General features: G+C 64.2%; 212 protein-coding genes and 2 tRNA genes (2 of these 214 only partly in view). 69 read left to right on the top strand and 145 right to left on the bottom strand.

The window, feature by feature from the left end; all coding sequences use genetic code 11:
• Together betA and betB are read left to right on the top strand one after the other, a co-directional pair.
• On the top strand, nt 1–360 hold the final stretch of the coding sequence (gene betA / locus N7E70_RS23560; protein ID WP_154384973.1) for a choline dehydrogenase. 1,293 nt of this gene lie to the left of the window's left edge; the window shows 360 of its 1,653 coding nt (coding positions 1,294–1,653); its start codon lies off the left edge, out of view; the stop codon is at nt 358–360.
• Nucleotides 361–413: 53 nt separating this feature from the next.
• Nucleotides 414–1,877: a betaine-aldehyde dehydrogenase gene (gene betB, locus N7E70_RS23565; protein ID WP_263007797.1), complete on the top strand. Its 1,464-nt coding sequence runs from the start codon at nt 414–416 to the stop codon at nt 1,875–1,877.
• A gap of 301 nt (nt 1,878–2,178) precedes the next feature.
• On the opposite strand, the gene N7E70_RS23570 is transcribed toward betB, so the two are convergent.
• Nucleotides 2,179–4,419, bottom strand: coding sequence for a mannose-1-phosphate guanylyltransferase/mannose-6-phosphate isomerase (locus N7E70_RS23570; protein ID WP_263007798.1), 2,241 nt, complete (start codon nt 4,417–4,419; stop codon nt 2,179–2,181).
• Between the two features lie 12 nt (nt 4,420–4,431).
• Complete coding sequence (locus N7E70_RS23575) at nt 4,432–5,952, bottom strand: phosphomannomutase/phosphoglucomutase (protein ID WP_185910188.1); 1,521 nt, start codon at nt 5,950–5,952, stop codon at nt 4,432–4,434.
• A gap of 200 nt (nt 5,953–6,152) precedes the next feature.
• Here N7E70_RS23575 and N7E70_RS23580 point away from each other — a divergent pair.
• From N7E70_RS23580 to N7E70_RS23590, 3 genes are all read left to right on the top strand, one after another.
• Nucleotides 6,153–6,229: transfer RNA gene (locus N7E70_RS23580), tRNA-Pro, on the top strand.
• Nucleotides 6,230–6,656: 427 nt separating this feature from the next.
• Nucleotides 6,657–7,271, top strand: a complete 615-nt coding sequence (locus N7E70_RS23585; protein WP_331461846.1) for a TadE/TadG family type IV pilus assembly protein — start codon at nt 6,657–6,659, stop codon at nt 7,269–7,271.
• A 57-nt stretch (nt 7,272–7,328) separates the two neighbouring features.
• Complete coding sequence (locus tag N7E70_RS23590; RefSeq protein ID WP_185910190.1) at nt 7,329–9,032, top strand: pilus assembly protein TadG-related protein; 1,704 nt, start codon at nt 7,329–7,331, stop codon at nt 9,030–9,032.
• Between the two features lie 90 nt (nt 9,033–9,122).
• Here the strand turns inward: N7E70_RS23590 and N7E70_RS23595 are convergent, their stop codons facing one another.
• The 14 genes from N7E70_RS23595 to N7E70_RS23660 form a co-directional block, all read right to left on the bottom strand.
• On the bottom strand, nt 9,123–10,739 hold the full coding sequence (locus N7E70_RS23595; protein WP_067964413.1) for an ABC transporter ATP-binding protein: 1,617 nt from the start codon (nt 10,737–10,739) through the stop codon (nt 9,123–9,125).
• Nucleotide 10,740: 1 nt separating this feature from the next.
• Nucleotides 10,741–11,859 carry an ABC transporter permease gene (locus tag N7E70_RS23600; protein ID WP_067964415.1) on the bottom strand — a complete coding sequence of 373 codons (1,119 nt, stop codon included), beginning with the start codon at nt 11,857–11,859 and terminating at the stop codon, nt 10,741–10,743.
• A complete protein-coding gene (locus N7E70_RS23605; RefSeq protein WP_067964417.1) occupies nt 11,852–12,775 on the bottom strand; it encodes an ABC transporter permease subunit in 924 nt (307 codons plus the stop codon). The genes N7E70_RS23600 and N7E70_RS23605 overlap by 8 nt, the downstream gene beginning before the upstream one ends.
• A gap of 69 nt (nt 12,776–12,844) precedes the next feature.
• The gene (locus N7E70_RS23610; protein WP_067964419.1) at nt 12,845–14,437 is read right to left on the bottom strand and encodes a peptide ABC transporter substrate-binding protein; all 1,593 of its coding nucleotides are present in this window, start codon (nt 14,435–14,437) and stop codon (nt 12,845–12,847) included.
• Between the two features lie 189 nt (nt 14,438–14,626).
• Entirely contained in the window at nt 14,627–16,258 is a 1,632-nt protein-coding gene (bglA, locus tag N7E70_RS23615) for a beta-galactosidase BglA (RefSeq protein ID WP_154385966.1), read from the bottom strand.
• Nucleotides 16,255–18,276 carry a glycogen debranching protein GlgX gene (glgX, locus tag N7E70_RS23620; RefSeq protein WP_154385967.1) on the bottom strand — a complete coding sequence of 674 codons (2,022 nt, stop codon included), beginning with the start codon at nt 18,274–18,276 and terminating at the stop codon, nt 16,255–16,257. The genes bglA and glgX overlap by 4 nt, the downstream gene beginning before the upstream one ends.
• A gap of 205 nt (nt 18,277–18,481) precedes the next feature.
• Complete coding sequence (locus tag N7E70_RS23625) at nt 18,482–20,110, bottom strand: alpha-D-glucose phosphate-specific phosphoglucomutase (RefSeq protein WP_067964423.1); 1,629 nt, start codon at nt 20,108–20,110, stop codon at nt 18,482–18,484.
• Nucleotides 20,111–21,556, bottom strand: a complete 1,446-nt coding sequence (gene glgA / locus N7E70_RS23630) for a glycogen synthase GlgA (RefSeq protein ID WP_067964425.1) — start codon at nt 21,554–21,556, stop codon at nt 20,111–20,113. It lies immediately after the preceding gene.
• A gap of 3 nt (nt 21,557–21,559) precedes the next feature.
• Entirely contained in the window at nt 21,560–22,822 is a 1,263-nt protein-coding gene (gene glgC, locus N7E70_RS23635) for a glucose-1-phosphate adenylyltransferase (RefSeq protein WP_067964427.1), read from the bottom strand.
• 14 nt (nt 22,823–22,836) lie between these two features.
• The gene (glgB, locus tag N7E70_RS23640; RefSeq protein ID WP_263007799.1) at nt 22,837–25,053 is read right to left on the bottom strand and encodes a 1,4-alpha-glucan branching protein GlgB; all 2,217 of its coding nucleotides are present in this window, start codon (nt 25,051–25,053) and stop codon (nt 22,837–22,839) included.
• A gap of 54 nt (nt 25,054–25,107) precedes the next feature.
• Nucleotides 25,108–27,576 (bottom strand): glycogen/starch/alpha-glucan phosphorylase, encoded by a 2,469-nt coding sequence (locus N7E70_RS23645; protein WP_067964431.1) that lies wholly within the window; start codon nt 27,574–27,576, stop codon nt 25,108–25,110.
• 182 nt (nt 27,577–27,758) lie between these two features.
• Nucleotides 27,759–28,541 carry an ATP-binding cassette domain-containing protein gene (locus N7E70_RS23650; protein WP_067964432.1) on the bottom strand — a complete coding sequence of 261 codons (783 nt, stop codon included), beginning with the start codon at nt 28,539–28,541 and terminating at the stop codon, nt 27,759–27,761.
• Nucleotides 28,541–29,623, bottom strand: a complete 1,083-nt coding sequence (locus N7E70_RS23655) for an ABC transporter permease (RefSeq protein ID WP_067964434.1) — start codon at nt 29,621–29,623, stop codon at nt 28,541–28,543. The genes N7E70_RS23650 and N7E70_RS23655 overlap by 1 nt, the downstream gene beginning before the upstream one ends.
• A 103-nt stretch (nt 29,624–29,726) precedes the next feature.
• A complete protein-coding gene (locus N7E70_RS23660; RefSeq protein ID WP_182575801.1) occupies nt 29,727–30,758 on the bottom strand; it encodes a sugar ABC transporter substrate-binding protein in 1,032 nt (343 codons plus the stop codon).
• A 282-nt stretch (nt 30,759–31,040) separates the two neighbouring features.
• Here N7E70_RS23660 and N7E70_RS23665 point away from each other — a divergent pair, with 282 nt between their 5' ends.
• The 4 genes from N7E70_RS23665 (at nt 31,041) to N7E70_RS23680 (ending at nt 35,024) form a co-directional block, all read left to right on the top strand.
• A complete protein-coding gene (locus tag N7E70_RS23665) occupies nt 31,041–32,279 on the top strand; it encodes an ROK family transcriptional regulator (protein ID WP_067964436.1) in 1,239 nt (412 codons plus the stop codon).
• 2 nt (nt 32,280–32,281) lie between these two features.
• Complete coding sequence (locus N7E70_RS23670) at nt 32,282–32,728, top strand: RbsD/FucU family protein (RefSeq protein WP_067964438.1); 447 nt, start codon at nt 32,282–32,284, stop codon at nt 32,726–32,728.
• On the top strand, nt 32,725–33,648 hold the full coding sequence (locus N7E70_RS23675) for a carbohydrate kinase family protein (RefSeq protein WP_067964440.1): 924 nt from the start codon (nt 32,725–32,727) through the stop codon (nt 33,646–33,648). The genes N7E70_RS23670 and N7E70_RS23675 overlap by 4 nt, the downstream gene beginning before the upstream one ends.
• Nucleotides 33,649–33,881: 233 nt before the next feature.
• Nucleotides 33,882–35,024 carry a DegT/DnrJ/EryC1/StrS family aminotransferase gene (locus N7E70_RS23680; RefSeq protein WP_263007804.1) on the top strand — a complete coding sequence of 381 codons (1,143 nt, stop codon included), beginning with the start codon at nt 33,882–33,884 and terminating at the stop codon, nt 35,022–35,024.
• A gap of 14 nt (nt 35,025–35,038) precedes the next feature.
• On the opposite strand, the gene cysQ is transcribed toward N7E70_RS23680, so the two are convergent.
• The 3 genes from cysQ to cysD are packed head-to-tail and all read right to left on the bottom strand — an operon-like array spanning nt 35,039 to nt 38,686.
• Nucleotides 35,039–35,890: a 3'(2'),5'-bisphosphate nucleotidase CysQ gene (gene cysQ / locus N7E70_RS23685; protein WP_154385969.1), complete on the bottom strand. Its 852-nt coding sequence runs from the start codon at nt 35,888–35,890 to the stop codon at nt 35,039–35,041.
• Nucleotides 35,841–37,778 carry a sulfate adenylyltransferase subunit CysN gene (cysN, locus tag N7E70_RS23690; protein ID WP_263007805.1) on the bottom strand — a complete coding sequence of 646 codons (1,938 nt, stop codon included), beginning with the start codon at nt 37,776–37,778 and terminating at the stop codon, nt 35,841–35,843. The genes cysQ and cysN overlap by 50 nt, the downstream gene beginning before the upstream one ends.
• Nucleotides 37,779–37,780: 2 nt before the next feature.
• Entirely contained in the window at nt 37,781–38,686 is a 906-nt protein-coding gene (gene cysD / locus N7E70_RS23695) for a sulfate adenylyltransferase subunit CysD (RefSeq protein ID WP_055978340.1), read from the bottom strand.
• 273 nt (nt 38,687–38,959) lie between these two features.
• Here cysD and N7E70_RS23700 point away from each other — a divergent pair, with 273 nt between their 5' ends.
• On the top strand, nt 38,960–40,411 hold the full coding sequence (locus tag N7E70_RS23700; RefSeq protein WP_263007806.1) for a DUF2793 domain-containing protein: 1,452 nt from the start codon (nt 38,960–38,962) through the stop codon (nt 40,409–40,411).
• Between the two features lie 9 nt (nt 40,412–40,420).
• Here N7E70_RS23700 and N7E70_RS23705 read toward each other — a convergent pair whose 3' ends face one another.
• Both N7E70_RS23705 and N7E70_RS23710 read right to left on the bottom strand, forming a co-directional pair.
• Nucleotides 40,421–41,428: an NAD-dependent epimerase gene (locus N7E70_RS23705; RefSeq protein WP_269441422.1), complete on the bottom strand. Its 1,008-nt coding sequence runs from the start codon at nt 41,426–41,428 to the stop codon at nt 40,421–40,423.
• 84 nt (nt 41,429–41,512) lie between these two features.
• Nucleotides 41,513–42,106, bottom strand: a complete 594-nt coding sequence (locus N7E70_RS23710; protein ID WP_263007807.1) for a biotin transporter BioY — start codon at nt 42,104–42,106, stop codon at nt 41,513–41,515.
• A 123-nt stretch (nt 42,107–42,229) separates the two neighbouring features.
• Here N7E70_RS23710 and N7E70_RS23715 point away from each other — a divergent pair, with 123 nt between their 5' ends.
• Nucleotides 42,230–43,138 (top strand): MBL fold metallo-hydrolase, encoded by a 909-nt coding sequence (locus N7E70_RS23715; RefSeq protein ID WP_263007808.1) that lies wholly within the window; start codon nt 42,230–42,232, stop codon nt 43,136–43,138.
• Between the two features lie 2 nt (nt 43,139–43,140).
• On the opposite strand, the gene N7E70_RS23720 is transcribed toward N7E70_RS23715, so the two are convergent.
• Both N7E70_RS23720 and N7E70_RS23725 read right to left on the bottom strand, forming a co-directional pair.
• Nucleotides 43,141–43,959, bottom strand: coding sequence for a DUF1499 domain-containing protein (locus N7E70_RS23720; RefSeq protein WP_263007809.1), 819 nt, complete (start codon nt 43,957–43,959; stop codon nt 43,141–43,143).
• Between the two features lie 134 nt (nt 43,960–44,093).
• Nucleotides 44,094–45,731, bottom strand: a complete 1,638-nt coding sequence (locus tag N7E70_RS23725) for a fatty-acid--CoA ligase (protein ID WP_263007810.1) — start codon at nt 45,729–45,731, stop codon at nt 44,094–44,096.
• Between the two features lie 169 nt (nt 45,732–45,900).
• Between N7E70_RS23725 and N7E70_RS23730 the strand changes: the two genes are divergently transcribed.
• Both N7E70_RS23730 and N7E70_RS23735 read left to right on the top strand, forming a co-directional pair.
• Entirely contained in the window at nt 45,901–46,620 is a 720-nt protein-coding gene (locus N7E70_RS23730; RefSeq protein ID WP_263007811.1) for a hypothetical protein, read from the top strand.
• Between the two features lie 190 nt (nt 46,621–46,810).
• Nucleotides 46,811–47,764: a nucleotidyltransferase family protein gene (locus N7E70_RS23735; RefSeq protein WP_263007812.1), complete on the top strand. Its 954-nt coding sequence runs from the start codon at nt 46,811–46,813 to the stop codon at nt 47,762–47,764.
• Nucleotides 47,765–47,835: 71 nt separating this feature from the next.
• Here N7E70_RS23735 and ppdK read toward each other — a convergent pair whose 3' ends face one another.
• Nucleotides 47,836–50,502: a pyruvate, phosphate dikinase gene (gene ppdK / locus N7E70_RS23740; RefSeq protein WP_263007813.1), complete on the bottom strand. Its 2,667-nt coding sequence runs from the start codon at nt 50,500–50,502 to the stop codon at nt 47,836–47,838.
• Nucleotides 50,503–50,708: 206 nt separating this feature from the next.
• Between ppdK and N7E70_RS23745 the strand changes: the two genes are divergently transcribed.
• Together N7E70_RS23745 and N7E70_RS23750 are read left to right on the top strand one after the other, a co-directional pair.
• Complete coding sequence (locus tag N7E70_RS23745) at nt 50,709–51,044, top strand: VOC family protein (protein ID WP_263007814.1); 336 nt, start codon at nt 50,709–50,711, stop codon at nt 51,042–51,044.
• 119 nt (nt 51,045–51,163) lie between these two features.
• Nucleotides 51,164–51,238, top strand: a tRNA-Gln gene (locus tag N7E70_RS23750).
• A 376-nt stretch (nt 51,239–51,614) separates the two neighbouring features.
• On the opposite strand, the gene N7E70_RS23755 is transcribed toward N7E70_RS23750, so the two are convergent.
• The 21 genes from N7E70_RS23755 to hypB all read right to left on the bottom strand — a co-directional run bounded on the left by N7E70_RS23755 (nt 51,615) and on the right by hypB (nt 71,136).
• Entirely contained in the window at nt 51,615–52,247 is a 633-nt protein-coding gene (locus tag N7E70_RS23755) for a helix-turn-helix domain-containing protein (RefSeq protein WP_318762264.1), read from the bottom strand.
• Between the two features lie 148 nt (nt 52,248–52,395).
• Nucleotides 52,396–52,998: a HupE/UreJ family protein gene (locus N7E70_RS23760; RefSeq protein WP_263007815.1), complete on the bottom strand. Its 603-nt coding sequence runs from the start codon at nt 52,996–52,998 to the stop codon at nt 52,396–52,398.
• A 39-nt stretch (nt 52,999–53,037) separates the two neighbouring features.
• Nucleotides 53,038–53,916 carry an urease accessory protein UreD gene (locus N7E70_RS23765; RefSeq protein ID WP_263007816.1) on the bottom strand — a complete coding sequence of 293 codons (879 nt, stop codon included), beginning with the start codon at nt 53,914–53,916 and terminating at the stop codon, nt 53,038–53,040.
• A complete protein-coding gene (gene ureG, locus N7E70_RS23770; protein ID WP_263007817.1) occupies nt 53,913–54,560 on the bottom strand; it encodes an urease accessory protein UreG in 648 nt (215 codons plus the stop codon). Before ureG ends, N7E70_RS23765 begins: the two co-directional genes overlap by 4 nt.
• A gap of 4 nt (nt 54,561–54,564) precedes the next feature.
• Nucleotides 54,565–56,277, bottom strand: a complete 1,713-nt coding sequence (gene ureC / locus N7E70_RS23775; RefSeq protein WP_267322175.1) for an urease subunit alpha — start codon at nt 56,275–56,277, stop codon at nt 54,565–54,567.
• Nucleotides 56,278–56,291: 14 nt separating this feature from the next.
• On the bottom strand, nt 56,292–56,987 hold the full coding sequence (locus N7E70_RS23780; protein WP_263007822.1) for an urease subunit beta: 696 nt from the start codon (nt 56,985–56,987) through the stop codon (nt 56,292–56,294).
• Nucleotides 56,988–57,002: 15 nt separating this feature from the next.
• Nucleotides 57,003–57,686, bottom strand: coding sequence for an urease accessory protein UreF (locus N7E70_RS23785; RefSeq protein ID WP_263007823.1), 684 nt, complete (start codon nt 57,684–57,686; stop codon nt 57,003–57,005).
• Nucleotides 57,683–58,135: an urease accessory protein UreE gene (gene ureE, locus N7E70_RS23790; protein WP_263007824.1), complete on the bottom strand. Its 453-nt coding sequence runs from the start codon at nt 58,133–58,135 to the stop codon at nt 57,683–57,685. The genes N7E70_RS23785 and ureE overlap by 4 nt, the downstream gene beginning before the upstream one ends.
• 72 nt (nt 58,136–58,207) lie before the next feature.
• Nucleotides 58,208–58,903, bottom strand: a complete 696-nt coding sequence (gene urtE / locus N7E70_RS23795; RefSeq protein WP_263007832.1) for an urea ABC transporter ATP-binding subunit UrtE — start codon at nt 58,901–58,903, stop codon at nt 58,208–58,210.
• The gene (gene urtD, locus N7E70_RS23800) at nt 58,896–59,693 is read right to left on the bottom strand and encodes an urea ABC transporter ATP-binding protein UrtD (RefSeq protein WP_263007825.1); all 798 of its coding nucleotides are present in this window, start codon (nt 59,691–59,693) and stop codon (nt 58,896–58,898) included. The genes urtE and urtD overlap by 8 nt, the downstream gene beginning before the upstream one ends.
• A 3-nt stretch (nt 59,694–59,696) precedes the next feature.
• Nucleotides 59,697–60,803 carry an urea ABC transporter permease subunit UrtC gene (urtC, locus tag N7E70_RS23805; RefSeq protein WP_263007826.1) on the bottom strand — a complete coding sequence of 369 codons (1,107 nt, stop codon included), beginning with the start codon at nt 60,801–60,803 and terminating at the stop codon, nt 59,697–59,699.
• A gap of 25 nt (nt 60,804–60,828) precedes the next feature.
• Nucleotides 60,829–61,719 (bottom strand): urea ABC transporter permease subunit UrtB, encoded by an 891-nt coding sequence (gene urtB, locus N7E70_RS23810; protein WP_263007827.1) that lies wholly within the window; start codon nt 61,717–61,719, stop codon nt 60,829–60,831.
• A gap of 75 nt (nt 61,720–61,794) precedes the next feature.
• On the bottom strand, nt 61,795–63,042 hold the full coding sequence (locus tag N7E70_RS23815) for a transporter substrate-binding domain-containing protein (protein WP_263007828.1): 1,248 nt from the start codon (nt 63,040–63,042) through the stop codon (nt 61,795–61,797).
• A gap of 538 nt (nt 63,043–63,580) precedes the next feature.
• Nucleotides 63,581–64,189, bottom strand: a complete 609-nt coding sequence (locus tag N7E70_RS23820) for an ANTAR domain-containing response regulator (protein WP_263007833.1) — start codon at nt 64,187–64,189, stop codon at nt 63,581–63,583.
• Between the two features lie 11 nt (nt 64,190–64,200).
• The gene (locus N7E70_RS23825) at nt 64,201–65,355 is read right to left on the bottom strand and encodes a transporter substrate-binding domain-containing protein (protein ID WP_263007829.1); all 1,155 of its coding nucleotides are present in this window, start codon (nt 65,353–65,355) and stop codon (nt 64,201–64,203) included.
• A gap of 385 nt (nt 65,356–65,740) precedes the next feature.
• On the bottom strand, nt 65,741–66,874 hold the full coding sequence (locus N7E70_RS23830; RefSeq protein WP_263007830.1) for an aminomethyltransferase family protein: 1,134 nt from the start codon (nt 66,872–66,874) through the stop codon (nt 65,741–65,743).
• 221 nt (nt 66,875–67,095) lie between these two features.
• Nucleotides 67,096–67,713 (bottom strand): HupE/UreJ family protein, encoded by a 618-nt coding sequence (locus tag N7E70_RS23835; RefSeq protein ID WP_267322174.1) that lies wholly within the window; start codon nt 67,711–67,713, stop codon nt 67,096–67,098.
• Between the two features lie 47 nt (nt 67,714–67,760).
• Complete coding sequence (locus N7E70_RS23840) at nt 67,761–68,807, bottom strand: arginase family protein (RefSeq protein WP_254300332.1); 1,047 nt, start codon at nt 68,805–68,807, stop codon at nt 67,761–67,763.
• 25 nt (nt 68,808–68,832) lie between these two features.
• Complete coding sequence (locus N7E70_RS23845) at nt 68,833–69,906, bottom strand: agmatinase family protein (RefSeq protein ID WP_269441423.1); 1,074 nt, start codon at nt 69,904–69,906, stop codon at nt 68,833–68,835.
• A gap of 21 nt (nt 69,907–69,927) precedes the next feature.
• Nucleotides 69,928–70,314 (bottom strand): hydrogenase maturation nickel metallochaperone HypA/HybF, encoded by a 387-nt coding sequence (locus N7E70_RS23850; RefSeq protein ID WP_254300334.1) that lies wholly within the window; start codon nt 70,312–70,314, stop codon nt 69,928–69,930.
• A 9-nt stretch (nt 70,315–70,323) separates the two neighbouring features.
• A complete protein-coding gene (gene hypB, locus N7E70_RS23855; RefSeq protein WP_263007834.1) occupies nt 70,324–71,136 on the bottom strand; it encodes a hydrogenase nickel incorporation protein HypB in 813 nt (270 codons plus the stop codon).
• Here hypB and N7E70_RS23860 point away from each other — a divergent pair.
• Nucleotides 71,125–71,400: a hypothetical protein gene (locus tag N7E70_RS23860; protein ID WP_263007835.1), complete on the top strand. Its 276-nt coding sequence runs from the start codon at nt 71,125–71,127 to the stop codon at nt 71,398–71,400. The two genes, hypB and N7E70_RS23860, sit on opposite strands and share 12 nt — an antisense overlap.
• On the opposite strand, the gene N7E70_RS23865 is transcribed toward N7E70_RS23860, so the two are convergent.
• A complete protein-coding gene (locus N7E70_RS23865) occupies nt 71,346–72,050 on the bottom strand; it encodes a TetR/AcrR family transcriptional regulator (RefSeq protein ID WP_263007836.1) in 705 nt (234 codons plus the stop codon). The two genes, N7E70_RS23860 and N7E70_RS23865, sit on opposite strands and share 55 nt — an antisense overlap.
• Before the next feature lie 584 nt (nt 72,051–72,634).
• Here N7E70_RS23865 and N7E70_RS23870 point away from each other — a divergent pair.
• The 3 genes from N7E70_RS23870 (at nt 72,635) to N7E70_RS23880 (ending at nt 74,903) form a co-directional block, all read left to right on the top strand.
• A complete protein-coding gene (locus N7E70_RS23870) occupies nt 72,635–72,826 on the top strand; it encodes a hypothetical protein (protein WP_263007837.1) in 192 nt (63 codons plus the stop codon).
• The gene (locus N7E70_RS23875) at nt 72,826–74,235 is read left to right on the top strand and encodes a purine-cytosine permease family protein (protein ID WP_263007838.1); all 1,410 of its coding nucleotides are present in this window, start codon (nt 72,826–72,828) and stop codon (nt 74,233–74,235) included. The genes N7E70_RS23870 and N7E70_RS23875 overlap by 1 nt, the downstream gene beginning before the upstream one ends.
• Nucleotides 74,236–74,339: 104 nt before the next feature.
• Nucleotides 74,340–74,903 carry a helix-turn-helix domain-containing protein gene (locus tag N7E70_RS23880; protein WP_263007839.1) on the top strand — a complete coding sequence of 188 codons (564 nt, stop codon included), beginning with the start codon at nt 74,340–74,342 and terminating at the stop codon, nt 74,901–74,903.
• Here the strand turns inward: N7E70_RS23880 and N7E70_RS23885 are convergent.
• The 3 genes from N7E70_RS23885 to N7E70_RS23895 are packed head-to-tail and all read right to left on the bottom strand — an operon-like array spanning nt 74,878 to nt 79,301.
• The gene (locus N7E70_RS23885; RefSeq protein ID WP_263007840.1) at nt 74,878–75,024 is read right to left on the bottom strand and encodes a hypothetical protein; all 147 of its coding nucleotides are present in this window, start codon (nt 75,022–75,024) and stop codon (nt 74,878–74,880) included. The two genes, N7E70_RS23880 and N7E70_RS23885, sit on opposite strands and share 26 nt — an antisense overlap.
• Before the next feature lie 15 nt (nt 75,025–75,039).
• Nucleotides 75,040–78,123 (bottom strand): efflux RND transporter permease subunit, encoded by a 3,084-nt coding sequence (locus N7E70_RS23890; protein ID WP_263007841.1) that lies wholly within the window; start codon nt 78,121–78,123, stop codon nt 75,040–75,042.
• Nucleotides 78,120–79,301 (bottom strand): efflux RND transporter periplasmic adaptor subunit, encoded by a 1,182-nt coding sequence (locus N7E70_RS23895; protein WP_263007842.1) that lies wholly within the window; start codon nt 79,299–79,301, stop codon nt 78,120–78,122. Before N7E70_RS23895 ends, N7E70_RS23890 begins: the two co-directional genes overlap by 4 nt.
• On the opposite strand from N7E70_RS23895, the gene N7E70_RS23900 reads away from it, so the two are divergent.
• Nucleotides 79,285–79,983 carry a TetR/AcrR family transcriptional regulator gene (locus N7E70_RS23900; protein ID WP_331461847.1) on the top strand — a complete coding sequence of 233 codons (699 nt, stop codon included), beginning with the start codon at nt 79,285–79,287 and terminating at the stop codon, nt 79,981–79,983. The two genes, N7E70_RS23895 and N7E70_RS23900, sit on opposite strands and share 17 nt — an antisense overlap.
• 78 nt (nt 79,984–80,061) lie before the next feature.
• On the opposite strand, the gene smc is transcribed toward N7E70_RS23900, so the two are convergent.
• From smc to N7E70_RS23915, 3 genes are all read right to left on the bottom strand, one after another.
• On the bottom strand, nt 80,062–83,520 hold the full coding sequence (smc, locus tag N7E70_RS23905) for a chromosome segregation protein SMC (RefSeq protein ID WP_263007843.1): 3,459 nt from the start codon (nt 83,518–83,520) through the stop codon (nt 80,062–80,064).
• Between the two features lie 60 nt (nt 83,521–83,580).
• On the bottom strand, nt 83,581–84,324 hold the full coding sequence (locus tag N7E70_RS23910) for a DsbA family protein (RefSeq protein WP_263007844.1): 744 nt from the start codon (nt 84,322–84,324) through the stop codon (nt 83,581–83,583).
• Nucleotides 84,325–84,467: 143 nt separating this feature from the next.
• The gene (locus N7E70_RS23915; protein ID WP_055978324.1) at nt 84,468–84,965 is read right to left on the bottom strand and encodes a DUF721 domain-containing protein; all 498 of its coding nucleotides are present in this window, start codon (nt 84,963–84,965) and stop codon (nt 84,468–84,470) included.
• A gap of 57 nt (nt 84,966–85,022) precedes the next feature.
• Between N7E70_RS23915 and mutY the strand changes: the two genes are divergently transcribed.
• Together mutY and N7E70_RS23925 are read left to right on the top strand one after the other, a co-directional pair.
• A complete protein-coding gene (gene mutY / locus N7E70_RS23920) occupies nt 85,023–86,135 on the top strand; it encodes an A/G-specific adenine glycosylase (RefSeq protein WP_263007845.1) in 1,113 nt (370 codons plus the stop codon).
• 7 nt (nt 86,136–86,142) lie between these two features.
• Nucleotides 86,143–86,754: an HAD family hydrolase gene (locus N7E70_RS23925; protein WP_263007846.1), complete on the top strand. Its 612-nt coding sequence runs from the start codon at nt 86,143–86,145 to the stop codon at nt 86,752–86,754.
• Nucleotides 86,755–86,902: 148 nt separating this feature from the next.
• On the opposite strand, the gene N7E70_RS23930 is transcribed toward N7E70_RS23925, so the two are convergent.
• Nucleotides 86,903–88,036, bottom strand: coding sequence for a site-specific DNA-methyltransferase (locus N7E70_RS23930; protein ID WP_263007847.1), 1,134 nt, complete (start codon nt 88,034–88,036; stop codon nt 86,903–86,905).
• Nucleotides 88,037–88,208: 172 nt separating this feature from the next.
• Here N7E70_RS23930 and N7E70_RS23935 point away from each other — a divergent pair, with 172 nt between their 5' ends.
• Entirely contained in the window at nt 88,209–88,898 is a 690-nt protein-coding gene (locus tag N7E70_RS23935) for an HAD family hydrolase (protein ID WP_263007848.1), read from the top strand.
• 64 nt (nt 88,899–88,962) lie between these two features.
• On the opposite strand, the gene N7E70_RS23940 is transcribed toward N7E70_RS23935, so the two are convergent.
• Nucleotides 88,963–89,556 (bottom strand): hypothetical protein, encoded by a 594-nt coding sequence (locus N7E70_RS23940; RefSeq protein ID WP_263007849.1) that lies wholly within the window; start codon nt 89,554–89,556, stop codon nt 88,963–88,965.
• A 128-nt stretch (nt 89,557–89,684) separates the two neighbouring features.
• On the opposite strand from N7E70_RS23940, the gene thrC reads away from it, so the two are divergent.
• The 4 genes from thrC to N7E70_RS23960 are packed head-to-tail and all read left to right on the top strand — an operon-like array spanning nt 89,685 to nt 95,892.
• Nucleotides 89,685–91,082, top strand: a complete 1,398-nt coding sequence (thrC, locus tag N7E70_RS23945) for a threonine synthase (protein ID WP_263007850.1) — start codon at nt 89,685–89,687, stop codon at nt 91,080–91,082.
• A 14-nt stretch (nt 91,083–91,096) separates the two neighbouring features.
• On the top strand, nt 91,097–92,389 hold the full coding sequence (locus N7E70_RS23950; protein WP_055978318.1) for a M16 family metallopeptidase: 1,293 nt from the start codon (nt 91,097–91,099) through the stop codon (nt 92,387–92,389).
• 15 nt (nt 92,390–92,404) lie between these two features.
• The gene (locus tag N7E70_RS23955; RefSeq protein ID WP_055978317.1) at nt 92,405–93,001 is read left to right on the top strand and encodes a GNAT family N-acetyltransferase; all 597 of its coding nucleotides are present in this window, start codon (nt 92,405–92,407) and stop codon (nt 92,999–93,001) included.
• Nucleotides 93,002–93,051: 50 nt separating this feature from the next.
• On the top strand, nt 93,052–95,892 hold the full coding sequence (locus N7E70_RS23960) for an EAL domain-containing protein (protein ID WP_269441469.1): 2,841 nt from the start codon (nt 93,052–93,054) through the stop codon (nt 95,890–95,892).
• Here N7E70_RS23960 and N7E70_RS23965 read toward each other — a convergent pair.
• Nucleotides 95,883–96,491, bottom strand: a complete 609-nt coding sequence (locus N7E70_RS23965; protein WP_055978316.1) for a YqgE/AlgH family protein — start codon at nt 96,489–96,491, stop codon at nt 95,883–95,885. The two genes, N7E70_RS23960 and N7E70_RS23965, sit on opposite strands and share 10 nt — an antisense overlap.
• A 139-nt stretch (nt 96,492–96,630) precedes the next feature.
• Between N7E70_RS23965 and N7E70_RS23970 the strand changes: the two genes are divergently transcribed.
• Both N7E70_RS23970 and N7E70_RS23975 read left to right on the top strand, forming a co-directional pair.
• Nucleotides 96,631–97,446 carry a protein-disulfide reductase DsbD domain-containing protein gene (locus N7E70_RS23970; RefSeq protein WP_442866527.1) on the top strand — a complete coding sequence of 272 codons (816 nt, stop codon included), beginning with the start codon at nt 96,631–96,633 and terminating at the stop codon, nt 97,444–97,446.
• Nucleotides 97,447–97,545: 99 nt separating this feature from the next.
• The gene (locus N7E70_RS23975; protein WP_055978315.1) at nt 97,546–98,031 is read left to right on the top strand and encodes a peroxiredoxin; all 486 of its coding nucleotides are present in this window, start codon (nt 97,546–97,548) and stop codon (nt 98,029–98,031) included.
• 62 nt (nt 98,032–98,093) lie between these two features.
• Here the strand turns inward: N7E70_RS23975 and rnhA are convergent, their stop codons facing one another.
• The 12 genes from rnhA to coxB form a co-directional block, all read right to left on the bottom strand.
• The gene (rnhA, locus tag N7E70_RS23980; RefSeq protein ID WP_108608942.1) at nt 98,094–98,543 is read right to left on the bottom strand and encodes a ribonuclease HI; all 450 of its coding nucleotides are present in this window, start codon (nt 98,541–98,543) and stop codon (nt 98,094–98,096) included.
• Nucleotides 98,540–99,502, bottom strand: a complete 963-nt coding sequence (locus N7E70_RS23985) for a homoserine kinase (RefSeq protein ID WP_055978313.1) — start codon at nt 99,500–99,502, stop codon at nt 98,540–98,542. The genes rnhA and N7E70_RS23985 overlap by 4 nt, the downstream gene beginning before the upstream one ends.
• Complete coding sequence (ispH, locus tag N7E70_RS23990) at nt 99,502–100,512, bottom strand: 4-hydroxy-3-methylbut-2-enyl diphosphate reductase (protein WP_055978312.1); 1,011 nt, start codon at nt 100,510–100,512, stop codon at nt 99,502–99,504. Before ispH ends, N7E70_RS23985 begins: the two co-directional genes overlap by 1 nt.
• Before the next feature lie 70 nt (nt 100,513–100,582).
• Nucleotides 100,583–101,338: an SURF1 family protein gene (locus tag N7E70_RS23995; protein ID WP_263007855.1), complete on the bottom strand. Its 756-nt coding sequence runs from the start codon at nt 101,336–101,338 to the stop codon at nt 100,583–100,585.
• Nucleotides 101,335–101,721, bottom strand: coding sequence for a DUF983 domain-containing protein (locus N7E70_RS24000; RefSeq protein WP_263007856.1), 387 nt, complete (start codon nt 101,719–101,721; stop codon nt 101,335–101,337). Before N7E70_RS24000 ends, N7E70_RS23995 begins: the two co-directional genes overlap by 4 nt.
• Entirely contained in the window at nt 101,718–102,209 is a 492-nt protein-coding gene (locus tag N7E70_RS24005) for a L,D-transpeptidase family protein (protein ID WP_263007857.1), read from the bottom strand. The genes N7E70_RS24000 and N7E70_RS24005 overlap by 4 nt, the downstream gene beginning before the upstream one ends.
• A gap of 82 nt (nt 102,210–102,291) precedes the next feature.
• Nucleotides 102,292–103,176, bottom strand: coding sequence for a cytochrome c oxidase subunit 3 (locus N7E70_RS24010; RefSeq protein WP_263007858.1), 885 nt, complete (start codon nt 103,174–103,176; stop codon nt 102,292–102,294).
• A 1-nt stretch (nt 103,177) separates the two neighbouring features.
• On the bottom strand, nt 103,178–103,810 hold the full coding sequence (locus N7E70_RS24015) for a cytochrome c oxidase assembly protein (protein WP_055978451.1): 633 nt from the start codon (nt 103,808–103,810) through the stop codon (nt 103,178–103,180).
• Nucleotides 103,811–103,818: 8 nt separating this feature from the next.
• Complete coding sequence (locus tag N7E70_RS24020) at nt 103,819–103,977, bottom strand: hypothetical protein (RefSeq protein WP_055978450.1); 159 nt, start codon at nt 103,975–103,977, stop codon at nt 103,819–103,821.
• Nucleotides 103,977–104,918, bottom strand: coding sequence for a heme o synthase (locus tag N7E70_RS24025; RefSeq protein ID WP_055978307.1), 942 nt, complete (start codon nt 104,916–104,918; stop codon nt 103,977–103,979). Before N7E70_RS24025 ends, N7E70_RS24020 begins: the two co-directional genes overlap by 1 nt.
• 78 nt (nt 104,919–104,996) lie before the next feature.
• Nucleotides 104,997–106,646: a cytochrome c oxidase subunit I gene (gene ctaD, locus N7E70_RS24030; RefSeq protein ID WP_055978306.1), complete on the bottom strand. Its 1,650-nt coding sequence runs from the start codon at nt 106,644–106,646 to the stop codon at nt 104,997–104,999.
• Between the two features lie 36 nt (nt 106,647–106,682).
• Nucleotides 106,683–107,549, bottom strand: coding sequence for a cytochrome c oxidase subunit II (coxB, locus tag N7E70_RS24035; RefSeq protein ID WP_055978305.1), 867 nt, complete (start codon nt 107,547–107,549; stop codon nt 106,683–106,685).
• Between the two features lie 381 nt (nt 107,550–107,930).
• Here coxB and N7E70_RS24040 point away from each other — a divergent pair, with 381 nt between their 5' ends.
• Nucleotides 107,931–108,443, top strand: a complete 513-nt coding sequence (locus tag N7E70_RS24040) for an invasion associated locus B family protein (protein WP_055978304.1) — start codon at nt 107,931–107,933, stop codon at nt 108,441–108,443.
• 33 nt (nt 108,444–108,476) lie between these two features.
• Here the strand turns inward: N7E70_RS24040 and N7E70_RS24045 are convergent, their stop codons facing one another.
• Together N7E70_RS24045 and N7E70_RS24050 are read right to left on the bottom strand one after the other, a co-directional pair.
• Nucleotides 108,477–108,719 carry a hypothetical protein gene (locus tag N7E70_RS24045; protein WP_156381306.1) on the bottom strand — a complete coding sequence of 81 codons (243 nt, stop codon included), beginning with the start codon at nt 108,717–108,719 and terminating at the stop codon, nt 108,477–108,479.
• An 89-nt stretch (nt 108,720–108,808) separates the two neighbouring features.
• The gene (locus N7E70_RS24050) at nt 108,809–110,320 is read right to left on the bottom strand and encodes a S8 family peptidase (RefSeq protein WP_055978302.1); all 1,512 of its coding nucleotides are present in this window, start codon (nt 110,318–110,320) and stop codon (nt 108,809–108,811) included.
• Between the two features lie 200 nt (nt 110,321–110,520).
• Between N7E70_RS24050 and tldD the strand changes: the two genes are divergently transcribed.
• The gene (gene tldD / locus N7E70_RS24055; RefSeq protein ID WP_263007859.1) at nt 110,521–111,930 is read left to right on the top strand and encodes a metalloprotease TldD; all 1,410 of its coding nucleotides are present in this window, start codon (nt 110,521–110,523) and stop codon (nt 111,928–111,930) included.
• Nucleotides 111,931–112,011: 81 nt separating this feature from the next.
• Nucleotides 112,012–113,040 carry a DUF4274 domain-containing protein gene (locus tag N7E70_RS24060; protein WP_263007860.1) on the top strand — a complete coding sequence of 343 codons (1,029 nt, stop codon included), beginning with the start codon at nt 112,012–112,014 and terminating at the stop codon, nt 113,038–113,040.
• A gap of 19 nt (nt 113,041–113,059) precedes the next feature.
• Here the strand turns inward: N7E70_RS24060 and N7E70_RS24065 are convergent, their stop codons facing one another.
• The 8 genes from N7E70_RS24065 to N7E70_RS24100 all read right to left on the bottom strand — a co-directional run bounded on the left by N7E70_RS24065 (nt 113,060) and on the right by N7E70_RS24100 (nt 120,483).
• Nucleotides 113,060–114,301 carry a class I SAM-dependent RNA methyltransferase gene (locus N7E70_RS24065; protein WP_263007861.1) on the bottom strand — a complete coding sequence of 414 codons (1,242 nt, stop codon included), beginning with the start codon at nt 114,299–114,301 and terminating at the stop codon, nt 113,060–113,062.
• On the bottom strand, nt 114,298–115,071 hold the full coding sequence (locus N7E70_RS24070) for a TlyA family RNA methyltransferase (protein ID WP_442866476.1): 774 nt from the start codon (nt 115,069–115,071) through the stop codon (nt 114,298–114,300). Before N7E70_RS24070 ends, N7E70_RS24065 begins: the two co-directional genes overlap by 4 nt.
• Before the next feature lie 136 nt (nt 115,072–115,207).
• Nucleotides 115,208–117,121, bottom strand: coding sequence for a 1-deoxy-D-xylulose-5-phosphate synthase (dxs, locus tag N7E70_RS24075; protein WP_263007862.1), 1,914 nt, complete (start codon nt 117,119–117,121; stop codon nt 115,208–115,210).
• 107 nt (nt 117,122–117,228) lie between these two features.
• Entirely contained in the window at nt 117,229–118,149 is a 921-nt protein-coding gene (locus N7E70_RS24080; protein WP_055978297.1) for a pirin family protein, read from the bottom strand.
• A gap of 44 nt (nt 118,150–118,193) precedes the next feature.
• Nucleotides 118,194–118,460, bottom strand: coding sequence for a DUF2277 domain-containing protein (locus N7E70_RS24085; protein WP_055978296.1), 267 nt, complete (start codon nt 118,458–118,460; stop codon nt 118,194–118,196).
• 84 nt (nt 118,461–118,544) lie between these two features.
• Nucleotides 118,545–118,796, bottom strand: a complete 252-nt coding sequence (locus tag N7E70_RS24090) for an exodeoxyribonuclease VII small subunit (RefSeq protein ID WP_055978295.1) — start codon at nt 118,794–118,796, stop codon at nt 118,545–118,547.
• Between the two features lie 3 nt (nt 118,797–118,799).
• On the bottom strand, nt 118,800–119,726 hold the full coding sequence (locus N7E70_RS24095) for a histone deacetylase family protein (RefSeq protein WP_055978294.1): 927 nt from the start codon (nt 119,724–119,726) through the stop codon (nt 118,800–118,802).
• A 145-nt stretch (nt 119,727–119,871) separates the two neighbouring features.
• Complete coding sequence (locus N7E70_RS24100; protein WP_055978448.1) at nt 119,872–120,483, bottom strand: TetR/AcrR family transcriptional regulator; 612 nt, start codon at nt 120,481–120,483, stop codon at nt 119,872–119,874.
• Between the two features lie 151 nt (nt 120,484–120,634).
• Here N7E70_RS24100 and N7E70_RS24105 point away from each other — a divergent pair, with 151 nt between their 5' ends.
• Together N7E70_RS24105 and N7E70_RS24110 are read left to right on the top strand one after the other, a co-directional pair.
• Entirely contained in the window at nt 120,635–121,855 is a 1,221-nt protein-coding gene (locus tag N7E70_RS24105; RefSeq protein WP_055978293.1) for an MFS transporter, read from the top strand.
• Between the two features lie 105 nt (nt 121,856–121,960).
• Complete coding sequence (locus N7E70_RS24110; protein WP_263007863.1) at nt 121,961–123,175, top strand: MFS transporter; 1,215 nt, start codon at nt 121,961–121,963, stop codon at nt 123,173–123,175.
• Between the two features lie 43 nt (nt 123,176–123,218).
• Here the strand turns inward: N7E70_RS24110 and N7E70_RS24115 are convergent, their stop codons facing one another.
• The 3 genes from N7E70_RS24115 to aroC all read right to left on the bottom strand — a co-directional run bounded on the left by N7E70_RS24115 (nt 123,219) and on the right by aroC (nt 126,569).
• On the bottom strand, nt 123,219–124,202 hold the full coding sequence (locus tag N7E70_RS24115; protein ID WP_055978291.1) for a hypothetical protein: 984 nt from the start codon (nt 124,200–124,202) through the stop codon (nt 123,219–123,221).
• A gap of 78 nt (nt 124,203–124,280) precedes the next feature.
• The gene (gene ribB, locus N7E70_RS24120; protein ID WP_055978290.1) at nt 124,281–125,378 is read right to left on the bottom strand and encodes a 3,4-dihydroxy-2-butanone-4-phosphate synthase; all 1,098 of its coding nucleotides are present in this window, start codon (nt 125,376–125,378) and stop codon (nt 124,281–124,283) included.
• Nucleotides 125,379–125,471: 93 nt separating this feature from the next.
• Nucleotides 125,472–126,569: a chorismate synthase gene (gene aroC / locus N7E70_RS24125; protein WP_263007864.1), complete on the bottom strand. Its 1,098-nt coding sequence runs from the start codon at nt 126,567–126,569 to the stop codon at nt 125,472–125,474.
• Between the two features lie 290 nt (nt 126,570–126,859).
• Between aroC and N7E70_RS24130 the strand changes: the two genes are divergently transcribed.
• Nucleotides 126,860–127,108 (top strand): DUF1344 domain-containing protein, encoded by a 249-nt coding sequence (locus N7E70_RS24130; protein WP_055978286.1) that lies wholly within the window; start codon nt 126,860–126,862, stop codon nt 127,106–127,108.
• 18 nt (nt 127,109–127,126) lie between these two features.
• Here N7E70_RS24130 and N7E70_RS24135 read toward each other — a convergent pair whose 3' ends face one another.
• The 4 genes from N7E70_RS24135 to N7E70_RS24150 all read right to left on the bottom strand — a co-directional run bounded on the left by N7E70_RS24135 (nt 127,127) and on the right by N7E70_RS24150 (nt 130,156).
• Nucleotides 127,127–127,714, bottom strand: coding sequence for a histidine phosphatase family protein (locus N7E70_RS24135; protein ID WP_055978284.1), 588 nt, complete (start codon nt 127,712–127,714; stop codon nt 127,127–127,129).
• Between the two features lie 19 nt (nt 127,715–127,733).
• Entirely contained in the window at nt 127,734–128,552 is an 819-nt protein-coding gene (fabI, locus tag N7E70_RS24140; protein WP_184698752.1) for an enoyl-ACP reductase FabI, read from the bottom strand.
• A gap of 108 nt (nt 128,553–128,660) precedes the next feature.
• Complete coding sequence (locus tag N7E70_RS24145) at nt 128,661–129,602, bottom strand: J domain-containing protein (RefSeq protein ID WP_263007865.1); 942 nt, start codon at nt 129,600–129,602, stop codon at nt 128,661–128,663.
• An 89-nt stretch (nt 129,603–129,691) separates the two neighbouring features.
• Nucleotides 129,692–130,156 (bottom strand): RT0821/Lpp0805 family surface protein, encoded by a 465-nt coding sequence (locus tag N7E70_RS24150; RefSeq protein WP_055978276.1) that lies wholly within the window; start codon nt 130,154–130,156, stop codon nt 129,692–129,694.
• Nucleotides 130,157–130,198: 42 nt separating this feature from the next.
• Here N7E70_RS24150 and pdxH point away from each other — a divergent pair, with 42 nt between their 5' ends.
• Nucleotides 130,199–130,816 carry a pyridoxamine 5'-phosphate oxidase gene (gene pdxH / locus N7E70_RS24155; protein WP_263007866.1) on the top strand — a complete coding sequence of 206 codons (618 nt, stop codon included), beginning with the start codon at nt 130,199–130,201 and terminating at the stop codon, nt 130,814–130,816.
• 33 nt (nt 130,817–130,849) lie between these two features.
• Here the strand turns inward: pdxH and N7E70_RS24160 are convergent, their stop codons facing one another.
• Entirely contained in the window at nt 130,850–131,599 is a 750-nt protein-coding gene (locus N7E70_RS24160; RefSeq protein ID WP_184698758.1) for a crotonase/enoyl-CoA hydratase family protein, read from the bottom strand.
• Between the two features lie 26 nt (nt 131,600–131,625).
• Nucleotides 131,626–133,404, bottom strand: coding sequence for an acyl-CoA dehydrogenase (locus N7E70_RS24165; protein ID WP_263007867.1), 1,779 nt, complete (start codon nt 133,402–133,404; stop codon nt 131,626–131,628).
• 327 nt (nt 133,405–133,731) lie between these two features.
• Here N7E70_RS24165 and N7E70_RS24170 point away from each other — a divergent pair, with 327 nt between their 5' ends.
• Nucleotides 133,732–134,928, top strand: a complete 1,197-nt coding sequence (locus N7E70_RS24170; RefSeq protein ID WP_263007868.1) for a glycoside hydrolase family 25 protein — start codon at nt 133,732–133,734, stop codon at nt 134,926–134,928.
• Nucleotides 134,929–134,943: 15 nt separating this feature from the next.
• Here the strand turns inward: N7E70_RS24170 and purD are convergent, their stop codons facing one another.
• From purD to N7E70_RS24185, 3 genes are all read right to left on the bottom strand, one after another.
• On the bottom strand, nt 134,944–136,221 hold the full coding sequence (gene purD, locus N7E70_RS24175) for a phosphoribosylamine--glycine ligase (protein WP_263007869.1): 1,278 nt from the start codon (nt 136,219–136,221) through the stop codon (nt 134,944–134,946).
• 110 nt (nt 136,222–136,331) lie between these two features.
• Nucleotides 136,332–136,604 (bottom strand): Txe/YoeB family addiction module toxin, encoded by a 273-nt coding sequence (locus tag N7E70_RS24180; protein WP_055978267.1) that lies wholly within the window; start codon nt 136,602–136,604, stop codon nt 136,332–136,334.
• Nucleotides 136,604–136,855: a type II toxin-antitoxin system Phd/YefM family antitoxin gene (locus N7E70_RS24185; RefSeq protein ID WP_263007870.1), complete on the bottom strand. Its 252-nt coding sequence runs from the start codon at nt 136,853–136,855 to the stop codon at nt 136,604–136,606. Before N7E70_RS24185 ends, N7E70_RS24180 begins: the two co-directional genes overlap by 1 nt.
• 101 nt (nt 136,856–136,956) lie before the next feature.
• On the opposite strand from N7E70_RS24185, the gene ubiA reads away from it, so the two are divergent.
• Nucleotides 136,957–137,940, top strand: a complete 984-nt coding sequence (gene ubiA / locus N7E70_RS24190; RefSeq protein ID WP_263007871.1) for a 4-hydroxybenzoate octaprenyltransferase — start codon at nt 136,957–136,959, stop codon at nt 137,938–137,940.
• On the opposite strand, the gene N7E70_RS24195 is transcribed toward ubiA, so the two are convergent.
• The 3 genes from N7E70_RS24195 to N7E70_RS24205 form a co-directional block, all read right to left on the bottom strand.
• On the bottom strand, nt 137,941–138,507 hold the full coding sequence (locus tag N7E70_RS24195; protein ID WP_055978260.1) for a DUF6101 family protein: 567 nt from the start codon (nt 138,505–138,507) through the stop codon (nt 137,941–137,943).
• A gap of 168 nt (nt 138,508–138,675) precedes the next feature.
• The gene (locus tag N7E70_RS24200) at nt 138,676–140,106 is read right to left on the bottom strand and encodes an FAD-binding oxidoreductase (RefSeq protein WP_263007872.1); all 1,431 of its coding nucleotides are present in this window, start codon (nt 140,104–140,106) and stop codon (nt 138,676–138,678) included.
• Between the two features lie 15 nt (nt 140,107–140,121).
• The gene (locus tag N7E70_RS24205) at nt 140,122–141,060 is read right to left on the bottom strand and encodes an L-threonylcarbamoyladenylate synthase (protein WP_442866528.1); all 939 of its coding nucleotides are present in this window, start codon (nt 141,058–141,060) and stop codon (nt 140,122–140,124) included.
• A 200-nt stretch (nt 141,061–141,260) separates the two neighbouring features.
• On the opposite strand from N7E70_RS24205, the gene N7E70_RS24210 reads away from it, so the two are divergent.
• On the top strand, nt 141,261–141,653 hold the full coding sequence (locus N7E70_RS24210) for a hypothetical protein (RefSeq protein WP_263007874.1): 393 nt from the start codon (nt 141,261–141,263) through the stop codon (nt 141,651–141,653).
• A gap of 123 nt (nt 141,654–141,776) precedes the next feature.
• Here the strand turns inward: N7E70_RS24210 and glyS are convergent, their stop codons facing one another.
• Nucleotides 141,777–144,068 (bottom strand): glycine--tRNA ligase subunit beta, encoded by a 2,292-nt coding sequence (gene glyS / locus N7E70_RS24215; protein WP_263007875.1) that lies wholly within the window; start codon nt 144,066–144,068, stop codon nt 141,777–141,779.
• 201 nt (nt 144,069–144,269) lie between these two features.
• On the opposite strand from glyS, the gene N7E70_RS24220 reads away from it, so the two are divergent.
• Entirely contained in the window at nt 144,270–144,443 is a 174-nt protein-coding gene (locus N7E70_RS24220; protein ID WP_156381304.1) for a hypothetical protein, read from the top strand.
• A gap of 46 nt (nt 144,444–144,489) precedes the next feature.
• On the opposite strand, the gene N7E70_RS24225 is transcribed toward N7E70_RS24220, so the two are convergent.
• From N7E70_RS24225 to N7E70_RS24235, 3 genes are all read right to left on the bottom strand, one after another.
• On the bottom strand, nt 144,490–145,434 hold the full coding sequence (locus tag N7E70_RS24225; protein ID WP_055978445.1) for a glycine--tRNA ligase subunit alpha: 945 nt from the start codon (nt 145,432–145,434) through the stop codon (nt 144,490–144,492).
• Nucleotides 145,435–145,551: 117 nt separating this feature from the next.
• Nucleotides 145,552–147,555, bottom strand: coding sequence for a tetratricopeptide repeat protein (locus N7E70_RS24230; protein WP_263007876.1), 2,004 nt, complete (start codon nt 147,553–147,555; stop codon nt 145,552–145,554).
• Nucleotides 147,556–147,735: 180 nt separating this feature from the next.
• On the bottom strand, nt 147,736–148,752 hold the full coding sequence (locus N7E70_RS24235; RefSeq protein WP_055978246.1) for a polyprenyl synthetase family protein: 1,017 nt from the start codon (nt 148,750–148,752) through the stop codon (nt 147,736–147,738).
• A 151-nt stretch (nt 148,753–148,903) separates the two neighbouring features.
• Between N7E70_RS24235 and N7E70_RS24240 the strand changes: the two genes are divergently transcribed.
• From N7E70_RS24240 to moaB, 6 genes are all read left to right on the top strand, one after another.
• On the top strand, nt 148,904–149,128 hold the full coding sequence (locus tag N7E70_RS24240; protein WP_055978242.1) for a putative signal transducing protein: 225 nt from the start codon (nt 148,904–148,906) through the stop codon (nt 149,126–149,128).
• Nucleotides 149,125–149,925 carry a tRNA1(Val) (adenine(37)-N6)-methyltransferase gene (locus tag N7E70_RS24245; protein ID WP_269441424.1) on the top strand — a complete coding sequence of 267 codons (801 nt, stop codon included), beginning with the start codon at nt 149,125–149,127 and terminating at the stop codon, nt 149,923–149,925. The genes N7E70_RS24240 and N7E70_RS24245 overlap by 4 nt, the downstream gene beginning before the upstream one ends.
• A gap of 86 nt (nt 149,926–150,011) precedes the next feature.
• Nucleotides 150,012–150,875: a S49 family peptidase gene (locus N7E70_RS24250; RefSeq protein ID WP_182575241.1), complete on the top strand. Its 864-nt coding sequence runs from the start codon at nt 150,012–150,014 to the stop codon at nt 150,873–150,875.
• 76 nt (nt 150,876–150,951) lie between these two features.
• Complete coding sequence (locus N7E70_RS24255) at nt 150,952–151,137, top strand: NfeD family protein (RefSeq protein ID WP_067964658.1); 186 nt, start codon at nt 150,952–150,954, stop codon at nt 151,135–151,137.
• A gap of 10 nt (nt 151,138–151,147) precedes the next feature.
• The gene (locus N7E70_RS24260; RefSeq protein WP_263007878.1) at nt 151,148–152,014 is read left to right on the top strand and encodes a 4-(cytidine 5'-diphospho)-2-C-methyl-D-erythritol kinase; all 867 of its coding nucleotides are present in this window, start codon (nt 151,148–151,150) and stop codon (nt 152,012–152,014) included.
• A 12-nt stretch (nt 152,015–152,026) separates the two neighbouring features.
• Complete coding sequence (gene moaB / locus N7E70_RS24265) at nt 152,027–152,578, top strand: molybdenum cofactor biosynthesis protein B (protein ID WP_263007879.1); 552 nt, start codon at nt 152,027–152,029, stop codon at nt 152,576–152,578.
• Nucleotides 152,579–152,629: 51 nt separating this feature from the next.
• Here the strand turns inward: moaB and N7E70_RS24270 are convergent, their stop codons facing one another.
• Nucleotides 152,630–153,133, bottom strand: a complete 504-nt coding sequence (locus N7E70_RS24270) for a glycosyltransferase (RefSeq protein ID WP_067966971.1) — start codon at nt 153,131–153,133, stop codon at nt 152,630–152,632.
• Between the two features lie 147 nt (nt 153,134–153,280).
• Between N7E70_RS24270 and N7E70_RS24275 the strand changes: the two genes are divergently transcribed.
• Both N7E70_RS24275 and N7E70_RS24280 read left to right on the top strand, forming a co-directional pair.
• Entirely contained in the window at nt 153,281–154,435 is a 1,155-nt protein-coding gene (locus N7E70_RS24275; RefSeq protein ID WP_067964664.1) for a PA0069 family radical SAM protein, read from the top strand.
• A 149-nt stretch (nt 154,436–154,584) separates the two neighbouring features.
• A complete protein-coding gene (locus N7E70_RS24280) occupies nt 154,585–155,235 on the top strand; it encodes a ribonuclease HII (RefSeq protein WP_263007880.1) in 651 nt (216 codons plus the stop codon).
• 23 nt (nt 155,236–155,258) lie between these two features.
• Here the strand turns inward: N7E70_RS24280 and N7E70_RS24285 are convergent, their stop codons facing one another.
• The 9 genes from N7E70_RS24285 to N7E70_RS24325 all read right to left on the bottom strand — a co-directional run bounded on the left by N7E70_RS24285 (nt 155,259) and on the right by N7E70_RS24325 (nt 162,121).
• Nucleotides 155,259–155,645, bottom strand: a complete 387-nt coding sequence (locus tag N7E70_RS24285) for a DUF4180 domain-containing protein (protein WP_263007881.1) — start codon at nt 155,643–155,645, stop codon at nt 155,259–155,261.
• A 148-nt stretch (nt 155,646–155,793) separates the two neighbouring features.
• A complete protein-coding gene (locus N7E70_RS24290; protein ID WP_182575427.1) occupies nt 155,794–156,273 on the bottom strand; it encodes a F0F1 ATP synthase subunit B in 480 nt (159 codons plus the stop codon).
• 10 nt (nt 156,274–156,283) lie between these two features.
• Entirely contained in the window at nt 156,284–156,883 is a 600-nt protein-coding gene (locus tag N7E70_RS24295; protein ID WP_067964671.1) for a F0F1 ATP synthase subunit B, read from the bottom strand.
• A gap of 61 nt (nt 156,884–156,944) precedes the next feature.
• Nucleotides 156,945–157,169, bottom strand: coding sequence for a F0F1 ATP synthase subunit C (locus N7E70_RS24300; protein ID WP_182575428.1), 225 nt, complete (start codon nt 157,167–157,169; stop codon nt 156,945–156,947).
• A 64-nt stretch (nt 157,170–157,233) separates the two neighbouring features.
• Complete coding sequence (locus tag N7E70_RS24305; protein ID WP_192318108.1) at nt 157,234–157,983, bottom strand: F0F1 ATP synthase subunit A; 750 nt, start codon at nt 157,981–157,983, stop codon at nt 157,234–157,236.
• Nucleotides 157,984–158,022: 39 nt separating this feature from the next.
• Nucleotides 158,023–158,433 (bottom strand): AtpZ/AtpI family protein, encoded by a 411-nt coding sequence (locus tag N7E70_RS24310; protein WP_182575430.1) that lies wholly within the window; start codon nt 158,431–158,433, stop codon nt 158,023–158,025.
• A 239-nt stretch (nt 158,434–158,672) separates the two neighbouring features.
• Complete coding sequence (locus N7E70_RS24315) at nt 158,673–159,860, bottom strand: cell wall hydrolase (RefSeq protein WP_263007882.1); 1,188 nt, start codon at nt 159,858–159,860, stop codon at nt 158,673–158,675.
• Nucleotides 159,861–160,008: 148 nt separating this feature from the next.
• Complete coding sequence (gene der / locus N7E70_RS24320; protein ID WP_263007883.1) at nt 160,009–161,445, bottom strand: ribosome biogenesis GTPase Der; 1,437 nt, start codon at nt 161,443–161,445, stop codon at nt 160,009–160,011.
• Between the two features lie 10 nt (nt 161,446–161,455).
• A complete protein-coding gene (locus N7E70_RS24325) occupies nt 161,456–162,121 on the bottom strand; it encodes a tetratricopeptide repeat protein (protein WP_263007884.1) in 666 nt (221 codons plus the stop codon).
• Nucleotides 162,122–162,650: 529 nt separating this feature from the next.
• Here N7E70_RS24325 and N7E70_RS24330 point away from each other — a divergent pair.
• Nucleotides 162,651–163,649, top strand: coding sequence for a polysaccharide deacetylase (locus N7E70_RS24330; protein WP_269441425.1), 999 nt, complete (start codon nt 162,651–162,653; stop codon nt 163,647–163,649).
• 205 nt (nt 163,650–163,854) lie between these two features.
• Here the strand turns inward: N7E70_RS24330 and sbmA are convergent, their stop codons facing one another.
• Complete coding sequence (gene sbmA / locus N7E70_RS24335; protein ID WP_263007887.1) at nt 163,855–165,129, bottom strand: peptide antibiotic transporter SbmA; 1,275 nt, start codon at nt 165,127–165,129, stop codon at nt 163,855–163,857.
• A 172-nt stretch (nt 165,130–165,301) separates the two neighbouring features.
• On the opposite strand from sbmA, the gene N7E70_RS24340 reads away from it, so the two are divergent.
• Nucleotides 165,302–165,706 (top strand): MAPEG family protein, encoded by a 405-nt coding sequence (locus tag N7E70_RS24340; RefSeq protein WP_263007888.1) that lies wholly within the window; start codon nt 165,302–165,304, stop codon nt 165,704–165,706.
• Here N7E70_RS24340 and N7E70_RS24345 read toward each other — a convergent pair.
• Nucleotides 165,703–165,906, bottom strand: a complete 204-nt coding sequence (locus tag N7E70_RS24345) for a hypothetical protein (protein WP_263007889.1) — start codon at nt 165,904–165,906, stop codon at nt 165,703–165,705. The two genes, N7E70_RS24340 and N7E70_RS24345, sit on opposite strands and share 4 nt — an antisense overlap.
• 140 nt (nt 165,907–166,046) lie before the next feature.
• On the opposite strand from N7E70_RS24345, the gene N7E70_RS24350 reads away from it, so the two are divergent.
• Complete coding sequence (locus N7E70_RS24350; protein WP_269441426.1) at nt 166,047–166,919, top strand: LysR substrate-binding domain-containing protein; 873 nt, start codon at nt 166,047–166,049, stop codon at nt 166,917–166,919.
• 21 nt (nt 166,920–166,940) lie between these two features.
• On the opposite strand, the gene N7E70_RS24355 is transcribed toward N7E70_RS24350, so the two are convergent.
• From N7E70_RS24355 to N7E70_RS24380, 6 genes are all read right to left on the bottom strand, one after another.
• Nucleotides 166,941–167,291, bottom strand: coding sequence for an ArsC family reductase (locus N7E70_RS24355; RefSeq protein WP_263007890.1), 351 nt, complete (start codon nt 167,289–167,291; stop codon nt 166,941–166,943).
• Nucleotides 167,292–167,359: 68 nt separating this feature from the next.
• Nucleotides 167,360–167,764 carry a RidA family protein gene (locus N7E70_RS24360; RefSeq protein ID WP_263007891.1) on the bottom strand — a complete coding sequence of 135 codons (405 nt, stop codon included), beginning with the start codon at nt 167,762–167,764 and terminating at the stop codon, nt 167,360–167,362.
• Complete coding sequence (locus tag N7E70_RS24365; protein ID WP_263007892.1) at nt 167,761–168,612, bottom strand: SMP-30/gluconolactonase/LRE family protein; 852 nt, start codon at nt 168,610–168,612, stop codon at nt 167,761–167,763. The genes N7E70_RS24360 and N7E70_RS24365 overlap by 4 nt, the downstream gene beginning before the upstream one ends.
• Entirely contained in the window at nt 168,609–169,829 is a 1,221-nt protein-coding gene (locus N7E70_RS24370) for an aminotransferase-like domain-containing protein (protein WP_263007893.1), read from the bottom strand. Before N7E70_RS24370 ends, N7E70_RS24365 begins: the two co-directional genes overlap by 4 nt.
• A gap of 23 nt (nt 169,830–169,852) precedes the next feature.
• Nucleotides 169,853–171,157, bottom strand: coding sequence for a Coenzyme F420 hydrogenase/dehydrogenase, beta subunit C-terminal domain (locus tag N7E70_RS24375; protein WP_263007894.1), 1,305 nt, complete (start codon nt 171,155–171,157; stop codon nt 169,853–169,855).
• A gap of 126 nt (nt 171,158–171,283) precedes the next feature.
• The gene (locus N7E70_RS24380) at nt 171,284–172,222 is read right to left on the bottom strand and encodes a LysR family transcriptional regulator (protein ID WP_263007895.1); all 939 of its coding nucleotides are present in this window, start codon (nt 172,220–172,222) and stop codon (nt 171,284–171,286) included.
• Between the two features lie 175 nt (nt 172,223–172,397).
• Here N7E70_RS24380 and N7E70_RS24385 point away from each other — a divergent pair, with 175 nt between their 5' ends.
• Entirely contained in the window at nt 172,398–172,841 is a 444-nt protein-coding gene (locus N7E70_RS24385) for a MarR family winged helix-turn-helix transcriptional regulator (RefSeq protein ID WP_263007896.1), read from the top strand.
• Nucleotides 172,842–173,049: 208 nt separating this feature from the next.
• Here the strand turns inward: N7E70_RS24385 and N7E70_RS24390 are convergent, their stop codons facing one another.
• Nucleotides 173,050–173,712, bottom strand: coding sequence for a flavin reductase family protein (locus N7E70_RS24390; protein WP_263007897.1), 663 nt, complete (start codon nt 173,710–173,712; stop codon nt 173,050–173,052).
• A 317-nt stretch (nt 173,713–174,029) separates the two neighbouring features.
• Here N7E70_RS24390 and N7E70_RS24395 point away from each other — a divergent pair, with 317 nt between their 5' ends.
• From N7E70_RS24395 to N7E70_RS24405, 3 genes are all read left to right on the top strand, one after another.
• Nucleotides 174,030–174,719: a GntR family transcriptional regulator gene (locus N7E70_RS24395; protein WP_263007898.1), complete on the top strand. Its 690-nt coding sequence runs from the start codon at nt 174,030–174,032 to the stop codon at nt 174,717–174,719.
• A gap of 86 nt (nt 174,720–174,805) precedes the next feature.
• Complete coding sequence (locus N7E70_RS24400; RefSeq protein WP_263007899.1) at nt 174,806–176,251, top strand: amidohydrolase family protein; 1,446 nt, start codon at nt 174,806–174,808, stop codon at nt 176,249–176,251.
• A 64-nt stretch (nt 176,252–176,315) separates the two neighbouring features.
• On the top strand, nt 176,316–177,149 hold the full coding sequence (locus N7E70_RS24405; RefSeq protein WP_263007900.1) for a DUF3800 domain-containing protein: 834 nt from the start codon (nt 176,316–176,318) through the stop codon (nt 177,147–177,149).
• Nucleotides 177,150–177,339: 190 nt separating this feature from the next.
• Here the strand turns inward: N7E70_RS24405 and N7E70_RS24410 are convergent, their stop codons facing one another.
• From N7E70_RS24410 to N7E70_RS24425, 4 genes are all read right to left on the bottom strand, one after another.
• The gene (locus N7E70_RS24410; protein ID WP_263007901.1) at nt 177,340–178,371 is read right to left on the bottom strand and encodes a DmpA family aminopeptidase; all 1,032 of its coding nucleotides are present in this window, start codon (nt 178,369–178,371) and stop codon (nt 177,340–177,342) included.
• A 5-nt stretch (nt 178,372–178,376) separates the two neighbouring features.
• A complete protein-coding gene (locus tag N7E70_RS24415) occupies nt 178,377–178,964 on the bottom strand; it encodes an NUDIX domain-containing protein (RefSeq protein WP_263007902.1) in 588 nt (195 codons plus the stop codon).
• 186 nt (nt 178,965–179,150) lie between these two features.
• Nucleotides 179,151–180,164, bottom strand: a complete 1,014-nt coding sequence (locus N7E70_RS24420; RefSeq protein WP_263007903.1) for an amino acid ABC transporter substrate-binding protein — start codon at nt 180,162–180,164, stop codon at nt 179,151–179,153.
• A gap of 121 nt (nt 180,165–180,285) precedes the next feature.
• Nucleotides 180,286–183,336, bottom strand: a complete 3,051-nt coding sequence (locus N7E70_RS24425; RefSeq protein WP_263007904.1) for an aminotransferase class III-fold pyridoxal phosphate-dependent enzyme — start codon at nt 183,334–183,336, stop codon at nt 180,286–180,288.
• Nucleotides 183,337–183,466: 130 nt separating this feature from the next.
• On the opposite strand from N7E70_RS24425, the gene N7E70_RS24430 reads away from it, so the two are divergent.
• Nucleotides 183,467–183,904 carry an Lrp/AsnC family transcriptional regulator gene (locus N7E70_RS24430; protein ID WP_263007905.1) on the top strand — a complete coding sequence of 146 codons (438 nt, stop codon included), beginning with the start codon at nt 183,467–183,469 and terminating at the stop codon, nt 183,902–183,904.
• Nucleotides 183,905–183,940: 36 nt separating this feature from the next.
• Here the strand turns inward: N7E70_RS24430 and N7E70_RS24435 are convergent, their stop codons facing one another.
• On the bottom strand, nt 183,941–184,996 hold the full coding sequence (locus tag N7E70_RS24435; RefSeq protein WP_263007906.1) for an alpha/beta hydrolase: 1,056 nt from the start codon (nt 184,994–184,996) through the stop codon (nt 183,941–183,943).
• A gap of 26 nt (nt 184,997–185,022) precedes the next feature.
• Complete coding sequence (locus N7E70_RS24440; RefSeq protein WP_263007907.1) at nt 185,023–186,378, bottom strand: MFS transporter; 1,356 nt, start codon at nt 186,376–186,378, stop codon at nt 185,023–185,025.
• A 126-nt stretch (nt 186,379–186,504) separates the two neighbouring features.
• Here N7E70_RS24440 and N7E70_RS24445 point away from each other — a divergent pair, with 126 nt between their 5' ends.
• Together N7E70_RS24445 and N7E70_RS24450 are read left to right on the top strand one after the other, a co-directional pair.
• Entirely contained in the window at nt 186,505–187,473 is a 969-nt protein-coding gene (locus N7E70_RS24445) for a LysR family transcriptional regulator (protein ID WP_263007908.1), read from the top strand.
• Between the two features lie 48 nt (nt 187,474–187,521).
• Nucleotides 187,522–188,022, top strand: coding sequence for a peptide deformylase (locus N7E70_RS24450; protein ID WP_263007909.1), 501 nt, complete (start codon nt 187,522–187,524; stop codon nt 188,020–188,022).
• A 22-nt stretch (nt 188,023–188,044) separates the two neighbouring features.
• Here N7E70_RS24450 and N7E70_RS24455 read toward each other — a convergent pair whose 3' ends face one another.
• The 10 genes from N7E70_RS24455 to N7E70_RS24500 are packed head-to-tail and all read right to left on the bottom strand — an operon-like array spanning nt 188,045 to nt 198,767.
• The gene (locus N7E70_RS24455) at nt 188,045–189,493 is read right to left on the bottom strand and encodes a M81 family metallopeptidase (RefSeq protein WP_263007910.1); all 1,449 of its coding nucleotides are present in this window, start codon (nt 189,491–189,493) and stop codon (nt 188,045–188,047) included.
• Nucleotides 189,494–189,515: 22 nt separating this feature from the next.
• Complete coding sequence (locus tag N7E70_RS24460) at nt 189,516–190,424, bottom strand: CobW family GTP-binding protein (RefSeq protein ID WP_263007911.1); 909 nt, start codon at nt 190,422–190,424, stop codon at nt 189,516–189,518.
• Nucleotides 190,421–191,914: an amidohydrolase family protein gene (locus N7E70_RS24465; protein WP_263007912.1), complete on the bottom strand. Its 1,494-nt coding sequence runs from the start codon at nt 191,912–191,914 to the stop codon at nt 190,421–190,423. The genes N7E70_RS24460 and N7E70_RS24465 overlap by 4 nt, the downstream gene beginning before the upstream one ends.
• Complete coding sequence (locus N7E70_RS24470) at nt 191,907–192,728, bottom strand: ATP-binding cassette domain-containing protein (RefSeq protein ID WP_263007913.1); 822 nt, start codon at nt 192,726–192,728, stop codon at nt 191,907–191,909. The genes N7E70_RS24465 and N7E70_RS24470 overlap by 8 nt, the downstream gene beginning before the upstream one ends.
• Entirely contained in the window at nt 192,721–193,551 is an 831-nt protein-coding gene (locus N7E70_RS24475; RefSeq protein WP_263007914.1) for an ABC transporter ATP-binding protein, read from the bottom strand. The genes N7E70_RS24470 and N7E70_RS24475 overlap by 8 nt, the downstream gene beginning before the upstream one ends.
• Nucleotides 193,552–193,553: 2 nt before the next feature.
• Nucleotides 193,554–194,450, bottom strand: a complete 897-nt coding sequence (locus N7E70_RS24480) for an ABC transporter permease (RefSeq protein ID WP_263007915.1) — start codon at nt 194,448–194,450, stop codon at nt 193,554–193,556.
• A complete protein-coding gene (locus tag N7E70_RS24485) occupies nt 194,443–195,432 on the bottom strand; it encodes an ABC transporter permease (protein ID WP_263007916.1) in 990 nt (329 codons plus the stop codon). Before N7E70_RS24485 ends, N7E70_RS24480 begins: the two co-directional genes overlap by 8 nt.
• Nucleotides 195,433–195,445: 13 nt before the next feature.
• Complete coding sequence (locus tag N7E70_RS24490; RefSeq protein ID WP_263007917.1) at nt 195,446–197,050, bottom strand: ABC transporter substrate-binding protein; 1,605 nt, start codon at nt 197,048–197,050, stop codon at nt 195,446–195,448.
• A 26-nt stretch (nt 197,051–197,076) separates the two neighbouring features.
• Nucleotides 197,077–198,633, bottom strand: a complete 1,557-nt coding sequence (locus N7E70_RS24495) for a serine hydrolase domain-containing protein (protein WP_263007918.1) — start codon at nt 198,631–198,633, stop codon at nt 197,077–197,079.
• A 5-nt stretch (nt 198,634–198,638) separates the two neighbouring features.
• Nucleotides 198,639–198,767 (bottom strand): hypothetical protein, encoded by a 129-nt coding sequence (locus tag N7E70_RS24500; protein ID WP_263007919.1) that lies wholly within the window; start codon nt 198,765–198,767, stop codon nt 198,639–198,641.
• Between the two features lie 213 nt (nt 198,768–198,980).
• Here N7E70_RS24500 and N7E70_RS24505 point away from each other — a divergent pair, with 213 nt between their 5' ends.
• Nucleotides 198,981–199,583, top strand: coding sequence for a helix-turn-helix domain-containing protein (locus N7E70_RS24505; RefSeq protein WP_263007920.1), 603 nt, complete (start codon nt 198,981–198,983; stop codon nt 199,581–199,583).
• Nucleotides 199,584–199,641: 58 nt separating this feature from the next.
• Here the strand turns inward: N7E70_RS24505 and N7E70_RS24510 are convergent, their stop codons facing one another.
• Entirely contained in the window at nt 199,642–201,105 is a 1,464-nt protein-coding gene (locus N7E70_RS24510; protein ID WP_263007921.1) for an MFS transporter, read from the bottom strand.
• Nucleotides 201,106–201,382: 277 nt separating this feature from the next.
• Here N7E70_RS24510 and N7E70_RS24515 point away from each other — a divergent pair, with 277 nt between their 5' ends.
• Nucleotides 201,383–201,622, top strand: coding sequence for a hypothetical protein (locus tag N7E70_RS24515; RefSeq protein ID WP_154386811.1), 240 nt, complete (start codon nt 201,383–201,385; stop codon nt 201,620–201,622).
• Between the two features lie 207 nt (nt 201,623–201,829).
• Here the strand turns inward: N7E70_RS24515 and N7E70_RS24520 are convergent, their stop codons facing one another.
• The 3 genes from N7E70_RS24520 to N7E70_RS24530 all read right to left on the bottom strand — a co-directional run bounded on the left by N7E70_RS24520 (nt 201,830) and on the right by N7E70_RS24530 (nt 205,108).
• Nucleotides 201,830–203,041 (bottom strand): serine hydrolase domain-containing protein, encoded by a 1,212-nt coding sequence (locus tag N7E70_RS24520; protein ID WP_263007922.1) that lies wholly within the window; start codon nt 203,039–203,041, stop codon nt 201,830–201,832.
• Complete coding sequence (locus N7E70_RS24525) at nt 203,038–203,418, bottom strand: chlorophyllide reductase (protein WP_214387693.1); 381 nt, start codon at nt 203,416–203,418, stop codon at nt 203,038–203,040. The genes N7E70_RS24520 and N7E70_RS24525 overlap by 4 nt, the downstream gene beginning before the upstream one ends.
• A 553-nt stretch (nt 203,419–203,971) precedes the next feature.
• Nucleotides 203,972–205,108: an NAD(P)/FAD-dependent oxidoreductase gene (locus N7E70_RS24530; protein WP_263007923.1), complete on the bottom strand. Its 1,137-nt coding sequence runs from the start codon at nt 205,106–205,108 to the stop codon at nt 203,972–203,974.
• A 269-nt stretch (nt 205,109–205,377) separates the two neighbouring features.
• Between N7E70_RS24530 and N7E70_RS24535 the strand changes: the two genes are divergently transcribed.
• Entirely contained in the window at nt 205,378–206,976 is a 1,599-nt protein-coding gene (locus N7E70_RS24535) for a globin-coupled sensor protein (RefSeq protein WP_263007924.1), read from the top strand.
• A 700-nt stretch (nt 206,977–207,676) separates the two neighbouring features.
• On the opposite strand, the gene N7E70_RS24540 is transcribed toward N7E70_RS24535, so the two are convergent.
• The 10 genes from N7E70_RS24540 to N7E70_RS24585 all read right to left on the bottom strand — a co-directional run bounded on the left by N7E70_RS24540 (nt 207,677) and on the right by N7E70_RS24585 (nt 218,066).
• Nucleotides 207,677–208,633, bottom strand: a complete 957-nt coding sequence (locus N7E70_RS24540) for a dihydrodipicolinate synthase family protein (protein WP_263007925.1) — start codon at nt 208,631–208,633, stop codon at nt 207,677–207,679.
• A gap of 11 nt (nt 208,634–208,644) precedes the next feature.
• Nucleotides 208,645–210,360: an L-arabinonate dehydratase gene (gene araD / locus N7E70_RS24545; protein WP_263007926.1), complete on the bottom strand. Its 1,716-nt coding sequence runs from the start codon at nt 210,358–210,360 to the stop codon at nt 208,645–208,647.
• A 54-nt stretch (nt 210,361–210,414) separates the two neighbouring features.
• A complete protein-coding gene (locus N7E70_RS24550; RefSeq protein ID WP_263007927.1) occupies nt 210,415–211,290 on the bottom strand; it encodes an SMP-30/gluconolactonase/LRE family protein in 876 nt (291 codons plus the stop codon).
• Nucleotides 211,280–211,930, bottom strand: coding sequence for a 2-dehydro-3-deoxy-6-phosphogalactonate aldolase (locus N7E70_RS24555; RefSeq protein ID WP_263007928.1), 651 nt, complete (start codon nt 211,928–211,930; stop codon nt 211,280–211,282). Before N7E70_RS24555 ends, N7E70_RS24550 begins: the two co-directional genes overlap by 11 nt.
• Nucleotides 211,927–212,865 carry a 2-dehydro-3-deoxygalactonokinase gene (locus N7E70_RS24560; protein WP_263007929.1) on the bottom strand — a complete coding sequence of 313 codons (939 nt, stop codon included), beginning with the start codon at nt 212,863–212,865 and terminating at the stop codon, nt 211,927–211,929. The genes N7E70_RS24555 and N7E70_RS24560 overlap by 4 nt, the downstream gene beginning before the upstream one ends.
• Before the next feature lie 7 nt (nt 212,866–212,872).
• Nucleotides 212,873–213,655, bottom strand: a complete 783-nt coding sequence (locus N7E70_RS24565) for an SDR family oxidoreductase (RefSeq protein ID WP_263007930.1) — start codon at nt 213,653–213,655, stop codon at nt 212,873–212,875.
• Entirely contained in the window at nt 213,652–214,530 is an 879-nt protein-coding gene (locus tag N7E70_RS24570) for an aldose 1-epimerase (protein ID WP_263007931.1), read from the bottom strand. Before N7E70_RS24570 ends, N7E70_RS24565 begins: the two co-directional genes overlap by 4 nt.
• A gap of 1 nt (nt 214,531) precedes the next feature.
• Entirely contained in the window at nt 214,532–215,482 is a 951-nt protein-coding gene (gene araH, locus N7E70_RS24575) for an L-arabinose ABC transporter permease AraH (protein WP_263007932.1), read from the bottom strand.
• An 11-nt stretch (nt 215,483–215,493) separates the two neighbouring features.
• Complete coding sequence (gene araG / locus N7E70_RS24580) at nt 215,494–217,005, bottom strand: L-arabinose ABC transporter ATP-binding protein AraG (RefSeq protein WP_263007933.1); 1,512 nt, start codon at nt 217,003–217,005, stop codon at nt 215,494–215,496.
• Between the two features lie 68 nt (nt 217,006–217,073).
• Nucleotides 217,074–218,066, bottom strand: coding sequence for an arabinose ABC transporter substrate-binding protein (locus N7E70_RS24585; RefSeq protein WP_067964779.1), 993 nt, complete (start codon nt 218,064–218,066; stop codon nt 217,074–217,076).
• A gap of 198 nt (nt 218,067–218,264) precedes the next feature.
• Between N7E70_RS24585 and N7E70_RS24590 the strand changes: the two genes are divergently transcribed.
• The 8 genes from N7E70_RS24590 to N7E70_RS24625 all read left to right on the top strand — a co-directional run.
• Entirely contained in the window at nt 218,265–219,008 is a 744-nt protein-coding gene (locus N7E70_RS24590) for a FadR/GntR family transcriptional regulator (protein ID WP_067964781.1), read from the top strand.
• Nucleotides 219,009–219,040: 32 nt separating this feature from the next.
• Nucleotides 219,041–220,189, top strand: coding sequence for a galactonate dehydratase (gene dgoD, locus N7E70_RS24595; RefSeq protein WP_263007934.1), 1,149 nt, complete (start codon nt 219,041–219,043; stop codon nt 220,187–220,189).
• A gap of 1,351 nt (nt 220,190–221,540) precedes the next feature.
• On the top strand, nt 221,541–222,638 hold the full coding sequence (locus N7E70_RS24600) for an amidohydrolase family protein (RefSeq protein WP_263007935.1): 1,098 nt from the start codon (nt 221,541–221,543) through the stop codon (nt 222,636–222,638).
• Nucleotides 222,639–222,688: 50 nt separating this feature from the next.
• Nucleotides 222,689–223,681: a BMP family protein gene (locus N7E70_RS24605; protein WP_263007936.1), complete on the top strand. Its 993-nt coding sequence runs from the start codon at nt 222,689–222,691 to the stop codon at nt 223,679–223,681.
• A 39-nt stretch (nt 223,682–223,720) separates the two neighbouring features.
• A complete protein-coding gene (locus N7E70_RS24610; protein ID WP_263007937.1) occupies nt 223,721–224,701 on the top strand; it encodes a BMP family protein in 981 nt (326 codons plus the stop codon).
• Between the two features lie 73 nt (nt 224,702–224,774).
• Nucleotides 224,775–225,869, top strand: a complete 1,095-nt coding sequence (locus N7E70_RS24615; RefSeq protein ID WP_263007938.1) for an ABC transporter permease — start codon at nt 224,775–224,777, stop codon at nt 225,867–225,869.
• Between the two features lie 135 nt (nt 225,870–226,004).
• Nucleotides 226,005–226,937 (top strand): ABC transporter permease, encoded by a 933-nt coding sequence (locus N7E70_RS24620; RefSeq protein WP_067964793.1) that lies wholly within the window; start codon nt 226,005–226,007, stop codon nt 226,935–226,937.
• Nucleotides 226,938–226,942: 5 nt separating this feature from the next.
• On the top strand, nt 226,943–227,313 hold the beginning of the coding sequence (locus N7E70_RS24625) for an ABC transporter ATP-binding protein (RefSeq protein WP_263007939.1). Its footprint extends 1,162 nt past the window's final position; 371 of the gene's 1,533 nt are visible here — the first part of the coding sequence; the start codon lies at nt 226,943–226,945; its stop codon lies beyond the right edge, outside the window.

Genomic DNA, 227,313 nt, shown 5'->3' on the forward strand with positions numbered 1-227,313 from the left:
GCCTTCGACCCGTTCCGCGGCAAGGAGATATCGCCCGGCAGCCATGTGCAGTCGGACGAGCAACTCGACGCCTTCATCCGCGAGCATTCTGAAAGCGCCTACCACCCTTGTGGCACCTGCCGCATGGGCCGCGCCGACGACCCGACCAGCGTCGTCGATCCCGAGTGCCGGGTGATCGGCGTGGACAGCCTGCGCGTTGCCGACTCCTCGATCTTCCCGCGCGTCACCAATGGCAACCTCAACAGCCCGTCGATCATGACTGGCGAAAAGGCGTCCGACCACATATTGGGGCGGACACCGCTCGCCCCGTCGAACCAGGAGCCGTGGATCAATCCGCGCTGGCAGGTCTCCGACAGATAAAGCATCATCCGGCCTACCCGCCGGACCATCGAATAGACAACTGGAGCAAACGCATGCGCGCCCAGCCCAAAGCCTCGCATTATGTCAACGGCCGCTACATCGACGACGAGCGTGGAGCATCGATCCCGGTCATCTATCCGGCAACCGGTGAGACCATTGCCGAGCTGCGGTCGGCAACACCCAACATCGTCGAGCTGGCGATCGAGGCCGCGCGCGAGGCGCAGCCGGCCTGGGCACGGCTGAAGCCCATCGAGCGCGGCCGCATCCTGCGCCGTGCCGCCGACATACTGCGCGCCCGCAATGAGGAGCTGTCGCGCATCGAGACGCTCGACACCGGCAAGGCTATCCAGGAAACGCTGGTGGCCGACGCCGCCTCCGCCGCCGACTGTCTCGAATATTTCGCCGGTGCGGTCGCTGCCTTCAACGGCGACTATGTCGATCTCGGCGGCCCCTTCGCCTACACCAGGCGCGAGGCGCTCGGCGTCTGCGTCGGCATCGGCGCCTGGAACTACCCGATCCAGATCGCCGGCTGGAAGTCGGCACCCGCGCTCGCCATGGGCAATGCCATGGTGTTCAAGCCGTCTGAGAACACGCCCCTGTCCGCTCTTGCGCTGGCCGAAATCTACACCGAAGCCGGCCTGCCTGACGGGCTGTTCAATGTCGTCCAGGGTTACGGCGATGTCGGCGCGGCACTCGCCGCGCATCCGGTCGTCGACAAGATTTCGCTCACCGGCTCGGTGCCGACGGGCAAGAAGGTGTTGTCGCTCGCCGGCTCGCATATGAAACACGCGACGATGGAGCTCGGCGGCAAGTCGCCGATCATCGTCTTCGACGACGCCGATCTCGAAAACGCCGTCGGCGGCGCGATGCTCGGCAATTTCTACTCGACCGGCCAGGTCTGCTCCAACGGCACGCGCGTCTTTGTCCAGAAAGGCCTGCACGATCGTTTCGTCGAACGGCTGGTCGAGCGCACCAAGTCGATCCGTATCGGCGACCCGCTCGACCCCGAGACGCAGATGGGCCCGCTGGTCAGCAAGGCCCAGCACGACAAGGTTCTCGATTACATCGGCGTCGGCAAAGGCGAAGGTGCCGAGTTGCGTTGTGGTGGTGGAGTGCCCTCACTGCAGGGCTTCGAAGGCGGCTTCTTCGTCGAGCCGACCGTGTTCACCGGTGTGAAGGACACCATGCGCATCGCCCGCGAGGAGATATTCGGCCCGGTCATGAGCGTGCTGTCCTTCGACCGCGAGGACGAGGTCATCGCCCGCGCCAACGACACCGAATTCGGCCTCGCCGCCGGCGTCTTCACCAAGGACATTGCGCGCGGCCATCGCATGATCGGCGAACTCAAGGCCGGGACGTGCTGGATCAACGCCTACAATCTGACGCCGGTCGAAATCCCCTTCGGCGGCGCCAAGCAATCGGGCATCGGCCGCGAGAACTCGCTCGCCGCCCTGTCGCACTATTCGCAGCTCAAGACGGTCTATGTCGAAACGGGCGACGTCGCGAGCCCGTACTGAAGCTTGGCCTCGTTGCCGGGCTGGCTTGGTGTGCCGCTGAGCTGAAAATTGGGGATGCTTGGAGGTGTCGGCGCGGCCCCTCCTCCACCCTTCGGGCGCCTTCTCCCCGTAAACGGGGAGAAGGAAGAAGCGGCAGCGTCGCGGCCAGCCCTCTTCTCCCCGTTTACGGGGAGATCCCGGCAGGGGGATGAGGGGCAGCGGACCAAGGGCCAGCAACAACCGCGGCGCTCAAGCCGCCTCGCATCGCCTGAATAGCAAAAGCCGGCCAATTGGCCGGCTCGGCTTTTTTGTTGGTTCGAAGTCAGTGCGCGACGTCCTCGGTCTTGTCGAGATACTGCGTCAGCGCCGTCACCAGATGGTAGAAGATGCTGGCCGGCACTTCCTTGGCCAAGGAGCGGCCGCGCTCGTCGATCTGGTCGATCCACAGGCCCTGCGGTGCGGGGTCGATGTGCCAGCGGAACAGGCGGCCGACACGTGCTTCGATCTCGGGCTTGAGATCGGGGCCGCCGGTGCCGTCGAGCGCCACGGCCGCCTTGATCGCCTCGGTCTGCGGCCAGCTGCGCGAGATGCTGTCGAGCGGCAGGCCCTGCCGCGACACCGCGCCATAGGCCAGCCCCGTCGCACGGTTGAGGCCGTTGGCGACTGCCGAGGCATAGAGCTTGCGGCCGAAGGCGACGAGATCCTTCTGGCCGCTCTTGTCGGCAAAATCGACAAGCAGCGAGGCCCATTCGAAGTGATGCCCGGGTTCGGTCCACTGGCCCTTTTCGCCAGGTGCCGGATGCCAGTCGCGGTCGAAGAACTCGCCCAGCGTCCAGCTGTCGACCTCGAAGAAGTGGCTGCGGAACAGATCGATGATGCGCGCGGCGCGCCTGAGATAGGCGCGTTCACCCGTCACCGCGTGCCAGGCGAGAAACGCCTCCAGCAGATGCATGTGCGGGTTGGAGCGGCGCACGCCCTCGCCATCAGGGCTTTCCATGAAGCCGGTCATGCGCTCGTCCTCGAGGTGTTTGTCGAGGAAGGCGAATGTTTCGGTGGCCAGCACCAGCGCCTCGGCATTGCCCGAGCGATGCGCATGGGCCAGCGCCAGGAGCACGCAGGCGTGATCATAGGCGTCCTCGACCGGATCGAGCACGCTGCCGTCAGGGTTCAGCGTCCGCACCCAGCCACCGCGTTCGGTGCGGCCTTTGTCGGCCATGAAGCGGATGCCGTGGTCGATCAGTTGGTCGGCCCTGCCATCCCAGCCGCGCTGCTTGGCCACCGCAAAGGCATAGACCTGTCGCGCCATGGTGCGCATGCGCTTGGGCTTGGCCAATGGCCTGGCGTCGAAGCCCAGTGCCTCGTAGAAGCCACCGAACTGCTCGTCGACACCCGATGTCGACCACAGCGGCAGCGTCTCGTCCATCAGCCAATGCTGCACCCGCCGACGCCAGGCGCCGTTGGCGATGACACGGCCATGCGCCGGCGTGAACTTGGTCTCCAGCCGGCCGCTCTTTTCGAGCTGCTCGACGATCTTCTTGACGTTCTGGCTGTGGCTGACCGGGGCGACGAAGGTCGCGTCCGAGGTCGAGACGATGGCGACGTCCTTCAGACCGATGGCCGAAAGCAGGCGGCCTTCGCCGCGCAGATAGGAATTCTCGCAGTCGATGGCGACGACATCGCCGACGATGACGTTGCCGTCCTTGTCGGAGGGGCTGACGTCGAGCAGCGACTGCCACGACCCGAGATCGTTCCAGCGGAAACTTGCCGGCACCATGGCGATGCCGTCGACACGCTCCATGATGGCGTAGTCGATCGAGTTGGACGGGATGTCCTGGTAGAGATCCAGCGGCATGTAGACGCCGGAGAGGTCGCTGGTCTGGGACTGAAAGGCTGCTTCGGCCTTCTGCCAGATGTCAGGCTGGTGCTTGAGGAAGGCGGCGCGCATGGCGCTGGCCTTGAACAGGAAGATGCCGGCATTCCAGAAGAAGTTGCCGGCGGCGAGATAACCTTCGGCCGTCTTGAGGTCGGGCTTTTCGACAAAGCGGGTGACGTCGGAAACGCCGCCGCCTTCGGCACCGGCCTCGATGTAGCCGTAACCCGTCTCGGGTGCGGTCGGGCGGATACCGAACACCACCATCCGGCCGGCCACGGCTGCCGGCACCCCGTTTTCGACGGTTTCCCAGAACTGGCGCTGCGTCGAGATTTCGTGGTCCGAAGGCACCACCAGCACGGTGCCGTCGCCATAAGCCTTGATCGTCTGCAGTGCGGCAATCGCCACGGCCGCAGCCGTGTTGCGGCCCGTCGGCTCGAAGATCGCGCCGCCGCCGGCAAGATCGATCGCCGCGAGATCGGCGCGCACCCGTTCGGCATGGCGCTCGGACGCGATCAGATAGATCGGCGTTTCGCCTTCGTCGCGCGCGGCAAGCCGCTTCAGCGTCTTGACCAGCATCGAGCCGTCGCCCGACAGGTCATGGAACTGTTTGGGGTTGTCCTCGCGCGACAGCGGCCAGAGCCGGGAGCCGACGCCGCCGCTCATGACAAAACTGACGATCCTCTCGGCCATGCCCGCTCCCCCTCAGAAGGTCTGGTTGTAGGCGCCGACGGACGGATTGCGCCGCAGCACCGCGTCAACCGCCTCGAACATCTCACGCCGACGCTCCGACGACACCGGGCTTTCCACCACCACGACCAGTTCCGGCTTGTTGGAGGAGGCGCGAACCAGCCCCCAGGTGCCGTCCTCGGCAACGACACGCACGCCGTTGACGGTGACGAGATCGACGATCTTCTGTCCGGCGAAGATATCGCCATTGCGCTTCATCGCCTCGAAATCGGCAACGACCTTGTCGACGACGCCATATTTCAGCTCGTCGTCGCAATGCGGCGACATTGTCGGCGTGCCATAGGTCAGCGGCAGGTCGCGATAGAGATCGGCCATCGACTTGCCGGGGCTGCGGTCGAGCATCTGGCAGACGGCGATCGCGGTGACGATGCCGTCGTCATAACCGCGGCCGATCGGCGGGTTGAAGAAGAAATGGCCAGACTTCTCGAAGCCGGCGATGGCGCCCACTTCGGCGACGCGGCGCTTGAGATAGGAGTGGCCCGTCTTCCAGTAGTCGGTCTTGGCGCCATTGGCGGCCAGCACGGTGTCGGTGTTGAACAGGCCGGTGGATTTCACGTCGACGACGAAGGTCGCGTTCGGATGGAGCGCCGAGATGTCACGCGCGAGCATGACGCCGACTTTGTCCGCAAATATCTCGTTGCCCTCATTGTCGACCACGCCGCAGCGGTCGCCGTCGCCGTCGAAGCCGAGCCCGACATCGGCGCCTGTTTCCAGCACCTTGTCCCTGATCGCATGCAGCATCTGCATGTCCTCGGGGTTGGGGTTGTAGCGTGGGAACGAATGGTCGAGCTCGATATCGAGCGGGATGACCTCGCAGCCGATGCGCTCGAGCGCTTCCGGCGCAAACGCCCCTGCCGTGCCGTTGCCGCAGGCGGCGACGACGCGCAGCTTGCGGGTGATGCGTTTGCCGGCCACCAGGTCGTCGATATAGGTCTTGCGGAAATCGGGCACGAACTCATAGGAGCCGCCGCCGGTCAGGTCGAAGTCGCCATTGAGCACGATTTCCCTGAGCGCCGACATTTCGTCCGGGCCGAAGGTCAGCGGCCGCTGCGCGCCCATCTTCACGCCGGTCCAGCCGTTCTCGTTGTGCGAGGCGGTGACCATGGCGACCGACGGCGTGTCGAGCGCGAACTGGGCGAAATAGGCCATCGGCGACAGTGCCAGGCCGATATCCTTGACCCGTGCGCCCGCCGCCTGAAGACCTGACACCAGCGCCAGCTTGATCGACATCGAGTAAGAGCGGAAATCGTGGCCGACGACGATGTCGGGTCCGGCGCCGAGACGCCGGATCAACGTGCCGATGCCCATGCCCAGCGCCTGGACGCCGATCAGATTGAGTTCCGGCTCCTTGGGCGAGCTCGGATGGCCGAACCACCAGCGCGCATCGTATTCGCGAAAGCCGGTCGGCTTGACCAGTGCGAGCGTCTCGAATTCGAACGTATTGGGAGATGCTTGGGCGACTGGCTTGAAATTCACGACTGCACTCCGGCGCCATGCTGCGCATAGATTCTGTTCGGCATCGAATACCGCAAGATCGGGGCACTGTCCCCTCCCGCCACGGCAGCAAAAAGGCTTAAAAGCACAACAAGATTACTCACTTGCGAAAAATTGCGCCAGTCGAACCTTTGGCGCTTGCAGGAAGCAAAAGCGGCAGCTATAAGCCCGCCCACTGGTCACGGAGTGTAGCGCAGCCTGGTAGCGCACATCGTTCGGGACGATGGGGTCGCAGGTTCGAATCCTGCCACTCCGACCAGAAAAATCCCGAATTCCCAATTCTTTAGACTGAAGCCGCAAAGCGCCACGCCTTTCGCGCTGCGACCGGCCAGGATCAACCTTCGTCCCGAACCGAAAGACGGCGTGAACAACCCGCTTTCCGGGCCACCAGCTTCGCGACAACGATTGCCAAACCCGATCTCATCAATCGAGGGTTGTATTCTTCTTGCTGTCGCTTGGCGAAAACTTCCTGCGACCACGGTATTCTAACAAAATCCGTCTGACCTCATACAAAACAAGATCATTTTAGTCGGATTTTACTGTCGAGATTCAGATTCTCTTGGCCGTTCGCCACAACCTGCAAGCACATTAGCAAATCGATAATCTTCTGGGACCACTCTGGTACTAATCTAGTTCATCTCTGGTAGCGAGGCGGATGATCTTGGCAGTGGCCAAACAGGTGGCATATGAGTGAGAATAAATACTTTGCATACAAACAATATTTCCGCAGGATGGCGTCGCTTGCGACGACCAGAAATCCAGGGGGCTCGCGTGTTCTCAGACACCGCCGCAAGCTGGGCGCAGACGCATCCAAGTCCTTTACCGAGCGGATCAAGCACTTGGAAAGATGGGCAAGGACACTGATCCGCATAAGGCCCCCCGATAGTAGCGGGTTCCTGCAGTCCCGATCCGGCACATCAGCAATCGAATTTGCAATTGTCGCACCGGTCTTCATCCTGCTTGTGTTTGGAATGATCGCTTACGGAATTTACTTCGGCGCCCTGCATTCCGTCCAGCAGATGGCAGCCGACGCAGCCCGCACCGCCATCGGCGGGCTCAACGAAGCCGAGCGCAAGACGCTCGCACAGCGATACATCGATCTCAACGGCGACGGCTACGTCCTCATCGACAAGACAAAACTGACAGTAGACGCCAAGGACAGCGCCAATGACAGCGAACAGTTCGTCGTCTCCTTGAGCTACGACGCCCGCCAGCTTCCGATCTGGAATCTGCTGACAATGCTGCCAATGCCGGAGCAGACCATCAAACGCAGTTCGACAATTCGGGTGGGGGGCATCTGAATGTTTACGGCAATCCTGAACAGACTGTCCGAGTTCCGGCGCGCGCGAAAAGGCAACATGGCGACCATGTTCGCGCTGTCGCTGCCGATCGGCCTTGCCACGGCTGCACTGGCAGTCGACGAAGGCTCGCTTTATGTCGAGCGCCGCGAAGCCCAGTCGATTACCGATCTTGCAGCAATCTATGCCGCCGGCAACATCGCCAAGGCCGATGCCGCGGTGCTGAAGGTGTTCAACAACAATCGTCAGAACAACGTCGTCCTGGTTGACGGCTCCACCCCTCAAACACTCACTGTCGGTTACAAGCGCGTGCTCGTCGAAAAGGGGCGCTATGCCGCCGACCCCACTGTCGCAGTCGACGCGCGCTTCGTCGTCGGTGCAGCGCCGCCAAACGCCGTGCGCGTCACCTATTCCAAGGACGGCACGACCTTTTTCGCCAATGCGCTGATCGGTGAGCGCAAGATTGTCACCACAGCGGTCGCGACCGCGCCGGCGGAAGCCGCCTTCTCCGTGGGCTCCAGGCTTGCCAGCCTCAATGGCGGCCTGCTCAACAGCCTTCTTGGCGGCCTGCTGGGTACGACGCTTTCGCTCAATGTGATGGACTACAACGCGCTACTGGGGGCCGACGTCAACGCGCTGCAGTTCATCGATGCGCTGAAAACCGGATTGAACCTGACGGCGGGTACCTACAATGAGGTGCTGCAGGCTGAAGCGAGCGTCGGGCAGATACTGTCGGCTCTGGCAACGGTCAACAAGGACAGGGACGCCGACATCGCCTTGAACAAGCTTCTGGGCTCTCACATCCCCGGTTCGCTCAAGGTACCGCTCAAGAATTACATCGACCTCGGCGCGATCGGCAAACTGTCGACGGGTCGTGGCGCCGCCGGGCTGGACGCCGATGTCGGCATCATGGAACTGGTCAGCGCTGCAGCCGCCATCGCCAACGGCAAGAACCAGGTCGCCGTCGACCTTGGCGCCGGCGTGCCGGGTCTGCTCGGCGTCAAGCTGAACGTCGCCATCGGCGAACCACCGCAAGGATACAGCTGGTTTGCGGTCGGCGAGCCGGGCAAGATCGTGCGTACGGCGCAGACAAGGCTGCAACTCGTCGTCACCGTTGGCGGCACCGGGGGATTGGTCGACAGCGTGCTGGGCGGGTCGGTGCGCGTGCCGCTCTATGTCGAGTTGGCCTATGCCGAGGCCCAGTTGAAAAGCGTTTCCTGTCCCACCGGCAAGCCGGCAAGCGCGATCGTCACGGTCGACGCCCAGCCCGGCGTCGCCGAGATCTGGCTCGGCGACATCAACCCGGAGGAACTCAGGGTCTTTACCAAGAGGCCCGTGGTGCAGCCCGCGCAGCTGGTCAAGCTCAACCCGGTCGGCCTCAACGTGCTGACCGTCGACGTCAAGGGTGCCGCGAATGTGCGGATCGGCAACATGACGCCGCAGGCCCTTACGTTCAACAAGAGCGACATCGACGCACGCCGGGTCAAGTCGGTGTCGACACGCAACCTGACGCAGTCGCTGACCGCCTCGCTGTTGAGCGGGCTGACGCTGGATGTCGATCTCAAGGTGCTGGGCCTTGGCCTCGGCCTGTTCGTGCCGACAGACGCCGCGGTCAAGACCGCCATCGTCGGGCTGCTGTCAGGCGTGACCGCCCCCATCGACGGGCTGCTTTACAACGTCCTGACGCTGGTCGGCGTAAAGGTCGGCGAAGCCGATGTGCGGGTTCACGGCGTCAACTGCGGCCGCTCCGTTCTGGTGCTCTGAACGCGAACAGGCCCGGAGACTGACGTCTCCGGGCCTGTTGCTGTTTTTCACCAGGCTGTGGCCTGCCAAAGCCGTCAGGCTGCCAAACCGTCAGGCCGATTGGCGGAACTTCGTCTCGTCGATCGCCGCCGCCATCAGGGTCTTGGTGTAGGCTTCACGCGGCGCCCCGAAGATCTCCTCGGTCGGCCCCTCCTCGACGATCTTTCCCTGCTTCATCACGATGATGTAGTCCGACATGGCGCGCACCACGGCCAGATCGTGACTGATGAACAGGTAGGACAGATCGTGGTCGGCCTGCAGCTTGCGCAAAAGCTCGACGATCTGCTTCTGCACCGATCGGTCGAGCGCCGAGGTCGGCTCATCGAGCACGACGACCTTGGGCTTGAGGATCATCGCGCGCGCAATGGCGATGCGCTGGCGCTGGCCGCCGGAGAACTCGTGCGGATAGCGGTTGCGTGTTTCGGGGGATAGCCCGACTTCACGCAGGGCCTCCACCGCCCTGTTGTCGCGTTCCTTGGACGACAGCGACGGCTCGTGCACCAGAAGGCCTTCGGTGATGATCTGGCCCACCGTCATGCGCGGCGACAAGGAGCCGAACGGATCCTGGAAAACGAGCTGAAGCTCCCGCCGCAGCGGGCGCATGTCGGCACGGTCGGCCTTGGACAGATCCTTGTTGCCGAAGCGGATCGTTCCCTGGCTCGGCAACAGCCGGAGCAGAGCCCGGCCCAGCGTCGACTTGCCCGATCCCGATTCACCGACGATGCCGATCGTCTGGCGCTGCTTGAGCATGATCGAGATGCGGTCGACCGCCCGCAATAGCATCGGCGGGCCGGCAAGGAAGCCGCCGCCGATCTTGAACTCGACCTCGACATTGCGCCCTTCGAGCAGGATCGGCGCATTGGCGGCAGGCGGCGCCTTACGACCGGTCGGCTCGGCTGCCAGCAGCATCTTGGTGTAGTCGTGCTGCGGATTGGCAAACAGCTCGTCGGCCTTGCCCTCCTCCACCACCTCGCCATAGCGCATGACATAGACACGGTCGGCAAAGCGCCGGACGATGCCGAGGTCATGGGTGATGAAGACGATGGCCATGCCGAGCTTGCGCTGCAGTTCGGCCAGCAGGGTCAGGATCTGCGCCTGGATCGTCACGTCGAGTGCAGTGGTCGGCTCGTCGGCGATCAGGATGTCGGGGTCGTTGGCCAGCGCCATGGCGATCATCACGCGCTGGCGCTGGCCGCCCGACATTTCGTGCGGATAGGATTTCAGGCGCCGCTCGGGGTCGGGAATCTTGACCAGTTCGAGCAGCCTGAGGGCTTCGGCGCGCGCTGCCGCCCCGCTCAAGCCGCGATGCTTGCGGATCGGTTCCATCAGCTGGTTGCCGATGGTGTAGAGCGGATCGAGCGAGGTCATCGGCTCCTGGAAGATCATGCTGATCTTGCGGCCACGGACCTTGTTGAGTTCCGATTTGCCGAGTGTCAGCAGGTTCTTGCCGCGGTAGTCGACAGCGCCTGTGGCCTCGCCATTGGATGCCAGCAGGCTCATCGCCGCCATCATCGTCTGGCTCTTGCCGGAGCCGGATTCACCGACCACGGCAACCGTCTCGCCGGCGTCGACGTGAAGGTGGATGCCCTTCACCGCCTCCACCACGCCGTCGAGCGTGCGGAAGCGGACGCGCAGGTCCTTGACCGATAGGATTGTTTCTCCAGCCATCTCACCTGTCCTTCGGATCGAGAGCGTCACGCAGGCCGTCGCCGATGAAGTTCAGCGCGAACAGCGTCGAGACCAGGAAGAAGGCCGGGAACAACAGCAGCCAGTTGGCGGTACCGATGTTCTTGGCGCCCACGGAGATCAGCACGCCCCAGCTCGTCATCGGCTCCTGCACGCCGAGCCCCAGGAACGACAGGAAGCTCTCCAGGATGATGACCTGCGGCACCAGCAGCGTCATGTAGATGACGACAGGTCCAAGCAGATTGGGGATGACGTGACGCTGCACGATGCCGCGCGAGCGGACGCCGAGCGCTTCGGCCGCCTGGACGTATTCCTGCCGGCGGATCGACAAGGCCTGGCCACGCACGATGCGCGCCATGTCGAGCCACAACACCGCCCCCACAGCCAGGAACATCAGCACGAAGTTTCGCCCGAAGAAGACGACCAGCATGATGACGAAGAAGATGAAGGGAAGCGAATAGAGCACGTCGACGATGCGCATCATCACCTCGTCGGTCTTGCCGCCCATGAAGCCGGCAGTGGCGCCATAGATGACCCCGATGACCACGGCGACGATGCCGGCCAGAAGGCCGATCGCCAGCGAGATGCGGCCCGCCATCAGCGTTCGCGACAGCAGGTCGCGGCCGGTGTTGTCGGTGCCGAACAGGAAGTACTGCTGCTTGATCGAGGCGCTCATCACCGCCGTCAGCCCATCGGCAGAGGTGCTTTCGAGCTTGCCGTCATCGAAGGTGTCGGAACGGTCGAGATAGCGGATGTTGCGCTCGTCGAGCGGTTTGCTCGACGTCACGGTGATGAACACCCGTTCGCCTTCCTGGCGCCATTCCTTGACGTCGACACGCATGCGCTTGACGGCGTCGTTCATGGCGGTCTCGATCATTTCCGGCTTGGGATAGGCCGAGAGACTTGGCGGCGTCCGGACATAGTCGGCGTAGATCGTCGTGTACTGATGCGGCACGAAGAACGGTCCGACGATGCAGACGGTCGCCATGGCGATCAGGTAGAAAAGGCTGAACATCGCAGCCTTGTTGGCCTTGAGGCGTGCCCACGCATCGCCCCAGAGCGATCGCCCGACGACGGGCGCTGAAATGGCTGTATCAGTCATAGCGGACCCGCGGATCGAAGAAGGCATAGAGGATGTCGACGATCAGGTTGAAGGCGATCGTAAACAGCGCAATCACCACCACCGTGCCCATGACCAGCGTGTAGTCGCGGTTGAGTGCCGCATCGACGAAGTAGCGGCCTATACCGGGAATGGCGAAGATCGTCTCGACGATGATCGAACCGGTGAGCAATGCCGCCGCCGCCGGGCCCGCATAAGACACGATGGGCAGGACAGCGCCACGCAGTGCGTGTTTGACCACCACCGACCAGTCGGACAGGCCAAGCGCACGCGCCGTCCGGATGTGGTTGGAACGCAGCGACTCGATCATCGAACCGCGCATCAGGCGCGCCACGATGGCGATCTGCGGCAGTGACAAAGTCAGGATCGGGCCGATCTTGTTGATCCATGCCCCATCGCCCCAACCGCCGATCGGCAGCAGCTTCCAGGTCAGGCCGAACAGCAGCTGGATCACAGGGGCAATGACGAAGGTCGGGATCGTGCTGCCTGCAGTGGCGAGTGCGATCACCGAATAGTCGCCAAGCTTGTTCTGGTTGAGGGCTGCGACGATACCAAGCACCGTTCCGACGGCAAGCGCCAGGACAAGAGCCGACAGGCCCAGCTGAACCGAGATCGGCAGGCCATTGGCGAACAGCTCGGTGACGGTGAAGTCAGGCAGGTTGTAGCTGGGCCCGAAGTTACCGTGCAGCAGGTTCTTGAGATAGTTGACGTATTGCAGCCAGATCGGATCATTAAGACCGAATTGGGCCTCAAGATTGGCCTTGATCTCGGGACTGAGTCCGCGCTCCTGATTGAATGGGCCGCCCGGAGCGACGCGGATCAGGAAGAAGGCCAGCGTGACGATGACGAACATCGTCGGAATGGCGGTCAGAAGCCGCCTGAATACATAGAGAAACATAGCTACCACGCCTTCGCAGGTTAGCCGGGACCGCCGCCCCCTTTTTCAGGGGCGGCGGCAGAGCCGGGACTAGTCCTTGCTGACGAAGCGTGAAGGATGAACGTCCATGACGTTCTCGTCGAAGCCCTTGATCTTCGGCGAAACGAGGTTCTTGTAGCTGTAGTAGAGCAGCGGGATCTGGCCGACATCATCGATCAAGATGCGTTCTGCTGCCGCCATTTCCTTCAGGCGTTCTTCCGGCTTGCCGCCAGCGGCGGCTGCCTTGTTCATGGCCTCCTCAAACTTTGGGCTATTGTAGTTCGAGTAGTTGTTGCCGGAAGCCTTGCGCGAGATGCCGAGGAAGCTTTCCGGATCCTTGTAGTCGGCAATCCAGCCCGCACGAGCGACGTCGAAGTCACCCTTCTGCTCGAGATGACCGTAGTGGGTCTTGGTGTCGGTGTTGAGCAGCGTCACCTCGATGCCGAGCGGCTTGAGCTGCTCCTGGATCGCGACTGCCGTGTTCTTGTGGTTCTCCGACGTGTTGTAGCGGATTTCCATCTTCAGCGGCTTGTCGGGGCCGTAGCCGAGCTTCTCGAGAACCTTCTTGGCTTCATCCTCGCGGTCGATCTGCGACTTGTCGGCGAAGGTCGCCAGTGCCGAAGTGTAGCCTTCGATACCGGGCGGCACCATCGAGTAGCCGGGGATCATCGAGTTCTGCCAGACCTTCTCGGCCAGGAAGTCGCGGTCGATGGCCATCGACACTGCATTGCGCAGCTCGACATTGTCCCACGGCGCCTTGTCCGTCTTGATCGCGTAGTAGTAGGTGCCGAGATAGGCGCCGATACGCAGCTGATCGCCGAATTTGGCCTTCAGGTCAGCCATCTGCTCGGTCGGGATATCGTCGTTGCTGTCGAGTTCGCCAGCCTCGAAGCGCTTGATGGCGGTCGAGCGGTCTTCCGTCGGGAAGTAGTTGACGGCGTCGAGCTTCACATTGGCGGCGTCATGGAACTTCGGGTTCTTGACCAGCTTGATGTGATCGTTCGGGACGAATTCAGCGAGCGTGAACGCGCCGTTGGAAACCAGGTTGCCCGGCTTGATCCAATCGGCGCCGAGCTTGTCGATGGCGGCCTTGTTGACCGGATAGGTCGACTGGTGCGTCAGCATTTCGAGGAAGTATGGGGTCGGTGCCTTGAGGGTCACTTCGAAGGTGTTGGCATCGACTGCCTTGACGCCGAGTTCTTCGGGCTTGGCCTTGCCGGTGTTCACTTCTTCGCCGTTCTTCACGACATAGAGCATCGAAGCATATTCGGCGCCGGTGGCCGGATCCTCGAGGCGGCGGAAGGAGTAGACGAAGTCTTCGGCGGTAACCGGGCTGCCATCCGACCAGGTAGCGCCCTGACGGAGCTTGAAGGTGTAGACGGTGCCGTCGTCCGAAACGGTCCAGCTCTCGGCTGCACCCGGAATGATTTCGGCATTCTGGTCCTGCATGACAAGACCTTCGAACAGGTCGCGCAGGATGTGGGCTTCATAGACCGTCGATGTCTTGTGCGGATCCAGCGATTCCGGATCGGCCGAATTGCCGCGATTGAAGACGACCTCCGCAAAAGCCGGAACGGACAACGCTCCAGCAGACAGCGCAAGCGTCGTAGCGAACACTGTCGCTTTCAGCATGTTCTTCAGCATGTGTTACTTCTCCCAAATAGGCGTGTTCCCCGTAAACACGGCCTCGCCTGGTTAGCGCCCGAATGCCGGATCTGTCCGGTTTCGTTGAGCGAGCCGGCAGCTCCCTACCGCCAGCGGTGGCTGACACTAGACACGACAATTTTTATTTTCAACACGACTCGTGCTCACCTAAAGTCAACTTGAGCGAGTTCAAACTAAGCGCCCGATAAAGTAATCGAGCGGCGCCAAGGTGATACGGTCTTTTTCGACTTCACCCAAAGCTCCGGGAAACGGCACCGGGCTCAAGCCGCCAAGCCTTGCCGGAACTGGCCATGACGCCGCTTTCTCGGAAAAATTGAACACGCACAGCAGCCGTTCGGCCCCTTCCTCACGCAGGAAAGCGAGCACGTCGCCCTTGGTTTCCAGCAGCTCAATCGAGCCGTGGATAAGTGGCGGAAGCGTCCTGCGCGCCGCGAGCACCGCCCTGTAACGACACAGAACTGATTCCGCGTCGCGCTGCTGGCGGTCGACCGCCAGGGCACGATGGGCAGCCGAAATCGGCAGCCAGGGCTTGCCGTCGGAGAAGCCACCCTGCTCTGCCTGGGCCTCCCACACCATCGGCGTGCGGCAGCCGTCGCGGCCCTTGTAACCCGGCCAGAAGCGGATGCCGTAAGGATCGCGCAAGTCTTCGAAAGCAACGTCGGCTTCTTCAAGACCAAGCTCCTCGCCCTGGTAGATGCAGATCGAACCGCGCAGGCAGGCAAGCAGGGCAATGGAGAATTTGGCCACCGCCTCCGGGTCGCCGCCGGGCCGCGTCCAGCGCGTGACATGGCGGATGACGTCATGGTTGGAGAAGGCCCAGCAGACCCAGCCGTCGGTCACCGCCGCCTCGAAATCGGCAATGCATTTGCGGACGTGGGCGGCGGAGAATTTCGGGCCAAGCAGGTCGAATGTGTAGCACATATGCAGCTTGTCGCCGCCCGAGGTGTAGGCCGCCACCGTCTGCAGCGAGCGCTCGCCGTCGCCGACCTCACCGACCGAACTGCGACTGCCATATTCGTCGAGCACGGCGCGAAAGCGCTCGAGAAAGGCGATGTTTTCCGGCCGCGTCTTGTCGAACAGATGGTCCTGGTACTCGTAGGGATTGGCTTCCTCGTTCTCGCCGGCAACGCTTTTCGCCAAGGGCGGGTTGTCGCGCAGCCACTTGTCGTGGACGTAGAAATTCACCGTGTCGAGCCGGAAGCCGTCGACCCCCCGATCGAGCCAGAAGCGAACCGTTTCCAGAAGCGCTGCCTGCACTTCGGGATTGTGGAAGTTGAGATCCGGCTGCGAGGCGAGGAAATTGTGCTGGTAATATTGCTTGCGCGTCGAATCCCACTCCCAGCCCGGACCGCCGAAGATCGACAGCCAGTTGTTCGGCGCGGTGCCGTCGGGCTTGGGCTGGGCCCAGACATACCAGTCGGCCTTGGGATTGTCGCGGCTCATCCGGCTTTCGACGAACCAGGGATGCTTGTCGGACGAGTGCGACAGCACCTGGTCGATGATGATCTTCAGCCCGAGGCGGTGCGCCTCCGATATCATCGCGTCGAAGTCGGCGAGCGTGCCGAACATCGGATCGACGTCACAATAATCGGAGACGTCGTAGCCCATGTCGGCCATCGGCGACTTGAAGAAGGGCGACAGCCAGACCGCATCGACGCCCAGCGAGGCGATATGCGGCAGGCGCCTGGTGATGCCGGCGAGATCGCCGCTGCCGTCGCCGGTGCTGTCCTGGAACGAGCGCGGATAGACCTGGTAAATGACGCAGCCGCGCCACCAGTCGGCACCGGATTGCTGGGTCATGGCTGATCTCCTGGGCTTTCGGCCTGAGGCCGTTCGATCGCAAATGAAACGCTGCGCGCCGGCACGGCAAAACGCCCGCCGCCCGGATGTGCCCCGGCCATCGCCTGTCGCCATTCGAAGGCCGAACGCGCAGGCAGGGCAAAATGGACATCGCGCCGCGCGCCGTTGATCATGACGGCAAGCCGGCCGCCCTCTGCGGCACCATTGCCCAGAAGCATCGTCAGGCGGTGACGGTCGGGTTCATGCCAGTTGGCGTCGCTCATCGCCCGGCCGGCCTCGGTCAGCCATTCGACGTCCGCCACCTGCGCGCCATCAGGGACTGCGCCGCTGAGGAAGCCGACTTGCGCCAGCGCCGGCACCTCTCGCCTCAGCTTGCCAAGTTCAGCAACGAAGTCCTCCAGGGCGACGTCACGCTCGGCCCAGTCGAGCCAGGTCAGTTCGTTGTCCTGGGCGTAGGCATTGTTGTTGCCGCGCTGGCTCCGGCCGAATTCGTCTCCCGCCGTCAGCATGATGGCGCCACGCGAGGCAAACAGCGTCGCCAGCAAGGCGCTGATATCGCGACTGCGCTCGGCCGATATCTCGGGATCGCCGCTCTCGCCCTCGACGCCGTTGTTCCAGGAAAAGTTCTCGTTGTGGCCGTCGTGGTTGTGTTCGCCATTGGCCTCGTTGTGCTTGCGCTCGTAGCGGACGAGGTCGGCGACCGTCATGCCGTCATGGGCGGCAATGAAGTTCACCGTCCGCGTCTGCGCCCCGCCGCCGAAGCTGTCGGAGGATCCGGCGAGCCGTGTCGCCAGCGCGCCGACCAAACCGCGGTCGCCGCGCCAGAAACGCCTGACGTCGTCGCGGTAGCGGTCGTTCCATTCGAGAAACTCCGGGGGAAAGCCGCCAAGCCGGTAGCCGTTGTGGCCGATGTCCCAGGGTTCGGCGATCAGGACGCGGTCGCCGATAACGGGGTCCCGCCGCATCGCCTGCAACAACGGTGCGTCAGCACTGAATTCACCGCCGACCCGCCCCAGCACCGGCGCGAGATCGAAGCGGAAGCCGTCGATGCCGGCGTGGACGATGAAATGCCGCAAGCTATCGAGCACGAGTTCCCCGACCACCGGATGGTCGCAGGCGAGCGTGTTGCCGGTTCCGGTGTCGTTGGCATAACGGCCGGGATCGTCGACCGCCGGACGATAGTAGGCGCCATTGTCCAAGCCGCGCAGCGACAGGGTCGGCCCGAATTCATCGCTTTCGGCGGTGTGGTTGAAGACCAGGTCGAGGATCACGCCGATGCCGGCGGCATGCAGTGCCGCCGTCGTCTCGCTGAGATCGGCCAGGCCGCCGGGCGCCAGGCGCGGGTCGAGCGCCATGAAGGTCACCGGATTGTAGCCCCAGGCATTGCTGAGGCCGAGGCGCGGCAAGTGGCGTTCGTCCATCGTCGCCGTCACCGGCATCAGCTCGACCGCCGACACGCCGATCTTCAACAGATGGTCGATGATGACAGGCTCGGCCAGCGCCCGGATGGTGCCGCGCAGGCGCTTGGGCACATCGGGATGGCGCAGGGTGAAGGCGCGGACCGGCACCTCGTAGATCAACCCGCCCGGCCGAAACGCCGATGCTGCGTGCGGCACGATGGGCAGCCTCTCGGCCACAGCCTTAGGCATCAGCCCGGCACTGTCGCCGCCCTGCCCCCTCGGGGCCGCAAGCCGGCCGTCATAGCGATAGGACCGGTCGAGCCTGAGCGCATAAGGATCGACCAGCAGCTTGTCGGGATCGAACCACAAGCCATTGTCGGGCGCATATGGCCCGTCGGCGCGAAAGCCGTAGCGGGTGCCTGCGCCCAGTCCCGGGACATCAAGGGCGAAAACGCCGTCGTCACTGCGGGGCATTTCCAGCCGGGCCGTCTCCGCCTTGCCGTCGGCGTCGTAGACAGACACCCAGATGCGTTCGGCGGCGCCGGACCAGACGGCAAAACGGATACCGTCATCGGTTACCGTCGCGCCGAGAGCCGGGGTGCTGCGACCCTGGATCATCGGGCAGCACCGGTGCGGCCAGCCAATCTCCCCCCTTGTGGGGGAGATGTCCGGCAGGACAGAGGGGGGCGCGAAGGATCGCGACCTCTCCGGACAGGGAGCAGGCTCGTCCGGCAAACGTCGGAGGAAAGCGCTCTACGTTGCCCCCCTCTGTCCTGCCGGACATCTCCCCCACGAGGGGGGAGCTCAGCCGAAATCGACCATTTCACGTAATCACGCTCGGCTTGTCGCGGCCGGTGTGGCTGCGGATGCCGGCGATGTCGTCGGCGGCCTTGATCAGGTCGGCAAGTGCGGCCTGCGTGTCCTGCCCGTGCCGCGCCGGATCGGGTTCGTAGCGCTCGATATAGACGCGCAAGGTGGCGCCCGAGGTGCCGGTGCCCGACAGGCGGAAGACGACACGCGAACCGCCTTCGAACAGCACGCGGATGCCCTGGTTCCTGCTCACCGAGCCGTCGACAGGATCGTTGTAGGCAAAGTCGTCGGCACTGGCGATCTTCATGCCCTGAACGCTGGTTCCCGGCAGCGACGCCAGCTTGCCGCGCAGGGCGTCGACCAGCGCATTGGCCTTGTCGGTCTCGACCTCTTCATAGTCATGGCGCGAATAATAGTTCTGGCCATAGGTCGCCCAATGCTTGGCGACGATGTCCTTGGCGCTCTCGCCGCGCACGGCAAGAATGTTGAGCCACAAAAGCACCGCCCACAGCCCGTCCTTCTCGCGGACATGGTCTGAACCGGTGCCGGCACTCTCCTCGCCGCAGATCGTCGCCATGCCGGCGTCGAGCAGATTGCCGAAGAACTTCCAGCCGGTCGGCGTCTCGTACATGCCGATGCCGAGCTTCTCGGCAACCCGGTCGGCGGCACCGCTGGTCGGCATCGAGCGGGCGATGCCCTTGAGGCCGGCCTTGTAGCCCGGCGCGAGATGGGCGTTGGCCGCCAGCATCGCCAGCGAATCCGACGGCGTGATGAAGATGCCGCGGCCGATGATCAGGTTGCGGTCGCCGTCGCCGTCCGAAGCGGCGCCGAAATCAGGCGCATCAGGCCCCATCATCTCGTCATAGAGATGCTTGGCGTGGACCAGGTTCGGATCGGGATGGTGGCCGCCGAAATCCTCCAGCGGCACGAAGTTGCGGGCGGTGCCCTCGGCAGCGCCGAGGCGGCGCTCGAGGATCTCCTTGGCGTAGGGGCCCGTCACCGCGTGCATGGCGTCGAAACGCATGCGGAAGCCCGACTTGAACAGGGCGCGCAAGGCGTCGAAATCGAACAAAGTCTCCATCAACTCGGCATAGTCGGTGACGGGGTCGACGACCTCGACCTTCATGCCGCCGACCTCGAAGGTGCCTGTTTTGTCGAGATCGACAGCGCCGATGTCGGCGATCCTGTAGGCCGAAATGACCTTGCTGCGGGCATAGATCGCATCGGTCATCTTCTCCGGCGCCGGACCGCCGTTTTCGGCATTGTACTTGATGCCGAAATCCTCGTGCGGGCCGCCGGGATTGTGGCTGGCCGACAGGATCAGCCCGCCAAAGGCCTTGCGTTTGCGGATCAGGTTGGAGGCCGCCGGCGTCGACAGGATGCCGCCCTGCCCGACAACGACGCGGCCGAAGCCGTTGGCCACCGCCATGGCGATGACCTTCTGGATCACCTCGCGATTGTAGAAGCGGCCGTCGCCGCCGACGACCAGCGTCTTGCCGGCGAAACCTTCGAGCGAATCGAACACCGACTGGATGAAGTTCTCGGCATAGTTCGGCTGCTGGAAGACCGGCACCTTCTTGCGCAGGCCCGACGTGCCGGGCTTCTGGTCGGTATAGGGCGTGGTGGCGACGGTGCGAATCATTCAGGCATCCCTTTTTGAGAGAAGCATGCGGTAAAGTGCGGCATATTTCTGGGCGCTGCGGTCCCAGGATACATCCGACTTCATGCCCTGCTTCTGGATTGCCGCCCAGACTGCCGGCTCGGCATGCAGCGCATTGGCCCTCGATATGGCGTGGTGGAAGGCGCCGGCGTCTTCGGGCGCGAACTGGAAACCGGTGGCGACGCCGGCCGCAACCGCTGCCTCGTTGGCGTCGATGACGGTATCGGCCAGCCCGCCGGTGCGCGCGACGATCGGCACGCAGCCATAACGCAGGCCATAAAGCTGGGTCAGGCCGCATGGCTCGAAACGCGACGGGATCAGGATACCGTCGGCGCCGCCCTGCAGCAGATGCGACAGGCCCTCGTCATAACCGATGACGACGCCGACACGGCCGCGATGGCGGGCGGCAGCGGCGAGAAGCGCGCCTTCCAGCCCGGCATCGCCCGAGCCCAGTATCGCCAGCCGCGCGCCGGAGGCGACCACCGGATCGATGATGGTCGAAAGAATGTCGATGCCCTTCTGCCAGGTCAGGCGGCTGACGACGCAATAGATCGGACCGTCGTCACGATCGAGCGTCATGCGCTCTTCGATCGCCCGCTTGTTGGCCTTGCGCCCCTTCAGGCTCTTGGACGTGTAGGTGGCCGCAAGATGGGTGTCGGTCTCCGGGTTCCAGATGTCGTCGTCGATGCCGTTGACGATGCCGTAAAGGTCGGGCGAGCGCAGGTTGATCAGCCCGTCGAGCCCCATGCCGAAGGCCGGAGTGCGAATTTCCTGGGCGTAGGTCGGGCTGACGGTGGTGATCGCCCACGCTGCCTGCAGGCCGGCCTTGAGGAAGCCGACGCCGCCATAATATTCGACGCCGTCGAGCGCCATCGCCTGCTGCGGCAGGCCGAGGCCGGCAAAGATGCTGGCGCCGAACTGCCCCTGGAAGGCGAGGTTGTGCACCGTCATGACAGACGGCACATCAGCCGCCTCGCCATAACGCATATAGGCAAGCGTCATCGCCGACTGCCAGTCATGGGCGTGCACGATGTCGGGCCTGTAGTCCTTGACCACACCCGCAGCGATGTCGGCGCCGACACGGCCGAGTGCTGCAAAGCGCCGCCAATTGTCCTGCCAATCGGCACCGGTGACGTCGCCATAGGGTCCGCCGGGCCGGTCGAACAGATGCGGCGCGTCGAGCACCAGCATGTCGAGGCCGGCGATCTCGGCTGAATGGAGCGCTGCCTTGCCGCCTTGCAAGGCGGGGTAGTGATGAACCGTCTTTTTCTTCTTCAGCGCGTTCATCACCACGGGATAACCCGGCACCAGGCTGCGGGTGGCGACGCCGAGCCCGGCAAGTGCCGCCGGCAAGGCGCCGGTGACGTCGGCCAGCCCGCCGGTCTTGATCAGCGGGAAGATCTCGGGCGTGACCGAAAGCACCTGCACCGGTTACGACTCCAGCCTGTTGATCATGTCCTGGGTGATCAGGCAGATGCCTTTTTCCGAGACGCGGAAACGCTTGGCGTCGAGCACCGGATCCTCACCGACGACAAGTCCCTCCGGTATCTGGACGCCATGATCGATGACGACCCGTTTGAGCCGCGCATTGCGGCCGACATAGCAGGCCGGCAGCATCACCACATCCTCGAGCGTCGAATAGGAATTGATGCGCGCGCCGGTGAAGATCAGGCTGCGCTTCAGCGAGGCGCCCGAGACGATGCAGTCGCCCGAGACCAGTGACGATATGGCGGACCCGCGCCGGCCGTCCTCGTCATGGACGAACTTGGCCGGCGGCGTCAGTTCCGAATAGGTCCAGATCGGCCAGTCGCGATCATAGAGGTCGAGTTCGGGCGTGATGTCGGTGAGGTCGATATTGGCTTCCCAATAGGCGTCGACGGTGCCGACGTCGCGCCAGTAGGCCTCGCCTTCCATGCTCGAGCGCACGCAGGACTTGGCGAAACGATGGGCGACGGCTTTGCCGTGCTGGACGATGTAGGGAATGATGTCCTTGCCGAAGTCGCGGCTCGATTCCGGTTCGTTGGCGTCGCGGCGCAACTGCTCCATCAGGAACTTGGTCTTGAAGACATAGATGCCCATCGAGGCCAGCGCATAGTCCGGCTTGTCGGGGATGCCGGGCGGATCGGCCGGCTTTTCGATGAAGGAAATAATGTTGTCCTTCTTGTCGACATGCATGACGCCGAAGCCGGTCGCCTCCATGCGCGGCACCTCGAGGCAGCCGACGGTGACGTCGGCGCCGGCGTCGACGTGCTGGCGCAGCATCAGCTCGTAATCCATCTTGTAGATGTGGTCGCCGGCGAGGATGACCATGTATTCGGGGCCGTAAGCCTCGATGATGTCGATGTTCTGGTAGACCGCATCCGCTGTGCCTTCATACCACTGCGTTTCGGAGACGCGCTGGCTTGCAGGCAGGATGTCGAAACTCTCGTTGCGCTCCGGCCTGAGGAAGTTCCAGCCACGCTGCAGGTGGCGGATCAGCGAATGCGCCTTGTACTGGGTGGCAACGCCCAGGCGGCGAATGCCCGAGTTCAGCGCATTGGACAGCGCAAAATCGATGATGCGGGTCTTGCCGCCGAAATAGACCGCGGGCTTGGCGCGCCGGTCGGTCAGTTCCTTGAGCCGGCTGCCGCGCCCGCCGGCAAGCACATAGGCCATGGCATCGCGCGCCAGCGGCTGGTTTCTCTTCAGTTCCATGCCATCCTCCCTGCTCAGTCCGCCACAAATTCGAGCATGATCGTCGCGAGCGGCGGCAGAAGCAGCACAGCCGCTGCCCCTCCTCCATCCGTCGGGTGCGCGGTGACCATGCCGCTGTTGCCTTTGCCCGACCCGCCATAGTCCAGCGCGTCGGAGTTGAAGATTTCCCGCCATGTGCCTGCCTTTGGCAGCGGCACGCGATAGCCGTCGCGCAGAACCGGCGTGAAGCTAGAGATGACGGCGATGGGTGCAGCGCCAGGCGCCTTGCGCAGCCAGGCGAAGACGGAATTCGCGGCATCGTCGACGATCAGCCACTCGAAGCCTTCGGGCTCGCAGTCGCGGGCATGCAGCGCCGGGCGCGAGCGGTAGAGCTGGTTGAGATCACGCACCAGCTGCCAGACACCGCGATGCGGGGCGAAGTCGAGCAGGTTCCAGTCGAGCGCCCTTGCCTCGCTCCATTCCGCGCGCTGGGCAAACTCCTGGCCCATGAACAGGAGCTTCTTGCCGGGATAACCCCACATGAAGGCATAGTAAGCGCGCAAAGTCGCGAACTTCTGCCAGTCGTCGCCGGCCATCTTGGCGAGCAGCGTGCCTTTGCCATGCACGACCTCGTCATGCGACAGCGGCAGGACGAAATTCTCGCTGAAGGCGTAGAGCAGCCCGAAGGTGATCTCGTTGTGATGATGCTTGCGATGCACCGGCTCCTTGGCAAGGTACTCCAGCGTGTCGTGCATGAAGCCCATGTTCCATTTGAAGCCGAAGCCGAGCCCGCCTTCATGCACCGGCTGCGACACCTTGGGCCAGGAGGTCGATTCCTCGGCGATGGTCATCACACCGGGATGGGCGCCATAGACAGCCGCATTCATCTTCTGCAGGAAACGCACCGACTCCAGGTTCTCGCGGCCGCCGAACTCGTTGGGGATCCACTCGCCTTCCTTGCGCGAGTAGTCGAGATAGAGCATCGAGGCCACAGCATCCACGCGCAGCCCGTCGACATGGTATTTCTCTGCCCAGAACAGGGCATTGTTGACCAGGAACGACACCACTTCGCGCCGGCCGAAATTGTAGATCGCGGTGTTCCAGTCGGGATGGAAGCCCTGGCGCGGGTCGGCATGCTCGTAGAGTGCTGTGCCATCGAAATGCGCCAGTCCGTGTTCGTCGACGGGGAAATGCGCCGGCACCCAGTCGAGGATGACGCCGATGCCGGCACGATGGGCGCCGTCGACGAAGCGGGCAAAACCTTCGGGTTCACCGAAGCGGGCGGACGGCGCATAAAGCCCCGTCGTCTGGTAGCCCCAGGACGGGTCGTAGGGATGTTCCGAGATCGGCAGGAACTCGATATGGGTGAAGCCGGTGTCGACGGCATAAGGGATCAGCCGGTCGGCCATCTCGTCCCAGGACAGGAAGCCGCCGTCGTCGCGGCGCTGCCACGAGCCGGCATGGACCTCATAGATGCTGATCGGCTCGCGCCTGTGGTCGGCCGACTTCCAGTGGGCGCGATGCTCGGCATCGCCCCATTCATGCGCCGGCGGCGTGTCGGTCACAGAGGCGGTTGCCGGGCGCAGTTCCGAGCGGATGGCGAAAGGATCGGCCTTGAGCGGCAGCCTGACGCCGCGGGACCCGATCAGCTCGAACTTGTAGGGCCGGCCCGGACCGATGTCGGGCACGAAGATCTCCCAGATGCCGGTGTCCTGGCGCAGGCGCATCGGATGCCTGCGGCCGTCCCAGTCGTTGAAGTCGCCGACCACCGAAACCCGGTGCGCGTTGGGCGCCCAGACGGCGAAATGCACGCCGTCAGCGCCTTCATGCGTAATCAGATGCGCGCCGAGCTTGTCGAACAGGCGGAGATGCGAGCCTTCAGAGATGAAGTAGTCGTCCATCGGCCCGAGCACCGGGCCGAAGCTGTAGGCATCGGTCACCCACCAGTCGCCGCCGGCATTTTTTGCCAGATAACGCAGCGGCTGGCGCTTGCGGATCGACAGCTTGCCTTCGAAGAAACCGGCATCGTTGCGGCGGGCAAGATCGCCGCACGCCTTGCCTTCAATCGTGTGGACGGTGACGGTCTCGGCATGCGGGATGAAACAACGTGCAAGAAAGCCCTTGCCCGACTGCTGGAGCCCGAGCACCGCGAACGGGTCGCCATGGGTGCCGTTCACGATCGCCTCGATATCGCCGTCCGTGGCTCTGTCGAGCTCCGGTTTCGTTTCGGCGGCCGCGCCGGGCTTCAGCATGTCTTGGTGTCCCCTCCCAGGGTTTCTTCGGCGAGGTCAGTTCATGCAATCACATCAGGCCGGTACGTTCCAGATTTCTTTGGCATATTGACGGATTGTCCGGTCCGAAGAGAACCAGCCGACACGCGCGACATTGCGAATGGCGCGCGCGTACCAGTCCGGGCTGTCGCGCCAGACAGTGTCGACCTGGCGCTGGGCAGCGGCATAAGAATCGAAGTCGGCGGCGACCATGAACCAGTCGTGCTGGTAGAGCCCGTCCATCAGCTCGCGGTAGCGCGCGGGGTCGTCGGGCGAGAACACGCCTGAGGAAATCGCAGCGACCGCCTGCTTGAGTTCAGGCGAACCGTCGATCACCGCCGCCGGCTGGTAGGAGCTGTTGCGGCGCTGGGCAACCTCCTCGGTGGTCAGGCCGAAGATGAAGATGTTGTCGTCGCCGACATGCTCCTTGATCTCGACATTGGCGCCGTCGAGCGTGCCGATGGTGAGCGCGCCGTTGAGCGCGAACTTCATGTTGCCGGTACCAGACGCCTCCATGCCCGCCGTCGAGATCTGCTCCGACAGGTCGGCCGCCGGCATCAGGATCTCGGCGACGCTGACATTGTAGTTCGGCACGAAGACGACCTTGAGCAGCCCGCGCACCGATGGATCGCTGTTGATCACCCTGGCGACGTCATTGGCCAGTTTGATGATCAGCTTGGCGTTGTGGTAGCTGGGTGCCGCCTTGCCGCCGAAGAACTTCACCCGCGGCATCCATTCGCGCTCGGGATGCGAGCGGATCTGGTCGTAGAGCGCCACCGCCTCGATGATGTTCAGCAGCTGGCGCTTGTATTCGTGGATGCGCTTGATCTGGATGTCGAACAGCGCCGACGGATCGACCTTGATGCCCAGCCGCTCGGCGACGAGGTTCGACAGCCGCACCTTGTTGGCGCGCTTGACGGCGGCGAACTTGTCGCGGAACGCGGCATCTCCGGCAAAGCCGTCGAGCTCGCGGATCGCCTCGATGTCGTCAAGGAAGCGGTCGCCGATGGCTTCGCGCGCCAGGCCGGTCAAGCCGGGATTGCACTGGATCAGCCAGCGCCGCGGCGTGATGCCGTTGGTCTTGTTGTTGATGCGGTCGGGATAGAGGCTGTGCAGGTCGGCAAACACCGTTTCCTTCATCAGCTCGGTGTGCAGTGCCGAGACGCCGTTGACGCTGTGCGAGCCTGCGAAGGCAAGATTGCCCATGCGAACGCGGCGCTCGCCATTCTCCTGGATCAGCGAGATACGGCTGATCTGCTCACCATTGAAGCGGCCGGTCGCCCTGGCTTCGAGCAGAACCTCGGCATTGATGGCGTAGACGATCTGCATGTGGCGCGGCAGAAGCCGCTCGAACAGCGGCACCGGCCAGCTTTCGAGCGCTTCCGGCAAAAGCGTATGGTTGGTGTAGGCAAAGGTCCGCCTGGTGATGTCCCAGGAGGTGTCGAAATCCATGCCATGGACATCCATCAGCAGGCGCATCAGCTCGGGCACGGCGACGGCGGGATGGGTGTCATTGAGGTGGATCGCCGCCTTGTCGGGCAAGGAGATGAGGTCGCCATATTTGCTGATGTGGCGCTGCAGGATGTCCTGCAGCGAGGCCGTCGAGAAGAAATACTCCTGACGCAGCCTGAGCTCCTGCCCCTCCTTGTGCGAGTCGGCGGGATAGAGCACGCGCGACAGCGCGTCGGCCTTATTGCTTTCGGCCAGCGCACCGATGTGGTCGCCGGCATTGAACCTGTCGAGCAGGATCGGATCGAGCGGCATGCCAGACCACAGCCTGAGCGTGTTGACGCGCGCGCCGCGCCAACCCACCACGGGGGTGTCGTAGGCAACCGCCAGCACGCGGTCGGTCGGTTTCCAGACGTGGCGTTCGAGCCGTCCATCCGGTGCGGTGATCGACTCGACCGAACCGCCGAAGCCGACCTCGAAGGCGCGTTCGCGGCGCTCGAATTCCCAGGGATTGCCGTGTTCCAGCCAGGTCTCGGGCAGTTCGACCTGCCAGCCGTCATGGATTTCCTGGCGGAACATGCCGTTGGCGTAACGAATGCCGTAGCCATGGGCCGGAATGTCGACGGTCGCCATGCTTTCCATGAAGCAGGCGGCGAGCCGGCCGAGACCGCCATTGCCGAGTGCCGCGTCGGGCTCGAGCCTGGCGATGACATCGAACTCGACGCCGAGCGAGGCCAGCGCCTGGCGCATCGCGTCCATCAGGCCGAGATTGGAGAAGGCGTCGCGCATCAGCCGGCCGATCAGGAACTCCAGCGAGAGGTAATAAACCCGCTTGGCGCTCTGGTCGTAGGCCTCCTTGGTCGAGGAGATCCACTCGTCGACGATGCGGTCGCGCACCACCTTGATCGATGCGGTCAGCCAGTCATAGTCGGTCGCAACCGTGGCGTCCTTGCCGAGCCGGTACTTCAGCGCGCTGAGGATTTCGGCAGCCAGGGCCTCGGGGCTGGTATCGCCAAGCGGCGGTTCGGGGATTTTGGGGGTCACTGCGCGGGTCATCTCGCCTCTCGCATGTTGTTCGGCCACCGTTCTTCTGCCTCCCTTGCCGACACCTGTCCTCCCACACGCATGTTAGCTATTCCGAATGCGATCTCAATCGATTTAAATCTCCGCGTCAATATCTCACGACGCGGAGACAGGGGGATCTCGCGAGCGGAGACCCCCAGGTTTAGGCCGGCCGGTCAGGCAGCGATGGCCGCTTCCGGCGGCGCCTTGGCGCCGGTCATGAAAGCCACCGCATCGGACATCGAGTATTCCTTCGGATCGATGACCGTCAGCCGGCGGCCGAGGCGGTGGATATGGATGCGGTCGGCGACCTCGAAGACATGCGGCATGTTGTGCGAGATCAAGACAATCGGCAGGCCGCGCCGCTTGACGTCGAGGATCAGTTCGAGCACGCGCCGGCTTTCCTTGACGCCAAGGGCCGCCGTCGGCTCGTCCATGATCACAACCTTGGAGCCGAAGGCAGCCGCGCGTGCCACCGCCACACCCTGACGCTGGCCGCCGGACAGCGTTTCGACAGCCTGGCTGATGTTCTGGATGGTCATCAGGCCAAGTTCGGTCAGCTTTTCGCGCGCCCGCTTTTCCATCGCGCCCCGGTCGAGCATGCGGAACCAGTTGCCCATGATGCCGGGCTTCCGGATCTCGCGGCCGAGGAACATGTTGTCGGCGATCGACAGCGCCGGCGACAAAGCGAGATTCTGGTAGACCGTCTCGATGCCGGCGTCGCGCGCCTCCATCGGCGACTTGAAGTGGACCGGCTTGCCTTCAAGCAGGATCTCGCCTTCGTCGGGCGTGACCGCGCCTGAGATCGCCTTGATGAGCGACGACTTGCCGGCGCCGTTGTCGCCGATCACAGCCAGGATTTCGCCCGGATAGAGATCGAAGTCGGCATTGTTGAGGGCAGTGACGCGGCCATAGCGCTTGACCAGCCCACGGGCGGTGAGAAGAGGTTCGGTAGCCATCAGCCTGCAACCTTTCTGATCCACTGGTCGATTGCGACCGCGATGATGATGAGGGTGCCGATCAACAGATAGGTCCATTGCGGATCGGTGCCGATGAGGCGCAGGCCGAGCTGGAACACGCCGACGATCAGCGCGCCGAACAGCATGCCGAGGATGGAACCGCGACCGCCGAACAGCGAGATGCCGCCGATCACCACCGCAGTGATGGATTCGATGTTGGCGAACTGGCCTGCCGTCGGCGACACCGAGCCGATACGACCGATGAGCATCCAGCCGCCGAGCGCGCAGACCAGGCCGGAGATGACATAGACCGAAATCAGCACCCTGTTGACACGCACGCCGGAAAGCTGGGCGGCCTCGGGATCGTCGCCAATGGCATAGACATGCCGACCCCAGGCGGTGTGATTCAGGATGTACCAGAGGACGGCTACCAACAGCACCATGGCGACGACACCATAGGTGAAGACCGCATTACCGAGCCGAAAATTGGCCCCGAAGAACTGGAGGATCGGAGCCTGGGCCTCGATGTCCTGGGCGCGGATCGTCTCGTTGGCCGAATAGAGGAAATTCGTTGCGAGCACGATCTGCCAGGTGCCGAGCGTGACGATGAAGGGCGGCAGCTTCATGTAGGAGACGAGCACGCCATTGATCCAGCCGCACAATGCGCCGACGGCGAAGCCGCACAGGATCGCCAGCGACGGCGGCAGGCCGTATCGGAACGTGAACTGCCCCATGACCACAGACGACAGCACCATGATAGCGCCGACGGAGAGATCGATGCCGGCGGTCAGGATGACCAGCGTCTGGGCGGCGCCGATGATGCCGGTGATCGCCACCTGCTGCAGGATCAGCGTCATCGAGAAGGCGGAGAAGAACTTGCCGCCGATGATCAGGCCGAACAGCGCGACCGAGGTAACCAGCACGATCAGCGGCACCGCCGCGGGATTGGAGTGCAGGAAATGCTGGATCTTCTCGATTGGCGACCTTGTATGCGTATCGAAGCTGGCCACTGACGTGTCGCTGCCCGAGAGAACCTTCTCGAACTCCTGCGGCCGCCTGGCATCTGCCGAAGCGTCACTCATGTCGATTTCCTCCCATCAGGGATTTCATAGCCCCCTTGTAGGAAGGGCGACCAAGGGGTCGCCCTTCGTCTGCAAGGAAGTGTCTCGCCGTCAGGCGGTCAGATCAACCCCAGCACTTTTCCAGGCCGGTCTTCACGTCGATCGATTCCACGCCGGTGGCCGGCTTGTCGGTCACGAGCGAAACGCCGGTGTCGAAGAAGTCCTTGCCTTCGGTCGGCTTGGGCTTCTCGCCGCTGTCGGCGAACTTCTTGATCGCCTCGATGCCGAGAGCGGCCATCATCAGAGGATACTGCTGCGAGGTCGCACCGATGACGCCATCCTGGACGTTCTTGACGCCCGGGCAGCCGCCGTCGACGGAGACGATCAGCACGTTCTTCTCCATTCCCACGGCCTTGAGTGCTTCATAGGCGCCGGCAGCGGCAGGCTCGTTGATGGTGTGGACGACGGTGATGCCCGGATCCTTCTGGAGCAGGTTCTCCATCGCCTTGCGGCCACCTTCTTCATTGCCGTTGGTGACGTCGTGGCCGACGATGCGGGCATCGTCTTCGTCGCCGATCTTGTTGGCGTCCTTCACGTCGATGCCGAAGCCCATCATGAAGCCCTGGTCGCGCAGGACGTCGACGGTCGGCTGCGACGGGGTCAGGTCGAGGAAGGCAACCTTGGCGTCCTTGGCCTTGTCGCCGAGCGTGGCGGCAGCCCACTGGCCGATCAGCTTGCCGGCAAGCAGATTGTCGGTGGCGAAGGTGGCGTCGGCAGCGTCAGCCGGCTCCAGCGGGGTGTCGAGTGCGATGACCAGGATGCCGGCATCGCGCGCCTTCTTGACCGCAGGCACGATGCCCTTGGTGTCGGACGCGGTGATCAGGATGCCCTTGGCACCGTCGGCGATGCAGGTCTCGATCGCCGCGACCTGGCTTTCCGAGTCGCCGTCGATCTTGCCGGCATAACTCTTCAGCGTCACGCCGAGCTCAGTCGCCTTGGCGGTGGCACCTTCCTTCATCTTGACGAAGAAGGGGTTGGTGTCAGTCTTGGTGATCAGGCAGGCGCCGACGTCGGCAGCGGATGCAGGGGCTGCGACAGCGGCGAGCGCGGCAACGGCCGCACCAAAGACAGTCGTCTTCAGAACCGAAAATTTCATAAGGGGCACTCCTCCCAGAACCAAACCATGCACGCCCGTCAGCGGGCCGTGCTCCGGATGCTCGTTCACTCTTCCCAGTCGAGTATCCGGCGCCGACGAAACACCAATCGGGGCCGCCTGTCAATAATTAAATCACTCTTATTTATTATTGACAGGATTGCGGTCGGCCCGCATTCTGCCGCAAAAGAGAATTGCGGATTTTCAGGAAAACCGCTGAGCGGATCTCTGGAGAAGACCGCGGGCGGATCTTCTGAGAAGACCGCGAAGTATGGGAGGAAGCCGGTGGAGGCCGGGAGTTTGAGGCACGGTTCGCCCGATGCTGCGGAGACCCCGCAATTGCGCGGCACCAACCAGAGCGGCATGCGCGACCAGAACGAGCGGCTGGTGCTGTCACTGGTCAGGCAGAGCGGCGCGCTGGCCAAATCCGACATCGCCCGCATGACCGGCCTGTCGGCGCAGACCGTCTCCGTCATCATGCGCGAACTGGAGGTCGAAGGGCTTCTGCTGCGCCAGGAGCCGATCCGCGGCAAGATCGGCCAGCCCTCCATTCCGATGGCGCTCAACCCGGAAGGCGCCTTCTTCATCGGCCTCAAGATCGGTCGCCGCAGCGCCGAACTCGTGCTGATCGATTTTCTCGGCAGAACGCGGGCGATGCTGCAGAATTCCTATGGCTACCCGACGCCTCAGGACACCATCGAATTCGTGAAATCAGGCATCGCCCAGATGCGTGCCGGCCTGACGCGCGAGCAGGACAAGCGCATCGCCGGCCTCGGCGTCGCCATGCCGTTCGAGCTCTGGAACTGGGTCGACACGGCGGGTGCTCCGCGAGAAATCATGGATGCCTGGCGCAACCGCGACATCCGCGCCGACCTGCAGGCGCTGTTTTCCTTCCCCGTCTATCTCCAGAACGACGCCACCTCCGCCTGCGGCGCCGAACTGGTGTTCGGCGACATGGGCGCGCTGCGCGACTTCGTCTATTTCTACATCGGCGCCTTCGCCGGCGGCGGCGTGGTGCTGAACGGCAGGCTCTACAGCGGTCCGACGGGCAATGCCGGCGCGCTCGGCTCGATGCCGGTGCCGGGCCCCGGCGGCAGGCCAACCCAGCTCATCGACGTCGCCTCCATCGCCGTGCTCGAAAAGGCACTGAACGCCAGGGGTATCGAAGCGGCCTACCTCTGGACATCGCCCGAGGAATGGCAAGATCTCGGGCCCGACATGGGCCCCGACCTCGACAACTGGATTACGACCGCCTCGGAGGCGCTTGCCTATGCCATCGTGGCGTCGGCCTCGGTCATCGATTTCGAAAGTGCTGTCATCGACGGCTGGATGCCGGCGTCGATCCGCGCCCGCCTGGTGCAGGCAGTGCAGTCGGCGATCGGCAGGATCGACGTCGAGGGCTTGCGTATCCCGTCCGTCCGCGAGGGCACCGTCGGCATCCATGCGCGCGCCATGGGCGGCGCCAGCCTGCCGCTGTCAGAGCGCTTCCTCATCGGCTCGACCGCACCGTCGCGAGGGGTCTGATCGTGCTCATCAACATTCCCGCCCTGCTCGGACCCGAACTGCTCTTCACCTTGCGGGCGATGGGCCATGGCGACGAGATCGCCATCGTCGACGGCAACTATCCCGCGCTCGAGCATGGTCGCCGCGTCGTCCGCGCCGACGGGCTGGACCTGATCCCGGTGCTCGACGCCGTGCTGCAGGTGCTGCCGGTCGACGATTTCGTGCCGCAGGCGATCTTCCGCTCCTCGGTCAAGGGCGACCCTGACGTGTCCGACCCCGTGCATGGCGAAATCGCAGAGGTCTGTGCCCATCGCGCACCCGGCTTCGCCGTCGTGCCGCTCGCCGGTGATGCCTTCTACGACAGGGTCAAGGCGGCCCACACCATCATTGCCACCAGCGAGCCAAGGCTCTACGCCAATGTCATCGTCCGCAAGGGCGTCATCTATCCAGAGGGAACCGGCAAATCATGATCCTGTGCTGCGGCGAAGCGCTCATCGACATGCTGCCACGGCAAAGTCCCGACGGCGAACCTGCCTTTGCGCCTTATGCCGGCGGTGCGATCTTCAATTCGGCGATCGCGCTCGGGCGCCTGGGCGTGCCGACCGAATTCTTCTCCGGCCTGTCATCCGACCTGTTCGGCCAGCAGATCCGCGACGTGCTCGCAGCGAGCAATGTCGGCTCGCGCCACGCCAATCTGTCGGGACGGCCGACGACGTTGGCCTTCGTCCGGCTCGACAACGGCCACGCCACCTACACCTTCTATGACGAAAACACCGCCGGCCGCATGCTGACCGAGGCCGATCTGCCGAGCCTTGGCGACGACATCGATGCCATGCTGTTCGGCGCGATCAGCCTCATTCCCGAGCCATGCGGTTCCGCCTACGAGGCGCTGATGAAGCGCGAGCACCAGCGCCGCGTCATGATGTTCGACCCCAACATCCGGCCGGGTTTCATCCAGGACAAGCAGGCGCATCTTGGACGCATGCGCCGCATGCTTGTCATGGCCGACATCGTCAAGCTTTCGGACGAGGACCTGGCCTGGTTCGGCGAGACCGGCAGCCATGACGAGATCGCGGCGCACTGGCTGGGCCAGGGCCCGAAGCTGGTGATCGTCACCAGGGGCAGCAAGGGCGCAACCGCCTACAGCGCCAGCCATACCATCTCGGTGACGCCGGAAAAGGTAACGGTGGTCGACACAGTCGGCGCCGGCGACACCTTCAATGCCGGCGTTCTCGCCTCGCTGCACGAACAGAAGATGCTGACCAAGGACGCTGTTGCGGACCTGTCGGAACCAGCCATCGAAGCGGCACTTTCGCTCGGCGCGCGGGCCGCGGCGGTAACCGTATCCAGGGCAGGCGCAAACCCGCCATGGCGGCGCGAACTGGCCTGAATCGGGCGTTTACAGGCGATTTCAGCGATCACTTTATGTTTCGCGTCGGCAAGCCGGCTTAAACGCATCTGCCTGAAAATCCCTGTTTTCCGCCATTTTCGACGCGAAATCGCTGCAACCGAAAGTAACAGGAACCGCAGCCGCGCCCTGCATGCCGCAGGGCGCTCGGCTTTTTCGGACTCCGCAACTCTGCTATCAGCGGCGCGAAGAAACGATTGGGTTTTGGGGCAATAATGCAGTTCATCGATCTCGGCGCGCAGCGCGAACGAATCCGCGACCGTCTGAAGGCGGCCATCGACAAGGTTGTCGATGAAGGACGCTACATCCTCGGTCCGGAAGTCACCGAATTCGAGAACCAGCTCGCCGAATATGTCGGCGTCAAGCATGTGGTCGCCTGCGCCAACGGCACCGACGCGCTGCTGCTGCCTCTGCTCGCCTCCGGCATCGGCCCAGGTGATGCGGTGTTCGTGCCGAGCTTCACCTTCGCGGCCACCGCCGAAGTGGTGGCGCTTGCCAAGGCCGAGCCGGTCTTCGTCGACATCGAGCCGGATACCTACAACATATCCATCGAGAGCCTCGAAGCCGCGATCGCCATGATCAAGGCCGAAGGCCGCCTGAAGCCCAAGGCGATCATCCCGGTGGACCTGTTCGGCATCGCCGCCGACTATGCGGCCATCGATGCGATTGCCAAGCGCGAGAACCTGCTGGTCATCGAGGACGCCGCCCAGTCGATCGGCGGCTCGCAGGACGGCAAGATGTGCGGCGCCTACGGCCATGTCGCCGCCACCAGCTTCTATCCGGCCAAGCCGCTCGGCTGCTACGGCGACGGCGGTGCGATGTTCACCAACGACGACGAATTCGCCGCGCGCCTGCGTTCCTTCGCCTTCCACGGCAAGGGCGAGACCCAGTACGACAACATCCATGTCGGCCTGAACTCACGTCTCGACACGCTGCAGGCGGCGATCCTGATCGAGAAGCTCGCCATCCTCGAGGACGAGATGCAGGCACGCGCCCGTATCGCCCAGCGCTACGCCGACGGCCTCGGCGACGTGGTGAAGGCCTCGCGCGCGCCGGCCGGCGGTCGTTCCGCCTGGGCACAATACGCCATCGAGACTGCGGACCGAGACGGCCTGAAGCAGCACCTGCAGGCCGAGGGCATTCCGTCGGTCATCTACTACGTGAAGCCGCTGCATGTGCAGGTGGCCTACAGCCACTACCCGCGCACGCCGGGCGGCCTGCCGGTATCCGATGCCGTGCCGGGCACCATCCTGTGCCTGCCGATGCATCCTTACCTCAGCGAAGCCGACCAGGACCGGATCATCACCACGATCCGCAACTATGTCGGCTCCAACTCGGCCAAGATCGCGGCCGAATAAGCGGTAATTTCAGATCAGAACATGAAGGCCGGGTCGATGATCCGGCCGCTCGAGACGAAATGCGGATTGGCGAAATCCGCATCATTGGCCTGGTTGCGCTTGCCATAGACCAGCGGCGCGCCATCCAGCGTATGGGTGGTGCCGCCGGCGGCGCGCAACACCGCATCGCCCGCCGCCGTATCCCATTCCATTGTCCGGCCGAAGCGCGGATAGAGGTCGGCCTCACCAGATGCCAGCAGGCAGAACTTCAGCGACGAGCCGACCGAGACGATCTCGGCGGCATGCACGCGCTTGATGAAGGTTTCGGTCTCGGGTGTCAGGTGCGACCGGCTGGCGACGATGGTCAGCGGCTCACGGCCTTCGCGCACATGAATCTGGCGGCGGCCGGCGGCCACGCCGTCGACGATCTCGAAGGCTTCGGCCTTGCCAGGGCGGCCGGCAAAGAACCGGCCGGTGCAAGGTGCATAGACGACGCCGATTTCGGGCGCGCCGTCGCGGACAAGCGCGATATTGACGGTGAAGTCGGTGCGCCGCTTGACGAATTCCTTGGTGCCGTCGAGCGGGTCGATGACGAAGAAGGCGCGGCCGAGATCGGGCGCAATCACACCCTCCGACGTCTCTTCCTCGGCGACACATGGCACACCTGAAAAGGCCGCGCGCAATCCTTCGAGGATGATCTTTTCAGCAGCCCTGTCGGCCTGCGTGACGGGCGAGGCATCCGCCTTGTCCGTCACCGTGATCTCGGAATTGTAGACCTCCATGATCGCTCGCCCGGCCGCGATGGCCAGGCGTTCGAAGGTCTCCAGTATGGCTTCGTCAGATACCGCCGCCGTCGTCGTATTGATGCTCTGCAAGGTCTCGCTCATTCAGCCAGTGCTCGACGGTCTCGACCATCTCTTCAGGGGTCTTGCCGAGTGTCTGGAGATGAATCTCAGGATTCTCCGGCGTTTCATAGGGCGAATCGACACCGGTGAAGTTCTTTATCGCGCCGGCGAGCGCACGGGCATACAGCCCCTTGGGGTCGCGCTTGGCGCACTCCTCGAACGGCGTGTCGACAAAGACCTCGACGAACTCGCCCTGCCCCATCAATTCGCGCGCCATGCGGCGCTCGGCGCGGAACGGCGAGATGAAGGAGACGATGACGATCAGGCCGGCATCGGCCATCAACTTGGCGACTTCGGCGACGCGGCGGATGTTCTCGACACGATCCTCGTCGGTGAAGCCGAGATCGCGGTTGAGGCCATGGCGGACATTGTCGCCGTCGAGGATGTAGGTGTGGCGGCCGGCCGCGTGCAGCTTCTTTTCCAGCATGTTGGCGACTGTCGACTTGCCCGAACCAGACAGGCCGGTGAACCACAGAACCGCCGGGCGCTGGTTCTTGAGGTCGGCGCGGGCATGGCGGGTCACGTCGAGCGACTGCCAGTGGATGTTTTCAGAACGCCGCAGCGGATGCAGGATCATGCCGGCGCCGACGGTGGCGTTGCTGATCCGGTCGATCAGGATGAAGGCGCCGGTGGTGCGGTTTTCGGCAAAACTGTCGAAGGCGATAGGCGACTGGGTCGAGATGTTGCAGACGCCGACTTCGTTCATCTCCAGTGACTTGGCCGCCTCATGGGCGAAGTCGTTGACGTTGATGCGGTACTTCAGCTCGGTGACGGTGGCGCTTGCCTGGTCGGTCTCGGTGCGCAGGATGTAGGAGCGCCCCGGCAGCAGCGCCTGCTCGTCGAACCAGACGACATTGGCGGCGAACTGGTCGGCGACATCGGGCCGGGCATCAGGCGAAACCAAAAGGTTGCCGCGCGACACCTCGACCTCGTCTTCGAGCACGAGGGTGATGGCCTGGCCAGCAACGGCGCTGCGCAGGTCGCCGCCATGGGCGACGATGCGCTTGACCGTCGACGGCTTGCCTGACTTGGCGACGACGATTTCGTCGCCCTGCGAGATCGATCCGGAGGCGATCGTGCCGGCAAAGCCGCGGAAATCGAGATTGGGCCGGTTGACATATTGCACCGGGAAGCGGAACGGCCGGTCGGTCGCCTCTTCCTCAACGACAACCGTCTCGAGATGCTCGATCAGGGTCGGGCCGGAATACCAGCCCATCTTGTCCGAGCGCCGCGTGACATTGTCGCCGAAGCGCGCCGACATCGGGATCGGCACGATAGACCTGAAGCCGAGGCTTTCGGCGAAGCTGGCATATTCTGCAGTGATGCGGTCGAACACGCCCTGGTCGAAGCCGACGAGGTCGATCTTGTTGATCGCGACGACGATGTTCCTGATGCCGAGCAGCGAGGCGATGATCGAATGCCGGCGCGTCTGGCGCAGCACACCCTGGCGCGCGTCGACGAGAACGATGGCGAGGTCGGCGGTCGAGGCGCCGGTTGCCATGTTGCGGGTGTACTGCTCATGGCCGGGCGTGTCGGCGACGATGAACTTGCGCTTCGGCGTGGCGAAGAAACGGTAGGCGACATCGATGGTGATGCCCTGCTCGCGCTCGGCTTCCAGCCCGTCGACCAGCAATGCGAAATCGACATCCTCGCCCGTGGTGCCATGCTTGCGGGAATCGCGCTCCAGGGCCGCGAGTTGATCCTCGAATATCTGCTTGGTGTCGGACAAAAGCCGGCCGATCAGTGTCGACTTGCCGTCATCGACCGAACCGCAGGTCAGGAAACGCAGGAGCGACTTCTGCTCCTGGCCGGCGAGATATTCGCGGACGCTTTCTGCAGCCTCGACCTTGTTTGCCAGTGCGTGCCGCATGCTCAGAAATACCCTTCGCGCTTCTTCTTTTCCATCGAGCCGGCTTCGTCGCGGTCGATGAGGCGTCCCTGCCGTTCGGAGGTGCGAGCCGTCAGCATTTCGCTGACGATGCCTTCGAGGCTGTCGGCGTCGGATTCGATCGCACCGGTCAGCGGGTAGCAGCCCAGCGTGCGGAAGCGCACCAGCTTGTTCTCCACCACCTCGCCCGGATGCAACTTCATGCGGTCGTCGTCGCGCAGGATCAGCATGCCGTCGCGCTCGACCACCGGGCGATGCTTGGCGAAATAGAGCGGCACGATCGGTATGTTTTCCTGCAGGATGTACTGCCAGATATCGAGCTCGGTCCAATTGGACAGCGGGAAGACACGGATCGATTCCCCAGCCGACACGCGGGTGTTGAATATCTTCCACATCTCCGGGCGCTGGTTCTTGGGGTCCCAGGCATGCTGGGCGTTGCGGAACGAGAAGATGCGCTCCTTGGCGCGCGACTTCTCCTCGTCGCGGCGGGCACCGCCGAAGGCCGCGTCGAAGCCGTATTTGTCGAGCGCCTGGCGCAGGCCGACAGTCTTCATCACATGAGTGTGGGTGTTCGACCCATGGTCGAACGGATTGATGTTGTCGCGGACACCGTCCGGGTTGACGTGAACCAGGAGATCGAAGCCGAGCTCGCGCGCCATCGTGTCGCGAAACTCGATCATCTCGCGGAACTTCCAGGTCGTGTCGACATGGAGGAACGGAAACGGCGGCTTGGCCGGGTAGAAGGCTTTCATCGCCAGATGCAGCAGGACGGAGGAATCCTTCCCAACGGAATAGAGCATCACGGGCTTGGTAAAAGTGGCTGCGACCTCACGGAAGATGTGGATCGCCTCCGCCTCGAGACGGTCCAGGTGAGTCAGTCTGGCAAGCATTGAAAAGCCTTCGGAAATCGTTCCTTGGCCGCGGCTCTGGAGCCGAAACGACCGATTGGCTGCAGTTTCCCCGCAAACCGGCGGCGTCTCAAGCAGCGCAAGTCCAAATTTCGCGGCCGGCCAAGTCAGTTTTGCCCCCTGCGCCGCAACTTCGGGAATGCCATTCCACCGCATGCCGAAACAGGGCTCGAAGCGTGGATAGACATGTCCGCTTTTCCACCCCCCTTCCGGCCGGCCCTATCATCGCGCAAGAGCCAACGAGAGGAGCCCGCCTTGGAACAAACGACCAACCTGAAAATGCCCTTCATCATGCCGTCCCAGGCACAGAAACATGTCACCCACAACGAGGCGCTGCAGGCGCTCGACATCCTCGTGCAGCTCTCCGTTCTCGACCGGCATCTGGCAGCGCCGCCTGTCTCGCCTGCCGAGGGCGACCGCTACATCGTCGCGGCTGCGGCAACTGGCGGCTGGGCCGGCAAGGTCGGCCAGATCGCCGGCTGGCAGGACGGCGCCTGGGCCTTCCACAACCCGGTCAGGGGCTGGCTTGCCTGGGTCGCCGACGAACAGCGCATCCTTGCCCATGACGGCACCGCCTGGGTCGACACCGTCGCGCTCGGCATCAACCCGGCGGCCATGGTCGGTATCAACACGACGGCCGACACCACCAACCGGCTTTCGGTGAAAAGCCAGGCGGTGCTGTTCGACAATCTCGGCGCCGGCCAGCAGGTCAAGATCAACAAGGCTGCCGCCGGCGACAATGCCTCGCTGCTGTTTCAGACCGGCTATTCCGGCCGCGCCGAATTCGGCCTCGCCGGCGACGACGACTGGCACCTCAAGGTTTCTCCCGATGGCGGCGCCTGGACGGAGGCACTGCAGGTCAGCCGTTCGGACGGGCGCGTGCTGTTGCCGGCAGCGTTGCCATTGACCGACCAGAACCAGGCAGTGGCAAGGCGCCATGTCCGCGAACTGCTCGCTGCCAACCGGACCTATTTCGTCCGCACCGACGGCTCGGATGCCAACAACGGGCTGACCAACACCAGCGGCGGCGCCTTCCTGACGATCCAGAAGGGGTTCGACGCCGCGGCGAGCCTCGACATGGCCGGTTTCACGGTCACCATCCAGGTCGCCGACGGCACCTATGCCGGCGCCATCGTCGTTCCAGCGATGACCGGCCAGGCAGGGCCATCGGCGCTCGTCATTGCCGGCAATAACGGGACGCCGGCCAACGTGATCGTCTCGACCACCAGTGCGAATGCCATCAGCGCGCCGTCCGGCACGGCTTGCCTGGTCAAGGACATGGAGATCAGGACGTCGGCCAGCGGCTTTGGCCTCGACGCGGACGGCGGCACGCTCCGGTTCCAGAACGTCCGTTTCGGGGCCTGCGCCCAGGCGCATATCCTGTGCCGGAACAACGGCGCGGCGATCGCTGCCGGCAACTACAGCATTTCAGGCGCATCGCCGATGCATTGGTCGGCGCAGAGCGGCGGGATCGTCAACACCGACGGCCGGACCGTGACGCTCTCGGGGACGCCCGCCTTCGCCACCGCCTTTGCCGGCTGCCGGCATGGCACGATCGCTTGCGCGGGCATGGCATTCGGCGGCAGCGCGACCGGCCAGCGCTACAATGCGGCACTCAACGGCGTCATCGACACCGCCGGCGGCGGAGCGACCTACCTTCCCGGAAGCGTGGCCGGCGCTGCGGCGACCGGAGGCCAATATGCCTGAATGCCCCGGCTATTGGACGCGGTAGTACCGGCCGTACCAATCGACGAAGCGCAGCAGGCCCTCCTCGATCGGCGTGTGCGGAAGCTCGCCGATCAATGCCTCGAGGTCGCTGACGTCGGCCCATGTGCTGAGCACGTCGCCCGGCTGCAGCGGCATGAAGTTCTTCACCGCCTCGCGGCCGGTCGCGCGCTCGAGGATGCGGATCATCTCCATCAGATGTTCCTTGCGGCGGTTGCCGATGTTCATGACGCGATGCGGCGCCCAACTGCCCGTGGCGCCGCCCGCGGCGATGTCATAGTCCGGATCGGCCTTTGGCGGCAGGTCGATGAGGCGGACGATGCCCTCGACGATGTCGTCGACATAGGTGAAGTCGCGGTACATGTCGCCGTTGTTGTAGATGTCGATGGGTTCGCCCGCGAAGATGGCGCGGGTGAATTTGTAATAGGCCATGTCAGGCCGCCCCAAGGGCCCGTAGACGGTGAAGAAGCGCAAGCCGGTGGCAGGCACGCCGAACAGGTGGCTGTAGGTGTGCGCCATCAGTTCATTGGCCTTCTTCGTCGCCGCATAGAGGCTGACGGGGTGATCGACGCCATCGCGCGGCGAATAGGGCTGCTTCTTGTTGCCGCCATAGACCGAGCTCGACGAGGCGTAGATCAGGTGCTTCGGCTGCGTTGCGCGGCAATTCTCGAGGATATTGAGAAAGCCGGTGACGTTGGCGTCGACATAGGCTTGCGGATTTTCGAGCGAATAGCGAACCCCGGCCTGTGCGGCGAGGTTGATGACGATCTCCGGACGGCATTCGAAGGCCGATTTCACCGCCGCGGCGTCGGCGAGGTCGGCCCGGATGAAGCGGAAATCGTTGTTCTCAGCCAGGATTTCCAGTCGCGACCGCTTGAGCGAGGTGTCGTAATAGTCAGTGACACTGTCGAAGCCGACAACTTCGTATCCCTCCGCCAGAAGCCGCCTGGCGACGTGGAAGCCGATGAACCCGGCGGTGCCGGTGACAAGAACGGTCATGATCCCAATGCTCTTCAAATGCAAAACGCCCCGGCCTTTCTAGAGCCGGGGCGTTGCTAAGACCAGTATGCAGTCGTTGGCCGGTCAGCCCTTCTTGGGAAGCAGCGCCCAGATCGCCGGAACGGCTGCGGCCGCGAGCGCCACCTTGATCAGGTCCGGCACGATGAACGGCACGACGCCGAACTGCCACGACTTCTCGGCGCCGATCAGCAGCGACAGCCAGGAGAAGCCCATCGCCATCATCACGACTTCGGCGACGAGCATGGCACCGAGCATCTTGACGATGCTGCGGCCCCAGCCGCGGTCGACGGCCCAGCCGACGATCGCCACCATGGCGACGAAGCCGGCGAGGTAGCCACCGGTCGAACCGAGCATGTAGGCAATGCCGAGGCCCTTTTCAGGCGTGCTCTGGAACACCGGATAACCCATGGCGCCCTGGGCCATGTAGAGCAGGATCGTCGCAAGGCCGAGACGCATTCCGTAGGCTGCGGCGATGCCGAGGACGGCGAGCGTCTGCAGCGACATGTCGACCGGCCCAAGCATGACCTTGGTCTTGGCCGAGGCGATGAGCAGCAGCGAACCGGCAACGGCCAGAAGAAGCTGGGTCGCCAGGCGCATCGCGCCCTTTTCGGGCAATGCCGCAGAGATAAGCGCGGTGGAACTGCTGGATACGGACATGTAAATCCCCTTGTAATGCGCGTGCCTAGACACGTCAGTCGTGGTTTTCCCTATATTGTCTTCCGTGCTAAGCGGCAAACGAATTTGCCACTGGCTCCTCGAACTCACAGATATCGGCCGGCCATGTCCCTCGACCTCGACACACGCTTCGATCCCGCCTACGGCCAGCCGGTCCCGGTCGCCGAGGGCGTCGCACGGATAACCGCCAACAATCCTGGCGCCTTCACCTTCCACGGCACCAACAGCTACATCATCGGCCATGACACCTTGGCAGTCCTCGATCCCGGCCCAGCCGACGACGCCCATCTGGAGGCGCTGATCCGCGCCATCGCCGGGCGGCCTGTCAGCCATATATTCGTCAGCCACACACATCGCGACCACTCGCCGCTCGCCGCGCGCCTCAAGGCCCTGACCGGCGCGGTCACGGTAGCCGAAGGGCCGCACCGGTCGGCACGGCCGCTGCGGATCGGCGAGGTCGCTCCGCTCGATGCCAGCAGCGATACCGACTTCGTTCCCGACCTCGTCGTGGCAGACGGCCAGCTTGTCGATGGCGATGGCTGGCGCATGCGCACGGTGCTGACGCCCGGCCATGCCGCAAATCACGCCGCCTTTGCACTCGAAGGCACCGGCGTCCTGTTTTCGGCCGACCATGTCATGGCCTGGTCGACCTCGATCGTCGCCCCGCCCGATGGCGCGATGTCGGACTACATGGCCTCGCTCGACAAGCTGATCGCGCGTGAAGACCGCATCTACCTGCCCGGCCATGGCGGTCCGGTGGTGTCGCCACCGTCATTCGTGCTTGGGCTGCAGGCGCACCGCAGGATGCGCGAGCAGGCCATCCTCGAACGGCTTGGCGCCGGGGACCGCTTGATCCCCGATATCGTGCGCGCGATTTATCGCGACACCGATCCCCGGCTCTACGGCGCCGCCGGGCTCTCGGTTCTCGCCCATCTCGAAGATCTGGTCGGGCGCGGCGAGGCCGTCAGCAACGAAGCGCCGGCGATCGACAGCGTCTATTCGCCGGCAAGATAGGATTATTGTTCGGGCTTTGCGGTTGTTGCCGTGCCAGCCTGGGCGGCAATCTCCTGGTCGAGCTCGGTCAGGAATGCCGTGATCCGCGCGGCATTGTCGCCGAGGTCGTGGCGACCGTAGCGCGAGGCGGAGCGCATGTCGACGAAGGTCGAATCGCCGTCATCGACCAGCCGAATCGCCACGTCCGATGGCAGGGCCAGAATGAAAGTCCGCGCCACTGCTTCGATGTCGACCTCGCCGCTGGCCTGCTCGGCAGCCGGCGGCGGCACGACGACCTCCCAGCCCTGTCGTCCCAGAACCGCCGTCACGCTCTCCAGAACCCGGTCGAGCGACAGGTCGTAACGGCGTCCGGCGACCAGCGGATAGGCCTGGGCCTGCAAGGCGCGCTCGCCTGCCGAGGGCAATTCCAGACTGTTCATCAACGGCGTTCGCAACGACACCGCCGCCGTCAACGCCGGCGGAACCTCGGCATCTGTCGAGATGTCGCGCAGCATCGGCAAGGTGGCGATCTGATAGGCGACGAAGCCAAAAGGCGTGAGAACGGCGAGCCCCAGCAAGGCACCGGCGGTCAGGTCGTGGCCGCCGCGATCGCCAAATTTCCACAGCCGCGAAAAGGCAAAACCTGACAGCAGCAACGCGAAGGCGGCGAGCAGGGCAACGATGCCAAGCACCCAGAAGAACGCCGTGGTTTCGACCAGGCCGCGGCGATGGCCAAGCACGGCGGTGATCAGCAGCACCGCGGCGAAGGACGCCATGCCGCGCGAAAGCCCGGCCGAGCGCGTGGTACGCTGCTCATGATATCTCGACTGGAACTCGACCATGGAACCCCGTACCCACCTGCAGTGTCGCAGCGCCGCCGTCCCCACGGCGAAAGTTGCTGCTGCAAACTAGAGGGTTTCCTGCGGCGGTTGAAGCGGAAAGGCGACGCTTGCCGCCGTCCCGCACATGAACCTGCTTACCCTGCGGTATCGGATGGCAGCCGATAGTCCTTGAACCTCTCGCGCAGCGCCATCTTCTGGATCTTGCCGGTTGCCGTGTGCGGGATCTCCTCGACGAAGGCGACATCGTCCGGCATCCACCATTTGGCGACCTTGCCGTTGAGGAAAGCCAATATGTCGGCCTTGTCAGGCTCCCTGCCCGGCTTGCGCACGACAACCATCAGCGGCCGCTCGTCCCAGCGCGAATGCTTGACACCGATCACCGCCGCCTCCTGGACGTCTGGATGCCCGACGGCGAGATTTTCCAGCTCGATCGAGGAAATCCACTCGCCGCCCGACTTGATCACATCCTTGGAGCGATCGGTGATCTGCATGTAGCCGTTGATGTCGATATGGGCGACGTCGCCGGTGTCGAACCAGTCGTCGGCATCGAACTGCTCGGCGCTGGCGCCGCCGAAATACGAGCCGGAGACCGCCGGTCCACGCACCTTGAGCCTGCCGAACGTCCTGCCGTCCCAAGGCAACTCATTGTTGTCGTCGTCGGTGATCTTCATCTCGACGCCGAAAGGCGTGTAGCCCTGCTTCTGCTGAAGGTTCAGCCTGTCGTTGCCTTCGAGGTCGTCATATTCCGGCTTGATCGTGCACAAGGTGCCGAGCGGCGACATCTCGGTCATGCCCCAGGCGTGGATGACCTCGACGCCGTAGTTGCGCTCGAATTTTTCGGTGACCGTGCGAGGGCAGGCCGAGCCGCCGATCACCACCTTGTTGAGATGCGGCAGTTTCTTGCCGGTCTCTTCGAGATGCTGCAGCAGCATCAGCCACACCGTCGGCACGGCCGCGGTGAAGGTGACGCGTTCGGTGTCGAGCATTTCGTAGATCGAAGCGCCGTCCATCTTGCCGCCGGGCATGACGAATTTCGCGCCGACCATCGGCGTGCTCTGGGCAAGGCCCCAGGCGTTGGCATGGAACATCGGCACGACAGGCATGACCACGTCGCGCACCGAAATGCCCATCGCATCCGGCATCACCGCGATCATGGCGTGGAGCACGTTGGAGCGGTGGCTGTAGACGACGCCCTTGGGATCGCCCGTCGTGCCAGAGGTGTAGCACATGCCGGCTGCGGCATGCTCGTCGAGCGCCTTCCAGACGTAGTCGCCATCGGCCTCGGCCAGCCACTCCTCATAGGCGGTGACATTGGGCAGCGTCGTCTGCGGCAGGTGGGCGGCGTCGGTCAGGACGATGACGCGCTTGAGCGAAGGCACCTGTGGCGCGATCTTCTCCACCAGCGGCAGGAAGGTCAGGTCGACGAACAGCGCCTGGTCCTGCGCATGGTTCATGATCCAGACGAGTTGTTCGGGAAAAAGGCGTGGGTTGAGCGTGTGGTAGACCGCGCCCATGCCCATGATGCCGTACCACGCCTCCATGTGCCGCGCGGAGTTCCAGGCCAGCGTCGCGATGCGGTCGCCAAGGCGGTAGCCGTCGCGCTCCAGCCGCTGGGCAACCTTCAGGGACCGCGTGCGCAACTCGGCATAGTTGGTACGGACGATGGGCCCCTCGATCGACCGCGACACGATCTCCCGGTGCGGATGCTGCCGTGCGGCATGGTCAATGATCTTGTGGCACAGCAGCGGCCATTCCTGCATCAGTCCAAGCATGCGGATCCTCCCAGATCATATGCAACCATTCTGGTCGCAATGGCGCGATTGTCCAGCCTGACCACCGCCAAGCCGAGCCGGCAAAATGTCGGCGGCCACATTGCGGCCACGGTCCCGGTTAACCTTTATTACCGGCTGGTGTGGTGGGTAGAGTAATGTGAGGGATCACATGGATACGCAGCCGCGCGCGGAGGACGAAGTCCTGCCGCAGACCGACACGCAATCTGAACAGACTGTTGCGCCTGAGCAGGCCGATGCGGATGTCAGTGTGCAATTGGCCGGCGACGGGACGGTTGCCCCCGTCGAAGACGCAGAGGTCGAAGCTGATTCCCGGGCGGAAGCCAGCGAACCGGTCATGGAAGCGACGGAACCTCTCGAACTGTCGGCGGAAGAAACGCCCGGCATGATCGAACCCGCGATATTCGCCGAGGTATTCGAAGCCGAGCAATCGCCGGAGACGACAGCGACCGAGGTGGAGGAGCCGATGGCGGAGGTTTTCACCGACGAACCGGAAACTGTCGTGCTGTCGCCGGAAGAGCTCTCGCCCGGCAACGCGGACGACGCGACGATAGAACAAACACCTGCCAAAGGCCTGGAAATCGCCGCCACCGGGGTGACGGAAGAGGAATTCACGCAACTCGTGGACGACGCGCTCGAAGCTGTTGGCGGCATCCTGCTGTTCAAGATGCGCATCGACGACGACGGCGAAGACAAGCATGTCGCGGCCGCCTCGATCGGCGACGGCGCGCGCCGCCAGTTCCTGCTGCTTTCGCTACCTGTCAGCGGCGGCAAGCTGAAAGTCGAATCGGCATCGCGCAGCACCAGCCCGCTGGCAAAGCTCGCCGAAGCCTATGTCGGCGTGGTCGAGGCGTTCCGCGCCGCAGCCTGAAGAGACCGGCTCAGCGCACGCCTATGTCCGCGTGGCGTCGCCGGGCGGCTTTCCGACCCCTGATACCCTACGCGAGTTGCTGATGTGGGGTATTTAATATACCCTATGTGAAGTATCGCCGTAGGGTATCCTCATGCGCTTACCGCTTTCTGTTCATACGGCTTACCAAGATCTCCTTGAAGCGCACCGAATGCGCGACGTGAAGACCATCGCCGGGTCTCCGTTCCTCAAGGAGCTTCCGCAAGGCAAATACTGGTACGCACGGCAAAGAATTGGTGACAAGCCGATCGATCGCTACATTGGCCCGGACAGCGAAGACCTCCGCCAGCGCATCGCTCGAATGCGGGAAGATATCGAAGACGACAAGCGCTTTGAACGGCATTGCGCGCTTCTAGTGGCGCAACTGCGCGCTGCCGGGCTTGCTACGGTTGATCGCCAGACCGGAAGCATCCTGAACGCCATGGCGAGAGTTGGCGTGTTTCGGCTGGGTGGAACGCTGGTTGGAACACATGCGTTCCGGCTCTACGGCGCTGAACTGGGATTTGCCTTTTCCGGTACGCTAGCCGTCACCCAGGATGTCGACATCGCAGCGTTCGAAAATCTCAAACTGGCAATCGACGATCCGGTTGATCCATCTCTGGCCGAAACGTTCAAATCCCTGTCGCTTGAACCCGCGCCCGGACCTGACCCGAAAGGAAGGTCTACGCGGTGGCGCTTGAAAGGCGGCGGAGCGATGGTCGATTTCCTTGCGCCCCGCATGCAGAGCAAAAGTGAGATCGTCCGGCTCGAACCATTGAACGTCTACGCTCAGACGCTCCCATTCCTGAACTTCCTGATCGCGGAGCCGATACCGGCTGTGGCGCTTTATCGAAGTGGAGTTCTGGTTCAGGTCCCGAAACCCGAGCGCTATGCCGTGCACAAACTGATCGTCGCCCAACGGCGAACGGGACCGGGCTTGGCCAAAGTTGCAAAAGACCTGGCTCAAGCCGAAACGCTGGTACGCGTCCTGGTCGAAGATCGCCCGCAGGAACTGGCAATCGCTTACGAGATCGCCCTGAATAGCGGAATGAAGTGGCGCGAGGCCATCACGGCATCGCTCAAGCAACGGCCCGAAATCAACCGCCTGCTTGGCGAAATCACCTGATGCAGTTGGTTATGCCCAATACGCGGATTGGGTATAACCAAGAAGAATCAACCAGTTGATAGCAGCGACTGCTACCTTTGCGCCTTCACCGCTGCCTGCGCGGCCGCCAATCGTGCGATCGGCACGCGGAACGGCGAGCACGAGACATAGTCCAGCCCGACGCTTTCGCAGAAGCGGATCGAGGCGGGATCGCCGCCATGCTCGCCGCAGATGCCGAGCTTGATCTCGGGCCTTGTCGCCCTGCCCTTCTCGGCTGCGATCTTGACCAGTTCGCCGACGCCCTCGATGTCCAGCGAGACGAAAGGATCCTGCTCGATGATGCCCTTCTGGCGGTAGGTCTCGAGGAACGAGGCCGCATCGTCGCGCGAAATGCCGAAGGTGGTCTGCGTCAGGTCGTTGGTGCCGAAGGAAAAGAACTCGGCCGCCTCGGCAATCACATGAGCGCGGATCGCCGCTCGCGGCAGCTCGATCATCGTGCCGACGAGGTAGTCGATGTTGACGCCCGATTCCTGCATGACGCTCTTGGCAACCTGGTCGATTCGCGCCTTGACGTAGTCGAGTTCCTTCATCAGGCCGACCAGCGGCACCATGATCTCCGGCACCACAGGGCTGCCGGTCTTCTTGCCGGCCTCGACCGCCGCCTCGAAGATGGCGCGGGCCTGCATCTCGGCGATCTCGGGATAGGAGACGGCGAGACGGCAGCCGCGATGGCCGAGCATCGGGTTGAACTCGTGCAGCGCCTCGGTGCGCTGGCGCAGCTTGTCGGCCGAGACGTTCATCGCTTCAGCGACTTCGGCGATTTCTTCCTCGGTCTTGGGCAGGAATTCGTGCAACGGCGGATCGAGCAGGCGAATCGTCACCGGCAGTCCGGCCATGATCTCGAACAGCTCGATGAAGTCCGAGCGCTGCATCGGCAACAGTTTGGCAAGGGCCGTGCGCCTGTCCTTCTCGCTGTCGGCGAGGATCATCTCGCGCATGGCGACGATGCGGTCGCCGTCGAAGAACATGTGCTCGGTGCGGCACAGGCCGATGCCCTCGGCGCCGAAGGAGCGCGCCATGCGCGCATCCGCCGGCGTTTCGGCATTGGTGCGCACCTTCATGCGCCGCGCCGCATCGGCCCACTCCATGATCGCGGCAAAGTCGCCGGAAAGCTCCGGTTGCAGCATCGGCACCGAGCCCTTCAGCACCTGGCCGCTGGAGCCGTCGATGGTGATGATGTCGCCCTTGCGGAAGGTGTGGCCCATCGCCATCAGCGTGCCGGCGCGATAGTCGACGCGCAGCGAACCGGCGCCGGAGACGCAAGGCTTGCCCATGCCGCGGGCAACCACAGCCGCGTGGCTGGTCATGCCGCCGCGCGTCGTCAGGATACCTTCGGAGGCATGCATGCCATGGATGTCCTCGGGGCTGGTCTCGATGCGCACGAGGATGACCTTGCGCCCGGCCGACTTCAGTTCCTCGGCCTCGTCGGACGAGAACACGATCTCGCCGGTGGCGGCCCCTGGCGACGCCGGCAAGCCGACGGCGACGACCTCGCGCTGCGCCTTGGGGTCGATCGTCGGATGCAGCAACTGGTCCAGCGACGATGGATCGATCCGGCCGATCGCCTCTTCTTTCGTGATCAGACCCTCGCCGGCCATCTCGGCGGCGATCTTCAGCGCTGCCTTGGCGGTGCGCTTGCCCGAACGGGTCTGCAGCATCCACAGCTTGCCGCGCTCGATGGTGAACTCGAGGTCCTGCATGTCGCGGTAGTGCTGTTCGAGGCGATTGGAGATCGCCACGAAAGTGTTGAACGCTTCCGGCATCAGCTTCTGCAGCGACGGCTTATCGGAACCGGCGGCGATGCGTGCTGCTTCGGTGATGTTCTGCGGCGTGCGGATGCCGGCCACCACGTCCTCGCCCTGCGCGTTCACCAGGAACTCGCCATAGAGCATCTTCTCGCCGGTCGACGGGTTGCGCGTGAAGGCAACGCCTGTCGCCGAGGTGTCGCCCATGTTGCCGAACACCATGGCCTGGACGTTGACCGCCGTGCCCCAGTTCTCGGGAATGTCGTGCAGGCGGCGATAGGTGATGGCGCGGTGGTTCATCCAGCTCTGGAACACCGCGCCGATGGCTCCCCACAGCTGCTCGTGCGGGTCCTGCGGGAAGGAGCGGCCGAGCTCTTCCTCGACCTTGGCCTTGTAGAGCTTTATGACATTCTGCCACTGCACCGCCGTGAACTCGGTGTCGAGTTCGTAGCCGAGACGCGCCTTTTCTTCTTCGAGCAGTTCCTCGAAGACCTCGTGTTCGAGGCCGAGGACGACGTCGGAATACATGGTGATGAAGCGGCGGTAGCTGTCATAGGCAAAGCGCGCGTCGCCGGCATCGGCGGCCAGCGCCTCGACGGTGACGTCGTTGAGGCCAAGGTTCAGCACGGTGTCCATCATGCCCGGCATCGAGGCGCGGGCGCCCGAGCGCACCGAGACGAGCAGCAGCCTTTCGGGATCGCCGAAGCGGCGGCCGGTGATCGCACCGACATGGTCGAGAGCCGTGCGGACATCTGCCTCAAGCGTCTCGGGATAGCTGCGGCCATTGGCATAAAACCAGTTGCAGGCGGCGGTGGTGATGGTGAAGCCGGGCGGAACCGGCAGGCCGAGACTGCACATCTCGGCGAGATTCGCCCCCTTGCCGCCGAGCAGGTCGCGATCGCTCGAACGCCCCTCCGCCGCACCGTCGCCAAACCTGTAAACCCACTTGGTCATGCCTTCTCCTCGCCGACTGAGTGTGGAACAGGGCGGTGGCCGCCGCCCGCTTCTCGCGGCAGCGATATGATGCTGCGCTGCGAAAGGCAAGGCGCAGTTCCGCCACCTGATGTCCTACAATCGATTAATGGAGCGACCGACGGGGAAGCTTGCGGCAGCCATCTACCTCATATAGAACATATCGAGAACAATTCCTGGAGACGACAATGCGAAAGACGGGCAAACTCGACTACATCGAAATGGCAGCGGTCGGCGGCACGCTCGACCATGTCAAATCCTTCTACAGCGCAGCCTTCGGCTGGACCTTCACCGACTACGGCCCGGGCTATTCAGCCTTTGCCGAAGGCCTCGACGGCGGCTTCCAGGCCGAAGTATCGGCCAAGCCGCTGCCGATCCTCTATTCCGAGGCGCTGGAACAAACGCTCGCCGCGGTCGAGGACGCCGGCGGCACCGTCGTCAAGCCGATCTTCTCGTTCCCCGGCGGCCGGCGCTTCCACTTCGTCGATCCCGCAGGCAACGAGCTTGCCGTGTGGGGCGAATAGTCGGCACTTTGGCGGAGGAAAAGCGGCAAAGGCGCGATTGTGCTTTTGCCGCGCACTGAATATAAGGCGGCGGTCGATTGACTCGCCTGCGGCTAGATACTTGTCGGCCCGCGGCCTGTTGGGGCGTCGCCAAGCGGTAAGGCATCGGTTTTTGGTACCGACATTCCCAGGTTCGAATCCTGGCGCCCCAGCCACTGCATTCGCAAGCCATTGAGACCATTCATGGATTTCTGGCGAAGACAATCTAAGATAGGCAAGAATTCCGGGGAGCCCTCTCGGCCCGGATGATGCCTATCGCCTGGCTCGGCCACGGACAGCGTTCCGATGGCCATCCAACACGATCTCGGCCATCAGAATGCGGCCTAATTCTGGCTCTTCGCGCCCTTGAGCTATTTAAATAACTATATGATTTTGTTACCTAGTTTCAGAATTTTTCTTGCCAATTCCGCATTCCGGCGCGGTGATCAGGATAGGAGACATCCAGATGCGCGCACTGTCCCAGGACCTAAGAGTCCTCGCTGGCAATGCCGCTGAACGGATGGCCGCCACCTTGGCGCCAGGCATCCCTCGTCAATCCTCTCCGCCCTGCGGGTAGGCGATGATCGACAGGAAGCGGATCGGCAGCCGGGCCAGTCGCTCCGGACCGTGCGGGGTGTCGGCTTCGAAGAACAGGCTGTCGCCGGGGGTCATATGGTAGAGGTTCGTGCCGTGCCGGTAGGTGATCTCGCCTTCGAGCAGGTAGAGAAACTCCATCCCCGGGTGCTGGAACAGCGGGAAGGTGTCGGTGTCGCTGGCCAGGGTGATGAGGTAGGGCTCGACCGACACCGTGCTGGAACCGGATCCGATATAGCCGAGGAGGTTGTATTGATGGCCCGCCCGGGTGCCGCGCCGCTCGACCCCGACGCCTGCGCCCGCCTTGACGAACACCGCGCTGCGCTCTTCCTCGAAGCTCCTGAGCAGCGCGGTCATCGGCACGCCGAGCGCCTGGGACAGCGCCTGCAATGTGGTCAGCGACGCCGAGATGACGCCGTTCTCGATCTTCGACATCATGCCGACCGAGATGTTTGCGGCGCCCGCAAGCTCGCTGGCCGTCATGCCATGGCGTTTGCGACAGGCCCGCACCTCCCGGCCGATCGCCGCCTGCAGCCCGTTCTCCCCAGGCGCGCGAACGGCGTGCGGGTCCTGCTGCAGCGGAACCGACACGACTTTCCTGCCGGCGACAGCCCCGCCCCGAAGGAACCCCACGGAGCGGGTCTGATGTAAAGGGGCTGAAGTACTCATCCAGGCACCTCATGCTGTTGGGCATATGCATGCTGCTGCGCTCGCGGAGCAGCAGATGGCTTCATCGGTCTCAGACGAGACCGGTCACCACGCCGACACCGGCGACGGCTGCCACTGCGCCGAGCGAACGAACAAAAAGCGCCCCCCTCGCCCCGCTCCTGCCATCGAGCAGCAAGCCGAAGCCAAGGCCCGCCGCATGCAGCATCGCGGTCGCCAGCACAAAGCCCAGGCCATAGGCCAGGCCGCTGACGCTCTCCGGCATCTCGGCGCCGTGGGCATAGCCGTGGAAGACCGCAAAGAAGCCGACCAGCGCCATGGCGGCCGCCACTCCGGCGCGCAGGTTGAAGGCGACAACGCCGCCGAGAACGACGATGGACAGGCCGATGCCGAGCTCGACGAAAGGCACGGCAATGCCGGCCAGGCCAAGTGCGCCGCCCAGCACCATCACCGATACGAAACTCGCCGGCACCAGCCAGCGGGCCCGGCCGGCCAGTTGCGACGCAAACAGGCCGACCATGACCATGGCAAGGACGTGGTCGAGCCCGCCCAGCGGATGGACAAAGCCATGGGTAAAGCCCTCGACATGGCCGAGGCCGGTATGGGCGTTGGCGAGGCTGGGCGCCAGGGCGAAGGCGGCCAGCGCGGCGGACCTGGCGAGAGACTTGCTGTTCATGATCGGCTTTCCTTCACGGTTGCGATGTGAGTGCGATTGTCATTTGCGTCGTGGCACGGGCCGGATGCCGAAGGCCGCGGCCACGGCGAGCTCGAAAAGGCTTTCGCCCATGCTGCGGGCGGCGATCGCATCGGCCGCCAGGCAGCGCAGGCCAAAGCCCGCCCCATTGGCAAGTGTGCTCACCCCTAAGATCGCCGAGGCCATGTCGTTCAGCGCCACAAGCGCTTCGGCCGTCGGAAGCCGGGTGGGATCGCCCAGCAGCATGAAGTTGGACACGACCTTCCAGCCGCCGATGGGCGAAGCCGGCCCTGCGAGATGCGCGCCGCTGACTTCGAGATTGTCCCGCACGAGCAGCCGGCCCGCGGCGTCGCGGATCGAGACATCGGAGCCAAGCCGGTCGAAGCAACGCAAGCGCCCCTCCGGATCGTGGCAGGTAAAGGCATCGGACAGTAGCAGTACGGCGCCGGGTGCGAGCCTGGCCCGCACTGTGCTTGAACTGGATGCGCCGGGAAACAGCACCAGCGGATCGGGCGTCAAGGCCAGGAACGCGTGCTCTTCCAGGACAATCTCGGTCTCCTGGTGCGCCGGCTGGCCGTGGCAATCATGCACCACGGTTGCCGCCTGGGTGGTGACATGGGCTGCCGCACCGGCGCCGAGCTCGTAGCGGCTCGTCAGCCTGTCGTCGCGATAGAGGCCCCCCGAGGAGGATTGCTGATAGACCGTCAGCAGCGACGGAATGGCCCTATCGAGCGCGAACGGCCGTGTCATGTGGAACGGGTAGCACACGAACTGGCGGCCCAGATGGGTGCGCGGCCCATGACGGGAGAAGGCGAGCTCGAAACGGCCACAGCGTGCCTCGGCCTGGCGCGGCTGTACCAGGACGTGAGCGGTACGCGGTTGGGGCCAATGGCTCGTCATCTGAACAACACGTCCGAGACGATGCGGTCGGCAATCGCGTCGACCCCGTCATTGCTGCGGCAATTGGTGAGCGCCATCGGCCGGCCAGCCCGCGCGGTGGCGGCTTGCGCTGCCATCGACGCGAGATCGACGCCGACATGGGGGGCGAGATCGGTCTTGTTGACCACCAGCAGGTCGCATTTGAGGACGCCGGGGCCCTTCTTGCGCGGAATGTCGTCGCCGCCGGCAACGTCGATGACGAACATCCACCAGTCGACAAGATCGAGCGAGAAGGTCGAGGCGAGATTGTCGCCGCCGCTCTCGATGAGGATCAGCTCGACATCGGGAAACAGCACTTCCAGATCGTCGGCGGCGGCGATGTTGAGCGTCGGATCCTCGCGGATGACGGTGTGCGGACAGGCGCCCGCCTCGACGGCTGCGACACGCGCCGGATCGATCAGGCCGGAGCGCCGAATGCGTTCGGCATCCTCGGCCGTCACCAGATCGTTGGTGACGATCGCCAGCGACACGCCGCGCTCGGCAAAGGCCGGGATCAGCCGTTCGATCAGTGCCGTCTTGCCGGAACCGACGGGTCCGCCGATGCCGATGCGGGCAGCCCCGACGCGCGAGGCCGACGGTGCAAAGGAAGAAGTCCTGACGTCCATGATATCACCTCAGCATGTAGCGTTGGGTCAGCGGCAGCTCATGCGCCGGCTCGCAGGTGGCCAATTCGCCATCGACAAAGACATCGAAGGTCTGCGGATCGACGCGGATGTTGGGGCAGGCATCGTTGTGCAGCATGTCCTTCTTCGTGAGGCCGCGATTGCCGCGCGAGGGCAGCAGCGCCTTCTTCAGATCGAGCGTCGCGGCAAGGCCCCGGTCGATGGCGAGCGGATTTACGAAGCAGGCCGAGAGCGCCTGCTTGGCGCGTCCGAAGGCGCCCCATTGCGGGCGCAGCAACAGCGGCTCGCAGGTCATCAGCGACGCGGCGCTGTCGCCCATGGCACCCCAGGCGATGAAGCCGCCCTTGATGACGAGCTCTGGCTTGATGCCGAAGAAAGCCGGCCGCCAGATCACGATGTCGGCCATCTTGCCGTCTTCGAGCGAACCGACATGCGCGGCGATGCCGAAGGTGCGGGCTGCATTGATGGTGTATTTGGCGACGTAGCGCTTGATGCGTTCGTTGTCGCCGAAGCGCGTCGCCTCCTCTGGCAGGCGGCCGCGCTGCTTCTTCATCTTGTCGGCGAGTTGCCAGGTGCGGCAGATCACCTCGTTGATGCGGCCCATGCCCTGGCTGTCGGAGCCGAGCATCGAGATCGCGCCGATATCGTGCAGGATATCCTCGGCGGCGATGGTCTGGGCGCGGATGCGGCTTTCGGCAAAGGCGACATCCTCGGGAATGGCCGGGTTGAGGTGATGGCAGACCATCGTCATGTCGAGGTGTTCGTCGAAGGTGTTGACGGTGTAGGGATTGGTCGGGTTGGTCGAGGACGGCAGGCACCACGGCACGCCGGCGACGCTGATGATGTCCGGGGCGTGGCCGCCGCCGGCACCTTCGGTGTGGTACATGTGGATGGTGCGACCGTTGATGGCGGCGAGCGTGTCCTCGAGGAAGCCGGATTCGTTCAGCGTGTCGGTATGGATCTGGACCGGGAAATCGAGCTGGTCGGCCACCGTCAGGCAGGTGTCGATCGAGGCCGGCATGGTGCCCCAGTCCTCGTGCAGCTTGAGGCCAAGGCAACCGGTCTCGATCTGCTCGACCAGCGAGGCCGGCTTGTGCGAATTGCCGCGGCCGAGAAAGCCGAAATTGATCGGCCATTCTTCCGCCGCCTGAAGCATCTTGCCGACATTGAACGGGCCGCCGCAATCGATGCCGACGGTGATCGGCCCGAGCGAACCGCCGAGCATGGTGGTGATGCCCGAGGCAATGGCATGCTCGCACAATTGCGCGCTGTCGAAATGGACATGCACGTCGAGCGCGCCGGCGGTGGCGATCAGGCCCTCGCAGTCGCGCACCGTGGTTGCCGCGGAGACGATCAGGCGCGGATCGACACCGTCCATGATCGCCGGATTGCCGGCCTTGCCGATGCCGACGATCTTGCCGTCCCTGATCCCGAGATCGCCCTTGACGATGCCGACCACGGCATCGATCACGGTGACATTGCACAACAGGAAGTCGAGCGCGCCCTCGGCACTGGTGACGCCGGCGGCAAGGCCGGCTCCGTCGCGCAAGGTCTTGCCGCCGCCATGCAGGCATTCGTCGCCATAGACGGCGAAATCCTTCTCGACGACGGCGACGAGCGAGGTGTCGCCGAGGCGAAAGCCGTCGCCGGTGGTCGGGCCATACATTGCCGCATAGTCGCGGCGTGACAGTGTTGCCATGGTCGTTCCTCCCCTCAGGCGCCGCGGAAGCCGCGGGCGCGGGCGTTATCAAGGGCAGCGGCCTTGACCGCCGCATCGTCGGCCGAGCCGTTCGACAGCCCGTTGAGGCCGGAGAGCTGTTGCTGCCCGCCGAAAGTGGTGAGCGGCACGTCCTTCTCCTGCCCCGGCTCGAAACGCACCGCCGTGCCCGCGGCAATGTCGAGCCGCATGCCGAAGGCAGCCGCGCGGTCGAAGTCGAGCGCCTTGTTGACCTCGAAGAAGTGGTAGTGGCTGCCGATCTGCACCGGACGGTCGCCGGTGTTGACCACCTTCAGCGTCAGCTTGCGGCGGCCGGCATTCAGCTCGATCTCGCCGTCTTCGGTGATGATCGCGCCGGGTTCGAGATCGTCGGCAACGGCACCGGCTGCCGGCCGCAGCGGCTCATGCACGGTGACCAGCTTGGTGCCGTCGCGGAACGTCGCCTCGATCTGCAACATCGGCAACATCGCCGCCACCCCTGGCATGACGTCGGCCTGGGTCAAGATGGCGGAGCCGAACGACATCATCTCGGCGACCGAGCGCCCTTCCCTGGCGCCTTCGAGAATCTCGTCGGAGATGATCGCGACGGCTTCGGGGTAGTTGAGCGACAAGCCTTTGGCCCGGCGTTTGCGCGCAAGTTCGGCCGCCGTGTAGATGGTCAGGCGTTCAAGTTCGGTCGGGGTAAGCAACATGGCGTGCGCTCCTCATCAATTGGAAAACAGGCGCTGGCCGGACGTGCCGTGCATGGCGACTGCGATCTCGCAAAGCGGCGTGAACGAACGCAGCGCCTCGCCATCCGCGACCGGCCTGCAGGCCGCGGCTTCGATCGCGGGTAGTGCCCGGGCCATCGAAGCCTGCGCGTCGATGGCCCCGATCAGGCCGAGCCGCACCGCAGCCGTCGCCAGCGAGGCGACCATCTGGTAGCCGCCGATCGCAACGGCCGTCGCCTCGTCGAGGCCAAGCGCCTGCCACACAAGGCCCTGGACGACGGCGAGGTGGCCGCAGGCGCTGCCATAACGGACCATTCCGCGATAGGCAGTCGCCCCCTTGGTTCCCAGGCGCCCATGGGTGGTCAGGAGGGCCGTGCCGTTGCGGCGCGAGCCCGACCGCAGCCCCTCCACGAAGGTCGAGGCCTCGACCTCGCGGTCCAGTTCGGCAAGCGCGTCGAGATCGCCGGCAAGCCGATACGCCCGCACCAGCGCGACACGGTCCGCATCGGCCCAGCGGTGGCGGATCTGGGTGTCGACGAAATCGGCGAATTCGAACACGCCCAACCGGTCGGCCAGCGATGACGATGCCTCGAGCCCTTGCGAAAAGGCAAAGCCGCCTGATGGGAATTGCCCGTCGGCATGCTGCAGGGCGACGAGCAGGTTCGTTGCGGAAAGGCTCATTCGGCCTCCTCGCTCAGCTTGACCCGACCGCCGGAAATCAACGGCTCGATGCGCGCGGCATAGGCCGAGGCGGGCCCGTCCTGCGCCACCAGAAGATCCTCACCGTCGAAACGCACCCGCCAGTGGAGATTGCCGGCGTGATAGCCGAGTTCCAGCGCATCGCTGGCCGAGTGCGGCGTGATCCTCAGCCAGCGCTGCTCGCCGGCCCTGACTATCACCGCGCGATGGTCGTCGAGCACAAGCACGGCACCATCGTGCAGCTTCTGGTCGCGCGGCAAGGTGATCGCCACCTCCTCGCCCTTGTCCGTCCGCGCCATCAGCCGCCGCCGGTCGAGATCGCCGGCCGCAACCGTCACGAACTCGACCGCATGGTGATGTTCGAGATGGTGGATGGCCTCGTGCAAGCCCGGATCGCTTCGGCTGCCTACAACGCTTTCAACTCGCAGCATCTCAAAATCCTTTCTGCGCTAGACCACTCGTCGGTGCCATCGGATATCCCGACCACCAAAGCCACTTCGGCTCTACAGGCTCATATGCTTGTGGATCAGCTCGTTGCTGAGGTCGGCAGTTTCGCCGGCTGCCGCGATTTGTCCCTTTTCGAGGATGGCAAATCGATGCGCAGCGGTACGCGCAAAGCGTATCTTCTGCTCGACGAGGATGATGGTCAGCCCATGATCCCGGTTGAGCGACATGATCGCTTTTTCGATATGCTCGACTATGTTTGGCTGGATGCCCTCAGTCGGTTCATCAAGGACAAGAATGCTTGGATCCGTGGCGAGTGCCCGGGCAATCGCCAGTTGCTGCTGCTGGCCGCCGGAAAGGTTGGTGCCACGTCGGTTCAGATGATCTTTCAAGAAGGGAAACAGGGTCCAGACCAAGGGAGGGACCGACATCTGGCGATCCGCCCGCGCGTTGCAGCCAAGCAGGATATTGTCGAGCACGCTGAGCCCTGGCACGATTTCACGCCCCTGGGGCACATAACCGATGCCGCGCCGCGCACGTTCATAGGTAAGGTCCCGGCTGATCTCGGTACCTTCGAATTCGATCGCGCCCTTGGTCTGCACGGTGATGCCGAGCAGGCTGCGCAACAGGGTCGTCTTGCCCACACCGTTGCGCCCCATGATGCAGAAAACCTCGCCCTTGCGGATTTCAAGATTGAGATCGTGGATGATGTGGCTGGTTCCGTAGAACACGTTGAGGTCTTTGAATTTAAGCATGGCTGAGCGTCGCCGATCCAAGATAGGCCTCGATGACCGCGGGGTTGCGTTCGATCTCCTCCGCGGTTCCCTCGGCAAGTACTGATCCCTGGTGCATCACGGTAATGGTCCGGCAGATGCGGCGGACGAATGCCATGTCGTGTTCGATCACCAGCACCGTGTGTTGGCCCGCAAGGTCGAGCAGCAACTCGGCCGTCTTGTCGGTTTCGGCCGAGGTCATCCCTGCGGCGGGCTCGTCGAGGAGAATGATCTTGGGGTCCTGGCTCAGGACCATTGCCAGTTCGAGCCATTGCAGTTGACCGTGCGACAGTTCCGATGCCTTGCGCTTCATCGAACCGAGCAACCCGGTCCTTTCTGCGACGGCGACCTCCCTGTCGCTTGGCCTGGGCTTCACCCGTTCGAACAGGTTCTGGAAAACACGGACCCTGCGGTTGCTGGCAACCTGCAGGTTTTCCAGCACGGTCATGTCCTTGAAAACCGTTGGCGTCTGGAACTTGCGGCCGACGCCGCTCCTTGCAATGGCAGCCTCGCCGATGCCGGTGATGTTGCGGTCATGCAGCCAGATCTCGCCCTCGGACGGCAGCGTCTTGCCGCAAAGGAGGTCGAGCAAGGTCGACTTCCCGGCACCATTGGCGCCGATGATCACCCTGAGTTCGCCATCGGCGATCGACAGATCGACGTCGCGAACGGCGGGAAATTCGTCGAACCTCACCGTCAGATTCTGCGTCCGCAGGATGGGGGCAGCTGATGCCAGTGCCGCAGTTCGAGATGGCCTGTGAAGGGCATTCATCAATCATGCCTCCCTTGCGGACAGTTCGGCCTCGGCAAAGCGCTCGGCCTTGCCGGAGCGTTCGACCAAAGCCTTGAATATCCCGGCAATCCCGTTCGGCATGAACAGAACGACGAAGACAAAAAGCAGACCCAAAATGATCGGCCAGACCGGCTGGAAGGTGGCGCTTTCGCTGGCAAGGGAGCCGACGAAATTGACGATCAGAGCGCCGATACAGGCGCCGAGCAGGGATGCACGGCCACCTGTCGCAGCCCAGATCACCATCGAGATGCTCAATGACGTCGCCATCAGCGACGGCGTGGCGAATTCGGAGGTCAGGGTGAACAGCATTCCCGCCAGGCCGGCGACACCGGCCGAAACGCAGAAGATGAAGAGCTTGTAATTCTCGACGTCGTAGCCGAGGTAGCGGGCGCGCGCTTCGTCCTCGCGAATGGCCTTGAGGACCTGGCCTATCCGCCCCGACAGCATGTAGCGGGCCAGGAGGATCACCGCGAGGAGCGTGAGCGCGACGGTGTAGTACGCGCTTGGGCCGTAGGGGTCGAATTCAAAGCCGCCAATTTCCAGCAGCGCAAGGTTGGCGAGGCCGTTGAAGCCGCCGGTGAGCGGCTGGTTGTTGATGATCAGCAACTGGCCGATCAAGGCGAAGGCCAGCGTGATGATGCTGACATAGACGCCGGTCGTCCGTCGCTTGAACATGACATAGCCGATCGCGGCAGCCAGTACGCACGGCACGACGATCGCAGCAATCATGCCGACCGTGATGGATCGAAATGGAATCCACAGGAACGATCCGGTGGTGACGCAACATAGATCGCGGACAGCATCCGGCTCCATGTTGAGAAGCATGAGTTGCGGTACCGGATTGTTTTCCGGTACGGCCAGGGTCAGCGACATCGCCAGCATGTAAGCGCCCATGCCGAAAAAAAGTCCCTGGCCGAGGCTCAGGATGCCGGCATAGCCCCACGACATGCTGATGCCGATCGCACAGATCGAATAGACAAGGTAAGTCGCGACACGGTTGGTCCAGAAGCTGTTGAGCACGAGCGGAAGCGCAAGCACAACGGCGAAGAACACTATGTATGCGATTATGGAAGCGGTGCGGTATGTCATGCGCTCGTCCATGTTGCAGCCAAGCTCAGCGGCTCTTGGTGACGAAGAGGCCCTGAGGCTTGAAGAGGAGAATGAGGATCACGACGGTGAACAGGACCGTTCGCCCGTAGACGTCGTTTGCCCAGGTGGCGACGAAGCTCTGGACTTCGCCGAGAATGCCTGCCGAGGCGAAGGTGCCGAGCAGATGGCCAACGCCGCCGGCGACGACAACGAGAAAGGCATCGACGACATAAGGCGTTCCCATGTCGGGTGACACGGTCTTGAAACCCGACACCAGCACGCCCGCAATGCCCGCAAGTCCGGAGCCATAGGCGAACGCCAGCATATTGACGCGCTTGTCGTTGATACCGCAGGCCGCCGCAGTATTCCTGGCAACCGAAACGGCCCGAAGCTGGCTGCCAAATCGCGTCCTGAAGATCAGCAGCCAACTGATAGCGCCCAACGCCAGGGCGGCCACGAACACGAAGGCTCGGTAGACCGGTATGTTGGCGCCGAAGACACGTATGGCCTGCTGCAGTTCGGCTGGAACAGGGACGTTCTGAAGGTCCGAGCCGAGGCCATCGATCTCGATGCCGAAGAGCCCGAGCCCAAAGTGAATTCGGATGAGTTGCTGCAGTATGAGCGCAATGCCCCAGGTTGCCAGCAAGGTGTCGAGCAGCCGCCCGTAGAGCCTGCGAACGACTGTTCGCTCGATGATCAGCCCGAAGGTCGCTGTCACCAGGAACGCCAGCGGCAGGCAGAGATAGATGTTGAAGCCAAGGTGCTTGGTCGCCAGGACCGTGGTGTAGGCCCCGATCATCACCATCTCGCCATGGGCCAGGTTGATGACGTTCATGGTGCCGTAGATTATCGCCAGGCCAAGGGCGACCATGAAAAGTATCGATGCGATACTCAGGCCGATGACAAATGTTTCCATGCCGCTTTCATCCGCGTCTGTCGAGGGATCGTGCCGGCGCGAGCATCCGCGCCGGCAAAGCTGGCTGATCGAGGACTAGAGGGTCGCCCCGCTTGTCGCGCAGACCCGCTTCTCGGCCGTCTCGCCGACACTCGAGTACGGCAGCGGCACAAGCGGCTCGGCATACTGATCGACTACGTCGAGCAGGCCGTCCGCACGGGTCTTGCCGATGCGCGGCGTCAGGTAGCTGTGCAGGTTGTCGGGATCGACCGTGACCTTGCCCTGCGGCGCGTCGAAGGACAGGCCGCCAACACTGGCAACAATGGCCTCCGGCGCGAGATCACCGGCCTTTTCTGCCGCCATTGCCCACATGTTGACGCCGATATACACCGCCTCCATCGCCGCGTGGGTTACAGCGTCGGCTCCGGCGTAGGCCTTGAATGCCTCGACGAAAACCTTGTTCTGCGGTGTGTCGACGGTCTGGAAATAGGGCAGCGAAACATAGCTTCCCAGCGCGTATTCAGGACCCATCGCCTTGATCTCGACTTCGGTTGTCGTCGAAGAACACAAAGGCAGCTTGTCGAAGTCGTAGCCCTGGTTGCGCAGCTCCCGGTAGAAGGCAACGATGGAGTCGCCCACGACGTTGGAGAAGATGACGTCTGCGCCGCTCGAACCGATCTTCGAGACCATGGACGCCCATTCGGTATGCCCGAGCGGGAGGTATTCGTCGCCGACAACCTCCATGCCGATCCTTTGGCAGATCGTCTTCGAGGTCTTTGCCATCCCGCGGGGAAAGGCATAGTCGGAGCCAACGATGAAGACCTTGTTCTTGCCGAGGCTCTTTTTCAGCCACGGCAGGGAATTTTCCAGCTGCTGGTTGGGCACTGCCGAGCCGGCGTAGAGCACGTTTTTGGAGCACTCCTCGCCCTCGTACCAGGTCGGCCAGACCAGCAGGCCCTTGCGCCGCTCCACGACCGGCAGGACAGCCTTGCGGCTGGCTGTGGTGTAGCAGCCGAAGATCACGGGAACCTGGTCTTCGATCGTGAGCTTGCGCGCCTTTTCGCTGTATATGCGCGGCTCGGATGCCGGGTCTTCGATGATGGCACGCAGCTGGCGGCCAAGAACGCCACCCTTGGCGTTGATTTCGGCAATCGCCATCTGGGCGCATTGGTTCATCGATTTCTCGACGATCGCCGTGGTGCCCGTCAGCGAATACATGATGCCGACGGGAATCTCATTTGCCGCCCAGGCCTTGCCCCCGAGACGCAGGATCGCCGGAGCTGCCAGTCCGACAGCCGCAAGACCCGATGCTTTAAGAAACGTACGTCGATCTTGGTTCTTCATTGTTCCTCCTGTTCGCATCTATGTGCGATTTATTTTTAGGAAGCCGCCCCATTCGCGGCCGTGCAGAACGTGTATTAGAACGATGTAATAATCAAAACTTATTCAGTATTTTTTCGCTCCTCCTGATATTTAGAAAGCTTAACTCCAAATCATACCATTCACTTCTCCGAAATAGTTGCGGAACACACGCGATAAGAATTTGGTTTTATTTTCTTGTTATTTACTATTACTACAGACATCCCTTTTCAGACGAACGAACGCTTGACTGACGATCCGGCACGCATGACGCCGAAACAGGTATCCGACTTTGGCCAAAGCAATGCCGCGCACGCGTTCGCACGCGCTGACCAATGAGCGTCGGGAATAGCTGTAAACTGAACCAACGGCTGCCAACGGCCCTGTCGGGAACAGCCGAAAACAAAAAAACCCGCCAACTCCGTTCAGGAGTCTTGCGGGCTACACAGCCTGTCAGTGCTGACGACCTTGTCTCGCACCGGATCGACGCTCAGGCTTCACCCGGCGTCAATTATTTTTCATTCTAGTCACGCATCTCTTTGAAGGTCAAGAGCTCATGTGCATTGATGATCGCACTCGCCAGATCGTCCATCGGAACGCGCTTTGCCATCGCCTGCCGACGAATGTTTTCGTAGGCATCATGCTCGCTAAGCCCTTGTGTTTCCATCAGAATACTCTTGGCCCGCAAGATCCGATTGTTTCCGGCCAGCTTTCGTTCGAGCTTGCGGATTCTCTTGCCCGCATTCTGTCGCTCCAGCCAAAGCGCGCGTGCGATCGTCAGGTTGGTCAGTAAGCCGAACGGGCGGATCGGCCGCTCGATGACTGCCAGCGCACCGCATTCCAGGACCACCTGAAGTGTGCTTGGGTCTTCGTAGGTGACCACCGCCAGCAAGGCGGGGTCGGACGGCTGCACCGGTCGAAACAGGCGCAGGATCTTTTCCCGGTTCTCCTGCTCGATCGAAACCAGGACCACCACCGCCGAGGGGCTTATGGCATCAGGCAGAGGCCAGGTCGTCTCACAGCTGCAGCCAATGCGGCGAAGATGCTCGATCAATGCCAATCCCTCCGAGTCCGGCGGATGGATGACTTGAACGCGCAAGCCTTTCAGGTCCTGGAGTATCCTGGCTGGCACCGAACGATCCACTATGCTTTGCGTTGCAGCTGATGTGGTTTGCTCATCCAATCATCGAATGACGCGGTGACGAAGTAAGGATCCGGCCTGACTCTCGTTTCGGATTGCCAGATGACGTCGAACTTGCCCTCCGAATTGACACGCCCGATCCGTGACCAGAGTTCTGTGTGGTGATTATCGGGGTCAATCCGTATGCGGCCTTGCGGCGCATCGAATTCCAGCCCGGCCAAGTGTTTGGCCAAAGCCTCAGGCTCATCCGTACCGGCCAATTCCAGAGCATTGGCGTAGAGATGAACCTGAAAATAGGCGGCCTCGGCGCCTGCCGTGACAGGAGCATTGGGGCCGAAGCGTTTTTTGTAGGCGGAAACAAACCGCCGCGCCTGTGGCGTGTCCAGAGTTTCGAAGAACGACGCCGAAGTCAGATGCCCCGCAGCAACCTCGGGCGCCATCTCGGCAACTTCGGCTTCGGTTGTCGTCAGGCTCGCGATCGGCATGGTCTCGACGTCAAAGCCGGCCTCTTTGTAGGCCTCGTAAAGCATGACCGCGCCGGTGCCCACCACCGTCGACACCACGATGTCCGGCTTCAGCTTCTTGATCTGCTTGATGACCCGGTCGAAATCCTTGCGGACGGCTTCGACAGGGACATAGATCTCGTCGAGAATGGTCCCGTTGGCCCTCGTCACAAGATCCATGACGACACGGTTGTACTCGTAGGGGAACACGTAGTTCGAGCCGACCAGGAGGAACCGCTTGCCGTAATTCTCTATCAGATACCGCGCGAGCTGGACCGCATTCTGGTTCGATGAGGAACCCGTGTAGAAACAACGTGTCGAGTACTCGAACCCCTCGTAGAAAGTTGGGTAGAACAGCAGTCCTCGGTAGGATTCTATTTCCGGGAGGACAGCCTTTCGCGCCGACGACATATAGCATCCGAAAATGATCTTGATGCCATCCTCGGCGAGAAGACGAACGGCGAGTTCCTGATATTTCTTGGCAGAACATTCCGGGTCATAAAAAACAGGCTTGATCGGTCGCCCCCGAACGCCGCCGGCTGCGTTGATCTCTTCTGTTGCCAGGCGTGTCGCATTCGCTTCCGCCATCTCGGCCGCAGCAGTTACCCCGCTGCTGGAGAACAAGACGCCAATACGCCAGTCGACATTTGCCATGCGATCTATGCCACCAATTGAGCAGGCCGAAACAAAGTACTCCGGTCATCAGCGTGAGCCGGACAGATTCTGCTTGGGGAGATTTGGGAAACGCCACTGTTTCCGGTGTCATAGAAATATCCTGCCGGCCGAAGAAAGGCAACGCGCTTGGGCAGCGTTACGTGTCAGGACCGTCAATCCAAACCGGCACTGCCCGTCGGGTCGCCTGAGCACACGGCTCCAGCCCCTTCGACTGATGGTCCTGCTTGCCTCACAGCCCAAGCCTCACATGGATCTGCAATCAATCCGCAACGTCTGGTGAAGCGTTCGCGAGGGGGATCCGCCTGAGGTTGCCAGCGTTGCCAACACCAGGCTCACATCGATCCCCCGCTACCATCTTCGGATATTACCCCTTTGCGGTCCGTTTTTTCTTTTCCGGATCGTCGAAGGTCAGCGTGTGAGCGATCGCGTTAGCCCGCAGCGACTTGCCGCGGACTTCCAGCTTTACGCCTTGCTTGGCATAGGGCACATCGAGACGGGCGATCGCCATCGATCGCTTGGTCAGCTTCGAATAGGACGGGCAGGTGATGACGCCGACCTTCTTGCCGTCGGCCCAGACCTCGTCGCCGAGATCGGCCATCTGGTCGCCCTCGATCAGCATGCCGAAGATCTTGAACCGCTCCTTGCCCTTCTGGCGATAATGCTCTTCCGCCCCCCGGAAGCCGGTCTTGCCAGGCGATACCGTGAAATCGAGGCCGAGTTCCCACAGGCTGTCTCCAACCGGCTCTCCTGCAATCGGGTACATCTGGGAATTGTCGTAGGGATAAAACAGCAGGTAGCTCTCGACCCGCAGCAGGTCGAGCGTGCTGAAGCAGCACGGGATGATACCCATATCCTTGCCTTCGGAAAGGATCGTATCCCAGACAAGCCGCGCATCCTGGCCGCGCACGAAAATCTCGTAGCCGCGCTCGCCGGTGTAGCCCGTGCGCGAGATCGTCACCGGAGCGCCGAACAGCGTGGTGTGGATGTGGTTGAAATAATTGAGGTCGCGGATTCCGGGCACGTGTTTGGCCAAGAAATCGACTGCCAGAGGTCCCTGCAGCGATAGATCGTGAAGGTCGTCGTCGAACAGCACGGCACAATTGCGCCCGGCGGCCTGCTTGATGATCTCCTCATGCGCCGTGCCGGTTCCGCTGACCAGCATCCAGGCGTTGGGTCCGTTGCGATACAGCACGCAATCGTCGGTCAGGTGGCCGCGCTCGTTGAGGATAGCGGCATAGACCGAACGGCCCGGCTGGATCTTGGCCACACTGCGGGTCGTGATGTACTCGAGGATCGCAATCGCGTGCGGCCCGATCAGGTGCATCTTCCGCAATCCTGAAACGTCCATCAGGCCGGCCCTGGTGCGGATCGCGACGTGCTGGTCGAACGGATCGGCGTCGTAGGTCCAGGCTGTTCCCATGCCGCTCCAATCCTCGAGATTGGAGCCGAGTGCTCGGTGACGATCGCCAAGGGCGGTAAAACGCCAGCTCAAGGTCATCTTGTTCCTCCGGTCATTTTGGCAAACAGGTTTCGTACCGGCGCGGCATCGCGCGCCAGGGAGTTCAATCGTTCGTCGCTTCCCATTTGCAGGGCATGCGACAGATCAGGATGCGGAGGTTTCAGCCGTATGGCCGAAGCGATGTGCCTGAGCGCCCTCCAACGCTCAGGCCGGGCGGAGGCGGCTGGGCGCCGGCTCCGCCGATCGATAGGCTCGACCGATCAGCCGGCCAGACCGGCTGCCAGGACGACGCCTGCGGCGGCGATGCCGCCACCGCCCACCTTGAGCGCGCTACGCCAGGACAAGCGGGCGACGAAGCTGGCAAGCGAGAAGCCCAGCGCATGCAGGACAACTGTCGAAGCGACAAACCCCAGCCCATAGAGGAAGGCATTGCTGGCAATCGGCAATTCCTGGCCGTGGGCGAAACCGTGCAGGCCGCCGAAGGCAACCGTCATCGCAAAGGCCGCACCGAACGGCACCCGGCTGCCCAGCGCCACGATCGCGCCCAGCAACACCACCGATCCGGCGATGCCCAGTTCGACAAAGGGAAGCGACAGCCCGGTCATGCCAAAGACCGCGCCCGCGATCATTCCGATGACGAAGCCGAGCGGCAGCCAGCGAAAATACGGCTCGTTGTCGGCATTCTGCCCGGCCCAGATGCCTACCCCAGCCATGGCCAGGATATGATCAAGCCCGGAGAGCGGGTGAGATAGTCCAGCCCCGAGGCCGCCGGCCTCGGGCAGAAAATGCGCGTAGCTCGGCATCGTCGACGCGGCATATGCAACGGCAACCGCCGCAGCGAACCGCGTGATCTTTGTTGTGTTCGTTGTCGTGTTCACCATCAACTCCTGTGGCCGGCGGCAGCCGGCCTTGTCCAAGTGGCTGTCTATTCGGCGGCGACCAGATCGGTGCGGCGCAGCTTGTCGTCGATGACGTCGCCATCCTGTGCTGCCAGCGAAGCCATCAGGCGCATGATCACGCACGCCGCCAGGCGGGCCGCCGTGCCGCTGATGTCGAAGATCGGGCATAGCTCGGTGAGATCGATGACGCTGACACCGCCACGCTTGGCGATCATGTCGACAATCCGCATCATCTCACGCGACTCGAGGCCGCCCGGTTCCGTCGAAGTGACGCCGGGTGCCGTCGACGAATCCATGACGTTGAAATTGAAGCCGAGGTACTGCGCGTCGGTGCCGCTCCAGACCCGGTCGATCGAACGCTCGACCAGCGGGTAGATGCCCGCGTCGAACAGGTCGAACATCGAGTCGTACTGAAGGCCTCTCTCCTTCGAGAGGTCGATATGGTCCTTCGGGTTCATGGCGTTGCGGGCGCCCAGATGCGCGACATTCCTGATGTCGAGATTGGGCAGTTCGGTGATGCGCGCCATGGCGCACGGGGCGAGATTGCGCTCGCCGGCCCAGCTGTCGGCCATGTCGAGCTGCGCGCCGAAATGCATGTAGCCCATCTTCTTTTGCGGGCCGATATGGTCGGACAGCGCCCGCGCCGCAGTGATCGAAATCGAGCGGTCGCCGCCGCAGATGATCGGGATGAGCCCGGACTTCAGCACTTCGCGGACCGCACGATAGATGCGCTCATGGGCCACCTCGGGGCTGACCTTCGGCATCGAAACGTCGCCGCAATCGACAGCCTTGCCATGCAGGTCGACATTGTATTCGAACCAGTAGGAAAAATACTCCTGCGTGATGAGGCGGAACTCGCGCGGAGCATCCTCCGAGCCGGGCTTGCCGATGTTACCCTCGTCGAACGGCACGCCGACGAAGGCGTATTTCGCACCGCAGGCCTTCAGCGCTTCGGCATTCAGCGGCACGTGAGCCGAACGCAGGAACGTGATCAGGCCGGGCGCCCGGTAGTTGTCGCCGGCGTCGCCGCCAAGCGGCGAGAACAGATGGGCATAGGATTTTGCTGGGTTCATGACTTAATCTCCTCCCTGAGAATTCTTACGGTTGCTTGCCCTGCTGGCGCAGGGTCTGGGCACGCGAGCCGAGATAGTGGTAGATCATGTTGACCGTCATCTTGACGCTGATCTGGCTCGGATCGAAGTACGGGCAGAGCTCGACGATATCGAGAATGTCGCAGCCGTGGCGGCCAGCGATGCGCGCAAGCTGGATCACTTCGCGCCCTTTCAGGCCGTAGCATTCCGGCGCGGAGTTGGCGGGCATGCAACTTATGTCGATCGAGTCCGTGTCCCAGGTGAAGTACAGCGAGTCGGTGTCCTTCTTCACCCGTTCGAAGATCTCGTTGGCGCACACTTCCAGCCCGCGCTCGATCATCTCGGGCATGGTCACAACGCGGATCTCGTTGTCGACGTAGAAGTCCCACCAGTCCTTGGGATTGAGGCTGTTGCGCGACCCCATATGCGCCATGTTCCTGGCGTTGCAATTGGGCAGGTCGAGCGCGCGCGGCGCGCCGGAGCAGTTGGTGATCAGGTTGCCGGCCCAGTCGGGTCCGGCGTCGAGATGGCAATCGACATGCAGATAGCCCATCTTGCCGCTGCCGGTGAAACGCGACAGCGCCTTGGCGCCGGGGATCGGCAGGGAGTGATCGCCGCCGAACAGGATCACCTTGGCGCCGCCTTCGAGGCACTCGGTGACGTAGTCGGCGGTATATTCCTGCGACTTGATGTTGTTGCCCGGCACGGTCGGCACGTCGCCGCAGTCGACGACACGGAAAAAGCTCAGCAGGTCGACGTCGTATTCGAACATGTAGGGAAAATACTGCGTCGTCGCGTCGCGCAGCCCCGCGGCGCCTTGCGAGGCGCCGGCGCGCACGATCTGGCCCTGGTCCCACGGCACGGCCAGGAAGCATATCTTGGCACCCATCTCGCGGATCTTGTGGCGATCCGGCGGGCAATAGGGCGCGCCCATAAAGGTGGCGAGCCCCCTGGATTTGAACGAACCATTGTGCAGCTTCGGCGAGTAGATGTGGTCATTCTCGCCGAACTGCTCGGCGGGGCCGCGATGTTGATGTGGCGTGAATTGCCACTTTGCTGTCTCTGTTTTTCGATCAAGCATGCTGTTCCTCCCAACAGATAACTACTGAAGTGCTTGCCGAGCCTGGGCCGCAGGGTGCTGCGCTTCTTCCTCAAGCTCGATGTGGATAAGCTCCATCTCGCGCCCGGACAGCACCTTGCGTGAAGGCCTCCCGCAGTCGGGGCAACGAAGATTGGAAAGCGAGAGCGGCGACCGCACCTCGGCGCAGTGCTCGCAGAATATGGTCAGCGGCACTTCCTCGATGTGCAGCTTGGCACCTTCACAAAGCGTGCCGCGCGTCGCCGGGCCGAAGCAGAAATAGAGCGAGCGGGCGATGCCGCACATGACTCCGAGGCGCACATGCATTCCGATGACCCGGGCCCGGCCGTTGCGCGCGGCGTGATCGCTGGCAAGGTCGATCAGGCTTGAGGCGATGGTGAGCTCATGCATGACACAACCTCATGCGTGCAGCGTGTTGCAGATGGAGTCCACCCGTGCCTGCAGGTCTCGTGCGAGGTCCTGCAGCTGCTGCTGACGGGCGCGGACGATCCACTCCAGCCATTCCGTCATCCCGGTGCCATCACGCGCCGAAACGACGATGCTTTCGATCGCCGGGTTCACCTCGCGGGCACGGGCAACACAGGCCTCGATGTCGAAATCGCAGTAGGGTGCCAGGTCCGACTTCGAGATGACCAGAAGGTCGGCCGCGGCGAACGCCTCGGGATATTTGACCGGTTTGTCATCGCCTTCGGTGACAGACAGAATGACCACCTTGTGGGCTTCGCCAAGGTCGAAGCCGGCCGGGCAGGCAAGATTACCGACATTTTCGATGAACAGAACGCCGCCCTGCCGTAGCGAAAGCGAAGCGAGCGCACGCTGGATCATGTCGGCATCGAGGTGGCAGCCCTTGCCGGTATTGATCTGCACCGCCTGGGTGTCCGTCGCACGAATGCGATCGGCATCATTGGTCGTCTCCTGATCGCCTTCGATCACCCAGGTCGGGAAGGTGCCCTTCAACCGCTGCAAGGTCTCGACCAGCAAAGTGGTCTTGCCCGCCCCGGGGCTGGCGATCAGGTTGAGCGCAAGCACGCCATGCGCGCTGAGTTCGTCGCGGACGTCGTCGGCAAACATGCCGTTCTTGGCCAGGATATCCTGCTCGATCTGCACCAGCCGCTTCTGGCTCATGCCCGGAACATGGGTCTTGGCGGCATCCTTGCCGAAATGCAGATCACCAGGACCCGCCCCAGCAACGGAATGCCGGTGCTCATGCATGTCGCCGTCGCCATGAACGTGACCGTGGGCGTCGCCGTGGTGGTGGTGATGATGTCCGTCATCGTGGTCGTGGTGATGGTGCCCATCATGGTGATGATGATGATCGTCATCATCATGGTGATGGGCATGCAGGTGCTCGTGGTCACCCCCGCCGCTCTTGCCGTCAATGCGAATGTTCTCAGGCCCGCAGCCGCATACCTGGCACATGGCTATCTCCCGCTCTTGCTTGTGGAGGGGCTTTTGGCGGACGGGTCGCCGGCATAATCAAGCAACCCCCAGATCACCCCCTTGAGGTAACGCATCGCAGCCGGGATCGGAGTTCCATGCGGCATGAAGCAGCCGAAGTAGATACCGTCGATGTTGCGCGAAATGAACGCCGCCATCTCATCAGGATCCGGGCAGGAAAAAATGCCCGCCTCGACGCCTGTGTGGATGCAATCGGCGAAAAGCCTCTTCTCAGACTCGTAGTAATCCTCGACGAAGCTGTCGATGAACTTGGGACCGGAGTCCTTGGGGCCACAGGCATTGACGAACATGATGCGCGCGAGGCTACGCAGCGTCTCCGACATCTCGACATTGAGGTCCAGACAGGCGCTCAGCCGTTCGGCCGGACTTTCATGTTGCGCGACGAGCTCGCTATAGCGGGTCATCATTCGGTCAAGCGCGTGAAGCACGGAAGACTGGTACAGCGATTCCTTGTTCTTGAAGTAATAACAGATGAGCGAGTGAGCAACACCCATCTTCTTAGCGATTAGCGGGATCGTTACTCTCCCGTAATCTTCATCGGCGAAGCATTCCAGCGCCGCCTCCAGCAACGACTCTGCCCGGACGCCTGGATTGCGGTAGAGGCGGGTCGTGGCCCGTTTGACTGATTTCACGCGATCTTTGAGATGGATGAGAGCGGCAGATTCCATGGATGATTTCCTGACTTGAGCACTGCCGGAGAAGCGCGACGCGACTGCGTCGGTTCAGCACCTGAAGTAAGGCCAGACTGCCGCTTCAGGTGTCGAGGGCACTGGTACTCGACTGCACTTTCGAGCTTGACGCTACGTAGCTTTGATATCACTGTCAACATCAGTTTTCAACCACTTTGCAACTTAAAGTATCCTGCCCGCATTAGAGCGTTCAAGGGCATATGCCTTTCGTCTTGATACGTGCGAACTCGCTACTATTTTTACAATTGTGTCAGGAAAATTGTTTGACACGGAATTCAAACTGCCGCAACGTTATGGCGTGATGGGCAGCGACCCTATGCGACAAGACAACGAGCGCGCCGCACATCCGACAATCCGATGGAACCTGGGGTCGATCAGACAGGAGAACCCTTTGCGAGCTTCCCGGTCCTCAACAGAACCAATGCGTCGGGCGAAACTTTTGCCCGCGGGGGAAGCCGCGATGATTCCGGACTGCCAGGAAAACAGGACGATGCCAACCCCGGGGCGTTGAAGGACAATCAACGCCCCGATCGGTGTTAATTTAATCTTTGGAGGAGGATGAAATGACTATAGCTGCAACGAGCCCCGACAATGAAATACGTCGGGAATTGAACAGGCGACTGAACATCATTGCCGATCCGAACTATGAGGATCCGGCGCGAACCGACATATCGGGCCGCGAAATCGGCATGTGGTTCGCCGTCAACTCCTTTATCCTCGTCGTCGCGATCGCCATGTGGATCGGGGGTAACTGATGGCGTCCCAACCCAATTTCACCGGCGCAAGCTCCGCCTTCGGCACGCTACCAGTGCTGAAAGAAGAACGCGAGATCGGCTTCCTCGATCATTCCTGGATCAGTATCGGCCTCGCCATCGCCACTTGGGCATTCTTGTTTGGCGGCGCCACAGCCCTGCTTGTAGGTGCCCGCGACGGCATCTACGCCATCATCATCGGCAACGTCATCGGCGTGTCGATCATGGCCGTCAGCGTCTGCATATCGACCGGAAAGTTCGGGATCGAACAATTCACACTGATGCGCAGCGTCTTCGGGCCTATCGGCATCCTGATCCTGGTCGGGATTTTCCTGGCCTTCGGCGTCGGCTGGTCGGCAATCCTGTCGATCATGTTCGGGCGCGCGATCAGCGGCGCCATGAACCAGGTCGGCGGCACGCATATCGGCGAAAACGACCTCGGGGTCACGCTGTTCGCGATCCTCGCGATCGCAATCTCGTGGCTATTGCTGTGGAAAGGCCCGACTGTCGTCAAATGGCTCAACCGCTTTGTCGGCCCTGGCAAGCTCATCTTGTGCTTCGGCATCCTGTTTCTCATCTTCAGCCACAAGAGCTGGAGCGACATCAGCAGTGCCGCTCCTCTTGCACCGTTTGACGACCACAGGCTCAACTTCATGATCGCGGTCGAGTGGAATCTGGCTGCCGGTTTTGCCTGGTGGCCGGTTCTGGGCAACATCACGCGCTTCACGCGTACACCCCGCGCAGCACTTTGGCCCAATCTGATCGGCGTCTTTGCTGCTACTGTTCTCGGCGAAACTGTCGGGTTGTTTGCCGCGCTCAGCCTCGGGTCATCTGACCCGACCGCCTGGATGATCCCGCTCGGCGGAGCCTTTGTCGGAGTGACCGCGCTGCTGTTCGTCGGACTGGCAAACATCACCGCCATCGTCAGCATCTTCTACGGCATGTGCCTCGCCATGCGGCAGGCTGGCGGACGCTATTTCGAAGCCCTGCCATGGGGACTGCTGACCGGTGCGCTGTTTGTGCCGGCGATCGTCATCACCTTCTTCCCGGGCGAGTTCTACGACAACTTTTTCAAGTTCCTCGCCTGGACAGCCCTTAGCTTTGCGCCACTCTCCGGCGTGACGGCGATGGACTATCTGGTCCTGCGGCGAGGCCGGATCAAGCAGTGCGACGTCTTCAACGACGGTGCCGATTCCGACTACGCCTTCTGGCGCGGCATCAATCCGGCTTCGTTCCTGGCTCTGGTGGGCGGAGGCCTCGTCTACTACGCGTTGTTCGATCCCCAGTCGCTTGCCGCGCATGGTCCATTCGTCTGGATCAGTGCGTCCGTTCCTGCCTGTCTGGTGGCAGCGATCCTTCACTACGTTCTAACCAAGACGATAGTGATGCCGGCACGGCGCGGAGGATATTGATCCCGGGCCTCGGGTGGTCCGTTCACATGACGGATCACCCGCCTCACGCAATCCCCAGCACCATCGATCCAGATCCCAAAGTGAAGCGAGCCAGGGAACCACTGTTGCATACGGCAATCGGTCGTGAGGTTCGCGCCTTCCGAACCAGGCACGGTATGAAGGTGAGCGACCTGGCGGCGGCCACGAACCTGTCGGTGGGAATGCTCTCCAAGATCGAGAACGGGGGCATTTCGCCCTCACTGACGACGTTGCAGGCGATATCGCGCGGCTTGGCTGTGCCCATTACCTGGCTGGTGAGCCGATTCGAAACTGAATGTACCGCCGTCTTCGTCAAAGCCGGTAGCGACGCTGTTCCGAACAGCAAGGCTGCCAGACAGCAGTGCAAGCCCCTCGGCCATACAGACGTCAACGCCAATGGACTGCTCGTCGAGCCCCATCTGATCTCCCTCACCTGTGAGACAGACGTCTTTCCGGCGGCCGGCCATCAAGGCACCGTCTTCCTCTACCTGCTGCAAGGCGAGATCTCGTACCGTCACGGGGCCAGTATTTATCGAATGTCTCCAGGGGATAGCCTGTTCTTCGACGCGACGATCCAACATGGTGCCGAGAAACCGGCCCAACTGCCCGTCCGCTGCTTGTCCATCATGACCCGCCGTCGGGACCGATGATACGAAGCTCCCAGTCGGTGAAGGTCTCGGAGCCATCGCTCGTGCGCTGCTGCTCGACGAAGTCGGCTACGGCGTAGGGCTCATAAGAAAAGGCCCCGGATCGCTCCGGGGCCTTTCGCATGTCTCATCCACCAGTTCAGTGATGAGCCGTTTCGGCCATCTGCTTGGCATCAGGCAACTCGGCATGTGCTGCCAGGTCCTTGCGCGAGATGAAGGTGTAGAACATCGGCACCACGAACAGCGTGAACACCGTGCCGACGATCACGCCCGAGAAGATCACCAGGCCCATCGAGTAGCGTGCGGCAGCACCCGCACCCGAGGCAACGATCAGCGGCACGACGCCGAGCGCCATCGCGGCCGTGGTCATCAGGATCGGCCGCAGGCGAACCTTGGCCGAGGCGATGATCGCCTCGCTGCGCGACAAGCCATGCTCCTCGCGCTGCTGGTTGGCGAATTCGACCAGCAGGATGCCGTGCTTGGTGATCAGTCCTATCAGCGTGATCAGGCCGACCTGGGTGTAGATGTTGAGCGTACCGAGGCCGAGGTTGAGCGGTACGATGGCGCCGAAGATCGAAAGCGGCACCGACATCATGATGATGAACGGGTCGCGGAAGCTTTCGAACTGTGCCGCCAGCACCAGGTAGATCACGACGATGGCAAGTGCGAAGGCGATCAGGATCGTGCTGCCCTGCTCGCTTTCCAGGCGCGACTGGCCGGAGTAGTCGACGAAGAAGCCACCCGGCAGCAACGGCCGCGCTATGTCCTCGATCGTCTTCAGGCCGTCGCCGGTGGTCACACCGGGCACCGGCAGTGCCGAGATCGTCGCCGAATTGAGCTGGTTGAACTGCTCGATAGAAGCCGGCGACGAGTTGGTCTTGATCGTCACGACGGCCGACAGCGGCACCATTTGCCCGTTGACGCTGCGAACGAAGAACTCGCCGAGCTTCTCCGGATTGTTCCGGTACTCCTCCGGCACCTGCATGATGATGTCGTAGCTGTTGGAATCGCGGTCGAACTCGGCGATCGCGCCGCCGCCGACCAGGAGGCTCAGCGTCGATCCGACATCGCTGACGGACAGGTTGAGCGCTGCGGCACGATCGCGGTCGATGGTCACGGTGACCTGCGGCGCGTCAAAGGACAGCGAGTTCTGCACGACGATGAAGCGTCCCGAGGCCTGCGCCTTTTCCTTGATCTGCTCGGCCACCTCATAGACCTGGCTCGGATCGCCGGTCGACTGGATGACCATCGAGATCGGCAAGCCGCCGCCGGCGCCCGGAAGCGACGGTGGTGCGAAGACCAGCGCCTGCACGCCGCTGACCTTTGACAGCCGACCCTGGATATCGGCCTGCAACTCGGCCTGCGACCGGTCGCGATCGGCCCAGTCCTTGAACGCCCAGACCGAGAAGCCCGAATTGGTCTCGCCGCCCATGCCAACGATGGAGAAGTTGGCCTTGAGCTCCGGCAGGTCCTTGGTCAGGTCGCGGATCTGGTCGGCGTAGAGGCTGGTGTACTCCGTCGTCGCATAGCGGGGTGCGGTGATCAGCGAGAACAGCGCGCCCGAATCTTCTTCAGGCGCCAGTTCGCTCGACGTCTTGAAGAACATGAAGCCCGTCACCGAAACCAGTGCGATGACGATCAGCAGCGTCACCGGCCGGTACTTGAGCGAGCCGGCCACCAACCGCTCATAACGGTTGGCGACCCGTTCGAAGGTGCGGTCGACGAACTGCGCGAAACGGCTGTGGTTGCCGGCCTTCAGCAGACGCGCCGACATCATCGGGGTGATGGTCACCGCGATAAAGCCGGAGATGACGACGGCACCTGCCAGCGTCACCGCGAATTCGCGGAACAGCGAACCGGTGAGACCGCCGGTGAAGGCGAGCGGGGCGAAGACGGCGGCGAGCGTGATGGTCATGGCGACCACCGGCGCGAAGATCTCGCGCATGCCCTTGAACGCCGCCTGCATCGGCGTCATGCCCTCTTCCATGTGGCGGTGGATATTTTCGACCACCACGATGGCGTCGTCGACGACCAGTCCGATCGCCAGCACCATGGCCAGCAGGGACAAGAGGTTGATCGAATATCCCATCATCAGAAGGATGAAGCAGACACCGATCAGCGACAGCGGAATGGTCACCACCGGCATCAGCACCGAACGGAACGAGCCGAGGAACAACAGGATGACGACGATGACGATGGCGACGGCTTCGGCGATGGTCTTGAACACCTCTTCGATCGAGGCGCTGATGGTCTCGGTCGAATCATAGACCATGGTGATGGTCATGCCTTCGGGCAGGCTGGCGCTGATGGCCGGCAGCTCGGCGATGACGGCTGCTGCCGTGTTCAGCGGGTTGGCCGAAGGTGTCGGGAAGATGCCGATGAAGGTGCCCGGCTCGCCGTTGAAATTGACGACGGTGTCGGTGCTTTCGGCGGCCAACTCGACATGCGCGACATCGCGCAGCCGGACGACGTTGCCGTTCGCGGACTTGAGCGGCAGTTCGGCGAAAGACTCCGGTGTCTGCAGCGTCGACTTCATGGTGATCGAGTAAGCGACGTATTCGTTCTTGGTCTTGCCCGGCGCCGACAGGAAGTTGGAGGCGTTGATGGCCTGCAGCACTTCGGCGGCGGTGAGGCCGCGCGCGGCGAGCTTCACGGGGTCGATCCAGACGCGCATCGAATAGTTGGCAGCGCCCAGGACCTGGACTTCGGCAACGCCTTCGATGGTCGACATGCGCGGACGGATGACGCGCTCGATGTATTCGGTCAGCTCTTCCGAGCTCATGTTCGGGTTCTGCATCGCCAGATACATGATGGCGAACTGCATACCCGTGCCCTTGACGATGGTCGGGTCCTTGGCGTCGCTCGGCAGCTGACCGCGCACCTGCTGGACCTTGGACATGACCTCGGTCAGCGCGGTATCAGGGTTTGAACCGAGTTCCATCTGCACGGTCACCGTGCTCGACGACGGGCGGCTCTGCGAGGTGACGTAGTCGATGTTCTCCGTCGTCGCCACCGCGGCGGCGATCGGCGCGGTGATGAAGCCCTGGATCAGGTCGGCACTGGCGCCGGGATAGACGGTGGAGATGGTAATGACCGTCTCCTCGACCTCGGGGTACTGCCGAACCGACAGGTTGAACAGTCCCTGGAAGCCCAGGAGCAGGATCATGAAGGCGACCACCGTCGACAGGACGGGGCGGCGAATGAAGATGTCGGAAAAACTCATTTCGCGGTTGCCTTCGCATTGGCCGAGGCTGTCGGCGAAACGGTGTTGTCGATCTTCACCGGCGTGCCGTTGGTCAGCCTGTTCTGTCCGGCAATGACCAGTTCGTCGCCCGCCGACACGCCTTCGGTGATCTCGACGCGGCCTTCGGAGCGGCGGCCGACCTTGACGAACACCTGCCTGACGGCAAGAGCCGGCTCAGCCGCCGCCGGCTGGGCGGGTGCGGCAGATGCGGCGGCGGAAGCTGCAGTGCCTGCGGCCGCCTTGGCCTCGGCCGGACGAACGACATAGACGTAGTCGCCATAGAGGCTGGTGGTCAGCGCGGTCTGCGGCACGGCCAGCACGCCGTCTTCCTCGGGCAGCTCGACGCGGACGCGCACGAACTGGCCGGGGCTCAGATTGCCTTCCGGATTGGTGATTTCGGCGCGGACCGAGACCAGGCGGCTCTGCGGATCGACCTTGGGGTCGATACCAACCACCGAGCCCTTGAACGGCATGTCGTCGGCGGCAATGCCGAAGCCTACCGGCTGGCCGATCTTCAACAGGCCAAGCTGCTGCTCGGGAACGGAAAAATCGGCGCGCATCGTTTCGAGATCCTGGAGCGTGGCGACGATCGTGCCCGGCGCCAGATACTGGCCGTCATCCACCTTCGGAATGCCGATGGTGCCGGAGAACGGCGCACGCAGCTGCTTCTGGTCGACCACGGCCTGCAGCTTCTGCACCTGTGATGCCGATGTCGAGGCGGCTGCCCTTGCAGCATCGAGAGCGACTTCGGAGCCGACGCCGCGACGCTGCAGCTCGATGGCGCGGTCGAGCGACTGCTGGTCGAGCGCCGCCTGGGTCTTGGCGGCCGCCAGGTCCGCCTGCTGAACTGTATCGTCGAGCTGGATCAGCACGTCGCCCTGGTTGACGCGCTGGTTGGCCGCGAACTTGATGTCCTTGATGATGCCGGCCTGTTCGACCGTCAGATCGACGCCCTGGGAGGCGTTGACCGTGCCGATGGTTTCGATGCCGGGCGTCCACGGTGCGGGCTCGACCTTGGCGGTCGCCACGGTCACCGAGGCGACCGGCATGTTGGCGAAGAATTGCTGGATCGCGTTGTCGCGGAAGACGTTGAATCCAACGATGCCGCCGCAGACGAGAACGAGCAATACGAGAGCGATGATGAGACGCTTGATCAAAGGAGATCCCCAATCGGCATCCGGGCGGGCCGCGATGCACATTGAACCTGTTTATATGAAAACCCAAGTGCGGGGCGCTTACTGTACCGTCTGGACGGTAATGTCAATCGACGATAATGTGAAGTTTCACGGAGACGCCATCATGTCGGGCCACAGACCTAGTTCACGCGACAAAATTCTCGCTGCCGCCGCCGAACTTGCCGACATTGTCGGCCCGGGCAACCTGTCGCTCGATGCGGTGGCCCAGCGCGCCGGGGTGTCGAAGGGCGGGCTGCTCTATAATTTCCCCACCAAAGCCAAGCTGATGCAGGCCCTGGTCCAGGATTACCTCAAGACCTTCGAGGAAGCGCTCAGCGCCAAATCGTCCGACGACGAAGCCAATAGCAGCCTGGCTGCCTATGTCGAGCTGTCGGCCCAGGAGTGCAGTCAAAAGCAGCACTCTGCGGCCGGCGTCCTTGCCGCCCTCGCCGAAGACCCCGATTTCCTCAATCCGGTCAGGGACTTCAAACGCCATCTGCTCGACCGCCTCAAGGCCGAAAATCCCGATACGGCCAAGCTGCTCGTGGCTTTCCTCGTCATCGAAGGGCTGCGCAGCATGAAGCTCTTCGACATGGACATACTCCACGAGGATGAACGCAACATGGCGATCGCCTATCTGCTCGAGCAAGCTGCAGTGCAGTAGGCGCGCCTCGCCGAGCCGGTCCCGGAGCGCCGGAAAGCCTCATTGGCTCGCATGGGCTGGCCGCGAACCGGTTGCGGGTCAGCTCGCCTCGCGCAGGGCCTCGGCGGCCTGGAGGTCGACTGAGACAAGCTGACTGACGCCCTGCTCGGCCATGGTCACGCCGAACAGGCGATTCATCCGCGCCATGGTGATCGGGTTGTGCGTGATGACGACAAATCGCGTTTCGGTCGATGCCGCCATCTCGTCCATCAGGTTGCAGAAACGCTCGACATTGTGGTCGTCGAGCGGCGCATCGACCTCGTCGAGCACGCAGATCGGCGCCGGATTGGTCAGGAACACCGCGAAGATCAGGGCCATCGCCGTCAGCGCCTGCTCGCCGCCGGACAACAGCGTCATCGTCTGCGGCTTCTTGCCGGGCGGGCGGGCAAGGATTTCGAGACCGGCTTCGAGTGGGTCCTCGGATTCGATGAGCTGAAGCTCCGCCGTGCCGCCGCCGAACAGGTGGGTGAACAAGCGCTTGAAATGGCCGTTGACGAGATCGAAAGCGGCCAGCAGGCGCTCGCGCCCTTCCCGGTTCAGCCCTTGGATACCCTGGCGCAGCTTGCGGATGGCCTCGATGATATCCTCACGCTCGGAGACGATCGCCTCGAGCCGCTCGGACAGTTCCTTCTGCTCTTCCTCGGCCCGCAGGTTGACCGCACCGAGCCGCTCGCGCTCGATCTTGAGGCGCTCCAGCGTGCGCTCGACCTCAACCGGGTCCGGCATCGGGCTGTCGGCTTCGAGACCGGTATGCCGAAGGACCAGATGGGGCGGTGTCGCAAGCACTTCCTGGATGCGTGCCTCGACCTCGCGGCGACGTTCGTCGGCGGCGGTCAGGCGCTCCTCGGCCCGCGCACGGGCCTCCCGGGCTTCGGCCAGCCCCTGGATCGCGGCGGTCGCCGCCTTGTCGAGAACGGCCTGCCTGGCCTCGGCCTCCTGCAGGCGATCGGAGACTTCCTTGCGCGAGACCTCGGCGCGGCCGAGCTCCGACATCAGCGCCCTGCGGCGGACGTCGAGTTCGTCCGGCGCTTCGGCCAGCGTTTCGCGCTCGGCTGCAGCTTCCTCGCGCCGCTCGGCGAGCGCCTCGATCTGCTCGCCAGCACTTTCGGCACGCAGCACCCAGCTCTGGCGCTCGGCGGCGATCGCCGCAAGCCGGCGCGCCCTGGCCTCGGCCTCGCGGCTGAGCCCGTCATGCACGGCGCGCGCATCGGCCACCGCCGAGCGATCGCGCGCGACGGCGCCCGAAAGCTGTTCGAGGCGCATCTGCAGGTCGGCGAGATCAGGTGCCGAGCCAAGCAGGTCCTCGGCCTCGACATAGGTCGCTTGCGCCTCTTCATGCGCATCGGCGACACGCGCCCGGGCCTCGTCGAGCGCGGCACGGCGGCTGGTCAATTCGCCCGCAGCCTTTTCGGCCTGGGCCAGCGCATCGCGGGCCGCCCCCACCTCGTGCTGCGCTTCGCGCCAAGCCTGCCGGGCCTGACGCTCTGCCTCGGTGCTTTCGCGTAGCGCATTTTCGGCACGTGCCAGCGCTTCTTCGGCCTTGCGCACCAAAAGTGTCGCCTCGACCGCCTCGGCGTCGAGTTCGGCAAGCCGGTTCTTCTGCGCAAGCCGTTGTGCTGCCGCGGTCGGGGCATCGGCGCTGGCGGTCAATCCGTCCCAGCGCCACAGCGCGCCTTCGCGGCTCACAAGGCGCTGGCCGGGCATCAGAAGCCGCTGCAGCTTTGCGCCCTCGGCGGCATCGACCACGCCGACCTGTGCGAGGCGTCGCGCCAGCTGGCGCGGTGCGCGGACAACCTCGGCAAGGCTGCGCGCGCCATCGGGCAGCTTCGGATCGCCCGGCGCCGGTTCGGCATCGCCCCAATGGACGGGCGCAGCACGGTCGAGCGCTGCTTCGAGATCGTCGCCAAGGGCAGCGCCGAGAGCCGTCTCGAACCCGCGTTCGACGCCGATCTGTTCCAGCACAGCCGGGAAAAGGTCGCCCGAGGCAGCATTGATGATCTTGGCCAGCGTGCGCGCTTCGGTCTCGATACGCGCCAGTTCGGCCTTGGCTTCTTGCAGCGGCGCGCGCGACGAAGCTTCCGCCTGCCGTGCCTCGGTGACCGCACGTTCGGCCTCGGTGGCAGCAAATTCTGCCTCTTCGAGCGCTTCCTGCGCTGCTTCGGCAAGCATCTGCTTTTCCGCCGGATCGGCGAGTGCAGAGATGCGGGCGGCAATCTCGCTTGCCTCGCGGTCGAGCTCGGCCAACTGGCGGGCGAAACGGTCGCGGCGTTCGGCGGCATCGCGCATCGCGCGCTCGGCCTGGGTGCGTCCGGCGGCGGCGTCGGCGCGTTCGGCGGTCACCCGGCCCAGTTCCGCCTCGGTCAGCGCCAACGTCGCCATCGCCTCTTCGAAGGCAGCGCGTGTCGCCGTCTCGCGGTCGGTCGCGCCGGCGTTCTCGTCGTTGAGCGACTTTTCCTCGGCGTCGAGGCGCGACAGGATCGCGGCGTTGTCGCCGATCATGCGCTGCTCGCGGGCAATGTCGGCGTCGAGCTGCTGCAGACGGCGGTCGAGTTCGCTCTGGCGCGAGTTGATGCGCCCAGCTTCTTCCTCGAGCTGCGAACGGGCAATGGAGAGCCGTTGGAAGGTCGCGGCCGCCGCAGCAGCGGCATCGCGCATTTCCGGCAACTTGTGTGCGCCGACCGCCTGGTCCCTCGCCGCCGCCATCTGGGCCGCGGCACGGTCACCGACCAGTGCCGTCGCCGTCGCCAGTGCCGACTGCGCTTCGCCTTCCTGGGTCTTGGCCAGCGTCCAGCGCAGATGCAGCAGCGTCGCTTCCGCCTTGCGGATGTCGGCGGACAGGTTCTTGAAGCGGGAGGCCTGGCGCGCCTGGCGCTTCAAGCTTTCGATCTGGCTTTCGAGTTCGCCGACGACATCGTCGAGGCGTTCGAGGTTCTGTTCTGCCGCGCGCAGACGCAACTCGGCTTCGTGGCGACGTGTATGAAGGCCGGAGATGCCGGCCGCTTCTTCCAGCAGCGCACGGCGCGCCTGCGGCTTGGCCTGGATCAGTTCGCCGATGCGCCCCTGCCCCACCATCGACGGCGACCGGGCACCGGTCGACTGGTCGGCGAACAGAAGCTGCACGTCCTTGGCACGCGCTTCCTTGCCGTTGATGCGATAGACGGAGCCTGCCTCGCGCTCGATCCGGCGCGACACCTGCAACTCGTCGGCATCGTTGAAGGAAGGCGGGGCTGTGCGGTCGGAATTGTCGAGGAACAGCGTCACTTCGGCGGTGTTGCGCGCCGGCCGGGTGCCCGAACCCGAGAAGATGACGTCGTCCATGCCGGAAGCGCGCATGTTCTTGTACGAGCTTTCGCCCATCACCCAGCGCAACGCTTCGACCAGATTGGATTTGCCGCAGCCATTCGGCCCGACAATGCCGGTGAGGCCGCGTTCGATCACGAACTCGCCCGGCTCGACAAAAGACTTGAAACCGAGAAGGCGGAGGCGCGAAAACTTCATTCGCGCCAGTCCGCACGCAAGGGTACGCCGAAGCCGCGTGGCCCCGGCGCTACGAACCTGTCAGAGCATGCCGTCGATAACCGCCGACATTTCCTCAATGGACATCGCCCCTTTGTAGACATTCCCGTTGATGAAGAAGGTCGGCGTGGAGTCGACCTTGAAATCCTTCTCGCCGCGGGCACGCACCGCCCTGATATCGTCCAGAAGCTTCTGGTCAGTCAAGCAGGCCTCGAACGACTCCTGTGAAAAGCCGGCCAGCTTGGAAATTTGCAGCAGCGCGTCCTTCGGGTTCTGCGACGCTGCCCAGTTCGACTGCTGCTTGAACAGCACGTCGACCATCGGGAAGTAGTTATCCTTCGAGCAGCGCGCAAGCATGAAGCCCGCCTCGGCCAGCGGGTCGAAGGGGAACTCGCGGTAGATCAGGCGCACCTTGCCGGTATCGATGTAGTTGGTCTTGATCGTCGGCAGCGTCTTCTCGTGGAAGCTGGCGCAGTGCGGGCAGGTCATCGAGGCGTATTCGACGATGGTCACCGGCGCGTCCGCCTTGCCGAGCACCATGTCGGGCAGGCTGCCGGCTTCGAGCAGCTTGGCCATGTCGACCGTGCCCTGCGCCTCGGGCGCCTTCACCGCCTGGACAGGCGTCGCAGGAGCGGCCGGGGTGGCGGCCGGCGTTGCCGGCTCGGCAGGCTTGGGCGTTGCCGCGTTGGCCTGCTCGCCGGAGTCGCTGCAAGCTGAAAGCAGCGCCGCGGCCGAAACGGCTGCGATCCCGGTAAGTGCGGTCCTGCGAGAAATCGAACGAAGCATACGAATCACCTGACGATGGTTGGATTTTGCAATGTGCGGTTACGTGAAAGCGAGAGTTGGCGCGAATTAAGGCATGGCTGTCCCCAAACCAATCGCGATTTGCCGCACTTTCGATCACGAATGCGCGAGAAAGACAGCCAGTTCTACTTTCGGCTGCCCAGTATGCTGGCGCCAAGCTTCTCGAGCGATGCCTTCAGGCCCTCGTCCTCGATCAGGCGCACCGCGCCCGACAGCTTGCCCTGCTCGGCGTCGGTCAGCTTGCGAAGGCGCGGCCGCGGCCTGGTTGCCGCTCCCGAAACCGGTTTCTGGACGATGCGGATTCGGCCTATGGCGTTGAAGCCGAGATAGGAATTGACCCGGCCGATGATCTCGCCGGTCTCGTGCTGGAGATGCAACGCTGCCGGCCCCGAGCAGGCGACGATCAGCACCGCCGGTTCGAACGGATCGTCCTCATGCATGCGCCGCGGCCACTGGATCTTTTCAGGCCGGGTGTTGTGGGCAAGGCGGGGGCCGACGATCTCTTCCCAAGACTGGACGAGCCCGACCGAGATGCCGGTGCGCTTGCGCAGGACGGGATCGAGGATGGCGCTCGCCAGATCGCTGACCGGGACGGGATTGCCCGTCCACCTTTTCCCTGCCATGTCGTTCTCCAGAATACCCCTGTCGACACGCAACGCCGAAGGCAGTCCAGACCATCAATGGCATCCCCGACCGATAGCCGCAAGCACGCCGCCGATGTCGACGGCAGGATCGCTGAACTGCTGCTCGCATGGTACGACGTTCACCATCGCGAGTTGCCCTGGCGCACGCCCCCCGCAGACCTGAAGCGGGGCATCCGCCCGGATCCCTACCGCGTCTGGCTGTCGGAGATCATGCTCCAGCAGACCACCGTCGAGGCGGTGAAGCCCTATTTCCGCGCCTTCCTCGAGAAATGGCCCACCGTCCGGTCTCTGGCGGACGCCGAAGCCGAGGACGTGATGAAGGCCTGGGCCGGGCTCGGCTACTACTCGCGCGCCCGGAACCTCAAGGCCTGCGCCGAACAGGTGGTGCAACTGCCGGGCGGACGCTTCCCCGACAGCGAGAACGGCCTGCGCGAACTGCCCGGCATCGGCCCCTATACGGCGGCGGCGATCGCTTCGATCGCGTTCGGCCGGCCGGCGGCGGTCGTCGACGGCAATGTCGAGCGCGTGGTCACCCGGCTGTTTTCGATCGCAACGCCCCTGCCCCAGGCCAAGGTGGAAATCCGTGCGCATGTCGAGCGCATGCTCGCCGCCGCGAGGCCCGGCGACTTCGCCCAGGCGATGATGGACCTCGGCGCCACCATCTGCACGCCGCGCCGGCCGCGCTGCATGCTGTGCCCGCTGCGTGACGACTGCAGCGCCATTGCCCATGGCGACCCCGAGCTTTACCCGGTCAAGCCGGCCAAGGCGGAAAAGCCGATGCGGCGGGGCGCGGCCTTCGTCGCCGTCACGCCGGACGGTTCGGTGCTGTTGCGCAAACGGCCCGGCAAAGGCCTTCTCGGCGGCATGACCGAGGTGCCGACGACGGGCTGGACCTCACGGATCGACGGCGCGACAGGCGCCGCCAGCGCCCCCTTCCCCGCCAGTTGGCGGCGTGCCGGCAGCATTGCCCATGTCTTCACCCATTTTTCGCTCGACCTCGAAGTCTATCGCGCCGAGGTGCCGCCGGGCGCGCCACCCCAGGGGCACTTCTGGTCGGCCGCGGTCGCGCTCAATGGCGAAGCCTTGCCAACCGTCATGAAAAAAGTCATCGAAGCTGCCATACCGGGCGCAACGAAACGAACACGCTAGGGAAGCCATGAGCGAGATCCGCCACATCGTCTACGACATCGGCAAGGTGCTGATCCACTACGACCCGGAAATCCCCTTCAGCCGCATCATCCCCGACGCCGCCCAGCGCCGCTGGTTCTTCGACAATGTCTGCACCAGCGAATGGAACATCGAGCAGGATCGCGGCCGGACCTGGGAAGAAGCCGAGGCGCTGCTGGTCGCCGATTTCCCCGAGCACGAAAACAACATCCGCGCCTTTCGCCAGAACTGGCACGAAATGGTGCCGCACCACTACGAGGACAGCGTCTCCTTGATGGAAAGCCTCGTCGCCGCCGGCCACGACGTCACCTTGCTGACAAACTGGGCCTCGGACACCTTCCGCGAAGCACGCGGCCGTTTCCCGTTCCTCGAAACGCCGCGCGGCGTGACCGTGTCGGGCGACGTCGGCCTGATCAAGCCCGACCGCCGCATCTACGATCTACATGTCGCGACCTTCGGCCTCGACCCGAAAGCTTCGCTGTTCATCGACGACAGCCAGAAGAACGTGAACGCCGCCATCGACGCCGGCTGGCAGGCAGTGCTGTTCACAAATGCGAAAACGCTCGAGGCGGACCTCGAGCGTCTCGGGATCGGACGGTGACTGGAAACCGGCCGATCGACGAATCCGGACTGGCTAGATTGGCTGCCGGAATTCAATTCTTATCGCAGGCCCGAACCGGGCTCTGAAGGTCCAGAACGGAGTGTCGATGCAGGCTGCGCGCCGGTTTATCCGGCGCGAGACTGATCGATCAGGCTCCCGCCTTTTCCATGCCGACGCGGACGATGCGGCGCAACTCGTCGATCTGGGTCAGGCCGCCGGCGCGTTCGTAGTGCCAGAAGGTCCAGCCGTTGCAGGCGTCGAGCCCCTGGACCGACGCACCGACGCGGTGGATCGAGCCGGCGGTGTCACCGATCGCCAGCGTGCCGTCGGCACGAACCTTGGCCGCCCAGCGCTTCTTGGCATCGTACAGCGTGGCGCCGGGCGCCAGCAGGCCCATGTCGAGCAGGCTGCCGAAAGCGACCCGCGGCTCGGCGCGCTTGCCGGTGAGCACGGTGAGTGCCGGGCCTTCGAGCGGACGCACCGAAGCGATGCGCTCGTTGGCGGCGTCGATATAGGCCTGCTCGCGTTCGATGCCGACGAAGTGGCGGCCGAGGCGCTTGGCCACCGCACCCGTCGTGCCCGAGCCGAAGAACGGGTCGAGGACCACGTCGCCGGGCTTGGTCGAGGCCATCATGATGCGGGCAAGCAGCGCCTCCGGCTTCTGCGTCGGGTGCAGCTTGTTGCCGTCCTCGTCCTTCAGGCGCTCGCCGCCGGTGCAGATCGGGAACAGCCAGTCCGAGCGCATCTGGACGTCGTCGTTCGACGCCTTCAGCGCATCGTAGTTGAAGGTGTAGTTCTTGCCCTTCTGGTCGCGCGAGGCCCAGATCATGGTCTCATGGGCGTTCTGGAAGCGGCGGCCGCGGAAATTCGGCATCGGGTTGGTCTTGCGCCAGACGACATCGTTGAGGATCCAGAAGCCGAGGTCCTGCATCGTCGCGCCGACGCGGAAAATGTTGTGATACGAGCCGATGACCCAGATTGTGCCGTTCGGCTTCAGCACGCGGCGGGCGGCAAGCAGCCAGGCGCGGGTGAAGGCGTCATAGGCGGCGAAGCTCTCGAACTGGTCCCAATGGTCGTCGACCGCGTCGACCTTCGACTGGTCGGGGCGATGCAGGTCGCCGTCGAGCTGCAGGTTGTAGGGCGGGTCGGCAAAGATGATGTCGACGGAGTTGGCCGGCAGCTTGTCGAGCGCCGCCACGCAATCGCCCTTGATGATGGTGTCGAGCCATTCCGACTGCTGGGGAGTGCGGGAAAGCTGGTCGAGAGGACGCACTGCTGACATTCTGATACCCGGGATGACGCGTTACTGTTTACTCACCGTTATGGTTACCGATCAGCGTAAACAATTGGTGAAGCGGCTCCGGCAATTTGCGGTTCGGGGCAGAATGGTGTAATCGCCGCGCCTTGAGCTTTTCGGCCTGCGCCCCGGCGCCGCCCCAGTTTCCCGGACCGTCATGACCCAGCCAGAACTAGTGATATTCGATTGCGACGGCGTGCTCGTCGATTCCGAAATCATCGCCGCGCGCATCGAAGCGGAACTGCTGACCGCAGCCGGCTTCGAAATCACCGCCGGGGAGATCGCCGAGAGCTATGCCGGCCTGACCTTCAAGGACATCATGCTGAAGATCGAGGAGAAGGCGGCCATCCCCTTCCAAGCCTCGCTCATCAGCCAGGCCGAGGAGCTGGTCGACCGTCGCCTCAAGAGCGACGTGCGCGCCATCGACGGCGTGCACGAGGCGGTCGCCGCGGTGACCGCGCCGCGCTGCATCTGCTCCAACTCGACCACCGAGCGCATCGAGATGATGCTCGAACGCACGCGCATCCTGCCGCTGTTCAAGGGCCGCATCTTCTCGGCGCTGGAAACGCCGAGCAAGAAGCCGAAGCCGGCGCCGGATGTCTTTCTGCACGCCGCAAGCACCTACGGCGCCGATCCGGCCAAGACCTTCGTCATCGAGGATTCGGTGCATGGCATATCCGGCGCTGTCGCGGCCGGCATGCGCGTCATCGGCTTCACCGGCGGCGCGCACAGCTATCCCGGCCATGCCGACATGCTGACCGAGGCAGGCGCCGAGACGGTGATTCGGCGCTGGGCCGACCTCGGCGGTGTGCTCGCTGCACTGAGCATGTGGTCCGAGCACGCCTGAACGCAAAAGCGCCGGCGAAACGCCGGCGCTTGATGCCTGAAGACGCTGCCCTGTAGGTCTTGCCTTACTGGGGCTTCTTCTTGGCCGGACCCTCGTCGAAGCCCGCATAGATCTGGATGTCGCGGGCGGTCGGAACCGGGATCACCACATTGGCGTCGGTGAAGACGAACTGGGTCGCGGTGGACGGATCGGACACCTGCACCACGTTCTTGTGGAGCTGCGAATAGAGCACCTCCTCGCCGCGGATCACGGCGATGCGGATCGGCATGTTGACCGTGCCGGCACCGCCGGCCGGGCCGACCACGACCTTGCCGGCAACGCCGACCTTGATCGTCATCTGGCCGTCAGCGCGCGTGCAGCTGCGGGTGACGTCGGTGATCGCCGACTGGTGGACCAGCTTGGTCGCGTCATCCTGGCCGCCCTTGGCGTAGCTGTTGAAGAACGCCGTGCCGTCGCGAAGCGTGACATTCGGGCAGTAGGCAAGCAGCTCGCTGGCCAGGATCTTGCCCTCTTCGGCGGCGATCTGCTTGGGGTCCTTCGGGGCGGGAGGGCTGAAAAAGCCGCCGCTGCCGCCCGATTGGCAGCCCGTGACGGCGAGCATAAAGCCTGCGGTCGCCAAAGCCGTCAGAAAACGGCCGTCGATCAAACGAAACACCATGAACTGCACTTCCCTCTCGCAAAGCAGTCGTTCTATATCAACCGCGCGGCAAAAATGCGACTGATGGAGCGCAGTTTTCCCCGTCCCGCCGATCACCGGCAGGTCGCTGCGCGTTGGAACGGATAGATATGCACTATGTGAGTACCCGTGGGGAAGCGCCCACGCTTGGATTTTCCGATGCAGTTCTGGCTGGCCTGGCCCGCGACGGCGGCCTCTATCTCCCGGCGACATGGCCCACCTTCAGCACTGCCGAAATCCGCGCCATGCGCGGTCTCGGCTATGCCGACCTGGCAATCCGCATCCTGACGCCATTCCTCGGCGGCGAGATCAAGCAGGATGTCTTCGAGCGCCTGGTGCGCGAGGCCTACTCCACCTTTCGGCACGACGCCGTCTGCCCGCTGGTCCAGACCGGCGCCAACAGCTTCGTGCTCGAACTGTTCCATGGCCCCACCCTCGCCTTCAAGGACGTCGCCATGCAACTGCTGGCACGCCTGATGGACCATGTGCTCGCCGAACGCGGCCAGCACGCGACCATCGTCGGCGCCACCTCCGGCGACACCGGCGGCGCCGCCATCGAGGCCTTTGCCGGGCGCGAGCGGACCGACATCTTCATCCTGTTCCCGCATGGCCGCGTCTCGCCGGTGCAGCAGCGCCAGATGACGACCTCGACGGCCGCCAACGTCCATGCCCTGTCGATCGAAGGAAACTTCGACGACTGCCAGGGCCTGGTGAAGGACATGTTCAACGACCACGGCTTCCGCGACCGGGTGCAGCTGTCGGGCGTGAACTCGATCAACTGGGCCCGCATCATGGCCCAGATCGTCTACTACTTCTCCTCGGCCATCTCGCTCGGCGCGCCCGACCGTCCGGTGTCCTTCACCGTGCCGACCGGCAATTTCGGCGACATCTTCGCGGGTTACGCCGCCAAGCGCATGGGCCTGCCGATAGACCAGCTGGTGATCGCGACGAACGACAACGACATCCTCGCCCGCACGCTGCAGAGCGGCGAATACCGCCAGACCGGCGTGGTCGCCACGACCTCGCCGTCGATGGACATCCAGGTGTCGTCGAACTTCGAACGGCTGCTGTTCGAGGCCTCCGACCGCGACCCGGCAGTCGTCCGGCGCTACATGGCAAGCCTCAAGCAATCCGGCGCCTTCACCATTGAGGCAAAGGCTCTGGCCGGCATCCGCGGCGAATTCGGCGCCGGTCGCGCCAGCATGGACGAGACGGCCGCGACCATCCGCACGACGCTCGAAGCCAGCGGCTACCTGCTCGATCCGCACACCGCAACCGCTTTCCACGTCGCCTCGGGGCTTCCCGGGAGCGACGTTCCAATGGTGGCGCTGGCCACCGCCCACCCGGCAAAATTCCCGGCCGCGGTGAATGCCGCCTGCGGCATCGAGCCCGCCCTGCCAAAATGGCTGTCGGGGCTGATGGAACGTAAGGAAAAGTTCACGGTACTTCCATCAGAGATAAAAATGGTGGAAGATTACATTAGCCGCCGCACACGAGCGGCGGGTTAGGGAGTACGCTTAATATGAGTGTTGAGGTAAGCCGTCTGTCGAACGGCCTGACAGTGGCCACTGAAACACTTCCAAGCGTAGAGACTGTAGCTCTCGGTACCTGGGTCAAGTCGGGCGCGCGCAACGAGCGCGACGACGAGCACGGCATGGCTCACCTGCTCGAGCACATGGCGTTCAAGGGCACCAAGAACCGCACCGCCTTCCAGATCGCCTCGCAGATCGAAAATGTCGGCGGCGAAATCAACGCCGCCACCTCGGTCGAGACGACGTCCTTCTATGCCCGCGTGCTGGCCGACGACGTGCCGCTGGCGGTCGACATCCTGTCCGACATCCTCCAGGATTCCGAATTCGATCCCGACGAACTCGAGCGCGAGCAGCATGTCATCCTGCAGGAGATCGGTGCAGCGCACGACACGCCGGACGACATCGTCTTCGACCGCTTCACCGAAACCGCGTTTCGCCACCAGACGATCGGCCGCTCGATCCTCGGCACGCCCGAGACGGTGCAGTCCTTCACCTCGGCCCAGCTTCACGACTTCATGCAGCGCCAATATGGCGCCGAACGCATGGTCGTGGTGGCTGCCGGCGACGTCAAGCATGACGAATTCGTCCGCCACGTCGAAAAGCGGCTCGGCAATTTCCGCTCCAAGGCCGAAAGCGCCATTCCGCAATACGCGCAGTATGTCGGCGGCGACTTCCGCGAAGACCGCGACCTGATGGACGCGCAGATCGTGCTCGGCTTCGAGGGCCGCGCCTATCATGTCCGCGACTTCTACGCCTCGCAGGTGCTGTCGATGATCCTCGGCGGCGGCATGTCGTCACGCCTGTTCCAGGAAGTGCGCGAAAAGCGCGGCCTTTGCTACTCGGTCTATGCCTTCCACTGGGGCTTCTCCGACACCGGCATCTTCGGCGTCCACGCCGCGACCGGCCAGAGCGACATCGCCGAACTGCTGCCCGTCATCATCGGCGAGTTGCAGAAGGCCGGCGACAGCATCCTGCTGGAAGAACTCGACCGCGCCCGCGCCCAGTACCGCGCCGGCCTGATCATGTCGGCCGAGAGTTGCTCCAGCCGCGCGTCGCAGATCGCCCGCCAGCTTCTGCTGTTCGGTCGCCCGATCGCCAAGGAAGAGCTGATGGAGCGGTTGTCGGCCCTCACCGTCGAGCGCCTGACCGACCTTTCGGCACGGCTGTTCTCCACCCGACCGACGATCACGGCGGTTGGACCGGTCGGAACCCTGGCGCCCTACGAATCGATCCTCGACGCGCTGCCGGGTGCACAGGCGACCGCGCGCAAGCTCGCCGTCTAACCAGCCTAAACTCGCATGTTGTCGTTCTCGCTCTTTCGCCGCGACACCCCGGCTCTGAAGGGCGAACGCGTCAGCCTGCGGCTGCCGACCTGGCGCGACTACCACGAGTGGGTGGCGCTCAGGGCTGAAAGCCGTTCGTTCCTGGAGCCCTGGGAGCCGCGCTGGGCACCCGACGAGCTGGATCGCTCGGCCTGGCGCGTCCGCCTCTCGCGCTACAAGGACGAATTCATCCAGGGCACGGCGCTCGCCTTCTTCATCTACGAAAATTCGAGCGGCAAGCTCGTCGGCGGCATCACGCTCGGCAACATTCGCTACGGCGTCGCCCAGACCGGGCATATCGGCTACTGGATCGGCGAGCGCTACGCCGGCCAGGGCTTCATGGTCGATGCCGTCAGGCTTGTGGTCCGGCATGCTTTCGATACGCTCCGGTTGCACCGGATCGAGGCTGCCTGTATCCCCGACAATGCGCGCTCTGTCCGCGTGCTTGAAAAAGCCGGATTCCGGCGCGAAGGACTTTTGCGATCCTATCTCAGGATCAACGGCGAATGGCACGACCACTATCTCTACGCACTGATCGCGGACGACCCGCAAGCTGTCACCATGAAGGCCTGAACTTGTCGAAGCATTTCCTGCTGGCGCCCTTGTTTGCGCTCATCGTTTCCATGATCGCCAGTGTCTGCGCGGTGTCGCCGGTACTCGCCGTGGAACCGATCAAGATCTCCCGTGACGACGTCGCGCTCAACCTCTCGGGCGCCGTTGAAATCTACCGGAATCAGGGCGAGAACTTCCAGGTTTCGACAGCACCAGGCCTCGACGGCATCGTGCGCCGCATCGAGGTCGAGGCCAACGACAAGCGCTCGTCCGGCGACTGGGCGGTCTTCGCGCTTGCCAACACCACCGACCAGGTCATCGACCGCCTGATCGTCGCGCCGCATTTCCGGCTTGTCGGCTCGGGCGTGTTCTGGCCCGACCTCGGCTCGAGCCGCATCGCCGCCATCACGCCGAGCGAGGGCTTTGCGCTTGACCGCCAGGCCAGCCCCGACGCCGACGTGTTCCTGGTCACGCTCAACCCGAATTCGGTGGTGACCTTCATCGCCGAACTCGCCTCGCCCAAGTTGCCGCAGGTCTATCTGTGGGAACCGGAGGCCTACAAGGACACGGTCAATTCCTACACGCTGTTCCGCGGCATCGTCATCGGCATTGCAGGCCTGCTGGCGCTGTTCCTGACCATCCTGTTCGTCGTCAAGGGAACCTCGATGTTCCCGGCGACCGCCGCACTCGCCTGGGCGGTGCTCGCCTACATCTGCGTCGACTTCGGCTTCCTCAACAAGGTCATCGAGGTCTCGCCCGGCAACGAGCAGATATGGCGGGCGGGAACCGAGGTGGCGCTGGCTGGAACCTTCGTCGTCTTCCTGTTCGCCTATCTTAACCTCAACCGCTGGCATGGCCATTTCAGCTACGGCGCCTTCGTCTGGATCATCGGCCTGCTGCTGATCGCCGGCGTCGCCATCATCGATCCCGCCGTCGCCGCCGGCATCGCGCGCATTTCCTTCGCCGCGACCGCGCTGACCGGCCTCGGGCTGATCGTCTATCTCAGCATCCGCGGCTACGACCGTGCCATCATGCTGGTTCCCAGTTGGGCGATGGTCCTGATCTGGCTGAGCGGCTCGTGGATGGCGATCACCGGCGTGCTCGACAACGACATCGTCCAGCCCGCCCTCGGCGGCGGCCTGATCCTCATCATCCTGCTCATCGGCTTCACCGTCATGCAGCATGCCTTCGCCGGCGGCGGGGCGCATCAGGGCCTGTTCAGCGACATGGAGCGGCAGGCCCTGGCGATTTCGGGCTCCGGCGACATCGTCTGGGACTGGGACGTGCTGCGCGACCGCGTCGTCACCCGCCCCGACGTATCGATCCAGCTGGGCCTGGCACCCAACAGCCTTGGCGGCGCCGCGCGCAACTGGCTGCCCGTGCTGCATTCCGACGACCGCGACACGTTCCGGACGACGCTCGACGTCGTGCTGGAGCACCGCCGGGGCCGGGTGTCGCAAAGTTTCCGCCTGCGTGGCGCCGACGGCCACTATCACTGGTTCTCGCTCAGGGCGCGGCCGGTGATCGGCTCCGATGGCGAAGTGATCCGCTGCGTCGGCACGATGGTCGACGTCACCGAGCAGAAAAAATCGGAAGAGCGGCTCCTGCACGACGCCGTGCACGACAACCTGACCGGCCTGCCCAATCGCGAACTGTACATGAACCGGCTCGAGGCGATCATCTCGATCGCCCGCACCGAGGAAAAGGTGCGGCCGTCGGTCTTCGTCATCGACATCGACCGCTTCAAGCTGGTCAATGACGGCCTCGGCATCTCCGCCGGCGACACGATCCTGCTGACCATCGCGCGGCGCCTGCACCGCCTGCTCAAGCCGAAGGACTCGCTGTCGCGCTTCGCCGGCGACCAGTTCGCCCTGATGCTGCTGTCGGAGCAAGACCCCACCCGCATCGCCGCCGTCGCCGACGCCATCAAGCAGGCGATCAAGGCGCCGATCACCTTCGCCAAGCGTGAAATCGTGCTCACCGCTTCGGTCGGCCTGATCACCTGGACCACCGCCCAGGCCTCGGCCGAGGACATGGTCAAGGACGCCGAGCTTGCCATGCACCAGGCCAAGCGTTTCGGCGGCGACCGTATCGAACCGTTCCGCCCGGCCTTCCGCACCGTCGGCACCGACCGCCTGCAGCTCGAATCGGATCTCCGGCGCGCCATCGAGCGCAAGGAGTTCACGCTAGCCTACCAGCCGATCGTGCGGCTCGAGGATGGCACCGTCGCCGGCTTCGAGGCGTTGCTCAGGTGGGACCACCCGCGCCGCGGCATGATCCCGCCGGGCGACTTCATTCCGGTTGCCGAGAGCTGCGGCCTGATCGTCCAGCTTGGCCTGTTTGCCATGCAGCGCGCGGCCGACGACCTCGCCGACTGGCAGAAGCAGATCAACGACGCCCCGCTCTCCGTTTCGGTCAACCTGTCGAGCCGTCAGCTGATCCGCCGCGACCTCGTCAGCGACGTCCGGTCGGTCATCGCGCGGGCCAACCTCAAGCCGCGTTGCTTCCGCCTCGAACTCACCGAATCGCTGGTCATGGACAATCCCGAGCAGACCAACCACGTGCTGACCAAGCTGAAGCAGCTTGGCATCGGCCTGTCGCTCGACGATTTCGGCACCGGCTACTCATCCCTCGCCTACCTGACCCGCTTCCCCTTCGACACCATCAAGATCGACAAGAGCTTCGTCGACGACACCTCGCCCAAGCGCGCGGTGCTGATCAAGTCGATGGTCAACATGGCTCACGAACTGGGGCTGTCGGTCGTCGCCGAAGGCATCTCCGACGAAAGCGATGCGCTGGAGCTGCGCCAGATGGGCTGCGAATATGTGCAGAGCTTCATGTTCGGCGCGCCGATACCGGGCGACCAGGCGCTCAAGATGCTGAAGGAACAGTACCCGCTCGCTCAGGCGTGACCGGCTGCCGTGCTCAATCGCGCCAGGTCGATGCCGAGCGTCGCCAGGATGCGGTCATATTTGCGGTCGATGTCGGCGTCGAACAAAAGCTCCGACGTCGCCGGGCAGGTCAGCCAGCCATTCTCGGCGATCTCGCTTTCGAGCTGGCCCGCACCCCAGCCTGAATAGCCAAGCGCCATCAGCGCATGGCGCGGCCCGCGGCCTGCGGATATCGCGCGCAGGATATCGACGGTTGCCGTCAGGCAGATCTCGTCCGAGACCGGCAGCGAGGACTCGACCTTGTAGTCGTCGCTGTGCAGCACGAAGCCACGGCTGCGGTCGACCGGCCCGCCATTGCGGACGATGAAGTCCTTGGCCTTCATCGGCAGCCGGATCGCCTCCTGCTCGTCGAGAATGCCAAGCTGGACCAGGAGATCGGGAAAGAGCAGCGGCTGGACCTGGTTGATGATCAGGCCCATGGCGCCCTCGTCGCTATGGGCGCAGATGTAGATGACGGCGCGCGAGAACCTGTCGTCCTTCATGCCGGGCATGGCAATGAGGAACTGGTCATCGAGAAAACCGCGCTGCGATGCGCCTTTTTTCTGGCGTAAGAGGTCCATAGCCAAGGGTAACGCGTTTCCCGCTGTCTTGAAAGATGGCTCAAGGGGACTACGCGCTCACCTTTGGCCCATGGCGTCACGCAAATATGATGGCGACGTGACCCAAAGGCATGTTGCGCGGACCGACGGAGGCTATCAAATCACCGCCATGAAATTCACGCTCCCGCTCGCCCTCTGCCTCGGCACCGTTTCTCTGGCCGCTGGCCCCGCCCATGCATCGTCGTCCGCCTGGTTCGAGACCGACGGCGGCCGGTTCCGGCTGGTGACGTCCGGTCAGCCCGACGCCTCGGGCAAGCTCCAGGGCGTGCTCGACATCGAGCTCAAGCCCGGCTGGAAAACCTATTGGCGCGACCCCGGCAATTCCGGCGTGCCGCCGCAGATCGACCTGTCGGCCAGCAGCAACGTCTCGGGGGCCGAAATCTCGTACCCTGCCCCCCAGCGCCACGATGACGGCTATGCCAAATGGGCCGGCTACGACTTCCCGGTCCGTCTGCCGGTCAGCTTCACCGTCCCGGCACCGGGCGAGCCGACAGCAATCAAGGCCGACGTGTTTCTCGGCATCTGCGAGACCATCTGCGTGCCGGTACAGGCGCGACTGGAGATCGACCCTGCCGCAGATCCCGCCAATGCCGGCGATGCCGCGCTGGTGACGGCAGCACTTGCCGCGCTCCCGTCGGGCGCCCAGCCCGATTTCGGCGCCACCCTGTCGCCCGCTCGGGGCGAAACGATCTCGATCGCGGCAACCGCGCCCGGCGACCCCGAAGGCATCGATCTCTTCCTTGCCGGCGTTGACGGCTACCAGTTCGGCACGCCAGAGCGGCATGAGCAAGCAGGCAAGCTCACCTTCTCGCTCAAGGTGATCGACCGGCCTGCGACAAAGCCCGCCGGGAAGGGTATCCCCTACACCCTGACCAGTTCCGGCGGTGCGGTGGAAGGATACCTCGCCTACCCCTGAACCCCTCGGCGAACCGCCGGCCATTGGATATCCGAAGCATCTGCGCTAGTGGATCGCTGGAGGCTACCCGACTTCAATCACATTGCCACGAGGACCGACATGACCATTTCGATCGGCGACAAGCTGCCCAGCGCCACCTTCAAGACGATGACCGCCGACGGCGCCAGGAATCTCACCACCGAAGAAATCTTCGCCGGCAAGAAGGTCGTGCTGTTTGCGGTGCCAGGTGCCTTCACGCCCACCTGCAGCAATAATCACCTGCCAGGCTACGTCGAGAACCATGACGCCATCGTCGCGCGCGGCGTCGACACCATCGCGGTGGTCTCGGTCAACGACGTACATGTCATGGGCGCCTGGGCGCGGTTCAGCGGCGGCGAAGGCAAGGTGCAGTTCCTCGCCGACGGCAGCGGCGATTTCGCCCGCGCGATCGGCCTCGACCTGGATCTGTCGGCAGCCGGCATGGGCCTGCGCTCGAAGCGCTATTCGATGATCGTCGAAGACGGCAAGGTCGCCCAGCTCAACCTCGAAGGAACGCCCGGCCAGGCGGTCGATTCGGGCGCGGCCCGCATTCTCGAACAGCTCTGACATGAAAATGGCGCGCTGCCTTCAGGCGGCGCGCCCCACTCAGGCCTGGCAGAAGTCCAGTCCTAGGCCTTGCGGCCGTTCTTGAACGGCGCCATGCCCTCGCGCGCCAGTTCGTCGGCGCGTTCGTTCTCGGGATGGCCCGCATGGCCCTTGACCCAGTGCCAGGTCACCTTGTGGCGCCTGTTGGCCTCGTCCAGCGCCTGCCACAGCTCGCCGTTCTTGACCGGCTTCTTGTCGGCGGTCTTCCAGCCGTTCTTCTTCCAGCCGTGGATCCACTTCGAGATCCCGTCCATGACGTATTTGCTGTCGGTGTGCAGGTCGATCTCGCACGGCTCCTTGAGGGAGTTCAGCGCGGAGATGGCAGCCAGCAGCTCCATGCGGTTGTTGGTGGTCTCGGCCTCGCCGCCCGACAGCTCCTTGACCTTGGCCTTGTAGCGCATGATCGCGCCCCAACCGCCCGGACCCGGATTGCCCGAGCAGGCGCCATCGGTAAAAATTTCAACTTGCTTCATTTCAGTCCGTATTCCTGAGCAGACTTGATCGTCCTGTGGAAGCGCATGCGGCGTATGTATTCCGAAGGATCGCGCTTCATCACCAGCCCGCCATCCGGCACCGTCAGCCAGTCATACAGCCTGGTCAGCATGAAGCGCAGGGCCGAGCCGCGCGCCAGGATGGGCAGCGCCGCCTTCTCGTCCTCGCTCAGCGGCCGGACGCTCTGGTAGCCGTCCAGCAGCGCCGTGCCCTTGGTCAGGTTGAAGGAAAAATCCTTCTCGAAGCACCAGGCGTTGAGGCAGGTGGCGAGATCGTAGGCGTAGAGGTCGTTGCAGGCGAAATAGAAGTCGATCAGGCCCGACAGCCTGTCACCGAGGAAAAAGACGTTGTCGGGAAACAGGTCGGCGTGGATGACGCCGGAGGGCAGATCCTTCGGCCAGTTCTTCTCGAACTCGGCAAAGTCGGCATCGACCTCTTTGGCAAGGCCCGGCTCGACCTCGTCGGCGCGCGGGTGCGCGGCGTCCCAGAGCTTGCGCCAGCCGTCGATGGCGAGCGCGTTCGGCCGCGTCATCGCAAAATCCTTGCCGGCGACATGCAGTTCAGCCAGCGCCCGGCCGACCTCGCGGCAATGCACGACCTGGGGCCGGCGCAGCCACATGCCTTCCAGGAAGGTGATGATGACGGCGGGACGGCCGGCCAGCGTGCCGATGACGTTGCCGTCCTTGCCGTCCACCGGCAGCGGGCAGGAAATGCCCTTGTGGGCGAGGTGCTGCATCAGGCCGAGGAAGAACGGCAGGTCGGACTTCTCGACGCGCTTTTCGTAGAGCGTCAGGATGTAGGAGCCTGTCGTCGTGTGCAGCAGGAAGTTGGTGTTCTCGGTCCCCTCGGCGATGCCCTTGTAGGACAGCAGGTCGCCGACCGGATAGTTGCGCAGGAACGCCTCGAGTTCGCCCTCGCCGACATCGGTATAGACAGCCATCAGCCGTTACCGTTGACAAAGGCCATGTCGGCCGGCGTCAGCTCGACGTCGCGCAATACCCGCATCACAGGGAAGTCCTCCGTCTCGGTCGCCGTGATGGCGAGTTCCACGTTCACCTCGAAGCGCTCGCGGAAGGCGTTGATGATCTCGTCGACGATGATCTCCGGTGCCGAAGCGCCCGCCGACAGGCCCAGCGTAGCGATGCCGCCGATGTCGTTCCACGGGATCTCCGACGCGCGCTGGACCAGCAGCGACATCCTGGCCCCTGCCCGCTCGGCGACTTCGACGAGGCGGCGCGAATTGGACGAATTGGGCGCACCGACGACGAGATAGAGATCGGCGCCCGGCGCCGTTTCCTTGACCGCATCCTGGCGGTTGGTCGTGGCGTAGCAGATCGATTCGGCGGCGGGCGCCTGCAAGGCCGGGAACTTCTCCTGCAGCGCCTTCAGGATGCCCGCGGTGTCTTCCACCGACAGAGTCGTCTGGGTGACGAAGCCGAGCGCCTCGGGATCGGCAGGCGTGAAGTTGCGGACGTCGGCCTCGGTTTCGATCAGCGTGACCGCGCCATCGTCCAGCTGGCCCATGGTGCCGATCACCTCCGGGTGCCCGGCATGGCCGATCAGCAGCACGTGGCGTCCCTTGCGCTGGTGGCGCATCGCCTGCTTGTGCACCTTGGAGACCAGCGGACAGGTCGCATCGAGATAGAACAGGTTGCGCGCCACGGCATCCGCCGGCACCGACTTCGGCACGCCATGGGCGGAGAACACGACAGGCGCATCGTGGTGCTCGTCGGGGATTTCGCTCAGTTCCTCGATGAAGACGGCACCCAGGTTCTGCAACCCCTCGACGACGTAGCGGTTGTGCACGATCTCGTGGCGCACATAGACCGGCGCGCCGTATTTCTTGAGCGCCAGCACGACGATCTGGATGGCGCGGTCGACGCCGGCGCAAAAGCCGCGCGGCTGGCAGAGCCTGATGGTCAGGGGCGGTTTTGCAGAGGTCTGGAGCATGTGATCCGGTTCTTCGTTCCGTGCCGAAATGATGTCTGCGGCCATGTGCTGTCAAGGCCGGCAGGTGCTGTCATTTGCTTTCCGGCCGCCGCAGCAACCAGAAGCCCATGACGCCGAGCAGTGCCGCCGCCAAGCCGTACCAGGTGACCGCATATTGCAGGTGGTTGTTCGGCATATCGACCATGGTGACGCCGCCCACCGGAAGGCCGCCCGGGTTCGGCGTCTTGTCGGCATCGACGAAGAACGGCACCACGGCCGCATCCGCCGGCAGGCCCGCAGTCGCCGCCATGACGCCGAGGTCCTTCCAGTAGAAGACGTTCTTTGCCGGGTCGTTGTCCGGCACCAGCGAGCCCGGCTTGCCCGCCAGCGGATTGCGCGCCAGGCCGGTGATGCTGACGGGGCCGGTGACCTGGCCCACCGGCCGCTTGGCTGCATCCTTGAAATCATAGGGAACGAAGCCGCGGTTCACCATGACGAAGCGGCCATCGTCCAGCTTGAGCGGGGTATAGACGTAGAAGCCGGACTGGCCTTCCCAGGTGGCGAGGAAATGCCGTTCGCCGGCGTGCTCGAAAGTTCCCGAAAGCGTCACCGGCCAATAGTCGACATCGCCGGTGGCGCGGTACTTCACTTCCATTTCAGCCAGCCGCAGCGGCTGCATCTGCGTGCGCTCGTTGATCTGAGCGATCAGCCCCTCTTTCCAGTTCAGGCGCTCGACCTGCCAGCTGCCGAGCCCGATCAGCAGCGCAAAGGCGATCGTGCCGAGCACGAGCATCAGAACGCGGCCGGAGCGGCGCGCCGGTGCAGGCAAGGTATTCTGTTCGATCATTGGCCCTTGTCCAATCGCCCTTCGGCAGCCTTGTTGCGGTATTGCAGGGTGATCAGCACGCCCTTGATCAAGCGAAGCGAGCCGAGGCTGAGCACGAGCGTCAGCGGTATCCACAAGAGCAGATGGAACCATAGCGGCGGCGACAGCGTCACCTCCATCCAGAGCGCCAGACCGACGACGACGAAACCGATGATCAGGATGACGAAGACGGCGGGACCGTCCCCGGCATCGGCAAAGGAATAGTCGAGGCGGCATACGCCGCACTGCTTGGCGACGGTCAGGAAGCCCGAAAACAGCCTGCCTTCGCCGCAACGCGGGCAGCGCCCCTTGAGACCCGCCGCCACCGGCTCGACCGGCGGCCAGATCGCCTTGTCTTCACTCATGGATTTATCTCGATGGGAGTGCCGTTTTCGACCATCTTCCAGATCTCCGCCATGTCCTCGTCGGTAACGGCGATACAGCCATTCGTCCAGTCGAACATCTGCATCAGCCAGGACCACCAGCCGAAACCTTTTGACTGGCCGTGGATCATAATCATTCCGCCGGGATCGACACCTGCCCTCTTTGCCGCAGCCTTGTCGTTGGCGTCGGGATAGGAGATGTGGATCGACTTGGTGAAGGCGCTTTCGGGGTTGCGCCAGTCGAGCACGTAGCGCCCCTCCGGCGTGCGCTCGTCGCCCTCCTGGCGCTTGTGGCCGACCGGGTTTGCACCCAGCGCTACCGCATAGCTGCGCACGACCTTGTCGCCGGAGAGCAGTTCCAGCAGCCGCTCCGACTTGTCGACCCGCACCAGGTCGACGGCCTCGGCGCGGGCCATCGACGCGGAAGCAAACAGGGCAAGAAAAGGAAGGGCGAAGCGGCTGGTCAGCATCCCGGATGCTTGACGCAAGAAAGCGCCCAAAAAGAGAAGGCGGCCGCGTTGCCGCGACCGCCTTGCTCGAAACGTCCCGGACTTAGTGGACAGCGATGGTGCCGCCGACCGAACCCCAGATGTAGATCGCGGTGAACAGGAACAGCCACACCACGTCGACGAAGTGCCAGTACCAGGCGGCCGCCTCGAAGCCGAAATGCTGCTTCGACGTGAAGCCGCCGGCCATCGCACGGAACAGGCACACCAGCAGGAAGATCGTGCCGATGATGACGTGGAAGCCGTGGAAGCCTGTCGCCATGAAGAAGGTCGCGCCGTAGATCGAATCCTTGAACGCGAACGGAGCGTGGATGTACTCGTAGGCCTGAACGAACGAGAACAGGATGCCAAGGCCGACGGTGAGCGCGAGGCCGTTGACGAGGCCCTTGCGGTCATCGTGCAGCAGGGCATGGTGCGCCCAGGTCACCGCCGTACCCGACAGAAGCAGGATGATGGTGTTGTAGAGCGGCAGATGGAAAGGATCGAGGATCTCGATGCCCTTGGGCGGCCACACGCCACCGGTGAACTCGGTGCGCATGACCTGCGTGGCCTCGCCCGGGAACAGGCTGGCGTCGAAGAAGGCCCAGAACCAGGCGACGAAGAACATCACTTCGGAGGCGATGAACATGATCATGCCGTAGCGCAGGTGCAGCGACACGACGCGCGTGTGGTGACCTTCGTTGCCTTCCTTGATGGTATCCGACCACCAGCCGAACATCGTGTAGAGCACGACCAGCAGGCCGATCGCGAAGATCCAGTAATTGGCGTTTGCGACGTTGTAGCCGAAGATCGGGAACTCGGCGCCCTTCAAGTGCTGCATCCAGGCGACGCCGCCGAACGCCATGATGAGCGCGCCCAGCGAGCCGAGGAACGGCCACGGGCTTGGATCGATGATGTGGTAATCGTGATGTTTGGCGTGTGCGTCTGCCATATCAGCCCCCCGCTTTTCCGTCGAAATTGATAGTTTTGGTTTCGCCGTCGGCCTTGGGCGCGGCAGCTACGGGCTTTTCCCCCTCAATCGGGAAAAAGGTATAAGACAAGGTGATCGTCTTGATGTCCTTGAGTTCAGGAACATTGACGATTTCCGGATCGACGAAGAAGACGACCGGCATGTCGAGCGTCTCGCCCGGCTTCAGCGTAGTGTCGGTGAAGCAGAAGCATTCGACCTTGTTGAAGTAGGCGCCGGCGAGATCGGGCGTGACGTTGAACGTCGCGCGGCCCTGCGTCGGCGTGTCGAAGATGTTCTTGGCCACGTACTGGATCTGCGTCGTCTCGCCGATCTTGATCTGGACGTCGCGCGCCACCGGTTTGAAATCCCAGGGCAGCCCGCCGGACGTATTGGCGTCGAAGCGGACGGTGATCGTGCGATCCAGGATCTTGTCAGAATACTGCTCGACGCGCTGCGTCGTGCCGCCATAGCCGGTGATCTGGCAGAACATGGCGTAGAGCGGAACCGCCGCATAGGCCATGCCGACCATGCCGCCGACAAAGGCGATGCACATGCCGGCAACCATGCGGTTGGAGCGCTGCTTCTTGGCGTCGGCGGCCTGCGTTTCGTTGGGCATGCTGTCACTCATAGCGGCCGGTCCAGGATGGCCGGGCCGAACTTCGCGATGGTGGCGAGATAGAAGATGATGACGAGTGCCGCCAGCGCCAGACCGATGGCGATATTGCGGCTGCGGCGTGCCTTCTTCTGCTTGTCGGTGAGCGTCACCAGGTGATCGTCAGACATCATGCACCTCCAAGCGCGAAGACACGCTCGACAACGCTGTCGGCCAGATAGGCCGCAAAGATCACGAACAGATAAAGCAGCGAGTAGCCGAACAGCGCCTTGGCCGGCTTCATCACCCGGTCGCTGTCGGGCATGCGCAGCACCTTCCAGGCGTACCAGACGAAGCCGATGCCGAGGGCGAGCGAAACGACGCCGTAGCCGATGGTGGTGTAGCCGAGCAGCCATGGCGCCACGCCGACAGGCGCGAGCAGAAGCGAATAGGCGAAAATCTGGCGGCGGGTCGAAGCCTCGCCGGCGACGTTGGGCATCATCGGGATGCCGGCACGCTCATAGTCCTGCGACTTGAACAGGGCCAGCGCCCAGAAGTGCGGCGGCGTCCACAAGAAGGTGATGAGGAAGAGTACGACGCTCTCGAAGCTCACCGAGCCGGTCACGGCAGCCCAGCCGATCATCGGCGGCAGCGCACCGGCTGCGCCACCGATGACGATATTCTGCGGCGTCCAGCGCTTGAGCCACATCGTGTAGACGACGGCGTAGAAGAAGATGGTGAAGGCGAGCAGTGCTGCCGACAGCCAGTTGACGAGGACGCCCAGCGTCATCACCGACAGGACCGACAGCACCAGGCCGAAGGTCAGCGCCTCGTGCGGCGTCACCTTGCCGGCCGGGACCGGCCGGTTGACGGTGCGCGTCATGACGGCGTCGATATCGGCGTCGTACCACATGTTGAGCGCACCCGAGGCGCCGGCGCCGATGGCGATCGCGAGGATCGCCACCACCGCCAGGAACGGGTTGATGGTGACGGGCGCGGCAACCATGCCGACAAATGCCGTGAAGACGACCAGCGACATGACGCGTGGCTTCAGCAGGGCGAAGAAATCGCCTGCAGTCGCCTCCGACATGCGGATGGTCTGGTCTTCAAACCGGTTGTGGACAAGGGCCATGCGTACTTACGTCCAGTCGTTCCGTTTGGCCGAAACCGCCGGTCTTGCCGGCGGCTTCGTAGTTCAATCAGTGCTGCCTTACTTGATCTTCGGCAGCTGTTCCCACTGGTGGAAGGGCGGCGGCGAAGGCAGCTGCCATTCAAGGGTGGTCGCACCCTCGCCCCACGGGCTGGCACCGGCGACGCGCTTCTTGGAGAAGGCTTCGAAGACGCCGAACAGGAAGATCAGCACGCCGACGGCGGAGATGTAGGAGCCGTAGGACGAAACCGCGTTCCAGCCGGCATACGCATCGGGATAGTCGATGTAGCGGCGCGGCATGCCTGCGAGGCCGAGGAAGTGCTGCGGGAAGAACACCAGGTTCACGCCAATGAACGTCACCCAGAAGTGCGTGTTGGCGATAGCCGACGAGTACATGTAGCCGGTCATCTTCGGGAACCAGTAGTACCAGGCCGCGAAGATCGCGAACACGGCACCCAGCGACAGCACGTAGTGGAAGTGCGCGACGACGTAGTAGGTGTCGTGGAGCGAACGGTCCAGGCCGGCGTTGGCCAGCTGCACGCCGGTGACGCCACCGACGGTGAACAGGAAGATGAAGCCGATCGCCCACAGCATCGGCGTCTTCATCGAGATGGAACCGCCCCACATGGTGGCGATCCACGAGAAGATCTTCACGCCCGTCGGCACCGCGATGACCATCGTCGCGAAGACGAAGTAGCGCTGCGTGTCGAGCGAGATGCCGGTGGTGTACATGTGGTGAGCCCACACGACGAAGCCGACGGCACCGATGGCGACCATGGCATAGGCCATGCCGAGGTAACCGAAGATCGGCTTGCGCGAGAAGGTCGAGACGATGTGGCTGACGATGCCGAAGCCCGGCAGGATCAGGATGTACACCTCGGGGTGACCGAAGAACCAGAACAGGTGCTGGAACAGGATCGGGTCGCCGCCGCCTTCGGGTGCGAAGAAGGCCGTGCCGAAATTGCGGTCGGTCAAGAGCATGGTGATGCCACCAGCCAGAACCGGCAGCGACAGCAGCAGCAGGAAGGCGGTGATCAGCACCGACCAGGCAAACAGCGGCATCTTGTGCAGCGTCATGCCCGGAGCGCGCATGTTGAAGATCGTGGTGATGAAGTTGATCGCACCGAGGATCGACGAGGCGCCGGCAATGTGCAGCGACAGGATCGCGAGATCCATCGCAGGCCCGGGCTGGCCGGAAGTCGACAGCGGCGGATAGATCGTCCAGCCGCCACCCACGCCGTGGGCACCCGGCGCGCTCGGCATGAAGGCCGAGATGACGAGCAGGATAAAGGCCGGCGGAAGCAGCCAGAACGAGATGTTGTTCATGCGCGGGAACGCCATGTCAGGCGCGCCGATCATGATCGGGACCATCCAGTTGGCGAAGCCGCCGATCAGCGCCGGCATGACCATGAAGAAGATCATGACCAGGCCGTGGGCCGTGGTGAAGGCGTTGAACATGCTCTTGCCGGCATCGATCGCAGCGTCGCCTTCGACGCCGTAGACCATCGAGGCCAGGCCGTGGAAAATCTGGATACCCGGTTCAGCCAGTTCCCAGCGCATCATGACGGACAGGAAGCCGCCGACGCAGCCTGCCATGATCGCGAAGATCAGGTAGAGCGTTCCGATATCTTTGTGGTTGGTCGAGTACACCCACCGGACCCAGCCCTTCGGCTTGTGGTCGTGATGGTCGTGAGCTGCAGCGCCTGCCATGTTCCGCTCCGTTCCCTGATCCTATTTCGCCGCGGCTCAGTTGCCGGCGGCCGCGACCTTGGCCGCACCGTCCGTCTCAGCCATCAGCGCCTTGTTGGCACCCGGCAGGTCGGTCCTCGCGGCAGCCAGCCACGTCGTATATTGTGCGTCGCTGACGACGCGGATTGCGATCGGCATGTAGGCGTGGTCCTTGCCGCAAAGCTCGGAGCACTGGCCGTAATACAGGCCTTCCTTGTCAGCCTTGAACCAGGTCTCGTTGATGCGACCCGGCACGGCGTCGACCTTGATGCCGAAGGCCGGCATGGCGAAGGCGTGAATCACGTCCGATGCGGTGACCAGCACGCGAACGACCTGGCCAATTGGAACGACAACTTCGTTGTCGACGGCGAGAAGGCGCGGATAGGCACCCTTGTCTTCCTTGCCGGCAGCCGCGCGGTCACCCTCGGCGAGCATCGCCGCGTTGAACGAGAGCGGTTCTTCCGTCTGGTATTCGTAGTCCCAGTTCCACTGGTTGCCCGTCGCCTTGATCGTCAGCTTCGGCTCCTCGACGGGCGAATACTGCGCGGTCAGAAGCTGGAAGGACGGGATGGCCAGGAACAGCAGGATGACAACCGGACCGACGGTCCAGACGACCTCGATCAGCGTGTTGTGGCTGGTGCGCGACGGCACTGGATTGGCGCTCGCCCGGAACCTGATGATGCAATAGGCCAGCAGGATCAGGACGAAGAGCGTGATCGGAACGATGAACCACAGCGTGTAGCGCTCGAACCAGGTGATCTGCTCCATGATGCCGGTCGCGGCCGGCTGGAATGTGGTCTGCCACTCTACCGGCTGCGCCGCATAGGCCACGGCGCTGGCAAAGGAAGCAGTCGCCGCGACGGCGCTAGCAAGGATTTTTCTCATCACCCTCTGTATCTCCCATTTCCATGCGGTCTTGGCCGCAAGGACATCGTGCCGCTCCGGGACGGGAATCCCAGAGACGTTCGGAGGTTCAAACCATACTCTCTTTGTAACCGCAAGGAAGCAGAGGCGGAACTCATGCGGCATTTTTGCGCGCAGGCGGCAAGGCTGGCGCTTAGGCCCGTTTGGCGCTAGTTGATGGACGCATCAGGGTGGGCCAGCCGCCCGCAGGGTGCTGGCACGCGCTCAAAAGTCGTCGCAATTCGAGCAAAATTGAACTCGAATGTCTGGAAAACCTATGATTGCGGGATGGCGAAGGCGCCCTCTTGTTATTTACTAGCTGCCGGCACGACCTAAATTGTCGTGATTCGCAATGGAGCCGTCATGAAGTCTGGGCTTTTGAAAACCTTAGCCAAGGTGTTGGTTGCCGCTGTCTGCCTGGCCCCCATGCAGGCCGGCGCGCAGCAGAGCGGCACGGTCAAGTCCACCCATGGCGCGTGGTCGATCATCTGCGACACGCCTGCGGGCGCCACCAACGAACAATGCGTGATGATGCAGAACGTCATCGCCGAGGACCGCCCCGAGATGGGTCTCTCGGTGGTCATCCTGCGCACCGCCGACAACAAGGCCGAGATCCTGCGCGTGCTCGCGCCGCTCGGCGTGCTCCTGCCCAACGGCCTTGGCCTCAATGTCGACCAGAAGGACATCGGCCGCGCCTATTTCGTGCGCTGCTTCCAGGACGGCTGCTATGCGGAAGTGATCCTCGACAAGCCGCTGCTCGACACGCTGAAGACCGGCAAGGCCGCCACCTTCATCGTCTTCCAGACGCCCGAGGAAGGCATCGGCATCCCGGTCGACCTCAACGGCTTTGGCGAAGGCTTCGCCGCGCTGCCCTGATGCGGAGCGGCACGGCGCTGCCGCGCCAGCGCCTCAACGTGGCTTGAACGGCGAGATCGGCTCCATCAACTGGGCCTCGGGCATCGTTTCGACTTCGAGGCCGTGCTGGCTGGCATAGCTGCGCAAAGCCTCGGTCGCCGCAGGTTCGGACACCTCGACATCGATCATCGACCGCGAGCGCGACGTCACCGAGATGCCGGGCAGGCTGTCGATCTCGCTTGCCACCTGGGCGGCGTCCTTCGCAGCCTTGCCAATGATCAGAACCAGCTTTTCCACGCGCGAGCACTCCAGCGTCACGATCGGCCTCGGATCGTCGCCCGAGGATATAGGGCGCCGCTTCGCAAGCGCAACCGGGCGGGCAGCCGTCAGATGATCATGCCGCCGCCCTCGCGGACTGCGCCAAACCCATGCTTGCGAAGGCTGGCGAAGGCCAGTTGCCTCATGGCCTGATGGCGAGCTCTGTTGCCCGGCATCGCAAGGATGGCGGGGTTGGCCGACAACATCCGCGCAATCGCACCCGTCATTGCTGGACACGCCATCGACGTACCGCTCATCGGCGCATATCGGTCGCCCGGCACGGTGGAAACCACGCCTGCCCCCGGCCCGATCAGGTCTATCCTCGTCGGCGCATGCCCCTCGTTGGAAAAGCTGGCGAAGAAATCGTCGCGATCGGGGTCTCCGCGGTCGCTCGACAACGTCCAGCGGTCATATGCATTGGCGGGCATGCCGGGCTCCCAGCCAAGCGCCGAAACGGCAATGGCATCCCGGTGCCGTGCCGGAAACGCCACGAAGCGCCGGAAGTCGTTGCCGGCCGCGGCAACGACGAGAACGCCCTGCTCTGCCGCATTCTCGATTGCCAGCGACAGCACGCGATCGTCCTGGCTCGGATTGGCGTCCCGCTCGAACTTCAGGCTGAGGTTGATGACATGGCATCCGTCCGCAACGGCCTGCTCGATCGCCCGGTGGATCTCGAAATTCCTGGCGATACCTGTGTCCGGGTCATCGAACACCCGGTAGCTGCGAATGCGCGCGCCCGGCGCAACGCCGCCGTACCCGTTCGCACCATTGCCGGCGATGATGCCTGCGACATGCGTGCCGTGGCCGATCGACGAATCTTCGTCGCCATCCACGTTGGGCAGGTCCACATGTCGATCGACACCGCTGTCCACGACCCCGACCACCACGCCTTTGCCGCTGCCTGCAGGTCCGGGCGGAAGAAAATGCCGGAGGCTGTCGGCTGCGCTCGTCAGATCGATTGGATCCAGCACGATGACGCTGCCCGACGGCAGGTCCGCCTTTCGCCGAAAATGTCCCCAATGCCCGGCAAAGCCAGGCTCGACGGCAAGCATCGCGTCCATCACCGCCGGTGCCCTCAGGCCGAATCTCACGATGCCGGCGCTGTCCGAAACGGCCGTCAGCTGCTGGCCGCCGTTCTTCAGCCCCAATGTCGCAACCGCATTGCTGACGGGATTGCCGTTACCGGCCGACTGGAGAGCGATGCTGAAGAACTCGGCGCCGGACGGACCGAGGCTTCCGGTCAGGCGAAGACGACCGACACGAACATCCGCCACGGCCATCGTGTAGTTCACCACGGGATGGAAGGTTCCACCCACGGCGGCCGGCGCCGGTCCCACGATCGATGTCCTGACCAACGTGACGCCGCTTTGCGGAACGACTTCCAGAACCTCCAAGCCACGTGTCGTCAGCTCATCGGCCACGGGCATGGGCCTGACGGTTACCGGCAGTGCGAAACCTATGCCTCCGGCCGGAGCCGCCAGAAAATCCAGTTCCGTATCGATGGCCACCACCTTCTCCAGCGCGACCACCACATCCTCGCCGCTGGAGCGCTGATCGGGAATAAAGACGTACTCTTCCATTTGCCTCCCCCATTTGGCGCGATCTGATTGAGCGCAGCGGCCAGAATACTCTTATTGCTTGTGTTTCTCAATTTATACATCTCTCAATTGCAGTCCTGGATACGAGGCATGGCGTCCCTCGCCACTCCGCATCAGGCTAACGATTGCGATGACGGCCAAGCCGCCCTACATCAGGTTCAAACCTCTCCGGGATCCCTGCCATGAACCTCGTCAGCCAGTTCGACATCACCGAAGACCGCGTGCGCAAGCTCGTCGCCGATACGATCGAGGGCGCCGACGACGGCGAGCTGTTCCTCGAACACCGCGAGGGCGAGGCGCTGATGTTCGACAATGGCCGGCTGAAGACGGCCAGCTTCAACACCGACCAGGGTTTTGGCCTGCGCGCAGTCGCCGGCGAAGCCACCGGCTATGCCCATTCCAGCGAGTTGTCCGAAGCGGCCCTGCTGCGTGCCTCCGACGCCGTCTCCGCGGTCAAGGGCGGCTATTCCGGCACGCTCGCCGCCGCCCCTGCACGCACCAACCGCCATCTCTACGGCGAGGAAAACCCGATCTCCTCCCCCTCGTTCGAGGCCAAGGCCAAGCTCTTGCAGGAAATTGACGCCTGGCTGCGCGACAAGGATCCGCGTGTCCGCCAGGTCACGGCGTCGCTTGCCTCGTCGTGGCAGCATGTCGAGATCCTGCGCGGCGACGGCCAGGTGGTACGTGATATCCGTCCGCTGGTGCGCATGAACGTTGCCGTGGTCGTCGGCGACGGCGACCGCCAGGAAAGCGGTTCTTATGGTGCTGGCGGACGCAAGAGCTTCGATGAATTCCTGACCGAGGACAGCTGGCAGACCGCCGCCTCGGAAGCCCTGCGCCAGGCGCTGGTCAATCTCGAGGCGATCCCCGCCCCTGCCGGCACCTTCGACATCGTGCTGTCGTCCGGCTGGCCCGGCGTCATGCTGCACGAGGCCGTCGGCCACGGTCTCGAAGGCGACTTCAACCGCAAGAAGACCTCGGCCTTCGCCGGCCTGATGGGCCAGCAGGTCGCTGCCAAGGGCGTGACCGTCGTCGACGACGGTACCATCGCTGAGCGCCGCGGCTCGATCACCGTCGACGACGAGGGCACGCCGAGCGGCCGCAACGTGCTGATCGAGGACGGCAAGCTGGTCGGCTACATGCAGGACCGCCAGAACGCCCGCCTGATGGGCATGAAGGCGACCGGCAACGGCCGCCGCGAATCCTACGCGCACCAGCCGATGCCGCGCATGACCAACACCTACATGACCTCGGGCGACATGACCCCGGAAGAGATCATCGCTTCGGTCAAGAACGGCATCTACGCCGTCTCCTTCGGCGGCGGCCAGGTCGACATCACCTCGGGCAAGTTCGTGTTCGGCTGCACCGAGGCCTACATGATCGAGGACGGCAAGGTGACCCAGCCGATCAAGGGCGCGATGCTGATCGGCAACGGCCCGGACGCGATGCACCGCGTCACCATGGTCGGCAACGACATGAAGCTCGACACCGGCATCGGCATGTGCGGCAAGGCCGGACAGGGCGTGCCGGTCGGCGTCGGTCAGCCGCATCTCAGGATGAACCAGATGACGGTCGGCGGCACGCGCGTCTAGTCAGGCGCCTTGCCAGGCTAAACGAGTATTCAATGATTGAATGATAGCAACGGCGGCATCACAGCCGCCGGAGCTTGCCGAATGCTTGACAGCTTGCCGATCGAATTCTGGTATGCTGTCGTTGCTGTTAGCACGGCGATGTTGGTTCACCGGGCATATCGCCGGCGCAAGACCAATACCTCGCTGGCAGCGCTTCCCGAAGCCTTTCGGCGCGGCGCCACCATGCTCGCAGGATCGCCGCAGGCAGCAGACGCAGCGGCACGCGCGGACTTCCTCATCCCTTGGGCGATCCAGCAGGTGCGTGGCAATGACGAGCCGGTCGATCCGACTGCCCTGACGAGCCGGGAACTGCGCCTCGCGGAACTGGTTCATGCAGCGGTCATTCTGGACGAACCGGCCTTCAAGGCGGCCTGCGGCCAGGTGTCGGCAATCGAAAGAAAGATTCTCGAATCGGTGCGCGGAATGGCGGCCCAGGAGCCACGCGTGACGCTGGAGCAATTCAAGGGCGACAGGCTACAGGAAAGAGTTCGAAAGGCGCTGGCGCCGCGGCCGCCCTTGCCCACGGCATCGGCGGCGGCGGAACGCGGCGAGGCCCCTCCCCGCCGTTTCAAGCAGGTGTCGGAATTGCTGGACTGGCTGCCGGACAACAGCGACCCCGATCTCTGGCATCTGCTGGTTGCCAACCTGAACTACGACTACGAAGACACGCTCAAGGTCGTGCATTGGATCGTCAGCCAGCCCGACTGCGATCGGGCGACGGCGGCGCTGGCCCTCTTCCTGATCAATGCCGATGCCTATATCGATTATGAGACCCTCGAAGCCTGCGACGGCTGGGATCGCCACTACTGGTCGATAGCACGGACGATCTGCGAACGATCGGAAGCAGGCCTCTATCCCCGGTCGCGCTTCAACCTGACCTGTGTGAACGTCGACAACGACCAGACCGGCACGTTGGACATGTTGCTGCGCTGCGCGAGAGATCTGGTCGAGCGCGGCAAGACGGTGCCATGGCCGATGCCGGTCAGGCTCCTGTCGCAACCGTTCGAAGGGCGCGATGCCATGTCGGCGACCTATCTGGTCAACGACGACACGCTTTACCACCGCGCCTAGGCGTTCGCATCGAGCGGGCTCAGCGCCGCTTCTTCCGCTTCTCCAGCAGCGCTACCGCCTCGACGTGGTGCGACCAGAGAAACTGGTCGATCGGCGTCACGCTCTTCAATGCGTAACCGCCGTCGATGAGGATGCGGAGATCCCGCGCCAGCGTCGCCGGGTTGCATGACACAGCAGCCACATAAGGCACGTCGGAGCGGGCGATCTGCTTGCACTGGTCCTCGGCGCCGGCGCGCGGCGGGTCGAAGGCGACGCCGTCGAAGGCGTTGAGTTCCTTGAAGGTCAGCGGCCGGCGATCGAGGTCGCGGCGCTCGACGGTCACGCGCTTCAGGCCCGACGCGAAGCGGAAACCACGATCCAGAGCCGCCAATGCCGGCGCGTCGCCCTCGACGGCGTGAACCTCCGAATTTGCCGCCAGCCGCAGCGAAAAGGTGCCGCTGCCGGAGTACAGGTCGGCGACCTTCTTGGCCTTGCGCAGATGGCCGGCAACGAGCGAGGCCATCGCCTGCTCGGCTTCGCCGACAGTCTGGACGAAACCGCCGGTCGGCGGCGTCACCGTGGCTGTGCCGAAGGTCAGCATCGGCTTGACCGGCTCGACGATGATCTCGCCGTCGATGGAAAGCCTGGCGATCTTCGACTTGATGACGAAATCGGTAGCGGCGCGGCGGATCGCCTCGGTCGGCTTGCCGCAATCGCTGGCGGCCACGTCGAAGCCGGATTCGGTCGCGGTGACCAGGAACCTGAAGGGTTTCGACGTGTTGGAGATGATGCCGGCGAGGTGGCGCAGGGTGCCCGCCGCCTCGACGATGGCCGGCAGCAGCACCGGGCACTCCTCGATATCGACGAGGGTGTGGGAAAACGCCTTGTTGTAGCCGAGATGCATCCCGGTCTCGGTGTTGCGGGCGGTAAAGGCGGCGCGCCTGCGGCTGTGCGGCGGACAGGCGACGAGCTCGCCGACCGCAGTTTCGATGCCCCTCGCCTTCAGCGCATGCGCCACCAGCCCGCGCTTCCAGTCGCGATAGGCCCGGTCCTCGAGATGCTGGATGGCGCAGCCGCCGCATTCGGTGAAATGGCGGCAGGCGGGCTCGATCCGCTGTGGCGAGGCCTCGATCACGGCGAGCAATTGCGCGCGATCCTTTTCACGCGCAGCGGTCACCGTCTCGCCAGGCAGCGCAAAGGGAATGAAGATGTGGCCGCCATTGGCATCGACAACGCCGTCGCCATGCGCGCCCAGCCGCGCAATCTCGAACCGTGCAGTCATCGATCTTTCACTCCAGCGAGCAGGTATTCACGATTGCCGTCGGCGCCTTCGAGCGGCGACGGGCAGATGCCGAGCGCCCGCCAGCCCGGAATGGCGTCGAGCCAGATGCGCAATTCGTCGGCAATGCGCGGGCCGTCGTCGGCATTCCTCAGCAGGCCGCCCTTGCCGATCGCCTCGCGCCCGGCCTCGAACTGCGGCTTGACCAGAAAAACGCCCCGTGCGCCCGGTGCGGCCAGGACGAGCGCGTTGGGCAGCGCCAGACGCAGCGAAATGAAGCTCACATCCGAGACGAGAAAGTCCGGCAGCCTTCCGCCGAGGTCGTCAGCGGCCAGGTGACGCGCGTTGAGGCCTTCGAGGCAGGTGACGCGCGGGTCCCGCCTCAGCTTCTCGTCCATCTGGCCGTGTCCGACGTCGATTGCCACGACATGGGCCGCACCGCGCTCCAGCAGCACCTGCGTGAAGCCACCCGTCGAGGCGCCGATGTCCAGTGCCGTGCTGGCAGCCGGATCGAAGCCGAAATGATCGAGCCCGGCGATCAGCTTCAGCGCGGCGCGGGAAACATACGCCTGCGCCGGATCGTCGACCTCGATGGCAACACCCGCGGCAACCGTTTGTCCGGGCTTCTTCGCCGGCTGGCCGTCGACCGTCACGGCGCCACGCGCCACCGCGTCGCGGGCGCGCGAGCGGCTGGCAAAAAAACCGCGGCTGACGAGCAATTCGTCGAGCCGCAGGCTGGCTCCGGAGCGCTGCGCGTCCGATTGGACGCGCACTGGTGCTCCAACTTCCTGAACCTGCGCATCGTGCTTTCCGGAAATCGATTCCGATTTCCGAGCCGATGCCCGGCCTTGCCTCGAGGTTTCCATGGCTTTCAATGGCGAATGCGCGCCCCGAAGGCAAGCGCCCCGATCAGGCGCGCGCCGCTTGGGCCGCCTTGCCGAGTGCGGCAAAGACCGCACGCACGATGCCGGCCGAATCGAGGCCCGCATCGACATACATCTTGTCGGGATTGGCATGGTCGACGAAGCTGTCGGGCAGCGTCAGCGGACGCACCTTGAGGCCGTTGTCGAGCAGGCCGTTGCGGGCGAGGAAGTCGAGCACCTGGCTGGAGAAACCGCCGACCGACCCCTCCTCGACCATGACCAGCACCTCGTGCGAACGCGCCAGGCGGCGGATCAGGTCCTCGTCGAGCGGCTTGGCGAAGCGCGCATCGGCCACCGTCGTCGACAGGCCGGCAGCGCCCAGCTCTTCCGCCGCGAGCAGGCAATCCTTGAGGCGCGTGCCGAAGGACAGCAGCGCCACCTTGGTGCCTTCCCTGACGACCCGGCCCTTGCCGATCTCCAGCACCTGCCCGCGCTCGGGCATGTCGACGCCGACGCCGTTGCCCCGGGGGTAGCGGAACGAAATCGGACCTTCGTCGAACTCGGCCGCGGTGCGCACCATGTGGCGCAGCTCGGCCTCGTCGGCGGCCGCCATGACGACGAAATCGGGCAGCGACGCGAGATAGGCGGTGTCGAAGGCGCCGCAATGGGTCGGGCCGTCGGCGCCGACGAAGCCGGCGCGGTCGATGGGGAAACGAACCGGCAGTTTCTGGATGGCGACGTCGTGGACGACCTGGTCGTAGGCGCGCTGCAGGAAGGTCGAGTAGATCGCCACGAAGGGCCGCATGCCCTCGGTCGCCAGACCGGCGGCGAAGGTCACCGCATGCTGCTCGGCGATGCCGACGTCGAAGGTGCGCGAGGGAAACGCCTCGCCGAACAGGTCGAGGCCGGTGCCCGACGGCATGGCGGCGGTGACGGCGACGATCCTGTCGTCCTCGCGGGCCTCCTGGACCAGGCTCTCGGCAAACACCTTGGTGTAGCTCGGCGCATTCGCCGGCGCCTTTGCCTGGGCGCCGGTGATGACGTCGAACTTGCTGACGCCGTGATACTTGTCGGCGGCGGCTTCCGCCGGGGCGTAGCCCTTGCCCTTCTGGGTCACGACATGGATCAGCACGGGGCCGGTTCCGTTGTCGCGGACATTCTTCAGCACCGGGATCAGGTGCTCGAGATTGTGTCCGTCGATCGGGCCGATGTGGAAGAAGCCCATCTCCTCGAACAGCGTTCCGCCGGTGACGAAGCCGCGCGCATGCTCGACGGCGCGGGTGATGGCGCGGTCGACGCGGCGGCCGAGATAGGAGGTCAGCTTCTTGCCGAGCTCGCGCACGCCGGCATAGGTGCGGCCCGAGGCGAGGCGCGCCAGATAGGCGCTCATCGCGCCTGCAGGCGGGGCGATCGACATGTCGTTGTCATTGAGGATGACGATCAGCCGGGCGTCGAGCGCACCGGCATTGTTCATCGCCTCATAGGCCATGCCCGCCGACATCGCTCCGTCGCCGATGACGGCGATGACGTTGTTCCTGCCGCCGTTGAGATCGCGCGCCACGGCCATGCCGAGGCCGGCCGAGATCGAGGTCGAGGAGTGCGCGGCGCCGAAAGGATCGTATTCGCTCTCGGCACGCTTGGTGAAGCCGGAAAGCCCGTTCTCCTGCCGCAACGTGCGGATGCGGTCGCGGCGGCCGGTCAGGATCTTGTGCGGGTAGGCCTGGTGGCCGACGTCCCAGATGATGCGGTCGTCGGGCGTGTCGAAGACGTAGTGCAGCGCGACCGTGAGCTCGACCACGCCGAGGCCGGCGCCGAGATGCCCGCCCGTCTGGGACACGGCGTCGACCAGCTCGGCCCGGAGTTCGCTGGCCAGCTGCGGCAGCTGGGCCTCGTCGAGCGCGCGCAGTTCGGCCGGTAGCCGGACCTTGTCGAGAAGGGGAGTTTCAGGTTTTGCGTTCATCAAACAGCACTAACATCCATTAACCCACGGCAGATACGACCGCCGACCCGGAAAGTAAATGCGCGGCGGTGACGCGGCCGGGCCAGGATCGTGCTTCCAAGGCGATCCTACCCCTCGGGCAGCGGGATGAATTCTTCTTCATCACCGGGAACGATATCGAAGCGGCCGGTCTTCCATTCGTTCTTGGCCTGCTCGATGCGCTCCTTCGACGACGAAACGAAGTTCCACCAGATGTAGCGCTTGGAACCGAGCGAGGCGCCGCCGAAGAGCATGAAATGTGCGCCGGTCTCGGACGAAATGACGATCTCGTCGCCCGGCTTGAACACCAGCAGGCGCTCGATCGGGAAGCGGTCGCCCAGGATGTCGATCTCGCCGCCCAGCGTGTAGATGGCGCGTTCCTCGGCATCGGCCGGAATCTTGATCCTGGCGCCCGGCGCAAGCGAGATGTCGGCGTAAAGCGTGTCGGAGGCGGCCCGGACCGGCGAGCGCAGGCCCTTGAAATCGCCGATGATGAGCCGTCCGCTGACACCGTCGGCGGCAAATTCCGGCAGGTCGGCGCTGACGGTGTTCTCGAACAGCGGCGCCACCTCCTCCTTGCCGTCGGGCAGCGCCAGCCATGTCTGCAGGCCCGACACCGACATCGGCGCGCCGCGCAGCTCCTCGGGCGTACGCTCGGAGTGGACGATGCCGCGGCCGGCGGTCATCAGGTTCACGTCACCCGGCGCGATCACCATTTCGGTGCCGAGCGAATCCCGGTGCCTGATCTTGCCGTCGAACAGGTAGGTCACGGTCGCAAGCCCGATATGCGGATGCGGCCGCACGTCCAGGGCATGGCCGGCGCGCAGGATCGCGGGGCCCATGCGGTCGAAGAAGATGAACGGCCCGACCAGCCTGCGCTTGGCCGTCGGCAGCGCGCGACGGACCTCGAAGCCGTCGATGTCCTTGGCATTGGGCACGACCATCAGTTCGATCTGGTCGCAGGAAAAGGCGTCACCCGGGGTCGGATCGGCGGCTGGGAAGAAACTCATGACGGTATCCTAGAGTTACGGGAGCGCTGCTGTCACCACTGGTGTCAGGCAAATCTCAGCGCCGAACGTGCCTTTGCCTTGGCGGCCTCTTCCTCGCGGTTGCGCGGATGCTGGTGGGTTTCCATCTCATGCAGCATGTCGTGCGCAGCTTCCGCGATCCTGTCGACCGCCCGCGTGAAAGCCTCCTCGTTCTTCTTCGACGGCTTGGTCGAACCGCTCAGCTTGCGGACAAACTGCAGGGCGGCGTCGCGGATCTCGTCATGCGTCGCCGGCGGCTCGAAATTGAACAATGTCTTGATGTTGCGGCACATCGCCTGCTCCCGGGTTCTATCAACCGTGTGGGTTCCCCATAACTGGGCGCAACGTGCCGCAAGGTCAAGCCATTCGGCCGCCGATCACTCCGCGTCGAGCGGCTCGGTGCCGACCGGCTTGCCGTCGCGCGACAGGCGGATCTTCTCGACCTTGTCCTCGGCCGCCTTGAGCAGACGGTCGCAATGCGCCTTCAGCGCCTCGCCGCGTTCGTAGATCTTGATCGACTGGTCGAGCGGCACATCGCCACGCTCGAGGTCATCGACGATCTTCTCCAGGGCGGCCAGCGCCTGCTCGAAGCTCATCGCCTTGATTTCGTCATTGGGCTCAGCGGCCATGGTTCATCCTTTCATGAGGCGGGTCACGTGGGCGGCGACGGAGAAGGCCAGCCCTTGAAGGTCATAGCCGCCCTCGAGCAGGCTGACGAGGCGGTTCGACGAATGCCGCGCGGCGCGGTCCATCAGTTGGCCCGTCGCCCAGTCGAAATCGGCTTCGGTCAGGTTGATCTCGGCCAGCGGGTCGCGATGATGCGCGTCGAACCCGGCCGAGATGATGATCAGGTCAGGCGCGAAATTGTCGAGCGCCGGCAGCACGCGCGAGCGGATGGCGTCGCGGAAATGGTCGCTGCCGGTGTCGGGCGACAGCGGCGCGTTGACGATGTTGCCGACGCCGGTCTCGCCCTTGGCGCCGGTGCCCGGAAACAGCGGCATCTGGTGGGTCGAGCAGTAGAGAACGCTCGGGTCGTCCCAGAAGATGTCCTGGGTGCCGTTGCCGTGGTGCACGTCCCAGTCGACGATGGCGACGCGCTCGGCGCCATGCTTCTTCTGGGCGTAGCGCGCGGCAATGGCCGCGTTGTTGAACAGGCAGAAGCCCATCGCCGTGGTCTTCTCGGCATGGTGCCCAGGCGGGCGCGAAGCGACGAAGACGTTGTCGGCCTTCTTGGAGAAGACGTCGTCGACCGCCGCGTTGGCGGCACCGATCGCCGTCAGCGCCGCCTGCCAGCTCTTGGGGCTCAGCACGGTGTCGCCATCGATCCGCTCCATCCCCTCTTCCGGCACCTGCCGGCGGATGCCCTCGACGAAAGGCTCGGGATGGACGTAGAGAATCGTCTGCTCTCCACCTTCGGGCGCTTCGACGCGGTCGAGCCTTTCGAACGGTTCGTCGTCGAGCACGCGCTGGATGGCGCGCAGCCGGTCGGGCCGCTCGGGGTGGCCGGCGGGCGTCAGGTGTTCGAGATAGATCGGATGGGTGTAGAGCCGCGTGGTCATCGCCCCACCTTATCAGCTATGGCCGGCCAGACCACGCGATTGCCGACGAAGCCTGGGGAAAAAATGGGCGGGCTTCAACGCACCCTGACACCGCTACGCAATCCCGGTGCCGACGCAGGGGCGCACGTGGACCGAGATGCAGGCATCAGCCGGGGCACTTGTTGTCCACCAGCAGTCCCTCCATCAGCGCGCGAAACGCCTTCACCGCCTTTTTCGACGTCGCGCCAGGGTCATCGGAGTTGGCGATCCACTGCGCCGCATAAAGCGAAGCGCCACTGATCAGCCGCGCCATGGCCTCCGGGTCGATATCGCGGATGACCCCCTCTTCCTTCAGCGCGGCGAGGTTGCTGGTTATCGACATGATACAGGCGTTGGCGTTGGGCCATTGCGCCGGATCGCCGAGGACTCCGGGACCGTCGCGCAGCATGATGCGCTGGATTTCCGGCTCCAGCGCCATTTCGACGTAAGCGATGTTTTCGTCGACGAAACCCTGCCAGCGCGTCGTGGCCTTGGCCGAGATGACGTTGAGACGCACCGACATCTCCCGGTCGATCTGGGCCACGACGGCCTCGAACAGACCCTTCTTGTCGCCGAAGTGGTGATAGAGCGCGCCGCGGGTGAGCCCGGCATCGGCGGTGAAATCATCCATCGATGCGTTGGCGTAGCCCACCGTGGCAAAGGCCCGGCGTGCGGCCGCCGTCAGCTTGGCACGCGTTTCGGCAACCATCTCGCTTCGCGGCTTGTGCGCAGTCTTCATCGCCACTTCCATGCCGGCCTCTCACATACGTTGCGTATATTTATTCGCATACGCGACGTATATTAATTGACATACGCGGCGTATGCAATTATTTCGTTCACATACGCCGCGTATGTAAGTGGCGCATCCTCGCATTTCCAGGAGTGCTCCAATGCACAATCCGTATGGTGAAATCTTCAGTGTCCCGGGGGCCAAGGGCTTCGCGGCGGCTGCCTTCTTCGCCCGCCTGCCGATCGCCATGGCGCCCATCGGCATCGTCGCGATGCTGTCGCAGACGCACGGCGAGTATTGGCTGGCAGGCGCGGTCTCCGCCACCTTCGCCTTGGCCAATGCCTTTGCCGCCCCCCAGATCTCGCGCCTGATCGACCGGCGCGGCCAGACTGCCGTGGCCGTGCCCGCCACGGTCATCTCGGTCCTCGCCTTCGCCACCTTGCTCCTTGCGACGCGCTACGACTGGCCAAGCTGGACGCTGTTCGTCTCGGCCTTCCTCGCCGCGGCCATGCCAAGCGTGCCGGCCATGGTGCGGGCCCGTTGGACCGAGATCTTCCGCGACCGACCCGAGCTCAACACCGCCTTCGCCTTTGAATCGGTCGCCGACGAAATGGTCTATATCGCCGGCGCTTCGATTTCCGTCGGCCTGAGCGTCGCCCTGTTCCCGGAAGCCGGCATGGTGGTCAGCACGCTGCTGCTGGCCTTCGGCATGGCAGCCTTCATCCTGCAACGCTCCAGCGAACCCAGGGTCAGGGCGCCCGAACTTGCGAGCGGCGGCTCGGCGATCATGCTGCGCCCTGTCCAGATCATCACGCTGGCGCTCATCTTCGTCGGTTCGATCTTCGCCACCGCCGAGATCAGCGCCGTGGCGATCACCAAGGAACTCGGCCAACCCACCGCCGCCAGCCTCGTCATCGGCGTCTACGCCGCCGGTTCCCTCGTCGTCGGACTTATCGTCGGCGCCCTGAACCTCAAGGCACCGAAGCAACGCCTGCTCGCCATGGCGATCGCCGTCGTCGCGCTGACGACACTGCCCTTGCTGGTCGCCGACACGGTTCCCCTGCTCGCGCTCGCCATCTTCGCCAGCGGCATTGCGATCTCGCCCACCTTCATCATGGCCTTCGGCCTGATCGAACGGCGGGTGCCCGAGGCCATGCTGACCGAAGGCATCACCTGGGTGATGACGGGCATTGGCATCGGCATGGCTCTGGGCGCCTTCGTGGCCGGCTGGGTCGTCGACAATTTCGGCGCGCAGAACGGCTTCTGGGTTTCCGTGGCCGCCGGCACGATCTCGTTCGCAGTCGTCCTGCTGGGTCAGAAAGCACTCGCGGACGAGCACGAAGTAGAGTTGCCGCGTGCTGCTCCACAAGCAGCGGAATGAGCCAACATTTTCTCAGGCATGCCCTTCCGGCTGCACCAACGAGTCGCCATATCAGGCGGCTCGACTGGCTTTGAAATCTCAGTTATCTCCGCCCCGGTGACATCAATGCGCAATCCATACTCTGAAATCTTCAAGGCACCGGGGGCCAAGGCGTTCTCCGCCGCCGGCTTCGTCGCGCGCCTGCCCATGTCCATGGTCACGCTCGGCATCGTGACCATGCTGTCGGAAACCCACGGCGAATACTGGCTGGCCGGCGCCGTGGCCGCCGCCTTCGCCCTGTCGAGCGCGGTCATTGCGCCGCAGGTCGCCAGGCTGATCGATCGCTACGGCCAGGTCCGCATCCTGCTGCCGAGTGCTGCCCTGGCTGTGGCAGCACTGTCGGGACTGATGCTCGCGACGCGCTACGGCGCGCCCAACTGGGTGCTCTTTGCCTTCGCCATTGCCGCAGGCGTCACGCCGATCATGGGCGCGATGGTGCGCGCGCGCTGGACCGAGATCTACCGTGACACACCCCAGTTGCACACCGCCTTCGCCTTCGAATCGATCGTGGACGAGGTGATCTTCATGGCCGGCCCGATCGTCGCCATCGGCCTCAGCGTCGGCTTCTTCCCGGAGGCAGGCCCTCTCGTTGCGACCGTTTTGCTGGCCCTGGGCAGCCTGCTGTTTGCCGCGCAGCGCTCGACCGAGCCGCCCGTGCATGCGCAGGACCGCAGCGACGGCAAATCCGTGATCTGGCTCGGCCCGGTCCAGATCCTGGTGCTGACCCTGATCGCCATCGGCGCCATCTTCGGCACCGCCGAAGTCACCGCCGTGGCCTTCGCCGAGGCCCAGGGCAACAAGGCGTCCGCAGGCTTTGCGCTGTCCGTCTATGCCGCCGGCTCGCTCATCTCCGGCCTCGTCTTCGGCGCCATGAAGCTCAAGATGCCGCTCGCCCGGCAGCTCCTGATCGCGGTCGCGCTTGCCGCCCTGACGACGCTGCCGCTGATGGCCGTCGACAACGTCACGATGCTTTCCGTCGTCCTGTTCCTCGCAGGCGTTGCAGTGTCGCCGACCATCATCCTGACGATGGCGCTGGTCGAGAAGATCGTGCCGTCGACGAAGCTCACCGAGGGAATGACCTGGGCCGTTACCGGCATCAGCATCGGCATGGCCGCGGGCTCGTCGGCGTCGGGCTGGATGATCGACAATCTCGGGCCCAACAGCGGCTTCATGGTGTCGCTGGTGGCGGGCTTCATCGCGCTGGTGATCACCTTCCTCGGACAGCGTCCGCTGCGGCAATCGGTGCGCATGGCACCGGCAATCACCCAGCCGGCAGAATAGGAGCGGCGCGGTCCGCGTGCCTTGGCGCGCGGACCGGTCTCTATCACGTGCTCTTCGGCGTGCCGTCCCAGCGCGACGCCTCGCCCGAACCGAAGGCCTTTTCCTTCAGCTCCCGGAACTTCGACGACGTCTCCTCCAGCTTGCGATCCCATTCCGGGTTGGGCACCTGGCCCTCGATGACCCTGAAATAGACCTGCATCAGCGAGGCCACGGCGAAAGGCTCGATCAGCGCCGACTTGAACGCCCAGGCAAAGACGATCGCCAGCACGAAGGCCCAGCCGCCAAGCTGGCCCGGCATGAAGTAGAGGATGGCACCTGCCGGCGCGAGCATGAACAGGAAGATCAGCAGCGACACGACCCAGACGACCAGCGACAGCCAGACGGCGTTCTTGACCATGGTCTTGCCGTTCTGCGCGTAGAGCACCACGCCCTGGCGCGCGCTCTGCCATGGCGAGGTGCTGCCGATGCGGATGTTGTAGCCGAGGATGATCTCGTCGACATAGGTCAGCGACATGCGGATCACGGTGTTGACGAACCTGACCACCCCGTCGAGGCCCGGGATCGGCAGGAAGGCGGCGATGCCGCCGATCAGGCCGGTGATGGTGCGGATCACGCCCTTCACCAATTGGTCGAGCACGAACAGGATGCTTGCCTCGCTGAAGCGCTCGTTGACGACTTCGCGGGCGTAGGCGATCTGGTTCTGGCCGCCGGGGATGTCGCGCCCGTCGATGAGATGGACCATCACCGCGATGTGCCCGGCCTTGACGATGTAGAGGATGTATTCGCGGATCCAGTAGACCGCGACCGACACCACGCCGAAGCCGGCGATGCCGCCCCACAGGGCGAACGAGACTGGGCCTTCGGGGTCGGTCGCGATGTGGCCGACGCCGTAGCCGACGCCGGCGCCCGCCCCCATCGCCACGATGTAGGCGAGCGTGATGCCGAAATAGACGACCATGCGCAGCACGATGAACGGCCAGGTGCGCGCCATGATGGCCAAGCTTTGGCCTATGCTGAAATCCCACATACCCGACTCTCCCCCAAGAGAGGTCAAAAGAATGCGCTGCGGCGAGCGGAAGTCAATCACCCCCGGAAGGGGTGAAAATCAGCGGATTTCCGTCTTGGCGATACGGATGCCGAAGCCTTCGAGACCGACATAATGGCGCTCGCGCGAGGCCACCAGGTTGATCGACGAGATGCCGAGATCCTTGAGGATCTGGGCGCCGAGGCCGATCTGGCGCCATTCGTCTTCACGATGGCGGGCTTCTTCATGATCCTCGCGCTCGGCCGAAGGCCGGTTGCGGCCGAGGTTGGAAACGCCGACCGATCCTTCGCGCAGGTAGACGATGACGCCGCGCTTGCATTCGCCGAAGGTCTTCATGATGTCGCCAAGGCGGTTGCTGGTACCGAACACGTCGGTCACCACGTCCTCGGTGTGCAGGCGCACCGGCACTTCCTCGCCATCGCGGATATCGCCGAAGACGATGGCGAGATGGTGCATGACGTCCCACGGCAGCGTGTAGGTGATGGCCTTGGCGGTGCCGGCGGGAGTCTCGATGTCGAAGGTGTCGACGCGCTCGATCAGCGTCTCCTGGCGCTGGCGATAGGCGATCAGGTCGGCGACGGAAACCTGCTTCAGCGCGTTCTTCTCGGCGAAGGCCTGGACCTGCGGACCGCGCATGACGGTGCCGTCGTCGTTCATCAGTTCGGAAATCACGCCGACCGGCGGCAGGCCGGCAAGCTTGCACAGGTCGACAGCCGCCTCGGTATGGCCCGAGCGCATCAGCACCCCGCCCTCGCGCGCGATCAGCGGGAAGATGTGGCCCGGCCGGACGAAGTCGGCGCCGCCGACATTGCCGTTGGCGAGGTTGCGCACGGTCAGGGTGCGGTCCTCGGCCGAGATGCCGGTCGAGGTGCCGTGCTTGAAATCGACGCTTACGGTGAAGGCCGTCGTGTGGGCGGAATCGTTGTCGGCGACCATCGGCGCAAGGTTGAGCCGGCGGGCGTCTTCCTTGAGCATCGGCGCACAGACGATGCCGGAGGTGTGGCGTACGATGAAGGCCATCTTCTCGGCCGTGCAATGGACGGCGGCGACGATCAGGTCGCCCTCGTTCTCGCGCCCGTCGTCGTCCATGACGACCACGATCTCACCGCGCTCGAAGGCTCTCAGCGCTTCGACAATCTTCTTCTGGTCGTATGGCATGGTTGCTCGCTTCGCTCGTTCCGGCGAATGGGGAATGGGGAGTAGCGAATCGAGGCAAACGGCACCATTCGCTACTCACTATTCGCTATTCGCTCATCTTCCCGTCTGTCCTCGATGGCGCAGATAGTGATCGGCAATGGCGCAGGCGACCATCGCCTCGCCGATGGGCACGGCACGGATGCCGACGCACGGATCATGCCGGCCCTTGGTCATCACGTCGACCTCCTTGCCATCCTTGTCGATCGACTTGCGCGGCGTCAGGATCGACGAAGTCGGCTTGACCGCGAAACGCGCGATCACCGCCTGCCCCGTCGAGATGCCGCCCAGTATACCGCCGGCGTGGTTGGACAGGAATATGGGCTGGCCGTCATTGCCCATGCGCATCTCGTCGGCGTTCTCCTCGCCGGTGATGCGCGCGGCTTCGAAGCCGTTGCCGATCTCGACGCCCTTGACGGCGTTGATCGACATCAGGTTCGAGGCGATGTCCTGGTCGAGCTTGCCGTAGATCGGCGCACCGAGCCCCGCAGGCACGCCCTCGGCGACGACCTCGATCACCGCGCCGACCGACGAGCCCGACTTGCGGATGCCGTCGAGATAGTCGGCGAAAGGCTGGACCGAAGAGGCATCGGGCGTGAAGAACGGGTTCTCGGCGCTGCCGATGAAATCCCAGTCCCAGTTGGCCCGGTCGATCGACCTGGTGCCCATCGATACCAGTGCGCCGCGCACCACGAGACCCGGCACGATCTTGCGGGCGATGGCACCGGCAGCGACGCGGGCGGCCGTTTCGCGCGCCGAAGAGCGTCCGCCGCCGCGATGGTCGCGCAGGCCGTATTTGACGTCGTAGGTGTAGTCGGCATGGCCCGGGCGATACTGCCGGGCAATCTCGCCATAATCCTTGGAACGCTGGTCGACATTCTCGATCATCATCGAGATCGGCGTGCCGGTGGAAATCAGCGTCTCGCCATCGTCGTCCAGGATCACGCCCGACAGCACCTTGACCTCGTCGGGCTCGCGGCGCTGGGTAACGAAACGCGACTGGCCCGGCTTGCGCTTGTCGAGCTCGTCCTGGATGTCCTTCAGCGTGAAACGAATGCCGGGCGGGCAGCCGTCGACGACGCAGCCAAGTGCGGGCCCATGGCTCTCGCCCCAGGTGGTGACGCGGAACAGATGGCCAAAGGTATTGTGCGACATGGACAGGCCCTTTCCGGCGGCTTGCCGGGGTATGGGGCCTTCTAGCGCATGGCCCCGAAAAGTAAAATTCCTTTTCGGAAAGGACCGTGCGCCAACCCGCGGGGATGGCGCGTCCTTGCGCCTCCGCAACGACGTGCGGGGTGCGATCGTCTTTTTAGCGGTGGTCAAACCGTGATCGTGGGCGATTTAGTTTTGACACATTCGGTTGGTTTCTGCTTCCCTCCGACCGCCCGTAAATCGTCGCCTTTCGGGGGAGAGGCGTGAATGAACGTGAAAGAAAGAGGACGATAATGCGTACCCTTATTGGCGCCGTTACCGCCGTTCTGATGATCTCCGGCGCCGCGCTGGCCGCAGAGGCCGAAGGTCAGGTCAAGTCGGTCGACAAGGACAAGTCGGTCATCACGCTCGACAACGGCAAGTCATACAAGCTTCCGGGCGAATTCGACGTCGACAACATCAAGCCCGGCATGGAAATCCTTCTGGCCTACGATGTGGTCGAGGGCGAGAACCTGATCACCGACATGGAACTGCCGCAGTAGGCACCGAAATCGCTGCTGCTAGATCCAGTCCAGCCGGCCGCCTTCGAGTTTCAGCACGCGGTCCTGGGGAACCTCCAGGGCCGCGGCTCTGTTTTTGGGCAGATCTTCGACAAGGCGGAAGATGGCGCGGATGACGCCGCCATGGGTGACGCACACGGTCGGCTGCACGACCTCCTCCAGCCACGGACGGATACGGGCCGTCAACATCTCATAGCTCTCAGCATCCTTGCCGGGCGGCACGAAGTCCCACTTGTCGTGCAGGCGCGCTGTGCTGGCGCCGGGCTGGCGGATTTCGAGCTCGGGAAAGGTAAAGCCCTGCCAGTCGCCGAAGTTCACTTCGACCAGGCGGCTGTCGGTGCGATAGGCCGAGGGATCGAGCCCCATTGCCTTGCGCACGCGCTCCATCGTCTCGCGGGTTCGCCGCATCGGGCTCGCCACGAAATCGAAAGCCTCGGGATCGCCGACGAACTCGGCCAGGCGACGGCCGTTGCCGTCGGCCTGTTCGCGGCCGATCGCATTGATGTCGGTGTCCGCCTGCCCCTGCAGGCGCTGCTCGGCATTCCAGGGCGTCTGGCCGTGGCGCACGAAATAGGTGAGCGGGGTCATGTCAGGCTGGTACTGTATGTCAGTCCTTGACGGTCGCGATGTCGGGCGCATCGACCGCCTTCATGCCGACGACATGATAGCCGGAATCGACGTGATGCACCTCGCCGGTGACACCGCGCGACAGGTCCGACAGGAAGTACAGCCCGGAATCGCCGACTTCCTCGATGGAGACCGTACGGCGCAGCGGTGCATTGTACTCGTTCCACTTCAGGATGTAGCGGAAGTCGTCGATGCCGGAAGCAGCAAGCGTCTTGATCGGGCCGGCGGAGATCGCGTTGACGCGGATCTTCTTCGGGCCGAGGTCGACGGCGAGATACTTCACGCTCGCCTCGAGCGCTGCCTTGGCGACGCCCATGACGTTGTAGTTCGGCATCACCTTCTCGGCGCCGTAATAGGTCATGGTCAACAGCGAGCCGCCATCGGTCATCAGCTTCTCGGCGCGCTGGGCGACAGCCGTGAAGGAGTAGACCGAGATGTCCATGGTGCGCAGGAAGTTGGCGTGGCTGGTGTCGACGTAGCGGCCGGTCAGTTCATCCTTGTCGGAGAAGCCGATGGCGTGGACGACGAAGTCGAGCTTGCCCCACTTCTTCTCCAACGTCTCGAAGCAGGCGTCGATGGTCGCCATGTCGGTGACATCGCAATGGCCGCAGACGAAGGCGCCGATTTCGGCGGCCAGCGGCTCGACACGCTTCTTCAGGGCATCGCCCTGATAGGTGAAGGCCAGCTCGGCGCCCTGGTCGGCGCATGCCTTGGCAATGCCCCAGGCGATCGATCTGTTGTTGGCGACGCCGAGAATAAGGCCGCGCTTGCCGGCCATCAGGCCCTGTCCACCCGCCATATGAGCGCTCTCCGATGCAAGAATTGTTTCGCAGAGCCTATCGCATAGGCAACTCATGCCTTCAAGCTTTGATACGCCGATGGCCGGCGACGTCGCGCCGGCCGGCTGTCAGCCGTTGGACTTGCGCATCAGCTCTTCGAGCGCGGCATCGCCAGCCTCGGGCAGCATGACGCGGACATGGACATAGAGATCGGCCTTGCCGCCGGTCTTCTCGGGCAAGCCACGCCCCTTGATGCGCAGGACCTTGTCCGAGCTCGACCAGGCCGGAACGTTGACGGCAAGGCGCCCGGTCGGGGTTTCCACGGCAATCTTGGCGCCGAGCACGGCATCGCGCAACGGGACCGGCAGGTCGGCATGAAGATCCCTGCCCTCGACGCGATAGCGCGGATGGCGGCGGAACCTGATCTTGACGAGCGCGTCACCCGCACCGCCCAGACCCTGCTCGCCCTGGCCCTTGAGCCTGATGGTCTGGCCGTCCTCGACATATTCCGGCAGCTTGACCGCCATCTTGCGTCCGTCGGGAAACATCGCCGTGACCTTTGGCGCGGTCGCCGCTTCCTCGATGGTCACGTCGAGCGTGACGTTGACGTCGCCGCCGGGCTGGGCGCGCTGACCACCGCCCATGCCGGCGCCCGCACCTGCTCCGGGGCCGCGCTGGCTGAAGGAATCGCCGAAAATCTGGCTGAAGATGTCGCCGGCATCGAAGGAGGCGCTGCCCGGGCCGCCGGAACGGAACTCGAAGCGCGAGCCGCCGGGCCCGGCCTGCTGGCGGCGAAAGCCGCCAAACGGATCGCCGCCCGCGGCACCTTCGAAGCCATGGAAGCGCTGCTTGCCCTCGGCATCGATCTCGCCGCGGTCGAACGCGGCCTTCTTCTTCTCGTCGCCGAGAATCTCGTAGGCCTGGTTGGCGGCGGCAAAACGTTCCTTCGCCTTCGGATCGTCCGGGTTCTGGTCCGGATGATGCTTCTTGGCGAGCTTGCGAAAGGCCGCTTTGATGTCCTTGGCCGAGGCGTTCTTGGCAACGCCCAGCACCTCATAGGGGTCGCGCATGCGCAATTCCACAACAGAGAAAAGGGTTGGTTTCCTCCTATATGCGCTCGGCTAGGAAGAAATTCCAGAGGCAGGCTTGCCGCAAAGCGTCAGGCCGGCTCGAAAGCCACCATTTGCCAGGCGCCGGCACCGGCGGCACACACCTCGCCCTTGTACAGGCCGACGCCATCGAAACTTTCGCGCGAGGCGGCGAATTGCCGGCACAAGACGCCACGTCCGGTGCTTTCCACGAGCGCGCTGATCGCACCGCGAGATCCGGTCTCGGCATTGGCCCAGGGAATTGCCTGTCCCTGCAGGCCTTCGACGTCGGCGGAAGAGACCGCGTTGCGGATCGTCGCCTCGTCGGACAGGCGATTCGCATCGTTGCTGCGGCTGGCATCGTCCGGCACCTTGCTGGTCAGAAGCGTGCGGTCAACCTCGGCCTTCTCCAGGCTGAAGCCGCCAACGCCACAGGCGCTGATCGTCGTCAGGCTCAGCAGCAGCAGCACCTTGAAGGATCGGAACCCGAATTGTGGGAGGCAATGGCCCTCAAAGGCTTGCGCGAAGCGCGACAATAGGCATTCTCCCGGTCGTAAATGGCAGGTCGAGTAAGAGCTATGACGGACACAGAGTTAAAAAGCGGTGACTTCACCGAGAGCGCGGAGCCTTATCGGCTGTTTGCAGCGTGGCTGAAGGACGCTACCGCCAGCGAACCGAACGATCCCAACGCGGTGGCGCTGGCAACCGTCGACACCGACGGGCTGCCCGACGTTCGCATGGTGCTGCTCAAGGGCTTCGATGAACAAGGCTTCGTCTTCTACACCAATTTCGAGAGCGCCAAGGGCCGCGAGATCCTGGCGACGATGAAGGCCGCCATGTGCTTCCACTGGAAATCGCTGCGCCGCCAGGTGCGGGTGCGCGGCCCCGTGGAGATCGTCACCGACGCCGAGGCAGACGCCTATTTCGCCTCGCGCCCGCGCGGCAGCCGCATCGGCGCCTGGGCCTCGAAGCAGTCGCGCCCGCTCGAAAGCCGTTTCGCACTGGAGAAGGCGGTCGCCGAGTACACCGCGCGCCATGCCATCGGCGAGATTCCGCGGCCCGCCCACTGGTCCGGCTTCCGCATCCGGCCGAGCCAGATCGAGTTCTGGCACGACCGTCCGTTCCGGCTGCACGACCGCATCGTGTTCACCGCCAACGCCAAGGGCGAGTGGGACAAGGACCGGCTCTATCCCTGAGTTTCTGCCCTCCCCCGTCCGGGACGGACAAACTCACTTCTTGCGCGTCATGAAGGCGACGAGTGCGGCGCGTGCCTCGTCCGACTTGAGCCGGGCGCGGAAGTGCTCACCTTCCACCTTGATGCGGGCAAAAAGCTCCGAGCGGTCGCCGCGCATCAGGTCGCGGGCGATCTTCAGCGCTTCCGGCGGCTTGGCGGCGATGTCGCGGGCCGCCGCCAGCGTTGCCGCCTCCAGCTCGTCTTCCGCCACGACCTTGTAGATCAGCCCGGCAGCGAGCGCCCGTTCTGCCGCAAACCCCTCGCCCAGGCCGAGCAGCGCAAAAGCGCCCTGGCGCCCGAGCACCTGCGGCGCGAGCAGGCTCGACCCCGCCTCCGGCACCAGGCCGAGATCGACGAAGGGCGTGCGAAACACCGTGCGCGGCGTGGCGAAGGTCAGGTCGCAATGCAGGTTGATGGTCGTACCGATGCCGACGGCGATGCCGTCGACGCCCGAAACCACCGGCTTTTCGGTCCTGGCCAGGGCGAGAAGGAAATCCCACACCTCGCCGCCGCCTTCGCCACCGGTGGCGATCGTCATGAAGTCGGCCAGGTCGTTGCCGGCCGAGAACGCGCCTGGCACGCCGAGAAAGACGTGGACGCGCACGGCCTTGTCGGCATCGCCGGCGGCAAGCGCCGACGCCATCTCGGCATACATGGCGCGGGTGATCGCGTTCTTCTTGTCCGGGCGGTTCATCCGGATGATCTGCACGGCATCCTGCCGTTCGATGACTATATGGTCGCTCACGTCAGACTGTTCCTCGTCCCAGAATCTTATGCCGAAACCAGCGCCTTGGCGGCTTCGCGCAGGCTCGCCGCGCCGCCGGTGACGCGATCCTTGAGTGCGGCGGTCTCGCCGAGCAGGTTCTCGGCGAAGAACCGGCACAGCGCGATGCGCCCGGCATCGCCCTCGGCAAGGGCGGCGCGTGCCAGGTAGGCGCCGCCGGCAGCCAGCGCGAACAGCCTCAGATAGGGCGTGGCGCCGGCCAGGGCGTCGTCGGAGCGGCCGTCCTCGAGCAGCTTCTGCAGGAAACGCGTCGTCTGCTGCAGGTCGTCGAGTGCCTGCTCCAGGCAGATGGCGCTGCGGCCGTAGTCGTCGCTGTTCAGTGCCGCGACCGCATTGGCGACCGCGTCGAGCTCGCCGATATAGTCGAAGACATGGTCGCCATTGCCGAGCGGCAGCTTGCGGGTGACGAGGTCGATCGCCTGGATGCCGTTGGTGCCCTCGTAGATCGGGGCGATGCGGGCATCGCGCAGCAGCCGCGCCGCGCCCGTCTCCTCGATGAAACCCATGCCGCCATGGACCTGGACGCCGAGCGAGGCGACGTCGACGCCGACATCGGTGGCAAAGGCCTTGGCGACCGGGGTCAACAGATTGGCCCGGTCCTGCCAGTGCGCCTTGGCTGTGCCTTCCGAGACGCTCGCCATGTCGATGGCATGGGCGCAGGAATAGGCGATGGCGCGCGCGCTCTGGGTCAGTGCCTTCATGGTCAACAGGTTGCGCTGCACGTCGGGGTGATGGACGATCGGCGCCATGCCTTCGCCGCTGTAGCCCGAGGCCTTGCCCTGGCGGCGGTCATTGGCATAGGCGAGCGCCTTCTGGAACGCCGCTTCCGCCACCGCCACGCCCTGCATGCCGACGGCGAGACGGGCATTGTTCATCATCGTGAACATGCAGGCGAGGCCACGGTGCTCCTCGCCGATGAGCCAGCCGACAGCGCCGGGCTCGCGGTCCTTTGCGAAACCGTCGCCATAGATCATGGTGCAGGTCGGCGAGGCGTGGATGCCGAGCTTCTCCTCGAGCCCGGAACAGAACACATCGTTGCGCGCGCCCGGCTGGCCGTCGTCGTCGAGCAGGTATTTCGGCACCAGAAACAGCGAGATGCCGCGCGTGCCGGCGGGTGCGTCGGGCAGCCTGGCCAACACCAGGTGGACGATGTTGCCGGTCAGGTCGTGCTCGCCATAGGTGATGAAGATCTTCTGGCCGAAGATGCGGTAGCTGCCGTCGCCGGCACGCTCGGCGCGGGTGCGCAGCGCGGCAAGGTCAGAGCCCGCCTGCGGCTCTGTCAGGTTCATGGTGCCCATCCATTCGCCGGAGACGAGCTTTTCGAGATAGGCCGCCTTCAGGTCCTCCGAGGCGTGCTTGTCGAGCGCCTCGACCGCGCCCATGGTCAGCGTCGGGCCGAGGCCGAAGGCCATCGAGGCTGAATTCCACATCTCAAGCGTCGCGACGCCGAGCATCGTCGGCAGGCCCTGGCCGCCGAATTCCTCGGGACCGTTGAGGCCGTTCCAGCCGCCTTCGATCCAGTGCCGGTAGGCCTCCTTCCAGCCGGGCGGCATGGTCACCGCCGCTTCCTTGAGTTTGGCACCGGCCTTGTCGCCGACCTCGTGGAGCGGCGCCACCTCGTCGGTGGCGAAGCGGCCAGCCTCGCCCAGGATGGCGTCGACAAGGTCCTCGCCGAGGTCGCCGAAGCTTCCTGCATCGAGCGCGGCCTTCAGCCCCGCGACATGCTTCAGCGCAAAGGCAATCTCTTCCACCGGGGCGCGGTACATGACACTTCCTCCTGGTCATCCGGCGCGGCCCGCCGGCCGCCTTGCGCGACACACTATCCGCCTTCTTCCGCCGAGGGGAAGTGACTTTTTACGTAAACGTCAATTTTTTTGTGCAACTTTGAACTAAAGTCTGGCGCTGCCAAGGGCGGTGCAACAATCCGATTCAGCAGTGCTCGCCGGCGCGCTACCGCAAGCGCGAGGCAGACGTTACTCCGCCGAGCCCGCCCGCGCCGGATCCGTCCTCCCGCAGGCGACCCCGTCCAGCGACGGCAAATAGCCGCCATTGCAACCGCTGGGCGGTGGAGCTTCATCAGCTTTTCCTTAACCATGACGGTTCACGATCGGCTATCGGTCATCGGGGATCGCCGCTTGAGGGGATTGGCGTCTAGGTTTCGCAGGCTCGCGCTTTCAGCGATTGCCGCCGCATGCGCCACATTCCCGGTGACGACCCACGCCTCCGACTTCTCCGAACCTTGGAAGAAGGTCGACCGGGCGCTGGTCATCGACGCCTACGAATACAACTCCATCGACTGGCAGAAGCTCGCCGGCGACAAGCGCATCGTCGGCTTCATCAACAAGGCCTCCGACGGGCTGCCGCCACCCTACTCCTGCTCCGGCGAGGAAACCGCCTACAGGCTGTGCAAGGCGCTGTGGAAACGCCATGCGGTGGCGCGCGAACTGTTCCACACCCGCAGGACCGTCGCCAAGGCGCTCGGCCTCAAATGGGGCGCCTACCACCTCGCCCGCCCCGGCAATCCGATCGAGCAGGCTGAGAACTTCCTCGACTTCGCCGAGCCCGGTCCCGACGACCTGATGGCGCTCGACATCGAGGAGAACGACCCGACGAAATGGATCTCGCTGGAAGATGCGGAAATCTTCGTCCGCCACATCTTCCTGCGCACCGGCCGCTATCCGATCCTCTACACCAACGGCACGACCTCGCGGTACATCGCCGACAACCGCTACCGCTACCGGCTGCTGTCGCGACTGCCGCTCTGGTATGCCCGCTACAAGCCCGAAATCGGCATCCACTTCCCGAAGGGCAACTGGCAGAGCTACACGCTGTGGCAATTCTCGGCACAGGCCAATTGCGGCATCCGCCGCTGCCCCTACCGCGTCGCCGGCACGCCCAACGACATCGACGTCAATGTCGCGCCCATGAATGCCGAAAGCCTGCGAAAAGCCTGGCCGTTCGGCCAGCTGATCGAATCGACCGACGAGTTCGTCGCATCAGTGCCGGTGCCGATCGCCCGCGAAAAGGGCCTCAAGGGCGAAAGCCGCATCACCTACGCCTCGGTCGCCTACCCGGTGCGCCTCGATCTTCTGGCGGAAGCGCTGCGCTCAAGCTGGGACAGGGCAGTTCTCGGCGCCGTGCCGGCTATCCAGCCGCCCGCACGCCGGTATGCCCACGGCATGGCAGAATATGTCGCCGCCAGGCTCGACGCCCGCCCCGATGCCGGCCGCAAGGTCGACTTCGACCCGGTCTCCACCGCCTCGACCGAGATGGACAGCGCCGGGCGTTAGTCCAGGGACCGTCGCCTAATTGACCTGTTCGCGGGCCACCGCGAGCCAGCCGATGTCGCGGCGGCAGAAACCGTCCGGCCAGTCGACCAGGTCGACGGCGGCATAGGCTTTGGCCTGCGCCTCGCTGACCGTGCGGCCGGTCGCCGTGACGTTCAGCACGCGGCCGCCATTGGCCACGATGTCGGCGCCCTGCACGGCGGTGCCGGCATGGAACACACGGGCGCCGGAAGCTTCGGCCTTGTCGATGCCGGCGATGACCGAGCCCTTTTCCGGCGTGCCGGGATAACCCTTCGCCGCCATGACGACGGTCAGGGCGGCCTCGTCGCGCCAGCGTGCCGAGACATGGGCGAGTTGGCCGTCGGCGGCGGCATTGAGCAGCACCAGCAGGTCTTCCTTCAGCCGCAGCATCAGCACCTGGCATTCGGGATCGCCGAAGCGGGTGTTGTATTCGATCAGCCTCGGTCCCTTGTCGGTCAGCATCAGGCCGGCGAACAGCACGCCGGCAAAGGGCGCGCCCATCTCGGCCATGCCGCGCATCGTCGGCTCGACGATCTCGCGCATCGTCTGGTCGATCAGTTCGGGTGTCATCACGGGAGCCGGCGAATAGGCGCCCATGCCGCCGGTGTTGGGGCCGACGTCGCCGTCGCCGACGCGCTTGTGGTCCTGGGCGGTGCCAAAGGGCAGCGCGGTCTTGCCGTCGCAGAGGCAGAAGAAGCTCGCCTCCTCACCGGTCATGAACTCTTCCACGACCACCGATGCACCGGCGCCGCCGAAGGCGCCGTCTAAGCAGCCGTCCACGGCGGCCAGCGCTTCGTCCAGCGTCATTGCAACCGTCACGCCCTTGCCGGCGGCAAGCCCGTCGGCCTTGATGACGATCGGCGCGCCCATCTTCTCGACATAGGCGCGGGCGTCGGCGGCATTGTCGAAGCGGCCATAGGCGGCGGTCGGAATGCCGTAGCGGGCGCAGAGGTCCTTGGTGAAACCCTTGGAACCCTCGAGCTGGGCCGCAGCCCTGGACGGGCCGAACACCCGGATGCCAGCGGCGCGCAGGTCATCGCCGATGCCGGCGACCAGCGGGCCCTCGGGGCCGACGACGACGAGGCCGATGGCCTTGTCCTTGCAGAAGGCAGCGACCGCGGCATGGTCGGCGATATCCAGCGCCACCAGTTCCGCCTCCTGGGCGATGCCGGGATTGCCAGGCGCGGCATAAAGCTTGGTCAGCATCGGCGATGCCGCGATCTTCCAGGCGAGTGCGTGCTCGCGACCACCGGAACCGATGAGCAGGACATTCATGCGCTTGACCTCTTGCCGATGCGGAATTTGATGCACCCGCTAGTGGCCGAGAGGGACGAGGTCAAGGAGAGAACGCGTTTCGCCCGCCATCAACCAAGAGTCAGGACCGGCTACCGGTCATAATGGTAGCGGCAGGCGGCGATCTCCAAGGCCTGCGCATCGCCCTTGCCTGTCACCCGATAGACGAGTCGATGTTCCCGCGTGATGCGGCGCGACCAGAAACCGGAATAGTTGCCGGAAAGCGGTTCCGGCTTGCCGATGCCGACGAAGGGCGAGCGCCTGGCATCCTTGATGAGCTCATTGATACGGTCGCAAACGGCTTTGTCTGCCTGCTGCCAAAACAAATAGTCAGACCAGGATGCTTCCGAAAAAATGATGCGCATCACTCGATGAGATCGCGTTCGACGCCGGAACCGGCATTGAGTTCATCAATGGAGCGCTGGAGATGTTCGGCGTTGGCGCGAGAGCTCAGCAAATGCAGTGTTTCGCGCAACCCTTCAAGCTCAGACAGGGCCATGACCACCACAGGCTCGTGATTCTGCCTGGTCACCACCAGTTCGGTCCGGTCCGCCTCGACCTTGTCGAGATATTTGGCCATGTTGGCGCGCAGTTCGGTAAGCGTTACATGGGTCATATCGACCTCCTCGATCACTTCTGTACATATATACGTACAGAAGACCAACAACAAGTTCGACGCGACTTGACGCAGGATTTGGCGCCTGCCACTCCATTTTTATGGAAACCATTCAGTCAAAAGCCGGCCAGGGCCGGGTCGCCGACGCCCCCAGCGGACATTGGGTTTACCGCGCCCTGCCGCGAGGCCTCTGGCCCTATGCGCAGCTGGCGCGCTGGGACCGGCCGATCGGCTGGGTGCTGTTGCTCTGGCCGTGCTGGTGGTCGGCGGCGATGGCGGCAAGCGCCTATGCCCGCCCCGGCGACAGCCTGATGTCGCTGTTGCCCTCGCCGTGGTTCCTCGTCCTGTTCCTCATCGGCGCCGTCGCCATGCGCGGCGCCGGCTGCACCTACAATGACATCGTCGACGAAGGCATCGACGCGCAGGTCGAGCGCACCCGCTCGCGGCCCCTGCCCTCCGGCCAGGTCACCCGCCGCCAGGCCTGGACGTTCCTCGTGCTGCAGGCGCTGGTCGGCCTGGTCGTGCTGCTGCAGTTCAACAGCTTCGCCATCCTGCTCGGCATCTCGTCGCTGGCGATCGTGGCGATCTACCCGTTCATGAAGCGCATCACCAACTGGCCGCAATTCGTGCTTGGCCTCGCCTTCTCCTGGGGCGCGCTGATGGGCTGGGCGGCCGAGTTCGGCGACCTCGACGCCCCGGCGGTGCTGCTCTATTTCGGATCGATCATGTGGGTGATCGGCTACGACACGATCTACGCCCACCAGGACAAGGAAGACGACGCGCTCGTCGGCGTGAAGTCGACGGCCCGCTTCTTTGGCGAAAACACCAAGTCGTGGCTGGTCGGCCTCTATGCGGGAGCGCTGATGCTGTTCGCCACAGCCTTTGCCATCGCGCAGGTGCCGATGCCGGCGCTGGCAGGACTGGTTGCCGCCGGCATACATATGGCGAGGCAGATCACTTCGCTCGACATCGACGATCCGGACCAGTGCCTGCGGCTGTTCAGGTCGAACGGCCAGGTCGGCTGGATCATCTTCATCGGCCTGCTCTGCGGCGGCGCCTGGGTGGCGCTGAAGCCGCTGATCTGATCACGCCCGGGCGATGATTTCTTCGCCGTCGATGACGAGGCGCACACCGAGCGTGCCCGACTTGCGACGGGCGAGGAAACGTGGCCGGCGCATGCGCGACACGCGGCCCTTGCGGCGGTCCTGCGGCGGCATGGTCTTGATCGCCGCACCAAGCGACTCCTCGAGCGTGCGGGCAACGCCGTCCGCCTCGATCAGAAGCATCGGCAGGTTGTAGAAGTCGGCCCAGGCGCGCCAGTCGGCGGCAACGTCGTCGAGGTCGTGGGCAACCAGCAGGGGCACCGACAGCATCGGGTCGTTGTGCAGCAGTTCGAGCGTCACCGTGACGTTGAGGTTCTCGTCCTCCATGGCACGCGCGGCGACACCGCGGAAGGCGCGGGCCGGCAGTGCGATGATGGCGGGGAGCCCGCTCTGCGCCAGCACCCGGCGAATGACGGCGCCGCGGTGGTCGATGGTGAAGGTGACGTCGCCAAGGTCGTCACGCGTGGCGTAGCTGACCATCTGCGGCAAGCGGAACGGGTCGAGGCGCATGTTGCGTCCCGCCCAGACTGGCTTCAGTCCGGTGTTCATATTGTGCCTTCCTGTTATCTCCTGAGAGCCGGTTTCCGGTCTCTCCGGACCAGTTTTCCCGGTCTCGTTGGGAAGGACACTAGCGGGGCCTCCTTACCGCCCCGCTTAAGAAATTCGGTTAAATTTTGCTGATCGCGGCGATGGTTATCGGAATGCCACCAGAGACGTTCAAATCGTCTTGCCGGGGTTCATGATGCCGGCAGGATCGAACGCCGACTTGACCCTGCGCATCAGCTCGATGGCGTGCGGCGGAGCGGTGGCGATCAACTCGTCGCGCTTGAGCTGGCCGATGCCGTGCTCGGCCGAGATCGAGCCGTTCATGCTGCGCACCACGTCGTGCACGGCCTTGTTCATGTCCCGGTACAAAGCGAGGAACGCCGCAGCTTCCATGCCCGCCGGCTGCGAGATGTTGTAGTGCAGGTTGCCGTCGCCCATGTGGCCGAAGCAGACCACACGCGCCTCGGCGCACACTCCGGCCACGGCCACCGCAGCCCGTTCGATGAAAGCCGGGATGCTGGCGATGGGCACCGATATGTCGTGCTTGATCGAGGCGCCTTCCGGCTTTTGCGATTCCGGCAGCATCTCGCGCAGGCGCCAGAACTCGTTCGCCTGGCCGAGGCTCGCGGCAATGACCGCATCGCCGACCTGGTCCGCCTCGAAGCCGGCCGACAGGATGTCCTCCATAAGCGTGCGCGCATCCTCGGCCGAACGGCCGGACGAGATCTCCATCAGCACTTCCCAGGCCCAGTCGCCCGAGAGCGGTGGCCGCGCATCGGGGATGTGGCGCATGGCAAAGCTCATCGGGGTGCGGCCGATGAGCTCGAAGGCAGTGAGCGCGCCGCCCCCAAGCTCCTGCGCGGTGTTGAACAGCGCCAGCGCTGCCTCGGCCGACGTCAGGCCGACCCAGGCGACTTCGCGCCCCTTCGGCTTCGGATAGAGCTTCAGCACGGCGGCGGTGATGACCCCGAGCGTGCCTTCCGCGCCGACGAACAGGTTCTTCAGGTCGTAGCCGGTGTTGTCCTTCTTCAGCTTGCGCAGGTCGTCGAACACCTCGCCGGTAGGCAGCACCACCTCGACGCCGAGGCAGAGCTCGCGCGCGTTGCCATAGGCAACCACGCCGGTGCCGCCGGCATTGGACGACAGATTGCCGCCGATCTGGCAGGAGCCTTGCGACGCCAGCGACAGCGGGTAGAGCCGGTCGACCTCGTCGGCCGCCTTGTGCAGCCTGTCGAGCACGACACCGGCTTCGGCGATCACGGTGTTGGAAACAGGGTCGATCTCCCTGATGCGGTTGAGCCGCGACAGCGACAGCACGACCTGGCCGCCCGAGCGATCAGGAACCTGGCCGCCGACGAGCCCGGTGTTGCCGCCCTGGGGCACGATCGGCGTGCGCGTCTCCGAGGCAAGCTTCATGATCGCGCTCACCTCCGCGACGCTGCCTGGCCTGAGCACCAGCGACGTCACACCGGCAAACAGGCCGCGCGGCTCGTGCACATAGAGCTCGATGTCGGCCTCGGCGCGAACGGCGTAGCGTGCGCCAACGATGGCTGCGAAGCGCTCGGCGAGCGCGGGATCGAGGCCGGGAAGATCTTGCGTCATCTCTTGAAGCTAAATTCAGACGTGGAGATTGTCACGCGGTGCCGCCGCGCGCGCCAGCCGATCGTTGATCGCTTCGCCAAGCTCGTCGGACGGCACCGGCTCGACGGCGATCGATGCGGCACCGCTGCGGTCGAGCGCCTGAAGGTGGGCGAAGAGGTTCGTCGCCGCCTCGCGCAGGTCGCCCGTCTCGGACAGGTTGAGGAAGGCACGCGCCTGCTGCCAGCCTTCGGCGCGCTCCGGGCCGAAACCGAGCAGCGCCTCGCCAGGACCGACGTTGCCGGCATTGAGCCGCAGCGCCGCACCCGGCGCATAATGCGAGGCGAGCATTCCCGGCGCTTCGATGCCGGCGGTGGCACCGCGCAGCAACGGCGTGCCGGCCAGTGCCTCGATTTCGCTGGCCGCGACACCGCCCGGGCGCAGCATGCGCACCTTGCCGTCCTCGACCTTGACGATCGTCGACTCCAGCCCGACCGGCGTTGAGCCGCCATCGACGACAAGCGGGATGCGGCCGCCGAGGTCGCTCGCCACGGCCTCGCCGCTGGTCGAACTGATCTTGCCCGAAGTGTTGGCGCTCGGCGCCGCCAGCGGCCTGCCGAGCCGTGCGATCAGCTTGCCGCCGAAGCCCATCGGCATCCTGAGCGCGATGGTGTCGAGCCCTGCGGTGACGAGCGGATGGATGCCCGCTTCGGGCCGCAATGGCACGACCAGCGTCAGCGGCCCGGGCCAGAATTTCTCGGCCAGTTTTCGCGACAGCGGATCGAACACGCCGATGCGCTCGGCCATGGCCATGTCGGCGACATGGGCGATCAGCGGGTTGAAGCGCGGCCGGCCCTTGGCCTCGAAGATGCGTGCGACCGCCTCGCCATTGGTGGCGTCGCCGGCAAGGCCATAGACTGTCTCGGTCGGGATGGCCACGACTTCGCCCGCGCTGAGCAGGGCCAGTGCCGCGTCCATCGCCTTGTCCGCTGCGATCAGTTCCGCCACGTCATAGCTTCCAGTTGAATGTCCCGGTCCCTAGCCCGCATCAGGCCGAGCGACAAGGCCGAGGCCCAAGATTTCAGCCATTGCCTAAAATGCGCGGCATCTTCGCAAGCCGGCTGCAACCGCCGGCGAGCTAGATTGCCCTCAAAGGTTGATTCAAGTCTGAGGGCTAAATGCGCCTGTTTGCTGCGTTTCTTGTTGCCGCCGTTTCCGGGTCGGCCCATGCGTCGTCGATCGTCACCGTCACAGGCGACGCGGCCAGCCCGTCCTCGATCTCGGTCGGACTGCCGCAATCGGCGTCCCGCTCGATCATCGCGATCGGCATGCCGGACATCGATACCGGCAAGGTCGCGGCGGTCGACGCCAAAAGCTCCGGCCCGCAACTGGCCCCCGAACTGATGGTCATTCGCGGTGGCGAAGTCGGCAGCGCTTCACCGGAGCCGGCACTGGCCTCGCCAGATGCCGCCACGCCAGCGCAGCAGGCGGCCGCCGGAGACCAGGCTGCCGTTCCGGCCTCGCCCGATGCAGCAGTCGAGCCAGCGGCGGCGCCCGCCGAAACGCAGTAGCCCGGCCCGACACCTCCCAGTCGACGCGCAGCACCATCCTGCACGGCGATCAGTTGATCGAGGCCCACCGCAACAGCGTCAAGGTCCCCCTGCGCGACGGAGGGCGGCCTGCGCCGCCCTGCCTCAGCCGGCGATCTTGGAGAAGTCGGCGACCTGGTCGGTCGCCGCGCGGATGCGGGCGAGCAGCGCCAGGCGATTTGCCCGCACGGCCAGATCCTCGTCATTGACGAGAACCTTCTCGAAGAACGCATCCACCGGTTCGCGCAGCACGCTCAGCGCGCGCATGGCGCCGGAAAAGTCTTCATTCCGTATGGCTTGGCCGGCTTCGCTGATGGCCTGATTCATCGGCGCGAACAGCGCCTTCTCCGCGTCCTCGCGGAACAGGCCGGGGTCGACGGCATCGGCGACGGCCGTGCCCTTCTTCTCCTCGGCGGCCAGGATGTTGGCCGCACGCTTGGTGCCGGCCAGCAGGTTCTTGCCGTCTTCGGTGTCGAGGAACTGCCCGAGCGCCTCGACCCGGCGGGTGACGGCCAGGAGGTCGTCCGCCTCGGGCGTGATCACCGCGTCGATCAGGTCGTGGCGGGCGCCGAGCTCGCGCAGATAGACCTTGAGGCGATCGTGGAAGAACGCCAGCAGGTCGGCCTTGAGCGCGCCGGCAGCCGCGATGACGTCCCGACGCAGCTCGGCCTCGTAGGCGGCGAGCGCGTTGTCGATGTCCTGCTCGCCATCGACGTCGCCGCTGTCGATCGCCGCCTGCGAGGCTTCGAACGCCACCAGCCGGCGCTGGACCGAGCCTTCCTCGAGCTGCGCAAGGGCCGCATCGAACAGTGCCTGCAACGGCAGGCTGCCGCGTGCCGACAGGATGATCCTGACGATGCCCAGTGCTGCGCGGCGCAGCGCGTAGGGGTCCTTCGAACCCGTCGGCTTCTCGTCGATGGTCCAGAAGCCGACCAGCGTGTCGAGCTTGTCGGCCAGCGCCACCGACACCGAAACCGGGTCGGCCGGCACGCGGTCGGAGGGCCCCTGCGGCTTGTAGTGCTCCTCCAGCGCTGCCGCCACCGACGGGCTCTCGCCCTGCAGCAACGCATATTTGCGGCCCATGGCGCCCTGCAGTTCAGGGAACTCGCCGACGACCTCGGTCTGCAAGTCGGCCTTGGCGAGCACCGCTGCACGGTCGGCCAGCTTCGGCTCGGCGCCGACCAGCGGCGCGATGGCGCGGGCCAGCCCGCGGATGCGCTGGACGCGCTGGCCTTGCGTGCCGAGCTTGGCGTGGAAGGTCACGCCGAGATGGTCGAGGCGGGCCATGCGCTGGTCGAGCGGCTTGCCGAGATCGAGCCCGAAGGCCTCGGCCGACGATTTCAGCGTGTCGAGGTCGGGCAGGTCGCCCTGGTCGGTGTTCCAGAAATAGAGCGCATCCGACAGGCGCGCGCGCACGACCTTGCCGTTGCCATGGGCGATTTCCTTGCCGCCATCGGTAGCCTCGATGTTCGAGGTCAGGATGAAGTGGTTGGAGAGCGCATCCTCCTGGCCCTGCGGCCGCGTCACGAAGCACTTCTGGTTGGCGCGGATGGTCAGGCGGATGACCTCGGCGGGGATTTCGAGGAAGGCATCCTCGAAGGTGCCCATCAGCACCACCGGCCATTCGACCAGGCCCGAAACCTCTTCCAACAGCCCCTCGTCCTCGACCAGTTCGAGCCCGCTGGCAAAGGCAAGGTTGCGCGCGTCGGCGACGACCATCTCCTTGCGGCGGTCGGCGTCGATGACCACCTTGGCCGCCTCCAGCTTTGCCGCATAATCGTCGAAGCGGCGCACCGTGATGGCGCCAGGCGCGTGGAAGCGATGACCGTAGGTGACGTTGCCGGAGCGGATGCCGTCGACCTCGAAGTCGATCACCACAGGCTCTTCAGTTTCGGGGCCGAAGGTGCAGACGATCGACTGCAGCGGGCGCACCCAGCGCAGGCTGCCCGGCTTGGCCGAGGCCGGGCCCCAGCGCATCGACTTCGGCCAGGGGAAGCTCTTGACGATCGCCGGCATCAGCTCGGCGACGATTTCTTCGGCCGCACGGCCGGGCTTCGAGATATGAGCGACGTAGAAATCGCCCTTCTTGGGATCGCTGTGGACATGCGCCTCCGAGATGGACGCCAGTCCGGCGCTGCGCAGAAAGCCCTGGATAGCCGCCTCCGGCGCCTTGGTGCTCGGGCCCTTGCGGTCCTCGCGGATGTCCTTGGAGCGAGCGGTCAGCCCCCTGACGTCGAGCGTCAGCCGGCGCGGCGTCCAGTATTCGCGCGCCGCCTCATAGGTCAGCCCCGCCTCGACCAGACCGTCGGTCAGCATCTTCCTCAGATCGCCCGCCGCCTTGCGCTGCATGCGCGCGGGGATTTCTTCGGAACGCAACTCTAGAAGCAGATCGGGCATCGGACGGGCTCACGCGGGAAATGGTCCGCGCGGCATAGCAACTCAGCCGCCCGCTGTCACCTTCCTGAACGCGTTCGGCAAAATTCCGTCGAGGTGTCGGGGCGTGGCCGGCGAATTCGTCCTTGGAATGAAGATTTCCATGAACCGAACGCTGCGCTGGAGCGACCCACGCTCAGACAGACACCTATTGGCAAAACGACGATGAAAACCGCCTCCGCCCTGCTCCAGATCCTCAGCCTCAGCGCCCTGCTCGCCATGCATGTGGCGGCGCCGGCCGAGTTCAGGATGCCCGGCGTGCGCAAGGCGCTGCAGACGATCAATGGCGAACCGCTGCAGCCACGCCTTCCGGAAGGGCTGGAACTCGCTGCAGCCTGATTGCCGCTTCGCGGCGACCTCCCCCATCAAGGGGGAGGTAAATAGCTCAAGCCGCCAGGCCGCCGGCTTCCGTCAACAAGAAAGCTTCGCCGCAAGCCTTGGACAGGTTGCGGACGCGCAGGATGTAGCTCTGGCGTTCAGTGACCGAGATCACGCCGCGTGCGTCGAGCAGGTTGAAGACGTGGCTCGCCTTGATGCACTGGTCGTAGGCCGGAAACACCATCTTGTGCTGGGCCAGGTTGCCGCCCTCGGCGGGCGCGCCGGCGGCCAGCAGCGCCTTGCACTCGGCTTCGGCATCCTCGAAGTGCCTGAGCAGCATCGCCGTGTTGGCGTGCTCGAAATTGTGCCTGGAATATTCCTGTTCGGCCTGCAGGAAGACCTCGCCATAGGTGACCTTGTCGTCGCCCTCGAGGCCGTTGAAGTTGAGGTCGTAGACGTTGTCGACGCCCTGGACATACATCGCCAGGCGTTCGAGACCGTAGGTCAGCTCGCCGGCCACGGGCGCGCATTCGATGCCGCAGACCTGCTGGAAATAGGTGAACTGCGACACCTCCATGCCGTCGCACCAGCACTCCCAGCCAAGGCCCCAGGCGCCCAGCGTCGGGCTTTCCCAGTCGTCCTCGACGAAGCGGATGTCATGGACCAGCGGGTCGATGCCGATCGCCTTCAGCGAGCCGAGATAGAGCTCCTGCAGGTTGGACGGGTTCGGCTTCAGGATCACTTGGTACTGGTAATAGTGCTGCAGGCGGTTGGGGTTCTCGCCATAGCGGCCGTCCTTCGGACGGCGCGACGGCTGCACATAGGCCGCGTTCCAGCGCCGCGGACCGAGCGCGCGCAAGGTCGTCGCCGGGTGGAAGGTACCGGCGCCCACTTCCATGTCGTAGGGCTGCAGGATGATGCAGCCCTGCGCGGCCCAGAAACTGTGCAGCGTCAGGATCAGCCCCTGGAACGAGCGGCTGGGGTGCATGTGGGCAGGCATGGTGTCGGTCACGGGCAACGCTCGATCATTGGCGCGCCCCGCAGCAAAACGGGGCCAGAGAGGCCCCGTCCTATTCCGCCCGAAGATATGGGTCAAGCAGCGGCGCTCAGCCGCCGCCAATGCTGCCGGTCAATTGCCGGGCAGGCGCAGTTCCTGTCCGGGCGCCAGGCGGGCCGGATCGCCGCGCAGTTCGGGATTGAGATCGAGCAGTTCGCGATAGCGGTCGCCATTGCCCAGCACCTCGTTGGCGATCGACCACAGCGATTGGCCACGCTGCACCTTGTAGGCGGCAGGGATGGCCTGGACCACGGGCTCTGTCGCCGGCGTCTCCAGCTCGCTCTTCTTCTGGCTGTCCGTTGCAGGAGCTGCCGGCTTGACCACCGGCGACTTTGCCGGGGCTTCGAGGGCCGTCGGCTTCTCCGGCATCGGCGGCATGCCTTTCGCCAGCTTCTGCTCGACGTCGGCCAGAACATTGGGCTCCGGCTTCATGTCGCGCGCATGGCTCCACTGGAACGTCGCTTCGAGCCGGCGCCCGGCGCGCCAGTAGGCATCGCCGAGGTGGTCGTTGAGAACCGCATCGTCGGGCTTGAGCGAGACGGCACGCTCCAGCTCGCGCACGGCATCGTCGAAACGGCCGAGGCGATAATAGGCCCAGCCGAGCGAATCGATGATGTAGCCGTCGCTCGGACGCAGGTCGGCGGCCTGCTTGATCATCCCGAGGCCTTCCTCGAGATTGATGTTCATGTCGACCCAGGAATAGCCGAGATAGTTGAGCACCTGCGGCTGGTTGGGGAACAGCTTCAGCGCCTCGCGGAAGTTCGGCTCGGCCTTCGGCCACTCCTTGAGCCGCTCATAGGCGATGCCGCGCTGGTAGAAGACGTTCCAGTTGGCGTTGGTCGGCGTCTTCAGCACGCCGACAGCCTTGTCGTAGACATCGGCTGCGGCGCGGTAATTGTCGGTCGCCGCATAGACGCCGCCGAGCGCGAGATAACCGCGCATGTCTTCGGGATTGGCGTCGACCAGTGCCTTGAGATGCTTGATCGCCTCGTCGTGGCGTTTCAGGTCCGCAAGGTTGAGGCCGAGTTGCAGTTCCGACAGCCGCTTGAGCGGCGAGGATGCGGGCACGCGGCGATAGAGCGCGATCGCCTCTTCGCCGTCCTGCTGCTGTTCGGCAATCGCCGCGAGTTGCACCAGCAACTCGTCGCTCTCCGGCTTCAGCGCCAGCGCGTATTGCAGGTACAGCCGGACGAACGGCTCGCCGCCGCCGCGATTGAGCGCGGTCGACAGGTTGAGCAGGATTTCGGCGGCACCGTCGTTCGGGCCGGAGACCAGCGGCGAAATCTTCTCGCCCTTGGTGATCTTTTCCCGCAAGGACGAAATCGGCAACTTGCCCGGCGCAAACTCGTCGGCGCGGTCGAGGACCGCCAGCGCTTCGGTCTTCTTGCCACCGCGCGCCAGGAAGCCGGCATAGGCCTCGGCGGCACGCATCCAGGTTTCGGGCGCGGCGCTGCCGGCGCCGAGATTGTCGATCGCCGCCTTGTAGATCTCGCCGGCCTTGTCCTTCTGGCCGGCAGACTCGGCGATCAGCGCACGATGGTAGGTCTTGAACAGGTCGTACCATTCGGGTCCCTCGAGCTTGTCGAGGAACTGCAGCCCGTCGCCGGCCTTGCCTTCGCCCTGCTTGGCCCAGCCGGTCATCACACCGGTGATCAGGCGGTCGAGGTCGGATTCGAGCGCCAGCTTGAGCCAGTTCTGGGCGGCTTCGTAATCCTTCTTGCGAAAGGTATCGACGGCCAGCGCCAACCGCGAGAAGCGCTCGACGTCGGGCACCGTCTTCAGCATCTGGGCATAGGGCAGCGATTCATCGAAGCGGCCCTGCGCGATCAGCGCCAGCATCACGCTTTGCTGCAGGGCGGTGTCTTCGGGATCGAAGGCCAAAGCGCGCTTGTAATAGGCGATGGCGCTGTCCAGGTCGTCGTCGGCTTCGGCGGTACGCGCCGCCAGGTAAGCGCCGGAAAACGAGCTGATTTCAACCGGCTCGGTGATCTCTTTGGCATATCCGGGCTGGGTCAGGGCGGTAAAGCCCGCCAGAGCCGCAAGGCCCAACAGCCAGATCGCGCGTCGCTGCCGCATGAAAGTCCTTCCTAGTGAGGTCCCACGGTCATCATGACACCCGTAAGCCGGGTCGCAACCGCTTGTCTGCGCCAAGCATGGCCTTTTTGGGGTCGCGCATCAATCCGCAGCCGCTTCACAATCCGACAGCCGGTCCAAAGTTTGCACAGCCGGCGGCGGATGGGCGAATCAGGCCCGGCCTCAGACGACGCGGCTGATGCAGAAATCGATGACGTCGAGCAATGCCGACTTTTGCGGCGTCTGTTCGAGCGGGGCGAGGGCGTCGCGGGCAATCTCGCCGAAATGGCTGGCGCGTCCGATCGTGTCGGCAATCGCACCGTGCCGCACCATCAGGCCGACGGCCTTCTCCAGGGCGGCGTCGTCGGTGGCGCCATCCTCGATCGCGCTTTTCCAGAATGCGCGCTCGGCAGCGGTGCCACGACGGTAGCTCAGGATCACCGGCAGGGTAACCTTGCCCTCGCGGAAGTCGTCGCCGACATTCTTGCCGAGGTCCTTGGCCGAACCGCCATAATCCAGCGCATCGTCGATAAGCTGGAAGGCAAGGCCGAGATTCATGCCATAGGAGCGCAGTGCCGCCTTGTCGTTCTTCGAGGCGCCGGCGATCACCGGGCCGACTTCGGCGGCAGCAGAAAACAGCGCCGCGGTCTTTGCCTTGATGACGGCGAAATGCTCGTCCTCGGTGGTTTCGAGGTTCTTGGCGGCAGCCAGTTGCATGACCTCGCCCTCGGCGATGATCGATGCGGCGGACGACAGGATGTCGAGCGCTTCAAGGGAACCGACCTCGACCATCATGCGGAACGCCTGGCCGAGCAGGAAGTCGCCGACCAGCACGCTCGCCTGGTTGCCCCAGATGGTGCGGGCCGTCTTCTTGCCGCGACGCAGGTCGCTTTCGTCGACGACGTCGTCATGCAGCAGCGTTGCTGTGTGCATGAACTCGACCGACGTGGCCAGCCTGACGTGGTTTTCGCCGGAGTAGCCGAACATCTGGGCGGCTGCCAGGGTCAGCATCGGCCGCAGGCGCTTGCCGCCGGAGGAGATGAGATGGTTGGCGACCTCCGGGATCATCTCGACATCGGAGCCGGCCTTGGAAAGGATCAGCTCGTTGACCCTGGCCATGTCGGCCGAAGTCAGGTCGATCAAATCCTTGATCGACGCAGCGTCCCGCTTTCCCTTCTCGATGTTGAGAACGACACCCAAGGCCTACACTCCCAGTTTACACAGGCGCGTGGTCGCGCGCGTAGCTCTTAGGCGATTCTAAGGCGGCATGCACTCTACCCGCAAGTGGCGAATTGGCGCGGTGCAACACGCGGCGTTTACTTCACGGCCTCAAACTGCGAATTTCCCCGGCATGATCGAACTCATCCGCACCAACGACGCCGTCATCATCTCCTTCGTGGAATCGCTGCTGCGCGATGCCGGCATCGGCTGCTTCGTCGCCGACCAGAACATGAGCGTGCTCGACGGTTCGATCGGCATCCTGCCGCGCCGCATCATGATCGACGAGGACGACGCCGACGAGGCGCGCCAGTTGCTGACGGATGCCGGCATCGAGCACGAAATCCGCCAGAAGTGACAGCCGAACCGCCGCCAGCCCCGGACGTGGATCTCCCGCCGCACACTGTGGACGCCTTCCATCGCGGCGAGTTCTGGCTGGTCCAGCCGAAGGACAACGGCCACCGCTCCGGCATGGATGCCTTGACACTCGCCGCTGCCGTACCCGGCTCATTCGGCGGCCGGCTCGCCGATTTCGGGGCCGGCGCCGGTGCTGCCGGCCTTGCGGTCGCCTCGCGCTGCAGGCAGGCCAAGGTACAACTTGTCGAGCTCACCACGGAGATGGCGCGCTTCGCCGAGGCGACGCTCGCTTATCCCGGCAACGCCTCGCTGCGCGAGCGCGCGTCGGTGCTCGTCGCCGATGTCGGCCTTTCCGGCAAGGCACGCACCGAGGCAGGCCTTGCCGACGCCTCGCTCGACTTCGTCATCATGAACCCGCCCTTCAATCCTGCACATCACCGGCCGACGCCGGACGCGCTGAAGCGGCAGGCGCATGTCATGGAGGACGGGCTGTTCGAAAGCTGGCTCCGGAGTGCTGCCGCCATGGTCAAGCCGCGCGGCGGCCTCGCCATCATCGCCCGGCCGGAGCAGCTCGCAGCGATCCTTACGGCCCTCGAGGGCCGCTTCGGCAAGGCCGAGATCGTACCGGTGCATCCGCGCGCCGACGCGGCCGCGATCCGTATCATCGTGCGGGCGGTTCGCGCCTCGCGGGCGCCGTTGACGCTCTGCCCGCCGCTGGTCCTGCGCGATCCCGGCGACAGCTTCTCGCAACGCGCCGACGACATAAGCAACGGCCGCGCGTCGCTTTTCGGCGATTGAAGCTTTTCGGCGATAGAGCTGGGCCGAAGCATTGCGGTTGTCGCGGGAATACATACATCCGCATGACCAGAGACCGGAGAGATTACGTGAAGAACCTGTTCCGCCGCCTGCTGCCGAGATCTATGCGAGGCGGCGAGATCGTCATCCCCGTCATCAGGCTGCAAGGCGCGATCATGTCGGGCGGCAGCCAGTTCCGGCCGACGCTTTCACTGGCAAGCACAGCCGGGCTGATCGAAAAGGCCTTCTCGATTTCCAGCGCGCCCGCCGTTGCCATCTCGATCAATTCGCCGGGCGGTTCGCCGGTACAGTCGCGCCTGATCTTCAAGCGCATCCGCGACCTTGCCGCCGAGAAGAACAAGAAGGTGCTGGTCTTCGTCGAGGACGTCGCCGCATCGGGCGGCTACATGATCGCCATTGCCGGCGACGAGATCTTCGCCGACCCGTCCTCCATCGTCGGCTCGATCGGCGTGGTATCGGCCTCGTTCGGCTTCACCGACCTGATCAAGAAGATCGGCGTCGAGCGCCGCGTCTACACCGCCGGCGCCAACAAGGCGACGCTCGATCCGTTCCAGCCGGAAAAGGCCGAAGACGTCGAGCGGCTGAAGAAGCTGCAGCTCGAAGTGCACGAGACCTTCATCGAGATGGTCAAGGAGCGCCGCCGCGGCAAGCTCAAGGACGACCCGGACCTGTTTACCGGCCTGTTCTGGTCGGGCAAGAAGGGCCTCGAACTCGGCCTCGTCGACGCGCTCGGCGACATGCGCACCGTGCTCAAGGACCGCTATGGCCCCAAGGCCGAGCTTAAGCTGATCACAGCACCGCGCGGCCTGTTCGGCCGCAGGCTCGGCCTCGGCTCATCCCTCGGCTTCACGCCTGAAGCAGCCGGTGCGGTTGCCACCGGCCTGGTGGATGCGGCGGAAGAACGCGCATTGTGGAGCCGGTTCGGCCTTTGAAAAAGCCGAAACGGCGGATTATCATGTGGGGACAGCCCCGGCCGGCCGGAAACGGCACCGAAGGGAGGAGAATGAAATGCCGCAGCTCATCTTTTTCGCGCTTGTCGGCGTGGTCGCCTATATCGGCTACCGCTCCTTCATCAAAGAGGCCGAACGGGTGACTGCCAAGGTGCGGCGCAACGAGAAGCAGCGCCAGACCGGCGCCAACGGGACACTGGTCAAGGATCCCGAAACCGGCGAGTACCGGCTCGAGAAAGACTGACGCCCCGCCCGTGACCTTCAACAGCGTTCCGCTCGCCGAACTCGCCCCGGCCAAGATCAATCTGGCGCTGCATGTCACCGGCCGGCGCGATGACGGCTATCATCTGCTCGAAAGCCTTGTCGTCTTTGCCGAGCTTGGTGACCGCATCACCGTTGCGGCGGCAACAGAGGACGGTTTCGTCGTCAACGGCCGCTTTGCCGCCGATGTGCCGGTCGATGGCGGCAACCTCGTGCTCAAGGCCCGGGACGCGCTGCGCGCTGCCTTTCCCCATCACACCACCCAGCCGGTCGCCATGGCGCTCGAAAAGAACCTGCCGGTCGCCTCGGGCATCGGCGGCGGTTCGAGCGACGCGGCTGCCGCGTTGCGCGCCCTGAGCCGCCTTTGGCGCCTGCCGGCCGATGCCGCAACCCTTGCCCGCCTCGCCTTGCCGCTTGGCGCCGACCTGCCGATGTGCCTGGCAGGGCATCCGCTGATCGCCCGCGGTATCGGCGAGCAGCTCGCCCCGGTCAGGCATTTTCCTTCGCTACCGATGGTGCTGGTCAATCCCGGCATCGCGGTGGCGACACCGAGCGTCTTCCGGGCGATGGCCTCACGTGAAAATCCCCCGCTCGCGCCGCTCGACAGCGCCGATACCGTGCTCGACTGGCTGGCAACCAGCCGCAACGACCTCGAGCCTGCAGCAATGTCGATCGAACCCTCGATTGTCGCGGTGCTGACCACCCTTCGCAATTCGGGTGCCGCCTTCGCCCGCATGTCGGGATCGGGTGCCACCTGTTTCGGCATCTTCGACAGCAATGCTGCCGCCGCGCACGCGGCGACGGCGATCTCGGCAGAGCGTCCCGGCTGGTTCAGCGCCGCCACAACGACCCGGACCTAGGAGCCCAACACAATGGCCAGCGAGCCCCGCCCCTTCGTTCCCGTCCGCATCGCGGTGCTGACCGTCTCCGACACCCGCACGCTGGCCGAGGACAAGTCAGGCCAGACGCTAGCCGACCGCATCACCGAAGCCGGGCACGTGCTCAAGGCGCGCGACATCGTCACCGACGATAAGGACAAGATCCGCGACCGCGTCACCGCCTGGTCGCTCGATGCCGAAATCGACGTGATCATCACCACCGGCGGTACCGGCTTCACCGGCCGCGACGTCACGCCGGACGCGCTGGAGCCGATCTTCGAAAAGCGCATGGACGGCTTCTCGGAGGTGTTCCACCGCATTTCCTACGACAAGATCGGCACGTCGACGATCCAGTCGCGTGCCACCGGCGGCGTGCTCAACGCCACCTTCGTCTTCGTGCTGCCGGGGTCACCTGGGGCGTGCCGCGACGCCTGGGACGGCATTCTCAAGGCGCAGCTCGATTACCGCCACATGCCGTGCAATTTCGTCGAGATCATGCCGCGGCTCGACGAGCACCTCAGGCGTGGCGGCACCAAGTCAGCCTGAAGCCAGGGCGTCTTTCGCAATTTCCGACGAAATGTCGCTGCTAAAATTGCCCTAGCGCGGCGCGACGACGATTTCGGCATCCAGCGTCTTCATGGCAAGTCCGCGCGCGATGCCTTCGGCGTCCGCCCCGTTGCGACCCAGAACAGCTGCCTGCTTCCTGGTGATGACCAGCCCCTGCTCCAGAGCGCGCGGCCGCGACGTCACCCGTTCCCAGAACGGACGGTTGCTCGCCCGCGACCGGGTGAAGCGCGCCGCCATGGTCAGCCGGCTCATGTGGCGAACAGCATCCTCGGTCCAGCCTTCGGCCAGCCGCGCGCCCGGCTCGAGCAGCAGCAGCCAGTCGCTCCTGGCCTGCGCGATGCCTGCCTGGATGCCGCCCTTGGCGAGATAGGCGCAGCCGGCATGTTCGGCGACATAATGGGTCTGGTCGGTGGAGCCGAGGTCACAGACGATCACCTCGCGCACGACACCCTCGACGGCGCCGCCGACCAGCGCCGCCAGCGTGCGGGCGAGCCCCTCCTCGTCGTCCCTGGTCTCGATCAGAACGCTCAGCATATCCAGCCGCATATCGGAAAGCCGGCCGAAGCGCCAGCCTCGCGGCCCAGAGAACAAAGTTCTTGCTTTGTTCTCTTTTCCAAAATAGGAATAGTTTCATGCCGAACGAATCGACGGGCGGCCTCTTTCCCTCGGGGAGATAGCGAAATGGAACCCATCGCACGGGCCGATATTGCCGCTTTCAAGGGTGGTGGAGCCGGAATGGCCAATGCCATGATCGAGGAAAGCGGCCTGCGCATCAACCATGAGCGCCGACGCGGCCGCGGTGCCGGCGTCAACCCGTCGGGGCGCTACGAGCCGGTCAGCCGCCATGTCTTCGACGACGGCTGGAGCACAATCGAGGAGCTGCCGCCGTTCAAGACCGAGGTCCAGGTCGAGAAGCCGCGCACCATCATCACCCGCAACGAGTCGCCCGACATCTCATTCGACCGCTCGATCAATCCCTATCGTGGTTGCGAGCATGGTTGCGTCTACTGTTTCGCCCGCCCCACCCACAGCTATATGGGCCTGTCGGCCGGGCTCGATTTCGAATCCAAGCTGTTTGCCAAGCCGGATGCGGCGCGGCTGCTCGACCGCGAACTGTCGAAGGACGGTTACCAGCCGCGCACCATCGCCATCGGCACCAACACCGATCCCTATCAGCCGATCGAGAAGCACTGGCGCATCATGCGCGAGGTGCTCGAGGTGCTGGAGGCGCGCAACCATCCTGTCGGCATCGTCACCAAGTCGGCAATGGTCACACGCGACATCGATATCCTCAGCCGCATGGCCGAAAAAGGCCTGGCCAAGGTGGCGCTGTCGGTGACGACGCTCGACCGCATGCTGGCGCGCACCATGGAGCCGCGGGCAGCAACGCCGACCAAGCGGCTAGAAGCTATCAGGCAGCTCTCCGATGCCGGCATTCCGGTCTCGGTGATGGTGGCGCCGATCATCCCCGGCCTTACCGACCAGGAGATCGAGCGCATCCTCGATTCGGCCAAGGCCGCCGGTGCGACGAGCGCCGGCTACGTCATCCTGCGCCTGCCGCTGGAGGTCAGCCCGATCTTCAAGGACTGGCTGCTGCGCCACTATCCCGACAGCTACCGCCACGTGCTGTCCTTGATCCGCTCGATGCGCGACGGCAAGGACTACGATTCGGAGTGGGGCAAGCGCATGAAGGGCAAAGGTCCCTATGCCTGGCAGATCGGCCGCCGCTTCGAGATCGCGGCCCAGCGCCTCGGCCTCAACTCGGTGCGCACACCGCTCCGGACCGACCTGTTCGAGGCCGGCCCCAAGGACCAGTTGCAACTGACGCTGCTTTGAACATTTGGGCGGGCATCGTCGTCCGCCCGTGCAAGAGATCCCGTCCGGCCGTTCCCCGTGGCCAGTTGACGGTGCCTTCCCGGACCGCCGCCCTAATCGGCCGGGAAGGACTTGCGGAGGATCGGGGCCGATGCGAGCATCGCCGCACCATGGCTCGCCCGCGCTCCGATTCTCCGCCCCTCTTCGAATTCATCGACAAGCCCGACTTCGCCTTCGAAACCAAGGCGATATCTGGCGGCCTGTGGCCATGCGCCGGCCTCGACGAAGCCGGACGCGGCCCCCTCGCCGGCCCGGTTGTCGCTGCCGCCGTGGTGCTCGACCCCGGCAACATTCCATCGGGGTTGGACGATTCCAAGCGCCTTACAGCCGCCCAGCGCGACGCGCTGTTCGACGAGGTGCTGTGCAAGGCCTTGGGCGTCGCCGTGGCGTCGGTTTCGGCCGACAGCATCGACCGCAGCGATATCCGCAAGGCGAGCCTGGAAGCGATGCGCCGCGCCATTGCCGGCCTGCCGGTAGCGGCGAAGTCGGCGCTGGCCGACGGCCGCGACGTACCGCCCGGTCTCGCCTGCACATGCCGCGCTCTGGTCAAAGGCGACCAGCGCTCGCAATCCATCGCCGCCGCCTCGATAGTTGCCAAGGTGACGCGCGACCGCATGATGTCGGTCTGCGGCTCGAACGACAACCGCTACGGTTTCGAAGTCCATATGGGTTATGCGACCCAGCGCCATCGCGCCGCCATCGTCGAGCATGGCGCGGCGCTGCGCATCCACCGCGTCTCCTTCGCCCCATTCAGGGAATAACCCTGACAGCAAGGCTGTGAGCCCTAGCCTTGCCGGCTCTCACGCGGCGAAGTCCCGAGCCTGACGTCAAGCTCGGCGAAATCCTGAACGAACCAGATCGACTTGCCCTTGTTGGTCTCGCGCACGAAGTCACGCAGCGCGCCACTGCCTTCCAGCGCCTGCGTGATGTCGCCGACGATCGCGCAGCCGAGGCCATAATTCACAAATTTCTGAAACACCTCGCCGGCAACGCCGGTGCTGAGCTTGAGAAAATCCGGGCCAAGCCTTTCCACGGGGATGGCGAGGACATCAGCTTCATTCGACCATGCCTCGCTGATGAAGTCATTGGCGTCGGCAGGTGCGCGCAGCACCGCACCGATCTGGCTGAAACGGAGTATCCGGGATTTGCCGATTTCGACGATCTGGGTCATGTGATCCGGCTAGCAGCGGCTGCAGCGAGGCGCAAGCCACAGCGGAGCGGCTCCTGCCAAACGACAGACGGTCGCCCTTGGCTGCCCTGAAAACAAAAAAGCCGCCGGAAATCCCAGCGGCTTTTTTAAATCTGCCTGGCTGCTCGACTTAGTTGAGCTTGGCCTTCAGTTCCTGAACCGAGCCCTTGAACAGGTCGGCGTTGGTCTTGGCGTCGGCCTTGCCGGCGAAGATCTGGCGAGCTGCCTCGACCGCGAGGTCGACAGCGTTGGCGCGAACTTCGTTGACGGCGTCGCGTTCGGCCTGGCCGATCTTGAGCTCGGCAAGGGCGGTCCGGCGAGCAACGTACTCTTCGGTCTTCTTGTGCGCTTCTTCGGCGAGAAGGCCAGCTTCGCGCTTGGCCAGATCGACGATGTCGGCGGCCTCCTTCTCGGCTTCCTTGCGCTTGCGCTGGTACTCGGCGAGCAGCTGCTGGGCTTCTTCACGAAGCTTGCGTGCGTCTTCGAGTTCGGCGCGGATGCGTTCGGCGCGCTCGTCGAGCGACTTCGAAAGCATGCCCGGCACCTTCAGGTACAGGACGACGCCAACGAAGATGACGAGAGCGACTGTGGCCCAGAATGTTGCGTCCATGGCCCCTCTCCTACTTGCTCGCTGCCTTGACGGCGGCGGCGATGTCAGCCTTGTCGACCTTGCCTGCGCCCAGTGCCTGGACGATCGCGGCAGCGGTGTCCTCGGCGATGGTGCCCACTTCCTTCATGGCATTGGCCTTGATGGTAGCGATGCGTGCTTCCGCAGCGGTCAGCTTCTGGTCGAGCCCGGCTTCGACTTCCTTGCGCTTGGCTTCGGCTTCCGCCTTGGCCTCGTCGCGTGCTTCCTGGCCGATGGCGTTTGCCCTGGCCTTGGCCTCGGCAAGCTCCTGCTCGTATGCGGCAACCGCTGCATCCGCCTCGGACTTCATCCGGGCAGCCTGGTCGAGATCCCCGGCGATGCGATCGCGGCGCACCTCGAGGATGCCGCCGACACGCGGCAGCACGACGTTCTTCAGGAAGAGATAGAACAGGCCGAAGGTGATCGCGAGCCAGAGCAGCTGCGACGGATAGTTCGACGTATCGAAAGGCGGAAACAACCCACCACCGCCATGCTCCGCACCCGTTTCGGTGTGCGCAGTGGTGGCGTCGGTAGAATGAGCTTCCCCGGCCGCAGGTGCGACTTCCTCGGCGTAACCCGGCGTGACAAACATCTCTATCCCCTGTCATCCCACCGGCCGCAACACGCGGCCGGTCAACTCGCTTGCGCGGCTCTTATGCGAAGAGCAGGAGCAGAGCGACGAGGAGCGAGAAGATGCCCAGAGCTTCGGTAACGGCGAAGCCGAAGATCAGGCGGCCGAACTGGCCGTCAGCTGCCGACGGGTTGCGCAGGGCGCCCGACAGGTAGTTACCGAAAATGGTGCCCAGGCCGATGCCTGCGCCGCCCATGCCGAGACAAGCGATGCCTGCGCCGATTGCCTTTGCTGCTTCAACTTCCATTGTCCAACTCCTTGTGGATCGAAATTTAGTTGCGGTATCCAAGACGGCGGCAGCCGCCGTCGAATTAGTGGCCCGGGTGCAGGGCGTCGTTGAGGTACATGCAGGTCAGCACCGCAAACACATAGGCCTGCAGGAACGCGACCAGGACTTCCAGGCCGGTGATCGCGACCGTCATGAACAGCGGCAGGATCGAGCCGACGACGCCGACAGCACCGAATGCGCTGAGCGAAGTGACGAAACCAGCGAAAACCTTGAGCGTGATGTGGCCGGCCAGCATGTTGGCGAACAGACGAACCGAAAGGCTGATCGGACGCGACAGGAACGAGATCACTTCGATCAGGACGACTAGCGGCACCAGGATGCCAGGCACACCGTGCGGGACGAAGAGTTTCAGGAAGCCGAAACCGTGCTTCATGAAGCCGTAGACGATGACCGTACCGATGACCAGCAGCGCCAGCGCGAAGGTGACGATGAGATGGCTGGTGACGGTGAAGAAGTAAGGGAACAGGCCGATCAGGTTGGCGACGAGCACGAACATGAACAGCGAAAACACCAACGGGAAGAAACGCATGCCCTGGGAACCCGCCGCGTCTCGTAGCATCGAGGCGACAAATTCGTAAGACATCTCCGAAACCGACTGCAGGCGGCTCGGCACCAGGCCGCGGCTCGACGTCGTCAGGAACAGGAAGGCGCTGGCGGCGATCACGGTGGCAACCATGAAGGCGGACGAGTTGGTAAAGGAGAAGTCGAGGCCGCCGATCTCGATCGGAATCAATTTCGAGATCTGAAACTGATGAATTGGATCGTTGGCCACGCTGGCCCCCCTTCGCCTAAATTGCGCCTTGCGGCGCTGCTATTTCTTTTCCGGTTCGTCCGACGTCTTGTCGGGCGACCTGATACCGGCCTCAGTAACCATTCCTGCCGAACGCAGGACATTGAGCACACCGGCGCCGAAGCCGAGCAGCAGAAACACGATCAAGCCCCATGGCGACGTGCCTGCCATCCGATCGATGATCCACCCCAGACCGACACCAACCGCGATCCCGGCGATGAACTCGCTGGACAGCTTGAGTGCCTGGCCGTAGCCGGTCACACCATTCGACCCTGTACTCTTTTCCCCCTCGCGGGCAGTCTGGCGTCTTGTCGCAAGCGTTGCTTCAAGCTGTTGCCGACGGCGCTCGAGTTCGTCGTCGCGGTGATCGTTCTCGGCTCGATTTTCAGGCCGGGAGTTTCCATTTCCGCCTGGGCCCGAAGGCTTGGCCATTGCAAACTCCCACCCGGTCCGAGCGTATCCGTTCGTCCGCTTCAAAGTCGCCGGCAACATAGTTAGAGGGCCCCTGCCCGTCAAGCCACGGGGAGGCCCATCTAACTAAGTATTTTATATAGGAAAATCAGCTAGTTGTCGAAGTGCGACATCCTGCCCGTGGCTCCGCTCGGTGATCGCCCGCCGAATCCGCGTGTTATCCGGCGACTGGCCGACTCCATGAGCCCGGCCGGAAGCGATCAGCTCCAGCCGCCGCCATAGGTGCGGTAGAAGATATGCAGGCCGATCTTGGTCATCTTCTTCATGCCGCGCGCCCAGCCGGGATTGACGTAGTTGGCGTAGTAGTGGGTCGAGGAGCCGACTTCCGAGATGAAGATCTTTCCGGCGGTCACCGCCATGGCGACGTCCTGCGCGGTCTTGTAGTGCGAGGGACTGGTGACGCGGTCCTTGATGCCGTCGCAGGCAAACGAGAACTGGCAGCGGTTGAACCAGCCGTCATTCTGATAAACGACGCCGCAGATGGTGCCTGGATAGGCCGGGTTGCGGACGCGGTTGAGGATGACCTGGGCGACCGCTGCCTGGCCGCGCACCGATTCTCCGCGCGCCTCGAAGTAGATGCCGTTGGCGAGGCAGGCCTGCTCGGCCTTGGAGAAGACGCCTGCCGGCAGCGGATTGGCCAGCCACCAGTGGTCGCCCTTGCCCATCGGCGGGATGAAGCGGCCGCCGGCCTCGTCGTCGTCGCGCAGCAGCGCCTCGAAGGGCGAGGCCTTGGCATAGTCGGGCGCGGCCGGTGCGTAAGCTGTCGCCAGGATGTCGGCCTTGTCGTTGTTGACCAGCGAGGCCAACATGGCCGGCACGCCGTGCGTCGCGCGCTTTTCGGTTTCCTTGACGTGGAAGGAGCCGGCGATCTGGACTTCCTTGCCCTTGATCGCGGGCTTGGCGAAGGTCAGCTTGAGGCCGCTGTCGAGGGCGGGGCGCAGAAGCGAACTGGTGCGCTCGAACACCGAGCCGGCGGTGAAGTTCTTCGGCGGACTGACCCTTGAGATGTTGACGATGCGGGCCTTCTTGTCGACGCGGACGATGCGGTCCTCGTCAGGCAGGTCGGACGACCCGAACTTCTTGCCGCGAAACGCGACGGTGCCGACACCGGCGATCTTGACGCCCGAGCCCGAGATCGGACCGGTGATGATGCCGTCGACGAACGGCATTTCAGCGGCATGGACCGAGCCGGCGGCAGCTTTCTCGACATAAGCGCCCCAGCGCGTGTCCTTGTTCTCAAGGCCGGAGACGAGGCTGGTCATGTCCTGATAGGCGGCAACGGTGGGAAAGCCGAGCCAGATGCCCAGGCCGATGACGGCCGGCGCCAGGAACGAACGTCTTCCCTCGCGGGCAGCAGCAAACCGCCGCTTCACAACACCTCGATGCACGGAAACTCTCCAGGACGCAACACACCCTACTGGAGAGGAAAATGATGCATTAACCTTGATGGAGCGTTAACGGGCGCAACCTTGGCGCAATGCAACAAGGGGCGGGCGCAATGCAAAAAGGGCCCGCTTGCGCGAGCCCTTCGATGTTTCATTTCTTTTTCTTGGCCCGCCCGGCGAACGGGTTGTCAGAAGCGCGCAGCGCCATGCGGATCGGCACGCCGGGCATGTTGAAGGCGTCGCGCAGGTTGTTGACCAGATAGCGTACATAGGACTGCGGCATCACGTCGGGGCGCGAGCAGGACAGGACGAAGCCAGGCGGCCGGGTCTTTGCCTGGGTGATGTACTTGATCTTGAGCCGGCGGCCGGCGACGGCGGGCGGCGGATGATGGGCGAGGATGCCCTCGAGCCAGCGGTTGAGCTTGCCGGTCGAGACACGGCTGTTCCAGACCCGGTGCGTCTTCATCACCGCGTCCATCAGCTTTTCCAGCCCGCGGCCTGTTTCCGCCGACATCGGCACTGCCTGCAGGCCACGCGCCTGCGGCAACAGCCGCTCGGTCTTCTCGCGCAGCTCGGCCAGCGTTTCCTGCGGGTTGTCGATGAGATCCCACTTGTTGAAGGCGATGACCGGCGCCCTGCCCTCGCGGATGATCAGGTCGGCGATCTGCAGGTCCTGCTTCTCGAACGGAATCGTCGCATCGAGCACGATGATGACGATCTCGGCAAAGCGGATGGCGCGTAGGCCGTCCTGCACCGACAGCTTCTCGAGCTTTTCCTGGACCTTGGCCTTGCGGCGCATGCCGGCCGTATCGAACATCTTGATGCTGCGACCCTGCCAGTCCCAGTCGACCGAGATCGAATCGCGGGTGATGCCGGCCTCGGGCCCGGTGAGCAGGCGTTCCTCGCCGATCAGCGCATTGATCAGCGTAGACTTGCCGGCATTGGGCCGGCCGACGACGGCGATGCGCAGCGGCTTGGTCTCGTCATAGGCGGGCGCCTCCTCGGCGTCAGGATCGGCGATGTCCTCGCCGATCAGCACGTCGCTTTCGGCGACGTCGCCGGTCTCGTCCTCGTCATCGGCGAAAACGACGTCCTTGCCGAGGGCTTCGACGACGGCGTCGCGCAGGTCGGGCATGCCAAGACCATGCTCGGCCGAGATCTGCACCGGTTCGCCGATGCCGAGCTCCCACGCTTCGAGCGCGCCGCCCTGGGCACCGCGCGCCTCGGATTTGTTGGCGACGAGCACCACCGGCTTGCCGGAACGGCGCACGATCTCAACGAAGGTACGGTCGTCTGGCGTGAGACCCGCCTTTGCGTCGACCATGAAGAAGATGAGATCGGCTTCCTTGATGGCGATCTCGGTCTGCGCCCGCATGCGGCCCTGGAGGGTTGCCGCACCCGCATCCTCGAAGCCGGCCGTGTCGATGACGTCGAAGACGAGATCGTAGAGCTTGGCCGCATGCACACGGCGGTCGCGCGTCACGCCGGGCGTGTCGTCGACAAGGGCGATCTTCTTTCCAACCAGGCGGTTGAAAAGGGTGGATTTGCCGACGTTGGGCCGGCCGATTATCGCGATCTTGAAAGCCATCGGGCCCGCATCACGACGCGTTGCCGGAACCGCGGATCAGTTCGGCCAGGAGGTTGGAGCGCTGACGCGCATTGCGCGGCGCGCCTTCGTCGGAGGAAATCTGCTCGAACAGCTTGAGCGCGTCGGCGAGCTTGCCTTCCTTCCAGGCGGCAAGGCCGAGCGCCTCGCGGGCCGAATGGCGCAGCGGGTTGGTGTCGTTGGTCAGCGCTTCGACGCGGCCGGAGACATCGGCATAGCTGCCGTTGTCGACGAGCAGCAGTGCCGCGCGCAGGCGGGCGACATCACGAATGACATTGGGGATCGAGCTGTCGGCAGCCACTTCGTCGAAGCCGGCAATGGCCGCCTTGAAGTCCCCCTTGTTGGCCTGGACGGTGGCGGCACGCATGCGGGCGAGCAGTGGATAGGCGCCGTAGCCGTCCTTTTCGAGCGCATCGAATGCGGCAAGCGCCTCGTCGGCCTTGCCGGAATTGGCGAGCGTCAGCGCCTGCGAAAAGCGGTCGCCGGAGCTGTTGGCCTTGGTCTCGACCCAGTATTCCCAGGCCACGAACAGGCCGGTGCCGATGACGATCAGCACGGCGATGACGATGGCTGCGGGGCCATAGCGGTCCCACAGGGCCTTCGCCTTATCCTGGCGAATTTCCTCGTTCACTTCACGAAAGAAACTGTCGTCCGACATGCTATCCAATCACCTCTGCCCCTCGGGGCCGTTTGAGCCTGCGTTTTAACGGAATTTCGCCGCCATGGAAGGGGGCGGGGCGGAAATTCGGTTCCTACGGGTTCCGCGTGCAGTGAGAGCCGGTCGTGCCTTACGAAGTCAACCTTTGACGTCATGCTCCTTCGCACCCCCCTCTGGCCTGCCGGCCATCTCCCCCACAAGGAGGGAGATTAGTCGCTCCGCTGGCGGTGCACATTCTGCGGCGTTGCAAGGGAAGTACGGCAGTGATGGCGATTGGGCGAGGCGGCGACGAGACTAATCTCCCTCCTTGCGGGGGAGATGCCCGGCAGGGCAGAGGGGGGTGCGAAGGATGGTGAGGCGGAAGTTGAGCAGTGATGACGGCATGGCAACACAAAGCCAAGCAGCCTCATGACCGTGTAGCCCAAATGGACGCATAGGCTACGGGACGCATCCGTGCCACATTTCGGCCCTACCGGCTGATCTCGCCCCGATACCGAACAAGCCTCCCGAAATCGCATCGAAGTCCGACATGACCAAAGCGCTCCAAGCCTGTGCCCTCGTATCCGCGTCCCTGCTCGCGTCATCAGCGATGGCCGGGCCGACGCCGAAGGTCGAGGACGTCAAGAAGCCGCAGATCGTGCTGATCTCGTTCGATGGCGCGCATGATCTGGCGCAATGGCAGCGCAGCCGGGAGCTGGCGGCGCGGACGGGCGCGCGCTTCACCTATTTCCTGTCCTGCGTGTTCCTGTTGTCGCGCGAAACGCGCAGCAATTACCAGGCGCCGGGGCGATCGGCCGGCAAGTCGAATGTCGGCTTCGCCATGACCAGACAGGAGGTCGTCGACCGCCTCGGGCAGATCAACCTCGCCGCATCAGAGGGTCACGACATCGCCAGCCACGCCTGCGGCCATTTCGACGGCGGCAAGTGGAGCAAGGCTGAATGGACAAAGGAGTTCGACGCCTTTTCGACCATCATGCGCAATGCCTACAAGATCAACGGCATCTCACCCGAGCCGGAGGGCTGGGCCAGGATCGCCGCATCGGTGAAAGGGTTTCGCGCGCCTTACCTCTCCGACAGCAAGTGGCTGACGGCGGCGCTGCGCGACAAGGGTTTTGCCTACAATGCCAGCGGCGTATCGCGCGGACCGGAAGAACCCAGGCTCGACGGAACGATGCTCGACTTTGCCCTGCCGCAGATTCCCGAAGGGCCCTCGGAGCGTCGCATCATCGCGATGGATTACAATCTGTTCGTCCGTCACTCCGGCGGCGTCGACAAGCCCGCTGAAGCGGCAAAATACGAAAGCCGCGCCTATGACGCGTTCCGCCGGGCCTTCGACGGCCAATATGCGGGCGGGCGCGTTCCGCTGCAGATCGGGTTTCACTTCACGCTGATGAACGACGGCGCCTACTGGCGCGCGCTGGAGCGCTTCGCCGGCGAGGTGTGCGTGAAGGCGGATGTCGAGTGCATCAGCTATGCCGACTATGTCGGGATGCGGAAGGACACGGCGCCGGTGCAGGCGGGCGGGTAAGATTGTCGTCTTGGGATGAGATGTCCCCACGCCGCCCCTCACGGCTCGCCTTTAATGAGGGACAAATCCTGCACCGTCCGGGTGTCGTCAGCGTCACGGCATGGCAACGAGAGGGTGCAGAACTCGCACCCTCAGCATCTTGCCCTGTCCCTCGACCCAGTCCGTGCCGGCAGCAGATCGCACCCCGAAAGCCGGCCTTCTTCGCTCAGGCCGGCTCACTCTCCGGCTCGGCCCCTGTCTTCTTCCGATCGAGATAACGCTGGTCGATATCGGGCAGCGCTTCACCCGACAGCGTCGCCTCGAAAGCGCGCAGGCGCTTGTGCACGGACTGCAGCTCGACGATCGTCGACCAGGAATTGAGCAGGAACTGCAGCGATCCGGTCACGCGGCCGAAGGCATTCGAGATCTGGTTCATCGGGCCCAATGTGATCTTGTGCGCGACGATCGACGGCCCGAGGATGATGAAGGAGAAGATGTTGTCGGCCTGCAGGTAGGTGTAGCGGACGACGTTGAAGTAGATGTAGTGGGCGTAGAGCCGGAAGTAGTTCTTGCGCACATTGGTGAAAAGCTCGGTGGTGGTCGCCGGCTGGGCACGGTCGGCATGGTCCTCGCCATAGACAAGCTCCTTGCGGTAGGCAGCCTCGACGCGCTGGTTGCGGAATTGCAGGCCAGGCAGCTTCACACCGGCGAGCATGACCGACAGCGTGCCGAGCAAACACCAGCCGATCGCGGCGAGGATGAGCGGCTGCGGGACAGCGCCGATGATCGGCAGCTCGGTGATGTGCTTCTGCAACTCGATCAGAACAGGCAGGAAGGCGATCAGCGTCATGATCGACGCAACGAAGCTGGACCCCAGGTCTTCCATGATCTGGGCGAAACGCATGGTGTCTTCCTGAATACGCTGCGAGGCGCCTTCGATGTGGCGCAGCTTGCTCCAGTTCTGCATGAAATAGTCGTTCATGGCGGTGCGCCAGCGGAAGATCCAGTGCTGCACGACATAGGCGTTGACGACCGAAACGTTCATGCCGATCAGCGCCAGCCATGCAAAGCTGGCCGCGCCGGCATAGAACTCGGCATTGGTCGAGTTGGTGGTGCCGCCCATCAGGCCCTGGACGTAATCGAAGAACGGGCCGTACCAGTTGTTCACGGCGACGCTGACCTGAACGTTGAAGTAGATCAGGAACAGGATGACCGAGGTGACGAGGATCGACCATTGCTGCCAGGGATGGGGCGAATACCAGCGCCAGAAGGCATAAAAGAGCAGGACGCCGGCGACATAGTAGATGTAGAACCAGATGAACGGTGCCGACAGGAACACCGTGATGCCGATGATGGGTGGCGTGCCCGGCGCCGCCGGAGGCAGGCCGAATACGGCGCCCAGCTGCGCCCCGCCGAAGAACCAGAACAGCACAAGCACCAGGCTCCAGGCCGCAGCCGAGGTGAAGAACAGCTTCGGCTGCGGGAAGAACGATATGAACACGGTTCCGGGTTCCTTTCGGAGACGGGGGCATTGCCTGTTGGCCGCATGAAGTCACACTTCGTGGCACAAGGGAATCCCCTGCGGCGACCACCTGTTGCAATGCGAGCCGGATCGTGGCGATTTTCCGCACCGGAATATTACAGTTTGGTCATCTAGACAGTTCGGGGAGCGTATGAACCAGTCAGCCCTTGCCGCAGCCGGCCTCTATGCGGGCCTGAACGCGCAGATATTGCTGTGGCTGACCATGGCAACCGCGCTGGTGCGGCGCAGGCACATGGTGGTGATCGGCGACGGCGGGGTGGCGCATCTCCGCCGTACGATGCGCGGCCATGCCAACGCCATCGAGAACATCCCCGTGATGCTGGTGCTGCTGGGATTTGCGGCAGCGCTCGGCGCGCCCGTCCTGGCGATCCATCTGCTGGGTGCCGGCTTCCCCGTCGGCCGCACGCTGCATGCCTGGCATTTCAGCCATGCCGAGGCGGCGCAGTGGCAGCGGGCGGTGGGGTTCGGGCTCAGCGTGCTGACCCTTGGCGCGGCCGCGCTCGGCGTACTCGGCCACGCCCTGTTCCTACTCTAGACGCGGCACTCGCCGGGCACTGGCAGCGCAGGGCGGAAACCGCGGCCGAGCGGCAGGTCGGCGAGCTCGCGCTCATCCATGCGGGCGATGTCGGGATGGGAGAGCGGATCGCGCAGCCAGGCAAGGAAACGCTCGCTGTCGATGCGATTGATATCGTGCTGGCCTTGCAGCAGGGTGGCGAGGCTTGAGAAAATCTTCATCTGACTTCTCCTGAAAGCGTTGATCCTTTCGCACTATTTTCGCTACAAACGCTCACTCTTCAATCAAGATTGCCGCAGGCGGAGTTTAGAAAATCTCAAGTCAGGCACTCAATCGCGTTCATCTGAACGGGCTCCGCGCGGTGGAGAGCGTCGCGCGCTGCGGCTCGCTGGTCAAGGCGGCAGAGGAACTCGGTGTGTCGGCCAGCGCGGTCAGCCAGCAGATCGGCCGTACCGAGGCGCAACTGGGCCGCGCCATCTTCCAACGCACCGGCACGGGACTGGCGCTGACGGCCTTCGGAGCGGAGTTTTGTGCGCGGCTGACGACCGGCTTTCAGGAACTGGCGCGCGCCGTGGCGCTGGCCGACGAGACGGCAAGCAACGTGCTGGTGGTGTCGGTGGCACCCGCATTCGCCTCGCGCTTCCTGGTGCCGCGGCTCAACCGCTTCAACCAGCGCCATCCCGAAATCAAGCTCAGGATCGACGCCTCGACCGGGCTGGTCGATCTCGACCATTCCGACGTCGACCTGGCGATCCGCATGGGCGACGGCACGTGGCCCGGCGTGCGGGCTGAGCTGTTGCTGGCGCAGGAGGTGTTTCCGGTCTGCGCGCCGGCGCTTGCCGCGAAACTCGGCAAGCCGGCCGATCTCGCGCATCTGCCGGTCATCGCCGACGAGAGCACGATGATCAGCTGGGAGCGCTGGTTCGAGGCGGCGGGGCTCGAAAAACCATTCCCGGTGCAGCGCGCGGGACCGTCCTTCACCGACCCGATCCTCGGCATCGACGCGGCGGTGGGCGGACAGGGCGTGGCGCTGGCCTGGCAGCTGCTGTCGGCCGACGCGCTGGCCGACGGGCGACTGGTAGCCCCCTTCGGCATCACGGTTGCCAGCGGGCTCGGCTATTATCTGGTCAGCTCTAAAATGGACCGCCCGGGCCGCAAGGTGCGCGATTTCACGACATGGCTGCGCGAAGAGGTGGCGACAACCATGGCGCGGTTCGGCACACGGGCCGGCTGAGCGAGGCCGCGCCAGGCGCCGTTATCCAGGGAATGCGGCCTCGTAGGCCTCCGGCTTGAAACCAACGAGGCGGCGGTTGCCGAGGTCGAGCATCGGGCGCTTGATCATCGAGGGTTGAGCGAGCATCAGGGCGATCGCCTTGTCGGCGTCGAGGCTTTCCTTCTCAGTGTCGGGCAGCTTCTTGAAGGTGGTGCCGGCGCGGTTGAGCACCGTTTCCCAGCCGAACTCCTTGACCCAGCTTTCCAGGCTTTTGCGGTCGATGCCCGCGGCCTTGTAATCATGGAAGTCGTAGGCGACGCCGTGACCTTCGAGCCAGGTCCGGGCCTTCTTGATCGTGTCGCAGTTCTTGATGCCGTACATTTTGATCGACAAGACCGGGCCTCCACAAGCGCGGCCGGCCGGGCGGACCCGACTCGGCCAGTTTCAGGTCCGGCTAGGTTCTACACCTCGACAGCTTTGGCAAGCGCGTGGCGCCAGGCGACCGCCTCGACCTCGACCATGATCTCGGGCAGGACGAGCGCGGTGACGACCATGGCGGAGGCGGCCGGCGGATTGTCGGTGAAGATGCGGTTCTTGACCACGGCATAGGCCTGGTAGGCTTCGGCACTGGTCAGGTAGCAGCGCAGCGAGACGACATGGGCGAGCGTCAGCCCCGCCTCGGCCAGCACAGCCTCGATGTTGCGGAACACCTGCTCGGTCTGCCCGGTGGGGTCGCCGACCGCGATGATCTGCTTGTCCTTCAGCGCCACCTGCCCGGAGACCAGCACGAAGTCGCCGCAGCCGACGGCCTGGCTCATGCCGGGGAAGGCCATGCCGGGTGGATTGAAACGTTCAACATTGTTCATGGCCGTCCGGCTCCCGATGCTGGCGCGCGGACGACATCGATGCGCCCTCCCCTCAGCTTCACCGTCATCTCAGGGTCGTGGTGCGGGGCAATACAGATGTAGAGGTCGCGACCGTCGGCCCCACCGAGCATGCAGGCATAGGGGTTGGCATCAGGGATGACGACCCGCTCAACGATCTCGCCAGCCGGACTGATGCGCAGCACCATCTTTTCGTAAGGCGATGCAGCCCAGATGTGCCCCTCGGCGTCGAGGCAGATGCCGTCGGGCACATGGCCGTCGATCGCAGCGAACAGCCGGCGGTTGGACAGGCTGCCGTCGGCTGACATGTCGAAGGCGGTGAGACGGGCGGCCATAGACTCGGCGATGACGAGCGTGCGACCGTCAGGTGAAATCACCGCACCGTTGGGGCACATCAGGCCGTCCGCGGCAACACTGATGGAGCCATCCGGCGCGACAGCGGCCAGCACCGTCGGCGCCGGCGGCTGGCCGGCGTAGAAGTCGAAGCCGATGTTGCCGACATAGGCGCGGCCTTCACCGTCGACGACCATGTCGTTGGAATGGAACGGGTGGACGGCGGCGAGATCGGCATGAAGCACGAGTTTGCGGTCGCCAAGCCGTCGGAACAGCTTGCGGCCGTTCATCGAGACGACGAGCAGGTCGCCGTCCGGCAGCCAGCCCATACCGGATGGGCCGCCGGGAACGGCGAAGCTGTCGCACCTGATTCCGGCGGCATCCAGGACGTGGACGAGGCCGTCATGCTGGTCGGCGAACCACAACTGGCCGTCATGCCAGCGGGGGCATTCGGGATAGACAAATCCCCCCGCGATCGTGCGAACAGAAAGCGTCATGCCGGAACCCGGGCGCAAGCGCTGAGGATCTCGCCGAGCTTCTTGATGCCGCGCTCGATGATGTCTTCGCTGACATGGCTGTAGGCAAGGCGCAGGAACTGGCGGCCGTCGCTTTCGCCCATGAAACGTTCGCCGGGGCGGAAGAAGATGCCTTCCCTCGCCGAAAGCTCGGCGGCGCGCTGCCAGTCGACGCGCTCGTCGATTTCGAGCCAGAGATAGAACGAGCCCTGCGGCATGCGGAAGGTGACGTAGTTGCCGCAATGGTCGCGCACGGCGCGCGCTGCCGTCTCGGCCTTGCTTTTGTAAACCTTGTTGACCTCGGCGATATGCTCGTCGAGCAGGCCTTCCGAGATATAGGAGGTCATGACGCGGGCATGCCACTGACCGACGCCGAGATCCTGGCGCACGGCGGCGATGGGTTCGATGGCCGCGGCCGGGCCGGCGATCCAGCCGAGCCGCAGTGCGGGAGCGACGATCTTGGAGAAGCTGCCGCACTGGATGACGCGCTCGTCGGTGTCGAGGCTGAGCAGCGTCGGCAACTCCTCGCCGGCGAAACGCAGGTCGCCATAGACATTGTCCTCGATGATGAGAAAGTCATGTTCGCTGGCGAGCTTGAGCAGTTGCTTGCGGCGCGGCACCGACATCTCGGTGCAGGTTGGCGTCTGGAAGGTCGGGATGGTGTAGACGACCTTGACCTTCTTGCCCTCGGCTTTGACTTTTTTCAGCAAGGCTTCGAGCTTGTCGATGTCCATGCCGTGGTCGTCGACCGGCACTGTGCGCAGGTCGCCGCCGGCCATCTGCATGAAGCGCAACGCATAGGGGAAGGACGCCGCCTCGGCGACGACGACGTCGCCCGGATTGACGTAGCCATTGGCGGCAAGGGCGATGCCCTGCACCGACCCCGAGGTCAGGATGACGCCAAGCGTGCCGAGCTGCTTGCCCTGGGTGCGCTCGATGCGGTCAGCGATCTCCTTGCGCAGGCCCTTGAAGCCGAAGACCAGCTCCTCATAGCCGGTGGCCGGGTCGAAATAATCGAGCACCTTGGCGCCATGCTCGTCGAGCGCCTTGCGGGCGAGACGGACGAGGTCCTCGGTCGGGAAGGTCTCGGGCGCTGCCAGTCCTTGGTCGAAGTTGAAGATCGCCGGCACTTCGGGGTCGGGGAAGAACAGGGCCGGGCCGGAACCCGAGAGCTTGGCGCGCAAATGATCGACAGACATTGTTTCCTCCTTGGTGATTGTCGTCAGCTTGTCTTGGTGTCGGGGACAAAGGTCCCCGAGATAACCGGAGTGTCGGGGACAAAGGTCCCCGAGGTGATCGGGCTCTCGCGGTTGCGTCGCTTGAGCGAGCGGGCGAGCGTGCCGCGAAAGGCAGCCCAACGTTCGCGCCAGTCGGCGGCAAGGCCTGATTGCACCACGCGCAGCGCGCCATGATCAGGAAAAGGCTGGCCGGTCAAAGCGAGACCGGCGATCCGCCACAGCACCGAGCGCTTCTTGGTGCCGTGGTCGTCATGCATGGCCTCAAGCTCGGCAACGGAGAACGCCTCCTCATGAATGTAGCCGGCGACGACCGCATCCTCGATCAGTTGCCGGCCGCGTTCGGTGCGGGCGATGTGCATGTTCCAGCCGTCGCCGGCCTCGCGATGGCTCGGCTTGCCATCCTCCATGACCCAGCAGTCGCCGGCGACGACGTCGGCGTGCTCGCCTGTGCCGTCGGCGCAGATCTTGCAGCGGAACATCAGCTCATAGGTGAGGTTCGAGAACCAGGTCTCGTCATAGCTCTGGCTATGTTCCCTGCCCTGTCGCGTGCGCAGGTAGGTCGGCCCCGGCCAGCCATGGCCGCGATAGCGAAACTCCTCGACATCGCGGTGATCCTCGCCGAAGCGCCTGACGATGTTGTAGGTGGCGGCAATGCTGGGATTGCCGCCGCAGACCATCGCCAGCATGTAGGGGATCTGCAGGTCGACGCGCGGATCGACAAGCGCCAGGTTGCGCAAGGTGGCGACGTCGCAGGGCTTGCCGACGAAGGCGAAGCGGCGGCCGCTGTCGAGCAGCGCTGCGATGTCCTTCAGCGGCGCCGACGGCCCGTAGCGGGAGCCCGAAGAGGCAACGATCTGCTCGCGCGTGGTGTTGAACCTCGGTACGTTGTGCAGCGGGTTGTCGCTTGCGACGCCGGTCTGCAACACGCCGTCGACCTCGCCGCTTTCGACCAGATAGACCGCGAGCGCGGTGAGCACGCCGCCGGTGGCGCTCCTGAAGCGAATCTCCTTGTCGGTCGCATGGCCCTTGGCGAGATGCAGCATCGCGCCGAAAATGCGGTGCGGCTTGGCCTCGGGAGGTGAAGCACCCTGCTGCGCACGCCCGGCGCAGACCTGCAGCACCAGCTGCTGCTCTGTCTTGTCGAGCGGGCGCTGGCCCCGCGGCCGCATGAAACCTTCAGGCGACATATCCATGCGCAGGGCGTCGCCTCCGAGCAGGCTCGCGCAAGCGCCGCAGCCGGTGCAAAGCCCACGCTCAACAATCTCCTCGATGCTTGCCGCAGCACGCATGCGCCATCCTCCCGGCGACAGCCTCGCGGCCATCGCCCCAGCGACAGGTTTTCGATCTCAGCTGTTGGCTCAAGTTATAGGTCGGCGGTGTTTGCCCGGGCAAATTGCCAATCCGAATGACCGACATCAGCCTGAGTGATCCTGCGCCCGCTCCGGCGGCGGGAAACACTCGTCGAGCACGCCGCGAACCCAATCATGCGCCGGGCTGCCTTCAGAGGCCGGGTGCCAGTAGAGCCAGGTCTGAAGCGGCGGCATGCGGAAAGGCCGGGGCAGCGCAACGAAATCATCTTCGGGCAGGAAGTGCCGGACGAAGGAGGTCGGAATGGTGAGGCAGAGGTCGCTGCGCGACAGGATGGCGGCAGCGGCCAGGCAATGTTCGAGATGCACCGCCACCTGCCGCTTCAACTTCATCCGGGCCAGCGCGCCGTCGACCAGATTGGCAAAGCGCGGGCGATTGGAGATGTGCAGGTGGCTGAGCGCCATGTAGCGCTCGATGGTGAAGGGTTCGGTCGCCGCCGGATGGCCCCGGCGCATGACACAGACGAATTCGTCACTGAACAGCAGGCGTTGGCCGAAACCATCCTCGGCCAGCGGATGCGACTCGACGGCGAAGTCGATCTCGCCCGAGGCCAGGCCGGGAAACAGGTCACGCTCGGCAAGGAAGCGGTTGCGCACCGTCAGCCTCGAGCCCAGCCGGTTCAACTCGCCGACAAACGGCGCCAGCACGACCGCCTCGGCATAGTCGCTCATGCTGAAGGAGACGATGCGCTCGGAGGCGAGCGGGTCGAAGCGCTCATGCCGTGCGAGCGTGCGGTCGAGCGCGGTGAGCGCTTCGCGGACGGGGCTGATCAGCGTTTCGGCAAGCGGCGTCGGCGCGATGCCTTGCCGGGCGCGGACGAAAAGCTGGTCGCCGAAAATGTCGCGCAAACGCGCGAGGCTGTTGGAGACGGCGGGCTGGGTAACGTTGAGCGTCTCGGCAGCACGGGTGATGCTCGCCTCGCCGTAGACGGCTTCGAAGACATGCAGCAGGTTGAGGTCGAGCTTTGCCAGATTGCGCAGGACCATGTCCCCTCCTCCGTCGCTGGCTGTGCCGCTCCATCCGGCGAGAACGGACATTACCACTTGGGATGAAGGCGGCGACCTCGTCCGAAGGGACTAGGAGGAGGGTTCTTGCCGGAGATATTGCAGCGAATTACGTAGCTATCTAATGATAACCAAAAGAACAAAATCGGGGGACGAGATGAGCAGCGCCGAGCTGAAGAGCGCCTTTTTCGACGAATTGCTGAAGGTCAACCGCAAGCTCAGGACGATGTTCGACGCCCGGGTGAAGGAGCGCGGGCTGACGCTGGCGCGCGCCCGGCTGATGATGCAGATCGCCAAATGCGAGGGCAAGACGCAGGCCGACCTGGCCGAGCAGATGCAGATCGAGCAGCCCTCTCTGGTCGGCCTCATCGACGGGCTGGAGAAGAAGGGGCTGGTGGTGCGCTGCACCACCGATGGCGACCGCCGCACCAAGCGCATATTCCTGACGCCGACGGCACGGCGCGAGGCCGACAGCATGTTCGCCGACGTGGCCGAACTGCGCAGCCTGGTGCTGACGGGCGTCGATGACGCCGACATCGAATGCGCAACACGCGTGCTGAGCGTGCTGAGCAAGAACATCGGCGCGGCGGCGGAGGACTGACACGCGCCAAACAGAAAAGGCGCCCGAAACGAGCGCCCTTTCCGTGCAAGGTCGTCGGGGGCTTACGCCTTGCGGTGGAGCGGCTAGGCCGACACAGTCGATAGGGCGCTTCCGCTTTTCTTCGAATCGCGGAACCTCTCTATCTTCTTGTTTTTGCGCAATTCCGGACGGAAAACCGCTGCACACTTTTCCTGGAATTGCGCTAGCTTCAGCCGTTGACCTTTTCTGACTTTGGGGCGGCACTGGCTGCCGCTTCCTCATGAGGAAAAAGCTCGGCCGGGCGCTTGAGCACGAACTGGTCGGCGGCCACTATGTAGTTGTCTGCATGGAGACGCGCGATCGGCTGGTAGATTTCAGGCCGGACATAGCGGCCGCGCTCGTCGAGGCAGTCATCGCGGACATACATCTGCACGACCTCGCCAATGACGATGGTGCGGCGGCCATAATCGAGGATCTGCGACACCCGGCACTCCATGGCGCAGGGTGATTCCACAATACGCGGGGCAGCGATCTTTTTCGACGGCGTGCTGGTCATGCCGGCAAGCTCGATCTCGTCGACGTCGGCGGGGAAGTTGATGCCGGTGACGATCATCTCGTTGGCAATCGCCATGTCGACCATGTGGACGACGAACTCACCGGAGCGACGGATGTTGGCGACCGTATCCTTGGCGGTGCCGTCGGGGCGGGTCTGCATGCCGAGGATGAGCAGTGGCGGCTCATGCGAGAAGACGTTGAAGAAGCTCATCGGCGCGGCATTGTTGCAGCCATGCTCGTCGATGGTGGTGACGAGAGCGATGGGACGAGGCCCGACAAAATTGGTGAGCAGCCGGTAGCGGTCCATCTCGGGCAGCTCGGCGAAATCGAAATCCATTCTTTCTCCTTCGGACCGCATTCCGCAGCGGATGGACGGCTCGCTGCCAAGCCCTTCCCCAACCACATGGTCGGAGGCGCCGATGTCACCATCATACACCCGAAGCGCCGGCGCCTTATGGCTGGGACGGTGGCCCTGCCATGTTACATCGGCGCTGTCGGGAGCGCTTTCGGGGGTACTTTCGTGCTCATTCCATCTCACGCTGACATCGTATCCAATTATTGTCAACAATTACGTCGACAGATTTGTTGACTTAGCTTCCATTTAGGTTTGAATAGGCTGAAGCTGCATTTCGGGACGAGTGGGAGGAGGATTGGATGGACGCTGACGCACGCATGCGGCATGCCACCGACCAGGAAATCTACGAGAAGATCTGGAGCGCCATTGCCGAGCGGCAGATCGGCCCCGGCACGCGGCTGAAAGAAGAACAGCTTGCCGACATCTTCGGTGCCAGCCGGGCGCGCATCCGCCATGTGCTGCAGAACCTCGCCCGCGACGGCCTGATCACACTGGTTCCCAATCGCGGCGCCTTCGTATCGAAACCGTCGATCGAGGAAGCGCGCGACGTGTTCTTCGCCCGCCGCACGATCGAGGAGCGGCTGGTCGAGCGGCTGTGCGCCACCATCGACGCCGCCGGCATCGCCCGGCTGGGCGAACATGTCGACCAGGAACGCAAGGCCCACCAGGGCGGCGACCTCGCCGGCGCGATCAGGCTTTCGGGCGCGTTCCACATGCTGATCGCCGAGCTGGCGCAATCGCAGATCCTCGCCACCCTGCTGCGCGACCTGGTTTCGCGGACGTCGCTGATCATGGCGATGTACCAGCAGAAGGAAATCCAGAACTGCGGCCCGGACGAGCATGCGGCGATCGTACAGAGCATCACCGCGCGCAACGCCAAGGCGGCACTTGCCGTCATGCACCACCACCTCGCCCATATCGAAAACCAGCTCGATCTCGAAAGCGAACGTGTGGTCGCGCGCGACCTGGAAGACATTCTGGGACTGTAGCCCCGGTTTGAGCATGGCTTGCGGACATCTGGCCCGGAGCTTCCGCGACCAGGCAATATCGCCCGCCGACATTGGAAAGCAGTGACATGACGCAGCCTGACATCCTCGTCCGTAACGTGACGGCGATCACCGTCGACCCGCAACGCCGAGTAATCGACCGCGCCTGGATCGCGGTTACAGGCGACCGCATCAGCGCCATCGGCGGCGACGGCGAAGCCGAGCCTGCCGGCGCAAGGGAAGTCATGGACTGTAACGGCATGGTGGCGATGCCTGGACTGATCGACAGCCATTCACATGCCGGCCACGGACTGGTGCGCAATGCGGGCGCCGGCCTCGACACATGGTTCGACGCCTGCGAGGAAATCTATGCGCGCGGTTCGACCCCGGCCTTCTGGCGTGCCGAGGCGCGCATGACCCAGCTCGAACGCCTGCGCGGCGGCATCACCACTGGCATGACGCTGCTCGGCGGCGGCGCCGATATCTACCGCACCGACGATCCCATCTATGGCGACGCGCATTGCGGTGCGACCGCCGAATCCGGGCTGCGCACCTTCATGGCGGTCGGCCCCGGCCGGCCGCCCTTCCCCAGGACCTATCACCAGTTTTCGCAGAGCGGAGAGGCAAGGGACGTGTCCGTCAGCTTCGAGCGCCAGCTCGAAGTCAGCGAAATCCTGATCGACCGCTGGAACGACCTGCTCGACCGCGGCACCGGCGTGTGCCTGGTCATGCCGGTCTATTACGCCGCCCAACTGGCGGATGCCGATGCCCGCCGGCAGGTCGTCGAGATGGGCGAAGCAATCATGGATCTACGCCGTCGCAAGGGCGTGCTGTTCACCCAGGACGGCCATCGCGACGGGTCGATCGCGCTGGCGCGCGATCTTGGTGTCCTCGGTGAGTTCGCGCTGCTGGGTCACAGCGTCGACCTCACCGAGGAAGATTTTGCGGCACTGAAGGAGACCGGTGCGTCGATCATCCACAATCCGAGCGCCATCATGTCGGTCTATGGTCGCTGCCCGGTGCCTGAATTGATCGAGGCCGGCATCAATGTCTGCCTCGGCTCTGACGCGGCCGCCCCCGACCGCGGCTACGACATGTTCCGCCACATGGCGCAATGCATGCACTACCACCGCCGCCACTTCCGCGACCCGGCCTATCTGCCGCCCGGCAAGACGATCGAAATGGCGACGATCGACGCCGCCAGGGCGCTCGGGCTGGAGAAGGAATTGGGCTCGCTGGAGCCTGGCAAGAAGGCCGACATCGTTTTGGTCGACATGCGCAAGCCGCATCTCTATCCGCCCGTCATGCCGGTGACGCGCATCGCCCACTTCGCCAATGCCGCCGACGTCGACACCGTCATCGTCAACGGCAAGGTCCTGATGCGCGGCCGCAAGACCGACCATCTCGACGCAGACGACATTCTCGCCGATGCCGCCGAGCAGGCAGCACTCGCCTTCGAGCGTGTCGGGCTCACACATCTGCTCGAAGAACCTGAAGAGTTCTGGCGCTTGGCGCGGCAGCCGTTGCCGGGCTAACATCTAAGCCCAACAGAGACCAGTTGCCGATCTTCCGGCTGCGGGCGGAGAAGGTCTGACTGTCTTGATCCACGCCTATTTTGACGAGAGCGCTGAACAGAAGGTCGGCCACGGAGTGCTAACCGTGGCAGGTTACATCTTCGAGGAGGACGGACTTCGCGGCTTAGAAGACGAATGGGCGAAGCTGCTCGAAACCTACCGACTGCCCTACTTCCACATGACGGAGTGCAATGCGGACGATCCGCTATCGCCTGAAAATGTATTCTCTCACCTCACCAAGCCAGAACGCATTGAGGCCGCAAAGGGTGCGATTGCTATTGCCCGAAAGCACCCTCTGCACGGCGCAGCGTATGTGGTGTTGCAGGAGGAGTACCGCGAGATTTTGGAGGACGGCGGCTTCGGCTGCGACGCGTACAGCTTCCTACTGTGGAGCGCCTTACTTCAAGTGTCCAAATGGTGCATCACAAACAGGCCACAACAATCTCTATCGCTCTCTTTCGAGCAAGGCTACAAGACGCAATCCAGAGCAAACGATCTGCTCCAGTTCGCAATCCAAGATGAGGCCGTCTGGCGGAACAAAGGGCGCCCGCCAGTAATCAGCCACTCATTCTTTGACAAGGACGCTTCATATCCCGGACAGGCCGCAGACCTGCTTGCGTGGCACGTTCGCAAAGGAAACGCCAACGTCGCATCTGGTAAGCCAGTCAGAAGGGATAGCACCGCCCTCTTCAAAGATCGTAGCATCAAGACCGTTCACTATCCGAGAGAGCGGTTGGTCGAGATTAGGGATCACTTCATCCTAACGGGCGGCACGCTAGAACGCGCCGCACAGATTCTTTTCACGCCTATCGACCCGTTCCTTGCCGACGAAGAGGCAGGTTCTCGATCGCCGAAATAGCTCTCTACGTTGATCAACGCCAAGCGCCCGAGCGGACCATGAGTTCGCCTCAGCTGGCGTGACGCCACCGGCGTTTCAGATGTATCCGCGTGGTAGGGAGGCATTTCAGGCAACGTCGGCGCTTCTGGTGGCACGGTAGTCAAATGGACGGCGTGCGCTTCCCGATCGGCTGATCGGCTCCACAGGTGACCTAACCTCGCTCTCGCAACCAACCCGCCAGCGACGGCCTGACATGCCCGGCGCGGCCATGCATGACCTCGGCTGCACACATCGAGTTCACCACCGCCTCCTCGGTTGCTTCGACTGCTGCGCGGAACAGGCGGTCGATGCGGTTTTCGTTGAGGGCGGAGACGGAAACGAAGTCGGCACGCTCGTCATGGTCGAAGGTCCGGGCAGTCGAGAAGCCGAGCGCAATGTCGCCGCTGCCATGCCCCCAATAGGCGCCCAGCCTTGCCAAGCCTGCACCGCAGCGGCGGACGACGCGCTTGAGCTGTCGGTGTTCCAGCGCGATGTCGGTGGCGAGGATGACGATGACCGAGCCTTTTTCCGCCTCTGCCTTGGAACGGGGGTCGGGGCGACGTCCATCCGGCAAAATCAGATCGCCGGCGCGGCCGAAATTGGTCAGCACCAAAACGCCGACATGATGCGCGCTGCCGGCCAGTTCAATCCGGCGCGAGGCAGTGCCGATGCCACCTTTGAAACCGAAGCAGCTCATGCCTGTGCCGGCGCCGACATTGCCTTCGGCGACCGGTCCGGACGCAGCTGCCGCAAGGGCTGCGCGGGCATCGTCCTCGGAGACGGCAAGCGCCTGGATGTCGCTGAGATGGCCGTCATTGCACTCCATGACAACGGGATTGACCGTCGACGTCTCGCGGCCGATGTCAGGATTCTCCTGAACCGCCGCGCGGATCAGCGCGTTGGCGCAGGTGCCGACACCAAAGGTGTTGGTGAGCAGGATCGGCGTCTCGATCGTGCCGAGCTCGTCGACCTGCATCAGGCCGGCGCTCTTGCCGAAGCCGTTGATGACATCGCAGGCGGCCAGCACCTTGTTGCGGTACAGGTTGCCGCCATGGGGCAGGATCGCGCTCACGCCGGTGTTGAGGTCGCCGGAGCGGATGGTGCGGTGGCCAACGGCCACGCCAGCCACGTCGGTGATGGCGTTGAGAGGTCCTGACGGCGACGTGCCGAAGGATATGCCAAGCTCCCGGGCGATGGTCGACATCGGCGCTAGGCTCCGCGCAAAAGGTGAAGCGCTGCGTATTGCAGCAGCATGATGGTCTTGGCGTCGCAGATGCGGCCGTCGGCGATCATGGCGAGTGCCTCGTCGATGCCGACCTCCAGCACCTCGATGTCCTCGCCCTCACCTTCGTGGCCGCCGCCTTCGGAGATGCGGTCGCCCGGCTCGTAGCGGCCGACGAAGAAATAGATCCGCTCGGTGACGGCGCCGGGGCTCATGAAGGCCTCGAAGACGCGACGAACGTCGCGGACGCGGAAGCCCGTTTCTTCCTCGGTCTCGGCGCGGATGCGCTCCTCGGGGCCGGCATTGTCGAGCAGGCCGGCCGGCGTCTCGATCAGCATGTCATCGTAGCCGCTGACGAAAGCCGGGTAGCGGAACTGCTTGACGAGAACGACGGTGCGGCGAGCGGGATCATAGAGCAGGATGGTGGCGCCGTTGCCGCGGTCGTAGGTCTCCCGGCTCTGCAGCTGCCATTCGCCGTCGTTGCGGCGATACTCGAAGACCGTCTTCTTCAACAGATACCAGTCATCGGACAGGACTTTGACATCCTTGACGCGGACGCGGTCGGCTAAACTCATCAAACACCTATGCTGCGGCCCGACGAAACGCGCCGGGACTCTCGCGAGGCAGCATAGTCGGGGCCGCGCCGATGCGCGACCAGAAAACCCCTGCGGAAAAGGCGGGGCCGCGCTGACGCGCGACGTGGAAATTCCAATCGGAAGAGATGGGGCCGCGCTGACGCGCGCCCCCGGGGAGGAACGGTATCAGCGCACCGGCGGGGCGTACATCAGGCCGCCGGCATTCCACAAGGCGTTGATGCCGCGGTCGATCTTGAGCTCGCTCGACTGGCCGAGATTGCGCTCGAAGATCTCGCCGAAATTGCCGACCTTGGAGATAATGTTGTAGCTCCAACGCGGATCGAGACCGAGTTGCTGGCCGCTGTCACCCTCAGCGCCGAGGAAGCGCTTGACGGCAGGATTATCCGAGGACAGGCCGGCTTCGGCATTGTCCTTGGTGATGCCGAGTTCCTCGGCTTCGAGCAGCGCGAACAGCGTCCAGCGCACGATGTTGAACCACTTGTCGTCGCCCTGTCGAACGGCCGGCCCGAGCGGCTCCTTGGAGATGATCTCCGGCAGGACGACATAGGCCGCGGGATCGGTGAGCTTCAGCCGCTGGGCATAAAGTGCCGAGGCATCGGTCGTGTAGACGTCGCAACGGCCGGTGTCGAAGGCCTTGATGATACCGTCGGCGGAATCGATGACCACCGGCTCGTACTTCATCTTGTGAGCACCGAAATAGTCGGCGACGTTCTGTTCTGTGGTCGTGCCCTGCTCCGTGCAGACGGTGGCGCCGTCGAGCTTGAGCGCGCTGTCGACGCCGAGCGCCTTGCGGATCATGAAGCCCTGGCCGTCATAATAGGCGGTGCCGACGAAACGGATGCCGAGGCTGGAATCGCGCGACAGCGTCCAGGTGGTCTGGCGCGACAGCACATCGACGCCGCCCGACTGCAGCGCCGTGAAGCGCTCCTTGGTCGACAGCGGCACGTAGCTGACCTTTTCCGGATCGCCGAGCACGGCGGCAGCCACGGCGCGGCAGAAGTCGATGTCGAAGCCGGACCATTTGCCGGCATCGTCGGGTGCCGAGAAACCGGCAACGCCCTGGCTGACGCCGCAGGTAAGCTTGTCGCGCTGCTTGACGATGTCCAAGGTGTCGGCAGCGGCCGGCACGGCCATCGCGGCCGAGCCGAGCAGCAGCGCCGTGGCAATAGTCTTCCTCATGTATTCCTCCCTCTGGTGTTGAGGCAAAGCCTCTGCTTGCCGCCGGCGCGATGGCGCCGGAAGTCGGTGAATTCCCCTGTCGTTAATTCCCTCCGCGCGAGAGCTTCGCGCGGGCCTTGAGCTACGCGCCTTCGACCGAAGCCGCGGCGAACGCCTCCTCGAGCACGCCGACAAGATGGTCGGCATTGGCACGGCTGAAGATCATCGGCGGGCGCATCTTGAGCACGTTGTCGTGCGGGCCCTCGGTGCCGATCAAAACGCCGCGCGCCCGCGCCCCGTCATTGACCTTGCGGGCGAAGGCGGTTGCCGGCGCCTTGGTCCTGCGGTCGGTGACCAGCTCGATGCCGAGGAACAGGCCCTGCCCCCTGACGTCGCCGATGATTTCGTGACGCTGCTGCATCTCCCTGAAGCGCTGGACGAGATAGGCGCCGACATCGGCGGCATTGTCGCGCAGGCGATCCCGCTCGATGACGTCGAGTACGGCGAGACCGGCGGCACAGGACACCGGGTTGCCACCGAAGGTATTGAAATACTCCATGCCGTTGTTGAAGCGGTCGGCGATGTCACGCGTGGTGACCAGCGCCGACATCGGATGGCCGTTGCCGATCGGCTTGCCCATGGTGACGATGTCAGGAACCACACCCTGCGTCTCGAAGGCCCACCAGTGGCTGCCGACACGGCCGAAGCCGACCTGCACCTCGTCGGCGATACAGAAGCCGCCGGCGGCGCGAACCATGGCGTAGACCTCCTTGAGATAGCCCTCGGGGAGAAACACCTGGCCGGCGACGCTGGGGATGGATTCGGCAATGAAGAAAGCCGGTGCACGGTTCTGCCTGCGCATCGTCTCGATCTGCTCGGCAATACTTGCAGCGAAGCGTTTTGCATGCTCCTCGACCGGCCAATCCTCAGGCGCGCGAAAACTATCGGGAATTGTCGCCTCGAAGACATGGGCCGGCCGGCCCTTGCCGCCCTTGCGCTTGTATTTGTAGGGGCTGAGGTCGATCAGCTCCTGGGTGGTGCCGTGATAAGCCCAGTCGAGCACCAGCGCGTCGTTGCTGCCGGTCAAGGTGCGCGACATGCGCAGCGCGAGCGAATTGGCCTCGCTGCCGGAGCAGGCGAAGGAGGCGACCGACAGGCCCTCGGGCAAGGTCGCTGTCAGTCGCTCGGCATAGGTGACGATGGCGTCGTGCAGGTAGCGCGTGTTGGTGTTGAGTTTTGCCGCCTGGGTGACGATGGCCTCAACGACATCGGGATGGGCGTGGCCGAGGTGGCAGACATTGTTGAAACAGTCGAGATAGGCGCGGCCGCGGTCGTCGATCAGCCAGGCGCCCTCGCCGCGCACGAACTTGATCGGCTCGGAATAGGAGATCGACAGGTTGGGCAAAAGCAACGTTTTCCGCGCGGCGACGATCTCGGGGCGGGTGCGGCCGGTCTGGTGAAAGGTTTCGGGCGGGATGCCGGCAAGCGTCGCGGCATCGGGGAACAGCTCGGCCCAGACGTCGAGATAACGCGCCTCGCCGACGCCGAGAATGTCGCGGGCGGCGAGATCGGGGTCGGTCGAGATCTGGAAATGCAGATGCGGCGCCCAGCCGCCGTTCTCGGCCGGCGCGCCCATTTCACCGACCAGCGCGCCGGCTTCAAGCGTCTCGCCCGGCTTCAGCCGCGCCATCGCCTCATGCGCCATATGTCCCCACAGCGTGACGAAGGGCGGGCAGCCCTCAGGGGCATGTTCGAGCGCGATCAGGCAGCCATAGCCAAGTGGGTCTTCTTCGATCTCGACGCTTTTGACCGTGGCGGCGAGCGGCGTGTAGACCCTGGTGCCTGCCGGCAAAAACAGGTCGAGGCCGAGATGATGGATCCGGCGGGCGCCCTCGACGAAGCGCGACCAGAAAATGTCCGAGGTATAGACCGTACGCGCCTCGCCCCAGGGGCCGATGCCGAGTTCGACGCCGTGTTCGGCGCACCAGGCATCCCACCAGGCGGTGGCCTTGTCAGGCTGCTGGCCGGCGGAGGTGACGGTCATCGGATGGGACGGATCGCCATAAGGCACCAGCGCCTTGACCTGGATTGCCGGATGACGGTCGAGCACAGGCGCGAAGCGCTTTTTGTTGGCCTCTATCCAGGCAGTGACAGCGCGGGCGCCTGGTGTCGCGTCGAAACCGCAGGCGTGGCGCAGAATGGCGGTGGCGAAACGACGGTTCATCGCGCCGAGACGGCGCAGCAGCCGCCAGGCCGGCGCTTCCGAGATGGCGAGATAGGGATTGTCGCCGGTCTTTTCCTTGCGCTGCGCCGACATCGTGACCGAAATGACCAGGCGCATGGCGATGAGATCGAACAGGACGTCGAGCTCATCCTCGCGCAGCGGATATTCGGCATGGAAGCCGGCGGCCAGGGTCGCCGCGGCGCCGATCGGGTCCGAGACATCGAGGATCGAATAGGCGCAGGCGACCGCGACTTCGGCGATCACAGGCGAATGGAGCGCGTCGCCGAAATCGATGATGCCGGCAACCCGGTCGTGGTCGTCCTCATCGACGAGCACGTTCCAGTCATTGGCGTCATTGTGGATGACCTGGGCACGCAGGCCGGCGAGACGGGGTGCCACGGCGACGTCGAAATGGTCGAGCAGGCGGCGCAAAAGCGCGCGGTCGGCGACATCGGGAACATGGTGCAGGCGTTGGCGCGCGGCGCCGGCCTGGCGGATATCCCAGTCGAAGCTCCTGATCGCGCCGGGATGGATGAAGCCCTGCAGCGCGCCGTCGAGCCGGCCGAGCGCGCGGCCGAGATTTTCGAGCAGCTTCGGGGTGCGCGCCGCTTCGGCCAGCGGCAGGCCCGGCAGCCAGGACACCAGCCGCAGCGCATGGCGCTCGCCCGAGGCACCGGTCGCTTCCGAGAGCGCCGCACCGTCGGCGGACGGCTTGAGGCGGGGAGCGGCGACGCCCGAGCGCGCGAGATGATCGAGCAAGGCGACCTGAAATTCGCTTTCGGAGGCCGGCTCGCTGGCATTGATGATTTTGAGAATCCACTGGGCGCCGTCGTCGGCCGAGAGCTTGAAGTTCTGGTCGCGCTCGCTGTCGAGGGCTGCGACGCGCCCACTCACGCCAAACCGGCTCGACGCCAACTCGGCGGCCTCGCTAAAGGAGAATGCAGGCGCGGGATGGGTCACGTCGGTCATGGTCTATCCGGATTTGCAGTTGACGGAGCTTGGCACGGGCCGAAAAATCGGGCATCCGGCAAAGCGCCGGTTGCACCGGCACTATGACTGCATGGACCGGCACTTTAACGGCGCAGATCGGAAGCGGGAAATGAAGGAACTCGACGCCAAGGACAGGGACATTCTGGGGATCCTGTCGAAGGAAGCGCGCATCCCGCTGAAGACGCTTGCCGGGCGCATCGGGCTCTCCCGCAGTGCGACCAGCGAACGCGTCGCTGTGCTGGAAAAGAGCGGTGTCATCCGCGGCTATCGCGCCGATATCGGCCAGATGGACAGCAGCCTGGTGTCGGCCTTCCTGATGGTGACGCTGGTCTCGACACCGTCGATCGGAGTGCTCGACCAGTTGGCGCGTTATTCGGAAGTGCGGCGGGTGTCGTCGGTGACCGGACAGCTCGACCTGATGGTCGAGGTCGAGGTGCCGTCGATCGACCGGCTGAACACGCTGCGCGACATCATCGCCACCCATCCGAGCGTGCAGGACCTGACGACGCTGATCGTCCTGCGCCGGGACATCGAGCGGCGGGAGTAGCCGGCGGCATCGGATGCCGTGGGCAGTCAGGGCTGATCAGGCGGTCTGCAAGGCGCGCCGGAGCGCCGATTTCCAGCCGGCGATGAAGGTTGCTGAAACGCGCGCTTCGGGAACCATGGTGTCGAAGCCATGATAGGCGCCCGGCACGACCGACAGTTCGACCGGCACGCCGGCCTCGACGAGTCGCCCGGCGAAAGCCATCGATTCCCGGGCGAACAGATCGAGCGTACCGACGCCAATCCAGGTTTCGGGAAGACCGTGCAGGCTTTTTGCCCGCGCCGGCACCGCGCCCTCGGGGGCGGCCTCCATCACCGGCTTGCGCCCGAGCACCGAAGCCCAGCCGAAGGCGTTGGACTGCCAGTTCCAGATGAATGTGCCGACATGAGCCGGCGGCTGATGCAAGGCGGTACGGTCGTCGAGCATCGGGTAGCGCAACGCCTGGAAGCGGATGGGCAGGTCGTCACGGTCGCGCGCCCGGAGCGAGACGGCGGCGGCAAGGCCGGCGCCGGCACTTTCGCCGAGCAAGGCGATGCGGACCGGGTCGATGCCGAGTTCGCCGGCCGAATGGTGCATCCATTCGAGCGCCGCATAGGCGTCATCCAGGCCGGCCGGGAACGGATGCTCGGGCGCCAGGCGGTAGTCGACAGACACGATGACGGCGCCGAGCTCGGCTGCAAGCTGCTGCAGCTCCTGAATGGCCACCTCCGGCTTGCCGACGACGAGGCCGCCGCCATGGATGTGCAGGACCGCCGGCTTGCCGGCTGCCCGCGGCGCGGGGTCGAGGACCACGACGCGCAGGCGCGGATAACCGGCCCCGCCCTGGATGAAGCGATCCTGCGGCTGGATCGCCGGCAATGGCAGCGCCGGCGGGAACTGGGCGCTGCGCACCGCCTGGAGAGTGTCCATGCCGAGATCGAGCGGCGGGATGTGATCGAGGATCGGGCGCAGCTCGGGATCGACGAGGTCAAGCGGGTCGAAGGCGGCAGCGGTCGCCGGTTCGGTTGTGGGCGACGCCGCTTCGGCGCGCTCGTCTGTTGCAAACATGAGAGCGGAAAAGGACATGGCGGCGAGTTCCCTGCGATTGAGGTGCATATTGGTCTCCTGAGATTTGACGTGGATTACCGGCCGGCCGAGGCGGCCGGGCGCGACGACGTGGAAAAGAGGAAGAAACCGGCGACAGCACCGGCAAGCAGGATGATGGCGGCGGTGGTGAAGGTGGTCGCGTGAGTGACGGCTCCCGCCGGCATGGTGGCAGCGACTGATATCAGCAAGGCGAGGATCGAGGCGCCACCCATCTGGAGCGAGGTGTTGGTGAGTCCGGAGACCATACCGGCTTCGCCCTTGCGGGCCGAGGCAGTGGCGGCTTCGGTGAGGCTGACGAAGGAGAATGACGAGCCGAAGCCGCCGATGGCAAAGGCTGTGATGGTGAGCAGCAGATATGGCTCCCCGGCAGCGACAGGCAGAAACGACAGGGCCAGGGACGACAGGCTCATCAGGGCAAAACCCAGGGCGGCGATGCCGCGCGGCGCCATGTAGCCCATGGCGACAGGTGCCAGGCGGGCGCCGACGATCGAGGCGAGTGCGAAAGGCAGGAACAGCAGCCCGGTTTCGAGCGCATCGAGGCCACGCAGCTGCTGGAAATAGAGCGAACCGAAGAACAGCGAGGTCAGTGGACCAGCGGAGTGGATGAAGATCAGGGCATTGGCAACGGCGACCGGGCGGTTGCGCAGGACGTCGAGGTCGAGCAGAGGGGCTGCGCTGCGCCGTTCGATGAGAACGAAGAGGGTGAGCAGGACGACGGCACCGCCCCACAGGACGAGGGTGATCGGCGTGGGGTGCGACGTCTGCGCGATGGCAAGCGTGAGCGCACCGAAGCCGAGGGTTGCGGTGGCAGCTCCGGCCCAATCCATGGGGGCGGCAGGCATTTGATCGTCACCGGTCCCGCCGCCGGCGCGGCGGGTCGCCCAGGCCATGATGAGGCCGAGCGGGACATTGATCAGAAGTGCCGACGACCAGCCGAAGGTGCTGGTGAGCAAGCCGCCGAGCAGCGTGCCCGAGGCGACGCCGACAGTGGCCGAGGAGGCAAACAGGCCGAGCGCGCGCAGCCGCGCCGGACCGCTGGGATAGTACAGGGTGAGCAAGGCCAGTGAGTTGGCGGCAAGCAAGGCGGCACCCGCCCCTTGCAGGGCGCGGGCGGCAATCAGCATCGGCATCGAGATGCTCAAGCCGCCGATCAGCGAGGCGAGCGCGAAGACGACAGCGCCAGCGGCGAACATGCCGCGGTGGCCGAGGCGGTCGCCGGCGCGGCCGGCCAGCAGCAGCAAGCCGCCGAAGGCCAGGGCATAAGCGTTGAAGACCCATTGCAGGTCGCGCTCGGTGGCGCCGAAGGCTTGCGCCAGCGCGGGGCCGGCAACCATGAGGACCACGGCATCGATGACCACCAGGAATTGGGCGCCGCAGATGATGAGAAGCATCAACGACGCGGGTTGTGCCGGCGTGCCGGCTTCGGGTGAGGAGGAGTGGGGAAACATCTGGTTCATGGGAACAAGATAGATTATCCCGACGAGGCAGATAATTTGTCGAATCTGGAATGACTCTCCATGAATAGGAATAATCAGCACCCCAATGCTGCCAGGGACGAAAGGCTGCCGCCGGTCGAGGCCGTGGTGATTTTCACCCGCGTCGCCGAGACGGGCAGCTTCACCGCCGCGGCGCGCGCGATGGGACTGCCGCTGGCAACCGTCAGCAAGCGCGTGGCCGAGCTCGAGGAGCATCTCGGCATCAGGCTGATCGCGCGGACGACCCGGCGATCGTCGTTGACCGAGCCGGGCAAGCGGTTCCTGACCCATGGCCGGCTGATCGTCGATGCCTTGCAACGTGCCGCCAAGGAAGCGGCGCAGGCGGTGGCGGAACCGTCGGGGCGGCTGAGGCTGACGATGTCGACGGTTCTGGTCGAGGCCGGACTGGGACGGCTGGTCGCGCGCTTCGTCGCCGCCAACCCCAAGCTGCGCTGCGAGATCGACGTCTCCGACCGTTATGTCGACCTCGTCGCCGAGGGCTACGATCTCGCCATCCGCGTCGGCAAGCTCAAGGACTCGACGCTGATCGCCAGGAAGATCGGCAGCACCGAGGCCTCAATGTTTGCCGCGCCGTCATTGGTCGCCGAGCGAGGCCTGCCGTTAACCCCCAGGGCGCTCGACACCTATCCGCTGATCGGCGAGCAGATTTCACCCGCCGATGCGCAGCAATGGCTGCTGCAACACGCGACGCAGAAACAGGCGAAAGTCGAGTTCAAGCCGCGCATGTCGGCCAACAGCGTGCGTGCCATCGCCGAGGCGATCGAGGCCGGGCTGGGCATCGGTCGGCTGCCGACATTCGTCGGCCGCAAGATGGTCGAGCGTGGCCTGGCCGTGCCGGTGCTGCCGGAATGGGCCGGACCGGGGCTCGACATTTCGCTGGTCTATGCCGCCCATCGCGGCATGCTGCCTGGCGTGCGGCTGTTGATCGACCAGTTGAGCCGCGAGGCAGGTGCATTGTTCTCCGGCCACACGGCGCTGGCCGCGCGGTGACTTTCGCGTTATGCGCCTGCCGGACCCTGCTCGAGGCGGAGACCTGACGTGCCCATCCGGACAATCGTGAAATTTCCCGATCCGCGCCTCAAGCTCGTCGCCGAGCCGGTGACGGCATTTGGCGACGAATTGCGCGCGTTGGCGGCCGACCTGCTCGACACGATGCGCGCGGCACCGGGCATCGGCATCACCGCCCCGCATATCGGCATCGCCAGGCGGGTGGTGGTGCTTGAGCTCGAAGGCCCTGAAAGCGCCAGGACCTACGTCAACCCGCGGATACTCTCGGCCTCGGAGGAGACGATGCTCCACACCGAAGGCAGCGTCTCGATGCCTGGTGTGACCGATGAGATCAGGCGGCACGCACGCGTGCGCATCGGCTATCAGGATCTCCAGGGCAACGAGCGCACCGAGGAAGCGGAAGGTCTGCTCGCCGTCTGCCACCAGCACGAGATCGACCAGTTGGACGGCATGTTCTGGATCCAGCGGCTGTCGAAGCTCAAACGAGACCGGCTGGTCAAGCGCTACGACAAGCTACAGCGGGCGACCTAGATCGCCCGCTCATCCGGCAATACTACGCGGTCACCGGCCATTTCGGCAGCTTGATCCTGGTGTACGGCAAGCTGGCGAGGTTGGAGGTCAGCGTGCCTTCCGAGGCGGCGTAGATCACGGCGCTGGCGACCTTTTCGTAGGAGGCGCGGAAATGCTGGGTCGACTTGACGACGACGATCCTTTTCGTGCCGAGGTCACAGCCGATGTTGCTGAACAGGTCGGTGTCGATCGCCTGCGACCGCTCGGAAGCCAACAGCACCTCCACGCCGCCGCAGTCGATCAGGGCGCAGTCGCCCATCGGCTGGGGCACGCCGCCGAGGCCGGTCATGACGTGGTCGCGCTTGAGCGCGACGACGCGGCAGGTGACGTCGACGGGGTCGCCTGAGCGTGGCCCGACCTTGCCGCCGACGCGCAACGGCAGCACTGCGCCCTCGCCCGCCTCGAACACCAGGCGAACGGCGATCGGATCCCAGAGCGGGCCGATGACGGCATCCGACATGCCGCGCGCGATCATGCGGGCGAGGAAGAAAGTCGAGTCGCTGGCGGCACCGCCGCCGGCATTGTCGGCGGTATCGGCGATGACGACGGTACCTGCCGGCGCGACGAGGGCTTGGTCGAGCGCCTCGTCGATCCCGGGCATCGGCGGCACGATCTCGGCGCGCATGGCATAGAGGTCGTTGGCCAGGCGCTGCGCCAGCGACTGCGCCAGATCCTCGTTGTCGTCGGTGTAGACGACGACGCGTGTGCCCATTTCGGGCACATCGGCCCACGGAAAGCCTTGCGCGATAGACACCGACAGCACCTTGTCCTTCTGCTCCATGGCGCGGATGCCGCGGATGATCGACAGGCCGGGCTCGGTGGTGGTGCGGATCAGGCTGACCATGCCGGTGTCGACCAGCGCTGCCTTGGGCCTGATCTCGCCGGTGGCGATGCGGTGGCAGAGGTCGACGAGCTGGACGCCGCATTCATAGACGTCGGTGTGCGGGTATTCCTTGTAGGTCAGAAGGATGTCGACACTGTCGACCATCTCCGACGTCATGTGGCAGTGCGGGTCGAGCTCGCAGCCGACAACGGTGTCGGGGCCGACGATCGCGCGGATGCGGGCGAGGATATCACCTTCGCAATCGTCATAACCGTCGGCGACCATGGCGCCGTGCAGCGACATCAAGACCATGTCGACCGGCAGGACGGCGCGCAGGTCGTCGAGCAGCTGGTCGCGCAGCGTCTCATAGGCGTGCCGGGTCGTGGTGCCGCCGGGCTCGGCGGAGGCGCTCAGCCCTTCGAACAAGGTCCAGCCCTCGCGGCGCCCGCGTTCGCGCGCCGCCCAGAGCTGGCCGCCATACAGCGTCATGTGATCGGGATGCTGGCCGGCGGGATAGTAGTCGCCGCCATGAACGAAGGCGCCAAGGCCGGTGGGGATGGGCGAGAAGGTGTTGGTCTCGGTCGCAAGGACGGCACTGAACACACGCATGATGGATAACTCCGCTTGCGAATTAAGGGGCAGTGATTTCGGCGAGACCGGCATGCGCCGTCTCGGCGTCGAGGACGCTGGCCTCGGCGATCAGGACGAGGCGGCAGTCGGGCTCGAATTTCGGGAGTGGCTGCAAGGTGGCGCGGCGGCCGACGAGCTGCAGCAGGAAACTCTGCCCCGGCCGCTCGACGAAACTGACAATGCCCTTCGCACGGACGAGTTTGGGCGCAAGGCGGTCGATGGCAGCCTGGAAGCGCTCGAGCGCGACCGGCCCCGACGACTGCCATTCGATCGAGGTGAAGCGCGATGCGCCGAGCTTGGGCTGGCCCGGCACTGGCTGCGGCCGGTCGCTGACCAGCAGCGCCTCGATCGGCAAGGCATCGCCATCGGTTTCGAAGACCAGCGTCTTATTGAGCCAGACGAGTTCCGCCCGCAGTGCCTCATTGCAGCTTTCGCTCAACCCGGTCTTGGACAAGGCGATGAAATCGGCCGACTCGACCTGGGCGCGCCAGAGTTCGTCGCGCAGGCGGGCCGGATTGGCGGCGACCTCATCGGCGTCGACCACGGCAACGACCGCATCGAGCCTGATATCGTGCCATAGGATCGGGTCCATCAGCGTTTCAGTGATGCCCCTGGGGTCGGCGACGCCACTGGCTTCGATGACGATGTGGTCCGGCTTCACGGGCTGGGACAGCACCAGCTTGAGCGTGCGCAAGAGGTCGCCCTGCAGCGAACAGCAGATACAGCCGTTCTTCAGCCCGACCACCGTGTCGGCGGCATCGGCGATCAGCTCAGCGTCGATGTTGATGGCGCCGAAGTCGTTGACGATGGCGCTGATGCGGCGGCCATCGGCACGCTGCAGGAGCTGGTTGATGAAGGTCGTCTTGCCGGCACCGAGGAAGCCTGTGACGACGAGGACAGGAACGCTCACCGGTCGCCCCGCCTGATCGGGCGCCCGGGGGCCGCCGCTTGGTCGAGGACACCGTCCGAGATCACCGCCTGGCCGTTGACCAGCACGTGGCGCATGCCTTGGGCGGGCAGGTTCATCTCGGCGAAGGTGGCGCGGTCGGCGACGGTGGCGAGATCGAAGACGACGATGTCGGCGTCGCAGCCTGCCTGAAGCCGGCCCTTGCGCTTGAACAGCGGCGCGCAGCTCTCGACGATTTGCGCCGGAATGAGCGTGCATTTGGCTATCGCCTCGGCGAGTGGAATGGCATCGCGCTCGCGCACCCACTGCCGAATGAAGCGGGTGAAGGTGCCCGAGGAGCGCGGATGGGCGGTCTTGTCTGCTCCGAGCGGCCACTCGTCGCCTTCGTAGGGCGAGCCGTCGGGCTGGCTCCACGGCATGGCGTCGGAGGCGATGGCGCCGCCGGGATAGATGACGGAGACGTCGAGCAGTGCGCGGTGGCGCGGATTGTCCTCGGTGTCGAGGAAGTGCCAGAGCACCAGCGCGGAAGGATCGGCCTGCCTGACCTGCTTGAGGTCGTCGATGCCGTCGAGGCGACGATGGGTGGCGACAAGCTCGATGGCGTCGTAGCCGGTGCCGGTGCGGGCGGAGAATGCCGGATCGACGAAGAAGCCGGCGCTGACGACGGTCGAGCCGGTGCCGTAGGGATATGCTTCGGTGGTGATCCTGAGCCCTTGCGCCTGCGCTTTGGCGATGATCGCCGCAGCCCGCTCGACGTCCTGCAGGCTGGTCGAGTTGAGGTGGCAGATGTGCATATGCGCGCCGGTGGAACCCGCAAGGCCGATCAGCGTGACATAGGCCTCGATCGAGCTCTTGGGGTCGATGTTCGACATCTGCGCGATGTGGGTATAGGTCGGCGTGTCGGTTTCGGCGGCGAGATCGCAGATCAGGCTCATTTCCTTGGCGCCGGCGCCGGGTGCATAACCGGCCGGGATGCCAATGCCGAGGCCGCCCTCTTCGATGCCCTGGCGGGTCAGTGCCACGATCTCGTCTGCCTGCGCTTCGGTCGCGGCATCGGTCGACCAGCGCGGATCGTCGAAGCCGCGTCCCATGACAGTGATCGGCGCTTCGCCCGGCTTGAGCTCCAGCCCGATCATCACCGCCTTGCGGGCAAAGATCCAGGCCGAAGCCGTGCCGTAGTTGAGCAGGCGCGCGGTCCTTGCCTGCGCCTCGTACCAGCCGGCGACCGGCAAGGCGCCGACTTCCAGTTCGAGCGCAGTGGTGACGCCATCGAAGGCCTGCATGCGGTCGGCCGGAACGGACTGGCCATGCGCATGCAGGTCGATGAAGCCGGGGGCAACGATCAGGCCGCTTGCGTCGATCACCTCGAGCGCCGGACCGAGATCGGCACCGATGGCAGCGATGCGGCCGCCCGAAATGGCGACATCCGCAATCTCGTCGCGCCCGGTCTCGGGGTCGATGACGCGCCCGCCTGATATGACGATGTCATGCATGGACAGCCCTTTCGGCGGCGCGGCGCTTCTTGCCCGGAACGGCATCGATCAGCCGGCGGGTGTAATCGGTGCCAGGCCTGCGGAAGATTTCCGACGTCGGGCCGACCTCTTCGAGCACGCCATGGTTCAACACGGCGACACGCTGGCACAGATGATCGACGATCGACAGGTCGTGCGAGATGAACAGCATCGCCAGCCCCTGCTCGCTGCAGATGGTGCGCAACAGCTGCAGCACCTGCGCCTGGCTGGAGACGTCGAGCGCCGACACCGGCTCGTCGGCGATCAGCAGTTTCGGGCCGGACGCCAGGGCACGGGCGATGGCGATGCGTTGGCGCTGGCCGCCGGAGAACTGGTGCGGGAACCGCTCGATCCAGTCCGGATTGAGACCGACCTGCTGCATCAGTTCGGCCGCACGCCTCGTCAAGGCCGTGCCCTTGAGGTCGGTGTAGGATTTGAGCGGCTCGGCCAGGATGTCGCGCACGCGCCAGCGCGGATCGAGCGAGGCATAGGGGCTCTGGAACACCATCTGGACGTCGCGGCGCTTGTCCCGCAGCGCCTTGCCGCGCAGGGCAAGCCAGTCGAGACCGTCGAAGGTCACCGCGCCCGCACTCGGCTCGGTCAGCCGCGCGATGATGCGGCCGATCGTCGACTTACCCGAACCGCTTTCGCCGACGAGACCGAAGGCTTCGCCACGCTTGATGGTGAAGCTGACATCGTTGACGGCGGTCAGCTGACGCGGCTTCTCGAACAGGCGGCCGGACAAGGTGAAGTGGCGTACAAGGCCGCTGACTTCGAGCAGAACGTCATCAGCCATGGGCGGCCTCCGCCTGCATGTGGCCGGCGCCGAAGCTTGGCCGCGCGTTGAGCAATTGTTTGGTGTAGGCATGCTTCGGACGGCTCAGCACGTCGCCGACATGCCCGGCCTCGACGACGACGCCATCCTTCATCACCACGACGTCCTCGCAGACGTCGCCGACGACATCGAGGTCATGGCTGACGAGGATCATGGCCATGCCCTGCTCGCGGCTCAGCTCCTGCATCAGCCCGAGGATCTGCGCCTGCACGGTGACGTCGAGCGCGGTCGTCGGCTCGTCGGCGATCAGCAAGGCCGGCTTCAGCGCGATCGCTGCGGCGATGACCACGCGCTGGCGCATGCCGCCCGACAATTGATGCGGATAGGCGTCGATGCGGCGGGCGGCGTCCTGGATGCCGACCCGTTCAAGCAGCTCCAGGCTGGCTGCGCGGATCGCCTTGCGCGACATGTCGGGGCGATGGAAACGGAACACTTCGCCGATCTGGTCGCCGACCGGCATGACCGGGTTCAACGTCGCCATGGCGTCCTGGAACACCATGGCGATGCGGTTGCCGCGCAGCTGGCGCCAGTCGCGCCGGGACAGAGCGAGCAGATCGCGGCCTTCGAAGGTGACGGCGCCACCCAGGATGGCGTGCGAAGCATCGGTCAGCCCCATCAGCGCATAGCCAATGGAGGATTTGCCCGAGCCGCTTTCGCCGACGACGCCAAGCACCGAGCCTGCTGCAACCTCGAAGCTGACGCCGTTGACGGCACGGACGGGACCGCTGCGGCTTGGGTAGTCGACGGTCAGATCGCGGACGGAGAGCAAGGAAGAGGTTGTCATGGTCACATCCTCTCCAGCCGGGGATCGAAATAGTCGCGCAGGAAATCGCCGAACAGGTTGATCCCGACCGACGAGATCAGCACGGCGATGCCGGGCGCAATCACGATCCATGGCTGCTCGTAAAGGAAGTCGCGGCCCTCCGAGATCATGACGCCCCAGGATGCCGTGGGCGGCTGGACGCCGAGGCCGAGGAAGGAGAGTGCCGCCTCAGAAATGATGACCAGGGCGATGTCGAGCGTGGCGACGACGAGCACCGCCGGCAGCACGTTGGGCAGGACGTGGGTGAAGATGATGCGCAGTTGCGACACGCCCATGGTGATCGCCGCGTCGACATAATCGAGCGTGCGGATGCGCATGGTTTCGCTGCGCACGATGCGGGCGAAGTTGATCCACAGCGCAAAGGCCAGCGCCATGACCAGCGTGGCGAAACCGGCGCCGAGAACGGCCATGAAGATCAGCGCCAGCAGCAGGAAGGGAAAGGCGAGCTGGAAGTCGACGATACGCATGATGATGGTGTCGACGATGCCGCCGAAATAGCCGGCAAGCGCCCCGAGTGTCGAGCCGACGACAAGCGCTATCGACACCACGATCAGCGCGACCTGGATCGACACCTGCGCGCCCATCACGGTGCGGCTCAGAATGTCGCGGCCCATATTGTCGCCGCCGAGCAGGTTGGTGGTCGAGCCGCCGTCCTGCCAGACGGTTGGGGCGTAGCGCCATTCGATGACCTGCTGGGCGTGGTCGTGCGGGGCGATGGACTTCGCAAAGACCGCGCAGAGCACGACGATGCCGATCAGAAACAGGCCGGTCAGGCCTTTGGCGCTGCGGCCGAGGCTGCCGAGGAAGCGGCGCTCGACGACTGGCCTGGTTGCAGCGGGGACGATCACGGCCTCAGTCATTGCGCACCCTCGGGTCGATGAAGCGGTACAGGATGTCGACGATCAGGTTGAGCGAGATGAACAAGGCCGCCGACACCAGCACCACGGCCTGGATGATCGGATAATCGCGGACATGGATCGAATCGACCGCCAGCCGGCCGATGCCGGGCCAGGCGAACACCGTCTCGATGACGACAGTGCCCGACAAGAGCGCGCCCATCTGCAGGCCGGCCAGGGTGACGATCGGCAACAGCGCGTTGCGCAGCGCGTGGCGCAGGATGATGGTCAGGCGCGGCGCGCCCTTGGCAGTGGCGAAGGTGATGTAGTCCTGCTGCAGAACCTCCAGCATGGCCGAGCGGATCAGCCGCGCATTGACCGCCACCAGCACGAAGGCGAGCGAGACCGACGGCAGGATGAAGTAGCGGAAGGCATTCCAGAAGATGCCGATGTCGCGCTCGGCAACGGCGCGGCCGATGCTGGCAAGCGCCGAGCCGCGATAGCCGGAGGCGGGCAGCCAGCGCAGCTCGATCGAGAACCACAGGATCATCAGCACGGCGAGCAGGAAACCCGGCATCGACACGCCGAGCACGGCGATGAAGGTGCCGGCATAATCCAGCCAGCTGTCGCGCTTGAGTGCGGTGACGATACCGAGCGGGATGGCGATGACGAAGGCCAGGAGCAGCGTCCAGAAGGCGAGTTCGCCGGTCGCCGGCAAGCGGTCGGCGATCAGGCTGGTCACCGGGACGCCCTGGCGGATCGAGGTGCCGAGGTCGCCCTGCACGGCATTGCCGAGATAGGCGACGAACTGCTCGGGCACGGAGCGCGTCAGCCCCATCTTCTCGCGCAACGTGTCCATGTCCTGGACGCTCATGCCGGGATTGCCGGCGGCAATCACGTCGACCGGATCTCCCGGCACGAGCTTGACCAGCGAGGCCACCACAAGGATGACCCCGAGCAGGATGACGGCCGCATAAAGCAGCCTCGATACGACCAGCCTCAGCATCCGTCGGCGCGGGTCACGAGGCCATGCCGAGCAAGTCGACGCGCAGCTCTCCGCCCGGGTTCATGCGGGCGTCGACGACGTCCTTGGCGACGACGGCGAAGTTGAGCGGCTCGAACAGCGGCTTCCAGTAGGCTTCGGTGACGACCTTGGCCTGGATCTTGTCGAGGATGACTTGCCTTGCCGCCGGATCGGAGGTCACGCGCTGCTCGGCGATCATGCCGTCGAGCTCGGCGTTCTCGTGGAAGGCCCGGTTGAGCGCGCCCTTGGTGTGCAGCACCGGGTAGACGATGTCGGCGTCGGTGTAGGAGTAGGTCGAGATGACCATGTCCTGCCCGCCCTGTGCTGTGATGGCCGCCCATTGGGCAATCGGCAGGGTCTCGATAATGATCTCGACGCCGATCTCGCGCAGCTGCGCCTGGACCACCTCGGCCGTACGGCGGATGACCGGCGTGTCATTGGCGACGAGCTTGACTTTCAGACCCTTGTCGACACCGGCCTCGGCCAGCAGCGCCTTGGCCTTCTCGGGATCGTAGCCATAGGACAGCTCGGCGGTCTTGGGCGAATAGCCCGCGATGGAGCTTGCGATCGGCGACGTCGCCGGCACGGCGAAACCGTCGAGCGCAAAGGCGATCAGACGCTTCTGGTCGATGGCATGGGCGAAGGCCTGGCGCACTTTCGGATTGTCGAAGGGCGGACGCTTCTGGTTGAACACCAGCGCGCGCATCATCTGTGCCGGGCGCTCGAGCATGATCGCATCCGGGTTGCCGCGCAGGCGGCGAACACTGTCGAGCGGTACCGAAGCGCCGCCATACATGGCGTTGATCTCGCCGGTTTCAAAGGCGGCGATGCGGGTGGAATCCTCGGGATAGTGGAACAGCTCGACGGCATCGACACGTGCGAGCGCGGCGACCGGTGCATAGTCGTCATTGCGCTCGAGACGCATGCCGCGATCGGTCGACCAGGACACGAATTTGAACGGACCGGCACCGACCGGCTTGCGTCCGAACTGGTCGCCCGCCGCTTCGACCGCAGCGCGCGAGATCGGCGCGGAATAGCCGAGCGTCAGGCCGACCCAGACGGCAACGAAGGGCTCCTTGAAGTGATAGGCGACGGTCAGCGGGTCGACCGCCTCGGCGCGCTCCAATGGTCCGAGGAAGAACGCGCTGGGCGAAGCGGCTTCTGGCGCCAGATGACGCGCGACGGTCCAGGCGACGGCTTCGGCGTCGCAGGGCGTGCCGTCATGGAACTTGACGCCGGGCTTGAGCTTGAAGGTCAGCGTCTTGTTGTCATTGCTGAAGGCCCAGCTCTCGGCGAGGCCCGGCAAAACCTCGCCGTCGAAACCGGCGCGCGCTAGCGGCTCATAGATCATGTCCATCGTCGTCGAGGACACCGACAAGGTGGTCTTGTGCGGATCGAGCGTATCGGGCTCTTCCGAGCGGCCGACGCGCAGCGTGCCGCCGGTCTGCTCGGCCAGGGCCTTGCCGGGCAATCCAAGCATGGCTGTGGCCGTCAGCGCTGCGGCGCCACCGAGGAAGGCGCGGCGCGTCAGCGTCGCCTGCTTGAGATAGGAACGCGCCAGGGCGTCGAACTGTTCTGAGGTGAGAGTGCGTAGGGACATGGTGGACCTCGCCGTAAAGTGGTTGATCAGGCTCGCTTGAAGGCCAGTTTCTTGATGCGGTCGGAATTCATTTCGAAGCCGTCTGAAGTCACCGCCAGCGTCGCGTTCCACGGCAGGCCGGGGCGCATATCGGTACCGGGCTGCAACAGGAACCACAGGTCGGCATCGGCGGCGACGATGGGGGCTGCCATGGCGCCGAGCCCGGAGCGCAGGCGGAACTCGCCCTTCGAGGCGTCGCCTGATATCTCGACTTCGAGGTCCTGGGCCTTGTTGACGTAGCGCCCGGCGAGCGGACGCGCAGCGGTGGCACCGGCCTGAAGCGGCGCGTAGAGGCGCGGCGTGCCGCAGAAGACACCGTCGACCTTGCCGTCGGCGCGCGGACTGAGCACCAGATCGGTGATGGCGCGCTCGGGCTTGGCGCCGCCCTGGTGGCCGAAGTCGAAACCGCCGACGCCGCCGGCGTTGAGGAAGGTCGGCACGCCGTCCCTGGCAACGATCTCGAAGACGTCGGGGCCGCCCTCCTGCCGGTAGCGGCCGGGCGCGAGTGCGATCGGCGCAGGCTGCGTGTCGCCGAAATAGATGTCGGCGATGCGCCGGCCAAGCGCGAAGGAGGCGACCTGGTCGTTGTTGGCGATGATGACGACGCCGAAGCCGTCATCGACGAAGCGTGTCGATTCCGACTTGCCGCCGGCAACAGTGCCGCCATGGCCGACGGCGCGGCGGCCGCGATAGACGTCGGTGACGAGGCCAAGGCCGTAGAAGCCGGTGGCGCCGTTGTCGAAGACGCAAGCGGTGCCCATGCGCTGATACATTTCAGGCGTGCCGACCTTGGGGGCGAACAGGTTCTGCTGCCAGACGATCATGTCGTCGAGCGTCGAGATCATGCCGCCCTCGCCGCCGAGATCGAGGCCCCAGTTGAGATTGGCCCAGCCTTCCTCGCGCTTGGTGTAGTGGGCAGCGAGCCGCTGCATCGCCGCGCCGTCGCGAACCAGAAGCGAGGTGTCATCCATGCCGAGCGGGCCGGTGATGCGCTTGCGCAGCACCTCGTTGAAGGTCGCGCCCTCGATCTGCTCGATGATTTCCGACAGCATGAAGAAGCCGGCGTTGCAGTAGGTCATGGCGCTGCCGGGCTTGAAGTTCAGCGCGTCCTGGCGGGCGATGACGTCGCGGCCGGTCTGGCGGTCGGACGGCGTGAAGATCGACAGGCCGGCGAAGATCATCGCTTCGAGATGATCACGAAAACCCGAGGTGTTGGACGCCAGATGCTCGAGCGTCACCGGGTGTTCGAGGCGCGGCACGTAAGGCAGGTGCTTCTGCACCTCGTCCGACAGGCTGAGCTTGCCCTCGGCCTCCAGCATCAGGATCAGCAGAACGGTGAATTGCTTGGTCTGCGAACCGATGCGGATGATGGTCTTGCGGTTCATCGGCACCGCATTGTTGATGTTGGCGAGACCGTAGGCGCCGGTGAAAATCTCGCGCCCATTCTCGGTGACGGCGACGACGGCACCCGGGCTGTCGGGGCCGGTGAAATCCTGAAACAGCGCATCGATGCGCGCGGTAAAATCGGCCGGTGCCTTGGTCATGCCGGTCACTCCCTTCCTGATGTCGGATAAGCGGCGGCGCCGAGCGCTGCGCCGGATGTGCGTGCAAAGACGTTGCCGCAGCGCATGTCGACTGGCGTCGATGCCGTGCCGTCCTGATGCCTGTAGCAACGCATGGTCCTGCCCTCCCGCAGTGGCCGTGGCAGTCCGCCCGGGGCGTGCTGCAGCGCAGGAGTCACCTGCAAAAATCAAAACTTTTGCCGTTCCCGCTTTTTTGTGATGCAATCGGTAAGATTTCTTTTTTGATACGTCAAGTCGTTTGCGTAAACGCTAAATCCCTGCCATTTTCAGAAAATGAAACCGCTCACGCCGCCAAGACCGGAGGCCATGTGACCCACCAACCGCGACTGAGCGAATGCTTGCGCGCCATGCGCCAACGCCATGGGCTGAAATTGCAGGAGGTCAGCGAGCGCACCGGGCTTGCGCTGTCGACGCTGTCCAAGGTCGAGAACGACCTGATGTCGCTGACCTACGACAAGATCCTGCAGATCTGCACCGGGCTGGATATCCCTGTTACGGAGCTGCTCAACTTCGAGCCGGCCAAGGGTGTCGCGCGGACAAGGCGCTCGGTCGTGTCAGACACCAACACGCTGCAGCTGGCGACGCGGAACTACGACTACCGCTATCTGTGCACCGATCTCACCAACAAGCGCATGGTGCCGATCATCGCCAGGATCCATGCGCGTTCGCTCGACGAATTCGGCCCGCTGGTCCGTCACGTCGGCGAGGAATTCGCCTATGTGCTGGACGGCGAGATCGAGATCCACACCGACCACTACGCGCCGACGCGACTCGCCGCCGGCGACGGCGTCTACATCGATTCGACCATGGGCCATGGCTACGTCTCGGTCGGCGACGGCGAGGCGACGATCCTGTGCATCTGCTCGGCGCCTGAATCCGGGCTGGAACAGGTGCTGATCGACCAGGCCTGACCGACGCAAGGTATCGAAGGCGGCATCGTCGAGAACCGCTCCGCAGGATTTTGGCGTGTCAGCCCCGCTGTCCGGTGAGGCGCACGACGCGCAGTGCGACGAGCACGCAGAGTGCGGGCGCCATCGCAAAGATGGTGCCGAGCCAGACGGCGGCGTTGGCGGCGCCCTCAGCTCCGCCCGGATCGGCAATGCCCGCGAAGTTGGCAACCATGCCGGCACAGGCGGTGCCGAGGGCCATGAAGAACAGTTGCACTGTCGTCATGCCGCCGGCGGCAAGATCCTGCTCGCTGGGCGGAGCACTCTGGAAGATGCGTGTGACCAGCCCGGGCCACGTGACGCCGATGCCGAACCCGACGAGCAGCAGGCCTAGGCTGATCGGCACGAGCAGCGACCGGTCGCCACCGCCATGGATCGGCATGAACAATGCAAACAGCACGAGACCGGCCAGCACGAGCAGTGGACCAAGCACCATCAGGCGGTCGGCATGCGCCTGCCAGCGTGAACTCATGAACGACGCAATGCTCCAGCCGAGCGACATGACGGCCGCGATGTAGCCGGACCAGAGCGGCGACTGGCCATGAAGGTTCTGCAGCAGGTAGGGCACGAAGATCTCGGGCTGTATGGCCAACATCAACAGCGCGACGGTGAGGTAGAGCACGCCCAGCGGCGTCGAGACATTGAAGGCGCCGCGCGGCAAGAGCCGGGCGCTGGCCCGTGCATCGACGCCGGAGATCAGCACGACGAGTGCAAGGCCGGCGCCGAGCCCGGCGAGGTTCCATGCCAACTGCGCCGACAGGCTGCCGGCAGACACGGCAAGCACGGCCACCGTCAGCATGACGAGCTGCAGGAACGGCACGGCGACGTGTTCGTTGGTGTCCCAGCTCTTCCTGGGCAAGGTGACGAAGGCGACGATGGCGAAGGCAACGCAGAACGGCAGCAACGAGGCGAAGCCGAGCCGCCATGCGCCATATTCGGCAAAGATGCCGCCGATGGCGGGGCCGACCAGCGTTGCGATGCCGAACATGGCCGAGGTGAGGCCGATGGCCCTTGCCCACAGATGCTCCGGCAGGACGATGCGGGTCAGGGCATAGGCGAGCGCGAACAGGAAGCCGCCGCCGAGGCCCTGGACGGCGCGGCCGAGGAGCAAGACCGGAATGCTGGGAGCAAGCGCTGAGGTAAGCGTGCCCAGGGCGAAGATCGACGTGGCGAGCACATAGGCGCCGCGCGGCCCGCTGCCGTTCAGCAGCTTTGCCGTCAGCGCCGAGCCGAGGATCGAGGCGACCACGAACAGGGTCGTTGCCCAGGCATAGAAGTCGAGCCCGCCGATGTCGGCGATGACCGACGGCATGGCCGTCGTTGCAATGTACATGTTGACGGCGTGCAGCGTGACGCCGCCTGCCAGCGCGAATGTGTAGATACCGTGCCTGCCGCTGAAGAGATCGCCCCAGCCCGCGGGTTTGGTCGCGGCCGCTGCGGTCGCAGTGCCGACGAGGGGCGCCGGCTGTTCAAGATCGAAGTTCATGTCGGCCTTTCCATTTTTCGTGCCGACACGTCTGTAAAACCTCAAGCCCTATTGAGGTCAACAGACAAAAAGACAAATGGATGTGGCCTGTGGGCAGCGACGAGACTGTCCGCGGCTAGAGCAACGCGCCAAAATTGTTCGCGGCGTGGGCTGCTATGGCTGGCCACAGCTTCCGGTCCGATGGCGTAGCAAGCCGCAGACCAGGCCGATGAGAAAGACCGAGGCCATCGTCGTTGCGACGGGCATGGCGGCCAACTGCACCCACCCGGGGAAATAGATGAGCAGGAATGCAACTGAAGTGACGCCGATGGCCAAAGCGGCCCCCCCAACGCTCGGCCAGCCGGGTCCGGATGACGCCCCTGAAAACCAGTTCTTCAACGGCTGTGGCGACGACGATCCAACCATATTCGGCCAGCGGCGAGGGCGACAGCTGGCCGGAGCCCAGCGCACGCCCTCCTCGGTGATCTCGCTGAACATCGCAGGCGGTTCAGCACGCCGCGGTCACGGGCCGCCTTGAGCGCCGGCGTCCACGGATGCCGGTGACAGAGACGACCGAGCCCGGACGAGGCGCCGCCTCACCCTGTCCTCGACGATCGCCACGGCAGCATGGCCGTCGTGCTCGCCGCCTTGTCGCTGCCTGGCCTCGGCAGCGCGGTGTCATGGCAGTTAGGACGACAGAGGGGATTGCGGAAATGACACGTGCGTCGTTCAGTCGATTGCTGACTCACTTTGGCGGCCCAAGCGCTTTCAGGAGCAGGTTGGCGGCAGGGACGGACGCACCATCTCCGGTAAGAGCGACCGCGACGATGGCGTTGTCTGAAGGCGAATAGGCAACAACTGCGCTGGCGCCAGGGGTGCCGCCGGCGTGCCCGATCCAGCGTATCGACCGGGAATCATCGGTCACGTCGAAGACCATGATCCCCAAGCCATAATAGGTGCCTGGATCGAACATAGGGTAGAGCTTCCTGGCCATCGTCCGGACCGTGTCGTCTGACAACAGGCGTCCGCCGAGCAAAGCGGCCCAGAAGCGGGTCATGTCGGCCGCGTCACTTACGATAGGACCAGCCGCGCCAGCCCAGCTTGGGTCAATAGGCTCTTCATGTACCGCCGTCAGTGGCGCGACACCAACGGCTCCGCCACCTGGAACAAGCGCCCGCATCGAGGTGAGCCCAAGCGGCGCAATGATCCGCGTGGTGATCGCTACATCGATCGATCGGTGATCGACCTTCCGGACAATTTCGCCAAGAAGGTCGTAGCCCGTGTTCGAATAGCGCCAGCGTCCCCCTGGGCAGAACATAGCCCCATGCCTGCGCGCAATCGCAAGGTTCTCCGCCGGATCGCGATAGCGCGGATCAGCATGCGCTTTCAGATCCTCATTGGCACTGAATAGCCCGCTGGTGTGGGCGAGCAAATCACGGACTGTGGCAACATCGCCATTCGGTACGTCCGGCACCCAAAGTGAAACCGGGTCATCAAGGGATAGTTTCCCCTCCTCAGCGAGTTGCAGGATGACGACCGCAGTGAAGGTCTTTCCAGCGCTGGCCCAAAACAGCCGTGGCGCATCTGTTGGAGCGCTGGTCTGTTGCCATAGACCTTTCCCAGGTATGGCGACCGCGGCCGTAATCGCTGACGCGGTTGTAAAGGCTTGGATACGCTCGTAGGTGACGTCGAGGCGACGCGTGGTTTCCGCCGGCAGCGCTTTATTCGGAACGGGTGGGGTCGCCGTGATGTCAACGGGGGCATGCAGCGGCGACCCCACATAGGCAGCGTGAACAGCGCAGTGAACTGGCTGATAGTCCGCCGCATGAGCGGGGATGCCAAACGCTGCGAGGCTCGCCACCCCAAGACCGGCAAGGATGAATTTGCAGGGTCTGCGCGTGGTTTCGATCCGACGGAAATGACGTTCGGAGAGCGAGGGTAGGTAGACGGGGCTCATTGACGTTTGCATCCTGCGCGATCGAGCATGTCCTTGACGATCAAGGGTGTTGCCGGCGTTTCCGCTGTGTCTTGACCCGCAGCAGCGGCCTTGAGGGCCTGGCGGACACTCCCTGCGTTCACGCGTAACGATGTCCGACAGGTCGCGTTGCCCATGCTGACAACCGCACCGGCGGCCTCGCCTACGCCGGCAAGGTAGGCGGCAAGAACTTGCTGCGCCGTCCGATCGGTCGGAGCCTTCTCCAGCATCTGCATCACCTGAGCGACTGAGATGAGGCCACGGGAGGTGGATGGCGTGGCCGTTGATGGCGATGCAGCGGGAATGGCGACGACGCAGGTGACAAGACTGATAGCCAGTTTGGCGAGGCGACGAGACAATGCAGGATCTCCTATGTTGGCCGTCACATTGATCTATGATCATAAATCATTGTCAAACGATAATTTTTTGGAGTTGTATTTTGATTCAGGCAAAGGAAAGAGAGAAGTCGTCCAGACATGGACCAATCACAAAAGATGATCGACATGACCGCCACGAGGGGCCTCGAATTGCGGATTCGACGTCTCAGTTGACTGATGGCGACGGGTTGCCTCGTCACATCCGGGCTGCTCACCGCAGCAATGTTCTTCTATTGGTTCATGACGCCGACGCGCACGCTGTTCAGCGAGGCGGCAATTGCGAATGCCCCAGCGACAGGGACCGATCTTTCCATTCGGGCACTGGCGTTCGGAATTTCGATGGTCACGCTCGGTACATTGATCTACGGATTTCTATACGCCCGTCGTTGCTGCGATGCCTTTGCGGTTGGCCATGTCTTCGCCAGCGAGCCGATCCGTTTCCGGACGTGCGGGATGATTTCGTCCGGTGCGCCGGCGCGGTCCGTCAAGGCATCGGCGGGGTGGTTGCGCGGGCCAGGCTGGCTGTCTTTGCTGCTCAGGCGAGCCCGAGATATGCCGCCAGTTCGCGCGCGGCGGCCCCACCCGCCCTGTTGGCGCCGATTGTCGACGCCGAAGGGCCGTAGCCGACGAGGTGGATGCGCGGATCCCTTGAAACCTGTGTCGCCAGCTTGCCGGCCATGACGATGCCGCCACCCTCCTCGCGAATCTGCAGCGGCGCGAGATGATCGAGCGAGCTGCGGAAGCCGGTGTTCCACAAGATGACGTCGGCACGCTGCTCGCTGCCGTCGGGCCAGCGCACACCGTCCTCGGTGATCTCGTTGAACATCGGCAGGCGGTCGAGCACGCCACGGTCGCGCGCGGCCTTGAGGGCCGGCGTCCATGGGATGCCAGTGACCGAGACGACCGAGCCCGGAACGAGCCCCCGCCGGACCCTATCCTCGACGATGGCCACGGCGGCGCGACCGTCGTCCGGCGTGAACGCGCGGTCGTGGAACTGCGGCTCGCGCCGTGTCACCCAGATCGTGGCGGCGACGCGCGAAATCTCGTCGAGCAGTTGCAGCGCCGAGATGCCGCCGCCGACGATGACGACACGCTGGCCGGCGAACGCCTCGGCGCTGCGGTAGTCGCGAGTGTGGAGCTGCCGCCCCTTGAAGCGCTCAGCACCTGGATAGGCTGGGATGACGGGCGTTTCCCAGGTGCCGGTGGCGTTGACTATGCCCCGGGCCGAGAAGGTCTCGCGATCGGTCTCGATACGCAGCCTGTCGCCACGGTCGCAGACGACCTTGACCGTCACCGGGCGATAGACTGGCAGGTCGAACTCGCGCTCATAGGCGGCAAAGTACTTCGGCACCGCGACCGACGCCCTGACCTGGGTGGCGCCCTCCTCGACGACGTCGGCGAACTGCATGCCGGGCAGGTCGTGGATGCGGTTGACGGTCGAGAGCGTCAGCGACGGCCAGCGATACTGCCATGCGCCGCCGGCCTCGGGCGATTTGTCCAAGATGACAAAATCGCGCCCGGCTTGAAGGCCGAGCTTTCTCAGATTGTAGGCGGTGGAAAGCCCCGCCTGGCCGGCGCCGATGACGACGATGTTGGTCTTGTAGGCGGCACGGAGATCACCCCTGGCGGGCGACGGTTCGGATCCGGGGCTATCGGCATCTTGGTCGGGCATGGCCCGGCAGAGATAAGCAGCCGAAGCCAACGGCGCAACGGGTCGGGCATCGACGCTTGGACGACGACGCGATGCTTCCAGCATATGGCGAGTACCCGACCGATGCGACAACCATCGCTGGCGCGTCATTATTTCGCATGTGATTTCAATGTGTTGGCGGAAACCAATTGTGAACCATTTGGAGCCTAGCGAGCGGCACAGCATTCACTGGCAGCGGGTTCGCGCAAGCGCTCAACCGAAAGCTGCCAGCCACCCCGAAGGAAAGTAACATGTCCGATCACCCCGCAACAACGGACGCAGCAATTGCCCGTCGCCTCGCCTTTGTCCGCTTCGACGGCGAGGCGCGCGCCGCGCTGAACGCCGTCCGCCCCTCGATCGAGGCAGCGCTGCCCAAGGTGATGGACAGCTTCTACGGCCATATCGCCGAATTCGCAGAGGCGCGGCGTTTCTTCGGACTAGGTGACGGCAGCAAACAGCGGATGCAGGCCGCCGGCGGGCGCCAGATGAAGCACTGGTCGGCCATCGCCGCCGCCGATTTCGGCGACGACTATGCCCAGTCGGCGCAGCGCATCGGCCGCATCCATGCCGACATCGGGCTCGAGCCGCGCTGGTATGTCGGCGGCTACACGCTGATCATCGACGAGCTGGTATCGGTCATCCTCGAGCAGTCCTGGCCGAAGGCGCTCGGCATTCAGGCGCCGGGTCTGGCCAAGGCCAAAGAGGCGATGAGCGCCCTGCTCAAGGCCTCCTTGTTCGACATGGAGCTGGTGATCTCGACCTACCTCGAAACCGCCGAGCAGCGCCGGCTTTCGGCCGAAGCCGCGCGCGACGCTGCCGAAAGGGAGCAGCGCACCGCACTGGTTTCGCTGGCTGAGGCCATCGACCAGCTGGCCAAGGGCCGCCTGAACCACCGCATCGACGGGCTCGACGCGCCGAACTACGCGCAGATCCGGGACGACTTCAACCGCGCCATGGAACTGCTCGAGGAGGCCGTCGGCCGCATCCATGGCAATGCCGGCGCCATCCGCGACGGCTCGGCCCAGTTGGTGCAGGCGGCCGACGACCTCGCCCGTCGCACCGAGCACCAGGCGGCGAGCCTGGAAGAGACGGCCGCGGCACTGGTCGAGATCTCGGAGGCGACGGCACAGACGACGACCGGGGCGACGCGCGCCGACAGCGTGGCGCAGGATGCCAGGTTAAGCGCCCAGTCGAGCAGCCAGGCGATGCGCGACATGATCGTCGCCATGGGCGAGATCGACAGCTCGGCCAGGCAGATCGGCCAGATCGTCTCGGTCATCGACGAGATCGCCTTCCAGACCAACCTGCTGGCGCTCAACGCCGGCGTCGAGGCAGCGCGCGCCGGCGACGCCGGCAAGGGCTTTGCCGTCGTCGCCGCCGAGGTGCGCGGCCTGGCGCTGCGCTCGGCGGAAGCGGCGCGCGAGATCAAGTCGCTGATCGCCTCGTCGGGCGAACGCGTCGCCGCCGGCGTGCGGCTGGTCGGCCAGACCGGGGAGGTGCTGGAGGTATTGACCGGCAAAGTGGCGGAGATCAGCGTGCTCGTCGCCGATATCGCCAACTCGGCCAAGGAGCAGTCGGTCGGACTTTCGGGCATCAACAACGCTGTCAACCAGCTCGACCAGGTGACCCAGCAGAACGCCGCGATGGTCGAAGAATCGACGGCTGCCTCGCACGCGCTTGCCGAGGAAGCGTCGGCACTGGCGACCAGCGTCGCGCATTTCGAGATTGGCGCGCGGACACCGCTCAGGGTTCACGCTGAAAAACACGTGCGCCGGCCGCAACCATCGCTCAGGGTCGTCAAACCGGCCAAGCCGGCTCCCACTGCGCAGGAAGGATGGGCGGAGTTCTGAGCCAAAAGAACAGCACCAGTCCTGCAATTGGAAATTGCTGACCTTCGCTTGCTCCGGTCAAACGTTTCGATGAGACTATCGGGATGGTTGAGGTCAGGGAAACAAGAATATCAGTATCGGGCGTGCCGTCGACATGCCGCGAAAGCGCACCTCCAGGCGCCAAGCTTGCATTAACCTGATCTTCCTCACCTTACTTGGATGTCGAATACCGGACATGGCGAACCAGCCACGAGGTTGCAACAGGGAGCGCCACAAAATCGGACGGGGGCGTGCATCCTCGCCGCGGCGGCTGACCGCGCGGGCTCAGTGCCTTCAAACGCTTTCGAGAATACGCAGAGGGTCGAGGCGATCAGGCGGCGTGTGTAGGCATCGCGAGGCTGGTGCAGGATCAGATCGGCCGGGCACCATATCTACCTCTAAAACCTCCCAAGGCTGCGGCGCCGTCGTAATCCTGAAGCGATGGCGCCGGCGTATCTGCGGTGTCAATTGCACTCTTGACTGCTTCCTCCAGCGCTGCGGGCAAATGGCTTGTAGGCCTCGCCCATGTTTATTCAACCGTCGAATGAGCTATGAGGTTGGGCGCAAATGCTCTGGTGAGCACTGGGCGGTTTGGGCCCCGGAGTCGGCGACCAAATTTCTGCCGGACCCTGCCTCACGAGGCGTACCGGATCGTGCGTTCTCGTAGCCAGAGCGTTGGCGCTCAGCTTTCAGTCACTATCGTTCGGCCACGATATTCTCGTGCATCTGGACGCCTGCGACGCAATGGTCCGAGATCGGTGGCGAAGCGCTCAATCATGGCAAGCCCCACCGCATTGGGCCTAAGCGCTGGCGTGCGGTCCTGGACGAGCAAACCAGCGCGCGATGCAAACAACCTTTTGCCGTAGGCCATCAGGTGCTCGATGCCCTGCATCGTCGAGACGACGGCCGGCAGCATAGTGCGGTAATGCAACAGCGCTTCTTGTTCGTCTCCGCAGACGAAGGCATCATAGGCTGCGACCGCGTAGTCGATGCAATCCGGCGCCAGGATGAGGCCACGGCAACCGATGCGCAGATTGTCGAGCATTTCGAGCCCGGCGCGGCCGTTGAAGATCGGCAGCTTGCCGCCGGTCGCCTCGACCAGCCCGGCGATGTCGACCACCGGGCCCTCTCCCTTGACCAGCTGGATATTGGGGTGCTGCCGAACGAGATCGGAAATCTCAGAGGAGCTCAGTCCACGGCCCATGAAGGCCGGTGCGTTCTGTATCGCGACAGGCAGATCGGTGGCCTCGGCCACGCGACCGAAGAAGCGGATGTACTCGGCCGCACCATATTGGCCGACCATCGGCGGCTGCAGGATCAGCCAGTCGGCGCCGACGCTCTCGGCATGGCGCACCTGCGCGATCTGTTCGGCGACCGACGCACCGAAGATGGTGAGCGCCAGCGGCACCTTTCCGCCGGTGTCTTCGGCGATCCAGTCCATAACGATCCGGCGCTCGGCATCCGTCAGCTTCGACGCTTCGGTGGCAAGGCCGAGCGCGGCCATTCCGTGGACGCCGACCCCAAGGCAAAGCTCGACCTGCCGGCGCATGGCAGAGCGGTCGAGCTTTTCCTGATCATCGAACAGCGCATACAGGATGGCGTGGATGCCATGCATGTCGGCGACAGCAAAACGAGGCATCGCAAACTCCCTCAATGGCTTTCACGCGGAACGTCGTGGCCACGGCAACCGACCAGGAAGTCGAGGTCGGCACCGCGATCGGCCTGCATGACACGCTCGACATAAAGGCTCTGGTAGCCGCCTTGCATCTCCGGCACAGGCGGGGTCCACAGCTTGCGGCGGCGGGTGAGTTCTTCATCCCTGACTTCGAGGTGCAAACGGCGGCTCTCGACGTCGAGTTCGATCATGTCGCCATCCTCGACGAGGGCCAGCGGGCCACCGACCGCCGCCTCGGGTGCCGCATGCAGCACAACCGTGCCGAAGGCGGTGCCCGACATGCGCGCGTCGGAAATGCGGACCATGTCGCGCACGCCCTTTTCCAAGAGCTTCTGCGGCAGGGCCATGTTGCCGACCTCGGCCATGCCGGGATAACCCTTGGGGCCGCAGTTCTTCAGCACCATCACACAGGTCTCGTCGACGTCGAGCGCGGGGTCGTCGACGCGCGCCTTGTAGTGCTCGATGTTTTCGAAAACCACGGCGCGGCCGCGATGGCGCATCAGCTCCGGCGACGCCGCGGAAGGCTTCAGGATTGCACCGTTGGGCGCAAGGTTGCCACGCAGGACGGCAATGCCGCCCTGCTGGGTCACCGCCTTGTCGCGGGGCAGGATCACCTCTTGGTTGAAGTTCTCGGCACCGGCGATGTTGTCGCCGACCGTCTTGCCGGTAACCGTCAGCGCATCGAGGTCGAGCAGGTCGGTGAGCTCCTTCATGACGGCAGGAAGACCGCCGGCGTAGCAGAACTCTTCCATCAGGAATTTGCCGGAAGGCATCAAATTGAGGATGGTCGGGATGTCGCGGCCATAATGGTCCCAGTCCTCGAGCGTCAGCTCAGTGCCGATCCTGCCGGCGATGGCGAGCAGATGCACGACCGCGTTGGTCGAGCCGCCGATTGCACCGTTGATGCGGATGGCATTGGCGAATGCCTTCCTGGTGAGGATGGCGGATAGGCGCAGATCTTCCTTGACCATCGCAACGATGCGCCGGCCGGAAAGGCGGGCAAGCCGCGCGCGGTGGGCATCCACGGCGGGATAGGCGGCGTTGCCAGGCAGGGCCAGGCCGAGCGACTCGACCATCGACGCCATGGTCGAAGCGGTGCCCATGGTCATGCAATGGCCGGGCGACCGCGACATCGCGCTTTCGGCAGCGGCGAACTCCTGCTCGGTCATGAGCCCGGCACGGACGTCCTCGGAGAACTTCCAGACGTCGGTGCCAGAGCCGATCGGCTTGCCACGGAAACGGCCGTTGAGCATCGGGCCACCCGAAACGACGATCGCCGGCACGTCGCAGGACGCAGCCCCCATGACCAGCGACGGCGTGGTCTTGTCGCAACCGGCCATCAGCACCACGCCGTCCATCGGGTTGCCGCGGATCGCTTCTTCGACATCCATCGAGGCGAGGTTGCGAAACAGCATGGCTGTCGGACGCAAGTTGGATTCGCCGCATGAGAAGACAGGAAACTCGAGCGGCAGGCCGCCCGCTTCGAGAATGCCCGCCTTCACGTGCTCGACCAGGCCGCGGAAATGCGCATTGCAGGGGGTGAGTTCGGAGAAGGTGTTGCAGATGCCGATCACCGGGCGGCCGTCGAAGGCATCGTCGGGCAGCCCGTTGTTCTTCATCCAACTACGGTGAATGAAGGCATCCTTGCCAAAGCCACCGAACCAGGCCTGTGAACGCAATTTCCGTGTCACTGTCGTATTCCCGTAGTTGAAGGTCCGCTGGCGGCGGGGGGCACGGCTATGCCGCTATATCAGCACATCAGGCTCCAGCCGGCCCTTGACCGGCAGGTCGACCAGAAAAGTCCTTCCGGCATCCGGCTCGGCACGGTGCGCGTCATCGCTCAACCCGATCCAGGCGGACGTCACCGCAAGACGGTCGGCATGTTTGCCTAGGAATGCCGGGCATGACGGCTGGCTCACAGGCAACGGCACCGAGCGGACAAGTTCGCCGTCGGGCGCGTAGGCGACCAAATTGCCCTCACCCCAGCGCGCGTTCCACAGGGTTCCATCGGCGTCGACCACCGATCCGTCGAAGCTGCCCGTGCTCGGGCTTCCGGCAAAAACCTTGGGCTCGCCTTCAGGCAGTCCGGTCCTGGCGTCGCAGGCAACACGCATGATCCGACCGACTGCGGTGTCGGCGTAATAGGCAATGGTGCCGTCGGGGGAGAACGCGATCGAATTGGGGATGGAAACGCCGGCATAGAGCTCGCGCAATTCGCCGCGAAAGAACCAATGGACCCTGCCGGCGCCCGCCTCAGCCTGCTTGCCCATCGTGCCGAACCACAAGGCTCCGCATGGATGCACCCGGGCATCGTTGGAGCGCGTGGCCGCGTTCGTCGCCTCGACCGGGGTATGAAGGGCCATGCCACCCGTCGTTCTGTCCCTGACGTGAAGGCCGGTCTCGGTCAGGATCAGCTGACGCTCGCCATCGATGGTCGCCTGCGCGCTCGCCATCTGGCCGAGCTGGGTCGTCATGGTGCGATCTTCGCCGAAACGTTTCTCCAGCAGCAGCCCGTTGACGATGTCGAACCAGTAAAGCGTGTCACTCACCGGATCGTAGCTCGGTCCCTCGCCGAGTTCACAGGCATGGTCGGATAATACCGAAACGAGGTCAGCCGGCATTGTTCTCGTCCTCGAAAGCCGCGTCCCAGGCAGCTACTGCGGACCTTGCCCGCGCCGCCACCTCATCGATACCCATGCCGGGGCGGAACAGGCTGGTGCCGAGCCCGAAAGCGGTGACGCCGGCTGCGCGATAGCTGGCGAAATCGCGATCCGAAACACCGCCGACGGCACCGATGACAGTGTCTTTGGGCAGCACCGCGCGCATCGCAGCGATACCGCCTGCCCCGATCACGCTGGCGGGGAAGAATTTCAGCGCCGAAGCTCCGAGCTTAACCGCTTTGAACGCCTCGGTCGGGCTCATCACCCCCGGCATAGTCACCATGCCTTGGCGGGCAGCTGCAGCCATCACCTCGGCGTCGATATTGGGGCTGACGACAAGGCGACCGCCGACCCCAGCGAGGCTATCGACCTGGGTTGCTTCAAGCACGGTACCTGCACCGATCAACGCGGAAACTGGCAGGCTTCCGACGATGGAAGCGATGGAGGCAAATGGCTCCGGCGAGTTGAGCGGCACCTCGATTGCCTCGATGCCGGCTTCATAGATAACGCCGGCCACCGCAACGGCCTGGTCAGGAGTAAGCCCGCGCAGGATCGCGACCAGGCCGCGGCGCAGCTTGGGAAATTCCGCTGTTCTGGTCATGCCGGCACTCCTTGGATCATTTCGTTCTGGCGCGCCGCCTCAAACAGGCCGATGCGCACTGCGGTGTCGGCATCGATGGCGCGGACCGCTAGCTCGGCGATCTCGAAAGCACGGCGATAAAGCGTGGCGAGCGTACCTGATGCGACAAGGGTCACACTTGTGTCAGCATGGAGAAATTGTCGCCGAGCAGACGCCACTTCGCTGCCGATCATCAGGCCGGATAGCCTAGCCGCCGCGTCCTCAGGCGTCAGACCATGAAGCAGCGAACCGGCCCGGATCGAAAACAGTCGCGAGGCGAAATCGCCGCCGTCAGCGAGCGCGATCTCGCAGGCTCTTGCAAATACCGGGTTCTCCGTCGAGACGGCGTCCGGCTGCTCGCCAATCGAATGGCGCAGGATGGAGTGACCTGAGAGCAGCGCGAACAATTCGCCGGTTGGCCACGTCCGGAAAGTCTCGACGGCGCCGCTGTCGACAATCCCCCATTTGGAGTGGGTACCCGGCATACAGACCACATGGCGGCCGGCAGTCTCGAGCTTCGCGCCGGCCAGTTGCGTCTCCTCGCCCCGCATCACGTCGGGGGCGTCGAGACTGCGACAGGCCAGGCCCGGCACGATGCGGATGTCGCGCCCCGCATGGGGAACGCGGATGGCGCCCCTCAGGATCGCCGCAATTGAGGACGGGACGTCGACATAAGGCGCCTCGATCCATCCCTGGCGCGCGCCGGCCATACCGCAGATGATGACCGGCACGTCGTCCGGCGCGCGCAAGGCAGCAAGGCACCGTTCCAGAATGGGCTCGAAGCCGACCGTCTGGGCTGTGGTCAGCCCTTCGTCGCTGCGATGTTCGGAACGGGCGGCACCTTCGGCATCGAGGAGCCACGCCCGCATGCGGGTGGTTCCCCAATCGATTGCCACGATGACGGATGCTGCGGCCATCGTCCCCTCACTGCGCGGCGTGCTGGAGGACGCTCAGGCCACCGTCGACGACAAGACAGGCAGCGTTCATGAACGGGCATTCGTCCGAGATCATGAACACGGCCGCCTTGGCGATCTCGGTGGTGGTGGCGATGCGCTTGCCGGGATGAAGCGCCAGGGTTTCGGCGCGCGCCTTTGCCGGATCGGCAAAGCTGTTCCAGTAGTCGATGTTTTTCTGCGTCTCGACATAGCCCGGCGCAAGCGCATTCACGCGCACGCCGGAAGCCGCATATTCGAGCGCCAGGGACTTGGTGAGGCCAAGCAACGCGTGCTTGGCCAGCGGATAGGGAAAGGTATGCGGAATGATGGTGAAGGAATGCGTCGAGGCGATGTTGAGAATCGCCCCGCCGCCTGCCGAGATCATGCCTGGCAATACTGCCTTGCAGCAGTTCCATGCGCCCTTGAGATTGACGTCGAAACAACGCTGCCATTCGGCATCAGTGGTTTCGAGCGGCGAACCAAAGACGTTGATGCCCGCATTGTTGATCAGGGCGTTGACGGGGCCGATCGTCTTTTCCGCCGAGATCATGGCGGCAGCTATGGCAGTCATATCGGAAATGTCGGCCTCGGCATGACTGAGCGCGCCCTCGGATGCCCCAAGCTTGGCAACAGTCTCGCGCAGCAGCGGACCATCACGGTCGACGATGAAAAGTTTTGCACCCTCCTTCAGGCATTGCTGAGCTATGGCTAGGCCAATGCCCTGTGCTGCGCCGGTCAGGAAAATGTGTTTGCCGACAAGACGGTCGCTCATTGGGTAACCTCGAAGTTCGAGACCATGATCGAGAAAGCCCCAGACAGGGTTTGCCCAGGCGCAAGCAGATGGAGTGCGTTCGCGCCTGAAGTCGCCAGCGCATTGGGCGTGTGCGACATTGGCTCAATGCAGAAGAAGCTACGGTCGTCTTCCGGCGCATAGAGCATGTAGCGCGAGAACGACGCATCGGCGGCGATGTCTGCGGCGAGCTTCGTCTCGGGCCAGATGATCCGCGCCTGCCCGCTCCAGCCTTCGAAGCAATTGTTCAGCCTGCGGCGTGGCAGCAGGCGCGGCGTTGCGAAATCGGTGCTGTCCGGGATCGGCGTGCGCACGCCAGGCAGATAGCCCTCGCGCTCGGTCCACCAAGCCATCGCCGGGGCCGTGAGCAGGGTGCCCTCGGTGCGGGGAAAATAGGGGTGGAAGCCGATGCCAAACGGCAACGTCTCGTTACCCAGGTTCGTCACCGAAAGCGATAAGGTCACGGTTGCACCGTCCAGAGTGACGGTCTGGACAGCGCGATAGACGTGTGGCGACTTAGCCGGCCGCAGCTGCTCGAAAGCGAGCCGAACATGGGTGGCCGTTGCATCTTCAACGTTCCATTCGGCTAGCCAGCCGTCGCCATGGATGTAGTTCGGCTCAGCCGTGTTGGGCGTGAAGCGATAGCTTTTGCCGCCGAGCTCGAAACCGTTGCCTTCGACGCGATTGCCGACCGGAACCAAAGGAAAGCAAGCCGAGCGCAAGACGTCGAACGCGCCGTCGTCATGTCGGCGCAGGAAGCGACGTCCATCGCGCGTATGGCCGTCAACGACCGCCCCGCCCTTCAGGCTCACCCGCATCGACAGGCGGTCGCCTTCAAGCTCGACAAACCCTTGCATCTCAACGGCGTCCGAGCGCGCTGGACCTGAGATTGTCGAGCAACACGGCGAGCAGCAGGATCACGCCACGGACGATGTACTGGTAGAAGGCCGGGATGTTGAGCAGGTTCATCACATTCTCGGCGATACCCATGATCATGACCCCGACGATCACGCCGGCGATTGCCGCGCGGCCACCGGCCAGCGAAACGCCGCCGAGCACGCAGGCCGAGATGACCGACAGCTCCAGGCCGATGGCCGCATTGGGCTGGCCCGAGGTGATGCGCGATGCGAGCAGGATACCGGCGATGGCACAGACCATGCCTTGCAGGGTGAAGATCCAGATACGCGTCCAGTCGACATTGACGCCAGCCAGACGCGACGCCTCCGGATTGCCGCCAATGGCCAGCGTGTTCTTGCCGAAGACGGTGCGGTTGAGCACAAAGCCAAACACCACGAACAGGATCGCCAGCACCCAGATCGGCGTTGGAATGCCAAGCAGCTTGGACAGCGCAAGCTGGTAGAAATTCGGATCATTGATGCCCACCGCCCGGCCGTCGGAGGCAATCAGCGCGAGGCCGCGCACGATCTGCATCGTCGCCAGCGTGGTGATCAGTGCATTGATACGAAACTTGGCGATGACCACGCCGTTGATCAGGCCGACGGCGCCGCCGCAAAGCAGGGCAGCGAGGATTCCGACCATGATCGAACCGGTGGCGTTCGGGGCCATGACGGCGACCATGCCGGCAAAAGCTACGATGGAACCGACCGACAAGTCGAAATCCCGCGCCGCCAGGCAGAACATCATCGTGCAGGCGACGATGCCGACGGTGACGACCGACTGCAGCAGGCCCAGCATGTTGCGCTCGGTCAGAAAGTTCGGGACGAAGATCGACACCAGCGCAAAGGCCAGAACGAAGATCACGACGAGACCCTGGTCGCCGAGCAGTATCTTCTTGAAAGAGTTTGTCATGCTCAGTCCCCTCAGGATGCGATTGCGTCTGGCGTCTTCTTGTCGGGAAGCGCTGCTGCCAGGATTGCGCGCTCGCTGAAATCGTTGCGGTCGATGTGCGCCGAGATGCGGCCGCCGCACATGACCAGGATGCGGTCGCAGATGCCCATCACCTCCGGCAGTTCGCTGGAGACGACGATGATCGCCACGCCTTGCTCAGCGAGCTGGTAGAGGATTTCGTAGATTTCGGATTTGGCGCCGACATCGATACCGCGTGTCGGCTCGTCGACGATAAGGACGCGGACGCCCTGTTCGGACAGCCAGCGGCCGAGAATGACCTTCTGCTGGTTGCCGCCCGACAGGTTCAGGATGTCCTGCTTGCGCGAAGGCGTGCGGACCTTGAGCTTCTTGATATAGGTCTCGGCGATTTCGGCTTCCTTGCGCGCATTGAGGATGCCGAGGCGGGTGTTGTGGCGACGCGAGGAGATGTTGATGTTCTCCTCCAGCGAGCGCCCCTGGATGATGCCGTCATGTTTGCGATCTTCGGAGCACAGCACGATGCCCGCGCGTATCGCCTGGCGCGGGTCGACGGCGTGCACTGCCTGTCCATCGATTTTGATCGTTCCGCTGCTGCGCGCGTCGGCACCATAGACTAGGTGCATCAATTCGGAGCGGCCGGCGCCGATCAGTCCGAAGAAGCCGAGAATTTCGCCAGCCCTCGCCTCGAAGCTCGCCGGTTGCACGAGCTTCTCGCCGGCGATGCCTTCAGCCTTCAGCCTGACATCGCCCACCGTTCGGGCGCGCCAGCCCCAGACATTGGAGATCTCGCGACCGACCATCTCCGCCACCACCTGTTCGCGCGTGACGTTTTCGAGGCTCGGGTGATGGGCGGCCAGCTTGCCGTCGCGCAGCACGGTCAGGCTGTCGCAGAGCCGAAACACCTCGTCGAGGCGATGGGAGATGTAGAGAATGACCTTGCCTTCGGCGCGCAGGCGCTCGATCAGGCTGAAGAGAATTTCGCTTTCGCGCGACGACAACGATGAGGTCGGCTCGTCCAACGCGATGACGCGTGCATCGAGCATGATCGCCTTGGCGATCTCGACCATTTGCCGCTCGCCGATCGACAGCGTCTTGACCTTGCGGCGGGGATCGATGTCGATGCCAGCGGATTTCAGCTTCTCACCGACCCCGGTGAACATCTGCCGTGCCTGGATGACACCGGCACTGGCCGGAAAGCGGCCGAGCCGCAGGTTTTCCGCGACGGTAAGCTCCGGAACCAGCTGCAGTTCCTGGTGAATGACGATGACGCCGGCATGAAAGGCGTCACGCGTCGAGGCATATTTCTGGACCTGGCCGTCGATGATGATGTCGCCGCCATCTGCATGCTGGTCGCCCGAGAGGACCCGGATCATCGTCGACTTGCCGGCGCCGTTTTCGCCCATCAGGCCATGGACGGCCCCCTTTGCGACGGAAAACGACACGTCGGACAGCGCCTGGACGCCAGGATAGGCTTTCGAGATGTGAGAAAATTCGAGAAATGACATCGACGGTCCTCCTGAATGTCCGACGGCAGCAAATCACCGCCGCCGGACACCGTTCAATGTAGCGGTGATTACTCGATGCCGAGTTCCGCACGGACCTTTTCGAAGTCGTCACGCTTGGCAAGCGCGCCGGCGGTCAGGATCAGCTTCTCCGGTTCCTTGCCGTTGGCGACCCACTCATACATGTTGAGCGCAGTCTCATAGCCATGGCGCTTCGGCGAGATGATCACCGAACCGATGAAGCCGGTGGCCGAAGGCTTCTTGAACTCGTTGATCGCCGAGTCCGCGCCGCCGATGCCGACACCGATCATACCGTCAGCCGCGATGCCGACGCCTTCCGATGCACGCACGGCACCCAGAACCGCTTCGTCGTTGAGGCCGAAGGCGACCCACTTCTTGATGTTGGCGTTCTTGTTCAGGACAACCGTCGCCGCGTTGAGCGCGGCTTCCGTGTCGGTCTTCGCCTGAGGCGCGTCGAAGATGTTCTCGGCCTTGAAGCCGTTGGCCTTGAGCACCGAAATCGCGCCCTCGACGCGATCGACGGCTGTCGGCAGTTGGTCATAGGAGACACGGATCGCACCGACCTCTTCGGCCTTCCAGCCACGGGCCTTCATTTCGTCGACGATGGCCTGGCCGACTGCCTCACCGATCTTGGTGGCAGAGATGCCCATATGCGGCACTTCCTCGATCGGCTTGCCGTCGGCGCTGACCAGACGGTCGTCGACGGTCATCACCTTGAGGTTGTTGGCGGCCGCCTTGGCGACGATGCCAGGCCCGAGCTTGACGTCGGGCGTGCAGACGACAAAGCCCTGGGCGCCCTGGGCGCCGAGATTGTCGATCGCCGACATCAGCTTCTCGCCGTCCTCGGCGCCGATCTTGACCAGCGTAAAACCTTTTTCCTTGGCCGCCTGGTCGGCAAACTTCCACTCGTCCTGGAACCAGGGTTCCTCGGGCTGCTTCACGATGAAGCCGATCTTGGTCTCCTGCGCATAGGCAGAAGCAATGGTGGTGGCAGACAGAACCGCAAGGGCGCCCGCGACGAGCGCCGTCTTCAACAATCGCATGTGAACTCCTCCCAAAGGTGCCGGGCAATCAGCCCGGATGACAAACGCTAGCTTCTTTTATCATACCAGTCAATTGCGCTGGTATGATAAATGAGATAGCTTCCTTTCGCGACACCGTCATGGATGATCGCAGGGGCGCATTGTCCGGCATAAGAAGCGGACATAAGAACGAGAAAACGCTCTTGGGGAGGAGAACGCATGAACATCAACGAGGCACCTGAAGCGGCAGCGAAGTCACGTCGCCCGCGCGTCCTGCCCGATGTCGTGCGGGCAATCGCTTCTCAAGTCCTCGCCGGCAACTATCCGGTGGGCAGCACGCTACCGAGCGAAATCGACCTCTGCACGGAATACAGTGTAAGCCGCACCGTCATCCGCGAAGCGCTCAAGACGCTCGCAGCGAAGGGCCTTGTTCTCAGCCGCCCGCGCATCGGCACCGTCGTCTGCGAACGCGACAACTGGAACATCATTGATCCCCAGGTGCTGGAGTGGCACGCGCCAAACACACTTGATCCCAAATTGTTCGACTCCATCCTGGAAACCCGCCGTGCCATCGAGCCGCTGGTCGCCGAACTTGCCGCGACCCGAGCCTCGCTGCAGGAGATCGCCGATCTCGAACTGGCATGGAAAGGCATGGAAGCAGCGGGAAGCGACGTTGCCCGTTTCGCCCGCTCGGACGCCGCCTTTCACCAGGTCCTTTATGGGGCCTGCCACAACCCGATCTTTCGCCAGATCGGCGGGATGATCGAGACAGCGTTGAATTTTGCGCTCGAGGCGACAGCCAATTCCGTCGACCGGCGCGACGAAGCCGTCAGGGTTCACTACGGCGTCGTCGAAGCGCTGCGCATGCGCGACGCCGCAGCTGCTCGCCACGCCGCCAACGAGATCCTGGACCTCGCCGCGCGCGACCTCGCGCGCGCCAAGAGCCAGCACAAGAAAGACTGAACGCCAGCCCATCCGGAGTTAGTGCCGACACCATGAAGATCACTGCACTCAAGACCTACATCGTTCCGCCGCGCTGGCTGTTTCTCAAGATCGAAACCGACGAGGGCGTGAGCGGTTGGGGCGAGCCCGTGGTCGAGGGCCGCGCCCATACCGTCGAGGCTGCGGTCCATGAACTCGCCGACTATCTGATCGGCAAGGATCCGCGGCTCATCGAGGACCATTGGAACGTCATGTATCGCGGCGGTTTCTACCGCGGCGGTCCGATCCTGATGAGTGCAATCGCCGGCATCGACCAGGCGCTGTGGGACATCAAGGGCCGGGCACTCGGCGTGCCGGTGCATGAACTGCTTGGCGGCCGCTGCCGCGATCGCATCAAGGTCTATTCCTGGATCGGCGGCGATCGTCCCGCCGATGTCGCTGCCGGCGCCAGGGACGTGGTGGCACGCGGCTTCTCAGCCCTCAAGATGAACGGCACCGAGGAGCTGCAGATCGTCGACAGCCATGACAAGATCGATGCGGCGATCGAGCGTGTCGCCATGGTGCGCGAGGCCGTCGGTCCTCATGTCGGTATCGCCGTCGATTTCCATGGCCGCGTCCACCGGCCAATGGCTCGCGTGCTGGTCAAGGAGCTTGAACCCTACCGTCTGATGTTCATCGAGGAGCCGGTGCTCAGCGAGAACCGCGAGGCACTGAAGGAGATCGCCGCGCTTTCATCTGCGCCGATCGCACTCGGCGAAAGGCTCTACAGCCGTTGGGACTTCAAGAGCGTCTTCGAGCAAGGCGTGGTCGACATCATCCAGCCCGATCTTTCGCACGCCGGCGGCATCACCGAGTGCCGCAAGATAGCTGCCATGGCCGAGGCTTATGACGTCGCCGTCGCCCCCCACTGCCCGCTCGGACCTATCGCGCTTGCCGCATGCCTGCAGCTAGACGCGGTCAGCTACAATGCCTTCATCCAGGAACAGAGCCTCGGCATCCACTACAACAAGACCAACGACCTGATCGACTATGCCAAGAACAAGGACGTGTTCCGCTATGAGGACGGCTTCGTCGCCATCCCGGACGGTCCCGGGCTCGGAGTCGACGTCGACGAGGACTACGTGAAGGAACGCGCAAAGGAGGGTCATCGCTGGCGTAACCCCGTTTGGCGCCACAAGGACGGTTCGTTCGCAGAATGGTAGGTTTTCCGCTGCGCGCATCGGGTCTGTTGCTGCTGCCTTCAGTCGCCTGGCGCGCTTGCCAATGACATCAAGCCAGGCCTGGCTTGAGCAACGCCGCCAAGCCTCCAGACAGAAGATGGTCAAGCGGGCGTCATGGCGGATGACATCTGGATCGGCAAGTTGACGCAAGAATTGCGTGATCAACGCCAAGCAAATGACGCCCGCTGTCCATCCCAGCAACTGGTGAACTTATGTGATCCACGTCGCCAACGCAAAATTTAGCGCAAGCTCAACCTTTCCGTGTTTGAGCAAGAATGCAAGTATCTATTGAGACAGTATTCTTGTTTCTTGCTAACAAGCTTAGAAACTACTAATAAACTTCAATCTACCTGTGATCGGGCCGCAGCCTATCGCGCAAAGCCCTGGAGATCGCGTCGCGCATACGCTCGACCTGATCACGATTTGCCCCGCTATGGGTCCTTCAGTTGCGATGTTGCCTCGGACGGCACTGGCGTTGCCAAGAGTTGTCATCGCCGGACACTCCAATAGACGTTGAACGTCGTATCTGGGGCCGTGGAACGAACCCGCTGCGCGGGAGGGCGCGCGCGGTGAGGTAAAGGGCACGCGCCGTTCGTTGCGCTTGCATTGAGCGTCGTTCGGCAGCGGCAGAGCATGACGGGCTTCTTCAACAAGGAGCCTGGCCTCGACAGGCGAGTGGCCGGACCAGCGCCGGGCCGCCAATACCGCGCGATGGAGCAACGAAGCGGCCTGTCCGCATCCACCTCGCGCTTCCCATCGGCGGCCGCGCCATCGCCGACATCAGCCACAGATCGAAATATCCATAGCCGTTGACTGTGGCCCGTGGGTTCCTTCCTCGGGGACTTTCGTACGCCCGCCGGCGCCCGAAACTCATCACGGGAGCGGACCGTCCGTTCTGGCACGAAAAAACACGATAGCAGACATTCCGCTTCCACCCGGTACCAAGCGTCAACACAGCCCCAACCTCCTGAATGCAGAGCGAGATCTGTTGAACTGGAGCATTTTTCCTTTTGCCAAAGACAGAGAATGCTCACGACGCATTATTGTTTTTTTCTCATCAAAAGATTGAAATAATAAATTTGTCTAAATTAATCGCCCGTGCTCTCTTTCCGTCATAACAAGAATGCGGGAACAAGCTGTGCGCGATTTTCCAACTGCATCCATAGCAGACCTCGTCTCTGGGCAGCCCTTTGCACTCACCGGGGGAGCTGTCATTCAGACAGACGGCTCGCAAGCGGTCAGCGACATCATAGTCGGGGCGGATGGACGCTTTGTCGCAATCGGGCCGTCCCTGGACACCAGGTCCTGCAGCGCCTGCGTCGACATTACAGACATGCTGGTTTCGCCAGGTTTCGTCGATGTGCACCAGCACCTCGACAAGACCGGAGTACTGCACTTTACCCCCAATCCTTCCGGCACGCTCCAAGGCGCCCGCGAGGCATTCGCCAAATATGCCCGAACCGCCGGTCCCGATGACATCCACAAGCGGGCGATGCGCACCATCAGGCGGTGTCTTTCCCGCGGCACGACCGCCATTCGCAGCCACGTCAACGTCGACAAGGATGCTGGCTTCCATGGCATTGAGACGCTGGCAGGCGTGCGCGACGGGGCGCGAGATGACATCACTCTGCAGCTCGTGGCCTTCATGACACCGCATCCCGGCCAGGACTTCGACTGGCTGACCGAGAGTATCGATGGCGCCGTGGCGCTCGCCGATGCAGTGGGTGGCACGCCTGCTGTCTCGGAAGACCCACCACGCTACCTCGACATTTTGTTTTCCGCCGCCGTCAAGGCGGGAAAACCGGTCGATCTGCATCTCGATGAACATCTCAATGCCGATGTGCATCTGCTTGATGCAGCTCTCGAGCGGGTCGAGCGCTTCGGCATGCAGGGCCGCACCGTATTCAGTCACGTCTCTGTGCTGAGTGCCCTGCCCCGCAAGGAATTCCAGCGTATCGCAGAGCGTCTTCTTGCGCTTGATGTCGGCGTCGTCACATTGCCAGCGGCGAACCTCTACCTGCAGGGCCGCGACGCCGAGATGTTGCCGCCGCGCGGCCTGACGCGCGTTGCCGAGCTCTACCGCGCCGGCGTCACGATTGCCGCGGCGTCGGATAACATCCAGGACCCTTTCGTGCCAACGGGCTCGGGCGACATGCTGGAAATCGCGCGCTGGACATTGCTCGCCGGCCATCTTCGGGGGGATGAGCTTGCTGCTGCCCACCGCATGATCACGACGTCGCCAGCCCGCCTGATGAGTCTCGGCAAGGAGCACGGCCTCAAGGCCGGCGCCCGCGCCGACTTCGTCATCGCCGACTGCACCGACACCGACACGCTGGTTGCCGGCGGACCAGACCGGGCCTTCGTCTTCTCGAAGGGTCGTCTCGTCTCACAGAGCACAACCGACACCGTTCGCTTGAAGGAGAACGCATAAGCCGAGAGCAACTCCGGGGGGATTGGACCTCAATCTAATGGGAGAATGGGATGAAGAGCACTGCATTTTCACGTCGTTCGCTGCTTGCCTCCACTCTCGGGTCGGCCCTTGCCGGCATGGTCTGGCTAGACCATGCCCATGCCGAAGATTTCAAGATGGGCCTCCTGGTCCCCGGCAGCGTCGCGGAGGAAGGCTGGAACCGGATCGCCTATGACGCGCTGAAGCGAGTGGAAAAGGAGCTCGGCGCCAAGATCAGTTATGTCGAGCTGGCCGAGAACCCAGCCGCCTTCGAAAAGGCGTTCCGCGACTATGCAAGCCAGGGCTATCACGTCGTTCTGGGCCATGGCTTCCAGTTCCAGGACGCCGCCCTCACGACGGCTGAGGATTTCCCCGACACCGTTTTCCTCATCTCGTCGAGCAGCGTACATGAAGGGAAAGTCATCGGCCTCAATACCGATGCCAGCCAGCCCTTCTACTTGATGGGCGTGATCGCTGCAAAGATGGGCAAGGGCGCGGGCCTTATCGGTGGCATGGAAATTCCGCCCATCGCGCATGCCTTCGAGGGCTTTCGGAAAGGTGCCGAGAGCGTGAACCCGGATTACCCCGTGTCCACGGTCTTCATCAACAGCTTCACCGATGCGAGCGCCGCCAAGGAAGCCGCCGTCAGCATGATGGCGCAGGGCGCCGATTTCGTCGTTCCCAATGCAAATGCAGCGGGACTGGGCGTCATCCGCGCCGCGCAGGAATCAGGCACGCAGTCGGGCACCTTCAGCGTCTATAGCGACTACACCGACGTCGCTCCCGAGAATATCCTCGGCACGTTCATAGCCGATTACGGTCAAGGCATCGTACGCATCGTCTCGGGCATTCGGGACGGCGCCGTGCCGCAAAGCAATGTCGATTTCGGCCTGAAGGATAAGGACGTCATAAAGTTCACCTTCAACGACGAAGCCGCCAGATCGATACCGCAAGACCTGCGCAATCACCTTGAAGAGGTGAGTGCGAAGATCATTGCGGGTGAGATCCAGACACGCGCGAAATAAGCGCGGTCCCTGGGAACTTATCAAATGGGAGGAAGAGCAATGAGACTTTCACGCAGAACGTTCGTGGAAGGAGTGGCGGCGCTGACCATCGCCGTGTCCATTCCGGCGATGGCACAGGCCGAAGACTTCAAGATGGGCCTTCTCGTGCCCGGTAGCGTTTCGGAAGAGGGCTGGAACCGGATCGGCTTCAATGCGCTGAAGGGCGTCGAAGAACAGCTCGGTGCCAAGATCAGCTATGTCGAGCTGCAACAGAACCCGGCCTCGTTCGAAAAGGCGTTCCGCGACTATGCCAGCCAGGGCTACAAGGTCATCCTCGGCCACGGCTTCGAATTCCAAGATGCCGCACTGGAAGTCGCGCTCGACTATCCCGACACCTATTTCCTGATCTCGTCGAGCAGCATCCACGAAGGCAATGTCATCGGCCTCAACACCGATACGAGCCAGCCCTTCTACCTCATGGGCGTCATCGCAGCTAAGATGGGCAAAAAGGCCGGCCTCGTCGGCGGCATGGAAATCCCGCCGATCCAGCAGGCCTTTGTCGGCTTCAAGAACGGCGCCAAGAGCGTCAATCCGGACTTCCCGATCAGCGAGGCCTATATCGGCAACTTCACCGATACGACGGCTGCCAAGGAAGCAGCCTTGAGCATGATTTCGCAGGGCGCGGATTTCGTCGTGCCGAATGCTTCGGGTGCGACCGTCGGCGGCTATCAGGCGATCTCGGAATCCGGGCCGGCTGTGCGCTCTTTTTCGATCTTCAGCGACTTTACCCAGGTAGCACCGAACAACATTCTCGGCCTCTACGTTGCCGACTACGCGCAGGGCGTGGTGGAAGTCGTGCACTCGATAAAGGACGGGAGCCCGCCTAAGGAAAACATCATCTTTGGCCTGAAGGATCCGAAAGTCATCTCATTCACCTTCCGCGATGACGGTCCGGTCTCCGTGCCCGAAGACATCCGCGCCGAGGTGAAGGCGATCAGCGCCAAAATCGCTGCCGGTGAGATCAAGACCGACGCCCAGTGACCCGCAAGCGCTGTGGCCGGCCCTTCGGCCACAGCGCCTTGCTGCGCCTCATACCAACATTCGGACCGGACCCATGGAACAGGTAAACCAGGGAGTGCGTGAGAACGTGTATCCTCAAGCAGCCCAAGCTTTCGGCCGAACGCTCAGGCAAGCCGTGATCAACGCGGCGACGCCGGCCGCAGCGGTCCTTGTCGCGCTAGCATGCGGCGCAGCCCTTTTGTGGCTGAACGGTTTCGATGGGAGCGACGTGGTCACAGTGATGATCTTCGGCTCCTTTCAGGACATGCGCTCGGTTGGCGAAATCCTGCTGAAGGCGACGCCGCTGATCTTGATCGGCGCTGGCCTCTGCGTTGCCTTCCGCTGTTCGATCTGGAACATAGGCGCCGAGGGCCAGCTCTATGCTGGAGCGATTGCCGCCACATTGGTCGGCACCAATTTTGACGGGCTTTCCGTCTGGGTGCATGCGCCGCTTGTCATGCTGGCCGGCGCCTTGGCGGGGGCCGCTTGGGCAGGCATTGCCGGCTATCTCAAAGTACGCTTCCAGGCCAGCGAGATCGTCACAACGATCATGCTCAACTACATCGCGCTGATCCTAACGAGCTATCTCGTCACCGGCCCGATGCGCGATGCAAGTGCTGCCTATCCTCAATCTGCCCGACTTATCCGCGAAGCTTGGACGCCACGCATCGTCTCCGACATGCGCCTCCATATCGGTATCATCGTCGCCGTCGTTCTGGCAGTCGCGCTCTACATCTTTCTTCAGCGCAGCAGCCGCGGCTTTGCACTCCGCGTCGTTGGTCTCAATCCATACGCAGCCCGCTATGCCGGTATGCAGGTCGCCCGCAACGTAATGATCGCAATGTGCATTTCCGGTGCAATGGCGGGGCTGGCCGGCGCCTTCGAAGTGGCGGGTGTCACGCACCGCCTCTACCAGAACATTTCGCCGGGCTACGGTTTCGAAGGGATCGCGGTCGCGCTGCTTGCCGGCAACAACCCCCTGGCGGCGATCGTTTCGGGCGGGCTCTTCGCGACCCTTCGCTCCGGCTCGGAGGTGCTGCAAATCACCTCGCAGGTGCCGCAGGTCCTCGTTTTGATCATACAGGGTATCGTCATTCTCTCGGTCGTCGCCTTCACCAGGCTGCGCGACATCCGCAGGATCGTGGCTTGAAAAATGGAAACTCCCGCAAGGCGCCTAAGCCCTGAGGGAAGACAAAACTTTGGAGCATTTGCGCAATTCCCGGGCAGGACCACTTCACGCACCTTGCCGGAATTGCTCTAGGCGACCTTCCTGAGGGGTATCTCCATGGACGACATGATGTTTCTCACCTTTCTCGCGACGCTTGCGGGCGCCGCCTGGAGGCTTGCGACCCCCCTGATCTTCGCCTCCATCGGCGAGATATTTTCCGAGCGAGCGGGCGTGCTCAATATCGGGCTGGAAGGCACCATGCTCGTCGGTGCCTTCTGCGGCTTCGCGGCAGCCTTCGCCACCGGCAGTATCCCGCTTGGCCTGCTGGCCGGCATCGCGGGCGGCATGCTGTTCGGGGCGATCTTTGCCTTCTTTACAATCACCATCAAAGCGGACCAAATCGTTGTGGGTGCGGCGCTAAACCTGCTCGGCATGGGTCTCACCGCCTTCCTGTTCCGTACCTATTACGTCTCGACCGGCAAGGGCATCGAGATCGCGCAGCCCGTGCAGATCCCCTTCCTGAGCGATATTCCCTTTCTTGGCGAAGCCTTCTTCCGGCAGAACCTCATCGTCTATTCGACGGTCCTCGTCGCGATCCTGGCCAGCCTCGTGCTCTTCCGCACGTCCTTCGGCTTGACGCTCCGCGCTGTCGGCGAACACCCGAAAGCCGTCGACGTCGCCGGCCGCGATGTTGCGAGCTACCGCTATGCCGCGGTGCTGGTCGGCACCGGGCTCGCCGGCCTCGGCGGGGCCTTCCTGACGCTCGGGCATTCCAATCAGTTCGTCGAGGGCATCACCTCCGGCCGCGGCTTCATCGCGCTCGCCGTGGTCGTCTTTGCACGCTGGTCGCCGATTGGGGCGTTCTTCGTCTCGCTGCTCTTCGGCCTGTTCTACGCGCTGCAGCTGATGCTCCAGGCGCAGGCATCCATCGTTGTGCCTTACCAGGTGCTGCAGGCGCTTCCCTACATCATGACGATCGTCACGCTCGTCGTGGTCCGAGGCAAGGGCGCTGCCCCCAGCAAACTCGGCCAGCCCTACGAGATGAGGTAATGGACATGTCTCAGAAACCCTTCCTGCGCGTCGAGAACATCCGCAAGCGCTTCGGCCCCATCGTTGCCAGCGACGGCGTGTCACTGGAAATCGAGCAGGGCGAGATCCACTCGCTGCTGGGCGAGAACGGTGCGGGCAAGAGCGTCCTGATGAGCATGATCTGCGGCATGGTTCGGCCCGACGAAGGCGAGATCGTCTTCAAGGGCCAGTCCGTGCGCTTTAACAGCCCGCGCGAGGCGATCCGTCAACGCATCGGCATGGTGCACCAGCATTTCATGCTCGTGCCGAACCTGACGGTGGCGGAAAACTACATTCTCGGCCAGGGATCTCCGTTGCGCGTCATTAACGACATGGACGAGGTCCATGCAAAAATCCG

The organism is Aminobacter sp. NyZ550 (genome assembly GCF_025628925.2).
Lineage (GTDB): Bacteria > Pseudomonadota > Alphaproteobacteria > Rhizobiales > Rhizobiaceae > Aminobacter > Aminobacter ciceronei.

Bases quoted from the DNA above. Each gene is read 5' to 3' on its own strand.
- N7E70_RS24360 (WP_263007891.1), bottom strand. From the start codon at position 167,764: ATGAACAATGTTGAACGTTTCAATCCACCCGGCATGGCCTTCCCCGGC.
- glyS (WP_263007875.1), bottom strand. From the start codon at position 144,068: ATGCCCGATCTGCTTCTAGAGTTGCGTTCCGAAGAAATCCCCGCGCGC.
- N7E70_RS23950 (WP_055978318.1), top strand. From the start codon at position 91,097: ATGAGTGTTGAGGTAAGCCGTCTGTCGAACGGCCTGACAGTGGCCACT.
- ureG (WP_263007817.1), bottom strand. From the start codon at position 54,560: ATGGACGTCAGGACTTCTTCCTTTGCACCGTCGGCCTCGCGCGTCGGG.
- urtD (WP_263007825.1), bottom strand. From the start codon at position 59,693: ATGAATGCCCTTCACAGGCCATCTCGAACTGCGGCACTGGCATCAGCT.
- N7E70_RS24480 (WP_263007915.1), bottom strand. From the start codon at position 194,450: ATGACTGAGGCCGTGATCGTCCCCGCTGCAACCAGGCCAGTCGTCGAG.
- N7E70_RS24375 (WP_263007894.1), bottom strand. From the start codon at position 171,157: ATGCGTGCTGCGGCAAGCATCGAGGAGATTGTTGAGCGTGGGCTTTGC.
- N7E70_RS24610 (WP_263007937.1), top strand. From the start codon at position 223,721: ATGAGACTTTCACGCAGAACGTTCGTGGAAGGAGTGGCGGCGCTGACC.
- N7E70_RS24130 (WP_055978286.1), top strand. From the start codon at position 126,860: ATGCGTACCCTTATTGGCGCCGTTACCGCCGTTCTGATGATCTCCGGC.
- N7E70_RS24550 (WP_263007927.1), bottom strand. From the start codon at position 211,290: ATGCCGGCTGACCTCGTTTCGGTATTATCCGACCATGCCTGTGAACTC.
- N7E70_RS24570 (WP_263007931.1), bottom strand. From the start codon at position 214,530: ATGCAAGGGTTTGTCGAGCTTGAAGGCGACCGCCTGTCGATGCGGGTG.
- N7E70_RS23985 (WP_055978313.1), bottom strand. From the start codon at position 99,502: ATGGCTGTCTATACCGATGTCGGCGAGGGCGAACTCGAGGCGTTCCTG.
- araG (WP_263007933.1), bottom strand. From the start codon at position 217,005: ATGTCATTTCTCGAATTTTCTCACATCTCGAAAGCCTATCCTGGCGTC.
- pdxH (WP_263007866.1), top strand. From the start codon at position 130,199: ATGACGGACACAGAGTTAAAAAGCGGTGACTTCACCGAGAGCGCGGAG.
- N7E70_RS23725 (WP_263007810.1), bottom strand. From the start codon at position 45,731: ATGCTTGGACTGATGCAGGAATGGCCGCTGCTGTGCCACAAGATCATT.
- urtC (WP_263007826.1), bottom strand. From the start codon at position 60,803: ATGACATACCGCACCGCTTCCATAATCGCATACATAGTGTTCTTCGCC.
- N7E70_RS23890 (WP_263007841.1), bottom strand. From the start codon at position 78,123: ATGAGTTTTTCCGACATCTTCATTCGCCGCCCCGTCCTGTCGACGGTG.
- N7E70_RS23875 (WP_263007838.1), top strand. From the start codon at position 72,826: ATGGCGTCCCAACCCAATTTCACCGGCGCAAGCTCCGCCTTCGGCACG.
- N7E70_RS24040 (WP_055978304.1), top strand. From the start codon at position 107,931: ATGAAGTCTGGGCTTTTGAAAACCTTAGCCAAGGTGTTGGTTGCCGCT.
- urtB (WP_263007827.1), bottom strand. From the start codon at position 61,719: ATGGAAACATTTGTCATCGGCCTGAGTATCGCATCGATACTTTTCATG.
- betB (WP_263007797.1), top strand. From the start codon at position 414: ATGCGCGCCCAGCCCAAAGCCTCGCATTATGTCAACGGCCGCTACATC.
- N7E70_RS24410 (WP_263007901.1), bottom strand. From the start codon at position 178,371: ATGTCGACCATCGCCCGGGAGCTTGGCATATCCTTCGGCACGTCGCCG.
- N7E70_RS23870 (WP_263007837.1), top strand. From the start codon at position 72,635: ATGACTATAGCTGCAACGAGCCCCGACAATGAAATACGTCGGGAATTG.
- ispH (WP_055978312.1), bottom strand. From the start codon at position 100,512: ATGCTCCAGACCTCTGCAAAACCGCCCCTGACCATCAGGCTCTGCCAG.
- N7E70_RS24370 (WP_263007893.1), bottom strand. From the start codon at position 169,829: ATGTCTGTCGATCATTTGCGCGCCAAGCTCTCGGGTTCCGGCCCGGCC.
- N7E70_RS24110 (WP_263007863.1), top strand. From the start codon at position 121,961: ATGCGCAATCCATACTCTGAAATCTTCAAGGCACCGGGGGCCAAGGCG.
- glgX (WP_154385967.1), bottom strand. From the start codon at position 18,276: ATGATCCAGGGTCGCAGCACCCCGGCTCTCGGCGCGACGGTAACCGAT.
- N7E70_RS24165 (WP_263007867.1), bottom strand. From the start codon at position 133,404: ATGTACCGCGCCCCGGTGGAAGAGATTGCCTTTGCGCTGAAGCATGTC.
- N7E70_RS23965 (WP_055978316.1), bottom strand. From the start codon at position 96,491: ATGGACCTCTTACGCCAGAAAAAAGGCGCATCGCAGCGCGGTTTTCTC.
- N7E70_RS24535 (WP_263007924.1), top strand. From the start codon at position 205,378: ATGTCCGATCACCCCGCAACAACGGACGCAGCAATTGCCCGTCGCCTC.
- N7E70_RS24210 (WP_263007874.1), top strand. From the start codon at position 141,261: ATGCGCCTGTTTGCTGCGTTTCTTGTTGCCGCCGTTTCCGGGTCGGCC.
- N7E70_RS23715 (WP_263007808.1), top strand. From the start codon at position 42,230: ATGTCCCTCGACCTCGACACACGCTTCGATCCCGCCTACGGCCAGCCG.
- N7E70_RS24295 (WP_067964671.1), bottom strand. From the start codon at position 156,883: ATGTTTGTCACGCCGGGTTACGCCGAGGAAGTCGCACCTGCGGCCGGG.
- N7E70_RS24390 (WP_263007897.1), bottom strand. From the start codon at position 173,712: ATGGATTTCGATTTCGCCGAGCTGCCCGAGATGGACCGCTACCGGCTG.
- ppdK (WP_263007813.1), bottom strand. From the start codon at position 50,502: ATGACCAAGTGGGTTTACAGGTTTGGCGACGGTGCGGCGGAGGGGCGT.
- N7E70_RS24425 (WP_263007904.1), bottom strand. From the start codon at position 183,336: ATGACCGACGTGACCCATCCCGCGCCTGCATTCTCCTTTAGCGAGGCC.
- N7E70_RS24330 (WP_269441425.1), top strand. From the start codon at position 162,651: ATGACCAAAGCGCTCCAAGCCTGTGCCCTCGTATCCGCGTCCCTGCTC.
- N7E70_RS23850 (WP_254300334.1), bottom strand. From the start codon at position 70,314: ATGCATGAGCTCACCATCGCCTCAAGCCTGATCGACCTTGCCAGCGAT.
- cysQ (WP_154385969.1), bottom strand. From the start codon at position 35,890: ATGAGCGAGACCTTGCAGAGCATCAATACGACGACGGCGGCGGTATCT.
- N7E70_RS24080 (WP_055978297.1), bottom strand. From the start codon at position 118,149: ATGAGTTTCTTCCCAGCCGCCGATCCGACCCCGGGTGACGCCTTTTCC.
- N7E70_RS24325 (WP_263007884.1), bottom strand. From the start codon at position 162,121: ATGTCGGACGACAGTTTCTTTCGTGAAGTGAACGAGGAAATTCGCCAG.
- dgoD (WP_263007934.1), top strand. From the start codon at position 219,041: ATGAAGATCACTGCACTCAAGACCTACATCGTTCCGCCGCGCTGGCTG.
- N7E70_RS24585 (WP_067964779.1), bottom strand. From the start codon at position 218,066: ATGCGATTGTTGAAGACGGCGCTCGTCGCGGGCGCCCTTGCGGTTCTG.
- N7E70_RS24440 (WP_263007907.1), bottom strand. From the start codon at position 186,378: ATGCTTCTCATCATCTGCGGCGCCCAATTCCTGGTGGTCATCGATGCC.
- tldD (WP_263007859.1), top strand. From the start codon at position 110,521: ATGAACCTCGTCAGCCAGTTCGACATCACCGAAGACCGCGTGCGCAAG.
- N7E70_RS24470 (WP_263007913.1), bottom strand. From the start codon at position 192,728: ATGGCTGATGACGTTCTGCTCGAAGTCAGCGGCCTTGTACGCCACTTC.
- N7E70_RS23610 (WP_067964419.1), bottom strand. From the start codon at position 14,437: ATGCTGAAGAACATGCTGAAAGCGACAGTGTTCGCTACGACGCTTGCG.
- N7E70_RS24340 (WP_263007888.1), top strand. From the start codon at position 165,302: ATGAACCAGTCAGCCCTTGCCGCAGCCGGCCTCTATGCGGGCCTGAAC.
- N7E70_RS23720 (WP_263007809.1), bottom strand. From the start codon at position 43,959: ATGGTCGAGTTCCAGTCGAGATATCATGAGCAGCGTACCACGCGCTCG.
- N7E70_RS24415 (WP_263007902.1), bottom strand. From the start codon at position 178,964: ATGAGTTTAGCCGACCGCGTCCGCGTCAAGGATGTCAAAGTCCTGTCC.
- N7E70_RS24170 (WP_263007868.1), top strand. From the start codon at position 133,732: ATGACGGTTCACGATCGGCTATCGGTCATCGGGGATCGCCGCTTGAGG.
- N7E70_RS23910 (WP_263007844.1), bottom strand. From the start codon at position 84,324: ATGCTTCGTTCGATTTCTCGCAGGACCGCACTTACCGGGATCGCAGCC.
- bglA (WP_154385966.1), bottom strand. From the start codon at position 16,258: ATGACCCAGCAATCCGGTGCCGACTGGTGGCGCGGCTGCGTCATTTAC.
- N7E70_RS24200 (WP_263007872.1), bottom strand. From the start codon at position 140,106: ATGACGCAAGATCTTCCCGGCCTCGATCCCGCGCTCGCCGAGCGCTTC.
- N7E70_RS24145 (WP_263007865.1), bottom strand. From the start codon at position 129,602: ATGCGCGACCCCTATGAGGTGCTGGGCGTTGCCAAGAACGCCTCGGCC.
- N7E70_RS24420 (WP_263007903.1), bottom strand. From the start codon at position 180,164: ATGAGGAAGACTATTGCCACGGCGCTGCTGCTCGGCTCGGCCGCGATG.
- N7E70_RS24240 (WP_055978242.1), top strand. From the start codon at position 148,904: ATGATCGAACTCATCCGCACCAACGACGCCGTCATCATCTCCTTCGTG.
- aroC (WP_263007864.1), bottom strand. From the start codon at position 126,569: ATGTCGCACAATACCTTTGGCCATCTGTTCCGCGTCACCACCTGGGGC.
- glgB (WP_263007799.1), bottom strand. From the start codon at position 25,053: ATGCTGAAGCCCGGCGCGGCCGCCGAAACGAAACCGGAGCTCGACAGA.
- glgC (WP_067964427.1), bottom strand. From the start codon at position 22,822: ATGGAACTGAAGAGAAACCAGCCGCTGGCGCGCGATGCCATGGCCTAT.
- N7E70_RS24220 (WP_156381304.1), top strand. From the start codon at position 144,270: ATGAAAACCGCCTCCGCCCTGCTCCAGATCCTCAGCCTCAGCGCCCTG.
- araH (WP_263007932.1), bottom strand. From the start codon at position 215,482: ATGACAAACTCTTTCAAGAAGATACTGCTCGGCGACCAGGGTCTCGTC.
- N7E70_RS23745 (WP_263007814.1), top strand. From the start codon at position 50,709: ATGCGAAAGACGGGCAAACTCGACTACATCGAAATGGCAGCGGTCGGC.
- N7E70_RS23675 (WP_067964440.1), top strand. From the start codon at position 32,725: ATGATCCTGTGCTGCGGCGAAGCGCTCATCGACATGCTGCCACGGCAA.
- thrC (WP_263007850.1), top strand. From the start codon at position 89,685: ATGCACTATGTGAGTACCCGTGGGGAAGCGCCCACGCTTGGATTTTCC.
- N7E70_RS23650 (WP_067964432.1), bottom strand. From the start codon at position 28,541: ATGGCTACCGAACCTCTTCTCACCGCCCGTGGGCTGGTCAAGCGCTAT.
- cysN (WP_263007805.1), bottom strand. From the start codon at position 37,778: ATGCGGCACGCACTGGCAAACAAGGTCGAGGCTGCAGAAAGCGTCCGC.
- N7E70_RS24020 (WP_055978450.1), bottom strand. From the start codon at position 103,977: ATGTCTGACGATCACCTGGTGACGCTCACCGACAAGCAGAAGAAGGCA.
- N7E70_RS24620 (WP_067964793.1), top strand. From the start codon at position 226,005: ATGGACGACATGATGTTTCTCACCTTTCTCGCGACGCTTGCGGGCGCC.
- N7E70_RS23955 (WP_055978317.1), top strand. From the start codon at position 92,405: ATGTTGTCGTTCTCGCTCTTTCGCCGCGACACCCCGGCTCTGAAGGGC.
- N7E70_RS24615 (WP_263007938.1), top strand. From the start codon at position 224,775: ATGGAACAGGTAAACCAGGGAGTGCGTGAGAACGTGTATCCTCAAGCA.
- N7E70_RS23960 (WP_269441469.1), top strand. From the start codon at position 93,052: ATGATCGCCAGTGTCTGCGCGGTGTCGCCGGTACTCGCCGTGGAACCG.
- N7E70_RS23845 (WP_269441423.1), bottom strand. From the start codon at position 69,906: ATGCTTGATCGAAAAACAGAGACAGCAAAGTGGCAATTCACGCCACAT.
- N7E70_RS24115 (WP_055978291.1), bottom strand. From the start codon at position 124,202: ATGTGGGATTTCAGCATAGGCCAAAGCTTGGCCATCATGGCGCGCACC.
- N7E70_RS23930 (WP_263007847.1), bottom strand. From the start codon at position 88,036: ATGTCAGCAGTGCGTCCTCTCGACCAGCTTTCCCGCACTCCCCAGCAG.
- N7E70_RS24445 (WP_263007908.1), top strand. From the start codon at position 186,505: ATGAATAGGAATAATCAGCACCCCAATGCTGCCAGGGACGAAAGGCTG.
- N7E70_RS23625 (WP_067964423.1), bottom strand. From the start codon at position 20,110: ATGATTCGCACCGTCGCCACCACGCCCTATACCGACCAGAAGCCCGGC.
- N7E70_RS24435 (WP_263007906.1), bottom strand. From the start codon at position 184,996: ATGCACCTCAATCGCAGGGAACTCGCCGCCATGTCCTTTTCCGCTCTC.
- N7E70_RS24520 (WP_263007922.1), bottom strand. From the start codon at position 203,041: ATGAGCCCCGTCTACCTACCCTCGCTCTCCGAACGTCATTTCCGTCGG.
- N7E70_RS24495 (WP_263007918.1), bottom strand. From the start codon at position 198,633: ATGACCAAGGCACCGGCCGATTTTACCGCGCGCATCGATGCGCTGTTT.
- N7E70_RS23600 (WP_067964415.1), bottom strand. From the start codon at position 11,859: ATGACTGATACAGCCATTTCAGCGCCCGTCGTCGGGCGATCGCTCTGG.
- N7E70_RS24015 (WP_055978451.1), bottom strand. From the start codon at position 103,810: ATGCCCAACGAAACGCAGGCCGCCGACGCCAAGAAGCAGCGCTCCAAC.
- N7E70_RS24395 (WP_263007898.1), top strand. From the start codon at position 174,030: ATGGACGCTGACGCACGCATGCGGCATGCCACCGACCAGGAAATCTAC.
- N7E70_RS24275 (WP_067964664.1), top strand. From the start codon at position 153,281: ATGGAACCCATCGCACGGGCCGATATTGCCGCTTTCAAGGGTGGTGGA.
- N7E70_RS23710 (WP_263007807.1), bottom strand. From the start codon at position 42,106: ATGTCCGTATCCAGCAGTTCCACCGCGCTTATCTCTGCGGCATTGCCC.
- ubiA (WP_263007871.1), top strand. From the start codon at position 136,957: ATGGAAACCATTCAGTCAAAAGCCGGCCAGGGCCGGGTCGCCGACGCC.
- N7E70_RS23830 (WP_263007830.1), bottom strand. From the start codon at position 66,874: ATGACCTTGAGCTGGCGTTTTACCGCCCTTGGCGATCGTCACCGAGCA.
- N7E70_RS24500 (WP_263007919.1), bottom strand. From the start codon at position 198,767: ATGCGTTGCTACAGGCATCAGGACGGCACGGCATCGACGCCAGTCGAC.
- N7E70_RS24475 (WP_263007914.1), bottom strand. From the start codon at position 193,551: ATGACAACCTCTTCCTTGCTCTCCGTCCGCGATCTGACCGTCGACTAC.
- N7E70_RS24345 (WP_263007889.1), bottom strand. From the start codon at position 165,906: ATGAAGATTTTCTCAAGCCTCGCCACCCTGCTGCAAGGCCAGCACGAT.
- N7E70_RS24025 (WP_055978307.1), bottom strand. From the start codon at position 104,918: ATGGCCCTTGTCCACAACCGGTTTGAAGACCAGACCATCCGCATGTCG.
- urtE (WP_263007832.1), bottom strand. From the start codon at position 58,903: ATGCTTAAATTCAAAGACCTCAACGTGTTCTACGGAACCAGCCACATC.
- N7E70_RS24105 (WP_055978293.1), top strand. From the start codon at position 120,635: ATGCACAATCCGTATGGTGAAATCTTCAGTGTCCCGGGGGCCAAGGGC.
- purD (WP_263007869.1), bottom strand. From the start codon at position 136,221: ATGAATGTCCTGCTCATCGGTTCCGGTGGTCGCGAGCACGCACTCGCC.
- N7E70_RS23940 (WP_263007849.1), bottom strand. From the start codon at position 89,556: ATGGTGTTTCGTTTGATCGACGGCCGTTTTCTGACGGCTTTGGCGACC.
- N7E70_RS23915 (WP_055978324.1), bottom strand. From the start codon at position 84,965: ATGGCAGGGAAAAGGTGGACGGGCAATCCCGTCCCGGTCAGCGATCTG.
- N7E70_RS24195 (WP_055978260.1), bottom strand. From the start codon at position 138,507: ATGAACACCGGACTGAAGCCAGTCTGGGCGGGACGCAACATGCGCCTC.
- N7E70_RS23570 (WP_263007798.1), bottom strand. From the start codon at position 4,419: ATGGCCGAGAGGATCGTCAGTTTTGTCATGAGCGGCGGCGTCGGCTCC.
- N7E70_RS24205 (WP_442866528.1), bottom strand. From the start codon at position 141,060: ATGGACGCGGCACTGGCCCTGCTCAGCGCGGGCGAAGTCGTGGCCATC.
- N7E70_RS24090 (WP_055978295.1), bottom strand. From the start codon at position 118,796: ATGGCCGCTGAGCCCAATGACGAAATCAAGGCGATGAGCTTCGAGCAG.
- dxs (WP_263007862.1), bottom strand. From the start codon at position 117,121: ATGAACGCAAAACCTGAAACTCCCCTTCTCGACAAGGTCCGGCTACCG.
- coxB (WP_055978305.1), bottom strand. From the start codon at position 107,549: ATGAGAAAAATCCTTGCTAGCGCCGTCGCGGCGACTGCTTCCTTTGCC.
- N7E70_RS24530 (WP_263007923.1), bottom strand. From the start codon at position 205,108: ATGCCCGACCAAGATGCCGATAGCCCCGGATCCGAACCGTCGCCCGCC.
- N7E70_RS24555 (WP_263007928.1), bottom strand. From the start codon at position 211,930: ATGACCAGAACAGCGGAATTTCCCAAGCTGCGCCGCGGCCTGGTCGCG.
- fabI (WP_184698752.1), bottom strand. From the start codon at position 128,552: ATGGCGGGTGGACAGGGCCTGATGGCCGGCAAGCGCGGCCTTATTCTC.
- N7E70_RS24280 (WP_263007880.1), top strand. From the start codon at position 154,585: ATGGCTCGCCCGCGCTCCGATTCTCCGCCCCTCTTCGAATTCATCGAC.
- N7E70_RS24005 (WP_263007857.1), bottom strand. From the start codon at position 102,209: ATGCTGACCAGCCGCTTCGCCCTTCCTTTTCTTGCCCTGTTTGCTTCC.
- N7E70_RS24230 (WP_263007876.1), bottom strand. From the start codon at position 147,555: ATGCGGCAGCGACGCGCGATCTGGCTGTTGGGCCTTGCGGCTCTGGCG.
- N7E70_RS24185 (WP_263007870.1), bottom strand. From the start codon at position 136,855: ATGACCCATGTAACGCTTACCGAACTGCGCGCCAACATGGCCAAATAT.
- N7E70_RS24285 (WP_263007881.1), bottom strand. From the start codon at position 155,645: ATGACCCAGATCGTCGAAATCGGCAAATCCCGGATACTCCGTTTCAGC.
- cysD (WP_055978340.1), bottom strand. From the start codon at position 38,686: ATGCTTGCCAGACTGACTCACCTGGACCGTCTCGAGGCGGAGGCGATC.
- N7E70_RS24010 (WP_263007858.1), bottom strand. From the start codon at position 103,176: ATGGCAGACGCACACGCCAAACATCACGATTACCACATCATCGATCCA.
- N7E70_RS24605 (WP_263007936.1), top strand. From the start codon at position 222,689: ATGAAGAGCACTGCATTTTCACGTCGTTCGCTGCTTGCCTCCACTCTC.
- N7E70_RS24600 (WP_263007935.1), top strand. From the start codon at position 221,541: ATGCTGGTTTCGCCAGGTTTCGTCGATGTGCACCAGCACCTCGACAAG.
- N7E70_RS23975 (WP_055978315.1), top strand. From the start codon at position 97,546: ATGACCATTTCGATCGGCGACAAGCTGCCCAGCGCCACCTTCAAGACG.
- N7E70_RS24400 (WP_263007899.1), top strand. From the start codon at position 174,806: ATGACGCAGCCTGACATCCTCGTCCGTAACGTGACGGCGATCACCGTC.
- N7E70_RS23705 (WP_269441422.1), bottom strand. From the start codon at position 41,428: ATGACCGTTCTTGTCACCGGCACCGCCGGGTTCATCGGCTTCCACGTC.
- N7E70_RS24060 (WP_263007860.1), top strand. From the start codon at position 112,012: ATGCTTGACAGCTTGCCGATCGAATTCTGGTATGCTGTCGTTGCTGTT.
- N7E70_RS23825 (WP_263007829.1), bottom strand. From the start codon at position 65,355: ATGGCAAATGTCGACTGGCGTATTGGCGTCTTGTTCTCCAGCAGCGGG.
- N7E70_RS24100 (WP_055978448.1), bottom strand. From the start codon at position 120,483: ATGAAGACTGCGCACAAGCCGCGAAGCGAGATGGTTGCCGAAACGCGT.
- N7E70_RS23595 (WP_067964413.1), bottom strand. From the start codon at position 10,739: ATGGCTGGAGAAACAATCCTATCGGTCAAGGACCTGCGCGTCCGCTTC.
- der (WP_263007883.1), bottom strand. From the start codon at position 161,445: ATGGCTTTCAAGATCGCGATAATCGGCCGGCCCAACGTCGGCAAATCC.
- N7E70_RS24135 (WP_055978284.1), bottom strand. From the start codon at position 127,714: ATGACCCCGCTCACCTATTTCGTGCGCCACGGCCAGACGCCCTGGAAT.
- N7E70_RS23865 (WP_263007836.1), bottom strand. From the start codon at position 72,050: ATGGAATCTGCCGCTCTCATCCATCTCAAAGATCGCGTGAAATCAGTC.
- N7E70_RS24365 (WP_263007892.1), bottom strand. From the start codon at position 168,612: ATGACGCTTTCTGTTCGCACGATCGCGGGGGGATTTGTCTATCCCGAA.
- N7E70_RS24540 (WP_263007925.1), bottom strand. From the start codon at position 208,633: ATGCCTCGTTTTGCTGTCGCCGACATGCATGGCATCCACGCCATCCTG.
- N7E70_RS24095 (WP_055978294.1), bottom strand. From the start codon at position 119,726: ATGACCACGCGGCTCTACACCCATCCGATCTATCTCGAACACCTGACG.
- N7E70_RS24510 (WP_263007921.1), bottom strand. From the start codon at position 201,105: ATGAACTTCGATCTTGAACAGCCGGCGCCCCTCGTCGGCACTGCGACC.
- N7E70_RS24565 (WP_263007930.1), bottom strand. From the start codon at position 213,655: ATGAGCGACCGTCTTGTCGGCAAACACATTTTCCTGACCGGCGCAGCA.
- N7E70_RS24490 (WP_263007917.1), bottom strand. From the start codon at position 197,050: ATGTCCCTACGCACTCTCACCTCAGAACAGTTCGACGCCCTGGCGCGT.
- rnhA (WP_108608942.1), bottom strand. From the start codon at position 98,543: ATGAAGCAAGTTGAAATTTTTACCGATGGCGCCTGCTCGGGCAATCCG.
- N7E70_RS23585 (WP_331461846.1), top strand. From the start codon at position 6,657: ATGAGTGAGAATAAATACTTTGCATACAAACAATATTTCCGCAGGATG.
- N7E70_RS24180 (WP_055978267.1), bottom strand. From the start codon at position 136,604: ATGCGCATCATTTTTTCGGAAGCATCCTGGTCTGACTATTTGTTTTGG.
- ureE (WP_263007824.1), bottom strand. From the start codon at position 58,135: ATGCTGCGAGTTGAAAGCGTTGTAGGCAGCCGAAGCGATCCGGGCTTG.
- N7E70_RS23605 (WP_067964417.1), bottom strand. From the start codon at position 12,775: ATGTTTCTCTATGTATTCAGGCGGCTTCTGACCGCCATTCCGACGATG.
- N7E70_RS23660 (WP_182575801.1), bottom strand. From the start codon at position 30,758: ATGAAATTTTCGGTTCTGAAGACGACTGTCTTTGGTGCGGCCGTTGCC.
- N7E70_RS24455 (WP_263007910.1), bottom strand. From the start codon at position 189,493: ATGCGTGTGTTCAGTGCCGTCCTTGCGACCGAGACCAACACCTTCTCG.
- N7E70_RS24560 (WP_263007929.1), bottom strand. From the start codon at position 212,865: ATGGCCGCAGCATCCGTCATCGTGGCAATCGATTGGGGAACCACCCGC.
- N7E70_RS23760 (WP_263007815.1), bottom strand. From the start codon at position 52,998: ATGAACAGCAAGTCTCTCGCCAGGTCCGCCGCGCTGGCCGCCTTCGCC.
- N7E70_RS24065 (WP_263007861.1), bottom strand. From the start codon at position 114,301: ATGACTGCACGGTTCGAGATTGCGCGGCTGGGCGCGCATGGCGACGGC.
- N7E70_RS24380 (WP_263007895.1), bottom strand. From the start codon at position 172,222: ATGGTCCTGCGCAATCTGGCAAAGCTCGACCTCAACCTGCTGCATGTC.
- N7E70_RS23730 (WP_263007811.1), top strand. From the start codon at position 45,901: ATGGATACGCAGCCGCGCGCGGAGGACGAAGTCCTGCCGCAGACCGAC.
- N7E70_RS23655 (WP_067964434.1), bottom strand. From the start codon at position 29,623: ATGAGTGACGCTTCGGCAGATGCCAGGCGGCCGCAGGAGTTCGAGAAG.
- N7E70_RS24465 (WP_263007912.1), bottom strand. From the start codon at position 191,914: ATGCATGACATCGTCATATCAGGCGGGCGCGTCATCGACCCCGAGACC.
- ribB (WP_055978290.1), bottom strand. From the start codon at position 125,378: ATGCCATACGACCAGAAGAAGATTGTCGAAGCGCTGAGAGCCTTCGAG.
- N7E70_RS23900 (WP_331461847.1), top strand. From the start codon at position 79,285: ATGAGACGCTTGATCAAAGGAGATCCCCAATCGGCATCCGGGCGGGCC.
- N7E70_RS23780 (WP_263007822.1), bottom strand. From the start codon at position 56,987: ATGTTGCTTACCCCGACCGAACTTGAACGCCTGACCATCTACACGGCG.
- N7E70_RS24385 (WP_263007896.1), top strand. From the start codon at position 172,398: ATGAGCAGCGCCGAGCTGAAGAGCGCCTTTTTCGACGAATTGCTGAAG.
- N7E70_RS23935 (WP_263007848.1), top strand. From the start codon at position 88,209: ATGACCCAGCCAGAACTAGTGATATTCGATTGCGACGGCGTGCTCGTC.
- ctaD (WP_055978306.1), bottom strand. From the start codon at position 106,646: ATGGCAGGCGCTGCAGCTCACGACCATCACGACCACAAGCCGAAGGGC.
- N7E70_RS23645 (WP_067964431.1), bottom strand. From the start codon at position 27,576: ATGACCCGCGCAGTGACCCCCAAAATCCCCGAACCGCCGCTTGGCGAT.
- N7E70_RS24255 (WP_067964658.1), top strand. From the start codon at position 150,952: ATGCCGCAGCTCATCTTTTTCGCGCTTGTCGGCGTGGTCGCCTATATC.
- N7E70_RS23680 (WP_263007804.1), top strand. From the start codon at position 33,882: ATGCAGTTCATCGATCTCGGCGCGCAGCGCGAACGAATCCGCGACCGT.
- ureC (WP_267322175.1), bottom strand. From the start codon at position 56,277: ATGGCAACACTGTCACGCCGCGACTATGCGGCAATGTATGGCCCGACC.
- N7E70_RS24310 (WP_182575430.1), bottom strand. From the start codon at position 158,433: ATGGCCAAGCCTTCGGGCCCAGGCGGAAATGGAAACTCCCGGCCTGAA.
- N7E70_RS23925 (WP_263007846.1), top strand. From the start codon at position 86,143: ATGAGCGAGATCCGCCACATCGTCTACGACATCGGCAAGGTGCTGATC.
- N7E70_RS23840 (WP_254300332.1), bottom strand. From the start codon at position 68,807: ATGAACCCAGCAAAATCCTATGCCCATCTGTTCTCGCCGCTTGGCGGC.
- N7E70_RS24590 (WP_067964781.1), top strand. From the start codon at position 218,265: ATGAACATCAACGAGGCACCTGAAGCGGCAGCGAAGTCACGTCGCCCG.
- N7E70_RS24485 (WP_263007916.1), bottom strand. From the start codon at position 195,432: ATGCTGAGGCTGGTCGTATCGAGGCTGCTTTATGCGGCCGTCATCCTG.
- hypB (WP_263007834.1), bottom strand. From the start codon at position 71,136: ATGCATGAGCACCGGCATTCCGTTGCTGGGGCGGGTCCTGGTGATCTG.
- N7E70_RS24050 (WP_055978302.1), bottom strand. From the start codon at position 110,320: ATGGAAGAGTACGTCTTTATTCCCGATCAGCGCTCCAGCGGCGAGGAT.
- moaB (WP_263007879.1), top strand. From the start codon at position 152,027: ATGGCCAGCGAGCCCCGCCCCTTCGTTCCCGTCCGCATCGCGGTGCTG.
- N7E70_RS23815 (WP_263007828.1), bottom strand. From the start codon at position 63,042: ATGAAGAACCAAGATCGACGTACGTTTCTTAAAGCATCGGGTCTTGCG.
- N7E70_RS23785 (WP_263007823.1), bottom strand. From the start codon at position 57,686: ATGAGCCTTTCCGCAACGAACCTGCTCGTCGCCCTGCAGCATGCCGAC.
- smc (WP_263007843.1), bottom strand. From the start codon at position 83,520: ATGAAGTTTTCGCGCCTCCGCCTTCTCGGTTTCAAGTCTTTTGTCGAG.
- N7E70_RS24290 (WP_182575427.1), bottom strand. From the start codon at position 156,273: ATGGACGCAACATTCTGGGCCACAGTCGCTCTCGTCATCTTCGTTGGC.
- N7E70_RS23765 (WP_263007816.1), bottom strand. From the start codon at position 53,916: ATGACGAGCCATTGGCCCCAACCGCGTACCGCTCACGTCCTGGTACAG.
- N7E70_RS23995 (WP_263007855.1), bottom strand. From the start codon at position 101,338: ATGATCGAACAGAATACCTTGCCTGCACCGGCGCGCCGCTCCGGCCGC.
- N7E70_RS23735 (WP_263007812.1), top strand. From the start codon at position 46,811: ATGCGCGACGTGAAGACCATCGCCGGGTCTCCGTTCCTCAAGGAGCTT.
- N7E70_RS24300 (WP_182575428.1), bottom strand. From the start codon at position 157,169: ATGGAAGTTGAAGCAGCAAAGGCAATCGGCGCAGGCATCGCTTGTCTC.
- N7E70_RS24085 (WP_055978296.1), bottom strand. From the start codon at position 118,460: ATGTGCCGCAACATCAAGACATTGTTCAATTTCGAGCCGCCGGCGACG.
- N7E70_RS23590 (WP_185910190.1), top strand. From the start codon at position 7,329: ATGGCGACCATGTTCGCGCTGTCGCTGCCGATCGGCCTTGCCACGGCT.
- N7E70_RS23885 (WP_263007840.1), bottom strand. From the start codon at position 75,024: ATGCGAAAGGCCCCGGAGCGATCCGGGGCCTTTTCTTATGAGCCCTAC.
- N7E70_RS24515 (WP_154386811.1), top strand. From the start codon at position 201,383: ATGAGCAGGAATGCAACTGAAGTGACGCCGATGGCCAAAGCGGCCCCC.
- N7E70_RS24270 (WP_067966971.1), bottom strand. From the start codon at position 153,133: ATGCTGAGCGTTCTGATCGAGACCAGGGACGACGAGGAGGGGCTCGCC.
- N7E70_RS24000 (WP_263007856.1), bottom strand. From the start codon at position 101,721: ATGAGTGAAGACAAGGCGATCTGGCCGCCGGTCGAGCCGGTGGCGGCG.
- mutY (WP_263007845.1), top strand. From the start codon at position 85,023: ATGGCATCCCCGACCGATAGCCGCAAGCACGCCGCCGATGTCGACGGC.
- N7E70_RS24430 (WP_263007905.1), top strand. From the start codon at position 183,467: ATGAAGGAACTCGACGCCAAGGACAGGGACATTCTGGGGATCCTGTCG.